We start from the raw sequence: 223,951 nt of genomic DNA, 5'->3' as shown, positions 1-223,951 counted from the left end.
TTGCCCGCCATGTCGATCCTGGCTTCGATATCGACGCCATCGGCGGTGCGGCCCTCGACCTCGCGCATTCCGTCGGGCCTGGTCTCGATGTCGAGGTTGCGCAGGTTCAGCTGCGACAGCGGCCCGGGCAGGTCGCCCGCCGCAGGGGCGGTCTGAGCCAGGGCGCCCGTGCCGATCCCGGCGATCAGCGCCAGCATCGCGGCCGAGGTGGTGAATGCGCGAAGAGCCATATCGTTTCCTTTCCAGCTTCTGCGGGGGCAAAGCCGCCCCTGACGACTCACCTTCTATCAGCCCGTCACCGAACGGATCGCCAATGGCCCGTTTGGTTTCCATTCAGGTTTCTTCCGCTATTCTGGCGTCATGACGCTGATCCGCACCCTTGCCCTGATCCTTCTGACCTGCGCCCCCGCGCAGGCCCAGGATGTCGCGCCCCAGGTGATCGACCCGTTCCGGCCCCTGCCCCTGCACCAGGTCGCGGCCTCGGTTTCGGAACGCTATGCGGGGCGGCTGCTGGCGGCCGATACCCGCGCCCCCCATCCGGCCGAGCGCGACCTGGGCGCGGAGCTGGTCTATCAGTTCCGGCTGGTCACGCCGCAGCAGAACCTGCTGGACATCCGCATCGACGCGCGCACCGGGCGGTTCCTGTCCGTGTCCGGGCGGGGCCAGCTTGCCGCGCGCCAGGCGGCCCCGCAGTGTCAGGACAGGCGATGCGCGCCCTGATCGTGGAAGACGACCCGGTTCTGTCCGCCCAGCTTGCGGCCGCCATGGCGGATGCGGGCTTCGTCACCGATTGCGCGGCGGACGGCACGCAGGGCGAATACCTGGGCGCGACGGAATCCTATGACGTGGCGATCCTGGATCTGGGCCTGCCGGGACTGCCGGGGATCGAGGTGCTGACCCGCTGGCGCAACGACGGCATCGCCATGCCGGTGCTGATCCTGACCGCGCGCGGCGACTGGACCGACAAGGTGGCAGGCTTCCGCGCCGGGGCCGACGATTACGCCGTCAAGCCCTTCCGCCTGGACGAGGTCGTGCTGCGCTGCCAGACCCTGATCCGCCGCGCCGCAGGCCATGCCCGCCCGGTGATCAACGCCGGACCGCTGGCGCTCGACAGCCAGTTGGGCGTCATCACCCGCGACGGCATCCCGCTGAAGCTGACCGCCTTCGAACAGCGGATCCTGGCCTATCTGATCCACCACCAGAACCGCATCGTCAGCCGCAGCGAACTGTCCGACCACCTCTATGACGCCGAGGCCGACCGCGACTTCAGGTCCATCGAGGTCGTGATCGGCCGGTTGCGCCGCAAGGTCGGCGAGGGCGTGATCGAGACCCGCCGGGGCGAGGGTTATCTGCTGCGGGCCGCCGGATGATGCGGTCGATCCGGGGGCGGCTTCTGCTGCTGGCCGCCGTCTGGCTGGGCGCGGCGCTGCTGGCGGCCTTCCTGTTCATCGCCTCGCTGCTGGAGGATTTCGTCACCGGCCGCTTCGACGCGGAAATGGCGGCGGCGGCGGACGGGCTGATCGCCTCGGTCGAGACCGGCGACGACGGCCGGATCGAACTGGACGACCCCCCCGCCGATCCGCGCTTCGACCTGCCGTTCAGCGGCTGGTATTGGCAGGTCGAATCGGGCGATGCGGTGGTGGCCCGGTCCGGTTCGCTGCTGGACGGTCTGCTGCGCGGCCCGCCCGGCAGCGTCGCGGGCGGGTCGGGGATGGGCGCCGACGGCGCGGCCCTGCGGGTTCTGCGCCGCCAGGTGACGCTGCCCGACAGCGACACGCCGGTGGCCGTGACCGTCACCGCGCCGCGCGCCCAGATCGACGACAGTCTGCACCAGATCAGCCGCCCGCTGGGGATCGCGCTTGCGGTCCTGGGCATCGTCATGGCGGTCGCCAGCGTCGTGCAGGTGACGGCGGGGCTGGCCAGCCTGGACCGTCTGCGGCGCGACCTGGCCCAGGTGCGGGCGGGCGGCAAGGACCGGCTGGCCCTGCCCGATGTCAGCGAACTGCGCCCCCTGACGATGGAAATCAACGCCGCGCTTGACCAGAATGCCGATCTGCTGGCCCGGTCGCGGCAGCATCTGGGAAACCTTGCCCATTCGCTCAAGACCCCTCTGGCGGCGCTTGCCAACGAATTGCCGGGCGATCACCGGGGCCATGCGCTGATCACCCGCATGGACCGGCTGATCGGCTGGCATCTGCGCCGCGCCCGGTCGGCGGGGCCTCGCGTGCTGGGCCAGCAGACCCCGGTGCGTCCGGTGATCGACGACATCCTGATGGTCTTGCGATGGCCCATGCGCGACAAGGGCATGACCGCCGACATCGACTGCGCCCCCCATGCCGCCTTCGCCGGAGAACGTCAGGATCTGGAGGAGATGATCGGCAACCTGTGCGACAACGCCGTCAAATGGGGCCGAACGCGCCTGTCCATCACCGTGACCCAGGCCGACCGCCTGACCGTCAGGATCCAGGACGACGGCCCCGGCATGGCGGAAACCGACGCGCCCCGCGCGCTGATCCGGGGCGGGCGGCTGGACGAACATGGCGCATCCGGGTCCGGCCTTGGCCTTGCCATCGTCGCGGATCTGGCGGCGCTGCACGGCGGCGGCCTGCGGCTGGAACGGTCGTCCTTGGGCGGGCTGGCGGCGGTCCTGGACCTGCCTGCCTGAAAAATCCGCAGGCCGCCGCGCGCCCCAGGTTTTACCATTTGATAAAAAATCGGACCTGTGCCAGCCTGATTTCCGCCAACAGGTGAGCCAGGAGACGCAAATGTCCCAAGCAAGATTGGCGCCGGGCGTCGTTCCCGGCCGCCTGACCCCCCATGAACTGGCGGCGAATTTCGTCGATGTCGCCCCTCCGCTGGACGATCACGAGGCCCGCGTCGCCGCCGACCGCTGCTATTTCTGCCACGACGCGCCCTGCGTGACGGCCTGCCCGACCAGCATCGACATTCCGCTGTTCATCCGCCAGATCGCCACCGGCACGTCTGATGCGGCGGCGATGACGATCTTTCACGCCAATATCCTGGGCGGCATGTGCGCCCGCGTCTGTCCGACCGAAAACCTGTGCGAAGGTGCCTGCGTCCGCATGGATGCCGAGGGCGATCCGGTCGAGATCGGTGCCCTGCAACGCTACGCCACCGACGGGCTGATGGCCCGAGCCGGCCACCCCTTTCGCCGCGCCGCCCCCACCGGCAGGCGCGTGGCGGTCGTCGGCGCCGGTCCGGCGGGGCTGGCCTGCGCGCATCGGCTGGCCGCCAAGGGCCATGACGTGACCCTGTTGGAGGCGCGGCCCAAGCCCGGCGGGCTGAACGAATACGGCATCGCCAGCTACAAGGCGGTGGACGGCTTCGCCCAGGCCGAGGTGGACTGGCTGCTGGGCATCGGCGGGATCACCCTGCGCCACGACCAGCGGCTGGGCCGCGACATCACGCTGGACGCGCTGCGGGCGGACTATGACGCGGTGTTCCTGGGCATGGGCCTGGGCGGCGTCAACGCCCTGCGGGCCGAGGGCGAGGACCGCCGCAACGTGCTGGACGCGGTCAGCTTCATCCGCGACCTGCGGCAGGCCAGCGACCTGACCACCCTGCCCATCGGCCGCGACGTGGTGGTGATCGGCGGCGGCATGACGGCGGTGGATGCCGCCGTGCAGGCCCGCCTGCTGGGGGCGGAAAACGTCACCATCGTCTATCGCCGTGACCGGTCGCAGATGGGCGCCAGCCGCCACGAACAGGATCACGCGACCAGCACCGGCGTCCGCATCATCTGCAACGCCGCCCCCGTCAAGGTCCATGGCAACGGCGCCGTGGCCGAGGTCGAGTTCGCCTATACCGTCACAGATCCCGACGGCGGGCTGCATCTGTCGGATGATCGCTTCCGCCTGAAGGCCGACCAGCTGTTCCGCGCCATCGGCCAGCGCCTTGACGGCGTGCCCCAGGAACTGGCGCTGAACGGCGGCAAGATCGCCGTCAGCGGCCCCGGCCGCACCAGCATCCCCGGCGTCTGGGCCGGAGGCGACGCTGCTGCAGGCGGCGACGACCTGACCGTCACCGCCGTCGCCGAGGGCCGCGACGCGGCCGAGGACATCGACGCCCATCTGACCGGCCGCCCGGTCGAGATCCCCGGCTGAGGAGGACGCCATGGCAGATCTGCGCAGCGATTTCATCGGGATCAAATCCCCCAACCCGTTCTGGCTGGCCTCGGCCCCGCCCACGGACAAGGAATACAACGTCCGCCGCGCCTTCCAGGCCGGATGGGGCGGCGTCGTCTGGAAGACGCTGGGGTCCGAAGGCCCGCCCGTCGTCAACGTCAACGGCCCGCGATACGGCGTGATCCACGGCCCCGACCGCCGCGTCCTTGGCATCAACAACATCGAGCTGATCACCGACCGCCCGCTTGAGGTGAACCTGCGCGAGATCAAGTCGGTCAAGCGCGACTATCCCGACCGCGCCCTGGTCATCTCGCTGATGGTGCCCTGCGACGAGGAAAGCTGGCGCGACATCCTGGCGAGGGTCGAGGATACCGGCGCCGACGGGGTGGAACTGAACTTCGGCTGCCCGCACGGCATGTCCGAACGCGGCATGGGCAGCGCCGTGGGCCAGGTGCCGGAATATATCGAGATGGTGACCCGCTGGGTGAAGCGATACTCGCGGATGCCCTGCATCGTGAAGCTGACGCCCAACGTCACCGATGTGCGCAAACCGGCCGAGGCCGCGCATCGCGGCGGCGCCGATGCCGTCAGCCTGATCAACACGATCAACTCGATCACCTCGGTCGATCTGGACCTGTTCGCACCCCAGCCCACCATCGACGGCAAGGGCGCGCATGGCGGCTATTGCGGCCCCGCCGTCAAGCCCATCGCGCTGAACATGGTGGCGGAAATCGCGCGCAACCCCGCGACCCATGGCCTGCCGATCAGCGGCATCGGCGGCGTGACGACCTGGCGCGACGCCGCCGAATTCATGGCGCTTGGCGCGGGCACGGTGCAGGTCTGCACGGCGGCGATGACCTATGGCTTCAAGGTCGTGCAGGAAATGATCTCGGGCCTGCGCGACTATCTGGACAGCCGCGACATGGCGATGTCGGACCTGATCGGCCGGGCGGTGCCGAATGTCACCGACTGGAACCAGTTGAACCTGAACTATGTCACCAAGGCCCGCATCGACCAGGATCTGTGCATCAGATGCGGCCGCTGTTTCGCCGCCTGCGAGGATACCAGCCACCAGGCCATCGCCATGAAGCCCGGCCGCGTCTTCGAGGTGATCGAGGCGGAATGCGTCGCCTGCAACCTGTGCCTGGACGTGTGCCCGGTCGAAAACTGCATCGACATGCGCGAACTGGCCTTGGGAGAGATCGACCTGCGCACCGGCCGCCCGGTCCAGCCCTATGCCAACTGGACGACCCATGCCAACAACCCGATGGCCAAGGCGGCCGAGTAAGACGACCCGCAAGTCAGGCCCCGGCCGTGGAACGATGTGAAGCCATGGGATGTGAAGTATTGGTCGAGAAGAACCAGACCTTGCGGCGATGGTGCTCGATAGCCTGGATGTCGAGGGCGGTTGCGACATGGGTCTTTCCGGTGCCTGGCCCGCCGATCAGCACGATGTTCTCGGCCCTGCTTATGAACTCGCAGCGATGCAGCTGTCGCACCGTGCCTCGTTCACCTCGCTGGACGAGAAGTCGAATCCCGACAGATCCTTGTAGGCGGGAAAGCGGGCAATTTTCATGTGATAGGCAACGGAGCGGACCTCGCCTTCGGCCGTTTCTGCCTTCAGCAGCTGGGTGAGGACCGGCACGGCGCTTTCGAAGGCTGGCGCTCCTTGCTCTATGAAATCGGGGACGGCCTGCGACATGCCATGCATCTTGAGGCTGCGGAGCATGATCACGATGGCACCGCTGGCAGGATCATGACGCATGGCGGCCTCCGGTCATATGAGCCCGCAGACCATCGTAGCGCTCGACATTGGCCTTGGGCTCGCGACGCAGGGGCAGTGCCCGAGGGGCGTCGGTGGGTGAGCCGTCCGTCCTGCCATCGATCAGGCGGTGCAAAATGTTCAGCACATGGGTCTTGGTCGCGACACCTTCCGTCAGTCCGACAAGAAATGGGTAATCCGCTCGAAGGCCGGCTACGACTTCTGCGACTGGGACCAGAACTGGAAGCTGCATGCCCGCATCCGGGTGCGCGACACCGCCGCGCAGATGGAGGAGCTTTATGTGTCCGTGTTGTGCCCGAGGGTGCTCATGCGTTGACGCCCCTCATGCCTTCGGCGGCATAGCGTTCTCCCGAAACAGGTAGGCTAAACAGGGCCTGTTCGAGAACGGTTCGCTCGGCTTCGCTGAACGTAATTGAAGTGCCCGCAGCGTTTTCTTCGAGATATTTGATCCGCTTGGTGCCGGGGATTGGCACGATGTCATCGCCCTTGGCCAGCAGCCACGCCAGTGCGTCTTTGCCCGCCCGGCATCGCTCGCGATGGCGTCGAGTTTGTCGGCAGCGCCATCGGATGACGACATCCCCGTCTCCAAGAACGGCGGCGGCGCGCATCTGGATCTGATGATCACGTCCCGGATCATCGACACGCTCAGCCCAGCGTGAAGGTCTGTTCCACCACCGCCTCCCTTGAGACATAGCTGGACGTATTGCTGATATGCGGCAGGCTGGATATCTTCTCGGCCATGATGCGCCGGAAATCGGCCATGTCGCGGGACCGGACCTTGACCAGGTAATCGAAGCCGCCCGCGATCATGTAGCATTCCTCGATTTCCGGGATGGCGCGGACGGCGGCGTTGAACTGCTGCAAGGCGGCCTCGCGCGTGTCGGTCATGCTGACCTCGACATAGGTCACATGGGTCAGGCCCAGCTTCAGCGGCGACAGGATCGCGCGATAACCGGTGATCAGGCCGATCTCTTCCAGGTGCCGGATGCGCAGCGCCACCGGGGTCTTGGACAGCCCCACCTTGCGGGCCAGTTCCGCCACCGGAATGCGGGCGTTGCGGGTCAGTTCGTCCAGGATCTTGCGATCCTGCGCATCCAGAGCGACGGTCATCCCGAAAATCCCCCGTTCTTTATTCCATCAGCCTAGGCAGGCGGCCATTTTCAGGCGCACCGCCTGTCCGATCTTTGATATACCTGTCCGATCAGTCAAGGAGTCAGGCCATGTCTTCCGTCAGCCCCAGTGTCTTTTCCACCCAGGCCAAATTCGCGGACGAGGCCCAGCTTCTGGACCGCCTGACGGCCCAGGCCGCGGTGTCGGCCGATGCCCGCGCCGCCATCACCGCCCGCGCCGCCGATCTGGTGCGCCGCATCCGGGCCGAGGCGCGCCCCTCGCTGATGGAACATTTCCTGGCGGAATACGGGCTGTCCACCGGCGAGGGCGTGGCGCTGATGTGCCTGGCCGAGGCGATGCTGCGCGTGCCCGACAAGATCACCATCGATGCGCTGATCGAGGACAAGATCGCCCCCTCCGACTGGGGCAGGCATCTGGGCGAGGCGTCGTCCAGCCTTGTGAACGCCTCGACCTGGGCCTTGATGCTGACCGGCAAGGTTCTGGACGACGACCAGGCGGGCACGCTGCGCCGGATGGTCCGCCGCCTGGGAGAGCCGGTGATCCGCACCGCCGTGGGCCGGGCGATGAAGGAGATGGGCCGCCAGTTCGTGCTGGGCCAGACCATCACCGACGCCCTGGACCGCGCCCGCACGCGCGAGAAGCAGGGCTTCACCTACAGCTATGACATGCTGGGCGAGGCGGCGATGACGGGGGCCGATGCCGCCCGCTATGACCGCGCCTATGGGGATGCCATCGCGGCCATTGCCGGGGCCTGCGGCAAGGGCTCGGTGGAACAGAACCCCGGCATCTCGATCAAGCTGTCGGCGCTGCATCCGCGCTATGAGGTCGCGCAGGAGGCCCGCGTGATGCGCGAGCTGGTGCCGGTGGTGCTGCGGCTGGCGCAGCAGGCCCGCGCCGCGAACATGGGCATGAACATCGACGCCGAGGAACAGGATCGGCTGGTCCTGTCGCTGAAGGTGATCGAGGCGGTGCTGTCGGATCCCTCGCTGGCCGGATGGGACGGCTTCGGCGTGGTGGTGCAGGCTTACGGCAAGCGCGCGGGGCAGACGATCGACTGGCTGCATGATCTGGCGGTGCGGCTGGACCGGCGGATCATGGTGCGTCTTGTGAAGGGCGCCTATTGGGACAGCGAGGTCAAGCGCGCCCAGGTCGACGGCCATCCCGGCTTTCCACTGTTCACCAGCAAGGTCGCGACCGATGTCAGCTATATCGCCAATGCCCGCAAGCTGATCGGCTATGGCGACCGCATCTATCCGCAATTCGCCACCCACAACGCCCATACCGTCGCCGCGATCCTGGAAATGGCGGGCGATACCCGCTTCGAATTCCAGCGCCTGCACGGCATGGGCGAACGCCTGCACGACATCGTGCTGCGCGAAACCGGGGGGCGCTGCCGCATCTATGCGCCCGTGGGCGCGCATCGCGACCTGCTGGCCTATCTGGTCCGCCGCCTGCTGGAAAACGGCGCCAACAGCAGCTTCGTGAACCAGATCGTCGACGAAGCCGTCACGCCCGAGGAGGTCGCGCGCGATCCCTTCGACGCGCTTGCCACGGCGCAGCCCCCGGCCGCGCTGCGCGCGCCTGCCGATCTTTATGGTGCATCGCGCCGGAACTCGGCCGGGTTCGATGTGTCGGACGAACAGACGCTGGCCCGGATCAATGCCGCGCGCGAGGTGGCATTGCCCGACGTGGTGCCGCTGACGGTATCGGCACCGACAGGCACCGTGCAGGATGTCACGAACCCCGCCACGGGCGAGGCGATCGCCACCGTGACGATGGCCGATGCCGCAACCGCCGCCCGCGCCATCGACGACGCCCGCCCCTGGGACGCGCCTGCCGCCGAACGCGCCGCTGTCCTGCGCCGCGCCGCCGATCTGTACGAGGAAAACTTCGGCCCGATCTTCGGCATCCTGGCGCGCGAGGCGGGCAAGTCGCTGGCCGACGCGGTGGCCGAACTGCGCGAGGCGGTGGATTTCCTGCGCTATTACGCCGCCGAGGGCGAACACGACCCGCAAGGGCCGCGCGGCATCGACGGCGCGATCAGCCCCTGGAACTTTCCGCTGGCGATCTTCACCGGCCAGATCGCGGCGGCGCTGATGGCGGGCAATGCGGTGATCGCCAAGCCCGCCGAGGCCACCCCGATCATCGCCGCCCTGGGCGTCCGGCTGCTGCACCAGGCGGGCGTGCCACTCTCGGCCCTGCAACTGCTGCCGGGGCGCGGCAGCGTGGTCGGCACGGCGCTGTCGGCCGATCCGCGCGTGAAGGGCTTGGTCTTCACCGGCTCGACCGCGACGGCCCGGACCATCGCGCGCAGCATGGCCGCGAACCTGGCCCCCGGCACGCCGCTGATCGCGGAAACCGGCGGGCTGAACGCGATGATCGTGGATTCCACCGCCCTGCCCGAACAGGCTGTGCGCGACATCGTCAACGGCGCTTTCCGGTCCGCCGGTCAGCGCTGCTCGGCGCTGCGCTGCCTCTATGTGCAGGAAGACATCGCCCCGCATGTGATCGAGATGATCCGGGGCGCGATGGACGAACTGGTCGTGGGCGATCCCTGGTCGCTGGAAACCGATGTCGGCCCGGTGATCGACACGGGCGCGCGGGACGATATCGCGGGCTATATCGCCGCCAACGGCAACCGCGTCATTCACAAGCTGGACGTTCCCGCCCAGGGCACCTTCATCCCGCCCACCATGCTGCGCGTCAGCGGCATCGCCGATCTGGAACGCGAGGTCTTCGGCCCGGTCCTGCATGTCGCGACCTTCCGGGGCGACCGGCTGGACCAGGTGGTGGCCGACATCAACGCGCGCGGCTTCGGCCTGACCTTCGGCCTGCACACCCGGATCGACTCGCGCGTGCAAGAGGTCAGCGATGCGATTCATGTCGGCAACATCTATGTGAACCGCAACCAGATCGGCGCGGTGGTGGGCAGCCAGCCCTTTGGAGGAGAGGGCCTGTCGGGCACCGGTCCCAAGGCGGGCGGCCCGCGTTATGTCCCCCGCTTCTTCGCGCCCCAGCCCCCGGCAGCGGCGGGCGGCGACTGGCAGGGACAGGCCGATGAGGGCCGCATCCGTAGCCAGCTTGCCGCCCATAAGTCGAAGAAGATCGACGAGCGCCTGATGCCCGGCCCCACCGGAGAGCTGAACCGCCTGACCGCCCATACCCGCCCGCCGGTCCTGTGCCTCGGCCCCGGAGCGCAGACGGTGGCCGCGCAGGTCGCCGCCGTCGCCGCGCTTGGCGGCGACGCGGTGGGCGTCGACGGCCCCCTGCCGTCTGATGCCCTGACCCGCCTCCCCGCGATGGCCGCCGTCCTGTGGTGGGGCGACGATGCGCAGGGCCGCGCCTATGCCCAGGCCCTGGCGGAACGGGACGGAGAGATCGTGCAGCTTGTCACGGGGATGCCCGACCTGGCGCATGTCGCGCATGAACGCCACCTCTGCGTGGACACCACGGCGGCGGGCGGCAACGCGGCGCTGCTGGCGGGGTAGGAAAGGGACGTTGCGGGCGGGACCAGGAAAGGCAGGGCGTTTCCCCCGTCCTTCGCGACCTTGCCGCCAGAGGCGGTAGCGCTCCATGACGGCAGGCGCGGCAGCGGAAGGGGTTCCAGCCGCGTCTCGATGTCTTCCTGTGGTTGCATCGCGATATAGCCGATCTGGACCAGATAGATCGTGCGCGGCCGCACATCGGCTTCGGCGCTGTGATGGCCCCACTTGACCAGCATGGTGGCATTGGCCTGAAGCCGCGCCTCGTCGGCGGCGCGGACCCGTGCCGCCACCCGCTTGGCCAGGGGCAGGATCTTCGCCGCGTCGCTGCCGTTTTCGATCAGCGCCTGATAGCCGGCTTCCCGCCAACCCTCGCACGATCCGCGCCATCCGCTTTCTATGACACGCTGCGTCTGGTGAAAGACATCTGACCCACCCGTATCCTCGTGCCCGTGAAGCGGGTTCCCCGAAGGCTTCACCGTGGGCGACACCTGGGCGTGAGGGAACGGCCCCTCAGGGGACCGGCTCCGCCGGGCTGCCCGCCAGCCGGATCGGGACGGCGCCCAGCCGTCCGGCCTCGGCCGCGTCATGGGTGACCAGGACCAGCCCCGCCCCGCTGCGGTCCAGAAGCCCGGCGGTCAGGTCGATCATCCGGCCCGCCGTGCCGGGATCCAGGCTGGCGAAGGGTTCGTCCATCAGCAGGATGTCGGGACGCGCGGCAAAGGCGCGGGCCAGCGCCAGCCGGCGCTGCTGGCCCAGCGACAGTTGCCGGGGAAACTTGTCCTCGTGGCCCGACAGCCCGGCCTCGGCCAGCAGGACGCGGGCTTCGGCCTCGGGGCAGCCGGTCGGCAGGGTGACGTTGGCGATGGCCCGCCGCCAGGGCAGCAGCGTCGGTTCCTGAAACACCACGGCCAGCCGGTCGCGCCCCTCCAGCCGCCCGTCGAAATCGCGGTCCAGCCCGGCCAGGATCCGCAGCAGGGTCGATTTGCCGATCCCCGACGGTCCCAGCACCGCCACGCGCTGCCCGCGTTCGACCGCCAGCCGCAGCGGACCCAGCACCGGGCGCCCGGCGAAGGATTTGCCCGCCAGCTCAAGCCTCATCGCGGCGCCAGCGGTTCGCGCCGGCCTCCAACGGGCGGAGGACGGCCAGGTCGATCAGCAGCATCACCGCGACGAAGGCCAGTGCCCAGGCCAGCACGCCCGCCACGTCGAAGCTGGAAAATAGCAGGTGGATCTTGAAGCCCACCCCGTTCGAGCGGCCCAGGAATTCGACCACCAGCACGATCTTCCAGATCAGCGACAGGCCCGCCCGCGCGGCCGCCGCGATATGCGGGGCAAGCTGGGGCAGCACGACATGGCGCAGCCGCGCCCACCAGCCCATCCGAAAGGCCAGCGCCATGTCGTCCAGATCCGGGCGCAGGGCGCGGGCGCCTTCGCGCAGCATGACGGCGGTCACGGGGATCTTGTTCAGCGCCACGGCGGCGACGGCGGCGACCTCGTTCAGGCCGATCCAGATATAGGCCAGCACGATCACCACCAGGGCCGGGATGTTCAGCGCGATGACCAGCGACGGGTTCAGCCAGTGGTCCGCCGCCCGCGACCGCCCCATCCACAGGCCCAACGCGCTGCCCACGGCCATGGCGAGGGCAAAGCTGGCCAGCACGCGCCCCAGGGTGGCGCCCGCGTGCAGCCACAGCTCGCCCGACGCCGCCAGCGCCGCGACCCGTCCGGCCACCGCCCGCGGCGAGGGCATGGTGCGCGGATCGTCCGCCAGCGCCGCGACGACCGTCCACAGCGCCAGCAGCAGCAGGACCGACAGCACCCCCGGCAGCAATCCGGGCCGCTTATGGAGGGGCGCGTCAGTCACCTTGCCAGAACAGCCCTTGCGGCAGATCGGACAGCCCGCCGGTCAGGTCGTCGCCGCCCAGGTCGGCCAGCACCGCGAACAGAGCTTGCGCCGCCGCCGGGTCGACCGGACCCTCGGCCGGAATGCCCGCGCGCCAGCCGTCGCGCAGGGCGATGAATTCGGCGTCCGTTTCCGCCCCCATGACCGGACGCAGCGCCTGCCAGGCGGCATCGTCGGCCGCCAGCAGATCCTTGGCCTGCCTGGACGCCCGCACAAGGCCGCGCGCCAGATCCGGGTGATCGGCCACCCAATCGTCGCGCAGCACATAGCCCAGCAGCGGCGTGCCGGGATCCAGGCCCAGGCCCTGCGCGGCATCGGCGACGCTGATCACCTCTCGCATCCCGCCCGCCTGCATCAGCGCCAGGAAGTGCCAGAAATTGACGGCGCCCGCGATCTCGCCCGTCTGGGCGGCGTGCTGGATCATCGGCGGAGCGCCGAACACCTGTTCGGTCACATCCGCCAGATCGCGGCCGGTCTGCTGGCGATGGAAGGCGCGCAGGATCAGCCAGCTTTTGTCCACCGGCCCGCCCGCGATGCCGATCTTTTGCCCCTCCAGATCCGCCAGCGTCCTGACGGGGCTGTCGGCGGGTACCACCAGCCCGCCCACGGCGGTCGAAAAGGGCCAGAAGGTGAAGGGCGCGCCGTTCGCCCGCTGCACCGCCACCCAGATCCAGTCCGAGACGATGGCGTCGACCTGGCCCCCCTGCATCGCCACCTGGGTCGCAGGATTGCCGGCAAGCGGCAGGGTCCGCAGATCGAACCCGTTCTGCCGGTCGAAGCCCCGGTCGCGGATCGTCTGCAATTCCCAGGTGACGGTTCCGTTTTCCAGCGTGCCGACGGTGATCGTCGGCAAAACCTGTCGCGCAAGACCCGGCCCCGCCAGGATCGCCGCGACAAGACCAAGGGCCGGACCCGCGATCCGGCCAGCCCACGGAAAGCGCATGGTTCCCCCCTTGGCTTTCTTCCGGCCGCAAGGTGGCACGGGCGCGGCCCGGTCACAATCGCCCAGAAGTCGCACCCCCGCCGCAGGGCCGCGGATCAGGCCCAGCGGCGCTTCAGCGCGATCAGGTGCAGCGCCGCCGCCGCCGCCCCGCCGCCCTTGTTCTGGCCCTGCGGATCGGCCCGAACTTGGGCCTGGGCGATCGTCTCGACGGTCAGGATGCCGTTGCCGATGCAATGCCCCTGCAACCCCAGCAGCGTCAGCCCGCGGGAACTGTCGTTGCACACCGTGTCGTAATGCGTGGTTTCCCCCCGCACCACGCAGCCCAGCGCGACATAGCCGTCATAGAGATGGCGGGCGGCGGCCAGGGCGATGGCGGTGGGGATCTCCAGCGCGCCCGGCACCTCGACCAGATCGACGGCGGCGCCCGCCTGGGCCGCCACGGCCCGCGCCCCCGCGACCAGCCCGTCGGCCACCTGCCGGTAATAGGGCGAAACGACGATCAGCAGCCGCGCGCCGGAACCGTCGGGCAGCGGAAGCTGGTGATGTTCGATGCTGGCGGCCATGGCTTACCCCTTGATCGGACGGGTGGAATGAATCGAAAGCCCATAGGCGTCAAGCCCGATGACCTTGACCGGCGCCGAATTGGTCAGCAGCACCAGATCCGACAGGCCCAGGGCCGACAGGATCTGCGCCCCCAGCCCGTAATGGCGGATGACATGCGAGGAAACCTCGTCCTGGCGCGGCAGGCGCGGCTCGATGTCGCGGAACAGCACGACGACGCCCCGGCCCTCGTCGGCGATCATGCGCATGGCCTGACCCAGGGTGCCCGCGTTCTGGCGTCCGATGCCCAGCACGTCGTGCAGCGGGTCCAGCACATGCATCCGCACCATCACCGGGCCGGGCGCGGTCAGGTCGCCCTTGGTCAGCACGATATGTTCCGCGCCCGAGGTGTCGTCGGCGAAGATGCGCATCATCCAGTCGCCGCCATGGGCCGAATGGACCGCCATCTGGCCGCGCTCGGCGATCAGGTTGTCGTGGCGGCGGCGATAGGCGATCAGCTGGCTGATGGTGCCGATCTTCAGCCCGTGCCGCTGGGCGAAGGCCACCAGGTCGGGCAGCCGCGCCATGGTGCCGTCGTCGTTCATGATCTCGCAGATCACGCCGGACGGGTTCAGCCCCGCCAGCCGCGCCACATCGACCGCCGCCTCGGTATGGCCGGCGCGGACCAGCACGCCGCCGTCGCGGGCGCGCAGCGGAAAGACATGGCCGGGCGTGGCGATGTCGGCCGCGCCCTTGGCGGGGTCGATGGCCACCGCGATCGTATGCGCGCGGTCGGCGGCAGAGATGCCGGTGGTCACGCCCTCGCGCGCCTCGATCGACATGGTGAAGGCGGTCTCGTGGCGGCTGGAATTCTTGGCGCCAAGCAGCGGCAGCCCCAGCGAGTCGATCCGTGCGCCGGTCATCGACAGGCAGATCAGGCCCCGGCCATGCGTCGCCATGAAGTTGATGACCTCGGGCGTGGCCATCTGCGCGGGAATGACCAGATCGCCTTCGTTCTCGCGGTCCTCGTGATCGACCAGGATGAACATCCGGCCGTTGCGGGCTTCGTTGATGATGTCCTCGATCGGGGAAATCGCGTCGGACCAGTCACGCTCGACCGGTCCTGGAATGTCGTCGGTCATCCGCCGCTCCATGGTTATCCCTCTGACCATGCAGGTCGTCGACACGCAGGCCGCCCTTGCATCTGCACCGCAAGCCCCTCCGGCGCAAGCCCCGTCCATCGCCGCCGGATGCGACAAGACGCGCCTTGCGCAGCGTCAGGTCTGTAATGAAGAAGTGGTGCCCGGAGGCGGATTCGAACCACCGACACGCGGATTTTCAATCCGCTGCTCTACCAACTGAGCTATCCGGGCGACCTGACGCGCGTTCGGCGCGTGGTGTGGGCGGTGTTTACGGGCGCTTGGGGCGGCTGTCCAGCCCCTCGTCGCGGTTTTTTTCATCCGTCCCCTGGTCCGAGGACAGATCGTCCTGCGGCTGGCCGGGGATGACATAGGCGCCGCGCAGCCAGCGGCCCAGATCGACATCGGCGCAGCGTTTCGAACAGAACGGGCGATAGGCGGGAACGCTGTCCTTGCCGCAGATCGGACAGGCCATCAGCCGCGCCCCCGTGCCAGGTGGTGCAGCGGGATGCGGTCGCGTTTGCGGTTGATCTCGTAAAGGCCCATGGTGGTCCAGCCGATCAGCGAGGTTTCGGCGCTTTCGCCCTTGAAGGCGGCGCGCAGCACCTGGTCCAGCGTGGCGCGGTCGCGCTTGGGGATCGGGGCGAAATCGACGACCACCTGCCCGCCCAGACCCCGCAGGCGCAACTGACGCGGCAGGTCGCGGGCCAGCGCGATATTGGCCTTCAGCGCGGCGGCGGGGCTGGCGTCCTGGCCGGTGTTCACGTCGATGGCCAGCAGGGCGCGCGTGGGTTCGATCACGGCATGGGCGCCGCCGGGCAGAGGCACGTCTGGCGACAGCAAGGCGTCCACCGCCTCCAGCACGCCGCAGCGGTCGAAGCTGCCCTCGCCCTCCTCGACCGCGTCGGGTTCCGGGTCCGCCCAGTCCATCCAGGCCTGCTCGTGCGGAGAGGCGGCGCCCAGCAGCAGTTCGGGCGCCCCCGCCAGTTCGCCCGCGACCTTGGCGGACAGGTCCAGAAGGCTGCGCAATTCCTCGGCGATCTCGTCGCCGGGGGCCAGGGCGCAGAGGCTGCGGAAGATGATGCCGGTGCCCTCGGGCGGGGCGGCGGCTTCGCCCAGGCCGGTCAGGTCCGCGCGCAGATCCGCCTCGCGGATGCGGCGAGAGACGTTGATGCCGGGCGCGCCGGGGGTCACCAGCACATGCCGGCCCCGGAACACGATCCGGGAGGTCACGGGAATCGCCTTGCCCTCATCGGCCACGCCGGTCACCTGGACCAGCAGGCCCTGGCCTTCCCGCAGGCCGGACCGGTCGCGCAGATAGCCGCGCTGACCGTCGGGCAGGCGGAGGAAGACGCCGCCCTGCCCCTTCATCAGCCGTTCGACCACGCCCCGGCAGATGTCCCCCGGCACCAACGGCGTCAGCAGGTTGGCGTCGACCAGCAGGTCGGTCAGAACGCCGTCCTCGATCAAGGCGGCGGCCTCGGCCCCGAACAGCTCGCCCAGGATGACCTGGCGTCCCTTCATGGGCGGGATTCCTTCATGGTTATGCCGCAGGCGGCCAGCATGGCGGCCGTTTCGGACAGGGGCAGGCCGACCACGGATGAAAACGATCCCCGGATCCAGGGGATGAAGGCCGCCGCCGCCCCCTGGATGGCATAGCCGCCCGCCTTGCCCTGCCAGTCGCCGATATCGAGATAGGCTTCCAGTTCGGCGGCGCCGATCGGGCGCATCCGCACGGTGGTTTCCACCAGACGATCGCGCGTCGTGCCGCCGTGGCGCAGGGCGACGGCGGTCAGGACGCGGTGGCGCCGTCCCGACATCAGGCGCATGAAGGCGGCGGCCTGATCGCGGGATTCGGGCTTGCCCAGGATGCGGCGGCCCACCGCGACGGTGGTGTCGGCGCACAGCAGCACCTCGTCCGGGGCCGGATCCAGGGCATGGGCCTTGGCCCGGGCGATGCGCCGCACGTAATCGCGCGCCGTTTCGCCCTTGATCGGGGTTTCGTCGAGATCGGCGCTGCGGATGTCATCGGGAACGATGCCGATCTGCGCCAGAAGATCCAGGCGGCGCGGACTGGCCGAACCCAGGATCAGACGCGGGCGCGATGCGGCCGGGGCGCGCGGGGTCATCGCGGTGCCCTCCTGTCGGAAGGCCGCGTCACTTGAAGCGGTAATTGATCCGTCCCTTGGACAGGTCATAGGTGTTCATTTCCACCTGCACCTTGTCGCCGGCAAGGACGCGGATGCGGTTCTTGCGCATCTTTCCCGCCATATGCGCAATGATCTCATGGCCGTTTTCCAGCTCGACCCTGAACGTCGCATTCGGCAGGAGTTCCTTCACGACGCCGGGGAATTCGAGCATTTCTTCTTTGGCCATGTTCACTCCATCATGATCACCCCGCCTGATTCGGGACCGGGGTTAAATGCGACCGCAACGCCCGGATTTCAAGTGTAAAGAGCATTTCACGCCCCCCTGCTGCGCGCCGCCACCACCTCTCCGCCCGGCGCGTCGCGGTCCTGCACGGCGCGGAACGGGTCGTTGTCGGTCAGATCGGCGGGCGGCGGCGCCACGGGCGGGGAAACCGGGTCCAGCCGCGGCGGCGGCGCGGTTCCGGCCGCGTCATGCAGCCGCAAGGCATGGCAGCCCTCGGCCTCGCCCAGCTTGCCGGTGGCCAGCAACTGGCCGTCCGGCGTCTCAAGCCGCGCATCCGTCAGGGTGACGCGCGGCAGGGCCATCAGCTTGCCCGGAACCAGGGCGCGCAGGTCGCCCAGCGTCATGGTCCGGCGGCAGAGGACGCCCACCACCTCGACCGGGGCGTCCGCCATGGCGCGGGCCAATGTCTGGACCGGGGCGGCGTCCGGCTGGGTCACGGGGCCCTCGGGGGCGGCGTTGCGCGCGGCGGGCTGCGGCAGGGCCGGGCGTGTGTCGGATTTGTGCGGGACGGCGATCAGGATCCGGCCGTCGCGGGTTTCCGCTCCGCCGAAGCGCAGGTCGAAGCCGAGGCTGCGATAGGGCCGATCCTCCAGCATCAGCATCAGCGGGCGCGGATCGTCCAGATGGGTCGCATAGCGATAGCCCTGGATCGGACCAAAGCCCTCGACCCCCGCCATTTCCGTTCCCAACTCGGACATCAGCGCATTGACGAAATCGACGCAGATCGCCGCGTCGCTGCGGGTCAGGCGGCGGCGTTCGGCTGGCCGCGCGGTGATGCGGCCCAGGGCCTGAACCTCGATCAGGGCGGTCACGGTCTCGAACCCCAGGGCCATCACGCCGATCTGGTCGCCCGGCCCTTGCAGCACGATCAGCAGCGACGGATCGGGCAGCAGTTCCGGCAGATCCGCCAGGGTCGCGACGCCGGGCCTGATCTCGACCGGCAGGACAGGCATCCGATACAGCCGTTCCGCCGCGCGTCCCACGGCATTGGCCGCCGCGCGGGCGGGCGACAGGGGCTGCGGCTGGGGAATGCGTCCGGGCTTGTCCGGATCGCCCTTGCGCGCCCGCAGCAGCGTTTTCAACAGTCCCGCCTGACCAGATTGCGCCATGATCGCCCCGAATCGCCCTTGCTTGACCCGCACTGTGGCAAGAAGCGGTTGAGAAAGGGTTTATGCCTGCCGCAATCCGGCGTTCACAGGCACGGGCGGCCGGCGCGGCAGCACGATGCGGAAGGCCGCGCCGCCCTGGCCGGGCAGATAGGTGATCTCTCCGCCCAGATTGGCCATGATCTCCTTGCAGATGGCCAGGCCCAGGCCCGCGCCCCCGGCCCGCGCCGGGTCGTTCAGGCGGGCGAATTTCTCGAAGATCAGGGCCTGGCGCGCGGTCTCGATCCCCGATCCGTTGTCGATGATGTCGATCTGCGCGCCGCCGCGCAGGATCCGGCGCACCCGGATCGTCAGGACCGGCGGTTCCGCGTCGCAATATTTGCGCGCGTTGCTGATGACGTTGATCAGCACCTGCAACAGCCGGTCGGCATCGGTGATGACGCCCACATATTCGGACAGGGGCTCTCGTTCCACCCGGAAGACCCGTTCGGGACGCGTGGCCGAGGCCGCCGAGAGCGCCCGTTCGATCAGGTCGTGCAGGTTCGCGGGCGTGACCGACAGCTGCGCCTGGCCGCTTTCCAGGACCGACAGATCCAGCAGGTCGTCCAGCAGCCGGGTCAGGCGGCCGGATTCGTCATAGATGATCCCGGCAAAGCGGTCGCGGTCGGCGGGGGACAGATCCGGCGTGCGCAGGATTTCCGAAAACGCCCGGACCGAGGTCATGGGCGTGCGCAGTTCATGGCTGATCTGGCCCAGGAAGGCGTCCTTCTGGACCGACAGGGCGGTCAGCTTGTCATTGGCCTCTTGCAGCTGCCGGGCGGTGCGCGCCAATTCGGCGCGGGCGTTTTCCAGGCGCTGCGTCTCTTCCTTGGCGCGCCGCGCCTCGGTCGCGACCTGCATCAGGTCCGACACGGTCAGTTCGGACCCGCCCGCCACGCTGTCGATCATCGCATGCGCGGTGGCCGCGCCGATGGATCCCGCCAGACGGCGTTCCAGCCGGGTCAGGAAGCGGGGCGTCAGATCGGGCAGATAGCCCGACTTGCCCTGGAACGCGGCCTCGGACTGGAAGAAGCGCAGCGCATCCTCGGCCCCCCAGACGCGGCGGGCCATCACCAGCAGCGGCTCGGCCTGATCGGACCCGCGCGCCACGCGGCTGTGGCGGACCGGATCGACGGCGCTGACGAAGGACAGACCTTGCAGGCGTTCGACCGGATCGGGCATCCCGAAGATCGACATCGCGATAAAGGCCAGCGTGTTCAGCGTCAGTGACAAAAAGATCGCGAAGGCCAATGGATCGACCCCCGGCGGCAGCGCGGGCGGCGACCCGATCCCGATCGAGGGCAAAAAGATCAGCGCCAGCCACAGCACGAATCCGGTCCCCACCCCGGCATAGGCGCCCTGCCGGTTGGCGCCGCGCCACAGCAGGCCGCCGATCATCGCGGGCAGCACCTGCGCCATGCCGGTGAAGGCCACCAGCCCGATCGAGGCCAGCGCCGCCGCCCCGCCCGAGGCCCGGTAATAGACCCAGCCCACCGCCATCACCGCCAGGATCGCCAGACGCCGCGCGTTCAGGACGAAGCCGCGCAGATCCTCGGGATCGCCGGATTGGGGCTTGCGGCGCAGCGTCAGCCACAAGGGCGTCAGCCAGTGGTTCGAGATCATGGTGGACAGGGCGATGGTGCAGACCACCACCATGGATGTCGCGGCCGAAAAGCCGCCCAGGAACACCAGGAAGGCCAGCCAGTTCTGGCCGGCATGGGCGGGCAGCGTCAGCACATACAGATCCGGGTTGGCGTCGTCGGGCAGAAGCTGCCGCCCCATCACCGCGATGGGCAGCACGAACAGCGACATGGCGAACAGATAGGCCGGAAAGGCCCAGCCCGCGACGGCCAGGCGGTCCTCGTCCGCGGCCTCGACCACCAGCACCTGGAACATGCGCGGCAGGGCGATGACCGCCGCGCCCGACACGATGATCAGCGCCGTCCAGCGGTCCGGTCGCAGGATCCAACCCTGACGTCCAGGACTTGCAGCCGTTTCCTCGATCCGGTCCAGCATGTCGCCGGGGCCGTCGGCCAGACCCCAAACGACAAAGATGCCAAGCGCCAGGAAGGCCAGAAGCTTGACCAGGGCCTCAAGCGCGATGGCCGTGACGACGCCGTGGTGGCGTTCGTCGGCGGCCAGGTTGCGGGTGCCGAAGACGATGGTGAACAGCGCCAGCCCCGCCGCCACCCACAGCTCCGTGCCCCCGCTGCCGACCATGGGGATGTCGGCCAGGCTGTCGGTGGCGAAGACCTCGAAGGACAGGCTGACCGATTGCAGTTGCAGCGCGACATAGGGCGTCGCGGCGATCACCGCGATCAGCGTGACCAGGGCCGCCAGCCGGTTCGACTTGCCGAACCGGGCCGAGACGAGATCGGCGATCGAGGTGACATGGTGCATCCGCGCGACCCGGACCAGCCGCCGCAGCACCCACCAGGCGCCGGTAAAGACGATCGTCGGCCCCAGATAGATGGTGGCGAATTCCAGCCCCGACCGGCTGGCATAGCCGACCGCCCCGTAAAACGTCCAGGCCGAGCAATAGACCGACAGCGACAGCGTATAGACCGCCGGATGATCCAGCCACCCCGCCTTGCCCCGCGACGCCGCGCGGTCGGCGGCAAAGGCCACGCCGAACATCAGCGCGACATAGGCCAGGCAGCCCGCGACAAGCGCCTCAAAGGGCATGGTCGTCATCCGGGGAGGCGGCGATGGCCCGGCTGGCGCGCAGGGTCGCGGCATCGGCCCGCCGCAGCGCGCGGTGCAGCACCCAGACGGCGGCGATCAGCCAGGCCCACAGCCCGAACAGCCAGACCGCGCCTGTCGCAAAACTGACCTGGGCGGGCACCCACCAGACCGGAGCCAGGACCAGGATCGCGGCCAGCACCGGCAGCACGCGGGCCGCATCGCCCAGCCGCCTGCGCCGGAACGAGGCGCGTTCAAGAAACAGCGGCCGGTCGGGCATGGCGGTCAGACCAGCATCCGGCGCACCATCGCGCGCAGGTCGTCATTGGCGAAGGGCTTGGCCAGCACCGCATCGGCCCGCGGCATCTCCAGCGCGGCCTGACCCCGCGCGGTCAGCATCAGCACCGGCGTCGCCGCCAGGCTGGGATCGTGGTCGCCACGCAGTTCGGCCAGGATCTCGGTCCCCGAGCGGTGCGGCAGCATCACGTCCAGGATCACCAGGCGCGGCTTGGCCCCGCGGATCGCCTCGATCCCGCCCAGACCGTCGCCATGCAGCGCGACCTGCCAGCCGTCGCGGGACAGGATGAACCGCACCGCCTCGGCGATGTTGGGTTCATCCTCGATCATCAGGATGTCGAGCATTCGGCGAATGGTCCCCCCATGTCCCCACGATAATGTGACGGGCGGGCGGGTGCTGTCAAAGCCTGTATTCAGGCCGTCAGCAGGATCGAGGGTTCGCGCCGCGCCGCGCATTCGGCGCGCGGGCAGATCCGGCAGGCCGGACCGATCGGCAGGGCGGGACGGGCGGGCGACCCCGCCTCTTCGGGCAGGATCAGCATCTGCGCGCGGGTCAGGACCGGGCCGTCCGTGCCCAGCGGCTGATGGCGGGTGGCCAGCGACAGCGTGCGGAACCTGCGGCCGGACGGCGCTTCGACCAGATGGGCGATGGCGGTCTGCGGCGTCGCAAGCGCCTGGAACAGGGGCCACAGCGGGCAGGCATCGCCCGGCCGGGGCAGCGGAAAGCCAAGGCTGGGCCGGCGCAGCGTCAGCGCCCCCGATCCGTCGCAGACCAGCAGGCCGGCGGCCTCGAACCCCACCGGCCTCAGCGCGGCCAGGCGGCGCATCACCAGATCCAGCGGCTGGCCCAGACGCTGGGCCATGCGCAGCGGATCGGGATCCTTGGCCGCCACGGCCAGGGCGGCATCCGGCAGGGCGGCGCGCTCTTCCTCCATCCGGCGCAGATGCGCGCGGGCCAGCGCGCGCGCGGCGTCCGAGGCCAGATCGCCGGCATCCTCGACCGGCGGGGCGCCGGCGGCAAGCCAGGCCTCGACCTCCTCCTGCGGGGTGAAGATCGCGTCCTGGGCCTCGAAGCTGTCCAGATAGGCGACCAGGGCCTGCGCGGTATTCGACAGGCGCAGGCTGTCCGCGTCCAGGTTGGCATGGAACCGCGCCCGCCAGTCGGGGGGGATCTCTCCTCCCTCGGCCAGGATCGAGGCGGTGGACCGGACCGAGGTCACCGCCGACAGCACCTCGTGCAGGGTGGCCAGCAGATAGGGATCCTGCCGCATCCGGTCCGACAGCGTGACAAGCTGGCGTTCCAGCGCATCGGCGCGCCGCGCGGTGGCGATCAGCCCGGCGGCCCAGCCGGGGAATCGGGCCAGCAGTTCGGGCGCCTGGTCCAGTTCGGGAACCACGTCGTCGGGCAGACGCACCGCCGCCTCGCGCAGGGCGGCGATCTGGGCTTCTTCCCGGCCCTCGGCCAGTTCGGCGGCCGACACCTCCAGCGCGGCGGCCAGGCGCAGGACCAGGTGATCGCCCACGGGGCGGTGGTTGTGTTCGATCAGGTTCAGGTAAGCCGCTGAAATCCCCGCAGCGCGCGCCACATCGGCCTGTCGGCGCGACAGCGCCAGGCGGCGTTCGCGGATTCGGGTTCCGGTCAGGATGCGGTTGCCGTTGCGGTGCTTCATGCCGCGATGAAAACCCGACGCCCGATCCTGCGCAAGCGGCAACGATATCTTAGCGCTTTTGCGTCACGATCCAGCCATGATCCTGACTCGCTCCCTGCCCCCCTCCACCATCGCGGCCCTTGCCCTGACCGCTTTGCAAACGCTATGGCAGCTTTTGCAAAGTTGGGGGAGCGGGATGGCCACTCAGAAGATCTATGCAGGCACGTCGCTGCGCGAAACGCGGGGGCGCAGCGGGCTGACGCAAAAGCGGTTCGCCGAACGGCTGGGGGTGTCCCTGCCCTATCTGTCGCAGATGGAAAACAACCACCGGCCGATCTCGGTGGGGGTGCTGCTGCGGCTGGCGCAGGAATTCGGCGTCGACCTGACCACGCTGGCCGCGGGCGACGCGGAACGCATGGTCATCGACATGCAGGAGGCCCTGGCCGATCCGCTGTTCGACGCGACCCCGCCGCTGGCCGACCTGCGCCTGGCCGCGACCAATGCCCCGGTGCTGGCCCGCGCCTTCCTGGATCTGTACCGCGCCCACCGCCAGGGCCAGGAACGGCTGGCCGCCCTGGACGAGGCGATCGGCGCCTCGGGCCAGAACGCCCTGTCCACCCCGTGGGAGGAGGTGCGCGACTTCTTCCATTACTGCGACAACTATATCGACGCGGTGGACCGCGCGGCCGAACGCTTTGCCTGCCCGGCGGGGCAGCGGCTGGACCCCTGGGACGCGGGCGTCGCCGCCCTGGCGCAGCGCGGAATCCGGGTGACGCGCACCGAGTTGCCCGCCAATGCCGTGTTCCGCCGCGCCGGGTCCGACATCCAGGTGAACGCCGCGGCCGAACGCCCTACGCAACTGTTCCAGCTTCTGCATCTGGTCGCCCTGGAACGGCAGTCCGACCTGCTGGACGCGACCCTGGATCTGGCCCGCTTCCGCAGCCAGACCGCGCGGGACGTGGCGCGGGTGGGGCTGGCCAATTATTTCGCGGGGGCCGCGCTGATGCCCTATCGCGCCTTCCTGGCCGCCGCCCAGGCCGAGCGCCATGATCTGGAGCGGCTGTCGCATCTGTTCGGCGCCTCGCTGGAACAGGTGGCGCACCGGCTGTCCACGCTGCAACGGCCCGGCGCCAAGGGGGTGCCGTTCTTCTTCGTCCGCGTCGACCAGGCGGGCACCATCACCAAGCGCCATTCCGCGACCCGCCTGCAATTCGCCCGCTTCGGCGGCGCCTGTCCGCTGTGGAACGTCCATCAGGCGTTCGAGCAGCCGGGCCGCTTCCTGCGCCAGCTTGCCGAAACGCCGGACGGAATGCGCTATCTGCTGATGTCGCGCGACGTGTCGAAACACGCGGGCGCCTTCAACGCCCCGGTGCGCCGCTTCGCCATCGGCCTGGGCTGCGAGGTCACCCATGCGCGCAGCGTCGTCTATGCCGACGGGCTGGACCTGACCAAGCCGCGCGCCTTCGAACCCATCGGAATTTCCTGCCGGATCTGTCCGCGCCCCGATTGCCACCAGCGGTCGGTGCCGCCGATCGACCGGCCCCTGCGCATCCCCGCCGACCGGAACGGACCACTACCTTATGAAATATCCTGAGGCTTCGATCTATATCTTGTGGAAAGTCGGCGGATTCCCGCCCGCAAGGGCAAGGTTCCGCGCATCGCGGGAACCAATCCCGCCCGGCTTGTTGCCAGGAAGGCAGACATGCGATTAACCCCCTTCAAACTGGAACGAGGTCGCCCGATTCAACCGGGGCGCGCTGTCGGGGGACATGATTTGCCAAAGGTGACGAACCGCTTGAACGCCTCGCTGGAACGCATCCTGCCGGAAAAGCGCCTGTTCCTGCGGTCCGACGACCCGACCCGGTTCGTCCGCCTGCGCCCGCTGACCCAGCTTGTCGGCATCGGCGGCATCACCCTGGCCTTCGGCTGGACGCTGGTTGCAAGCTCGGTCCTGGCGATCGACGCGATCAGCACGGGATCGTCCCGCGACGGCATCGCCCGCACCCAGACGGCGTTCGAACAGCGCCTGACCGAACTGTCCCGGGAACGCGACGCCCGCGCGGCCGAGGCCCTGGCCGCGCAGAACCGCTTTGCGGTCGCGCTGGAGCAGGTGTCGCAGATGCAGTCGCAACTGCTCGCCTCCGAGGAGAAGCGCCGTGAACTGGAAGCCGGGCTGGACGTGGTGCAATCCACCCTGCGCAGCGCGATCAGCGACCGCGACGACGCCCGCGCCGTGGCCGATGGCGGGCCTGCCCGGGACACCGATCCCGCCCGCGACCGCGAAGTCGCCGCCGCCCTGGACATCCTCACCCGAGAGCTGCGCCAGACCGCCGACGCACGCGCCACCGCCGTCCAGCAGGCCGAGGAAGCCCGCCGCGCGGTCGCGGAACTGTCCCTGGAACGCGACCAGATCCTGGCCCGCAACGATCAGATCCTGACCCAGCTGGAAGACGCCGTCAGCGTCTCGGTCAAGCCGCTGGACGATGTGTTCCGGTCGGTGGGCATGAACCCCGAGGATGTGCTGGACAGGATTCGCGAGGGCTATTCGGGCCAGGGCGGCCCGCTGACGCCGATGGGCCGGTCCACACGCGGCGACGCCGCCCTGACCAACAGCGAGACGAAGGCCAACCAGATCATCGTCACGCTGGACCAGATGAACACCTATCGCATCGCCATGGAAAAACTGCCGCTGGCGATGCCCGTCAAGCAGTCGTTTCGCTATAGCTCGGGCTTCGGGCGCCGCTGGGGCCGTATGCATGAGGGCATCGACATGGCCGCCCCGGTCGGCACGCCGATCCATGCGACGGGCGACGGCGTGGTCACCTTTGCCGGCCGCCAGGGCGCCTATGGCAACCTGATCAAGGTCGAACACGAACTGGGGGTCGAGACGCGCTATGGCCACCTGTCGCGGATTCGCGTGAAGGTCGGCCAAAGGGTGTCGCAAGGCGAGCGGATCGGTGATATGGGCAGTACCGGACGCTCGACCGGGCCGCATCTGCACTATGAGGTGCGCATGAAGGGTCGGGCCGTTGACCCGATGAGCTTCATCAAGGCAGCAAGCAATGTTCAGTAAGACCCGCGTGACCGAGAAATCGCAGACACCCGCAGCCTCGGATCCCACCGCCCCCTTCGAATCCCCTGTCTCGCCCGGCTATGAACGGGCCGAATCCCCGGCCGCGGCGGCCGCACGGCGGTCCGCGCCGTCGGTCCTGTCGTCGGATCTGACGGTGACCGGCAATATCCGCACCGAAGGCGACATCCAGATCGAAGGCACCGTCGAAGGCGACATCCGCGCCCATCAGCTGGTGATCGGCGAAAGCGCCACCATCCGGGGCGAGATCGTCGGCGACGAGGTTGTCGTGAACGGCCGCGTCGTGGGCCGCGTCCGGGGCCTGAAGGTGCGCCTGTCGGCCAGCGCCCGCGTCGAAGGCGACATCATCCACAAGACCATCGCCATCGAATCGGGCGCGCATTTCGAGGGATCCGTCCAGCGGCAGGAAGACCCGATCGCCAACGGCCCGACCAAGAAGCTGGCGCCGCCCGCCTCGGAATAAGTCGTTTCGCCTGACGCCACGGCCCGCCTTTCGCGGGCCGTTTTGCCGTGCCGGATCTGCTGGATTTTCGCCTTCTGCCGCATAAAGCATGTGGCGATCCGGCAAAATCGGGGGCTGCGACATGGGCTAGGCTTCGCCGGTCAACGCAAGGGGAGGATGCATGAAACTTGTCAGATATGGCGCGAAAGGCGCTGAAAGGCCGGGACTTCTGGACCATGGCGGTCGTGTGCGCGATCTGTCGGCCCATGTCGCGGATATCGGCCCCGCTTGCCTGACCCGCGACGGGCTGGCCGCGCTGCGGGCGATCGATCCCGCGTCGCTGCCCCTGGTCGAGGGCATGGCCCAGCAGGATCTGCGCCTGGGCGCCTGCGTAGCGGGGGTCGGCAAGTTCCTGGCCGTGGGCCTCAACTATGCCGACCACGCCGCCGAGGCCGGGATGGATGTCCCGGCCGAGCCGATCCTGTTCACCAAATGGACAAGCTGCATCGCCGGGCCGGACGACGACCTGGTCCTGCCAAAGGACTCGACCGCGACGGATTGGGAGGTGGAGTTGGGCATCGTCATCGGCGATGGCGGCAGCCACATCCCGCAGGGTCAGGCGGCAGCCCATATCGCCGGTTACTGCGTCATCAACGACATCAGCGAACGCGACTGGCAGTTGCGGCGCGGCGGCACCTGGGACAAGGGCAAGGGCCATGACGGCTTCGGCCCCATCGGTCCTTGGCTGGTGACGGCGGATGACATCCCCGACCCGCGCGCCCTGCGCCTGTGGCTGGAGGTGGACAGCCGCCGCTTCCAGGACGGCACCACCGCGACGATGGTCTTCGGACCCGAGGAGATCGTGGCCTATACCTCCCGCTTCACCACGCTGCATCCGGGCGACGTGATCGCCACCGGCACGCCGCCGGGCGTCGGCATGGGGCAAAAGCCGCCGGTCTATCTGCGGCGCGGGCAGGTGATGCGGCTGGGAATCGACGGGCTGGGCCAGCAGCGGCAACGGGTCGTCTGATGGCTTGGGCGCCGTCCATCATCGTCACCGGCGCGGGCAGCGGCATCGGGCGGGCGACCGCCCGGCGCTTCCTGGCGGCGGGATGGCGGGTCGGGCTGCTGGGCCGCCGGGCCGATGCGCTGCGCGACACGGCCGGTGATGCCCCGGCGCTGATCCTGCCCTGCGACGTGACCGAGGAAGCCGCTGTCGACGCCGCCTTCGACCAGGCCCATGCCGCATGGGGACGGCTGGACGTGCTGTTCAACAATGCCGGGCGCGGGGTGGATCCGGTGACGCCCGACGCGATGGACCCCGACACCTTCCGCGACGTGATCGCCGTCAACGTCACCGGCATGTTCCTGTCCGCCCGCGCGGCCTTCCGGCTGATGCGGGCGCAGGATCCGCAGGGCGGGCGGATCATCAACAACGGTTCCATTTCGGCCCATGCGCCGCGGCCGGGATCGGTGGCCTATACGACCTCGAAACACGCCGTGACCGGGCTGACGAAATCGCTGTCGCTGGACGGGCGGCCCTTTGGCATCGCCTGCGGCCAGATCGACATCGGCAATGCCGCGACGGAATTGCTGAGCCAGGTCAGCACCAACGCGCCCGATGCCGAGCCATTGATGGATGTGGCAGTCGTGGCCGATGCGGTGCTGCACATGGCGGGCCTGCCCCAGGGCGCCAATGTGCAGTTCATGACGGTAATGGCCACCAACATGCCCTTCATCGGGCGGGGTTAGTCCGCCATCACCCGGCGATAGAGGTGCCAGCTGGCATGGCCCAGCACCGGCAGCACGATCAGCAGGCCCAGGAAGCCCGGCAGGATCGCCACGAACAGCCAGATCGCGATCAGCGCGGCCCAGGCGGCCATGACGCCCGGATTGGCCGCCACCGCCCGGCACGAGGTGATGATGGCGGTGATGAAATCGACCTCCCGATCCAGCAGCAGCGGCAGGCCGACCACGGTAAAGCTGAACAGCACCGCCGCGAAGCCGCCGCCGATCAGCGTGCCCAGAACCAGCATGACAAGCCCCCTGCCCTGCAACAGAACCTCGGCCGAACTGGTGATATGGGTCAGCGCCGACACGCCCATGAACAGTGCAAAGACCGTATGGGCGACGAAGACCCAGAACATGAACAGCAGCAGGATCACCATCGCCATCGACGGGATCTGCCGCTGGCGCTGCTCGAACACCACGCGCAGGATGCGGGCGGTGTCCAGCGGCTCGCCCGCCTCGATCCGGCGGCTGACCTCATAGAGGCCGGTGGCGGCGAAGGGGGCGATCAGCGGAAAGCCCAGGATGAAGGGGATCAACCACCAGTCCTGCCCCGACGCGAAGGCGACCGAGGCCAGCGCCCAGCCGCCCAGCACGTAGAAAGCCGAAAACAGCAGCCCGAAGGCGGGTGCGCGGCGAAAGTCGCGCCAGCCCAGGGTCAGCGCAGCGGACAGATCCGACAGGGCGATAGAGGCCGGTTCGGGGATGTCGTCGGGCAGGTCGTGGTCGGGCAGGTCGTGGTCGGGCAGCGTGTGGTCGTCGCGCGCGGGCAGGTCGGGCCGGGTCAAGGATTCCTCCGGTTGTCACGTCAGGGCGCGCGTCCGACCGGATGCTAGCAGCGCGACAGATTGTCGCAAGCCCTATCCGCCAAAGCGGTCCGACAGCGCCTGCTGGACCGGCGGCGTCACGAATTTCGACACATCGCCGCCCAGCCGGGCGATTTCCTTGACCAGCTTCGAGGCGATGGCCTGCCGCCGGGCATCGGCCATCAGAAACACGGTCTCGATGCTGGCATCCAGGGCGCGGTTCATGCCGACCATCTGGAATTCGTATTCGAAATCCGCCACCGCGCGCAGCCCGCGCACGATCACCTGGGCGCCCACATCGCGGGCGCAGTCGATCAGCAGGTTCTCGAACGGATGGACCACGATCTCGCCCCCGGTGCGGGTGGCGATCTGGTCGCATTCGGCCTGAACCATCGCCACGCGGTCCTCCAGGCTGAACAGGGGCGACTTGTCGCGGTTGATGGCGACGCCGATCACCAGCCGGTCCACCAGGGCCATGGCCCGCTGGATGATGTCGATATGGCCCAGCGTGATCGGATCGAAGGTGCCGGGGTAAAGACCGATACGCATGAACGGGCGTCCTTTGCTTGCCTGCCCCGCAGGGAAAGCGGATTCCTGCCGGAATTGCAAGCAATTGCGGCGCCGTCAGGCCCCCATGATCATTCCGGTCAGCGCCTCTTTTTCCGCCGCCAATTCCTTGAGCCGCCCGCTGACCGCATCGCCGATGGAGACCACGCCCAGCATCTCGCCATTGTCGTCCACCACCGGAAGGTGGCGGAAGCGGCCCTGGGTCATGCGTTCCAGGATCGCCAGCGCGTCCTCGGCCATGGTGCAGGTCTGCACGTCGCGGGTCATCACCTCGGCGATGGGGGTCGACAGCACATCCGGCCCATGCGCGCCAAGCTGGCGCACGATATCGCGTTCCGACAGGATCCCCTGCGGCTTCCTGCCGTCGCTGGACACCACCACGGCGCCGATGCGCAGGTCGGACAGCATCTTCACGGCTTCGCCCAGCGTCGCGTCGGGGCGGATGGTCAGGATCGTCTGCGCTTCGATGCCGGGCTTGCCCGAGGCGGTTTTCATCGACAGCAACTGATTGACGAGCATGGGACATCCTCCGGTGGCGTTTTTGCTGAATCCATCATTTTCCCCGAATCGTGATCCGTCAAGTGCGACGAAGTTGCGATTCAAGCCGTGCGACCTCGGCCCGCAGGCCCTGGGCCAGCAGGTCGGCCAGCAGCGACAGGCGGCGCGAGGCGCGGTCGTCGGCGTGGCGGATCAACCAGAAGCTGCGCCGCAGGGCGATGCGGTCGGGCAGGACCAGTTCCACCCCCGGCGCGAAGGGGATGGCGAAGTCGTGGACGATCCCCAGCCCCGCCCCCGCCCGGATCGCCTGCATCTGCACCGAGACCGAGTTCGAGGTGATCGCCGCGCTCTCGACCCCGGTTTCCGACAGATAATCCAGTTCGCGGTCGAAGATCATGTCGGGGATATAGCCGATCATCCGGTGCCCGCGCAGATCGGCCAGATCGCGGATCGGGGGCGCCGCGCGCAGGTAATCGCCATGCGCGGCAAGGTGCAGGTGGTAATCGGTCAGCCGCTGCACGGTCAGCCGCCCGGTATCGGGCGGGGATACGGCGACGGCCATGTCGGCTTCGCGCTTGGTCAGGTTCACCACGCGCGGCAGGGCGACGATCTGGATCTCCAGCCCCGGATGGGCCGCGCAGAGGTCGCGCGCCACCAGCGGCAGCAGATAGTTCGCGCAGCCGTCCGGGGCGCCGATGCGCAACTGCCCGGTCAGCCCGGCCTCGCGCCGCACCGCCTCGGCGGCAGCATGGGCGCCCTGCTCGGCCGCCTCGGCCGGGGCGATCAGGCGCGCGCCCTCGGCCGTCAGGGCGTATCCCTGCGGCGTCTTGGCGAACAGCGCCGCGCCCACCGCGCCCTCCAGCCGGGCGATGCGCCGCCCGATGGTGGATGCGTCCATGCCCAGCCTGCGCCCCGCCCCGGACAGGCTTTCGGTCCGCGCCACCGCCAGAAAGATGCGCAGGTCGTCCCAGTCCATCCAGCCACCTTTGCGATAATGCAAAACGTCTTTGCCATCCTGCCCCTTTATCCGGCAATTCCGCAAGGCTAGGCTGCCCGCAGATCAGGAGGATGCCATGGAAGAACTCTCGCACTGGATTGACGGCAAAGAGGTCAAGGGAAGCTCGGGGCGTTTCGGCGATGTCTATAACCCCGCGACGGGCGAGGTGATCGCCCGCGTCCCGCTGGCGACCCCGGCCGAGCTTGACGCGGCCATCCAAAGCGCCGCGAAGGCGCAGGTCGGCTGGGCCGCCACCAACCCGCAGCGCCGCGCGCGGGTGATGATGAAGCTGGGCCAGCTGATCAACGACAACATGGATGCCCTGGCCGAACTGGTCAGCCGCGAACACGGCAAGACCCTGCCCGATGCGCGCGGCGACGTGCAGCGCGGGCTTGAGGTGATCGAGGTCTGCATGGGCGCGCCCGCCATGCTGAAGGGCGAATTCACCGACAATGGCGGCCCCGGCATCGACCTGTATTCGATGCGCCAGCCGCTGGGCGTGGTCGCGAGCATCACGCCCTTCAACTTTCCGGCGATGATCCCGTTGTGGAAGATGGGGCCGGCGCTCTCGGCCGGCAACGCGATGATCCTGAAGCCGTCCGAACGCGTGCCCTCGACCTCGATCCTGCTGGCGAAGCTTGCGCAGCAGGCCGGGCTGCCCGATGGCGTGTTGCAGGTCGTGAACGGCGACAAGGAGATCGTGGACGCGATCCTGGACCATGACGTGATCCAGGCGGTGGGCTTTGTCGGATCCACGCCGATCGCGCAATACATCTATGGCCGCGCGGCGACCAACGGCAAGCGCGCGCAATGTTTCGGCGGCGCCAAGAACCACATGATCATCATGCCCGACGCCGATCTGGACAAGGCGGCGGATGCGCTGATCGGCGCGGGTTTCGGGGCTGCGGGCGAACGCTGCATGGCGATTTCCGTCGCGGTGCCGGTGGGCGACAAGACCGCCGACGCGCTGATCCAGCGGCTGGTGCCGAAGATCGAAAAGCTGAAGGTCGGCCCCTATACCGCGGGCGAGGACGTGGATTTCGGCCCGGTCATCACCAAGGCGTCGCAGGACCGCATCAACCGTCTGATCGCATCGGGCGTGGATCAGGGCGCGGATCTGGTGGTCGACGGCCGCGACCTGAGGATCCAGGGCTATGAGAACGGCTTCTTCTGCGGCCCGTCGCTGTTCGACCGCGCCACCCCGGACATGGACATCTACAAGGAAGAGATCTTCGGCCCGGTGCTGACCACGGTGCGCCGCGACAGCTATGAGGATGCGCTGAAGCTGGTCATGGACAACGATTACGGCAACGGCACGGCGATCTATACCGCCGATGGCGACACGGCGCGCGACTTCGCCAGCCGGGTGAACGTCGGCATGGTCGGCATCAACTTCCCGATCCCGGTGCCGCTGTCCTATTACAGCTTCGGCGGCTGGAAGAAGTCGGCCTTCGGCGACCTGAACCAGTATGGCCCGGACGCCTTCCGCTTCTATACCAAGACCAAGACCGTCACCGCCCGCTGGTTCTCGGGGATCAAGGACGGCGTGGCGCTGAACTTCAAGGCGATGGACTGAATGGACGAAGGGCGGGGACAAATCCCGCCCTTTCCGTGTCTTGAGCAGGCAGGCTTGCGGCGGCAGAGCAAATGCTGGCTGGCCGTTAATCGCGTGTTTCGGCGAGTCGGAATATTCTACCCTGGCGCGAAAATTTCGGCTTTCGTCCGTCCCGGAACGGCGCGGGCCTTGCGCTGACCTGCGCCGACGGGTTCCATGCGGCAAACGATGAAGGCGGCCATGACCATCGAACCCGATTTCACCCTCGGCATCGAAGAGGAATATCTGCTGGTCGACCCGGACACGGGCGATCTGGCCCCTGCCCCCGACGCCATGATGCAGGCCTGCCGCGACGCCCTGGGCGACAGCGTGACCCCGGAATTCCTGCGCTGCCAGATCGAGGTCGGAACGCCCGTATCGGCCGACATCGCGCAGGGCCGCGAACATCTGGCGCATCTGCGCCGCACGGTGGCGCGAATCGCGGCGGATTACGGGCTGGCGCCGATCTCGGCGTCGTGCCATCCCTTCGCGGACTGGCGCGACCAGTTCCACACCGACAAGGACCGCTATCACCAGTTGTCGCGCGACATGGGGGCGGTGTCGCGGCGGATGCTGATCTGCGGAATGCATGTCCATGTCGGCCTGGAAGAGCCGGCGCTGCGCATCGACCTGATGAACCAGCTGACCTATTTCCTGCCGCATCTTCTGGCGCTCTCGGCCTCCAGCCCGTTCTGGCAGGGCAGCGACACGGGGCTGGCCTCGTATCGCACGACCGTCTTCGGAGGAATGCCGCGCACCGGGCTGCCGCCGCAATTCAGCGGATGGGAGGAGTTCGAGCGATCGGTGCAGGCGCTGATCGGCCTGGGGATCCTGGAGGACAGCAGCAAGATCTGGTGGGATCTGCGCCCGTCGTCGAAATTTCCGACGCTGGAGACGCGGGTCTGCGACGCCTCGCCCCGGCTGGACGATACGATCACCCTGGCCGCGCTGATCCAAGCCACCACGCGGATGCTGTGGCGGCTGTCGCGGCAGAACCAACGCTGGCGGCAATACGACCCGTTCCTGATCGCCGAAAACCGCTGGCGCGCCGCCCGATACGGCATGGCCGAAGGCCCCATCGACTTTGGCGCGGAAACGATCATCCCCTTTGCCCAGGCGGTCGAGGACTGGCTGGCGCTGATCGCCCAGGACGCCGATGCCCTGGACAGCCAGCCCCAGGTCGCCCGCACGCGCGACATCGTGGCCGAAGGCGGATCCGCCGCCCGCCAGCGCGCCGTCCTGGCCCGCGCCATGGCCGCGGGCGCGACGCGGGACGAGGCGATGATCGAACTGGTCCGCCACCTGATCGCGGAATTCCACCACGGCCTGTCGCCCTTGCCAAACCGGGACAAGCCGGGCAATTAAACGCATGTTCAATTTCTGAGGGGGGAAAGGGCATGGATTTCGCGCTGACCGAGGAACAGCAGGCCATCTTCGACATGGCGCGCGATTTCGGCCGCGATCGCATCGCCCCCCATGCCCGACGGTGGGAATCTGACGGAACCATCCCGCGCGACCTGTGGTCCGATGTCGCCGCCTTGGGCTTTGGCGGGCTTTACGCGACCGAGGATCATGGCGGCGCGGGCCTGTCGCGTCTGGACGGCACCCTGGTGTTCGAGGCGCTGGCGATGGCCTGCCCCTCGGTCGCGGCCTTCCTGTCGATCCACAACATGTGCGGCGGCATGATCGACAAGTTCGGATCGGCCGATGCCAAGGCCCGCTGGCTGCCCGGCCTGTGCAGCATGGAAACCGTCTTCAGCTATGCCCTGACCGAACCCGGCAGCGGATCGGACGCCGCCGCCCTGCGCACGCGCGCCGACCGGACGGATGGCGGCTGGCGGCTGAACGGGACCAAGGCCTTCATCTCGGGCGGGGGATATTCGGACGCCTATATCGTGATGGCCCGCACCGGCGGCGACGGGCCGCGCGGGATCAGCGCGCTGATCGTTCCCGACCGCACCCCCGGCCTGTCCTTCGGCGCGCCCGAGGACAAGATGGGCTGGCGCGCCCAGCCGACCGCGCAGGTCCAGTTCGACGATTGCGAGATCCCGGCCGACCACCTGCTGGGGCAGGAAGGGCGCGGCTTCGCCTATGCCATGGCGGGGCTGGACGGCGGGCGGCTGAACATCGCGGCCACCGCGCTTGGCGGGGCGCAGGCGGCGCTGGATGCGACGCTGGCCTATATGGGCGAACGCCGCGCCTTCGGGCAGCGGCTGGACCAGTTCCAGGCCCTGCAATTCCGCCTGGCCGAGATGGAGACCGCGCTGCAATCGGCGCGCATCCTGCTGCGGCAGGCGGCGTGGAAGCTGGACAACGGCGCGCCGGACGCCACCAAGTTCTGCGCCATGGCCAAGCTGCATGTCACCGACCGCGCCTTCGAGGTGGCGAACGGCTGCCTGCAACTGCATGGCGGTTACGGCTATCTGGCCGATTACGGGATCGAGAAGATCGTGCGCGACCTGCGCGTGCATCAGATCCTGGAAGGCACCAACGAGATCATGCGCCTCATCGTCGGACGGGCGATGCTGGCCGAACGGGGGTAACATGGACGATCTGAACATCCGCAAGGAGGGGCGCGCCGGGCGCATCACTTTCACCCGGCCCAAGGCGCTGAACGCGCTGAGCCACGAGATGGCCCTGGCGATCCACCGCGCGCTTGACGGCTGGCGCGACGATCCCGACATGGCCCTGGTCATCATCGACGCCGAGGGCGAACGCGCCTTCTGCGCGGGCGGCGACATCGCGGCGGTCTATCGCGCCGGGCTGGCGGGGAATCACGCCCTGGGGCAGCAGTTCTTCGCGGACGAATACCGCATGAACGCGGCCATCGCCGACTATCCCAAGCCCATCGTCGCCTTCATGCAGGGTTTCGTCATGGGCGGCGGCGTCGGCGTGGGGGGACATGCCAGCCACCGCATCGTCGGCGACACGACCCAGATTGCCATGCCGGAATCCGGCATCGGCCTGATCCCCGATGTGGGCGGCACCTGGCTTCTGTCCCGCGCGCCGGGGCGGATCGGCGAATACCTGGCGCTGACCGGGGCGCGGATGGGCGCGGGCGACGCGATCCACGCGGGCTTCGCCGACATCTACCTGCCCGAGGATCGCTGGCCGGACCTGATCGCCCGGCTGGAGGCCACCGGCGATCTGTCGCTGATCGAGGGCGAGGATGCGCCGACCGCGCCCTTGCGCACCATGGACCTGTCGCCCTTTGCCGAAGAGACGGTGGCCGACATCATCGACGCGCTTGAACAGGACGGCAACGCCCAGGCGCTGAACATCCTGCACGCCAATTCGCCGCTGTCGATGGCGGCGGGGCTGGCGATGGTGCGGGCCGCGCGGGACGACGCCCGGATCCAGGATTCGCTGGCCCGCGAATACCGCTTCACCTATCGCGCCACCCAGGACACCGATTTTCTGGAAGGCGTGCGCGCCCAGATCATCGACAAGGACCGCAAGCCCAAATGGATGGCCGATGCCAGCCCCGCCCATGTGGCCGCGCTGCTGGCCCCGCTGGGGCATCACGAACTGAGCTGGAGGGAAGACGCATGAAGATCGCATTCATCGGGCTTGGCAACATGGGCGCGCCGATGGCCGCGAACCTCGCGCGCGCCGGCCATCAGGTCACGGGCTTCGACACCGCCGCCCCCGCGCCCGAGGGGCTGACCCTGGCCGACAGCGCCGCGGCGGCCGCGGCGGATGCCGATGTGGTCATCACCATGCTGCCCAACGGTCCGATCCTGCGGGCGGTCGCGGATCAGGTGATCCCGGCGATGAAACCGGGCGCGGTGCTGTGCGACTGTTCGACCGTCGATGTGGACAGCGCCCGCGCCGTGGCCGAACAGGCGCGGGCGGCGGGGCTTGGCGCGCTTGATGCGCCGGTCTCGGGCGGGATCGGCGGGGCGCAGGCGGGAACGCTGACCTTCATGGTCGGCGGGCCAGAGGACGCCTTCGCCACCGTCCAGCCGCTGTTCGAGATCATGGGCCAGAAGGCGGTCCATTGCGGCGAGGCGGGCGCCGGTCAGGCCGCGAAGATCTGCAACAACATGATCCTGGGCGTCACCATGATCGCCACCTGCGAGGCCTTCGCGCTTGCCGACAAGCTGTGCCTTGACCGGCAGAAGATGTTCGACGTGGTGTCGACCAGTTCCGGTTACAGTTGGTCGATGAACGCCTATTGCCCGGCGCCGGGCGTGGGGCCGACATCGCCCGCCGACAACGGTTACAAGCCCGGTTTCGCCGCCGAACTGATGCTGAAGGATCTGAACCTGTCGCAGGCGGCGGCGGCGTCCGCCGGGGCCGATACGCCGATGGGCGCGCTGGCCCGGCAGCTTTACGACCGCTTCGTGGAACAGGAGGGCGGGCGTGGCCGCGACTTTTCGGCAATGTTGCAACGCTTCGTCGAAAAAAACGGCTGATACGACGGAACTGTGACGCCATCCGGAACCGGGACGGCTTCTGCCCGGTTCCATCGTGGAAGGTCGACACAGCCGGGCAAGACGATGATACGCAAGATCATGGTGATCGCGGCTGCCGCAGCGGCAGCCGTCCTGATCGCAATATCCAGCAACGATGCCCCTCGGGCGCAGGGCACGACTCAGGCCGCCATGGCCCGGTCGTCGCCGAAAGTGCTGCGGCCGGGCGACATCCTTTCCCCCGAAGCCACGACTTTCATCGACTTTCCCGGTCGTTATGGCCTGGGGACCGACCTGCCCGGCAGCCGCTATGCCATCGTCGAGGGGCATCTGGTGCGGATCGACCCCGACACGATGGAACTGCAATCCATCCTGCGCAAGGATACCGTCGCCTTCCACTGACCGGCTTTGGGGGTTGATTCGAGCGGGTGATGGGAATCGAACCCACGTATTCAGCTTGGAAGGCTGCTGCTCTACCATTGAGCTACACCCGCATGGGCGACGGTATAGCCACGCCGCGCGGGCGGCGCAACCGTCATCGGCGGTGCTGGAAGAAGCCCAGCAGCAGCGCCCGTGCCCCCTCGGCGTCGATTCCGTCATAGATCTGGGGCCGGTGATGGCATTGCGGATGGTCGAAGACCCGCGCGCCATGTTCGACTCCGCCCATGCGCACATCGCTGGCCCCGTAATACAGCCGCCCGATCCGCGCCGCCGAGATCGCCGCCGCGCACATCGGGCAAGGCTCCAGCGTCACCCACAGGTCATGGCCCGGCAGGCGTTCGGACCCGACGGCGCGGCAGGCGGCGCGGATCGCGAGGATCTCGGCATGGGCGGTCGGATCGGACAGCTCTCGGGTCCGGTTGCCCTCGGCCGCGACGACGCGCCCGGCCGGATCCACCACCACGGCGCCGACCGGAACCTCGCCGCGCAGGGCCGCCGCCCTTGCCTGATCCAGGGCCAGGGCCATATGAGAGGTGAAGCGGGTCATGCCCGCTTGTCGCAAGGGCGCCGCCGCCGCGCAAGCCGCCCTTTCCCACCCGCGCCGCTTCCGCTAGAAGCGCCGCTTTGCCACCGCAGCGATGCGCAGGAGAAGATCGCCATGACCGACGACAGCTTGACCCCCGCCCCGTCCCAGTCCCCCTCCCCGACCGCGCCCTCCGACCGCATCGCCAAGGTGATGGCCCGCGCCGGCGTCGCCAGCCGCCGCGACGCGGAACGGATGATCCTGGAGGGCCGGGTGACGGTGAACGGGAAAAAGATCGACAGCCCGGCGCTTGACGTGCTGCCCAGCGACCGCATCACCGTGGACGGCAAGACGCTGGACGAACCGCAGGAAACCCGGCTGTGGCTGTATTACAAGCCGCTGGGCCTGGTCACGACCGAATCCGATGAAAAGGGCCGCCAGACGGTGTTCGACGCCCTGCCCCGCGATCTGCCGCGCGTGATGACCATCGGGCGGCTGGACCTGACATCCGAAGGTCTGCTGCTGCTGACCAATGACGGAGAGCTGAAGCGGCGGCTGGAACTGCCCTCGACCGGCTGGCTGCGCCGATACCGGGTGCGGGTGAACGGCACGCCCAGCGACATGACCTTCGCCCCCCTGCGCCGCGGCGCCACCATCGAGGGAGAGGAATTCGCCCCGATGGAGATCAAGCTGGACAGCCAGCAGGGCGCGAATGCCTGGCTGACGGTCGGCATCCGCGAGGGCAAGAACCGTGAAATCCGCCGCGCGATGGCGCATGTGGGCTTGCAGGTGAACCGGCTGATCCGCATCGGCTATGGTCCCTTCAAGCTGACCGGAATGGAAAAGAACGAGGTGGTCGAGATCAAGAAGCGCGTCCTGCGCGACCAGCTTGGCGGGCTGCTGACCGGCCGGGAGACCGCCCCCAAGGACCGCGACATGCGCCCGCGCGGCGCTGAAGGCCCCCGCAAGCCGCGCCGCGACGACGGCGACGCCCCGCGCCGGGTGTTCCGCGCCGATGCCGAGGGCGGCAGCCGCTTTGCCCGCAAGCCCGCCGGTCCGCGCGACGATTCGGACCGCCCGGCGCGGCCCTGGTCGGGCAAGCCCCGTCCCGGTTCGGACGAGGGCGGCGACCGGCCGGGGTTCCGGGGCAAGCGCCCGCAAGGCAACGGCGACCGTCCCGCCCGGCCCTGGTCCGGCAAGCCGGGGGCGGATCGCGACGCGGCGGGCGACCGGCCGCGCCACGGCAAGCCGGGGGCCGGGGGCGAGGGGGCGAAGCCTGCCTTCCAGGCGCGCGGCGACCGGCCCGAGGGCGAACGCGGGTTCAAACCAAGGGGGGATGGCAAGCCCGGCGAACGTGGCTTCAAGCCGCGCGGGGACGGAAAGCCGGGGGGCGACCGGGGCTTCAGGCCTCGGGGCGATGCGCCGCGTGGCGAAGGCAAGCCGGGCGGCGACCGCAAATCGTTCGGCAAGCCGGGCGGTCCGAAACCGGCGCGGGGCGGTGCGGGCGGCGGTCAGGGCGCCCGGTTCACCGGCAAGCCGCAGGGGCGGCCGGACGGCAAACCGGGCGGTGGCCCCAGGAACAAGCCGCGCGGGTGATCCGCCGCCTGCCCTGGGCCGCGCGCCAGGGATGATCCAGATGTGAAGGAGGGATTACTTCGTCAGGATCAGCTTGCCGGCGCGCGTGATGCGCAGTTGATAGATCTGCTCGTCCAGGACGATCAGGGCCTGGTTGCCGCCCCGCGTCAGCGTGGTGGCGTCATGCTGCGGGATGCGCGCCAGAACGCTGGTTGCCGGTTGCTGGAAATCTGCGGGACGCGCTGCGGTCATGATCAGCCTCTTGGGGTTTAGCCTTGCGTTGCGGAAAATCTGACAAGTTTGATCTGGATTGTCAAAGTAAAAGAGTCGGAAATCATTTGCCTGTGCAAAGGACCGCCTATTCGCCGCCCACGGCATCCCAACTCGGGCGCCGGTTCGTCCCCCATGCGGACCGGGGAACGAGCAGGGCGCCGCCGCCTGGGTGATTTCTTGCAGGGCTGCGGCCTCGCATCTTATATGATCACAAGTCAGTCGAACGTGATAAGATAACCCAATGTCCGATCAACCTGCCTCCTCGGCCCCGGCCTTCGCGCCCCATGACCACCACGCCTGCGAGGCGCGCGCCTTGGACCAGGCCCGCGACCGGCTTGCGGAAAACGGTGCGCGGCTGACGCCGGTGCGGCGGCGCACGCTGGAAATCCTGCTGGAATCGCATCGCGCCATGGGCGCATACGAGGTGCTGGACCGGCTGGCCGCCGAAGGCTTCGGCCGCCAGCCGCCGGTGGCCTATCGCGCCCTGGAGTTCCTGGTCGAACACGGGCTGGCCCATCGCCTGCAACGGCTGAACGCCTTTGCCGCCTGCCTGCATCCGGGCCACGATCACGCGCCCGCCTTCCTGATCTGCCGGTCCTGCGACATGCTGGCCGAACTGCCCGCCGCCCCCGTCCGCGACGCCCTGTCCGATCTTGCGGCGGAAAGCGGCTTCCAGGTCGAACGCGTCACGATCGAGGCTTTGGGCCTGTGCCCCGCCTGCGCCGGAACCGGGGGATGACCGCCTGATCCCAGACCCAGGGCCTGACCATCCGGCATCACGGCGGGCACAAGGACGGTGCTGCACGGCGTCGATTTCCGCATCGCCTCGGGCGAGATCATGCCGGGACGCTGCTGGTCGCCTTGGCGATCGTGGGGGCGATTTGCGCCCTGGTGTCGCGCGGGCAGGCAATGCACAGGATGCTGGGCAGGCTCTCCATTGCCCTTGCGATTGCAGCGGCCCTGTCGATTCGCCTGGTCGGATCGCTGCTGATTTCGGCCATGCCGGTCGTTCCCACGGCGACGGCCCGCGGATTGTCGCGCAGTCCCGAAAGAATGGTCGGCAATGCCATACTGATCGCGGCGGCGGCGGTCATGGCAGGGCTTTGGGCCGGCCTGCGGCTGGACACTCCGGCAGGCCCCTCGATCATGGCTGCGTCGCCGGAATCTTCATGATTTCCCAAGCGCTTCGCCGCGCTTAGTGCGGGATTGCAACACCCCGGCCGGGGCCGTCCGCCGTCTGGAACCAAGGCCAGGCCAGGGTGTTGGCCAATATGCAACAGTGGGCATGACCCAGCGACGGATTTGAACCAATGCTGCTTTCAAACGTCTGGGGATTGTGTAACTGTCGCCTCGATGTTGCCGGTGACGGCAGCTTTCAACGAAACGGAGCATGATCATGACCAAATTCGCTACCTTCGCTGCCGCTCTCGGCCTGACCGCAACCTCGGCTCTGGCCGGTGGCTATGTCGCCCCCGTCGTGGACGTCGAGCCCGTCGTCGTGGAAGAGCGTCCCGCCTCGACCAACGCTGGCCTGGTCGTCCCGGCCCTGCTGCTGCTGGGCGTCATCGCCGCCGTTGCTTCGGACGACGATGACGACGACGACACCACCCCCGCTACGGAATAAGAATTCTGTACGGAACCCGGGTTCTGTCGGATATAAAGGGCTGGCCTTGGGCCAGCCCTTTTTCGTTGCGCCGCTCGACAGGGGGCCGGTGCGGGCTTAGCATCCGCACCGACCGTTCAGGAAACCCGCGGGGGTGATCATGCACCGGCTTCTGATCCTGGGACTGCTGGCCGCGCCCGTCCCCGCAGCCGCGCAAACCGCGACCGAGGACGGGTTCGGCCTGGTCGAACGCGGCCTTGGCATCATCGCCGACAACCTGTGGACCGAGTTCGGCCCGCAACTGGACCACCTGGGCGACGGCATGGGCAAGGCCCTGACCGACCTGGGTCCGGTGCTGCGGGATCTGGCGGTCCTGGTCGACGACCTGGGCAATTACCAGGCGCCTCAGCGGCTGGAGAACGGCGACATCCTGATCCGCCGCCGCGCCGACGCGCCCCCGCCACCGCCCCTGGGGGAATCGCCGCGCGAACCGGGCGATCCCGAAACCCCAGCCGTTCCCATCGACCCCGACCAGCCCGAAATCCCGTTATAGACGCCGTCCCGCCCCACGGGCTAGGCTGCGGAAAAGACGAAGGAACAGGTCATGGGTGATTTGCTGGCCGCGCAGGCGGGGGATGTGTTTCGGATCGGCCTGCTGGCGGCGCTGTTGCTGACGACGCTGCGCAACCGCCCGATCACCGGGATGCTGCCGCCGCTGGCCGCCGGGGCGCTGTTCGTGGCGGTGATCATTCCGGCGACCGGCGCCTCGCCCCGGCCAGAACCGATGCCCACGCAGATCCTGGGCGGGCTTCTGGTGAACGCGGCCTATCTTGCCATCGGGCTGGGCCTTTGGGCGCTGTGGCGACGGCGGCAGGGCTGAGGATCACTCCAGCAGCCGCGTCATCTGGGCGCGCAGGTCTCGACAACCAAAATGCGCGCCATGGGCCGGGCCTTCCTGAACGAACAGGGGGGCGGCCGGGCCGGGGAACAGCCCCGGCCCGGCCAGCGGTTCAGACGCCGTCGTCGGCGAAGATGTTCTTCCTGTGGCTGTCGCCCGGCACGAACAGCGCGCCGACGATCACCGTCATCACCGCGATCACGATCGCATACCACAGCCCCGCATAGATGTTGCCGGTCTGGGCCGAGATCGCGAAGGCCGTCGCGGGCAGCAGCCCCCCGAACCAGCCGTTGCCGATGTGATAGGGCAGCGACAGGCCGGAATAACGGATCCGGGTCGGATACAGCTCGACCAGTTGCGCGGCGATGGGGCCATAGACCATCGTCACCAGCACGATCAGATAGGTCAGGATCAGCACGATCTTGAGGTTCTGGGCGTTGAAGATGTCGAAGAAGTGGTCGGTCTTGGCCACGGTGGCGTTGTCGGTCGCGACCAGCGGATAGCCCGCCGCCGTCAGCGCGGCGTTGATTTCCGCCGTGAAGCGCGCCTTCTCGGCCGCCAGCGCCTCGCCGGTCAGGGCGTTCGCGTCATAGGACTGCACCACCGTATCGCCCACCTGGACCGAGGCCACGGTGCCCGCAGGCGCATCCACGGTTTCCGAATTGACCGAGGATTTCGACAGGGTCGCCTTGACGATGTCGCAGCTGTTGTTGAACTGCGCGGTGCCGACCGGGTTGAACTGGAACGAGCAGTCCTCGGGCGCGGCCGTCACCGTCACGGGGATCTGCTGGGCCGCGTGCAGCGCCGGGTTGGCGACGCTGGTCAGCAGCGGGAACACCCACATATAGGTGATCGCGGCCAGGGCGCAGCCGCCCAGGATGATCGGCTTGCGGCCGATGCGGTCCGACAGCGAACCGAAGAAGATGAAGCCCGCCGTGCCCAGGATCAGCGACCAGGCGACGAAGACGTTGGCGCTGAACTGGTCGACCTTGACGACGTTCTGGATGAAGAACAGCGCGTAGAACTGTCCCGAATACCAGACCACGGCCTGTCCGGCGGTCAGGCCGAACAGCGCGATCAGGGCGATCTTGCCGTTGCGCCAGTTGCCGAAGGCTTCCCTCAGCGGCGCCTTGGACTGCGCGCCCTCTTCCTTCATCTTCTTGAAGGCCGGGGATTCGTTCATCTGCAAGCGGATATAGAGCGAGATCAGCAGCAGGAAGATCGACGCCAGGAACGGAATCCGCCAGCCCCAGGCCTTGAACGGATCCAGCATGACCTGCGCGCCGGTCGGATCCAGCAGCGGCTGGCCGTCAAGGCCAAGCTGCGGCACGGCGGGATAGTTGGCGTTCACATAGGACGTGACCAGCAGGATCACCACCAGCGACAGCAGCAGCCCCAGCGTCGCCGTGGTCTGGATGAAGGCGGTGAAATAGCCGCGCCGTCCCTGCGGCGCGTGTTCGGCCACATAGACCGCCGCGCCTCCGTATTCCCCGCCAAGCGCCAGGCCCTGCAACATCCGCAACGCGATCAGAATGATCGGCGCCGCGATGCCCCAGGACGCATAGCCGGGCAGCAGGCCGACCAGGAAGGTCGACAGGCCCATGATCAGGATGGTGGTCAGGAAGGTGTATTTCCGCCCGATCAGGTCGCCCAGGGCGCCGAAGACAAGCGCGCCGAAGGGCCGCACCAGGAAGCCCGCCGCGAAGGCCAGCAGCGCAAAGACGTTCCGCGTCGATTCCGGGAAGGCCGTGAAGAACTGCGCGCCGATGATCGAGGCCAGCGAGCCATAGAGATAGAAGTCGTACCATTCGAAGATCGTGCCCGCGGACGAGGCCAGGATGACCTTCTTTTCCTCGGATGTCATGGGACGCGAACGGGTCGTCGCGTCGGGCGATGCATAAGCCATCAGTCCTCCTCCTGTTGAGCCGGCCTGCCTCCGGCTTCGGGTTTGACGGACAATCCTTCTTCGGTCCCGTCCCCGGCGGGGCCAGGGCGCGTGTCTGGGATCGGTCGTCCGGCAGGTCTGGCGGCACCCGGTCCTCCCCCCGGAGGCCGCCTTCTCATCCTTGCGGGGAAAGCCCCCCCTTGCCTCACCCTTTGTTCATTCTGTTCTGGATGAGGTCGTCGACGACCTCCGGTTCGGCGAGGGTCGAGATGTCGCCCAGGGTGGCGTAGTCGTTTTCGGCGATCTTGCGCAGGATGCGGCGCATGATCTTGCCGGAACGGGTCTTGGGCATCCCCGGCGCCCATTGGATCAGGTCGGGCTTGGCGATCGGGCCGATCTCGGTGCGCACCCATTTCTCAAGCTCGGCGCGCAGCGCGTCGCTGGGTTCCACCCCGTTCATCAGCGTCACATAGGCATAGATGCCCTGCCCCTTCAGCGGATGCGGATAGCCCACCACCGCCGCCTCGGCGACCTTCTCATGCGCGACCAGGGCCGATTCGACCTCGGCCGTGCCCATCCGGTGGCCCGACACGTTGATCACGTCATCGACCCGCCCGGTGATCCAGTAATAGCCGTCCTCGTCGCGCCGGCAGCCGTCGCCGGTGAAGTAATAACCCGGATATTGCTGGAAATACGCCTCTTCGAAGCGCTGATGATCGCCCCACAGCGTGCGCATCTGGCCGGGCCAGCTGTCGGCGATGCACAGCACCCCCTCGGCCGGGTCGCCCTCCTGGACCGCGCCGGTCTGGGCGTCCAGCACCGCGGGCCTGACGCCGAAGAAGGGCAGCGTGGCCGAGCCGGGCTTGGTTTCGGTGGCGCCGGGCAAGGGCGTGATCAGGTGGCCGCCGGTCTCGGTCTGCCACCAGGTGTCGACGATCGGGCAGCGGCCCTTGCCGATATTGTCGTTGTACCAGTGCCAGGCCTCGGGGTTGATCGGCTCGCCCACCGTGCCCAGGATGCGCAGGCTGGACAGGTCGTGGCCCTGGATCGGATCGGTGCCCTTGGCCATCAGCGACCGGATCGCGGTCGGCGCGGTATAGAACTGCGTCACCCGGTGCTTGGCGCAGACCTCCCAGAAGCGGCCGGCGTCGGGCCAGGTCGGCACGCCCTCGAACATCACCGTGGTGGCGCCATTGGCCAAGGGCCCATAGACGATATAGCTGTGGCCCGTGACCCAGCCCACGTCCGCCGTGCACCAGAACACGTCGCCGTCGTGATGGTCGAAGGTGTATTGATGCGTCATCGCGGCATAGACCAGATAGCCGCCGGTGGTGTGCACCACCCCCTTCGGCTTGCCGGTCGAGCCGGACGTATAGAGGATGAACAGCGGATCCTCGGCCCCCATCGGGCGCGGCGGGCAGTCGGGGCTGGCGGTCTCCATCAGCGCGCGCACGTCCACGTCGCGGCCCTGGATCCAGGTGGTCTGGTCGCCGGTATGCTTGACGACCAGGCAGCGCACCCGGTCCGAGCAGTGCAGAAGCGCCGCGTCGGTGTTCGATTTCAGGTTGGTGCGCCGCCCGCCGCGCGGCGCGGTGTCGGCGGTGATCACCAGCTTGGCGCCGCAGTCGTTGATGCGGTTGGCCAGCGCGTCGGGGGAAAAGCCCGCGAAGACGATCGAATGGATCGCCCCGATCCGCGCGCAGGCCAGCATCGCATAGGCCGCCTCGGGGATCATCGGCAGATAGATCACCACCCGGTCGCCGCGCATCACCCCCTGGGACAGCAGCACGTTGGCGAAGCGGTTCACCTTGTCCGACAGCTGGGCATAGGTGATGTGCCGGGCGGGGGTGGCGGGATCGTCGGGCTCGAAGATGATCGCGGTCTGGTCGGCGCGCGCCGGCAGGTGGCGGTCGATGCAGTTGACCGAGGCGTTCAGCACGCCGTCCTCGAACCACCGGATCGAGACCCGGCCCAGGGTGAAATCGGTGTTCTTGACCCGGCCATAGGGCGCGATCCAGTCCAGCCGCAGCCCCTCGCGCCGCCAGAACGATTCGGGGTCCGCGATCGATTCGGCATACAGCCGCGCGTAATCCCCAGGCCCAACATGCGCCCCCCCGAAACCCGCAGGAACAGGATGCTTTTCAATCGCTTCAATGGTCATGCGTTCCCCTTGTCCTACGTCCGCGCCGCCGCGTCTTGGGGCATGTCGACCCGAAGGCGGCAGGCTGTGGCGCGCTCCCCCGATCAGTTAATCACATCATACGGAGTCCGGTAAATATTTTTGTTAAAACAATGACTTCGTAAATTTATTGACGAATTCTTCCCGAATTTGTAAATAATTCACAAGCCTTGCAAATCCGCCCGCGCCGCGCCAGCGTCCGGCCATGACCAAGGATCCCATCCGCAGGACCACCGACGATGCCCGCGATAAGGCGCGGCGGACGCTGGCCGCGATGCGCCATGCCGTGCTGGCGGTGAACGACGCCGCCACGGGCCATCCGCATCTGTCCAGGATCGCCTGCCAGATCGACCCCTCCGGCGCACCGGTCGCGCTGCTGTCGGGGCTGGCGGTCCACAGCCGGGCGCTCGCCGCCGATCCGCGCGCGGCGCTGCTGGTGGAAACGCCGGGGGACAAGGGCGATCCGATGACCAGGCCGCGCCTGTCCTTGCAGGTGACGGCCCTGGTGATCGACGATACCGCCGGTCTGCGCGACCGCTGGCTGGACGCGCATCCCAAGGCGGCGGCGTTCATCGACCTGCCCGATTTCCGGTTCTGGCGGCTGGCGCCGCAATCGGGTTTCCTGAACGCGGGCTTCGGCGCGGCCTTCCGGCTGAGGCCCGCGGATCTGGGCATCGCATGACAAAACCGCCGCGACGGGGCGCGGCGGTTCGGGTCGTCACTCGGGTCGTCACTCGGGGCGGTCATCCGGGCATGGATGCAGCCCGCGCCCGTGCAACGGCTGTCAGAAATGGATCGCCCGGCCGTAAGCGTCCAGAACCGCCTCGTGCATCATTTCCGAAAGCGTCGGGTGCGGGAACACCGTCTCCATCAGATCCTGCTCGGTCGTCTCAAGCTGGCGGCCGATGACATAGCCCTGGATCAGTTCCGTCACCTCGGCCCCGACCATATGGGCGCCCAGCAATTCGCCGGTCCTGGCGTCGAAGACGGTCTTGATCAGCCCTTCGGGTTCGCCAAGCGCGATGGCCTTGCCGTTGCCGACAAAGGGGAAGCGGCCGACCTTGATGTCGTGTCCCAGTTCCTTGGCCTTGGCCTCGGTCAACCCGACCGATGCGACCTGCGGGTGGCAATAGGTGCAGCCCGCGATGCTGCCGGGCTTGACCGGATGCGGATGCCCGCCCGCGATCAGTTCGGCGACCATCACGCCCTCGTGGCTGGCCTTGTGCGCCAGCCAGGGCGCGCCCGCCACGTCGCCAATGGCATAGAGGCCCGGCACCCCGGTGCGGCAGTATTCGTCGGTCACGACATGGGTGCGGTCCACCTTGACGCCCAGATCTTCAAGTCCCAGGTTTTCCACATTGCCGACGATACCGACGGCGGAAATCACCGTGTCGAAATCCTGCGTCTCGGTCTTGCCGCCGGTTTCGATATGGGCCGTGACGGTCGCCCCCTTGCGATCCAGCTTCCTGACCGTGGCCTTTTCCAGGATCGTCATGCCCTGCTTGACGAACTGCTTCTTGGCGAAGGCGCTGATTTCCGCATCCTCGACCGGCAGCACGCGGTCCATCACCTCGACCACCGTGGTGTCGGCGCCCAGGGTGTTGAAGAAGCTCGCGAATTCGATGCCGATGGCGCCCGATCCGATGACCAGCAGCTTCTTGGGCATATGCGGCGGCATCAGCGCGTGCTTGTAGTTCCAGACCAGCTTGCCATCCGGCTCCAGCCCCGGCAGTTCGCGCGCCCGCGCGCCGGTCGCCAGGACGATGTTCCTGGCGGTGATCTCCTCGGTCCCCTTGTCGGTCTTGACGCTGACCTTGCCGGGGGCCACCAGCCGCGCCTCGCCCATGATGGTGGTGACCTTGTTCTTCTTGAACAGATGGCCGATGCCGCCGGTCAGTTGCTTGGCGACCCCGCGCGACCGGGCCACGACCTTTTCCAGATCGAAACCGATACCTTCGGCCGACAGCCCGAAATCCTTGGCGCGGTGCATCAGGTGGAACACCTCGGCCGACCGCAGCAGCGCCTTGGTGGGGATGCAGCCCCAGTTGAGGCAGATGCCGCCCAAGTGTTCCCGCTCGATACAGGCGACGTTCAGGCCCAGCTGGGCGCCCCGGATCGCGGCGACATAGCCGCCCGGACCGGCGCCGATCACCACCATGTCGAAATTCTGGGCCATAGGCTCCCCCGTCTGGTCACGATAGTTCAGCGTTAAACCATTCCCGGCGGACGGACAAGAAGGCCGCTTAAGACGGGTTTGACTGCTTCTCGTCCAGGGCGGCCTCGACCGCGATGGTGGTGGCGTTCGGGGTGATGACGGCAAAGTTGCCCTGTTCCTCGGGCGTCAGGGCCCGGCGGCGCGTGGTCCGCCACCCGGCATAGAGGGTCAGCATCGCCAGCAGCACCGCCATATAGACCCAGAAGCCGTCCGGACCCAGAACCTCCATCAGCCAGCCGGTGATGACCGGCCCGCCCATGGACCCGATGCCATAGATGAACAGCAGCCCGGCCGAGGCCGCCGCCATGTCCGAGTGGTCCAGATAGTCGTTGGTATAGGCCAGCAGCAGCGCATAGATCGGATTGGCGATGCCGCCCATCAGCGCCCCCGCGATCACCAGCCCCAGCGTGCCGGGCTGGGCCGCAACGACCACGACGCCCGTCACCGCGCCCGCCGCCGCCAGGATCAGCACCAGCTTGCGCCGGTCGTATCGGTCGGAAATCCAGCCGATGGGATATTGCAGCACCAGCCCGCCCGCATAGCTGGCCGCGACGAAGACCGAGATTTCGGCCACCGACAGTCCGATCACCGCCCCCCAGACCGAGGACATGCCCGACAGCACCGCAAACACCCCGCCCATCAGGAAGATGCCCACGCAGCCCAGCGGCGAGGCGCGGTAAAGCTGGCCGAAGGACATGCGCTTGATGGTCTGGAACTGCGGCGCGGGCCGGGCCGACAGCAGGATCGGCATGAAGGCGAAGGACACCAGCACGGACGCGATGATGAACAGCGTGTATCCGCCCGGATCGCTGGTGTTCAGCAGCGCCTGCGCGGCCACGATCCCCAGCAGTTGCACGATCATATAGGCCGACAGCGTCTGGCCCCGGTTTTCGTTGGTGGACCGCGTGTTCAGCCAGCTTTCCGACGTGATGTAGACGCCGCAGAAGCAGAACCCGATCACGCAGCGCAGCAGCGTCCACCAGATCCAGTTCGCCTCGACCGAATACAGCACCAGCACCGATGAGATCATCGACCCCAGGGCGGCGAAGACCCGGACATGGCCGACGTTCTTGATCAGGCCCGGCACCGTCAGGCTGCCCAGCAGGAAGCCCGCGAAATAGCCCGACATGACCACCGACATCTGCAAGGTCGGGATCCCCTCCAGCGCGCCGCGGATGCCCAGCAGCGTGCCCTGCATCCCGTTGCCGACCATCAGCAGCAGGATGCCCAGGAACAGCGGCCATGTGGTTCGCAGCACGGAAAGCATGGGTCGTCTCGGACTTGGGGAACGGAATGCGCCCTTCTGTGGCCCATCCGTCGCCGGCAGGCTACCCGGAAAGCGACCCTAGGTGTTCAGTCCCGGCATCTGGTGGATCGGGTTTAGGATGAATCTGTCTGGCTCTGATGTCCAGATCTTGCAGATGTATTCGTAGGGCGTGAGGCCGCCGAGGGTCTTGAGCCTACGCGCGAAGTTGTAGGCTGCCATGAAGTCGGCGAGATGCGTGCGGAGCTCGTCGTGGCTGGTGTAGTGAAAGCGTTTGACGGTGGCGTCCTTGATCGTGCGGTTCATCCGCTCGACCTGACCGTTGGTCCACGGGTGGTTGGGCTTCGTCAGGCGGTGCTCAATGCCGTTGGCCTCGCAGATCATGTCAAAGCGCATAGGTCTGGAATAGATGGTGTTCCGGTTCCGAGGCTGCTCGGCGAACTGAATACCGTTGTCGGTGAGGATGGTATGGACCTGATAGGGCACGGCTTCGAGCATGTGCTGCAGGAACTCCCAAGCTGTCTTCCTGTCCGCCTTGTCGACGAGCTGGGTCACGGCAAACTTGCTCGTGCGGTCAATGCCGACGAACAGGTAAAGCTTGCCTTCAGCAGTCTGCACCTCGGCGATGTCGATATGAAAGAAGCCGATAGGGTAGCGCTTGAACTTCGACCGTTTCGGCTTGTCGCCTTCCACGTCGGGCAGTCGAGAGATGCCGTGGCGCTGAAGGCACCGATGCAGCGCTGAGCGTGTCAGGTGTGGAATTGATGGCTGCAGGGCATAGAGGCAGTCGTCCAGCGGCAAAAGCGTGTGCAGCCTGAACGCGACGATGGCCGCCTCCTCGGCTTCTGTCAAAACCGTGGAGCGTGGCTCCTTCGGCCCTGTCTTGAGATCATCGACCGTCGCTCGCTTGCGCCACTTCGCCACTGTCTTGGGGTTAATGCCGAGCTCCCGGCTCAGCGTCGCGAGCGAAGCTTGCGATCGTTGTATTGCAGCTCTGACGGCGTGCGTGGTCGTGGCGCTCCCGTGACGAACCTGGCCCATAATGCTTCCCTCCATCCCTGAGAAAGGATCGCACCATCAAACCGTGGGATCAAACACCTAGGGAATCAACAGCGACGCATCGCCATAGCTGAAGAAGCGATAGCCCGAAGCGACCGCATGGGAATAGATCTCCTTGATCGGTTCCTGCCCCATCAGGGCCGAGACCAGCATCAGCAGCGTCGATTTCGGCAGGTGGAAATTCGTCATCAGCCCATCGGTCACCCGGAAGTGATAACCGGGATAGATGAAGATGTCGGTCGTGCCTTCGAAGGGCCGGACGGTGCCGTCGGCGGCGGCGGCCGATTCGATCAGCCGCAGCGCGGTGGTGCCGACCGGGATCACCCGCCGCCCTTCGGCGCGGGCGCGGTTGATCGCGGCGGCGGCATCGGCGCCGACCTCGCCCCATTCGGCGTGCATCCGGTGGGTGGTCACGTCCTCGACCTTGACAGGCAGGAAGGTGCCCGCGCCGACATGCAGGGTGACATGGACGAATTCGACGCCCTTCGCGGCCAGTTGGGCCAGCAGGGCGTCGTCGAAATGCAGGCTGGCGGTGGGCGCGGCGACAGCGCCGCGGCGGGCGGCCCAGACCGTCTGGTAATCCTGCCGGTCCTGGTCGTCGGGCGCCCGCAGCGCGGCGATATAGGGCGGCAGCGGCATCGCCCCCACCTGCGACAGGGCGGCGTCGAAGGCATCGCCCGTCGCATCGAAGCGCAGGGTCAGCTCGCCCTCGGCGATGTCGGCCACCTCGGCCGACAGGGCGTCGCCGAAGCGGATCACCTCTCGGACCCGCAGCTTGCGCAGCGGCTTGGCCAGGGCGCGCCAGCCGTCGGCGGCGGGTTCCAGCAGCGTCACCTCGATCCGGGCCGTGGCCTCGCCCTGGGGGGTGGCGCGGGTGCGGGTGCCGGTCAGCCGCGCCGGGATCACCCTGGTGTCGTTCAGGACCAGCACATCGCCCGCCCGCAGGATGCCGGGCAGGTCGCCGACCCGCCGGTCGGCAATGACCCCGCCTTCGGCCAGCAGCAGCCGGGCAGAGCTGCGCGGCCGGGCCGGGCGCGTGGCGATCAGATCGGCGGGCAGGTCGAAATCGAAATCGGACAGCTTCATGCGCGCGCTTCTGCGTCCGCCCCGCCTGCCGGTCAAGCCCAAGCTGTCCAAGCAAAACGTCAGCTTTACATTCCCGACAGAATCGCTATGTTTCCCTTGAACAGGAGCAACGTGATGATTGTCTGCCATTGCACGCAAATCTCGGACCGTGAGATCAAGGCAGCGATCGACTGGATGCGGAACGCGGATCCCCAGACGATCATCACACCGGGAAAAATATATCACGCACTCGGTAAACGCGCCGATTGCGGCGGATGTATGCCGCTCTTTCTGGACACCATGCGTCACTGCGATAATCTGGGCGTAGCCCCGCCGATTTTGCGGGCAAAATCAGAGAGCGCAAAGGACACCCACCATGAAGGGCGACGCAAAGGTTATCGAGTATCTCAACGCGGCGCTGCGGTCTGAACTGACTGCCGTCAGCCAGTACTGGCTGCATTACCGGTTGCAGGAAGACTGGGGTTTCGGCCACATCGCCGACAAGTCGCGCGCCGAGTCGATCGAAGAGATGCATCACGCCGACCGGCTGATCAAGCGAATCATCTTCCTGGAAGGCCATCCGAACCTGCAAAAGCTGGATCCCCTGCGGATCGGCCAGACGCTGCGGGAAACGCTGGAATCCGACCTGGCCGCGGAACACGATGCCCGGACCCTGTATCTGGAAGCGCGCGAATACTGCGCCAGCATCAACGATCAGGTGTCCAAGTCGCTGTTCGACGACCTGATTGAGGACGAGGAAGGCCATATCGACTTCCTCGAAACCCAGTTGCAGCTGTTCGACACCATCGGCGCCCAGAACTATGGCCAGTTGAACGCCAAGCCCGCCGACAAGGCCGAGTGATCGGCGCGGCCGTCCTTTGCCGGGGGCGGCCCTATCCCCGAAGGCGGCGCAGCAGGGCAAAGGCCAGCAGCGACGCGATCAGCAGCGGTGCCGCATCGGGCAGCGGAACGGGCGTCAGCGGCGGAATTTCGGGGTCCACCGGAACTTCGATCACCGGGTCGGTGGGCTTCGTCGGCTCGACGGGCTTTGGCGTATAGCCGGTTTCCGGCCCCGATGTATTTCCGCCGCCCGTCGATCCGCCAGAGCTGCCGCCGCCGCCGGACCACCCCCCGGCCGAGAATCCCCCGCCCGAGAATCCCCCGCCCGAGAATCCCCCGCCGCCCCAGAAGGACGCCGTCCGGGCCATGGCGGGTGCGCCGCCCGACGCCCCCTGGCTCAGCGCCGCCACCGCCGGGCCGACAGCATCGCCCAGGGTCGCATAGGGATCGACCAGCAGATTGTAATTGGCATAGCCCGGCGGCACCTTGCCCTGCATCGGGCTGTCGTCGCCCACGACCAGGGCCATGCGGTCCCCATACTGGTCACGCTGGACGACATGGACGGCGGGGCGAAATCCCATACTGGGGAAGAAATACAGGCACTGGTCATCGACCGTGCAACGCGGCTGCATCGTGATACCCTGAACAACAGGTCGGCAAGCAGGGTTGCGGCCCGCTTGACGCGGGCCGACTGCGGCGCCGACAAACATAAACACTTGTTAACGACCCGTTAATAACGTGCCGGGACGCCGTCGTGAATATGTCTAAAAAGTCATTAATTCGCCGCATCGGCCCGGCGGCGGCGGGTCAGTCCAGCCACCGGCGCGCCAGATCAGGCAGTTCGTCGAAATGGCCGATCAGCGCATCCGGGGCCAGGCGCGAGATCGCCTCGCCCTCGGGTCCGAAGGACACCAGGGCCACCTTGACGCCCGCCGCCGCGGCGGTCTTGCGGTCGGTCTCGGTGTCGCCCACCAGGAAGGACGCCGCCAGGCTGCCCCCGGCCCGCTCGACCGCCGCCCGATAGGGGCGCGGATCGGGCTTTCTGACCGGCAGCGTGTCGGCGGCGATCATCGACGCGAACCGCCCGCGCACCCCCAGGGCTTCCAGCAGGGTCTCGGCCAGGGAACCGGGCTTGTTGGTGCAGACGGACAGGATATGGCCGTCGGCCTGCAAGCGGTCCAGGCAATCCTCGACCCCCGGATACAGCCTCGTGTGGACCGCGATGTTCTGGCCGTAATAGTCCAGCAGGCGGGGATAATCCTCATCCTCGGCCCCCGGCGGCAGCAGCATGTCGCCGCCGATCCGGCCGTATCCGGCCCGCAGCATCGCGCGGCCGCCGTGGAAGGCGGTCAGCGCGTCGGCCACCGGATCCAGGGCGATCTCGATCCCGCGCGAGGCGAAGCAGGCATTCGCCGCCGCGATCAGGTCGGCCGAGGTATCCGCCAGCGTCCCGTCCAGATCGAAGACCACCGTTCCCGCCATTTGCCTGTCCCTTTCCGCAACGATCCGACACCAAAGGTGAACGCCAGGGGCTTTCGCCCGCGCGCCGCCCCGATTAGAACGCCCGGCAAGGAATTTGAACAGCGAATGAGGGGCAGCATGGCGGACAAGCCGGTGGCGATCGTGATCCTGGCGGCCGGTCAGGGCAGCCGGATGCAGTCGGATCTTCCCAAGGTGCTGCACCGGCTGGGCGGCGCGCCGCTGGTCGGCCATGCCCTGGCGGTGGCGCGGACGCTGGAACCCGAACAGGTGATCGTGGTTGCGGGCCATGGCGCCGACCAGGTGACCAAGGCCGTGGGCAAGATCGACCCCGACGCCCGCATCGTGCTGCAAGCCGAACAGCTGGGCACCGGCCATGCCGTCCGCCAGGCCCTGCCGGAACTGGAGGGTTTCGAGGGCAAGGTGATCGTCCTTTACGGCGACACCCCCTTCATCGGGGAAGACACGCTGGCTGCCCTTGCCTCGCACCCCTCGGACCTGGTGGTGCTGGGTTTCGAGGCCGAGGATCCGGGCCGCTATGGCCGGTTGATCGTCTCGGGCCGGGGCCTGGAACGGATCGTCGAATACAAGGACGCCGACGCCGCGACGCGCAACATCGCGCTGTGCAATTCCGGGGTGATGGCGCTTGACGCGTCCTTGCTGCGGCAGCTGATCGTGCGGCTGACGAACGAGAACGCATCGGGCGAATACTACCTGACCGACCTGGTGGCGCTGGCCCGCGCGGAAGGCCGCGGCACCGATGTCGTGACCTGCGACGAGGCCGAGACGCTGGGCATCAACACCCGCGCGGAACTGGCCGGGGCCGAAGCCGCCTTTCAGGACCGCGCCCGCCGCCAGGCCCTGGAAGGCGGCGTGACGCTGTGCGATCCGGCGACGGTCTGGTTCGCCCTGGACACGGTGATCGGCCGCGACACGGTGATCGGCCAGAACGTCGTCTTCGGCCCCGGCGTCACGGTCGAATCGGGGGCAGAGATCCTGCCCTTCTGCCATCTGGAAGGCTGCCATATCTCGTCCGGCGCGACGGTCGGACCCTTCGCCCGCCTGCGCCCCGGCGCGGAACTGGGCGGCGACGTGCATGTCGGCAATTTCGTGGAAATCAAGAACAGCGTGCTGGACGAGGGCGTCAAGGTCGGCCACCTGACCTATCTGGGCGACGCCCATGTGGGCGAGCGCACGAATATCGGCGCGGGCACCGTCACCTGCAACTATGACGGCGTGATGAAGCACCGCACCGAAATCGGCGCCCGCGCCTTCATCGGCAGCGACACGATGCTGGTCGCCCCGGTCCGCGTGGGCCATGACGCGATGACCGGATCGGGGTCGGTCATCACCGGCGACGTGCCCGACGGCGCCCTGGCCCTGGGCCGGGCGCGGCAAGTGAACAAGCCCGGCCTTGCCACCCGCCTGATGAAAGCCCTGCGCGCAAAGAAGGAGTCCCGCTGATGTGCGGCATTATCGGCATCCTCGGATCGCACGAGGTTTCCCCGCAACTGGTCGATGCGCTGCGACGGCTGGAATATCGCGGCTATGACAGCGCGGGGGTGGCGACGGTCGATGCCGGCGGGCGGCTGGACCGGCGGCGCGCCGTGGGCAAGCTGGTGAACCTGTCCGACCGGCTGGTCCACGACCCCCTGCCCGGCCATATCGGCATCGGCCATACCCGCTGGGCCACCCACGGCGCCGCGACCGAGGCGAACGCCCATCCCCACCAGTCCGGCCCGGTGGCGGTGGTCCATAACGGCATCATCGAGAATTTCCGCGACTTGCGAGACGGGCTGGCCGCCCTGGGCATCCGGCCGCAATCGCAGACCGACACCGAAACGGTGGCGCTGTGGACCGCGCATTACATGGACCAGGGCCTGCCCCCGGTCGAGGCCGCGCGCAAGACGCTGGCCCGGCTGCGCGGGGCCTTCGCGCTGGCCTTCCTGTTCGACGGCGAACAGGATCTGATGATCGCCGCGCGCAAGGGCAGCCCGCTGGCCATCGGCCATGGCGACGGAGAAATGTTCCTGGGATCGGACGCCGTGGCGCTGGCGCCCTTTACCGACCGGATCACCTATCTGGAAGACGGCGACCACGCGATCCTGACCCGCGCCGGGGTGCAGATTTTCGATGCCGAGGGCAACCCGACCCACCGGCCCGAGGCCCGCATCGACATCGGCGCGGCCGCCATCGACAAGGGCGGCTATCGCCACTTCATGGCCAAGGAGATCGCCGAACAGCCGGTGGTGATCGGCGATGTGCTGAACCATTACGTCAAGGGCGACCGGATCGTGCTGCCCGATGGGCTGGACTTCCGCGATGTCGACCGCATCAGCCTGGTCGGCTGCGGCACCGCGCATCTGGCGGGCCATGTCGCGAAATACTGGTTCGAGCAGCTTGCGGGCCTGCCCTGCGACATCGACGTGGCGTCCGAGTTCCGCTATCGCGAACCGCCCCTGTCGCCTGCAAGCTGGTTCATCGCCGTCAGCCAGTCGGGCGAGACGGCCGACACGCTGGCCGCCCTGCACTATGCCAAGGATCACGTCGCCCGCACCGTCGGACTGGTCAATGTCGGCACCTCGGCCATCGCGCGCGATTCCGACATCGCCCTCCCCACCCGCGCGGGGATCGAGGTCAGCGTGGCGTCCTCGAAGGCGTTCACCTGCCAGTTGACGGTGCTGGCGATCCTGGCGCTGAAGGCCGCCCGTGACCGCGGCCGCATCGACGACGCCGCGCTGGACCGCCACCTGGCCGATTTGCGCGGCATTCCCGCGCTGATGCAGCAGGTGCTGAACCTGTCGGACGACTGCCGCGCGCTGTCGGAATGGCTGTCCCAGGCCCGCGACGTGCTGTTTCTGGGACGCGGGGCGCTGTATCCGGTGGCCTTGGAAGGCGCGCTGAAGCTCAAGGAACTCAGCTATATCCACGCGGAAGGTTACGCCTCGGGCGAGCTGAAGCACGGACCGATCGCGCTGATCGACCGCGACGTGCCGGTGATCGTGCTTGCCCCGCATGACGCGCTGTTCGAAAAGACCGTGTCCAACATGCAGGAGGTGATGGCCCGCCACGGCCCGATCCTGCTGGTGTCGGACGAGGCAGGCCTGGCCTCGGCCAGCCACGGGACGCAGGCGGTGCTGCGGATGCCCTCGGGCGGCGGGGTTTTCCAGCCGATCCTCTATGCGATCCCGATGCAGTATCTGGCCTATCACACGGCGGTCGCCAAGGGCACGGATGTGGACCAGCCGCGCAACCTGGCGAAATCGGTCACGGTGGAATGACCGGAAGGCGCGCGGGCCGGTCCCGCGCGCCCTGTCCTCAGGCGACCTCGGCGCGGCCTTCGGCGGCGATGCGGGCGTCCAGTTCCAGCACCTGATGCACCGCCTGCGCGGCCTCGGCGCCCTTCGTGACGAAATGGTCGCGATAAAAGCCGGTCAGCAGGTCGGTTTCCTGATAGTTGTGCGGCGTCAGCGAGACCGAGAAGCAGGGCACGCCGGTTTCCAGGCCGACAGTCATCAGCCCGGTGACGACGGCGGTGGCGACGAAATCATGGCGATAGATGCCGCCATCGACCACCAGGGCGGCGGCGACCACAGCATCGAATGTGCCGGTCTGGGCCAGCTTCTTGGCCAGCAGCGGCATCTCGAACGCGCCGGGCACGTCATAGGCCACCACCTCGGCGCCGGGGATCAGGCGCTGCTGTTCGGCGAGGAATCCTTCATGCGCGCGGTCCACGACATCGGAATGCCAGCGGGCCTTGATGAAGGCGATACGGGGGGTCTTGTGGGTCATCTTTCAGGAACCTTACGTAAGCTTGCGTATGGTCCCAGGACATCGAGCCATGGCTGTGCCTTGGGGAAAAGGACGCGGCCACGGTTCTCTTTCATCCAGACTGTAACTGTCGGCCCCGGAGTTTCACCGGATCTGCTGACCCCTCCGTTGCCGAAGGGCGCTCGCGGGCTGTGACCGCCGGTGGGGAATTGCACCCCGCCCTGAGAACGGAACTTGCATAGCACGCAAAGCCCCGCCCGCCAAGGGCCATCAGCCTATGCGTGACAGGGCCAGCCGGACCGCGGCGCGCAGGTCGTCCTCGCCATAGGGCTTGCACAGCAGCACGGTCTGCGGCGGGCAGCCCGCAGGCAGGTCGCTGTCGCCGGTGGCATAGACCACCGCCAGGCCGGGCCGGATGTCCACCGCCCGCCGCGCCAGGTCGTTGCCGTTCATGTCGGGCAGGCCCAGATCGGTCAGCAGCAGGTCGAAGGGCCGGCCCTCCAGGCTGGACAGCGCGGGCGCGGCCTTGCCCGCCTGGACGATGGTATGGCCCATCTCCTCCAGCATGATGGCGGTATCGGTGCGAATCAGCGCGTTGTCCTCGACCAGCAGGATCGACAGGGGGCGCATCTCGGCGGGCACCGGCTGCTGCGGGGCGGGCTGCTGCGGGGCGCGGTCGGCATCGGCCGCCTGCCGGGCCTGCCGGGCATTGGCGATCACATGGCGCAACCGCCGGGCCAGCGCCTCGCGCGAATAGGGTTTCGACAAAAGCTCGACCCCCGGATCCAGCCTGCCGCCATGGACGATCGAATTTTCCGTATAGCCCGAGGTGAACAGCACCCCCAGCCCCGGCAGGATCTGCTGCGCGCGCCGCGCCATGTCGCGGCTGGACAGCCCGCCGGGCATCACCACGTCGGTGAACAGCACGTCGATATGCAGCCCGCTTTCCACGACCGCCAGACCCGCCTGCGCATCCCGCGCCGTCAGCACCTCGTATCCCAGCGATTCCAGCAGATCGACCACGGTGGCGCGCACGGCCTCGTCATCCTCGACCACCAGGATGGTTTCCGTGCCGCCGACGATGGGACCGTCGAACAGCGGGGCGTCGGTATCCTCGTCGCTGTCGGAACGCGGCAGATAGATGCGGACGGTCGTCCCCTCGTTCGGTTCGCTGTAGACGGACACATGGCCGCCCGACTGCTTGACGAAGCCATAGACCATGGACATGCCCAGGCCCGTCCCCCGCCCTTCCGGCTTGGTGGAATAGAAGGGATCGAAGATCCGCTCCAGCACCTCGGGGGTCATGCCGCAGCCGGTGTCGGTCACGGCCAGCATCACGTAATCCCCGGCCGAGACATCGCCCGCCGCCAGGGCATAGATCTCGTCCAGCCGCTTGTTCGCCATTTCGATGGTCAGCTGGCCGGGGCCGTCCATCGCGTCGCGGGCATTGATCGCCAGGTTCAAAAGCGCGCTTTCCAGTTGGGCGCGGTCCACGCAGATGTTCCACAGGCCCTGCGGGACGATCACCTGAACCTCGACCGCCTCGCCCAGCGACCGGCGCAGCAGGTCGTCCATCTCGGTCACAAGGCGGGCCGGCTGGATCACCCGAGGCTCCAGCGGCTGACGGCGCCCGAAGGCCAGAAGCTGGCTGGCCAGCTTGGCGCCGCGCGCGACGGCCGACAGCGCGTGTTCGACCCGCTGGCTGGCCCTGGCATTGCCCTCGCAATCCTTCGCCAGCATCTGAAGACTGCCCGCGATCACCTGCAAGAGATTGTTGAAATCATGGGCCACGCCGCCGGTCAGCTGGCCCATGGATTCCATCTTCTGCGACCGATGCAGGGCCTGTTCGGTCTTGCGGTGCTGTTCGATCTCGTCCGCGACGCGGGCCTCCAGCGTCTCGTTCAGGCGGCGCAGCTGATCCTCGGCCCGCTGGCGATGGGCGATCTGGCGTTGCAGATCCTCGGCCTGGGCCTGCAACTGCGCCTCGGACAGGCGCTGTTCGGTGATGTCGGTATGCACGCCCACCCATTCGGTGATCCGCCCCGCATCGTCGCGCGTCGGCACCGCGCGGATCCTGAAGATGCGGTATTCGCCGTCCGCGCAGCGCAGCCGGTGTTCCCATTCAAAGGTCGACTGCGCCGCAAGCGCCCGCTGCCACGCCTTGATCGTCGGGGCGCGGTCGTCGGGATGAAGCGCATCGGCCCAGCCATGGCCCTGATAGGCGTCGAAATCCTGGCCCGTCAGCGCCGCCCAGCCGCGCTGTTCCCCCTCCATCCGGCCTTCGGGAGAGTTGGTCCACAAGACGCTGTGGATCGCATCGACCGCCGCGTGGAAGCGGTTGTTGCTGTCGCGCAGCCGGTTTTCGGTCTGCTTGCGATCCTCGATGTCGATCAGGATCATGTAGACGCCGTCGATCCGGTCGTCCCGCGACATGCGGGGCAGGCAGCGCATTTCCAGGCTGCGGGGCCGGTCGCCGGGAAGGCGCACGATCGCATCGACGTTCACCGTCTCGCCCAGAAGGGCGCGGTCCAGCATGTCCTGGGTCTGGGCGGCCTGCCCGGCCCCCAGGATGTCGTCGATGCGCTTGCCGATCACCTGGTCATGGGTGACGCCGAACACTTCAAGATAGCACTGGTTGGCGAAGCGGAAGACCAGCGACCGGTCCAGGAAGGCCACCAGGATCGGCAGCGCGTCGGACAGGTGGTAAAGCTCGGCCCGGCTTTCGGCCAAGGCGTCGCGGGCGCGCACGGCTCCGGTGATGTCCAGGACGGTGCACAGGACACCGTCCACGCCCGTGCCGGATTCGTCATAGATGGGGGTATAGAACAGGTCGAAGATCACATCCTCGGGCTGGCCGTTGCGGTTCAGGACCATCGGCTGTTCGCGAAACGACTGCACCTCGCCGCGCATCGCCCGGTCCAGAACCTCGCTGTGGAAGTCCCAGATCTCCGGCCAGATGTCGCGCACCCTGCCGCCCAGGGCGCGCGGATGATAATTGCCCGCGATGTCGATATAGCTGTCGTTATAGATCATCACATGATCCGGCCCCCACATCAGAACCTGGGGGATCGGAGAGTTGACCAGAGAATTGACCTTGATCCGCAGATTGGCGGGCCAGTCCCGGATCGGCCCCAGGGACGTGCGCGACCAGTCGAACCGGCGCACCAGCTCTCCGCAAAGGCCGCCGCCGACAGGCCAGGACGGGAAGGGCAGGTCTGTCGTCGTCATCGCGCACCGCAAATTCCAGATGTGAGGCCGGAAACTAGGCACGGATCGCGCAGGCCGCAAGCGGCGACGGTGCGGCAAGGCGGACGGTCGAGCAAAATCGACCGGGGCGGCCGAGGCCGATCCCGCCCCTCGCGCCCGCCCCGGCCTGTGCGTCGAACTGACGCTGGCAGCCGCGCCGCTTCGCCGGTAAGCTGGCCCGGACACGGGGGGCGACATGACACGGAACGGCGGGGCATTGCTGGTGGATTGCCTGATGGCGCTTGGCGCGACCAAGGCCTTCGGGATTCCGGGCGAAAGCTATCTGGCGGTGCTGGACGCGCTGCACGACACGCGCGGGCGGCTGGATTTCGTGCTGTGCCGCCATGAAGGCGGCGCGGCCTTCATGGCCGCCGCCTGGGGCAAGCTGACCGGACAGCCCGGCATCTGCCTGGTGACGCGCGGGCCGGGCGTCACCAACGCCGCCATCGGCATCCATACCGCCATGCAGGACAGCGCGCCGATGCTGGTCCTGGTGGGCCAGGTCGGCACCGACATGATCGGGCGCGAGGCGTTCCAGGAGATCGACTATCCGGCGGTGTTCGGCAGCATGGCGAAATGGGCCGTGCAGATCGACCGCGCCGACCGCATCCCGGAAATCCTGGCCCGCGCCTGGAAGACCGCCACCACCGGCCGCCCCGGCCCCGTCGTGATCGCCCTGCCCGAGGACATGCTGACCGCCCCCACCGACGCGCAGCCCCTGACCGGCCCGTCCCGGATCGCCGAACCCGCGCCCCTGCCCGCCGCCCTGGACCAAGCCCTGGCCCTGCTGGCCGAGGCGCGGCGCCCGCTGATCCTGACCGGCGGCTGCACCTGGACGGATGCCGGCAAGACCGCCCTGCAACGCTTTGCCGAGGCGTCCGACATCCCCGTCCTGGCGGCCTTCCGGTTCCAGGACTGCTTCGACAACACCTCGCCGGTTTACGCGGGCGAGGCGGGCGTGGGGATGCCGCCCCATGTCCGCCGCCTGATCGCGGAATGCGACGTGCTGCTGGCCGTCAACGTGCGCTTCGGGGAAATGACGACCGACGCCTATACGCTGCTGCGGGTGCCGCAGCCGGAACAGGTGCTGATCCACGCCCATGCCTCGGATGCCGAGATCGGCAAGATCTATCAGCCGCGCCTGGGGATCCAGGCGGGGCCGAACGCGCTTGCCCATGCGCTGCGGCCGGTCACGGGACCGTGGGTCGATTGGCGCAAGGCCGCGCGGTCGGGATATCTGGCCTCGATGCAGGCGCCCGCGCAGCCGTCGCCCGTGGACATGGTCGCGGTCATGGACCACCTGCGCCAGTCCCTGCCCGAGGACGCGATCCTGACCAACGGGGCGGGAAACTTCGCGGTCTGGCCGAACAAGTTCTTCGCCTTCGGTCCCAGGGCGCGGCTGCTGGCCCCGCAATCGGGCGCCATGGGCTATGGCCTGCCCGCCGCCATCGCCGCGAAGATCGCCCATCCGGCGCGGACGGTGGTCTGCTTCGCGGGCGACGGCGATTTCCAGATGTCCTGCGCGGAACTGGCGACGGCCGCGCAGGCAGGCGCGCAACCCATCGTGCTGGTGCTGAACAACGGCATCTACGGCACGATCCGCGCACATCAGGAACGGACCTATCCGGCGCGGGTGTCGGGCACGACCATGCAGAACCCGGATTTCGTGATGCTGGCGAAAGCCTATGGCTTCCATGCCGAACGGGTGGCCGCGACCGGCGAATTCGCCGCCGCCTTCGCGAGGGCGATGGGGTCCAAGACCGGCGCCCTGCTGGACCTCGACATCTCTCCCGAGGCGCTGACCCCGCGCCAGACCCTGACGCAGATGCGGGAAGCGGCCTTGGCGAAGCAGGACACCGAGGCCTGACTGGCGAAGGCCATCGCCTTTTCTGCCCCCGCCCCCAAGCGGGCGCTTCAAAGGGCGGGGGAACGTATACGTCTCCTGATCCCGCCTGCGACCCCGGCTTAAACCGCCACCCCGTGCCGCCCGGCCAGATCGGTGAAGAACTGCCAGGCCACCCGGCCCGATCGGCCGCCGCGCGTGGCCTGCCATTCGATCGCCTCGGCCCGCAGGGTATCGTCGTCGATGTCCAGGCCATAGGCATCGCAATAGGCCCGGACCATCGCCAGATACTCGTCCTGCGAACAAGGATGAAAGCCCAGCCACAGCCCGAAGCGGTCCGACAGGGAAACCTTTTCCTCGACCGCCTCGCCCGGATGGATCGCCGTGGCGCGTTCGTTGTCGATCATGTCGCGCGGCATCAGGTGGCGGCGGTTCGAGGTGGCGTAAAGGATCACATTCGCGGGCCGCCCGCTGATGCCGCCGTCCAGCACCGCCTTCAGCGATTTATACTGCGTGTCGTCATGGCTGAAGGACAGGTCGTCCGAGAACAGCAGGAACCGCTTGTCGCTGGCGCGTCCCAGGATCGCCAGCAACCGCCCCACCGACCCCAGGTCGTCGCGGGCGATCTCGACCAGCACCAGCGGCAGGCCCTGGGCCACGGCCTCGGCATGGACGGCCTTGACCAAGGACGACTTGCCCATCCCCCGCGCGCCCCACAGCAGGGCGTTGTTCGCGCCGAAGCCGCGCGCGAATTGCAGGGTGTTGTCCAGCAGGATCCGCTTGGCCCGGTCGATGCCGATCAGCTGCACCAGATCGACGCGGGCCACGCTGCCCACAGGCTCCAGCCGGTCGGGATCGGGATGCCAGACATAGGCACTGGCCTCGGTAAAGGTCGGGGCGGGAATGGGCGGCGGGGCAAGGCGCTCCAGCGCCTCGGCGATGCGGCGCAGGTCGTCGGGCATCAGGCGTCCTCGTCCCACAACCCCTGGGCGCGCAGTTCCTTTTCGCGCGATTTCTCGATCTGGCGGACGATCTGGATCGAGATCTCGTAAAGCCCGTAAACAACCGAGAACAACACAAGCTGGCTGCCCACGTCGGGCGGCGTCAGGCAGGCCGCCAGGGTCAGGATGATCACCACCGCATAGCGGCGTGTGCTGGCCAGCGTCTGGGCCGATACCAACCCCGCCCGGCCCATCAGCGCAAGCGCCACGGGCAGCTGGAAGGACAGCCCGAAGGCCAGGATGAAGCGCGTGGTCAGGTTCAGGTATTCGCTGACCGAGCCTTGAAAGACGATGCCCGCCAGATGGCTGTTGGCCGAGGCCTCGACCCCCGTCGAATCGTCGGGCAGCGCCAGCGGACCCTGCTGGAAGCCCAGGAAGAACGAAAACACCATCGGCAGGATGACGTAATAGGCGAAGGCCGCGCCCAGGGCGAACATCACCGGCGAGGCCACCAGGAACGGCAGGAAGGCCCGCTTCTCGCTGCGGTAAAGTCCCGGCGCCACGAAGCGCCACAACTGATAGCCGATGACCGGAAAGGCCAGGATGAAGCCGCCGAAGAAGGAAATCCGAAGCGCGACCGTGAAGCCTTCTTGCAGCTTCAACAGGATCAGCCCGCATTCCTGGCCCCGGTCCTGCAACGCGGCGCAGATCGGCTGGGTCAGGAAGTTGTAGATCGGGTTCCAGACCAGATAGCACAGGATCATCGCCACCACGAAGGCCAGGGCCGACCAGACCAGGCGGGTGCGCAATTCCTTGAGATGCTCGATCAGCGGGGCCGAGCTGTCGTCCAGCTCATCGGCGTTGTGCGATGCCACTTAATGGTCCTTCATGTCCGAACGGCGGACACCGGCGATACGGCGCGGGCTGTCCGAAACCGGCATCGGGGCAGCGGCGGCTTCGTTCGCGGCCTGCATGGCAGCGGGCACCGGGGGCGCGTCCAGGGGCCGGGTATCGGCGGGCGCGGCGGGCGCCGCCGGATCGGGCGCGGCACGCGTGGATTTCTCCCGGCCAGCCTTGGGATCCCATTGCTCGAACCGGGTCGCGGCGCGGTCCAGCGCGTCCAGGCCCAGGGACTTTTTCGAGGTTAAGTTCTTCAAGTCCCTGAGATCCTTCGTAGCCTCGTTGATGCCGCTGCCCTTGGCCGCATCCTCCATCGCGCTTGTGAATTCGCGCGCCATGGACCGGGCCCGGGCCGTGATGCGGCCCAGGGTGTGAAACAGCTTCGGCAAATCCTCGGGACCGATGACGATCAGCGCGACGACACCGATCAGCAGCAGTTCGCTCCACCCGACATCAAGCATTCTGGAACCCCTGTCCCGGTCGCGGGATCAGACGCGGGGTTCGTTCGAGGGGGTCACGTCGCGCGCCTCGGCGCCGGGCACGGGCTGGACAGGGGCGGCGGGCGGGACGGGCTTGTCCAGGGCGGCGTTGCGGTCGGCGGCCGTTTCGGCGTTGCCGTCGTTGATGCCCTTCTTGAAGGCGGTGATGCCCTTGCCGACTTCACCCATCAGCGAGGATACCTTGCCGCGGCCGAACAGGACCAGCACCACGATGGCGATGACGAGCAGTGCCATGGGGGACGGCATGTGCATTTCAGTTCTCCAGTTCCAAAGCCAGGCCGATGACCTGGGTTCAACCAATCTGCGGAATATAGAGCCTTGGCCCCCGCAGCGAAACCCCAACTGCCATGATTCGGGGCCCTCGTCATTAATCTGCGACAAACTGACGGTATTTTGAAAGCCCTGCCCCCGGCCGCCCGGCTTGGCAGGGCCGGGCGTGCGGGTCATAAGACGGAATGGACCTGTCGCTGTATGTCACCGCCTTTGTCACGCTGTTCGTGGTGATCGACCCGATCGGGCTGACGCCGGTGTTCATCGCCCTGACGCCCGGCATGGGCGCGGCGCAGCGCCGCCGCATCGGCTTTCGCGCCCTGGCCATCGCCGCCGTCTTGATGATGATCTTCGGCTTCGCGGGCAAATCCATCCTCGAGGCCATCGGCATCTCGATTTCCGCCTTTCGCATCGCGGGGGGCCTGCTGCTGTTCCTGACGGCGCTGGACATGCTGTTCGAACGCCGGACCGAGCGGCGCGAGAACCAGGGCGAGGCCGATCCGCTGCATCACGACCCCTCGGTCTTTCCGCTGGCGATGCCGCTGCTGGCGGGTCCGGGGGCGCTGGCCTCGATGATCCTGCTGATGGGGGAATCGCCCGGCATCGGACATATGGTCATGGTGAACGCGGTGATGCTGTCCGTGCTGGCCATCGCCATGGCGCTGTTCGTGATCGCCACCCCCCTGGCCCATGCCCTGGGGCGGACCGGGGTGATGGTGGTGACGCGCCTGCTGGGGATGCTGCTGGCGGCGCTGTCGGTGCAGTTCGTGATCGACGGGCTCAAGGGATCGGGATTGTTCCGATGACCGGCGACGACACCATGCAGGTTGTCTATTACGGCCTGCTTCTGCTGGTGATCGGCGGCGCGATGATCTTCGAGTTGGCGGGACGCGGCGGGCAGGTGCTGCGCCAGATCATGCTGTGGGCGGTGATCTTCGCCGGCGCCACGCTGGCCGCGACCTGGTATATCGACGGCAACGCCCCGCGCCAGCAGGTGCTGGACGGCGGCCAGATCGAGATTCCCGTGGGCCGCGACGGCCATTTCCACCTGACCGCCCAGGTCAACGGGCAGGAGGTGCGCTTCATGGTCGATACCGGCGCGTCATCCATCGCGCTTGGCCCGGCGGATGCGCGGCGCGTGGGGCTGGATCCCGACGGGCTGGCCTATGTCGGCACGGCGATGACCGCGAACGGCCGGGTCCAGACGGCCCCCGTCACCATCAGGGAAATCGCCATCGGCGACATCGTGGACCGCAATGTCCGCGCCTGGGTGATCGGCGCCGACCTGGACGGGTCGCTGCTGGGCATGTCCTATCTGCGCACCTTCGCCCGCGTCAGTTTCGAGGGCGACCTGCTGGTCCTGGAACGCTAGTCCAGCGCCAGCGGCGGCGTCGGGCCGCTGTCCTCAAGATGCCAGACCGCCCTCCACCGCCCGCCCCGGCGATCCAGCGTCAGGAAATTGCGTTCGGCGACATAGCGGTGCTTCTGGCCCGGCAGGGGGCGGATCGCGATGGGGTGGCCCTGCAAGGGCGCATCGCCCAGTCCCGCGAACAGGCCAAGCGCGCGGGCATAGGCGCGGGGCGGCGCGCGATGCGAGATGCCGGATGCGACAAGCTGGTGGATTTTCGTATGCTCCGGTCCCATCTCGGCCCGCGTCGCCAGGTGGATCTCGCCCGACAGGACCGTGACCGGGGCGGCCTGGCGCATCCGCAGGATCTGGCCCAGCATCCGCCGCCATTCGTCGCGATGGGCGTGGCTTTGCCATTGGTCGCGCAGGTCGTCCTCGTAATGCTGCATCCGGGGGATCGCCATCATCAGCGATTCCAGCAGCGACAGGCGCGGCCCCAACAGCGGGACGCTGGACACCATGAAGACGTGATCGCCCGAGGGCCGCAGCGAGTCGACCGCCGCCCAGCCCGCATCGCCCATCACCCGGCGGCGGTGGCGTTCCGACCGCAGGTCGGGCGCGAACAGCGTCACCCCCGGCAGATCGCGCCGCCAGCCCAGGTTGCGGCCGGCGGGGTCCATGAACAGCGCGGGCACATCGCCGTCCGTCGCACCGTGCTGGAACAGCAGATACATGCGCCGCGCGACCGCAAACAGCGCCTGCCCCACCGCCGAGACCGTGCGGCTTTCGGGCAGCGACCCCCAGCCGTCGCAGATGTCGTGATCGTCCCAGACCGACAGCGAGGGCAGGCTGGCGAACAGATCGGCACAGCCTTCGGCCGCCAGCACCATCAGATAACGCTGGACGAACTTCGCCTCCAGATGACGGGTCAGATCCGCCAGATCCGCCGGGGCGGGGTCGTCGGGAACGCGGTCGGGCCAGCCATCGGACAGGGGGTGGCCGTGGGTCGCCTCGTCCGCATAGATCTGGTCGCCGCCTTGCAGCAGCAGGGCGAAGGGCGCGCGGGCGTGATCCTGGGCCAGCCGCGCCCACATCCGGTTGCGCTCGGACCCGTCGCGGTCCAGATCGCCGGTCTCTTCTCCGTTGCAGGACAGGAAGGCGATGCGGATGTCGCCGTCCAGCCGGGTCGCCACCGGATGACCGCGCCCGTCCAGGCTGTATCCGCCTTCGCCCGCGCCCAGGGTGAAATCGTGCCGCCAGACCGACAGCCCCGCCACCCGCGCCAGCAGCACCGGCTGGACCGCCCCGCCTTGGGTCGCCAGCGCGCCGGGCGGGGACGCGGCGTCGGGCCGGATCGTGACCGCCGCCAGGCGCAAGCCATCGGCATCGCAGCCCCGGAAATGCAGGATCGGGCCCGCGAAACCGTTATCCTGAACCATCGGTTCGTCTTGTCCTTGCCTGTTCGTTCGGGGTCTTAGATAGGCGCTTGCGTCGAAAATGCACCCCGGAACAGGCTTTCAGCGGCGCGGCCCGCGCCAGGGCGGCGGAAAGGCGCGACAGGCCGGGCGCCAGCGGGAACAGATCGGCCTGCAAGGCGTGATAGATGTCGGGCTTGCCCTGGAACTGCCCCCCGGCGGCGGGTCCGCCCGGTTCGGGGAACCAGCCGCCCCGGTCGCGGTCGATCAGGGCGCCGTCGGCAAAGCGCCACAAGCGGCGATACCAGTCCTCGCCCTCGGGGCGCGGATCCAGCTTGATCAGGGCGGCAAGCGCGCCGATCGCCTCGGTCACGGGCCACCAGTATCGGTCGGGGCGCGCCACCTTGCCGTTCCGGTCCAGCGTATAGGCCAGCCCGCCCTGCCCCAGCCAGGCGTCGGAGAGCGCCGTTTCGACCAGCAGCCGGGCCTGCCGGGGCGCGTCCGTGCCGGGCCGCCCGGCCAGATCCCAGTGTTGCAGCAGCAGGCGCGCCATCTCGAAGGAATGGCCGGGGGTGGTGCCTGCCGGGCGGAACATCGGATTGCCCGCATAGCCGGGATCGGGGCGCCAGTCGGCATCGTAATGTTCCGGGATGCGCCAGCCCTGCGCCGCCGCCTGGCCCACGATGAAGAACTCCAGGATGCCGCCCGCGCGGCGCAGGTCTTCGCTGTTGCCCGTCGCCTCATGCGCAGCCAGCAGCGCCTCGACCCCGTGCATGTTGGCGTTCATGCCGCGATAGGTGGAAAACGGCTGCCAGTCGCGGGTGAATTCGTCGCGAAACAGCCCCGCATCGGCGTCCCAGAAGCGATCCTCCAGCACCTGCGCGATGTCGTCCAGCAGCCGGTCGGCATCGGGATGGCCCGCCAGCTTGGCGGTCGAGGCCGCCAGCAGCACGAAGACATGGCCGTAAGCCAGCTTGGTGCCGTCCGCCACCGCCCCGCCCGACAGCGCCCAGACATAGCCGCCGTGCCGGCCGTCGCGATGCCCGCGCCACAGGGTCGCCATCCCCCGGTCGATGATGTCCGCCCGGTCGGGGCGCCCGGCCAGTTGGCCCAGCCCACAGGAATGGACCAGCCGCGTCGTCACATGCAGTTCCTGAAGGCCCCCCGGCAGGGGGCGGCCCGCCTCGTCCAGCGTGACCAGCCCGCCCTCCGGCCCGGCGCTTGCGTCGAAGAAATCCAGCGACCGGCGCGCGTCGTTTGCCAGATAGGCCTGGTGCGCCGAATCGTGCAGCCAGTGTCCATGATTCCCGCCAAGCCGCGCCTGTTCCACCTTTGATCCCCCCTTGCCCCCGCGCCCGATCACGCGAAAATGGCTAATCACCACGGCGTCTTGCAACGGTTTTCGTGGTCGGCCCCTTGCCATCCGCGCCGGGCCGCGCCACCTGTTCGCCCAGCGGAACCGGGCCCCTCTGGCGACAGCGATGTCGGAACCGCATCGGGCGTGCCTCGATGCAAGTGGCCCTGCCCCCGCGAAACCCCCGGCATCGAAGCACCACGGCAACGATGAGGGCAAGATGAATTTCTGGTCCTGCTGGTCCTGGGCAAGCCGCTGTGGATGTGGCGGCTGTTCATGACCCTGTTCGGGGCGCTTCTGGCGCCCTGGGCGTGCCTTGCCCGCCGATTCCGGCCCGCGGGGGCCCTTCTTGCCTTTGCACCGGCGCGCGCTTCGTGCAGATTGCGGAAAGCCTGGCTTGTTGGACAAAGTGAACCGATGCTTCTGGAAATCCTCATCGTCGTGCTGCTGACGATGTTCAACGGCGTCCTTGCCATGTCGGAACTGGCGATCGTGTCGGCCCGTCCCGCGCGGCTGAAGGTGATGGCCGCCGAAGGCAGCCGGGGCGCCGACATCGCCCTGGACCTGGGGGCCGAACCCGGCCGCTTCCTGTCCAGCGTCCAGATCGGCATCACCCTGGTCGGCGTGCTGTCGGGCGCCTTTTCGGGGGCCACGCTGGGCGCCCGCCTGTCCGCGGCACTGATCGACAGCGGCCTGTCGCCCGCCCTGGCCCATGCCCTGGGCGTCGGCGGCGTGGTCGTCTTGATCACCTATCTGTCGCTGATCATCGGCGAACTGGTGCCCAAGCAGATCGCCCTGCGGTCACCCGAAGGGGTCGCCAGCCGTATCGCGCCGCTGATCCTGTTCATCTCGCGCATCGCCGCGCCGATCGTCTGGATCCTGGACAAGTCGGGCAATGTCGTTCTGCGCCTGCTGGGGCAATCGGGCGAATCCGAACGCGGCATCTCGGACGAGGAGATCCGCGTCATGCTGTCCGAGGCCCGCACCGCAGGCGTCATCGAGCCCGCCGAGACCGAGATGATCGCGGGCGTCATGCGCATCGCCGACCGCTCCGCCCGCGGCCTGATGACGCCGCGCCACGAGGTCGAGACGGTCGATGTCGGCGACGCGGCGGCGGATGTGTTGCAGAAATTCCGCGACAGCCGCCGGTCGCGCCTGCTGGTGCGCGACGGGTCGGACAACGACATCATCGGCGTCATCGCCCTGCGCGACCTGCTGTCCGAGGACGTGACCGACCTGCGCCCCCTGGTGCAGGAGGTGCCGGTGATCCGCGAGGGCCTGCCCGCCCTGAACGTGATCGAGGAATTGAAGGCCAGCCCCGCCCATATGCTGCTGGTCTATGACGAATACGGCCATTTCGAAGGCGTCGTCACCGCGATGGATCTGCTGGAGGCGATCGCGGGCGATTTCCCCGAACCCGGCGACGACGAACCCAAGGCCGTGCAGCGCGACGATGGCAGCTGGCTGGTCGCGGGCTGGATGCCCGCCGACGAATTCGCGGAAATGATCGGCATCTCGCTGCCCGAGGACCGCGACTATCAGTCGGTCGCGGGCCTGGTGCTGGACCGCGCGGGCGTGCTGCCCGACGTCGGCGCGCGCATCGCCGTGTCCGGCTGGCAGATCGAGGTCGTGGACCTTGACGGCCGCCGGATCGACAAGCTGCTGGTCACCCAGCTTGCCGAGGGCTGAGGGCGTCAGGCCGCGCGCCGGTCGCGGCCGATCCCCAGAAGCTGGTACAGGACAAGGGCGGCCAGGGTCGATGTGCCGATCCCGCCCAGGGCGAAGCCGCCGATGGTCACCGTGAAATCCCCCGCCCCCAGGATCAGCGCCACGCCCACCGTGAACAGGTTCCTCGGGTCGGAAAAATCCACCCGGTTGTCCACCCAGATCCGCGCCATGGCCGAGGCGATCAGCCCGAACACCGACACCGCCAGCCCCGCCAGCACCGGGGCGGGAATGGTTTGCAGGATCGCGCCGAATTTGGGCGACAGGCCCAGCAGGATCGCGATCACGGCGGCCAGCGGGAAGATCAGCGTCGAGTAAACTTTGGTCATCGCCATGACGCCGATATTCTCGGCATAGGTGGTGACGCCGGTGCCGCCCCCTGCCCCGGCGATCATCGTCGCCAGCCCGTCGCCCAGGAAGCCGCGCCCGATATAACGGTCCATGTTCTGCCCGGTGATCGCGCCAAGCGCCTTGATATGGCCCAGATTCTCGGCCACCAGCACGACCGCGACGGGGGCGATCATGCTGATGGCGGTCCAGTCGACTTGCGGCGCGGTGAAGTTCGGGACGCCGAACCAGGGCGCCTGCGCGACACGGGCGAAGTCGATGCCCGGCACGATCCCCGCGCCGTTGCCCAGGACCAGCACCAGCCCGTATCCGAAGACCAAGGCGATCAGCACCGCCACGCGCTTCGTCGCCCGCCCGCCATAGGCCGACACCATCGCCATGCACAGCACCGTCGCCAGGGCGATGGCCAGATGCGCCATGCTGCCCTTCAACTGGCCCACCGCGACCGGGGCCAGGTTCAGCCCGATGGCGACGCCGATGGCCCCGGTGACGGCGGGGGGCATCAGCCGTTCGACCCAGCCGGAACCGATTGCCATCACCACCAGCCCGATCAGCGCATAGACCAGCCCCGCCGCGATGATCCCGCCCAGGGCCACGCCGATATTCGGATTGGCCCCGCCGCCCGCGAAGCCGGTCGCGGCCATCACCACCGCGATGAAGGCGAAGGACGATCCCAGATAGCTGGGCACCCGCCCGCCGGTGATGACAAAGAACAACAGCGTGCCGATGCCGGAAAAGAACACCGCGACATTGGGATCGAAGCCCATGATCAGCGGCGCCAGGATCGTGGACCCCGACATCGCCAGCAGGTGCTGAAAGCTCATCGGAACGGCGGCGGCCCAAGGCAGCTTCTCATCGGGAAGGACCGTCGCGCCGGTGGCCGGGCGCCAGTGGGGAAAATAGCCCATCGTCTCTCTCTCGGGATGGTGATTCTGGCGGCAGGCTTAACCGATCCGCGCGCCCGCACCAATCGCCCGCGATTTGGGCCTTTCGGGACCGCCCCGCATGTCGTTATCCTTGCCCCGACCCCAAGGGAGGAACAGATGTCCACGAAATCCCACAAAGGCGCGGCGTTCGACTGGGCCGATCCGTTTCTTCTGGACGACCAGTTGTCCGAGGAAGAGCGGATGATCCGCGACAGCGCGGCGGCGTTCGCGGCCGACCGGCTGGCCCCGCGCGTCAAGGACGCCTATCTGACCGAGCAGACCGACCCCGAGATCTTCCGCGAGATGGGCGCGGCGGGCCTGCTGGGCGTGACCGTGGCCGAGGAATACGGCGGGGTCGGCGCGTCCTACGTCTCCTACGGCCTCGTCGCGCGCGAGATCGAACGGATCGACAGCGGATACCGCAGCATGGCCTCGGTCCAGTCGTCGCTGGTGATGTTCCCGATCGAGGCCTATGGCAGCGAGGCGCAGAAGCGCAAATACCTGCCGAATCTGGCCTCGGGCGAATTCATCGGCTGCTTCGGGCTGACCGAGCCGGACGCGGGGTCCGACCCCGCCGGCATGAAGACCCGCGCCAAGAAGACCGATGGCGGCTATGTGCTGAACGGCGCGAAGATGTGGATTTCCAACAGCCCCATCGCCGATCTCTTCGTGGTCTGGGCGAAATCCGACGCCCATGGCGGCAAGGTCCGCGGCTTCGTGCTGGAAAAGGGCATGCACGGCCTGTCGGCGCCGAAGATCGAGGGCAAGCTGAGCCTGCGCGCCTCGGTCACCGGCGAGATCGTGATGGAGGATGTCGAGGTCGGCGAAGACGCCCTGCTGCCCGGCGTCGAGGGCATGGGCGGGCCCTTCGGCTGCCTCAACCGCGCGCGCTATGGCATTTCCTGGGGCGCGATGGGGGCTGCCGAGGATTGCTGGTTCCGCGCCCGCCAATACGGGCTGGACCGCCACCAGTTCAACCGCCCGCTGGCCGCGACGCAGCTGTTCCAGAAGAAGCTGGCCGACATGCAGACGGAAATCGCCCTGGGCCTGCAAGCGTCCCTGCGGGTCGGGCGGCTGTTCGACGAGGGCCGCTTCGCGCCCGAGATGATCAGCCTGGTCAAGCGCAACAATTGCGGCAAGGCGCTGGAGATCGCGCGGATGGCCCGCGACATGCATGGCGGCAACGGCATTTCCAGCGAATACCACGTCATGCGCCACGCCCAGAACCTGGAGACGGTGAACACCTATGAGGGCACGCATGACGTTCACGCGCTGATCCTGGGCCGTGCGCAGACCGGGATCCAGGCCTTTGGCTGAGCCGCCGCTGAAGGGCCTGCGGGTCGTCGAACTGGCGCGGATCCTGGCCGGGCCGTGGATCGGCCAGACCCTGGCCGACCTGGGGGCCGAGGTCATCAAGGTCGAATCGCCCGAGGGCGACGACACCCGCCGCTGGGGCCCGCCCTTCATCGACCGGCCGCTGCCGGATGGCGGGACCGAGCGGGTCGCCGCCTATTTCCACGCGGCGAACCGGGGCAAGACCTCGGTCATCTGCGACTTCAACGACGCCGCCGATCTGGCGCGGCTGCGCGGCCTGATCGCGCAGGCGGATGTGGTGATCGAGAACTTCAAGCTGGGCGGGCTGACCCGCTTCGGGCTGGATTACCCGGCGCTGTCGGCGGGCAATCCGGGGCTGGTCTATGCCTCGATCACCGGCTTCGGGCAGGACGGGCCGCGCGCCCGCCAGCCGGGATACGATTTCCTGATCCAGGGCATGTCCGGGATCATGGACCTGACCGGCGATCCGGGCGGAGAGCCGCAGAAGGTCGGCGTCGCCTGGATCGACATCTTCACCGGGCTTTACGGGGTGATCGCCGTGCAGGCGGCGCTGGCCGAACGGGCGCGGTCGGGCCGGGGCCAGCATCTGGATCTGTCGCTGCTGGATTGCGGCGTGGCGGTGCTGGCGAACCAGGCGACGAACTATCTGCTGGGCGGCACGGTGCCGCACCGGCTGGGCAATGCGCATCCGAACATCGTGCCCTATCAGCTGTTCCCGGCCAGCGACGGCCATCTGATCGTCGCCTGCGGCAACGATCGGCAATTCGCCGCGCTGTGCCGGGTTCTGGACCTGCCCGACCTGCCCACGGACCCCGACTTCGCCACCAACCCGGTCCGCGTCGCCCATCGCGACCGGCTGGTGCCGATCCTGACCGCCGCCACCCTGCGCCGCACCCGCGCCGACCTGATCGCCGCGATGGAGGCCGCAGGCGTCCCCGCCGGCCCCGTCAACGACGTGGCCGAGGCGCTGACGGAACCTCAGATCGCCGCGCGCGGCCTGCGCATCGCCCCCGAGGGCATCCCCGGCCTGCGCACCCCCATCCGCCTCAGTCGCAGCGACCTGACCCATGACCGCGCCGCCCCCGCGCTTGGGAACGGGGAATGGCGGTTCGGGGAATGAAAAACCCCCGCCGGTCAGGCGGGGGTCAAGGCTGTCAGGCTGTCGCGAAAATCAGTCGCGGTTGCCCATGAACTGCAGCAGGAACATGAACAGGTTCAGGAAGTCCAGATACAGTTGCAGGGCGCCCATGATGGCGGTCTTGCCGATGAAGTCCCGGTCCGAACCGGCCATTTGCAGATAGGTGTTCTTGATGTTCTGCGTGTCATAGGCGGTCAGGCCCGCGAAGATCAGCACGCCCAGGATCGAGATCGCGAACTGCATCGCCGAGGATTGCAGGAAGATGTTCACGATGGACGCCACGATCAGGCCGATCACGCCCATGATCAGGAAGCTGCCCCAGCCCGAGATGTCCTTCTTGGTGGTATAGCCCCACAACGACAGGCCCGCGAAGGCGATGGCCGTCACCAGGAAGGTCTGCACGATCGACATGTCGGTATAGACCAGGAAGATCGAGCTGATCGACAGGCCCATCAGCGCGGCGAAGCCGTAGAACAGCATGGTCGCGGCCGAAACCGACAGGCGGTTCAGCGCGGCGCCGAAGGCAAAGGCCACCAGCAGCGGCGCGAACATGATCACCCATTTCAGGGGCGAGGCATAGAGCGCGACGCCAAGCTGGGTCAGCTGTCCCGACGCATCGACGGCGGCGGTGCTGATGCCATAGGCCGCGACGGCGGTTACACCCATGCCGACCGCCATCAGCCCATAAACCTTGTTCATGTAGGCCCGCAGCCCTTCGTCGATCACCGCCTGGCGGCTGCCGACGCTCTGCGTGGTGCGGTAAGTGTTGTAATCTGCCATCAATCTCTCCCTACGAGGACATGCCGGCATCTGCCGGTTTATGGCCCCCATATTGGCATGAGATCGCCGCGTTTCAATGCGCCACGCGGCCGGATCGGCACAGTTTTACGCAGTTGTTACAGTGTCACGACGATCTTGCCGACCGATTTGCGGCTGCGCAGCATGTCGAAGGCCTCGGCCACGCGATCCAGCGGCATCACCTGGCCCAGCACCGGAGCAAGCTGGCCGTCCTGGAACATGCGCAACAGATCCCTCATGCTGTCCGACACGGCCGCGGGATCCAGCCTGGCATAGCCGCCCCAATAAAAGCCGTGGATGGCGATGTTCTTGACCAAGGCGTGGTTCAGCGGCAGCACCGGCGGCCTGCCGCCCGCGAAGCCGATCGCCAGGAACCGCCCGCCGGGATTCAGGGCGCGGAAGGCCGCCTCTCCGGCGCTGTCGCCCACGGCGTCATAGATCACGTCGACCCCGCCCAGATCGCGCAAGGCGGCCTTGAGGTCCGGGCAGTCGGCGTTGTCGATGACATGATCGGCCCCGGCTCTGCGCACCACGTCCAGCCGGTCGCGCCCCCGCGCCACGCCGATCACGCGGGCGCCCATGGCGCGCCCGATCTCGACCGCGGTCAGACCCACGCCGCCCGCAGCACCCAGCACCGCCAGCACCTCGCCCAGTTGCAGGGCGGCGCGGGCAGAGAGCGCCAGGTGGCTGGTGCCATAGGCGATCTGGAAGCCCGCCGCCTGTTCGAAATCCATCGCGGCGGGGATCGGCGTGCAGGCGCCGGGGGACACCGCGACCTGTTCGGCCAGCGTTCCCGGCGCCAGCACGGCCACGCGGTCGCCGGGGTGGAAGCCGCTGTTTTCAGGCGCCCATATCACCTCGCCCGCACCTTCCAGGCCGGGGGCGAAGGGCGGATCCTGGCGTTCCTGGTATTCGCCCTTCGCCTTCAGCAGGTCGGCGAAATTCAGCGCCGCCGCGCGCATCCGCACCAGCACCTGCCCAGCCCCGGCCCGAGGGGCCGGACGCAGCCGGATCACCGGCTCTCCTCCCAGCTGTTCAACCAGGGCGATTCGGATCAGCCCCGAACCCTCGGGCATGGAGGTTTTCGCCAAGTCTGTCATTCCCTTAACAAAAGGCCCTCGACAGCCGCACCGAACCTGTCTTTTTGGTCAGGAACGAGGTCGTTAACCAGGTTAACACTCGAAAATTGAGGAAGGTTAAGATAGTGCTTCCTTAGATTGCATTAGGGTGGTAACGATGAAACACGGTGTTGACGTTCATGTAGGCAAGCGCATTCGCCATCGTCGCTGGATGATCGGGATGACGCAACAGCAACTGGCCGACAAGGTCGGTATCAAGTTCCAGCAGATCCAGAAATACGAAACCGGCATGAACCGGGTGTCGGCGTCCCGGCTGTGGGATATCGCGCGGGCGGTGGACGTGCCGGTCAGCTTCTTCTTCGAGGGATTGCAGGAAGGCGACGTCCCCGAGGGCGTCGCGGGCGACATCCTGGCCGACAAGGAGGCGCTGCAACTGGTGCGCGCCTATTACACGATGCCGGTCGCGCAGCGCCGCCAGATCTTCGAACTGGCCCGCGTGCTGTCCGACGCCGCCTGATCCCGGCGCGGGGCGTGTCGCTGTCACCCGCCTGACACGGTTCCGGCTGCCAAATCCGCTTGCCGCCATTGGCAGGACGACGCCTTCGGGTTAGTCCTGCCGGTGAACCGGACCAAGGGGGCAGCCATGCAGGACGCGCAAGACATTATCGACACGGCGCACCGGATGGCGGATGCCGCCCGTGCCGCGATTCTGCCCTTTTTCCGCACCGGCCTGGTGGCCGACAACAAATGGCAGACCGGCTTCGACCCCGTGACCGAGGCCGACCGCGCCGGCGAACGCGCCATGCGCGAGGTTCTGGCCAGCCGCCGCCCCGAGGACGCCATCCTGGGCGAGGAATATGGCGCGGCCCAAGGAACCAGCGGCCTGACCTGGATCCTGGATCCCATTGACGGCACCCGCGCCTTTCTGTGCGGCGCGACCAGCTGGGGGGTTCTGATCGGCCTGTCCGACGGGCAGGATATCGTCTATGGCCTGATCGACCAGCCCTATACCCGCGAACGGTTCGAGGGCGGCCTGGGCCAGGCGCGCCTTGTGACCGACAGCGGCCCCCGCGCCCTGGCGGCGCGGCGCGTCGATCTGTCCCAGGCGACGCTTCTGACCACCTATCCCGAGGTCGGGACGGCCGATGAAGCCGCCGCCTTCCGCCGCGTGGCAAGCCAGGTACGGCTGACGCGCTATGGGCTTGACTGCTACGCCTATGGGCTGCTGGCCCTGGGCCAGGTGGATCTGGTGATCGAGGCCGGGCTGCAATCCTATGACATCGCCGGGCCGCTGGCGGTGGTCCGGGCCGCCGGTGGCATCGTCACCGACTGGCAGGGCGGTCCCGCGCATCGTGGCGGCCGGGTGATCGCCGCCGCCTCGCCCGATCTGCACCGCGCGGCGCTTGCGCTGCTGAACGCGGAGAACGCGGCATGACCGACCAGACCACCCCGCCCGAGGACCGCACGGCCGAAGACGAATACCTGCCCCGGCGCGCGCTTCTGGACCAGATCGACGCCGCCATCGAGGCGGGCGACGCCGCGACGCTCAACACCCTGCTGGAGCCGATGCACGGCGCCGACATCGCCGACATCATCGAACGGCTGGACCCGGCCAAGCGCCGCGCCTTCCTGGCGCTCTACAGCGGCGAGATCGACGGCGAGATCCTGTCCGAGATCGACGATTCGATCCGCGAGGACGTGATCGACCAGCTTCCCCGCGAGGTCGTGGCCGAAGCCGTCCGGGAAATGGACAGCGACGACGTGGTCGATCTGGTCGAGGACATGGACGAGCCCGAGCGGGCCGAGATCCTGGCCGCGCTTGACGCCACCGACCGCGCCGCCGTCCAGCAGTCGCTGGCCTATCCCGAATATTCGGCGGGCCGCCTGATGCAGTCCGAGGTCGTGACCGCCCCCGAACACTGGACCGTGGGCGAGGCCGTGGCCTTCCTGCAATCCGAGGAATGGCTGCCCGAGCAGTTCTATCACATCGTCCTGGTCGATCCGCGCCGCCATCCGCTGGGCTATGTCACCCTAGGCCGCCTGCTGGCATCCCCCCACGCGACCCCCCTGCGCGAGATCACCGAGGACAGCTTCCGCACCATCAGCGCCTTCGCCGAGGACGCGGACGTCGCCTATGTCTTCAACCAGTATCACCTGATTTCCGCCCCGGTGGTGGATCGCGACGACCGGCTGGTGGGCATCATCACCATCGACGACGCCATGGCCGTGCTGGACGAGGAACACGAGGAAGACATCCTGCGCCTGGCGGGGGTGGGCGACGAATCGAGCCTGACCGACAGCGTGATGCAGACCGCCCGGCAGCGCGTGCCCTGGCTTGCCACCAACATCCTGACGGCGGTGGCGGCGGCATCGGTGATCGGGCTGTTCGAAAGCTCGATCGCGCAGCTGGTGGCGCTTGCCGTGCTGATGCCGATCGTCGCTTCGATGGGCGGCAATGCCGGGACGCAGACGCTGACCGTGGCGGTGCGCGGGCTGGCCACCAAGGATCTGACCAAGGACAATTCGGTCCGCGTGATCCGGCGGGAAGTGGTCGTCGGCCTGCTGAACGGCGCGATCTTCGGGCTGGCCATCGGGACCGTGACCTATCTGTGGTTCGGCAGCGCCAGTCTGGGCGCGGTGATCGGGCTGGCGATGATCATCAACCTGACGATTGCCGCATTGGCCGGGATCCTGGTACCGCTGACGCTGGAAAAGCTGGGCGCGGATCCGGCGCTGGCCTCGCCCACCTTCGTGACCACGGTGACGGATGTGGTGGGCTTCTTCGCCTTCCTGGGCCTGGCGACGGTGATCCTGCTGTGACGGCCTTCGACAAATCCGCCCTGCGCGCCCGCGCCCTGGCCGCCCGTGCGGCCGGTGGCGACCAGGACGCGCTGACCCGCCACCTGACCGCCGCCCTGGCGCCCCATCGGGGCGCGGTCCTGTCGGGCTATTGGCCGATGCGGGGCGAGCCGGATCCCCGGCCCGCGATGGCCGCCCATGACGGGCCGGTCTGCCTGCCGGTGGTGCCGGGCCGCGCCGTGCCGCTGATCTTCCGGCAATGGGACGGCGAGCCGCTGGTGCCCGGAGTCTTCGGCACGTTCCACCCCGCTGATTCGCAGCCGGTCCTGCGGCCCGATGTGCTGATCGTGCCGCTGGCGGGCTTCGACCTGCGGGGGAATCGCATCGGCTATGGCGGCGGGTATTACGACCGCACCCTGCAATTGCTGCGCGAATCCGGCCGCGCCACCGCCATCGGCCTGGCCTTCGCGGTCCAGGAACTGCCCGACATCCCGGCCGAGCCTTTCGACCAGCCGCTGGATCTGATCGTCACGGATCGGGGCGCCATCCGTCCACAGCCGTGATCGCCCGCGATTGTGACAAGTTTGCATCATCTGTGCACAACCCTGGGATGACCTTGGGATAAAGGTGTGGATAACCTTGGGACGGCTTCTTCTAACCCCCTGTCGTCGCACGCTATAACGCCATTCCGATCCTGTTGACGGTTCGCCTCTTATCCCGGTTGTGAGCGAATCTGCCGGTCTCACTCTCAGGCCAAAGTCAACCGGATTCACCATGATCCCTACCAAATAAAACGGTTGAAACCGCCGCCGAATGGGATCAATCTTGTGGTCTGCGGCGTTGGCCATACCAGATGTGGTGACAGGTGAGCGATAATCACCAAGGCCCGTCGCTTCGCGATTTTCGACCGATCGGGCGCTTCGGCTGTCCGGGTCCGTTGCTGCGGCAACGGGGCGGCCCCGTGCCGCATGGCGCAGGTCGCGGATCAGGGACGATGACATGAAAGGGCTACGGGCATGAAGATCGAACGGCGTTTTACCACCCCTGCCGGGGGCGCATATGGCGATATCGCCTTCACCACCACCACGAGCGAGATCCGCAATCCCGATGGCAAGATCGTCTTTCGCAACGACCAGGTGGAAGTCCCGCAGGGCTGGAGCCAGGTCGCCAGCGACGTCATCGCCCAGAAATATTTTCGCAAGGCGGGCGTCCCGGCGGCGCTGAAGCGCGTCACGGAAAAGGGCGTGCCCGAATTCCTGTGGCGCAGCGTGGCCGACGACGACGCCCTGGCCGCCCTGCCCGAGGACCGGCGCCATGTCGGAGAGACGAGCGCCCGGCAGGTCTTCGACCGGCTGGCCGGAGCCTGGGCCTATTGGGGCTGGAAGGGCGGCTATTTCACCACGGAAGAGGACGCCCGCGCCTATCACGACGAGATGCGCTTCATGCTGGCCCGGCAGATGGCCGCGCCGAACAGCCCGCAATGGTTCAACACCGGGCTGCACTGGGCCTATGGCATCGACGGCCCGAGCCAGGGGCATTTCTATGTCGATTACACGACCGGCAAGCTGGTCAAGTCCGACAGCGCCTATGAACACCCCCAGCCCCATGCCTGCTTCATCCAGTCGGTCAGCGACGATCTGGTGAACGAAGGCGGCATCATGGATCTGTGGGTCCGCGAGGCGCGGCTGTTCAAATACGGCAGCGGCACCGGCACCAACTTCTCGTCGCTGCGCGGCGAAGGGGAAAACCTGTCGGGCGGCGGCAAGTCCAGCGGCCTGATGGGGTTCCTGAAGATCGGCGACCGGGCGGCGGGCGCGATCAAGTCGGGCGGCACCACGCGGCGCGCCGCCAAGATGGTGATCTGCGACATGGATCACCCCGATATCGAATCCTTCATCAACTGGAAGGTCATCGAGGAACAGAAGGTCGCGAGCCTCGTCGCGGGGTCCAAGGCGCATGAGGCGCGGCTGAACGACATCTTCGCCGCCATCCGCGCGGGCGAGGGCGAGACGGATCCCGCGCAGAACGACGGGCTGAAATCCGCGATCCGCGCCGCCAAGCGGGCGATGATCCCGGAAACCTATATCAACCGCGTGCTGCAATATGCGCGGCAGGGTTTCGACAGCATCGAATTCCCGACCTATGACACCGACTGGGACTCCGAGGCCTATGTCAGCGTCTCGGGCCAGAATTCCAACAACTCGGTCCGGGTGACGGATGCCTTCCTGCAAGCGGTGCGCGACGATGCGCCGTGGGAGCTGCTGCGCCGCACCGACGGCAAGGTCGCCAAGACCGTCTCGGCCCGCGACTTGTGGGAACAGGTCGGCCATGCCGCCTGGGCCTGCGCCGATCCGGGCATCCAGTTCCACGACACGGTGAACGCCTGGCACACCTGCCCCGAGGACGGGCCGATCCGCGGGTCCAATCCGTGCAGCGAATACATGTTCCTGGACGACACGGCCTGCAACCTGGCGTCGATGAACCTGCTGGCCTTCTATCACGATGGCCGCTTCGACGCCGACGCCTATGTCCACGCCACCCGGCTGTGGACGGTGACGCTGGAAATCAGCGTGCTGATGGCGCAGTTCCCGTCACAGGAGATCGCGCAGCGCAGCTTCGACTTTCGCACGCTGGGCCTGGGCTATGCCAATATCGGCGGCCTGCTGATGAACATGGGCCTGGGCTATGACAGCGATCAGGGCCGGGCGCTGTGCGGCGCGCTGACGGCGGTCATGACCGGCGTGGCCTATGCGACAAGCGCGCAGATGGCCGCCGAACTGGGGGCCTTCCCCGGCTATGACCGCAACGCGCGCCACATGCTGCGGGTGATCCGCAACCACCGGGCGGCGGCCCACGGCACCGGCGCCTATCAGGGCGTCAACGTCCTGCCGGTGGACCTGGACGCCGAGAACTGCCCCGACGCCAGCCTGGTCGCCATCGCCCGCCAAGCCTGGGACGAGGCCCTGACGGGGGGCGAGGATCACGGCTTCCGCAACGCCCAGGTCACGGTGATCGCGCCCACCGGCACCATCGGCCTGGTCATGGATTGCGACACCACCGGGATCGAGCCGGACTTCGCCCTGGTCAAGTTCAAGAAGCTGGCGGGCGGCGGCTATTTCAAGATCATCAACCAGTCGGTTCCGGCCGCGCTGACCACGCTGGGCTATTCCCCCGCCCAGATCGAGGAGATCGTGGCTTACGCCGTCGGCCATGCCAGCCTTGGCAACTGCCCCGGCATCAACCACACCGCCCTTGCGGGCCATGGCTTCGGCCTGGCGGAAATCGACAAGATCGAATCCGCCCTTGCCACCGCCTTCGACATCCGCTTCGTCTTCAACCAGTGGACCCTGGGCGAGGATTTCTGCAAGGGCACGCTGGGCATCCCCGAAGGCAAGCTGGCCGACCCGACCTTCGACCTGCTGCGGCACCTGGGCTTCACCAAGGCCCAGATCGACGCCGCCAACGACCATGTCTGCGGCACCATGACGCTGGAAGGCGCGCCGCATCTGCGGGCCGAACACCTGCCGGTCTTCGACTGCGCCAATGCCTGCGGCAAGACGGGCACGCGCTATCTGTCGGTCGAAAGCCATATCCGCATGATGGCGGCGGCGCAAAGCTTCATCTCGGGTGCGATTTCCAAGACGATCAATATGCCGAACAGCGCGACGATTGCCGATGCGCTGGCGGCATACGAACTGTCCTGGTCGCTGGGCATCAAGGCCAACGCGCTCTATCGCGACGGGTCCAAGCTGTCCCAGCCGCTGGCCTCGGCCCTGGTCGAGGATGACGAGGAGGCCGAGGAGATCCTTTCCACCGGCAGCGCCCAGGAAAAGGCCGCCGTGATCGCCGAGAAGATCGTCGAGCGGATCATCGTCAAGGAGGCCGTCCGCAGCCACCGCGAGAAGCTGCCGCAGCGCCGCAAGGGCTATACCCAGAAGGCGATCGTGGGCGGGCACAAGGTCTATCTGCGCACCGGCGAATATGACGACGGCGGCCTGGGCGAGATCTTCATCGACATGCACAAGGAAGGCGCGGGCTTCCGGGCGATGATGAACAATTTCGCCATCGCGGTGTCGGTGGGCCTGCAATACGGCGTGCCGCTGGAGGAATTCGTGGACGCCTTCACCTTCACCCGGTTCGAGCCGGCGGGCGCGGTGCAGGGCAATGACAGCATCAAGAACGCGACCTCGATCCTGGACTATGTCTTCCGCGAACTGGCCGTCAGCTATCTGGACCGCACCGACCTGGCGCATGTAAAGCCCGAAGGGGCGCGTTTCGACGACATGGGCGGCGGCGAACGCGAGGGCCAGAACGTCGCCCCCGTCAGCGAACAGGCCGAGCTGAAGTCGCTGACCATGCTGAAGCAGATCAGCAGCGCGGGTTACCTGCGCAAGCGCCTGCCCCAGGATCTGATGGTCTTGCAGGCGGGGGTCTCGGCCACTGCGATCCTGGCGGCGGAACCGGCGGCGATGGACCTGCGAGCCAAGGCGCGGATGCAGGGATATGAGGGCGACCCCTGCGGCGAATGCGGCAACTATACGCTGGTGCGGAACGGAACCTGCATGAAATGCAATACCTGCGGGGCAACCAGCGGCTGTAGCTGACACCCAGCCCCGCCGCCGATGCCCTGATGGCCCGTCCGCTTCTGCGGCGGGCCTTTCCGGTCAGGGCAGAGAACGGCCTTGCCGCCGGTCTGGTCGTCGGTTCAAGCCCCTGGGCGCAGGCTGCCCGCAGCCGGTGGCGGGCCCTCCCGCGGCCCGCAAAAGGTGTCATACAGAACCTGCATCACCCGGCGCGCGGGGTCGTTGTCGATCCGGTACCAGATCGTCTGGCCGTCGCGGCGCCCGGCGATGATCCGGTCGCGGCGCAGGATCGCCAGGTGCTGCGACACGGTGGAATCGCGGATGCCCAGAAAGGCCGCAAGCTGGCCCACGGATTTCTCGTCCTGGGCCAGCGCGCAGAGGATCATCAGACGGTGCGGATTGCCAAGCGACTTCAACAGCCCGCTGGCCTGCTCGGCGGCGGCGCGCATGGTTTCGGGATTCATCGCGGGATCCGGGGTCATACGCAGATATATACGGAAATCCGAAGATCTTTCAAGGAAAGACGCCTCCGCCCGCGCCCCACCGGCGTCGCGCGCGGTTCTTGCAGGGGCGCGCCGGGGGCTGTAAACCCCGGCCAACGAAAGGAAACGTCATGTCGATCACCGAGGATCAGGCCCGCAAGGTCGCCCATCTGGCGCGCATCGCGGTCGATGACGCCGCTTTGCCCGCCCTGGCGCGCGAACTGAACGGCATCCTGCATTTCATGGAGCAGCTGAACGAGGTCGATGTGACCGGCGTCGAGCCGATGACCGGCGTCACCCCCATGCGCCTGAAGCGGCGCGAGGATGTCGTGACCACGGGCGAGATGGCCGACAAGATCCTCTCCAACGCCCCCGACGCGCGCGAGGGCTTCTTTGCCGTGCCGAAGGTGGTGGAATGACCGATCTGAACAGCCTGACCATTGCCGAGGCGCGCGACGCGCTGCGCAAGGGCGACGCCACCGCCCTGGACCTGACCGAAGCCTGCCTGACCGCCATCGAAGGCGCGGGCGCGCTGAACGCATTCGTCCACAAGACGCCGGACATGGCGCGCGAGATGGCGCAGGCCGCCGATGCGCGGATCAAGGCGGGCGACGCCACCTCGCTGACCGGGATTCCGCTGGGCATCAAGGACGTGTTCTGCGTGAAGGGCGTGCCCAGCCAGGCCGCCAGCCGCATCCTGGAAGGCTTCCGCCCGGAATATGAATCGACCGTGACGCAGAACCTGTGGAACGCCGGCGCGGTGCTGCTGGGAAAGCTGAACCAAGACGAATTCGCCATGGGCTCGGCCAACGAAAGCAGCTGCTATGGCCCGGCGGTGAACCCCTGGAAGGTCGATGACCGGCAGTTGACGCCGGGCGGCAGTTCGGGCGGATCGGCAGCGGCGGTGGCGGCGGATCTGTGCCTGGCCGCGACCGGAACCGATACCGGCGGATCCATCCGCCAGCCCGCCGCCTTCACCGGCATCGTCGGGTTGAAACCCACCTATGGGCGGGTCAGCCGCTGGGGGGTGATCGCCTATGCCTCGTCGCTGGACCAGGCCGGGCCGATGACCAAGACCGTGCGCGACGCGGCGATCATGCTGGGCGCGATGGCCTCGGTCGATCCGCAGGATTCGACCAGTGCCGAACATCCGGTCCCGGATTACGAGGCTGCGCTGACCGGCGACATTCGCGGCAAGCGCATCGGCATCCCCCGCGAATACCGCGTGGACGGGATGCCTGTGGAAATCGACGCGCTGTGGCAGAAGGGCGCCGAGATGCTGCGCGAGGCCGGGGCCGAGATCGTCGAGATCAGCCTGCCGCATACGAAATACGCGCTGCCCGCCTATTACGTCATCGCGCCCGCCGAGGCGTCGTCGAACCTCGCGCGCTATGACGGGGTGCGTTACGGCCGCCGCGCCCGGCTGGGGCAGGGCGACGGCATCGTCGAAATGTACGAGAAGACCCGCGCCGAGGGCTTCGGCCCCGAGGTGCAGCGCCGCGTGATGATCGGCACCTATGTGCTGTCGGCGGGCTTTTACGACGCCTATTACAACCGCGCCCGCAAGGTCCGCGCGCTGATCAAGCGCGACTTCGACAACGCGTTTGCCGAGGGCATCGACGCGATCCTGGCGCCGACCACGCCATCCGCCGCCTTCGGCCTGGGGTCGGTGGACAGCGGCGATCCGGTGCAGATGTATCTGAACGACGTGTTCACGGTGACGCTGAACCTTGCGGGGCTGCCCGGCATCGCGGTCCCGGTGGGCTTGGACAAGCAGGGCCTGCCGCTGGGCCTGCAACTCTTCGGGCGTCCGTTCCAGGAAGACGACCTGCTGAACCACGCCCTTGTTCTGGAACGCGCGGCGGGATTTGTGGCCAAGCCCGATCGCTGGTGGTAGGGTCGCGTCAATGGCATATCCAGGAGGCATGATGCGCGGCTGTCTGATCCTTTCGGTGCTGGCCCTGGCCGGCTGTGGTGGCGAGCATCTGGGCTGGAACCCCAACTACAACTTCGCCCCGACCCGCTATGGCGAATATCGCGCGACGCGCGAAGCGGCCCTGGTGACGGGGGCGGAATCGCCCAAGACCATCCCGGTCGCGCGGCCCTTCTATGCCCCGACCGGCGCCGATATCGCGGGTCGCAACCCGGTGCCGGTCCCCGCGACCATGGGCGTGGGCAAGGTGCGGGTGGTCAAGCCCGCGGCTGCCCCCGCCCCCGGCCCGAACGCGCCGGTCGTGATCGTGCCCCCCTCGATGCGGACGGGCGACCAGCCGCCGCTGTGAGCGCCGCTTTCCCCAGCCCCAACCACGGCGAAAGGCGCGGTCAGCGCCCGGAACTGATCGTCCTGCACTATACCGGCATGGCGGATGCAGCCCAGGCCCGCGCCCGGCTGTGCGACCCCATGGCCGAGGTCAGCGCCCACTGGCTGGTCCACGAGGACGGCCGCGCCGAACCCCTGGTCCCCGAGGATCGCCGTGCCTGGCACGCGGGCGCGGGCGCCTGGCAGGGCCGCGACGACGTGAACTCCCGCAGCATCGGCATCGAGATCGCCAATCCCGGCGACCGTCCCTTTCCGGTGCGCCAGATGGATGGCGTGTCCGCGCTGCTGCGCGCCATCATGGCCCGCTGGGGGATCGGTCCCGCAGGGGTGATCGGCCATTCCGACATGGCCCCCGGCCGCAAGATCGACCCCGGCCCGCGCTTCGACTGGCAGCGCCTGGCCCGCGAAGGGCTGGCCCTGACGGGGGGCGGCGGACCGGACCTGCCGCTAGGGGACAGCCTCACCCGGATCGGCTATCCCCCGGCCGAACCCGCGACGCGCCTCGCCGCCTTCCGCCTGCGCTTCCGCCCCTGGGGACAAGGCCCCGAGGACGAGGCCGACCGCCGCTGCGCGGCCTTCGTCGCGGCGTCTCTGACCGCCTTCGACCGCGCCGCCCTGGCCTGAGATCCCAGCCCTTTTCTGTGCCGCGAAGATTTTTGTCCGCACCCGAAATTTCCGCTTGCGCCCCCCTGCGCCTTTGCCTAAACACCGCCCCACGCCGCCCGGAAAGACGGGCCGCGCCAAAAAGTGGCCCGTTCGTCTATCGGTTAGGACGTCAGGTTTTCAACCTGAAAAGAGGGGTTCGACTCCCCTACGGGCTGCCACTTCTTCTGCCAAAATATTGTTATTGTTCAACTTTGGCCTCCTTCATGTCCAACGTGGCAGAGAGGTTGGACATGGTTTGCAGTTTGGCGAATGCCCTGTCTGCCAGTTTCGAGCGGTTCGCCTTCTTGGTGTAGGTGTCGGCCTGCTTGGTGTCCTTGTGCGCCAGATAGGAAGCGATTTCCCAATTCGACGCACCGGCATCAGCCAGTCGGGTCGCACCTGCTTTCCGCAGCCCATGCAATGAGCCGGGAACTTTTGCCTCGGCGCAGCGGTCGCGAAACCAGTTGCCGAGCGTTTCGGGCTTGTAGCCGACCGGCCGCGTGTCCTGGGTGATCAGCAGCAGGCGATCAGTCGGGACGCGCGCCAGTTCCTCCGCCAGTTCGGGCAGGATCGGCAGATCGGCGGCAACCGAGGTCTTGGCCCGCTTGTATCTGCGCCGCGAAGCATCCGGGATCAGACGGCGAGTGCCTGGTTCATGGGACCGAAAACCCCGTCAAGGCGCGGCCCTTTTGCAACTCCTTCGGGGGCGCGGCGCAGGCAGGCACGGCTTACAGGTCCGGGGCTTGCCACTTCGCCCGAGCAAGGGCGACACCCCGCGTTCGGGGACAGGGGCCGGGGGCGTCGGGATGGCGCACCGGCCTCGCTTCTTTTCAGAACTGCTTGGGCAAGCCTGCCTGCTTCAACGCAGCATTGGCGGTGGCGAGACTTGCAGCCGTGATCGACGGTGAAGTGGATTTCAGTGATCGGGCTGAACCAAATTTCGTGATCGCCCTTGCCCGCCCTGACGAAACGGCAGCCAGCCGCGCGCAGCAGGTCCACCAGTTCCCGGTAATAGCCCTTGACCATGGATCAGGCGTGATGCGCGGTTTTCAGCAGCTTTTCCGTCATCAGGTGGACCGGAATATCGTCACCGTCATGCTTGAAGCCGTTCAGTTCGACCAGATCGTAAAGCACGGCCATGACGGTGCCATGCACCTTGTCCAGACTGTCGGCCTCGACCGCAAGGCCCGCCACGTCATCGCTGGTGGCGACCCAGACCCTCGCTTCGTCGTCCCAACCGATTTTGACCCTGATAGGTGCCTGCGACATGGATCGACCTTTCTGCGTTGAGTCCAGATGTAGCAATCTGCCATCAGCATATCAACCGATCCGCATTCGCCCGCGCGCGCAAGGGACGGACGGTATGGTCATGGTGACCATACCCATTCCCCGGCGTTCGCAAGAACATCGTCAAGAGCAAGATTTACTGGAAATTCGAGCGTGGCGGTTATCGCTGCAACCTGCCCGGCCCCTATGGCAGCCCGGCGTTTCTGGCAGCTTACGAGGCAGCGACGCAGGGGGCGAAGGTTCCGGCTTCAACAGCTGCGCCAGACACCGTGTCCTGGCTGATCAAACAATACCTGGGCAGCCTAAAATTTCTGAACCTGTCCGACTCACTGTCAATCGGCACGCAAAACTGACCCCTCATCGGCGTCCAAAATTGCCCCCCCTTGTGCAGTTTGCGCGGGGGCCTGAGCCGACGGAACTGGCCAGTGGTGGAGGCGGGTCAGGCCCCGGTCATGCACGGTTCTTGAAGCGCCAGGACTCGTTGCCGGTCTCGATGATCTCGCAATGATGGGTCAGCCGATCGAGGAGCGCCGTGGTCATCTTTGCATCGCCGAAGACAGTCGGCCATTCCCCGAAGGCAAGGTTCGTGGTGACGATGATCGAAGTGCGCTCGTAGAGGCGGCTGATGAGGTGGAACAGCAGCTGACCGCCGGATTGGGCGAAGGGCAGATAGCCCAGTTCGTCCAGGATGACAAAGTCGAGGCGCGTCAGGTAATCGGCCATGCGACCCTGCTTGCCGCTACGTGTCTCGGTCTCCAGACGGTTCACAAGGTCGACGACGTTGAAGAAGCGTCCGCGGGTGCCGCCCCGGATCAGGGCGCGTGCTATGGCAATGGCGAGGTGGGTCTTGCCGGTTCCGGTGCCGCCGATCAGCACGACATTGCGCTGGTCGGCGACGAAGCTGCCGGTGCTGAGGTCGCGCACCAGACCCTCGTTGATCGGCGTGCCGATGAAGTCGAACTCCTCGATGTCCTTCGCCAAAGGTAGTTTGGCGACGGTCAGCTGATAGCGGATGGATCGTGCCAGCTTCTCCGCGATCTCCGACTGCAGCAGATCGCCGACGATCCGGGGCAGCTCGTGCTGACGCTTGATGCCGGCGGCCATGACCTCGTCATAGGCGCTGCGCATTCCGTAAAGCTTCAGCGTCCCCATCAGGTCGAGGATTTGGGTGCGTTCCATAATGGCTTGTCCTCCTGAGGTTATCGTAGCGCGCGCAGTCGGCCACGGGCTCATGGGTCAGGCGCAGCGCGGTTGTGTGAGCAGCAAGGGCGGTGGCGCGGGGTCGCGCTGGCGGGCGAGGATGTTGATGACGACCGGTGCGGAATGGACGCCGTGATCGAGCGCTTCGCGGCAAGCGGCCTCGACAGCCTGAAGGCCGTCCTCCGGCACGCAGGCCAGGATCTGGACCATCTGCCGATCACCGTCATCGCTGCCCTTCAACTTGCGACGGATCGCGGACATCCGCAATTGTCCTTTCCAGGCGATGTCGCGCGCAGATTTGGGCAGGCCTTCGAGCCGATCGTGCAGCTTGCGGCTGACGCGCGCCTGCATCCGGTAGCTCCATGCGCCTTCGATCAAGGCACGGCGTGCCAGCCCACTGCCGGCCTTGCTAATCCCGCCCTGGCGAGCACTGGTGCCGCTGGAATGTTCGGAGGGTGACAGCCCGAGATAGGCCATCAACTGCCGCGGATTGTCGAAGCGCTGAAAATCGCCAACATCAGCGACGACCGTCACCGCGACAATGAACGCAACACCCCGCATCGCCTGCACCGCCTCGACGACCGGCGCGAGGCTCCAGGCGGGCAGCAGTTCCGCAATCTGCCCGGTCAGGCGCTCGACCCGCGCCTCGGCATCAGCAATGGCATCGACATAGTCCTGAAACACGATCTGCTGCGCCGGATGTTGGAAATGCACCGTTGTCAGCCAGCGCCGATAGGCAATGGTCCAGCCCTTCTTGCCAGGATAGATGCGGCCGTGGCGAAGCAGGAAACCTTGAAGATGCTGCCGCGCCTTGCCCAGCACCCGCATTGCGGCACGCGCCCGGACAAGGTCACGCATGGCCTCATAGGCCGCATCCGGCACCCATACCGAGGTCAGTTCTCCGGCCCGGTGCAGCTTCGCCAGCATCACCGCGTCACGACGATCGGTCTTCACCCGGTCTCCTGCTTTCACCGGGATCAGTGACGGGGCAACCACGATGCAGTCCTGTTCCAGTTCGACAAGCTGGCGGTGCAGACCATAGCCACAGGGTCCCGCCTCATAGCAGAAATAAAGCCGCGATCCGCTGCTGCTCAGCTTTTCCACCAGCTTGCGCACATGGTCAGGCCGGTGCGGGATCTTTCCTCCAGTGGCGAACCTCGCCTCCACGCTCCCCTTGCGCAATAGCAACCGAAATCGTTGCCTTGTGGACATCCAGTCCCACGAACGTGCTATCCTGCATCTGGTCTCTCCCCCAATTCTTGAGGCTCGGCACCAGCCAATCTGGCGCAACCCTCGGACGGAGAATGCCGCGGGAGAGGCCGCCGACCCAGTCAACTCACAACGCGATCATCGGGACTAAAGAATGATGAAAGCCGATGCCGTGATCCATGAAGAAAGGCGCCCCGCGGGGCGCCCTTCCGTATCACTGTCCCAGGTTTTTCAGCAGCTGTAATACATCGCGTATTCAATGGGATGGGGCGTATGTTCATAGGCATAGACCTCTTCCCATTTCAGCTTGATATAGGATTCAAGCTGGTCGCGGGTGAAGACATCGCCCGCCAGCAGGAAATCCATGTCCTTTTCAAGCTCTTCCAGCGCCTCGCGCAGCGACCCGCAGACGGTCGGGATCTCGGCCAGTTCCTCGGGCGGCAGGTCATACAGATCCTTGTCCGAGGCGGGGCCGGGGTCGATCCGGTTCTTGATCCCGTCCAGCCCCGCCATCAGCAGCGCCGCGAAGGCCAGATAGGGGTTGGCCGCCGGATCGGGGAAACGCGCCTCGACGCGCTTGGCCTTGGGCGATTCGGTCCAGGGAATGCGCACGCAGCCCGAGCGGTTGCGGGCCGAATAGGCGCGCAGCACCGGCGCCTCGAAGCCGGGGATCAGCCGCTTGTAGCTGTTCGTGGAGGGGTTGGTCAGCGCGTTCAGCGCCTTGGCGTGCCTCAGGATGCCGCCGATGAAATACAACGCCTCTTGCGACAGGTCGGCATATTTGTCGCCCGCGAACAGCGGCTTGCCGTCCTTCCAGATCGACATGTTGACATGCATCCCCGACCCGTTGTCGCCCTTCATGGGCTTGGGCATGAAGGTCACCGACTTGCCATAGGCATGGGCGACGTTGTGGATGACGTATTTGTATTTCTGGATGTTGTCGGCCTGTTCGGTCAGCCCGCCGAAGATCAGCCCCAGCTCGTGCTGGCCCGAGGCGACCTCGTGGTGGTGCTTGTCGACCTTCATGCCCATCCGCTTCATGGTGGACAGCATCTCGCCGCGGATGTCCTGGCCCGCGTCGATCGGGTTGACCGGGAAATAGCCGCCCTTGTGGGCCGCGCGATGGCCCTGGTTGCCCATCTCGTATTCGGTGTCGGTGTTCCAGGCCGCATCGACGGAATCGATCTGGAAGCTGACCTTCTGCGGCGTGACCGAATAGCGCACGTCGTCGAAGATGAAGAACTCGGCCTCGGGGCCGCAATAGAAGGCGTCGCCGATGCCGGTCGATTTCAGATAGGCCTCGGCCTTGACGGCGGTGCCGCGCGGGTCGCGGCTGTAAGCCTCGCCGGTGTCGGGTTCGACCACGTTGCAATGCACGCACAGCGTCTTTTCGGCATAGAACGGATCCAGATAGGCCGAGGCCGGGTCCGGGATCAGCTTCATGTCGGACTGGTCGATCGACTTCCAGCCGGCGATGGACGATCCGTCGAACATGAAGCCTTCCTCGAAGAAATCCTCGTCGATCAGATCCACGTCCAGCGTCACATGCTGAAGCTTGCCCTTGGGATCGGTGAAGCGGACATCGACATAGGCGACCTCCTCGTCCTTCAGCAGAGCCAAGACATCATTGACTTTCATCTCTTCCCTTTCTGCGTAGCTGCGGCCCGGACGTCCTGGCGCCGGGCACGAAAGTCATGGCGGGATCGCCTGCCGGGTCAGACGGCGTCGTCGCCGGTCTCACCGGTGCGGATGCGGATCGCCTGCTCGACCGGAGAGACGAAGATCTTGCCGTCGCCGATCTTCTCGGTCCGGGCGGCGCCGACGATGGCGTCGATGGCTGCCTCGACCTGATCGTCGGGCAGCACCATCTCGATCTTCACCTTGGGCAGGAAATCGACCACGTATTCCGCGCCGCGATAAAGCTCGGTATGACCCTTCTGGCGGCCGAAGCCCTTGACCTCGGTGACGGAAAGACCCTGCACGCCCACGTCCTGAAGCGCCTCCTTCACATCGTCCAGCTTGAACGGCTTGATGATCGCCTCGATCTTCTTCATCGCAATGATCCTTCCTCGCGGCTTGTCTGAAGCCTGATTGGCGGGTTTCATGGCAGGGGTAAACGGGGCGCAGCGCGGATTGCCGATGCAATCCCCCAGACCGGGAGGTTGTGCCTGTTTTTTGCGCTAGATGATGAATTAAAGGGCAGACGCCATGCTGACAGGCACCGAAGTCCTGACGACCGCCCAAATGCGCGCCATCGAATCCGCCGCGATGACCAGCGGCGAGGTGACGGGGCTGGAGTTGATGCAGCGGGCGGGCCGCGCCGTGGCAGGGCAGATTCGCCTCCGCTGGCCCAGGCCGGGGCGGGTGACGGTGCTGTGCGGTCCGGGCAACAACGGCGGCGATGGTTATGTGGTGGCGCGACTGCTGCACCGGGCGGGCTGGCGGGTGCGGGTTCTGGGGATGGACAACATGCCGGGACCGGACGCGGCCGAGACGCGGCGGCGGTGGCGCGAGGTCGGGCCGATCGCGCCGCTGACCGAAGCCGTGCTGCGCGGCGATGCCGACAGCGACCTTTACGTCGATGCGATCTTCGGCACCGGCCTGACCCGCCCGCCTGAAGGCGAGATCGCCGCCCTTCTTGCGCAACTCTTCCGACCTGGCGGTGAGTCAGGTCATCAACCTTGCCTTATCGCCATCGACTGCCCCAGCGGGCTTTGCCTGGACAGCGGAAGACCGTTGCCCCTGCCCCATGGCAGGTTCGACAGCGGCGCCAGGCTGACGGTGGCCTTCGACAGCCCCAAGCCCGGCCATCTGATCGGCCTTGGCCCGCTCCTGTGCGGCGATCTGGTCATCGCCGACATCGGTCTGCGGTCATGGAGGGAACGCAACCCGACCGATCGCGGTCTGCGCCCGGCGGCTTTGCAGACCCTTTGGCCGCCGTTCGACATTCCCGATGACCGGAGGCAACCGCCCGGCATGTCGGCACTTGCCAAGCATTCCGTTGCGCAATCCCACAAATACAGCCACGGCCATGCCCTGATCCTCGCCGGAGGCCCCGCCAAGGGCGGCGCGGCACGGCTGTCCGCCCGCGCGGCGCTGCGGATCGGGGCGGGGCTGGTCACGGTCGGCGCGACGCGGGACGCCTTGCCCGACCATGCGGGCAGCCCCGACGCGCTGATGCGGCGCGCGGTGGATGACGGCAAGGACTTGCGAGAGGTGCTGGGGGACAAGCGCGTCAACGCGCTCTGCATCGGGCCGGGCTGCGGCATCGACCGCGCCGCCGCCCTGCTGGCCGAGGCCCTGGGCGCGCGACGCCCCGCCGTCCTGGATGCCGACGCCCTGACGGCCCTGTCGCGCGCCCCCGATCTGATGGCCGCCCTGCACCACACCTGCGTCCTGACCCCGCATGGCGGCGAATTCGCCCGCCTGTTCCCGGACATCGCCGAACGGCTGGACGCCCCGCCCCTGCAAGGCCCCGCCTATTCCAAACTGGACGCCGCCCGCGACGCCGCCGCCCGTTGCGGCGCTGTGGTCCTGCTGAAAGGCCCCGACACCGTCATCGCCGCCCCCGACGGCCCCGCCGTCATCCATTCCGCCTTCGACGTGCCCTGGCTTGCCACCGCGGGCGCGGGCGACGTGCTGTCAGGCATCATCACCGGCCTTCTGGCGCGCGGCCTGCCGCCGCTGGACGCCGCCAGCCTGGGCGCGTTGATCCATGCCAAGGCCGCCCGCGCCTTCGGCCCCGGCCTGATCGCCGACGATCTGCCGGACATGATCCCCGCCGTCCTGCGCGCGCTTCAGAAATCCCAGTCCTCGTCCTCGGTCGCGACGGCCTTGCCGATGACATAGGACGACCCGGACCCGCTGAAGAAATCGTGGTTCTCGCTGTCCGGCGACAGCGCCGCCAGGATCGCCGGGTTCACCTCGCAGACCTGAGGCGGGAAAAGCGCTTCATAACCAAGGTTCTGCAAGGCCTTGTTCGCGTTGTAATGCAGGAAGGCCTTCACATCCTCGGTCAGCCCGATGCCGTCATACAACTCGGCGGTATAGTTCTGCTCGATCTCGTAAAGCTCGAAGATCAGCGAGAAGGCGAAGTCCTTCATCTCGGCCCGCTTCGCCTCGCTGACCCGTTCCAGCCCGCGCTGATACTTGTAGCCGATATAATAGCCATGCACCGCCTCGTCGCGGATGATCAGGCGGATCAGGTCGGCGGTGTTGGTCAGCTTGGCGCGGCTGGACCAATACATCGGCAGGTAAAAGCCCGAATAGAACAGGAAGCTTTCGAGGAAGACCGAGGCGACCTTGCGCTTCAGCGGATCGCTGCCCGCCTTGTATTCGTCCAGGATCAGCCGCGCCTTGCCTTGCAGATGCGGGTTCTCCTCGGACCAGCGGAAGGCCTCGTCGACCTCCTTGGTCAGGCACAGGGTCGAGAAGATCGAGCTATAGGATCGCGCATGGACCGCCTCCATGAAGGCGATGTTGGACAGCACCGCTTCTTCGTGCGGGGTGATCGCATCCGGCATCATCGAGGGCGCGCCGATGGTGTTCTGCACCGTGTCCAGCAGCGTCAGCCCGGTGAAGACGCGGATCGTCAACTCCCGTTCCTCGGGGCGCAGCGTCGCCCAGCTTTGCACGTCATTGGACAGCGGCACCTTTTCCGGCAGCCAGAAGTTCACCGTCAGCCGATTCCAGACCTCCAGATCCTTCTCGTCGTCCAGACGGTTCCAGTTGATCGCGCGCGCGACCGTCCGCATCACCTGATCCTTCATAGCCGAAGAACCCCTCTCTTTCATCTTGGTCCAAATATCCCGGGGGTCCGGGGGCTGGCCCCCGGCTTCTGCTTACAGGGTGCAGGACACGCAGCCCTGAACCTCGGTCCCTTCCAGCGCGGTCTGGCGCAGGCGGATATAGTAGATCGTCTTGATGCCCTTCTTCCACGCGTAAATCTGCGCGCGGTTGATGTCCCGCGTCGTCGCCTCGGCCGGGAAGAACAGCGTCAGCGACAGGCCCTGATCGACATGCTCGGTGGCGGCGGCATAGGTGTCGATGATCGCCTCGGGGCCGATCTCGTAGGCGTCGCGATAGTATTCCAGGTTCTCGTTCGACATGAAGGCCGCCGGATAATACACCCGGCCGATCTTGCCCTCCTTGCGGATTTCGATCTTGGACACAATGGGATGGATCGAAGACGTCGAATTGTTGATATAGCTGATCGACCCCGTCGGCGGCACCGCCTGAAGGTTCCGGTTATAGAGGCCGTGCTCCATCACATCGGCTTTCAGCGCCGCCCAGTCGTCGCGCGTGGGCAGGGTGACGGTCTCGAAGACCCGCGCCACCTCGGGCAGCACCGGCAGCCAGTCGCGATCCGTGTATTTGTCGAAGAACGACCCGTCCGCATATGTCGACTTCTCGAAATCCTTGAAGGTGCTGCCCTTCTCCTGCGCCAGCAGGTTCGACGCGCGGATCGCGTGGAAGGCCACGGCGGCGAAATAGACGGACGTGAACTCCACCCCCTCGGGCGATCCGTAATGGATGCGTTCGCGCGCCAGGAACCCGTGCAGGTTCATCTGGCCCAGGCCCACCGCATGCGCCTCGTCATTGCCGCGCCGGATCGAGGGGACGGCGTCGATGGCCGACATTTCCGACACGGCGGTCAGCGCCCGGATCGCGGCCTCGACGGTGGCGCCGAAATCGGGGCCGTCCATCGTCGCCGCGATGTTCAGTGAGCCGAGATTGCATGAAATATCAGTGCCCAGATGGGAATAGCTCAGATCCTCGTTGAACTCGGACGCCTCGTTCACTTGCAGGATCTCGCTGCACAGGTTCGACATGGTGATGCGGCCATGAACCGGGTTCATCCGGTTCACCGTGTCCTCGAACATGATATAGGGATAGCCGGATTCGAACTGGATCTCGGCGATGGTCTGGAAGAACTCGCGGGCGTTGATCTTGCGCTTCTTGATGCGCTTGTCGTCCACCATCTCGGCATATTTCTCGGTCACCGAGATTTCCGCGAAGGGCACGCCATAGACCTTCTGCACGTCATGGGGCGAGAACAGATACATGTCCTGGTTCTTCTTCGCCAGCTCGAAGGTTATGTCGGGAATCACCACGCCGAGGCTCAGCGTCTTGATGCGGATCTTCTCGTCGGCGTTCTCGCGCTTGGTGTCCAGGAAACGCATGATGTCGGGGTGGTGCGCATTCAGATAGACCGCCCCCGCCCCCTGCCGCGCGCCAAGCTGATTGGCATAGCTGAAGCTGTCCTCCAGCAGCTTCATCACCGGGATGACGCCCGAGGACTGGTTCTCGATCCCCTTGATCGGCGCCCCGGCTTCCCGCAGGTTGGTCAGCATCAACGCGACGCCGCCGCCGCGTTTCGACAGTTGCAAGGCCGAGTTGATCGACCGGCCGATGGACTCCATGTTGTCCTCGATCCGCAGCAGGAAGCAGGAAATCAGCTCTCCGCGCGATTTCTTGCCCGCGTTCAGGAAGGTCGGCGTGGCGGGCTGGAAGCGGCCCGACAGCATCTCCTCCATGAAGCGCATCGCCAGCGCCTCGTCGCCGCGCGCCAGGGCCAGCGCGACCATGACCACCCGGTCCTCGTAGCGTTCCAGGTAACGCTGCCCGTCGCGGGTCTTCAGCGTATAGCTGGTGTAATACTTGAACGCGCCCAGGAAGGTCGGAAAGCGGAACTTGCGCGCATAGGCGGCGTCCCAGATGGCGCGCTGGAAATTCTTGGAATACTGGTCCAGCACCTCGGGCTCGTAATAGCCCTCGTCCACCAGATAGCGCAGCTTTTCGTCCAGATTGTGGAAGAAGACGGTGTTCTGGTTCACATGTTGCAGGAAATACTGCCGCGCGGCCATGCGGTCGGCCTCGAACCGGATGCGCCCGTCCGCGTCATACAGGTTCAGCATCGCGTTCAGCGCGTGATAGTCCAGATCCGGTTTCACACCGTCAAGCATTCCAACCCCCGGAATTGATGCAGGCCCGTGCGGACCTTTTGAATGTCAGTCTCGGTCCCCGCCAGTTCGAATCGCCACAGCACGGGGACATTGCATTTTTCCGCGATGACGCGGGCCGACAGCGCATAGGTGGCGCCGAAATTGCGGTTGCCCGCGCCGATGACGCCGCGCAGCAGGGCGCGGCGGCGGGGATCGTTCAGGAAGTGGATCACCTGCTTCGGGACCGCGCCGCGCCCCTGCCCGTCGGCATAGGTGGGGCAGATCAGCACGAAGGGCGCGTCCACCACCGGCATCGGATCGGCGGGCCGGATCGGGATCCGCAGCGCGGGCAGGCCAAGGCGCGCGACGAAGCGCGCCGTGTTGCCCGAGGCCGAGGAAAAGAAGACCAGCCCAGGCATGGCGGAATCAGGCCAGGCGGCCGATCATGTCGGGGCGAAAGCCCGCCCAATGCGATTCCCCCGCTACCACCACCGGCGCCTGCCGATAGCCAAGCGCCATTACCCGTTCCATCGCGGCCTCGTCCTCGGTCAGGTCGATCACGTCATAGGACAGCCCGCGCGCATCGAGGGCGCGGGTGGTCGCGGTGCATTGCACGCAGGCCGGCTTGGAATAAACGGTGATGGTCATGCCCTCTGCTCCTTCTTTGTGGACGGCGGCGGGCCGCGGGGCGGAAACGAATCCCGCCGCGCCGCGAAGGCCCGCCCGCCGCCAGTGATGTCTTGCCGGTCAAGCCCTACAACCGGTGGGCGTCACGACTACTTCATATAGACATGGATGCAGCATGAGCGTCAACATCTAGTTAATATCTTGACAGCCGATTCGGGACCGACGTGTCGCGGAATTGCCATCATCCCGGACATCCGCCAGCCTTGCCGCGTCCTTGCCGCGTCCTTGCCGCGACAAAACAACGCGGCCGGCGCGGCGATGTCTCAATCGCGCTTTTTGGGGTCGCAAATCTGCCACGTCCCGGTCGCAATGGGGCTAATCTGGACCCCATAGCAGCCAGCACCTCGACGGGTCCAGAGATGAACACGACCTTTACCGCCAGCCTGATCGCCGAGCGCATCCCCGGCTTCGCCCTGCCCCGCGGCCTCTATTGCACGGAACAGGCCTTCCAGGACGATCTTGAGCACATCTGGTATCGCGAATGGTTGTTCGCGGGCCCAGCCTGCGAGATCCCCAGGACCGGCAATTTCGTGACGCTGAACGTGGGCGCCTATCCGGTGATCGTCCTGCGCGGTGCCGACGGCCGGATCCGCGCCTTCCACAACGTCTGCCGCCATCGCGGCCAGCGGCTGTGCCCCAAGACCAACGGCAGCACCCCCAAGCTGGTCTGTCCCTATCACCAGTGGACCTATGACCTGGACGGCAAGCTGCTGTATGCCCGCGACATGGGCGAGGGCTTCGACGCCGGCACATACGGGCTGAAGCCGGTCCATTGCGTCGATCTGGGCGGCATGGTGTTCATCTGCCTGGCCCGGATCCCGCCCGCGATCAACGACCTGGCCGCCAGCCTGATGCGCTATGTCGCGCCCTCGGGCCTGGCCGACAGCAAGGTCGCCTTCTCCTCGACCATCGTCGAGAAGGGCAACTGGAAGCTGGTGATGGAGAACAACCGCGAATGCTATCATTGCAGCGGCTCGCACCCGTCGCTGTGCCGGACCTATTCCGACGATCCGCTGATGACGGTGATGGAAGGCCCGAATTCCGCCAGCCCCGAGATCCTCGCGCACTGGGCGCGCTGCGATGCCGCGAACCTGCCGTCGCGCTTTACCAACGCGCCCGACATGCAGTGGCGCATGGCGCGGGTGCCGCTGATGGACAACCAGGAAAGCTTCACCATGTCGGGCAAGGCCGCCGTGGCGCGGCGCATGGGCACGATCCCCTGGAACGACGCGGGCAGCCTGATGTTCTATCACTTCCCGTCAAGCTGGAACCACTTCCTGCCCGATCACGCCATCGTCTTCCGCATCCTGCCGATCAGCCCCACCGAAACCGAGGTCACGACCAAATGGCTGGTCCATAAGGACGCGGTCGAGGGACAGGATTACGACCTGCAAAAGCTGACCGAGGTCTGGCTGGCCACCAATGACGAGGACCGCCGGGTGGTCGAGGAAAATCAGCGCGGGATCCTGTCGCCCGCCTATCAGCCCGGCCCCTATTCGCCGACCCAGGAAGCGGGCGTCATCCACCTGATCGACTGGTATTGCGGGCTGATGGCCCGCCGCCTGAGCCCGACCAGCGTCGCGGCGGAGTAGGCGCGGGATGCCGAAACCACGCCTGCACTGGGCCGCCGAGCCGTGGTCCGACGACGAGCCTCTGGAATGCGCGATGGTGGTGCCGGAAACGGCGGACGCCGCCACCTTCACCTTTCGGGCGCCGTCGGGGGCGTGGTTCGATTACCTGCCGGGGCAGTTCATCACCCTTGACCTGCCCCTGCCGTCCGGCAACGTGCAGCGGACCTATACGATCAGCTCCAGCCCGTCGCGGCCGCTGTCGATCTCGGTCACGGTCAAGGCGCAGCGCGCGTCGCTGGCGACCCGCTGGATGCTGGACCACCTGCGGCCGGGGATGCGGATCAGGGCCTTCGGCCCGTCGGGGATCTTTTCCAGCCACCGGCACCCGGCGAAGAAGCATCTGTTCATCTCGGCCGGGTCGGGCGTCACGCCGATGATGTCGATGACCACCTGGGCCTGGGATTCGGGCGAGATGCCGGACATCGTCTTCGTCCATGCCGCCCGCAGCCCGTCCGACATCATCTTCCGCCGCCGCCTGGAACAGTTCGCCGACCGCGTGCCCGGCTTGCAGCTGCGCTTCACGGTCGAGGAGAACGACCCCTTCACCGCCTGGCACGGCTATCGCGGGCGGCTGAACCAGATCATGCTGGGGCTGATGGCGCCGGACTATCTTGACCGCGAGGTGTTCTGCTGCGGCCCCGAACCCTTCATGCAGTCGGTCCGCGACATGCTGGTGTCGCTGGGCTTCGACATGGACCATTACCACCAGGAAAGCTTCGGCGCCCCCATCAAGACCGAGGCCGACGCCCCGGTGATCGACGATGTCGCCCCCGAGGAGGGCGCGAAAGCCCAGATCACCTTCGCGGCCAGCGGCGTCACCACCCCCTGCGCGGAAACCGACACGGTTCTGGCGGTCGCCAGGCGGTCGGGCCTGAACATCCCCTCGGGCTGCACCTTCGGACTGTGCGGCACCTGCAAGATCCGCAAGATCTCGGGCGATGTGCATATGCTCCACAACGGCGGCATCAGCGACGAGGATATCGCCGACGGCTATATCCTGGCCTGCTGTTCCCATCCCCTGGGCCGGGTCGAGGTCGAGGCCTAGGTGTTTGATCCCACGGTTTGATGGTGCGATCCTTTCTCAGGGATGGAGGGAAGCATTATGGGCCAGGTTCGTCACGGGAGCGCCACGACCACGCACGCCGTCAGAGCTGCAATACAACGATCGCAAGCTTCGCTCGCGACGCTGAGCCGGGAGCTCGGCATTAACCCCAAGACAGTGGCGAAGTGGCGCAAGCGAGCGACGGTCGATGATCTCAAGACAGGGCCGAAGGAGCCACGCTCCACGGTTTTGACAGAAGCCGAGGAGGCGGCCATCGTCGCGTTCAGGCTGCACACGCTTTTGCCGCTGGACGACTGCCTCTATGCCCTGCAGCCATCAATTCCACACCTGACACGCTCAGCGCTGCATCGGTGCCTTCAGCGCCACGGCATCTCTCGACTGCCCGACGTGGAAGGCGACAAGCCGAAACGGTCGAAGTTCAAGCGCTACCCTATCGGCTTCTTTCATATCGACATCGCCGAGGTGCAGACTGCTGAAGGCAAGCTTTACCTGTTCGTCGGCATTGACCGCACGAGCAAGTTTGCCGTGACCCAGCTCGTCGACAAGGCGGACAGGAAGACAGCTTGGGAGTTCCTGCAGCACATGCTCGAAGCCGTGCCCTATCAGGTCCATACCATCCTCACCGACAACGGTATTCAGTTCGCCGAGCAGCCTCGGAACCGGAACACCATCTATTCCAGACCTATGCGCTTTGACATGATCTGCGAGGCCAACGGCATTGAGCACCGCCTGACGAAGCCCAACCACCCGTGGACCAACGGTCAGGTCGAGCGGATGAACCGCACGATCAAGGACGCCACCGTCAAACGCTTTCACTACACCAGCCACGACGAGCTCCGCACGCATCTCGCCGACTTCATGGCAGCCTACAACTTCGCGCGTAGGCTCAAGACCCTCGGCGGCCTCACGCCCTACGAATACATCTGCAAGATCTGGACATCAGAGCCAGACAGATTCATCCTAAACCCGATCCACCAGATGCCGGGACTGAACACCTAGGCAACGGAGGGCGGCGGCCCCGGCCCGGCTGCCGCCGATAACGGAAAAGTTGGCAAAATCCCCGCATCGCGCGCAATCTGGCCTTGAACTCGACCGGGACGAAAGGCATTCGGGTCGTGTTCCCGAAGGCGTCGCGCAGCTTGTCCCTTTCTTCGAATGGATAAGGCCGCGCCATCATGTGCCGGGAATGACAACATGTTCTGCTGAGGTGAGGGCAACGCGAAGATGGCCGAACACAATCTGTTCCTGTTGTTTGCCTGCCTTCCCTTTGCCACCTCGCTGATCCTTCTGACCCTGCGCCAGGCCGCGCGCGGCGCCGCGACCTGGCTGTCGGGCCTGTCGCTGGTCGCCGGGCTGGCGATCCTGGCCGGTTTCCTGCCCGGCATCCGAACCGGCGGCGTGCTGCGCGCCAGCACCGAATGGGTGCCCTCGCTGGGGATGAACCTGGCGCTGCGGATGGACGGGTTCGCCTGGCTGTTCGCCACCCTGGTGCTGTCCATCGGCGTGCTGGTGGTGATCTATGCGCGCTATTACATGGGGTCGGGCGACAGCCTGCCGCGCTTCTTCGCGCTGCTGCTGGCCTTCACCGGGGCGATGCAGGGCATCCTGATTTCCGGCAACGTGCTGGTGATGGTGGTCTTCTGGGAACTGACCTCGTTCATGTCCTTCCTGCTGATCGGCTTCTGGCACCAGGGCGCGGCGGCGCGCGACGGGGCGCGGACCGCCCTGATCCTCACCGCGCTTGGCGGGCTGTGCCTGCTGACCGCGATGCTGATGCTGGGCCGGGTCGCGGGCACCCATGACCTGGGCATCATCCTGCGGTCGGGCGATGCGATCCGCGCCCATCCCTGGTATGGCGCGATCCTGACGCTGTTCCTGCTGGGCGCCTTCACCAAATCGGCGCAGTTCCCGTTCCATTTCTGGCTGCCCGGCGCCATGGCCGCGCCGACGCCGGTGTCGGCCTTCCTGCATTCCGCGACCATGGTGAAGGCGGGGGTGTTCCTGCTGGTGCGCTTTTCCCCGGTCCTGGGCGGGACCGAGGCCTGGTTCTTCACCGTGACCGGCATCGGCATGATCACGCTGATCCTGGGGGCGGCGGTGGCGCTGTATCGCCACGACCTGAAAGGGCTGCTGGCCTATTCCACGATCAGCCACCTGGGCCTGATCACCGCGCTTGCCGGCATCGGCGGACCGGTGGCGCTGCTGGCCGCGATCTTCCACATCTGCAACCACGCGGTCTTCAAGGCGTCGCTGTTCATGGCGGCGGGCATCATCGACCACGAGACCGGCACCCGCGACATGCGCCGTCTGTCCGGGCTGTTCCGGCCGATGCCCTTCACCGCGACGCTGGCCATCGTCGCCGCCGCCGCCATGGCCGGGGTGCCGCTGCTGAACGGCTTCCTGTCCAAGGAGATGTTCCTGGCCGAGGCGGTGGACTGGCACAACGGCACCTGGCTGGACCAGGCCCTGCCCTATCTGGCGGTGGTGGGCAGTTGCCTGTCGGTCGCCTATTCGCTGCGCTTCATCGCCACGGTGTTCTTCGGCCCGCAGGCTGTCGACCTGCCCAAGGCGCCGCACGAGCCCGTCGCCTGGATGCGCCGCCCGGTCGAACTGCTGGTGCTGATCTGCCTGCTGGTGGGCATCGTCCCGGCGCTGACGCTTGGTCCCGTCGTCAATGCCGCGGCGCGGTCGGTGGCGGGGGCCGACATGCCCTATTACAAGATCGCCCTCTGGCACGGCGTGAACGCCCCCCTGATGCTGAGCCTGGTGGCGCTTGCCGTGGGCGCGCTGATCTATGTCCTCAGCGCCAGGGCCATCGCCACCGGTCCCGAAGGACCGTTCCTGCTGCACCGGCTGCGCGGGCAGCGGGTCTATGACTGGCTGCTGTTCCGCCTGACCTGGCGGCTGCCGCGCCTGGCGCATGGAATAATGTCCACCGAATCCTTGCAGCCGCAGTTGCGCCTGCTGGTCCTGTCCGGGGTCGCGGTCGCGGTGGCAGCGCTGTGGGCGGGCCTGACCCTGGCCCAGGAACTGCGGCTGCACGCGCCGAACCCGGCCTTCGCGATGCTGTGGACGGTCGGCGCCGCCTGCGCCATCGGCGCGGCCTGGCAGGCCAAGTATCACCGCTTCGCGGCCCTGGTGCTGCTGGGCGGCGCGGGGGTCGTCACCTGCCTGACCTTCGCCTGGTTCTCGTCCCCCGACCTGGCGGTGACGCAGCTTCTGGTCGAGATCGTGACCACGGTCCTTTTGCTGCTGGGCCTTCGCTGGCTGCCCAAGCGCCGGTCCGAGATCGCCGAGGACAAGCTGACCCCCGCCAAGATCCGGCGCGGCCGCGACCTGGTGATCGCCCTGGCCGGGGGGGTCGGCCTCGCCGCGATCGCCTTCACCGTGATGACGCGGCCGGTGATCAGCAATGTCGGCGACTGGTTTCTGGGCAACGCCTATTACGAAGGCGGCGGCACCAATGTGGTGAACGTGATCCTGGTCGATTTCCGCGCCTTCGACACCTTCGGCGAAATCTCGGTCCTGGCGATCGTCGGGCTGACGGTTTACGGGCTGCTGCGCCGCTTCCGCCCCGCACCCGAAAGCGTCGAGGCGCCCTATCAGCAGACCGTGGACGACAGCCCGTCGCTGGACGATTACCTCTATGTGCCCTCGGTCCTGATGATCTGGATGTTCCCGATCCTGATCATGCTGTCGGGCTATTTCTTCTTCCGCGGCCACGACCTTCCGGGCGGGGGCTTCGCCGCCGGGGTGACCTTGGCCATCGCCTTCCTGATCCAGTACATCGCCACCAATGTCCGCTGGGTCGAGGCGCGGATCACCGTGCTGCCGATCCGCTGGATGGGCTTTGGCCTGCTGGGCGCGGTGGGGACCGGGATGGGCGCCTGGCTGTTCGGCTATCCCTTCCTGACGGCCCATGCGCGCTATGTCGACATTCCCTTGGTCGGCCCGGTTCCGGCGGCGACCGCGCTGCTGTTCGACATCGGCGTCTTCGCCACCGTGGTCGGCGCGGTCGTGCTGATGCTGGTCGCCATCGCCCACCAGTCGCTGCGCGCCAGCCGGATGCGCGAGGCCGACGAGATCGCCGCCGCCAAGAAGGAAGCCGCCTGATGGAGATCATCCTGTCCGCCGCCATCGGCATCCTGTCGGCCTCGGGCATCTGGCTGCTGCTGCGTCCGCGCAGCTTCCAGGTCGTGATCGGGCTGTGCCTGCTGTCCTATGCCGTCAACCTGTTCATCTTCTCGATGGGCCGCCTGACGCCGGGCGCGCCGCCGATCATGCCCAAGGGGGGTTTCGTCGACCCCACCCGCTATGCCGACCCGCTGCCGCAGGCCCTGGTGCTGACCGCCATCGTCATCAGCTTCGCCACCACGGCGCTGTTCCTGGTGGTGATGATCGCGTCGCGCGGCATGACCGGCACCGACCATGTCGACGGGAAGGAGCGCAGCCAGTGATCAGCGAACACCTGATAATCGCGCCGATCCTGATCCCCTTCATCGTGGGCGCGCTGATGCTGCTGTATGACGACCGGCAGCGGCAGGCGAAATTCTGGCTGAGCCTGATCTCGGTCGCGGCCCAGCTGCTGATCGCGGTGGAACTGGTGGTCCGCGCCAAGACCGGCGGCGACATCAGCGACGCGGAGGGCATCAGCTTCTATCTGCTGGGCGACTGGTCCGCGCCCTTCGGGATCGTCCTGGTGCTGGACCGGCTGGCCGCGATGATGCTGGTGCTGACCGCGCTGCTGGCGATCCCGTCGCTGGTCTATGCCGGCGCGGGCTGGGCCAGGCAGGGTCCGCATTACTATTCCCTGTTCCAGTTCCTGCTGGTCGGCCTGAACGGCGCCTTCCTGACCGGCGACATCTTCAACCTGTTCGTGTTCTTCGAGATCCTGCTGGCCGCGTCATACGGGCTGCTGCTGCACGGATCGGGGCAGTTGCGCGTCCGCGCCGGGCTGCATTACATCGCCATCAACCTGGCCGCCTCGCTGCTGTTCCTGATCGGCGTCAGCCTGATCTATGGCGTCAGCGGCACGCTGAACATGGCGCATCTGGCGAATCTGGTGTCGTCCATGCCGGGCGAGGACCGGCCCCTGCTGCACGCGGGCGTGGCGATCCTGGCGGTGGCCTTCCTGGTCAAGGCGGGAAGCTGGCCGCTGAATTTCTGGCTGCCCACCGCCTATATGGCCGCCGCGGCCCCGGTGGGGGCGATGTTCACGATCATGACCAAGGTCGGCGTCTATGCGATCCTGCGGCTGGCGATGCTGCTGTTCGGGGAAACGGGCGGCGCCTCGGCCGGGTTTGGGTCGGGGATCCTGATCGTGCTGGGCATGATCACGGTGCTGTTCGGGCTGCTGGGCGTGCTGGCCTCGCAGGGGCTGGGGCGGATGGCCGCGCATTCGGTGCTGATCTCGTCGGGGACGGTGCTGGGCATCACCGGCTTCGCGCTTGCGGGCGGGGGGCAGGCGATGCTGTCGGGGGCGCTGTATTACATGGTCGGATCGCTGCTGGCGACCGGCGCGCTGTTCCTGCTGATCGAGCCGATGAACCGCGAGGACGGCGGCATCGCCGCGATGCTGGCCCTGACTGCCGACGCCTATGGCGTCGACGAGGCCGAACTGAACGAGGTGCCCGACATCGGCCTGGCGATTCCCGCGGCGATGACCGTGCTGGGCCTGTGCTTCGCGCTCTGCGTGCTGATGCTGGCCGGGCTGCCGCCCCTGCCGGGCTTCATCGGCAAGATCGCGATGATCCAGCCGCTGATCGCGCAGACCGCGCTGCCCGCCGGGCTGGCCTGGGCCTTCGTCGCGCTGCTGATCCTGTCGGGCTTCGCCACGCTGATCGGCATGGCGCGGATCGGCATCCAGACCTTCTGGGCCAATGACGTGCCCCTGCCACGCGTGCTGGCGCTGGAGATCGCCCCGGTGATCGCGCTGCTGGTGATCCTGTCGCTGATCAGCTTCCGGGCCGAGGCGATGCTGCGCTATACCACCGGGACCGCCCATGCCCTGCACGACACGGCCGCCTATGCTTACGGCGTCTTCGCCACGCCCCGCGCCGCCGACCGTCCCGACGCAGCCGAGGACCAGCCATGATGCGCCTTTTCCCCCATCCGGTCCTGTCGCTGTGCCTGGTCTTCCTGTGGCTGATGCTGACGCGCTTCTCGCTGGGCTATCTGATCCTGGGGGCGGGCCTGTCGCTGGTCGCGGGCTGGGCCTATTCGGCGCTGCATTCGGCCAAGCCGCGCATCCGGCGGTGGCAGGCCATCCCCCGGCTGGCCCTGACGCTGTTCACGGATATCGTCCGCTCGAACATCGCCGTCACGCGCCTGCTGCTGACCGAGGGGCGGAACGGCCGCCAATCGGCCTTCATCCGCATCCCCTTGCAGATCACCAACCCCAACGCCCTGGCCGTCCTGTCGATCATCGTGACCGCGACACCCGGCACGGCCTGGGTGGAATACGGAACGGACAGCGGCATCCTGATCGTGCATATCTTCGACGGGTCCGAGGCCGATCATTATCACCGGATCGTCGGCCAGACCTATGAACCCATGCTGATGGAGATCTTCGAATGAGCGAGACGATCCTGACCATTGCGCTTGGCTATGCCCAGATCGCCCTGGCGCTTGCCGGCTGCCTGGTGGGCACGCGGATCCTGCGCGGACCGCGCGCCCAGGACCGGGTGCTGGCGCTCGATTCGCTGTATGTCTCGGTCATGCTGCTGTTCCTGGTCACGGGGATGCAGCTGGGCACCGCCTTCTTCTTCGAGGCGGCCATGGTCATCTCGATCATGGGCTTCGTGTCCTCGGTCGCCCTGGCCAAGTTCCTGTTCCGCGGCGAGGTGATCGAATGAGCCCGCTTCAGTCCGTGCCGCTGTGGCTGGCGATTCCCGTGGCCTTCTTCGTGGTCTTGGGATCCACCCTGACGCTGATCGGGGCGTTTGGCTTTGCGCGGCTGCCTTCCTTCTATGACCGGCTGCACGCGCCGACCCTGGCGACCAGCTGGGGCACCGGCGCGGTGATGATCGCTTCGGCCCTGATGTTCAGCTTCATCGAAAAGCGGCCCATCGTCCACGAATTCGCCATCGGCTTCTGCATCGTGCTGACCACGCCGATCACGCTGATGATGCTGGGCCGCGCCGCCCTGGAACGCGACCGGGCCGAGGGATCGGACGCCCTGCCGCCGGACATGCGGACCCGCCCCGCACGGCCCGACGACCCGCCCGCGCAGGAATAGGATGCGCGTCCTGCCCCTTGTGATGGCGCTGTTCCCGGCGGTCGTGGCCCAGGCCGACGCGCCGCTGATCGTGCTGGACCAGACCCGGCTGCCCTTCGACCTTGGCCCCGGCCACCCGGCGAACAATCCGGCCAGCCCCGCCAATTCCCCGAACGCGGCCTGGCATTCGTCGGGCAACACCGCCAATTCCGGCACCGCCTGGCAGAACCGCCCCTCGAATCCCGACAACGAACGGCGGCTGATCATCACCGGCGACGGCGGCGTGCTGGGATATTACGCGACCAACCAGGGCGGCGTGCTGAACCTGTTCGACGTGACCGGCCGCCGCGTCGCCTATCGCCCCGCGCGGGGCACGCGCAGCCTGTTCACCGTCACGGGCCAATGGTGCGGCACCGTCGATGGCGGGCGCAGCGATTTCGTCCTGGCCGTCACCCCGGCCTGCGCCGCGCGTTTCGGGCGCTGACTGCCGCATCATCGTTACATTCCCGCCCTAAACGGACCCTCGTATTGCCGGAGTTGACCATGACCCACGAACCCAAGGACTGGCTGGAAGCCGAGCTTCTGGAAACCCTGGATGAGGATTACGAGATCGAGATGGAGGACGCCGTCCTCTCCGAGGAGATCCGCCGCATCTATCGCGAAAAGCGGCCCGACCAGATGGACCGCAGGCTATATTTCCGCGAATTGCTGCGGTTGCAGAGCGAGTTGATCAAGTTGCAGGACTGGGTCAGCCACACCAAGGAAAAGGTCGTCGTCATCTTCGAGGGCCGCGACAGCGCCGGCAAGGGCGGCGCCATCAAGCGCATCAGCCAGCGGCTGAACCCCCGCGTCGTGCGCACCGTGGCCCTGCCCGCCCCCTCGGACCGCGAAAAGACCCAGTGGTATTTCCAGCGCTACGTCCCCCACCTGCCCGCAGGCGGCGAGATCGTGCTGTTCGACCGCAGCTGGTACAACCGCGCGGGCGTCGAGCGGGTGATGGGATTCGCGACCGAGGACCAGGTGGACCAGTTCTTCCAGGACGTTCCCGAATTCGAACGGATGCTGGTCCGATCCGGGATCCGGCTGGTGAAATACTGGTTCTCGATCACCGACGAGGAACAGCAGCTGCGCTTCCTGATGCGCATCCACGACCCGCTGAAGCAGTGGAAGCTGTCGCCCATGGACCTGCAATCGCGCGTCCGCTGGGAGTCCTATACCAAGGCCAAGGAGGATATGTTCGAACATACCAACATCCCCGAGGCGCCCTGGTATATCGTGCCCGCCAACGACAAGAAGCGCGCCCGCCTGAACTGCATGAGCCACCTGCTGAGCCTGATCCCCTATACCGATGTCGAACACGAGGAGGTGATCCTGCCCGACCGCGTGTTCAACCCCGATTACGAACGCGACGTGCTGCCGCGCGACCTTTACGTGCCGCAACGCTATTGACCGGCGGGGCGGCATTTCTGATCGGTCAATCAACGTCAGGTATAACAAAAGAAAAGTGACACCCTTAAATCTTGAATGACCGGCGCAACGCCGTAAGATGGGCGCATGTTTCGCAATCTGCTGGACCGCCTGTTCACGGAAGACCCCGCTCCGCGGCCCCTGGCGACGGACGATGCCGAGGTTGCGGTGGCCGCGCTGCTGGTTCGGGTGGCGCGGGCGGACGATCATTATCACGCCGCGGAACGGATGCGCATCGACCAGGTGCTGGGCCAGTTGCACGGCCTTGGCCCGATCGATGCCGCCGAACGCCGCGCCGTGGCCGAGATGATCGAGGCCGAGGCCCCCGATACCGTCCGCTTCACCCGGCTGATCAAGAACCGCGTCTCGCTTGAGGATCGGATCGGCATCATCGGGGCGATGTGGGAAATCTCGCTGGCCGACGACCGCCGCACCGCGCAAGAGGAATCGGCGATCCGGCTGGTGGCCGGATTGCTGGGCGTGACCGACCGCGAATCCGCCATCCAGCGCCAGCGCGTCGCGGGCGCGCGCTAGAACCCCAGCCGGTCGCGCAACCCGTACCAGGTCATCCCGGCGACCAGCAGCGGGCTGCGCAGCATCGCGCCGCCGGGAAAGGGCCGTGCCGGGATCGCCGCCATGGCGTCGAAACCGTCCGACTGCCCCGCCACCGCATCGGCCATCAGCCGCCCCGCCAGCGTCGCCAGCGCCACCCCATGCCCGCTGTATCCGCCCGCCGACAGGCAGTTCGGCGCGGGCCGGGCGAAATGCGGCATCCGGTTCATGGTGATCGCCAGCGTCCCGCCCCAGGCATGGGTGACCGCCACGTCGCGCAGCTGCGGATAGACCGACAGCAGATGCGGGCGGACAAGCGCCGCGATATCCTTGGGAAAGCGATAGCTGACGGTCTCGCCCCCGCCGAAGATCAGGCGGCGGTCGTCGTCCAGCCGCCAGTAATTCACCACGAACTTGGTATCGGCGACGGCGATGCGCTGCGGCAGGATCTCGGGGAAATCCGCGCCCAGCGGCCTTGTCGCGACGATATAGTTGTTGATCGGCATGACCCGCGCCGCGATCCGGGCATCAAGGCGGCCCAGATAGCCGTTCCCCGCTAGGATCACCTGATCGCAGAGGATCCTGCCGGTATCGCACAGCACCTGGCTTTTGCCGGTGGCCGGGCCATGGTCGATCCGATGGACATGGGTGCCCTCATGGATGCGCACGCCCGCCGCCAGGGCCAGCCGCGCCATGCCAAGCGCCATGGCCAGCGGCTGGACATGCGCCGCGCCCCGGTCCAGATCGCCGCCCGCATAGGCCGTGCTTCCCAGATGCGCCGCCATCCCGTCCCGGTCCAGGGGCTGCACGCGGTCGTAACCGTAATGCGCCGCCAGATGCGCGGCCATGCGGGCGCTGTGGTCCACCTCGGAGGCCGAGCGGCAGGCATGGGCCACGCCGTCGCGGACCGGCACGCCCGATTCCGCCGCCATCGCGCGGGTCAGCGCCTTGGCCTCCTCGGCCAGATCCCAAAGGCGGCGGGCGGTCGAGCGGCCGAACTGGCGTTCCAGCCAGTCCACCTCTTGCCGCTGGCCCGACCCGATCTGCCCGCCATTGCGCCCCGACGCGCCGAACCCCACCCGCTGCGCATCGACCAGCACCACGTCGCGCCCGGCCCGCGCCAGATGCAGCGCGGCGGACAGGCCGGTATAGCCCGCCCCCACCACCGCGACATCGGCGCGCGTTTCCCCCTTCAGCGGCGGAAAACGGTCCAGCAGGTCGCAGGTCTCGGCATAGACGCTGGGCGGATATTCCCCGCGCCGGTCGTTGGCATAAAGCAGCTTCATACGTTCAGCAGCAGATGTTCGCGTTCCCAGGGGCTGATGACCTGCAAGAACTCCTTGTATTCGTTGCGCTTCACGGATTCATAGACGGCCGCGAAATCCTCGCCCAGGACGCTGCGCATCGGCGCGCTTTCCGACATGATGTCCAGCGCGTCGCCCAGGTTATAGGGCAGCTCGTCCTGCGGGGACATATAGGCGTCGCCCAGGCATTCGCCGCGCGGATTCTCGCCCTCGACCAGGCCCAGATACCCGCAGGCCAGGCTGGCGGCGATGCCCAGATAGGGGTTGCAATCCATGCCCGCCAGCCGGTTTTCCACCCGCCGCGCCTCGGGACTGGAGATCGGCACCCGCAGCCCGGTGGTGCGGTTGTCGCGACCCCATTCCAGGTTGATCGGCGCCGCGAAGTCCGGGACATAGCGGCGATAACTGTTCACATAGGGCGCCAGCAGCGCCACGGCGGCGGGCAGGTGCTTCTGCATCCCGGCAATGAAATGCAGGAATTGCGGCGTCTCGCGCCCCTTCTCGTCCGAGAACAGGTTCTGCCCCGTCGCCACGTCGATGACCGAGTGGTGGATATGCATGGCGCTGCCCGGCTCGCCCTCGATGGGCTTGGCCATGAAGGTGGCGAAACAGTCGTGGCGCAACGCGGCTTCGCGGATGAGGCGCTTGAAATAGAAGATCTCGTCGGCCAGGGCGACCGGATCGCCGTGGTTCAGGTTGATCTCGACCTGACCGGCGCCGCCCTCTTGCAGGATGCCGTCGATCTCGAATCCCTGCGCCTCGGCGAAGTCATAGATGTCGTCGATGACCTTGCCGTATTCGTCCACCGCCGACATGGAATAGGCCTGCTTGGCGGCCGCGCGACGGCCGGTGCGCCCCATCGGCGGGATGATCGGCTGGTTCGGGTCGATGTTGCGGGCGACCAGGAAGAACTCCATTTCCGGGGCGACGACGGGCTTCCAGCCGCGTTCGGCATAAAGCCCGACGATGCGCTTCAGCACGTTGCGCGGCGCGACGGGCACCGGGTTGCCCTGCTGGTCATAGGCGTCGTGGATGACTTGCAGCGTCCAGTCCGCCGTCCAGGGCGCGGCGGTCGCGGTGCTGAAATCGGGCGTCAGGATCATGTCGGGTTCGGTGAACGCCCCCGCCGGGTTGTCGGCCCATTCCCCGGTGATCGTTTGCAGGAAGATCGAGTTCGGCAGATAGAATTTTTCCTGCCGCGCGAATTTCGACGCGGGCATGGCCTTGCCGCGCGCGACGCCGGCGATGTCGGCCAGGATGCATTCGACCTCGTCCAGCCGCCGCCCGGACAGGAAATCGCGGGCGGCCTGGGGCAGTCTGTCGATCCAGTCGTTCATGCGGCACCCCTGGCGATGGCGCGGGGCTGCTTGAAGAACGCCTCGATCCGGTCGGCGACACTGGCCGAGCCTTTCGGTTCGCCCATCCGGTCCGAGGCCCGGTCAAGCAGATCCTGCGGAACGGCGGCGCCCCGCTTGTCCATCAGGCCCTGGATGAAGTCGTCGGAAAATTCGGGATGCGCCTGCACGGTATAGGCGCGGTCGCCATAGATCAGAGCGGCGTTTTCGCAAAACGCGCTGCATCCCGCAACCTGCGCATCCTTGGGCAGGGCCACCACCTGATCCTGGTGCCAGGCGTTCAGACGCACGGTTTCGCCGTCGAAATCGTAATCCTGCGTGCCGACCGACCAGCCGCCCGGATGCTTGACGACCGTGCCGCCAAGCGCCTGCGCGATGATCTGGTGGCCGAAGCAGATGCCGACCAGCGGCACCGTCGCGTCATAGGCGTCGCGGATGAAGCGTTCCAGCGGCGGGATGAAGGCGTGATCCTCGTATGCGCCATGGCGCGATCCGGTCAGCAGCCAGCCGTCGGCGTCCTGGACCGAATCGGGAAAATCCATCGCTTCGACATGCCAAGTGCGGAATTCGAAGCCGCGCCCGTCCAGAAGCCGGACGAACATGTCGGGATAGTCGCCCATGTCCTGCCTCAATTCGGCGGGCGCCTGGCCGCATTGAAGGATGCCGATGCGCATGAAGACCCTGCGATGTTGCTGTCGGCCCAAAGGTAGTCGCGCGGGCGGGGGGGCCGCAAGGGGGGCGCGTGGGGATTTCCGGTCAAGCCGCGAATATGCCGGAATATTAATTCATATTAAAACAGGCCCTTTTATTTTATGATGAACCATTCCGCCGGGTTTTAACGATGGACGTTTTTGCGACCTTGATCCTGATTTCCGGGCTGCATCTGGCGATGGCGATGACCCCCGGTCCGAATACGCTGGCAATCTGCTGCGCGGCCAGTGCGGGGACGCGACGGGACGGGCTTTCGGTCGCGGCGGGCGTCGTCACGGCGACCGGGCTGTGGGTGGTCCTGGCCCTGCTGGGCGCGGATGCGGCGGCGGACCGGAACGGCCATGTTTTCCTGGCCCTGCGGGTGCTGGCGGCGCTGTATCTGATCTGGCTGGGGCTGCGGATGCTGACCGCCTGCCCGCTGCGGCGGGACGTGATGGCGGGCCGTCAACCCTTTCTGCTGGGGCTTCTGACGGCCCTGGCCAATCCCATTGCCATCGCCTTCTGGCTGGGCACCTTCCTGGCCGCCATTCCCGCCGCCGCGCCCGGATATCTTTATGCCGAGATATTCATTCTGATTATCGGCCAGAGCGTGATCTGGTATTCCTTTCTGGCGATCCTGTTTTCATCGGCCATGCGCGGGCGCAGCTTTGCGGCGGGGCGGCTTTCGCGTTACGTCGCGGCAGCGGCGATGATCGCCGTCGGACTGGGCGCGCTTGCCCCCGGCTGACGCCTGCGGCCTTTGACTGTCTGGCGGCATCCGCCGGCAGGCGCTAACCTGCACCCGGCTTGGACAGGAGAACGCGATGCCCCATCTTCACCCCGACATCGACCCGGATGGCCTGGACGAATTCTCGGTCGTGTTCACCGACCGGTCGCTGAATCACATGTCGCGGCGGTTTCAGCAGGTGATGCGCGACCTGTCCGCCACCCTGCGCGAGGTCTATGGCGCGTCGCAGGTCGCCATCGTGCCGGGCGGCGGCACCTATGCGATGGAATCGGTCGCCCGGCAGTTCGGCACCGGCCATGCGCTGATCGTCAGGAACGGCTGGTTCAGCTATCGCTGGAGCCAGATCTTCGAGATGGGCGGCTTTGCGCGCGACACGACCGTCGCCATGGCCCGGCCCGCCGGGAACGAGCCGCAGCCCGCCTATGCGCCCCCGCCCATCGAGGAGGTCGTGGCGACGATCCGCGAGGCGCGGCCCGATGCGGTGTTTGCGCCCCATGTCGAAACCTCGGCCGGGCTGATCCTGCCCGACGACTATATCCGCGCGCTGTCGGATGCCGCGCACGAGGTCGGCGCGCTGATGGTGCTGGACTGCATCGCATCCGGCGCGATCTGGGTGGACATGAAGGCGACGGGCGTGGACGTGCTGATCTCGGCCCCGCAGAAGGGCTGGTCGGCCTCCCCCGCCGCGGGCCTGGTGATGCTGTCGGACAGGGGCGCGGACCGGCTGGCGGCGACCGACAGCAACAGCTTCGCCCTGGATCTGAAGAAATGGCGCGCGATCATGGCGGCCTATGAAGACGGCGGCCACGCCTATCACGCGACCATGCCGACCGACGCCCTGCTGGGCCTGCGCGACGCGATGGAGGAGACCCGCGCGATGGGCTTCGACGCCGCGCGGGATGCGCAATGGCGGCTGGGCAAGGCCGTGCGCGATCTGCTGGCCGAACGCGGGGTGCGGTCGGTGGCGGCGCCGGGCTTCGCCGCGCCGGGGGTGGTGGTCAGCTATACCGACGATCCCGACATCAGGAACGGCAGGAAATTCGCGGCGGAAGGAATGCAGATCGCCGCCGGCGTGCCGCTGGCCGTGAACGAAGGCGACGCGTTTTCCACCTTCCGGCTGGGCCTGTTCGGACTGGACAAGCTGGGTGACGTGGACGGCACGGTGGCCCGGCTGCGGGCGGTTCTGGACAAGGTGATCCCGGCCTGACCGGCCCGGACTGCGACCCCGGCCCGCCCGAAAGGCGGGCCCTTCCTGATGTGCGGAGAGAATTTTCTTCTCTGTGGTCCGCCGATTTCAGCATATCTCTGCTCTTGCTAAACACGACTTCTCCTGTCGTTATTTGAGCAATACCACGCCAGCGAGTCAGAGGAGCGGAGATGACGATCCAGGGTCACGATATCGGCGCCGCATCGCGGCCGCTTTATTCGGTGAGGCTGATCGACCGGCGCACCGGGCAGGTTCATCGCGTGAACGGCGCGCCGCTTCTGGCGCTCAGCCGGGAACCCCAGGCGGCGGCCGCGTCCCTGCTGGAGGGGCGCAATCCCGACCTGTGGGAGGCGCGGATCGAATCGCTCGCCACCCGCACCCACCGATAACCGACGCAGTTCTTCAGGAGAAACGGTCCATGACCACATCGAAAACCGGCCGCATCGGCGCCTCGCTGTCGGCCATCCTGCTGGCTCTGGCCATCGCGGCCCCGGCATCCGCCGAAACGCTGCTGAACGTCAGCTATGATCCCACGCGGGAACTGTACCGTGACGTGAACGCGGCCTTCGCCGAGAAATGGGCCGCCGACGGGCACGAGGCCCCGACCATCGAGACCAGCCATGGCGGGTCGGGCGCGCAGGCCCGCGCGGTGATCGACGGGCTGAACGCCCAGGTCGTCACGCTGGCCCTGGCCTCCGACATCGACAAGATCGCCGAAACCGGCAAGCTGCCGGCCGACTGGCAGACGAAGCTGCCGCATAATTCCAGCCCCTATACCTCGACCATCGTGTTCCTGGTGCGCGAGGGGAACCCCAAGGGCATCGCCGACTGGGGCGATCTGGTCAAGGAAGGGGTCGAGGTGATCACGCCGAACCCCAAGACCTCGGGCGGGGCGCGCTGGAACTATCTGGCGGCCTGGGCCTGGGCGGAAAAGAACGGCCAGAACCCGCAGGACTTCGTGGGCGAGCTGTTCAAGCATGTCCCGGTCCTGGATACCGGCGCGCGCGGTTCGACCACCACCTTCGCGCAGCGCGGCATCGGCGACGTGCTGCTGGCCTGGGAAAACGAGGCCTATCTGGCGCTTGAGGAGATCGGCGAGGATCAGTTCGACATCGTCGTGCCGTCCGTCTCGGTGCTGGCCGAACCGCCGGTCGCCATCGTCGACGGCAACATCGCCAACGACGCGCAGCGCGAGCTGGCGACGGCCTATCTGGATTTCCTGTATTCGCCGCAGGGCCAGGCGCTTGCCTTCAAGCATTTCTACCGCGCCTGGGACGACAGCGCCGCCGACCCCGAGGACGTGGCCCGCTTCCCGAAACTGGATCTGGTCAGCATCGAGGATTTCGGCGGCTGGAAGAAGGTGCAGCCCGAACATTTCGGCGAAGGCGGCATCTTCGACCAGATCTACGTGGCCAAGTGACCATGACCGCGCGCCCCCTGATCCACAGGACCGCGATGCCCGGTCTTGGCCTGTCAGGGGGCATCACCCTGGCGATGCTGTCCATCGTCGTGCTGCTGCCGATCGGCGCCCTGCTGTTGCAGGGCGTCAATTTCGGTCTGTCCAATGTCCTGGCCGTGGTGGCGCGCGAACGCGTCCAGGCCGCGCTGCTGCTGTCGTTCAAGCTGTCGCTGCTGGCCGCGATCTTCAACCTGGTGTTCGGCGTGGTGCTGGCCTGGGTTCTGGTCCGATACCGCTTTCCCGGCAAGCGCGTTCTGGACGCGGCCGTGGACCTGCCCTTCGCGCTGCCGACCGCCGTGGCGGGGATCGCGCTGACCGCGCTCTATGCCCCGAACGGGGCGTTCGGCAGCCTGGCGCAATCGGTCGGCCTGAAGATCGCCTATGCCCAGGCGGGGATCTTCATCGCCTTGGTCTTCGTGGGCCTGCCCTTCGTCACCCGCACCGTCCAGCCGGTGATCGAGGAGATCGACCGCGAGGTCGAGGAGGCCTCCGCCACCTTGGGCGCGTCGCGCCTGCACACGCTGCGCCATGTGATCCTGCCGATGCTGACGCCCGCCGCGCTGACCGGCTTTGCCCTGGCCCTGGCCCGCGCGGTCGGGGAATACGGATCGGTCATCTTCATCGCCGGCAATATCCCGCTGCGCACGGAAATCGCGCCGCTGCTGATCGTCATCCAGCTTGAGGAATTCAACTATGACGCCGCCGCCGCCATCGGTATCGCCATGCTGGTGATTTCCTTCGCCATGCTGCTGGCGATCAACCTGATCCAGATCGTCAGCCGAAGGAAGATGGGCCATGTCTGACGCGGCCCTGCCCCGCCCCCGCGCCTTCCGCACCGCGACCGAGGAAGCGCCCGCCCTGCGCATCGCCCTGATCGGGATCGCCGTCGCGGGGCTGGCCGTCCTGGTCTTCGCCCCCCTGGCGGTGGTCTTTGCCGAGGCGCTGAAGGACGGCTGGCTGGCCGCCGTCGAAAGCCTGGGCAATCGCGACGCCCGGTCGGCGATCCGCCTGACCCTGCTGATCACCGCCATCGCCGTGCCGCTGAACGCGGCCTTCGGCATCGCCGCCGCCTGGCTGATCACCAAGTTCGACTTTCGCGGCAAGGCTTTCCTGATCACCCTGATCGACCTGCCGTTCAGCGTCAGCCCGGTCGTGGCGGGCCTGTGCATCGTGCTGCTGTTCGGCGCCAATTCCCTTGTCGGCGGCTTCCTGGTCGCCCATGGCTGGCCCATCGTCTTCGCCATTCCCGGCATCGTGCTGGCGACGGTCTTCGTGACCTTCCCCTTTGTCGCGCGCGAGCTGATCCCGGTGATGATCGAACAGGGCCGGGCCGAGGAAGAGGCCGCCCTGACCCTGGGCGCTTCGGGCTGGCGGACCTTTCGGACCGTGACGCTGCCGAATATCCGCTGGGCGCTGCTGTATGGCACGCTGCTGTGCACCGCGCGCGCGATGGGCGAATTCGGCGCGGTCGCGGTGGTGTCGGGCAAGATCCGTGGCCAGACCGCGACCATGCCGATCACCATCGAGATGCTGTATAACGAATACCTCTCCGTCGCCGCCTTCAGCATGGCCGCGCTGCTGACCGCGCTGGCGCTTGTCACCCTGCTTCTGAAAACCCTGCTGGAGGTGACCCATGCCGACCAGCTTGCCGCCATCCGCCGCCACTGAGGAGGCTGCCTTGCATATCGACATCGACGAAATCGCCAAGACCTTCGGCGGCACCACGGCGCTGCATCCGGTGTCGCTGAACATCCCCTCGGGCGCGCTTGTGGCGCTGCTGGGGCCGTCGGGATCGGGCAAGACCACGCTGCTGCGGATCCTGGGCGGGCTGGAATTCCCGACCTCGGGGCGGGTGCTGTTCAACGGCCAGGACGCCACGGGGATGAGCGTGCAGGACCGCCGCGCGGGCTTCGTGTTCCAAAGCTATGCGCTGTTCCGGCACATGACGGTGTTCGACAACATCGCCTATGGCCTGCGCGCCCGCCCGCGCGGCCAACGCCCCCCCAGGGCCGAGATCACCCGCCGCGTCACCAAGCTGCTGGATCTGATCCAGTTGCCCGATATCGCCGGGCGCTATCCGACGCAGCTGTCGGGGGGCCAGCGACAGCGCGTCGCGCTGGCCCGCGCCCTGGCGATCGAACCCCGGATGCTGCTCCTGGACGAACCCTTCGGCGCGCTCGACGCCAAGGTGCGCCGCGAATTGCGCCAGGGCCTGCGCGACATCCATGATGAGACCGGCCTGACCACGGTCTTCGTGACCCATGACCAGGACGAGGCGATGGAACTGGCCGACCTGGTGGTGGTGATGTCGATGGGCCGGATCGAACAGATCGGCAAGCCGCAGGACATCCGCGCCAAGCCCGCCACCGAATTCGTGCGCGATTTCATCACCACCTAGGGCGGCGCGTCAGCCCTGCAACAACGCCCGCGCCGCCTCCGTGGCGGCCCCGGTGATGCGGTCGCCCGACAGCATCCGGGCGATCTCCTCGACCCGCTGGGGCGGCGTCAGCGCCGCGACGGTGGATGTGGTCATGTCGTCATGGACCGATTTCGACACCCGGAAATGGTGGGCGCCCAGTGCCGCGACCTGCGGCGAATGGGTGACGACCAGCACCTGCGCATCCTCGGACAGCCGCTTCAGGCGCCGTCCCACCGCGTCCGCCGTGGCCCCGCCGACGCCCCGGTCGATCTCGTCGAAGATCAGCACAAGCGCGTCGTTGCCGCGCGCCAGGCAGACCTTCAGCGCCAGCAGGAAGCGCGACAGTTCCCCCCCTGATGCGATCTTGTCCAAGGCCCCCGCAGGCGCGCCGGGATTGGTCGCCACGGTGAAGGCCACGTCGTCGCGCCCGTCGGGACCGGGTTCGCCGGGCGCGACGATGGTCTGGAAGACCGCTCGTTCCATCTTCAACGGCGCCAGTTCCGCCGTGACGGCGCGGTCCAGGGCGGCGGCCGCCTGGCTGCGCGCCCGCGACACCTGATCCGCCTCGGCGTCATAGCCGGCCTCGGCCTCCTCGACCTGTCGGCGCAGGGCGGCGATCTGCGCCTCTCCGGCGTCGATCTGGCCCAGGCGGGCGCGCAGGTCGTCGGCCAGACCGGCCAGGTCGTCGGCCAGCACGTTATGCTTGCGGGCCAGGGCGCGCAGGGCGAACAGCCGTTCCTCGGTCGCCTCAAGCTGGCCGGGATCCACGTCCAGCGCGGACAGCGCATCCTCGACCCCGCGATGCGCCTCGCCCAGTTCGACCAGGGCGCGGGACAGCGCGGCCAGCGGCTCGTCCAGCCGCCCCTCGGCCCGGTCGGCGGCGCCTTCCAGCCAGCGGGTGGCGTCCAACATCGCGCCCTCGGCCCCCTCGCCGCCCAGCATCGTCAGGGCGCGGGCCACATCCTCGCGGATGCGGATGGCGCCCTGCATGGCGCGGCGGCGGGTGTCCAGAACCGCCTCCTCGCCCGCCTCGGGGGTCAGGTCGTCCAGTTCGGCCACGGCGTGGCGCAGGAAATCCTCCTCGGCCCGCGCGGCGGTCAGGCGGGCCTCGGCCTGATCCAGATCCCGGCGGGCGGCGCGGCGCGCGGCCCAGGCGGCGCGCGCAGGGGCCAGGTCGATGGCCCCGAAGGCATCCAGCAGCGCCCGGTGGCCGCGCGGGTTCAGCAGGCCCCGGTCGTCATGCTGGCCATGCAGTTCCACCAGCCTGTCCGACAGGGACCGCAGCACCTCGCCCGAGACACGGCGGTCGTTGACCCAGCCGGTCTTGCGCCCGTCGCCGCCGTTCACCCGGCGCAGGATCAGGTCGTCATCCTCCAGCGTGATCCCGGCATCGGCCAGCACGGCGCGCGCGGGATGGGCGGCGGGCAGATCGAAGACCGCCGTCACCTCGCCCTGCTGCGCGCCCTGGCGGACCAGATCGGCGCGGCCCCGCCAGCCCAGCACGAAGCCCAGGCAGTCCAGCAGGATCGACTTGCCCGCCCCCGTTTCGCCCGTCAGCACGTTCAGGCCGGGACCGAAGGACAGGTCCAGCCGGTCGATCAGCAGCATGTTGCGGATGTCCAGCGAACGCAGCATCAGTCATCCTTGCAGCGCGAGGCCCGACCCCGCCCGTTACAGCCACCGCCCCTGGATCATCTGGCGATAGACGTTGTTCAGCCAGTTGTCGCCGCGCGCCTCGGGCGCCAATCCGCGACCGCGCAACTGGCCATAGGCATCCTGATAGAAGGGCGAGGACTGGAAATTGTGGCCCAGGATCGCCCCGGCCGTCTGCGCCTCGTCCGTCAGGCCCAGGGCCAGATAGGCCTCGACCAGCCGCAGCAGCGCCTCGGGCGTCTGGCCGGTGGTCTGGAATTCCTCGACCACGACGCGGAAGCGGTTGATGGCGGCGGCATAATGCCCGCGTTTCAGGTAATAGCGCCCGATCTCCATTTCCTTGGCGGCCAGGTGATCGAAGGCCAGGTCGAATTTCAGGATCGAACTGCGCGCATATTCGCTGTCGGGATATTGCTCGATCACGGTGCGCAGCGATTGCAGCGCCTGGAAGGTCAGGCCCTGGTCGCGCCCCACCTCGTCGATCTGGTCGTAATAGGACAGCGCCAGCAGGTATTGCGCATAGGCCGCGTCCTCGTCGCCCGGATAGGTGTCGATGAAGCGCTGCGCGGCGCTGCGCGCCTCTTCATAGTTCTGGGCGCGGTGGTTGGAATAGGCCTGCATGATCAGCGCGCGCTTGGCCCATTCGGAATAGGGATACAGCCGCTCGACCTCGGCAAAATAGAACACCGCGTCTTCCGGCTTGCGGCTGTTTTCGAGCTCGAACTCGCCGCGCTTGTAGATTTCCTCGGCGGTGAAGCGGTCCAGGTTCTGCTTGTCGGAATCGGTCCCGCCCCTGCCACAGCCCGTCAGCACCAGACCCGCCAGAACCGCCGCCATCACGGAAGCCGAGAATTTCGAGCGCGCCATCTTCACCCTGCCTGTGACTTCTTCCTTGCAGCCGCCCCGCCGGGGCCGCGCTGCCCGGACCCTCTAGCACAGAACATCAGGGGGCGCAAAATGGCAATCCGTTGAATTTCACCCGCGTTTTACGGCATGGCTTGACGTCGCGGAAGGCCGCCTACGCGGCCACCCAAGCCGTCGCCGCCAGGTCATAGGCGGCGACGCCCGCGCCCGGCAGACGGTCCTCCAGGGCGGGGGAACAGGTCTCCCACCGCCAGGCGGTCGGATCGGCGAACAAGGCGCGCAGCAGCCGGTTGGTCATCGCATGGCCCGCGCGATGGCCGGTATAGCGCGCCAGCAGCGGCGCGCCCGCCAGCGCCAGATCGCCCATCGCGTCCAGCATCTTGTGGCGCACCGCCTCGTCCCGGTGGCGCAGGCCGCCGGGCGACAGCACCCGCGCGCCGTCCACCACCACCGCGTTCAGATAGGTGCCGCCCAGGGCCAGCCCGTTCTTGCGCATCGCATCCACATCCGCCTGGCGGCAGAAGGTCCGGCTGTCGGCCAGTTCGCGCAGGAAGGCGCCGTTGGCCATGTCCAGCCGCTTTTCCTGATGGCCGATGGCGGCATCCGTGAAATCGATCTGGAAGTCGATTTCCAGGTGGTCGGCCGGGGTCAGCCGGGCGAAAGCCTCGCCCTCGCGCACCTCGACCGGGCGCAGCACGCGGATGGCGCGCAGGTCAGCCGATTGCAGCACGATCCCGGCGCGCAGGATGGCGCGCACGAAGGGGGCGGCGGAACCGTCCAGGATCGGAACCTCGGGTCCGTCGACCTTGACCAGGGCGTTGTGGAGGCCGGTTCCCGCCAGCGCCGCCATGACATGTTCGACGGTGGACAGCGTCGTGCCCTTGCCGTCGTCCATCAGCGTGCACAGCCGGGACGGTGTGACGTGATCCCAGCGGGCGGGGATGTCCATGACGGGGTTCAGGTCGGTGCGGCGAAAGACGATGCCGTAACCGGCGGGGGCAGGATGGATTTCCAGCCGCGCCGGGGCGCCCGAGTGCAGACCCACGCCCTGAAACATCACCGCTTTTTTCAATGTCGCCTGCATGACAACTGCCTTTGCCTCGTGTCGCAACGGAAAACGTCCATCGCTGTAACGGCTGACCTAGACCTTGGGGGGCAAGCGTTCAATTAACGAATTGTGACGGCATGAAACATTCGGCGGCGGCGCGGCGCGGCGCCCTCCGTCCGGGCAGGCCCGCAACGGAAAAGGGCCGCATGACGCGGCCCCTTCCGTATCAGTTTCGTGACCGGATCAGTTGGCTTGGCGGCGCAGGAAGGCCGGGATTTCCACATTGTCGCCCGCCGCGTCGGGGCTGGCCAGATCGTCGAAATCGGTTTCCTGCTGGCGCGCGCGGACCGCCACGCGTTCGTTGACGCGTTCGGAAATCGAGGCCGCGGGCGGCTTCGGCGCGCCCTGGTCGGCATGGCCCGCCATCCGTTCCAGCATCCGGCCCAGGCCCGCCATGCGGCTCTGGTTGCGGGCGGGGTCGGCCGGCTGGGGCGCGGGCTGGGGCTGCTGGCGTTCGCCCTTGTGCTCGACCGCGCGGCGCAGACGCTCCAGCGTCTCGGGCGAGGCCTGGCCGCGCGATGCGCCCTGCGGCGCACGGGGCGCGATGAAACCGGCGTCGTCGTTGACGTTCAGCATCATCGGCTGCGCGGGTTCCTTGCGCTGATAGGCGGGGGCGGGCATGTCGTCCTCGGGCCGCAGGACGGGCGCGGCGGCGGGGCGGGGCTCCACGGCCGGCGGGGCCACGCGGCGCGGCGGCAGATCGTCCTGCCGGGAGGCGGTTTCCACCTTCTGCGAGACCGCCGGGTTCTGGGTCAGCGGCTCGGCCATGGACCGGCGGGGGGCCGGAACCTCGGCCAGGGCGACGGCGGCGTCGATGCCGGTCGCCACGACCGACACGCGGATCGAGCCGTCCATGTCGGGATCCAGCGTCGAGCCGACGATGATATTGGCGTCGCTGTCCACCTTGTCGCGGATGACGTTCGCGGCCTCGTCCAGTTCGAACAGGGTCATGTCATAGCCGCCGGTGATGTTGATCAGCACGCCCTTGGCGCCGTTCAGGCTGACCTCGTCCAGCAGCGGGTTGGCGATGGCGCGTTCGGCGGCTTCCTGGGCGCGGTTTTCGCCCGACGCCTCGCCCGTGCCCATCATCGCCTTGCCCATCTCGTCCATGACCGAACGCACGTCGGCGAAGTCGAGGTTGATCAAGCCCGGCTTGACCATCAGGTCGGTCACGCCCTTGACGCCCTGATACAGCACGTCGTCGGCCATGGCGAAGGCTTCGGTGAAGGTGGTCTTTTCGTTGGCGATGCGGAACAGGTTCTGGTTGGGGATGATCAGCAGCGTGTCCACGACCTTGTGCAGCGCCTCGATCCCCTCATCGGCCTGGCGCATCCGCTTGGTGCCCTCGAACTGGAAGGGCTTGGTCACCACGCCGACGGTCAGGATGCCCATCTCGCGCGCGGCCTGGGCGATGATCGGGGCGGCGCCGGTGCCGGTGCCGCCGCCCATGCCGGCGGTGATGAAGCACATATGCGCGCCCATCAGGTGATCGACGATGTCCTCGATGGTTTCCTCGGCGGCCTTGGCGCCGATGGCGGGCTTGGCCCCCGCGCCCAGACCCTCGGTCACTTTCGGACCCATCTGGATGCGGTTCGACGCGCGAGAGCTGGACAGCGCCTGGGCATCGGTATTGGCGACCACGAACTCGACCCCGTCGAGGTTCTTCTCGATCATGTTGTTGACCGCGTTGCCGCCCGCGCCGCCGACACCGAAGACGGTGATCCGGGGCTTCAACTCGTCTTCGTCGTTCATCATCAGGTTGAGGTTCATGGTTTCCGCCTGTTTTCGCTATGTCGATCGGGTCATGTCCTGCCGCCCGTCGAATCCCTCGTAATCAGTTCCAATCCTAGCGGCAGGCCGCCGCTGCGTCACTGGAAAAACACGCCGGAACCCCAAAATCTGGTGGTCGTTGCAGGTGGTTTCGGCGGTATCTTGCCAATAAGGTTGAATGCGGTGGCGCAAGCGCGACACCACGCGATGTATAGATCCGAGATCACCAGTTGTTCCTGAACCAGCGATAGGCGCGGCGCAGGCTGCGCGTCGGATAGCTGTGGGCGGGCATCTCGAAATCCCACCATTCGTCCTGGGGATGGGCCGCGAACAGCGCCAGGCCCACGGCACTGGAAAAACCCGGATCGGTGAACTGGTGCGCCAGCCCGTCGATACGCAGCGGACGCCCGCAGCGGATGTTCGGCCCCAGGATGCGCGCCGCCAGACCGTCCAGGCCGGGGATCTGGCTGCCGCCGCCGGTCAGCACGATCTGCTGGCTGGGCATCGAATCAAACCCCGCCGCGTCAAGCACTTCGCGCACGCCTTCCAGAATCTCCTCGACCCTGGGGCGCATGATGCCGATCAGGTCGGCGCGGCTGACCGGGCGGCGGTCGGCGTCCCATTCGCCGCTGCCCGCGCCGGTATCCAGCATGTCGCGGTCGTCGCGGCCGGTGGCCTCGACCCCGCCGTTCAGGGTCTTCAGCCGTTCCGCGACCGGCAGCGGCACCCGCAGGCCCTGGGCGATGTCCTGGGTGACAAGCTGGCCACCGATTTTAACATTGTCGGCGAAGATCATGTGTTTCTTAACAAAAATCGACACGCCCGTGCCGCCGCCGCCAAAGTCGATGCAGGCCGCGCCCAGTTCCTGTTCGTCCTCGACCAGCGACGCCCGCGCCGAGGCGTAAGAGGCCGAGGCGACGCCCGCCAGTTCCAGGTCGCAGCGGCGGATGCATTGCACCAGGTTGCCGATCACGTCGCCATCCACCGTCAGCACATGCATGTCGCAGGCCAGCCGGTTGCCGGCATGATCGCGCGGATCGCCCAAGCCGCTGCGATTGTCGACGGCGAAGTTCACCGGCTGGGCGTGCAGAACCTCTCGGCCCCGGCCGAAATCGGGCGCGTCGCAGGCCGCCAGGACCGAGGCCACGTCGTGATCGTGGACCCGCCCCGCCTCCAGCGTGATTTCCCCCGCCAGGCCATAGGATGCCGGGCGGCCGCCCGACAGGCAGGCGATGACGTGATCGACGCGCACGCCCGCGACCTTCTGCGCCGCGGCGACCACCGTGCGGATCGCGCGTTCGGTTTCGGCCATCACGTCGATCTGGCCGCGCCGCATCCCGCGCGACCGGGTCGAGGCCGCGCCGATCACGCGGAAATTCACCTGCCCCGCCATCGGTCCCACGCCGTCGGTCTCGCGGAAGGTGCCGGTGCCGTCGAAGCGCAGGACCAGGCAGGCGATCTTGGACGTGCCGATGTCCAGGATGCCGATCACGCCGCGTTGCAGGGCCGCCCGGCGGATGTTCCGCATCGCCCGCTGCGTCTGGTACAGTTCCGCCATAGCCCTAGCCCCCTTTCTTTTCGTCTTCCTGAATCACCTTGCCGTCCGGTCCCAGGATCGGCTGGCCGCGCGCCTGGCGAATGGTGTTGCGCGCGTCGATCCCCAGCCGCATCACCGGACGCGAGGGGTTGCGCAGGTCGATCACCGCGATGTCGCGGCCCAGCATGTCCTGGGCGTGGTCCAGGGCGATGGCGGCCTCGATCGCGATCAGCGCGCCCTGGGCGGGCAGCATGATCCGCTGGCCGTGATCCAGCACCAGATCCCAGCGGCGTTCGCCCCGCCGCACCAGGCCGCGCACGCGCGGCAGGATCGGCCCGGCGGCGTCGATCAGGGCCAGCGCCTCGGGGACCGCCAGATCCGCGCCCTCGCCCGCGATCAGCGGCAGGTCGGGGCGCACGTCGCGCGCGGTGACCGAGGCGACGCGGTGGCCGGTCCTGTCCAGGATCTCGATCCCGCGCGCATGGCGCCACAGGATCGCGGGTTCGCGTTCCTTGACCACGGCCGACAGGATCCCGCCCGGCTTGATGCGCAGGTCGATGGATTCGATCACGTCAAGCTGCATCACCTGCAAGCGCAGCGCGGTCAGGTCGATGTCGAAGCTGGAGGCGGGCAGATCGACCGGCAGCATCGCCCGCAGCGCCTTGTCCACCACCGGGGACGCGCCCTCGACCGTCATGATCCGGACCTGGAATTCCTCTCGGCTCTGGACCTTGGTCATGATCTGCTGCACGCCGTCGGTCAGCAGCGCGCGGCGGTCGGGATCGGACAGCCACAGCCCCGCCGTCATGGCGACCAGGAAGGCCGGGACGCCGACCCGGACGGCGCGGCGCCAGATCGGGCGCAGCCACATCCGTTCCAGCCGGTATTGCAGCCGCGACGGCGCCGGGTCACGCCTGGGCTGCGCCGGGGGCTGCTGCGGCTGGCGGTTCGGGCGGTGGTCGATCACGTCCGGCACAGCGCGTCCTCGACCATCCAGCGCATCAGGGCGGGGAAATCCAGGCCCGCATGGGCCGCCTGTTCGGGGGCCAGCGAGGTGGGCGTCATGCCGGGCTGGGTGTTCACCTCCAGCAGGATCAGCCCGTCGAGGCCCCGCCTGTCGTCCCAGCGGAAATCGGTGCGCGACAGGCCCCGGCAGCCCAGGGCGTCATGGGCGCGGACGGCGTAATCCAGGCAGGCCGCGGTGATGTCGGCGGGAATATCCGCCGGGATCACATGGCGCGAACCGCCGACCGTGTATTTCGCGGCATAGTCATACCAGCCCTCGGTGATGATCTCGGTCACGCCCAGGGCGCGGTCGCCCAGAACGGCGGTGGTCAGTTCCCGGCCCGGCGCATAGGTTTCGACCATCACCCGCGCGGGCATGGTATCGGCCAGTTGCGGCGGCTGGTTGGCGCCGTCATGGACGATATAGACGCCCACGGACGACCCCTCGTCGTTCGGCTTGACCACATAGGGCGGCGGCAGGACATGGCGGGCGCGCACCTCGGCCGCATCGGCGATCATGCTGTCCACGACCGGCAGTCCGGCGGTGCGCAGCGCGTCCTTGGCCCGCGTCTTGTCCATCGCCAGGGCCGAGGCCAGCACGCCCGAATGGGTATAGGGCAGGCCCAGCCATTCCAGCAGGCCCTGGATGCAGCCATCCTCTCCCCACCGGCCATGCAGGGCGTTGAAGACGACATCGGCGCGCAGACCGGCAAGGCGGGCGACCAGATCGCCGCCGCGTTCGGAACCGAGTTCGACCTCGATCACGTCATAGCCCGCCACCCGCAGCGCATCCGCGCATTCGCGCCCCGATGACAGCGACACCTCTCGTTCGGCCGAGGGTCCGCCCATCAGAACGGCTACGGTAGGGGCTGTCCTGCTCGACCTGCCCGCCACGTTTCGCCTTTCGTCCCGGTTGGTCCGGGATTTCCTGTCCCGCGCGGCCGGGTTGGTCCCGATCCTGCGCTTATCGGACAAGAATAGCGGATGCGCGGAAATCGCAAAAGGACAAATTTAGCTATCTGCCAAAGATTGTTGGAGGAATCGTTGATCAATTCTGGGTTGCATGAGGCAGGGGATCGCCCACGCGGATCACCTCCCACTGCAATTCGTGGCCGCTGTCTTCCAGGACGCGGCGGCGGACCAGTTCGCCCAGGGCTTCCAGTTCGGCGGCCGTGGCCCCGCCGGTGTTCAGCAGGAAATTGGGATGCTTTTCCGACATCTGCGCCCCGCCCCAGCTGTGGCCGCGCAGGCCCGCCCGGTCGATCAGCGACCACGCCTTCAGGTCGTGGACATCATCGGCCAGTCCGGTCGAGCTGAACCCGGCCGGGTTGCGGAAGGTGGATCCGGCGCTGCGGTCCTTGGTGGGCTGGGTCTCGTCGCGCCGGGCAAGCTGGTCGGCCATCTTCTGGTGCAAGGCGTCGGGATCGCCGGGGGACGCGCGGAAAGTGGCCTCGGTCAGGACGCAGCCCTCGGGCAGGTCGGCGTGACGATAGGCGAAGCGCAGGTCGTCGGGGGTCAGCACGATGCGCCTGCCGTCGCGGGTGACGCCGCGGGCCTCGATCAGGTGATCGGCGACATAGCTGCCGTAACAGCCCGCGTTCATGCGCACCGCGCCGCCGATGCTGCCGGGGATGGTGCGCAGGAAGGTCAGATCCAGCCCGCCATCCGCCGCCCGGCGCGCTACATGGGCGTCAAGCGCGGCGGCGCCTGCGGTCACCCGGTCGCCCTCGACCGTGATGCCGTTGAAGCCCCGGCCCAGGCGGATCACCACGCCCCGGATGCCGCCGTCGCGCACGATCAGGTTGCTGCCGACGCCGATCGGAAAGACCGGGACCGAGGGATCGAGGGCGCGCAGGAAATCGGCCAGGTCATCCTCGTCCGCCGGTTGGAACAGCCAGTCGGCGGGGCCGCCCACGCGCAGCCAGGTCAGGGCGTCCAGCGGACGGTCGGGGGTCAGGGTGCCACGGGTCGGCGGAAGATCAGGGGTCATGGCGATGTGGTAGCCAGCCGGGCAGGACAGGTCAACCGCGCCCCGCCCGACGCATCGCGGCCCGCACCTTGACCAGGGGCGATCCGCTGGCGGCGCATGGCACCGTCCAGCGGCTGGCCCTGTTGATCAGCAGGTCGGTTCGGACCGGCCCGAACGGCGGTCAGTCCAGGGGCGGCATGGCCCGCTTGCCCGGCCTGCGGCGCGGGGCGCGCAGCAGGATGGCGAAGCCCAGGGCAAGACCCGCGACGCCGGCTATCGGGCCGCCCGTCAGGGTCAGCCAGCCCAGCACCGGGATGCCGGTCACGATCAGCGCCCAGAAGGCCCGCGACCGCTGCCGCACGGGCAGGCGCCGTTGCAGCACGGCCAGGGCCAGCCAGCCCGCCACCACCGCAAGCGCCAGGACCGCCGAATGGATCATGCGGCCCGCCCCTGCAACCGTTCCGGCAACCCGTTGGCCCAGGTCGAGATGGTGCCCGCCCCCAGGCAGACCACCATGTCGCCGGGCCGGGCCTGTTCGCGCACCAGCCGTTCCAGGTCGTTTTCGTCCAGGATCGCGCGGGCGTGGCGATGGCCATGGGCGATCAGCCCCGCCACCAGATCGTCGCGGGTGGCGCCGGGGATCGGATCCTCGCCCGCCGCATAGACCTCGGCGATGGCGACCACGTCGGCCTCGTTGAAGCAGGTGCAGAAATCGTCGAACAGGTTCGACAGGCGGCTGAAGCGGTGCGGCTGATGCACCGCGATGACCCGGCCCTTGGTGGCTTGGCGCGCGGCCTTCAGCACGGCGGCGATCTCGACCGGGTGGTGGCCATAGTCGTCGATGATCGTCACCCCGTTGACCTCGCCCACGCGGGTGAAACGGCGGCCGACGCCGCCGAATTTCGCCAGAGCCTCGCGGATCTCGGCCTTCTTGATGCCCAGGTGGCGGGCGACGGCCACGGCGGCCAGGCAGTTCGAGACGTTGTGATCGCCGGGCATGGGCAGGCTGCACCCCTCGATCATCTCGATATCGCCCGTCTCGGTCGGGCCTTCGCCTTGCAGGGCGATGTCGAAATGGGCGATGCCGTTCTCATAGCGCAGGTTCATGGCCCGCACATCGGCCTGGGCGTTGAAGCCGAAGGTCACGACGCGGCGGTCGGTCAGCTTGCCGACCAGGGCCTGCACCTCGGGGTGATCGGTGCAGCAGACGGCCAGACCGTAGAAGGGAATCCCCGAGGCGAAGTTCAGGAAGCCCTGGCGCAGCGCGTCAAAGCTGCCCCAATGCTCCATATGCTCGGGGTCGATATTGGTGACGATGGCGATGTCGGCGGGCAGGCGGTTGAAGCTGCCGTCCGATTCGTCGGCCTCGACCACCATCCATTCGCCCGCACCGGCCCGCGCGTTCGACCCATAGGCATGGATCACGCCGCCGTTGATGACGGTCGGATCCAGCCCGCCCGCGTCCAAGAGCGTCGCCACCATGGTCGTGGTGGTGGTCTTGCCATGGGTGCCCGCGATGGCGATGTTCGATTTCATCCGCATCAGTTCGGCCAGCATCTCGGCCCGGCGGACGACAGGCAGGCCACGGCGCCGCGCCTCCTCAAGCTCGGGGTTGCCCTTCTTGATCGCGGTCGAGATCACCACCACGCCCGCAGCCCCGATATTCTCGGCCCGCTGGCCTTCGAAGACGCGCGCGCCCAGGGTCTCCAGCCGGTCGGTGATCTTCGATTTCTTCGCGTCGCTGCCCTGCACGTCATAGCCCAGGGTCAGCAGCACCTCTGCGATGCCCGACATGCCGATGCCGCCGATGCCGATGAAATGGATCGGCCCCAGCTCGTGCGGCAGTTTGGTGGCGGCATTCATCGGGCAATCTCCGTGACAAGGTCGTACAGACGCCGCGCGGCGTCGGGGCGGGACAGGAACAGCGCGGCGGCGGCCATCTGGCTGGCGCGGGCGGGATCGTTCAGGATCGCGCGGATGTCGCGCGTCAGGCCGGGCGCGTCAAGCACCGATTCGGGATGGATCAGCGCCGCGCCCGCCTCGGCCAGGGATTGCGCATTGGCGGTCTGGTGGTCGCCCGCCGCCGCCGCATAGGGGATCAGGATCGCCGGGCGGCCGATCACGGTGATGTCGGCCAGCGAGGACGCGCCCGACCGGCTGACGACAAGCTGGGCCCGGGCGATGCGGTCGGGAACGTCGGTGAAGAAGGGCTGCACATCGGCGCTGATGCCCGCGTCCGCATAGGCGGCGATCACGCGGTCCCGATCCTCGGCCCGCGCCTGGTGACTGACGCGCAGCCGGGCGCGCATGTCGTCCGGCAGGGCGGCGACGGCGGCGGGAATCACGTCGGACAAGACCCGCGCGCCCTGGCTGCCGCCGATCACCAGCAGATGCAGCGGCCCCTCGCCCGGCGGGGCATAGGGCGACGCCGCCTGGTCCAGCACCGCCTGGCGGACCGGGTTGCCGGTATGGACGGCGGTCGCGCCGTCGGGCAGGTCGGTGGGCCAGGTGCCGCAGGCGATCCGCTGCACCCGGCGCGCGAACAGCCGGTTCACGCGGCCCATCACGCCGTTCTGTTCATGGATCATCCGGGGCAGCCCCAGCGTCACGGCCGCCGACAGCGCCGGGATCGTCGGATAGCCGCCGAAGCCGATCACCACGGCGGGCCGGTCGCGGCGCAGGCCGGTTCTCGCGGCCAGCACACCGGCGGCGATCTTCACGGGCGCCGTCAGCTTGCCCCACAGCCCGCCGCGCGCGGTCGTGGCCGACCGCACGACGCTGCGTTCGACCGCATCGGGGAAGCCGCCCGCATAGCGCGCGCCCCGGTCGTCGGTCGACAGCTTGACGCGCCAGCCCCGGTCCAGCAACAGCTCGGCCAGGGCCTGCGCGGGAAACATGTGGCCGCCGGTTCCTCCGGCGGCGATCAGGGCCAGGGGCGTATTCGTCGGCGCGGTCATCCCCGGCCCCGGCGCAGGATCTCGGCCAGTTCGCCCTGAGGGCGGGTCCGGGTCAGCGCCAGCAGCATCCCGGCGGCGATGCCCGATGCGATCACCGACGACCCGCCATAGCTGACGAAGGGCAGCGTCATGCCCTTGGCGGGCAGCAGGCGCACCGCCACGCCCATGTTGATCAGCGCCTGCACGCCGAAGGCGCAGGCCAGCCCCGCCCCGGCGATGCGCGCGAGGGGATCGCGTTCGCGCAGCAGCCGCAGCAGCGACCGCACGACGATGGTGCAGTAAAGGGCGATGACTGCCAGCACCAGGACGGTGCCGTATTCCTCGGCCGCCACCGCGATGATGAAGTCGGTATGCGCATCGGGCAGCGACCATTTCACGCTGCCCTCGCCCACGCCGACGCCGAAGAAGCCGCCGTCCTGGATGGCCTTGGTGGCATAGCCGATCTGGGTGCGCGGGTCGATTTCGGGGTTCAGGAAGCCGTTGATGCGCCGGGCGAAATGTTCCGACGCGCCATAGGCGAAGAACCCGCCCAGTGCCGCGATGGCCATGACGGACATCAGCAGCACCATCGGCGCGCCCGCGACGAAATACATCACCAGCCAGGAAAACAGCACCAGCGAGGCCTGACCGAAATCCGGCTGCAAGGCCAGCAGGATCACCACGACCATGGCGGTGACAAAGGAATAAAGCCTGCCCGGCGGGCCGCCGATGGACTGCGCGGCGGCCATGAACCAGGCGCAGATGGCGACAAAGCCGGGCTTCAGGAACTCGGACGGCTGCATCGAGATCCCGGCGATGGACAGCCAGCGGGTCGCGCCCTTGCCGTGATCCTCGCCGATCAGGGGCAGCAGCAGGATCAGCACGAAGGCCGCCGCAAAGCCCATCACCCCGATGCGCCGGATCTGGCGCGGCGACATCATCGAGATCACCAGCATGATCACCAGGGCCATGCCGCCGAACACCGCCTGCCGCTGGACATAGTAGAAGCGCGGCAGGTCGTTCTTTTCCGCCAGCGGGACGGATGCCGCCAGCCCCAGCAGGATGCCGATGGCGAACAGCCCCAGCACGCAGGCCAGCGACCATTTGTCCAGCGTGCGCCACCAGCGTGGAAGAATCGGGTCGCCCGCCCGCACGGGCGTCGTGCCAAAGACCATCTCGGTCATGGGGATACCGCCGTCACTGCCTCAGAAATCCGCCTGGTTGTCCAGGTCTGCCGATCAGCATAGCGCGAAAATAGGCTCCGCGCTACTGGGGATTGCGGGGCGCCGTGCCGTATATACGATTTGCTTGACAGTCCGTCACGCAAATCGTATATACACCCATGCGGATCGAGTTCGATGCCGCGAAAGACGCACTCAACATCGCCAGGCATGGCATAACGCTTGCGCGCGCGGCCGATCTCGAAATCCTTGTCTTTATCGAGGATGGCCGAAACGACTACGGCGAAACCCGGTATCGCGCCTGGGGGATAATCGACGGGATGGCCCGTTGCCTGGCCTTCACCGACCGGAACGGCACCCTTCGCGCGATCAGCCTTCGCCGGGCACACAGGAAAGAGATGGATCGCCATGCCCCGCCGGACCGTGACCGACCCCGACAACCCCGAATGGACCGCCGCCGACTCTGCCGGGGTGCGGCCCGCCAGCGACTTGCCCGATCACATCCGGGCGGCCTTTCCCCGGACCCGAGGCCCGCAGAAAGCCTCGACCAAGGTGCCGGTGTCGATCCGCCTCAGCCCCGAGGTCATCGCGCATTTCAAGGCGGGCGGTCCCGGTTGGCAGAGCCGGATCGACGAGGCGTTGCGGAAGCTGGCGGGCGTCTGACGCTTATCCCAGCATCGCCAGCCCCGGAAACGTCTCAAGCAGCCAATAGGAAAAGGCCGAGAACGCCCCGGTCAGCAGCATCGCCCCCACGACCAGCAGCAGCGCGCCCATGGCCCGTTCGATCACATGCAGCCAGGGCTTGATGCGGTTCATCAGCCCGATGGCGCGGTTGATGAACACCGCGGCCAGCAGGAACGGGATCCCCAGGCCAAGCGCATAGACCGCCAGCAGCGCGGTGCCGCGCGACAATTCGCCCCCGGTCGCGGCCAGCGTCAGGATCATGCCCAGTTGCGGGCCGATGCAGGGCGTCCAGCCGAAGGCGAAGGCCAGGCCCAGGACATAGGCGCCGAAGGCTCCGCCGTCCTGCTTGCCCGCCTCCATCCGGGCCTCGTGGTCCAGGATCGGGATGCGGATCACATGCAGGAAATGCAGGCCCATCACGATCACCATGACGCCGGCGATCTTGGCCAGCAGATCCTGATATTGCAGGAAGGCCCGCCCGAAGGCGGAAGCCGCGAAGCCCATGATCAGGAACACCGTGGACAGGCCCAGCACGAAGAACAGCGCGGGCAGCACGGCGCTGCGTTCCCGCGCCTTCAGCCCGTTCACGCCCACGCCGGTCATATAGGCCAGATAGGGCGGCACGATGGGCAGCACGCAGGGCGACAGGAAGGACAGGATCCCCGCCAGCAGCGCCACGAGGGCGGCGGGCAGGAAGGCGGCGGTGGCGAGTTCGATTCCCAGCATGGCGCGCAGTCTAGCGATTGATTCCGCGCGGACCATGGGTCATCGCGTCACGCCCCGGTCAAGAAAAGGGGCGCGGTGGTCCCGCGCCCCCCTGGCATCAGCGATCGGGCGTCAGCGGTTGCCGGACCACCAGCCCCGGCGCTTGGGACGATCCGCCTCGGCCTCGGCCATTTCCGGCTCGGGTTCGGCGGGCAAGTCCTGCGGCGCAGGCCGGGATTGGTCCCCGTCCGCTTCGGGTTCAGCACCCTGCGGTTCGGGGGTGTCGATCACCAGGGCCTCGACCATCGTCTCCTCGACCTCGACCGCGACCAGTTCGGCGGGCACGAAGGCTTGGGCCTGGGGTTCGGGATCGGCGGCCTGGGGTTCGGCGGCAATCTCAGACAGAGGCACGATCTCGCCGTCCTCGGCCGGAACCTCCTTCGGTTCGGGGCGGGCGTTCAGGCCCGGCAGCGCCTCGGCGGGTTCCTCGGCGGCCTCGGCCAGATCGACCACCTCGGGCAGTCCCTCGGCGCGGGGAAGATCGCCACCGCGGCGACGGCTGCGCGACCGCGACCGGCGCTTGCGGCCGTTGCCTTCGGCCTCTGCCTCGGCGGCCTCTCCTTCGGCGACCTCGGGTTCATCCGCGGTCTCGGCCATGTCCTCGGCACCGGCTTCGGCGTCATCATCCGCCTCGGGCACATCGCCCTCGGCGCGGTCCCCGCCCTTGCGGCGGCGGCGGCGGCGGCGGCGCGAACGGCCCTCGTCGTTCCGCTCGTCGGACGCAGAGACCTCGCTCTCGGGTTCGGCGACCTCGGCCTCGATCTCCTCGGGCAGGTCGTCGTCCTCGTCGTCGATCTGGGCCATCAGGTCGGCATCGACCGACAGCACCGGGGCCGAGATCTCGGGGACGTTGCGGGTCGCGGTCTTGAACTTCTCGATGGCGTAATCGGGCGAGATCAGCGACGGATCGGCTTCAAGCCGGACAGACAGGCCATAGCGCGCCTCGATCCCGGCGATATGCTCGCGCTTCTGGTTGATGAGGAAGTTCGCCACCGCGACGGGCGCCTTGACCAGCACCTCGCGCGAGCGCTTGCGGGTGCCCTCTTCCTCGATGGCGCGCAGGATGGTCAGCGCCAGGCTGTCATCGGACCGGATCAGCCCGGTGCCGTGGCAATGCGGACAGGGCTGGGTCGTCGATTCCAGCATCCCCGGACGCAGCCGCTGGCGCGACATCTCCATCAGGCCGAAGCCCGAGATGCGGCCCACCTGGATCCGCGCGCGGTCGGATTTCAGCTTGTCCTTCAACCGCTTCTCGACCGCGGCATTATTGCGCCGTTCCTCCATGTCGATGAAGTCGATGACGATCAGCCCGGCCAGGTCGCGCAGGCGCAACTGGCGCGCGACCTCGTCGGCGGCCTCCAGGTTGGTCTTCAGCGCGGTGTCCTCGATGGAGCCTTCCTTGGTGGCCCGGCCCGAGTTCACGTCGATGGCCACCAGCGCCTCGGTCACGCCGATGACGATATAGCCGCCCGATTTCAACTGCACGGTCGGGTTGAACATGCCCGACAGATAGCTTTCCACCTGATAGCGCGCGAACAGCGGCATCTGGTCGGTATATTGCTGCACGGCCCCGGAATGGGTCGGCATGATCATCTTCATGAAGTCCTTGGCGACGCGATAGCCACGCTCGCCCTCGACCAGAACCTCCTCGATTTCCGAGTTGTAGAGGTCGCGGATGGTCCGCTTGATCAGGTCGCCTTCCTCGTAGATCGCGGCCGGGGCCACCGACTTGAAGGTCAGGTCGCGGATCTGTTCCCACAGCCGCAGCAGGTATTCATAGTCGCGCCGGATTTCGGTCCGGGTCCGCTGGCTGCCCGCCGTGCGGATGATCAGGCCCGCGCCCTTGGGCACGTCCAGTTCCCCGGCGATGTCCTTCAGCTTCTTGCGGTCGGCGATATTGGTGATCTTGCGGCTGATGCCGCCGCCGCGCGCGGTGTTGGGCATCAGCACGCAATAGCGGCCGGGCAGCGACAGATAGGTGGTCAGCGCGGCGCCCTTGTTGCCGCGTTCCTCCTTGACGACCTGGACCAGCATGATCTGCCGGACCTTGATCACTTCCTGGATCTTGTAGCGGCGGGCGCGCGGCTTTTTCTGAACGCGGATTTCCTCGGCCACGTCTTCCTCGGCCACCGATTCGATGTCCTCGTCCTTGTCGGAGGCATCGGCGGCGGGGGCGTCGCCGTCGTGATCGTGATCGTGATCGTGCTGGTCGGCCTCGGGCTCGTCCTGGGGCGCGACGTCGGTGCCCTCCTCGGGGGCGGCATCGGCGGTGGCGATGTCCTCGCCCGTCCCGGCGCGTTCGGCCTGCGGCTTGCGGCGGCGGCTGGCGCGGGCGGCCTCCTCGGCCTCCTGGGCCTCGGCATAGGCGCTTTCCTCGGCGATCAGCGCCGCGCGGTCGGCGGCGGGGATCTGATAGTAATCCGGGTGGATTTCCGCGAAGGCCAGGAAACCGTGGCGGTTTCCGCCGTAATCCACGAAGGCCGCCTGCAACGAGGGTTCGACCCGCGTCACCTTGGCCAGGTAGATGTTGCCCGAGATCTGGCGCTTGTTTACGGTCTCGAAATCAAATTCTTCGACCTTGGTTCCGTCCACCACGACCACCCGAGTTTCCTCGGCATGGGTGGCGTCGATCAGCATTTTCTTTGCCATTGTTATGTCTTTCGCGCGGGGGCGCGCCCGGCGGCGCCAATGACACCCCCGCACGCAGGCCGCGATATGATGATGGGGACACGGGCGCGGCACTGGCGACGGCGATGCGGCGGGACAGGCCTGCGGCCCCCCCGTTCCGATCCAGTCCGTCCCTTTCGCGCGTCATCGCGTCTGTTCCTTACGGTTCGCGCGGCGGCTGTTGGGCCGGCCGCGCCGCTGTCTGCTTTCGCCCGGCCGCATCGCGATGCGCACCGGACGGGCTTTCCCGCGTGACCGATCCCGCCTTCCGAAACCCGGTGCGAAACCTGCCACGCTGCGAAACTGTGGGCGTCGCGCAACCCAGGATTGCGGAAAGCGCGGCGCATAGACGCAACATAGAGGGCCAGGCGTGGAAAATTCAATGGGGAAAACGGCATGGCGCGGAATACGCGGGTTTCGGCCTGCGAAAACGGCGCCCGCGCACCCTGCGTCACGCAGCCTTAACGGTTCTTTCACGCCGGTGTCGCACCCTTCGCCTATGCCCTGCGGGCAAGACAGACGGGGAAAACGCCATGCCTGTGGTCAAGGTCGATGCGGATCGCGCGCTGCCCGAAGGGTTGCTCCCCACTGCCCGCGCCCTGCCCGGCCATGCGCCGCTGATCGTGATGATCCACGGCTATCGCTATTCCCCCGCCGCGCCGCATTGCGACCCGCACCGCCACATCCTGTCGCTGGACCCGGACCCCGCGCATCGCCGGGGCCTGTCCTGGCCGCGCGCCCTGGGCTTCGGGGCCGACGCCGCGGATGAGGGGCTGGCCCTGGCCTTCGGCTGGGAAGCGCGGGGGATGCTGGGCCGGGCCTATGCGCGCGCGGGCGACGCGGGCCGCGCCGTCGCGGCCCTGGTGTCGGATCTGGCCGGTCAGGCCGGGCGGCCGGTCGCGCTGATCGGGCATTCGCTGGGCGCGCGGGTGGCCTTGCAGGCGCTGAACCACGCCGATCCGGGCAGCATCGGGCGGATCGTCCTGCTGACGGGCGCGGAGTTCCGCGACACCGCCGCCGCCGCCCTGGACAGCCCCGCAGGCCGCCGGGCCGAGGTTCTGAACATCACGTCGCGCGAAAACGACCTGTTCGATTTCGCGATGGAGATGTGGCTGGACCGGGGCCGCAGGCAGGCGCTTGGCTTCGGCCTTGACCGGCCGGCGGGCAACTGGCTGGACGTGCAGATCGACGACGCGGCGACCCTGGCCGCCCTGGACCGGCTGGGCTTCCCGGTCGAGCGGCCGTCGCTGCGCCTGTCGCACTGGTCGCCCTATCTGCGGCGCGGGCTGTTCGATTTCTATCGCACCGCCCTGGCGCAGCCCTGGGCCTTGCCCCTGTCCATGCTGCGCACCCGCCTGCCCGGCCGGACGCAGCCCCGGTGGTCACGCCTGCTGGCCGCGCCCGCGCAATTCGGCGGGCTGCGGGCATAGCGGTCAAAGGGAACCGGCCTTTTTCCGTATGGTCCGCCCGATCGGTAAAGGCTTTGCCTTCGCCACGCGATTCCCTTCACCTTCCCCCACCGCCGGGCCTCAAAGGCCCGGCCAGCGCCGTCTCTGGTTGCACCCTCGCGCAAAAAGGGGGGGGGGAAACGCGGCGCGTTTCCTGATCCCGCCCGATCCGAGGCCAAGGGGAAAATCGACGCTATTTCGTCGCGTCGTCGGTCGGAACCTCGATCGAATGGGCGCGGTACAGGCCCGCATTGCCCAGCAGGAAGACGAAGATCACCAGCGGCATCCCGAAGGTCTTGAAATAGACCCAGGCGGTTTCCGACATGCTGCGCCAGACGATCTCGTTCGCGACCGCCAGGCCCAGGAACAGCAGCGCCATCCGCAGCGTCAGCTTGCGCCAGCCTTGGGCATCCATCGGCAGGGCCTCGGACAGGACGGCTTGCAGCCAGTTGCGCCCCGTCGCGAAGCTGAAGCCCAGAAGCCCCGCGAACAGCAGATAGATGATCGTCGGCTTGATCTTGAAGAAGCGCGGATCGTTCAGCCAGACCGACAGCCCGCCGAAGACCGCGACCAGCACCAGCGTCGCGATCTGCATCGGCGACAGCTTGCCGGTGAGCCGCCAGCGGACCAGCGTGGCCAGGGCCAGCGCCGGGATGAAGACCAGGGTGGCGAAGACCAGCGGCGTGTAGGTCCGGCCCCACAGCGCGACCTCCGATCCCCGGCTCAGCATGAAGACCGCGAAGAACAGAAGCAGCGGCCCCCATTCCAGCACCTGCAACACCCAGGCTTTCGGTTCCTTCATCGCATCCCTGTCCTTGTTCCGGCCGACCGGCCCGTTCTGCTGCATCGCGGGCCTCCGGGCAAGCCCTGCCCGACCGCCCGAACCCGACCGCCCGCCTAGTCCAGCCTGATCGCCGCCAGAATCGGACCGGGCATGTCCTCGCCGTCTTCCTTCTGGACCAGCAGGGCGTGCCGGGTATCGTCGGGAAAGCGGTCGTCCGCCGCGCCGTCGGGGCTGACCGTCACGCGCAGCGCCGCCACGCCGTCCCATTCCGCCAGCCGGTCCAGCGACAGCACGACATTGGTATAGGTGACGACCTTGCCGCGATTCTCGCCGGCCGTCATCTCGACCCGGCGCTCGGGGGCATAGCGGACCAGCAGGATGTCCACCCCCCCGCCCAGGTCGGACAGCGGCATCAGCTCGATCATCTCGCCCTTGGGGGTGGTGTCGCGGCGGATGCTGATGGTGGCGGGAGACAGGCGGCTGGCGTCGATCAGGCCCATCAATTGCGCCGGTCCCAGCGTGACGGCGGTGTCCTGGCCGTCGACGATGACCTGCGGCGTATAGACCGACCGTTCCCCCGCCGCCATGGCATAACGCTCCTGACGCTCGGTGAACGCGGGGCTGGCGAAGCTGTCGGCCCAGCCCAGATAGTCCCAGTAATCGACGTGGAAGGACAGGGGCAGGATGTCCGGCTCGTCCAGAAGGCCCGCCAGCATGGCGTCGGCGGGCGGGCAGGACGAACAGCCCTGCGAGGTGAAAAGCTCGACCACCACCGGCAGGGCATCGGGGTTGAAGCCGTAATGCTCCAGCGGCGGCGGCGTCATGTCCCCGGCGGCGAAGCTGTTGAAGCCGCCCGTCTCGAACGGCACATAGGTCGAGGATGGCGACGGCGCCCAGCGGCCCGGATCGCTGGGCGCGGCGATGACCGGCGCCTCGGCGTCCTGCCCACCACCGCCCGTTTCGCCACCGCCCGGCCCGCCACCGCCCGGCCCGACAGGGGCGCCCATCGCGGACAGGCCGCCCCCCTCGCCCGGCCCCCCCGGACCGCCGTCCTGCGCCCCGGCGGATCCGCCCGCCGCGATGGCCAGGCTGCACAGGGCGGCGGCAAGAAGTCTGGAGGGTCTGGCTGCCGTGACGGTCAGCATTCCGAAGGTCCGATGCGTGGTTGATCCGTTCACCTTGCTTAACCCCGCCGCCTCGCCGGGAACAAATCAACGCTTCGTTAAGCAGGATCCGGCGCAGGCGTCGTGCCTCTTGAGCAACAACGGCCGTTATGGTATGCGATTGCATACAATTTGTGGCGCGAGTCCCTTGCGCAGCCCCGCCGCATGGGGCAAAGCAGGGACCATCCATGCCCGACCCATCCAATTCGCAGACAGGGAGGCCCCCATGCCCATCCAGATCGGAACCGACACCGCCAAGACGCGCCGCACGCTGACGGCGGGCGGCAAGGAATACGCCTATTACTCGATCGACGCCGCGACCGCAGCCGGGCTTGGCGACTTTTCCCGCCTGCCCGCCGCGCTGAAGGTGGTGCTGGAAAACCTGCTGCGCTTCGAGGACGGCGGCTTTTCCGTCTCGGTCGACGACATCAGGGCCTTCGGCGACTGGGCGTCCCTGGGCGGCAAGAACCCGCGAGAGATCAACTATCGCCCCGCCCGCGTGCTGATGCAGGACTTCACCGGCGTGCCCGCCGTGGTGGATCTGGCGGCGATGCGCGACGGCATCATCGGCCTGGGCGGCGACGCGCAGAAGATCAACCCGCTGAACCCGGTCGATCTGGTCATCGACCATTCGGTGATGATCGACGAATTCGGCAATCCGCGCGCCTTCCAGATGAACGTGGATCTGGAATACGAACGCAACATCGAGCGCTATACCTTCCTGAAATGGGGCCAGAAGGCGTTCAACAACTTCCGCGTGGTGCCGCCCGGCACCGGCATCTGCCACCAGGTGAACCTGGAATACCTGGCCCAGACCGTCTGGACCGACACCGACCAGAACGGCGCGCTTGTCGCCTATCCCGACACGCTGGTGGGCACCGACAGCCACACCACCATGGTCAACGGCCTGGCCGTCCTGGGCTGGGGCGTCGGCGGGATCGAGGCCGAGGCGGCGATGCTGGGCCAGCCCGTGTCGATGCTGATCCCCGAGGTCGTGGGCTTCAAGCTGACCGGCAAGATGGTCGAGGGCACCACCGCCACCGACCTGGTGCTGAAGGTCGTGGCGATGCTGCGCAAACACGGCGTGGTCGGCAAGTTCGTCGAGTTCTACGGCGAAGGCTTGGACAACCTGCCGCTGGCCGACCGCGCGACCATCGCCAACATGGCCCCCGAATACGGCGCCACCTGCGGCTTCTTCCCCATCGACGACGAAACCCTCCGTTACCTGAGGAATACCGGCCGGGACGAGGATCGCATCGCCCTGGTCGAAGCCTATGCCAGGCAGAACGGCTTCTGGCGCGGGGCGGATTACGCGCCGGTCTATACCTCGACGCTGGAACTGGACATGGGCAGCATCGTGCCCGCGATTTCTGGTCCCAAGCGCCCGCAGGACTATCTGCCGCTGACCGATTCCGCCCGCGCCTTCTACAAGGTCGTGGCCGATTATCGCGGCATCGACCTGTCCAAGGACGCGCTGGAGATGGGCGCCGAAGGCGGCGCCGTCATCGCCCCGGCCAAGGATGTGCGCAGGACCGTCCCGGTCGAGGGCACCGATTACTCGATCCGCGACGGTTCGGTGGTGATCGCGGCGATCACCAGCTGCACCAACACCTCGAATCCCTATGTGATGATCGGGGCGGGGCTGGTCGCCCGCAAGGCGCGCGCGCTTGGCCTGAACCGCAAGCCCTGGGTCAAGACCTCGCTGGCGCCGGGATCGCAGGTGGTGGGCGAATACCTGCAAGCGGCCGGTCTGCAAGAGGATCTGGACGCCATCGGCTTCAACCTGGTGGGCTATGGCTGCACCACCTGCATCGGCAACTCGGGGCCCTTGGGCGATCCGGCGATTTCCAAGGCGATCGCCGAAAACGACCTGGTGGCGACCGCCGTGCTGTCGGGCAACCGCAACTTCGAGGGCCGCATCAGTCCCGACGTGCGCGCGAACTTCCTGGCCTCGCCGCCGCTGGTCGTGGCTTATGCCATCGCGGGCGATCTGAACGTCAACCTGACGCGCGATCCGATCGGCCAGACGCCCGAAGGCCGCGATGTCTATCTGAAGGACATCTGGCCCAGCAACCAGGAGATCGCCGATCTGGTCCACGCCACCGTCACGCGGCAGGCCTTCCAGTCGAAATACGCCGATGTGTTCAAGGGCGACACCCGCTGGCAGGCGGTCAAGGTCACCGACAGCGAGACCTATGACTGGCCGCCGACCTCGACCTATATCCAGAACCCGCCCTATTTCCAGGGCATGGCCAAGGAAGCGGGCGTCATCAGCGACATCGAGGGCGCGCGCGTCCTGGCGATCCTGGGCGACATGATCACCACCGACCACATCAGCCCGGCCGGGTCGTTCAAGCCCGCCACCCCGGCGGGGAAATACCTGACCGAACGGCAGGTCGCGCCCAAGGATTTCAACAGCTACGGTTCGCGCCGCGGCAACCACGAAATCATGATGCGCGGCACCTTCGCCAATATCCGCATCAGGAACGAGATGCTGGACGGCGTGGAAGGCGGCTTCACCAAGGGGCCTGACGGGCAGCAGACGACGATCTTCGACGCCTCGATGGAATATCAGGCGGCCGGCACCCCGCTGGTGATCTTCGGCGGCGTCGAATACGGCGCCGGGTCGTCGCGCGACTGGGCGGCCAAGGGCACCAACCTGCTGGGCGTCAAGGCGGTCATCGCCGAATCCTTCGAACGCATCCACCGCTCGAACCTGGTCGGGATGGGCGTCGTCCCGTTCGAGTTCCTGCCGGGCGAGAACCGCAAGACGCTGGGCCTGAAGGGCGACGAGGTGGTGTCGATCCACGGCCTTGCGGGCGATTTCAAGCCGCTGTCGCTGGTGCCCTGCACGATCCGCTATGCCGACGGCACGGCGAAGGAAATCCAGCTCAAGGCCCGCGTCGATACCGAGGTCGAGATCGAATACCTCAAGAACGGCGGCGTTCTGCACTATGTGTTGCGCAACCTGGCCGCAAGCTGATCCCGGTCAGCGACGGTTCGGAAAACCCCGGTCGAAAGGCCGGGGTTTTTCATTGGAAACAACCGCCGCCTCCCAGCCTGCCCCGGCGCCCCAGGGCACCATCGTTCTGGACGCGATCACCCTGATCGCCGACGGCCAGGAAAACGTCGAGGCGACCGGCGGCCGTTGTCGGCCGCGACGATAGGACCGCAATCTGCTGCGCGACGTGTATCCGCTTTACGCGCCGGGCCGGACGGTCACGCTGGGCCCGACGCTGGATTTCTGAGCCGCCGTCGAAGCCATCCCCGCCATATCCCCCCTCGCCGGGGGGGATTTCGGCCGGGCGACATCGGCATTGACCCTGCGCCCCATCCCCGCCATATCGGCACCGCGCGGAGGGCTGGATGACCGCGGCGGCAACGTCGAGGAAAGTCCGGACTCCATGAGGCGACGGTGCCGGGTAACGCCCGGCGGGGGCAACCCCAGGGAAAGCGCCACAGAGAACGAGACCGCCCATGTCCGCATGGGTAAGGGTGAAACGGTGGGGTAAGAGCCCACCGGGGGCCTGGCAACAGGCCCCGCATGGCAAGCCCCACCGGGAGCAATGCCGAATAGGGACCGCGCGCGGAGCGATCCGCAGGGCCGCCTTGCCCCAGCAGGTCCGGGTAGGCAGCTTGATCCGGCGGGCAACCGCCGGGCCAGAGGAATGGTCATCCAGCCGCCAGCGGCGGTGGACAGAATCCGGCTTACAGGCCCTCCGCGCAAATCGCCGCCCGAATGGGGCGATTCGGGTTGACTTCGGCCCGCCCATGGCTAAAAGGCGGGCTTCAAACGAATTCCACGGGGTCTGCGCCGCGCGATTGCCCCGAAGCAGGAGCAATGACATGGCGAAGCCGACCACCATCAAGATCCGGCTGAACTCGACCGCCGGCACGGGCCACTTCTATGTGACCAAGAAGAACGCCCGCACCATGACCGAAAAGATGACCGTGCGCAAATTCGATCCGGTCGTCCGGCAGCACGTCGAATACAAAGAAGGCAAGATCAAGTAAGGATCCTGCCGACAGGACCGGGCCTTCCGGTTCCAGGCCGGTTCCGGTCCAGACCTGAAAGGGCGCCCGTTGGGTGCCCTTTTCTTTGTTTGCGGTCCCGGCCGCCTTTGCCCCCGCCGGAACCCGATGCCCCTTTTTGCGCTATAGCTTCGGCGCCCCGGATTTGGGGCTTGAACGCGAAAGGGCCTTTCGATGGTCAGAACGATGCTTTCCGCGGCCTTTGCCGCCGCCGTCACCCTGGCGCCCGCGCAGGCGCAGGATCTGGGCGATATCGTCGGCGGGGTGGCCCGCCAGTATCTGCAACAGGAACAGGACCGCGCCGCCTTCGCCCAGGCGCAAAGCGCCGACACGCTGTCGGCCTATCAGTCCTATCTGCGCCAGTTCCCGAACGGCGCCTATGCCGAACAGGCGCGCGACCGCGTCCAGCGGCTGGGCGGCGGGACCGGGGTCGTCCCGACGAATCCCAGCCAGACGGACACTGCCGGACTGTCCCGCCAGCAGCGCGCGCAGATCCAGCGCCAGTTGAACGGGCTGGGCTACAGCACGAACGGGGCGGACGGCAATTTCGGCCCTGGTACGCGCCGCGCCATCGCCCTGTGGCAGCGCGACCGCAACTATGCCCAGACCGGCACGCTGAACGCTACCCAGGCCAATGAGATCCTGCAGGGAACCGCCGCCACCCGGCCCTCGACCACCGCCCCGGCCGTCGGCCCGGCGGGGACCGAGGCGGATCTGGGACTGAACCGCCAGCAGCGCCAGGCGGTGCAGGCGGGGCTGACGCAACGCGGGTTCGATACGCGCGGCCTGGACGGCGTTTTCGGCCGGGGCACCCGCAACGCCCTCGCCGCCTGGCAGCGCGCCAACGACATGGAGGCGACCGGCTATCTGACCGCCGCGCAATACGACCGGCTGGTGGGGCGCTGACACGGCGTCCCCTCAGGGCAGGGCGAATTCGATCCTCGGCAGGACCGCGATTTCGGCCAGATCGGCGCGATTCCGGCCGATGCGGTCCACCCGATCCTGCGGCGGGGCCACCCGCACTGTCAAACCGCTTTCCCCGCTTGCGGAACCGGCCCGCAACCGCTAGGCAGAAAGCGCCGCCCCTCGCGCGTCATGCCGGTTTAGCTCAGCTGGTAGAGCAGCTGATTTGTAATCAGAAGGTCGCGGGTTCGATTCCTGCAACCGGCACCACGGCCCCTTGGCCGCCCTCATCCCGCCGTTGGACATCCCCCCGCGCCCGTCCTATAACGCGCGCGACATCCAGACGCTGCGAAGGTGCATCATGATCAAGGTCCTCGGCCATACCTCTCCCGATACGGATTCGACCGGCTCTCCCATCATCTGGGCCTGGTATCTGAACGAGGTGCGCAAGACGCCCGCACAGGCGGTCCTGCAAGGGGAACCCAATACCGAAGCCCTGTGGATGCTGAACCGCTGGAACCTGCCGAAGCCGCAGATCATCGCCGATGTCGCGGCGGGCGACCAGTGCGTGATCGTCGACACCAACAACCCCGCCGAACTGCCCGCCAGCCTGGGCCAGGCCGAGGTGATCGAGATCATCGACCATCACCTGCTGGCGGGTGGCATCAAGACCCGCGTGCCGATCAACATCACCATCCGCCCGCTGGCCTGCACCGCCACGATCATGCACGACCTGATCGGCGACGACATGGCCCGCGCCCCCGAGGCGATCAAGGGCGTGATGCTGACCTGCATCCTGTCGGACACGCTGGAATTCCGCAGCCCGACCACCACCGCCCATGACCGCGCCGTGGCGGAAAAGCTGGCCGCCGATCTGGGGATCACCATCGCCGACTATGCGGCCCAGATGTTCGCCGCCAAGTCGGACATCAGCGCCTTCAGCGACGAGGCCCTGCTGCGGACCGACAGCAAGGAATACGAACTGGGCGGCAAGCAGCTGCGCATCACGGTTCTGGAAACCACCGCGCCCCAGGTGCTGCTGGCGCGCAAGGACGCGCTGATCGCCGCCATGCCGCGCGTCGCGGCCGAGGATGGCGCGGACGAGGTGCTGTGCTTCATCGTCGACATCCTGCGCGGGGAAGCGACCCTGCTGATTCCCAACGATTTCGTCCGCCTGCTGGCCGAACGCAGCTTCGGGGTGCCTGCCAGCGGCGACACCATGGTCCTGCCCGGCGTGATGAGCCGCAAGAAGCAGATCATCCCGGTCCTCGCCCTGCAATGACCCGGATCATCCAGTCCCTGTCGCAGATCGGCGCCGGTTACGACGTGCTGTTCTGCGACCTGTGGGGTTGCCTGCACAACGGCAAGCAGCCCTATCCCGCCGCCATCGCGGCCTTGCAGACCTTCCGGCAGGACGGCGGCGGGGTCGTGCTGATGACCAATGCGCCGCGCCCGAACCAGTATGTGATCCGGCAACTGGACCGCATGGGCGTGCCGCGCGACGCCTGGGACATCGTGGTCAGCTCGGGCGACGCCGCGCAGGAGGCGATGTTTTCCGGCGCGGTCGGCCGCAGGGTCTGGCATATCGGCTCCGACAAGGACGACGGCTTCTTTGACGACATTCCCGCCGAATTCGCCGATGCCGCCCCGATCCGGCGCGTGCCGCTGGAGGAGGCCGAGGGCATCGTCGCGACCGGCCCCTTCGAGGAACTGACCGAGACGCCGCAGGATTACCACGACCGCCTGATCCAGGCGCGCGACCGGGGCCTGCCGCTGCTCTGCGCCAACCCGGACGTGGTCGTGGACATGGGCGAGACGCGGATCTATTGCGCCGGCGCCCTGGCCGAATATTACGAGGGGCTGGGCGGCACGTCGCTGTATTTCGGCAAGCCGCATCCGCCGATCTACGACCGGGCGCGGCGGCTGCTGGATCTCGCGCCGGGCGCGCGGATCCTGGCGGTGGGCGACGGCATCTTCACCGATGTGAAGGGCGGGCTGGACCAGGGGCTGGATGTGCTGTTCGTGACCGGCGGCCTTGCGGCGGACGCGCTTGGCCCGGATGTCGAGAACCCGGACAACGCCCTGCTGCTGGACTGGCTGGAAGGGCACGCCCTGACCCCGCAATACAGCATCGGCCGGCTGCGCTGAAGGGCAGGCGCAGGGCCGTGTGTTCTGCGCCATCCGAGATCGGCCCAGCAACAATATTATACTTTGGTGGAAGTGACCGTAACTTTTGTTGCGCGGCGAAGTTTTCGCTGCTATGCAGCACCATCGCATCCGGTTCGGCCAGCCCCATGGAACGCAGCATGTTCGACAATCTGCCCCGCGGCACCATCGTCATCGAGGATCTCGAGATCGGGATGACCCGCCATCTGCAAAAGCAGGTGACCGACCGCGACATCGAACTGTTCGCCGAGGTCTCGACCGACCGCAACCCGGTGCATCTGAACGACGATTACGCCCAGGACACCATCTTCTAGGGGCGCATCGCCCACGGGATGCTGACCGCCGGGCTGATCTCGGCGGTGATCGGGGAACAGCTGCCGGGGCATGGCACGGTCTATCTGGGCCAGACGCTGACGTTCATGGCCCCGGTCCGTCCCGGCGACACCGTGCGCGCCGAGGTGACGGTCGGTGCCATCGACCACGCGAAACGGCGGGTCACGCTTGCAACCCGCTGCCTCGTAGGTGATACGGTCGTCCTGAAAGGCGAGGCGGTCGTTCTGGCGCCAAGCCGCAAGTTCGACTGACGGGGCGCCGGGCCGCCCCAGTGAGGGCACCCTTTGCAGATCCACCGCGACTGGACAGGTCTTCCGGCAGGCGCCCGCGGCGCCTCGGTCGCCATGGGCAATTTCGATGGCGTCCATCTGGGCCACCGCGCCGTGATCGAAGCCGCGCGCCAAGCGGGCGCGCCCCTGGGCATCGTCACCTTCGAACCCCACCCCCGGCAGTTCTTCGCCCCCGACGCCGCGCCCTTCCGGCTGATGAATTCGGAATCGCGCGCCAACCGGCTGGCCCGGCTGGGGGTGGAACAGCTGTATGAACTGCCCTTCGGCGCGGTGCTGGCGGGACTGTCGCCCGAGGCCTTCGCCCGCGAGGTGCTGGTGGGCGGGCTGGGCGTCGCCCATGTCACCGTCGGCGCCGATTTCGTCTTCGGCAAGGACCGGGCGGGCACTGTCGCCACGCTGCGCGACCTGGGCGGCCAGCTTGGCTTCGGCGTGACCGTGGTGCCGCTGGTCGGCGCGGGCGGGCGGGACTACAGTTCCACCGCGATCCGGCAGGCGCTGACCGAGGGGCGCCCTCGGGACGCGGAACGGATGCTGGGCCACCTGCACCGGATCGAGGGCGAGGTCGTCCACGGCGACAAGCGCGGCCGGGAATTCGGCTGGCCCACCGCCAACATGCGCATCGACGACCTGCACCTGCCCCGCCTGGGCGTCTATGCCGTGGTGGTCGACGTGCTGACCGGACCGGACAAGCTGTCCTGCCAGGGCGTCGCCAGCCTGGGCGTGCGCCCGATGTTCGGCCGCAATGCGCCAAACCTTGAGGTTCACCTGTTCGATTTCAGCGGCGATCTGTATGGCCAGCACCTGTCCGTCGGGCTGGTCGAATTCCTGCGCGACGAAGCGAAGTTCGACAGCGTACAGATGCTGATCGACCAGATCGCCGCCGACGCCGACCAGGCCCGCGCGGTGCTGGCGGGCGCCTGATGCGCGACCGGTTCTGGGAACTGCCCCTGCCCCAGTTGCAGCCCGACGAATGGGAGGCGCTGTGCGACGGCTGCGGCAAATGCTGCCTGAACAAGATCGAATACGAGGATACGGGCGAGCTGGCCTTCACCCGCGTCGCCTGCAAGCTGCTGGACGGCGACAGATGCCAGTGCAGCAGCTATGCCAACCGCCACGATTATGTCCCCGACTGCGTGGTCCTGACGCCCCGCAAGCTGGCCGAGATCGCCTGGTGGCTGCCCGCGACCTGCGCCTATCGCCTGCGCCACGAGAGGCGGCCGCTTTACAAATGGCACCCCCTGATCTCCGGCGACCCAGAGACCGTCCACCTCGCCGGCGCCAGCGTACGCGGCTGGACCGTCAGCGAGGTCTCGGTTACCGAGGAAGACTGGGAGGACTACATCATCGAGGATCTGTCCTGACCGACCCGTGCGGCGACACGATCCGCCGTCTTGCGCCAGCTTGATCAGCCGATCGCGAGGAGCTTGAGGCATCTCATCTTGGCCTGGACGCGACTTCGTCGGTGATATCCGGACCATTTCTTCCAGTTGGCCCGCCCGAACCGCTTGCAGGCACGTAGCGCTTCGTTTCGCGCCTGCAGGCCGGGATCGTGGCCCTTCCAGACCCTGGCATTTCGTCGCGGCGGTATGATGGCATCGGCCCCTCGGGCCGCGATGGCGGTGTGACATCCTTTGGTGTCATGGATGCCGTCGGCGGTAACGCTGCCGATCCGCTCTTGCAGCGGGACCTGCGCCAGCAGATCGCGCAGAACGGGCGCATCTCCGATGCGGTTGCTCGTCATCTCCACCGCGCGAACTTCAAGCGTTTCAGCATCGATACCGATGTGGATCTTGCGCCATTGCCTGCGGCGGCTGGCCCCGTGCTTGCGCACCTGCCACTCACCCTCACCAGAGAACCTGATACCCGTGCTGTCCACCAGCAAGTGCAACGGTCCGGATGATGCACGATACGGGATCTGCACCTTCAGGTGCTTCTGCCGGCGGCAAAGCGTCGTGTAATCCGGCACCTGCCAGTCGAGCCCGGACAGGCTCAGCAGGCTCTCCACGAACCCCGTCGTTTGCCGTAGTGGCAGCCCGAACAGCACCTTGATCGAGAGGCAGAACTGGATGGCCGCCGCCGAGAACCTCTCAGGATGGCCAGGCTTGCCCTTCAGCGCCGCGAACCACGACATCTCCGGTCAAACCACACCATCAGCGAGCCACGCCGCTTCAGAGCCTGACTGTAACTGGACCAGTTCGTCGTGCGAAATAGCGGGACAGGCTTGCTCATGCCGTCAATCTAACCCGCTGACGCACAGACATGAATCCGACAGCCAAGGGATAGCGCAACAAAGCCTGTCTGTGGGCCTGTGCGGGTCTTGATGTATGCGCTTCTTCGAAGATATGCAATAGCCCGCAAAACGGCCTTTTACCCGCAGGTCGACAGGACGATCACCGGAAACAGCGTGGCGGCGCTGGCGACCGCGCCGATCCAGTTGCCCGCGCGGACCAGCAGCGCCTGCCGCGCGCTGCCCTCGGCCCGGTTCCACAGGATCAGCGCGCCGTGCAGGGCCAGGCCTGCCAGCCACGCCAGGATCATCGCCAGGGGATGCAGCGGACCGGCGGGCGTGGCGCGGGCGGGCCAGTCCCAGGCACAGCCCAGCCCGTGCAGCGCATAGACGGCGGAAAACAGCGCGCCCCACAGCAGCGGACCGGCCAGCATCCGCGCGACCCAGACCATCAGCCGATCTCCTGCAAGGCGACGATCCCCAGCGACAGGGCAGCGGTCGCCAGCCAGAAGGTCTGGAACAACTGCCAGACCGGCGCCGCGCCCTGGCGCAACCCGCTGATCCGTCCCTGCCGGGCGTCGGACAGGCAGCGCAGGCCTAGCATCAGCGCCACGACCCCGTGGAACACCGCATGGCCCAGCAGAACCCCACGCAGGGCGTCGCGGGCATGGCGGCGCGGATCGTCCACCTGCCAAGCCAGCACGCCCAGCAGCGCCAGCGCCAGCCCCCCGGCCAGCACTCCCGTCAGGGCGGCAGTGGCGCCGGTCGGCCTGTCGCGCTGCGTCTCGGCCAGGCGGGCGGCCAGGGTGGCTGCGGCGATGGACAGCAGCGCCCCTCCGGCGGCCAGCAGCGCGCCAAGGCCCTGGCCGCTTTCCGGGGCGGGCCAGTTCGGGGCGATGACGGTCAGGAAACCCACCCCGAACAGCAGCGAGGCATAGAGCGTCCCGTCCGCCACCAGCAGCGTCACCGTGCCGCTGTAGGCCAGGCTCTGGCGGACCTGCCAATGCTCGGGCAGGGACAGGCCGGGCGCGACGGGGATCGGGGCCGCGTCGCGCGGGCTGCCCATGAAGCCCCCCCATTGCCATCCCGCCCACAGGATCGCCGAGATGGCCAGCGGCGTCAGCCAGTAAAGCCCCGCCAGCATCAGCAGGAAGAAACTGCCAAGCGCGGCGGCGGTCCAGATCGGCAGGACGGTGTTTCCCGGCACCACCGCGACGTGGTCGGGACGGCCGGTGCCTGCATCCCTCACCAGAACCTCTCGCCGCTGCCTTGGCGCGCCGGGCAGCAGCCCCTCGCCCCGCGCCAGGGGCAGGATCGCGCCGCTGTCGGGATGGCGCGGTCCGGGCAGCGAGGCGAAGTTGTAGGGCGGCGCGGGCAGCGCCATTGCCCAGTCCAGCGTCTCGGCCCGCCATGGGTTGCGGTGACTGCGCCGACCGAACAGCCATTGCATCCCGATATCCATCACGAACATCGCGAAGCCCGCCGCCATCACCATCCCGCCGATGGATGACACCAGGTTCAGCCATTCCCATTCCGGGTTGCCCGGATAGCGGTCGATCCGGCGCGGCATTCCCAGAAGCCCGGTCAGGTGCATCAGGAAGAAGGTGCCGTGAAAGCCCAGTAGGATCAGCCAGAAGGCGGCTTCGCCCAGGGCGCGGATCCGGAACCGGCCGCTGATCATCGGCATCCAGTAGGTGATCCCCGCCATCATCGGAAAGACGAAGCCGCCGACCAGGACGTAATGCAGATGCGCAGTCACGAAGGCGGTGTCATGGGCCTGCCAGTTGAAGGGCACCATGGCCAGCATCACCCCGGTCAGCCCGCCGATCACGAAGGTCAGGAAAAAGCCGATCACATGCAGCATCGGCAGGCGCAGCTCCACCCTGCCCGCCCACATCGTGCCGATCCAGGCGAAGACCTGGACCGAGGTCGGCACCGCCACCAGGGCCGAGGCCGCCGAAAAGAACGCCAGCGCCATATGCGGGATGCCCACGGTGAACATGTGATGGACCCACAGCCCGAAGGACAGGAACACCAGCCCCAGGACCGCCGCGACGATGGCGCCGTATCCCAGGATCGGCACGCGCGCGAAGACCGGGATGATCGTCGACAGCACCCCGGCGGCGGGCAGGAAGATGATATAGACCTCGGGATGGCCGAACAGCCAGAACAGGTGCTGCCACAGCAGGGGATCTCCACCGCGCAGCACGTCGAAGAAGGGCCAGCCTGCGGCGCGTTCAAGCTCCAGCAGGATCGACCCCAGGATCAGCGGCGGAAACCCCACCAGCATCATCGCCGCCGTGCCCAGCATGTACCAGCCCATCAGCGGCATCCGCGTCAGGCCCATCCCCGCCCGGCGCATCCGCAGGATCGTCACGATGATCTCGACCGCCGCCGCGACGGCCGAGATTTCCACGAAGGTCACGCCCAGCAGCCAGATATCGGCGCTGACGCCGGGGGTATGGGTCTTGCCGGACAGGGGCACGTACATGAACCAGCCCGCGTCGGGCGCCACGCCCAGCAGCAGCGACGCCAGGATGATCGTGCCGCCGAACAGATAGCACCAATAGCCAAGCGCCCCCAGGCGCGGAAAGGCCATGTCGCGCGCGCCCAGGATCTTGGGCAGCAGCCACATCCCCAGCCCTTCAAGCATGGGAATGGCGAACAGGAACATCATGATGCTGCCATGCATCGTGAAGATCTGGTTATACAGCGCGGTGTCCAGGAACACCCCGTTCCGCGTCGCAAGCTGCGCCCGGATCAGCATCGCCAGCACGCCGCCGATGGCGAAGAACATGAAGGATGTCGCCATGAACCGCAGCCCGATGGTGCTGTGGTTGACCGAGGCGAGGCTGCCCCGCCAGCCGGGCAGGTCGGACCAGACGCGGTCCATCTCGCGGTGCAGGCGCAGGGCCCTGCGGGCGGGATTGGCGGGAATGTCCTCGGTCATGGCGCCCTTCCGGCAGAGGTGAAGGCAGGCGGGGCGGCGGGATCATAGACGACCACCTCGAACCGCATGGCGGCATGGCCCAGGCCGCAGAATTCGGCGCAAAGCCCCTCGTGCCGTCCGGGGGCGTCGGCTTGCAGGCGGTGGACGTTCTCATGGCCGGGGATCGCATCCATCTTGCCGCCCAGCTGCGGCACCCAGAAGGAATGAATCACATCGGGGCTGGTCAGCACGATGTCGAAGGGCTGGCCCGCCGGGACATACAGGATCCCCTCGGTCAAGACGGGACCGTCCGGACCGGGCTGGGTAAAGCGCCAGCCCCAGTTGTAGGCCTCGGCCCGGACCTGCAAGGCGCCGCCGTCGCGCGCGATCATCCGCTCGCCCGTCCACAGGGCGAAGCCCAGCAGGACCGCCAGCACCGACATGGTGAAGCCCAGGCCCCACCAGACGATCCAGCCGCGTTCGCCGGCCGGGCGCGGGCCGCGCCACAGCGCCAGGCCCGCCAATCCAAACACCAGCAGGGTGATCAGCCCCGCCCCCGCCAGCATCGCCCACCACAGCGCCGCGATCTGGTTCGCAGCCGGTCCGGCGGGGGCCAGCGCGCTTGCGCCGCCATCGCAACCGGCCAGCAGAGGAACCGCAAGGACCGCCCGAAACTTCCCCATGCGCAACCCTGTAGGATGATACCGATGCGACCCAAACGGACCTGGAGCCAACGGCGCCGCCTTTCCGATCCGATCGAGGAGCATTCGGCCTTCGACGACACCGAATCGACCATCGCCCTGGCGGGCCATCCGGTCCATGCGATGCTGATCACCTATCCCGTCGCCCTGGCGTTCCTGACACTGTTCGCCGACGGCATGTTCTGGTGGACGGGCGACGCCTTCTGGCCGCGCATGGCGGTCTGGACGGCGGGCATCGCCTTCGTAATGGGCGTGCTGGCGGGCATCGTCGGGACGGTCGAGCTGCTGATCGTTCCGGGCATCCGCATCCGCGCGCCCAGCTGGACGCATTTCATCCTGGCCTGCACGCTGCTGTCGGTCCTGGGCGTCAACTGGGGCTTCCGCCTGCCCGACCCGCAGGCGGCGGTGCTGCCGGTGGGGCTCCTGATCTCGGCCCTGGGCGTGGGGCTGACCACCGTCACCGGTTGGCATGGCGGCAAGCTGGTCTTCGACTATCAGATCGGCACGCAACGGGGTCATGGCAACTGACCCCTAGGCGCCTGCATGAACTGGGGCAGCAGATCCGCGACCCAGGCCAGATCCGGCTTGGCCAGCACCAGCCACAGCACCGCCGTCATCGAGGGCAGGCCGACCGCCAGGGCGATCCCCGGCCAGGGCATCTCATAGCCCCGGCGCGGATCGCTGCCGCTGCCCTGGCGTTGCGCGCCCGACTGCTCGATCAGATGGCCGATCCAGGCATGGGTCAGCGCCATCAGGGTGACGAAGGCCAGCTTGGCGATGAACCACAGGTCGAACACCCCGGCCGCGAAGATCAGCGCGGTGCCCGCCACCACGGCGATCACGGCGGCGGGGGTCGCAAACCCGATATAGCCGTAATGCGTCAGCAGCCGGAATTCGGAATAGCGGACCTGGCGTTGCGCGTGCCCATAGGCGATCAGCAGCAGCGGCAGCGCGATCAGCCCGGCGCACCAGCACAGCATCGCGGCGATGTGGATCGCCTTCAGCGCCGCGAATCATGCCGCGAAGCCCCGCTGCCAGCCCCGGCGCAGCATCCAGCCCGAAAAACCCGCCATCGGCAGGAAGCCCGGCACCCACAAGATCAGCCCGGCCAGCCGCTGATCGTCCAGGGCCGTCATGCCCCACAGCGCCGCGCCATCGACATGCTGGACATACAGGACGGCGGGCGCGAAGGTCAGCACCGCGCCCAGAAAGCCCATCACCCCCGCCAGCCCCATGGTCAGGAAGCTGTGGCCCAACACCGCGCGGCGCGGGCCGGTCAGGACCGCCGACCAGAAGGCCCAGGCGGGCAGCAGCAGCGCCGCCTGCATCAGCCAATAGACCGCATCGGACCGCCAGATCGCATCATAGACCGAAGGCAGGTGCCAAGCCCCCATCGCCAGGGCCATCCCCGCCGCCCCGGCCTGCGCGGGCCACCGCGCGGCCAGGGGCCAAGACAGCGCCAGGGCGGGCGCGGCCACCCCGGCCAGAACCAGGTGATGCAGCGCGCGGGCGGAAAACAGCGAGACGGTCAGCGCGCAAAGCGGCGACACGAAGGCCAGGGCAAGCGCCAGGACCGCGATGCCGCCCGCCCTGCCCGCCCCGCCTCGCCACAAGGCCAGCGCCAGCAGCGCCAGCCCGGCCAAGAGCAGCGGATCGAGATTCCAGGCGGTCCACAACCCACCAGGGGCGACGCCCGGGCCGCAATAGGGTTGGCTCATGGATCCTCGCTTTTCGTGGGGCTGGGGCCGCAGGCGGTCCAAGGATAATACCGAACCCCGCCAATGGCTTTCGTGCGGCGGCCGATGCCTGCGTCAGGTCAGCACGTAATCCTGAGGAACCGGCGTGGCGGGCAAGTCCGTCTCGCCCAGGGCGGATCGCAGGTGGATCTCGATTACCGTCGCATAGGCGGCGATCGGCAGGTTGTTCGGCATCAGGCCGAACGGCTCCTCCAGTTCCTCGCCCAGGGCGTCGAGACCGAAGAAGGTATAGGCGACCAGCATGGCGGCCAGGGGCGTGGACCAGCCCAGCATGTCGGCAAGGCCGAAGGGCAGCAGGAAGCAGAACAGATAGGCCGTGCGATGCAGAAGCAGCGTATAGGCAAAGGGCAAGGGCGTGTTGGCCAGACGCTCGCAACCGACCAGGGCCTGCGTCAGCCGTCCCAGGCTGTCGTTCAGGGCAAGCGCCTCGACCGGGGCAAGGCGGCCCTGCCGCAGCAACCAGCCGACCAGCCCGGCGACCTCATGCAGGATCCGGTCCGCAGGCTGGTGGGCGATGGCCGGGGCGCCCGCCGCCTGAAGGCTGGTCCTGTGTCGCAATTGCGCGACGACCGCGTGACCGAAGCCGATGATGTCGGTCAGGATCCGGCGCCGTTCGGGCGACGGGCCGTCCGCGGCGTCATCCAGGACCACCGTCTGCCGCGCGATGTCGCGGGCGGTGTGGATGATCCGGCCCCACAGCTTGCGGGCCTCCCACCAGCGGTCATAGCAGGAATTGTTGCGAAAGCTGAGAAAGATGGACAGCGCGATGCCGATCAGCGTCAGCGGCGCGGGATTGATCGCCGGCACGATCTGGGGCGCATGGCGATGGGCGGCCACGACGATCAGCGACAACAGGCCCACGGCGGCAAGCTGTGGCCAGGTGCGCAGGATGATCGACCCCTTCAGGACGAAGAACAGCGTCAGCAGGCCGGGCCGTGGGCGGACGATCATCGGGCCAGCCCCCGGCCGGCAGGGCTGCGAAAAACGGTTCTGACGGGTTGACGCGGCACCTGCGGCTGTCCTGACCAATGCACCGGGATTGAAGCGGCGACCTGGCCTCTCTTGTCAACCCCGGCCGCTCTCATTCTTCTTCATCCAAATATCCCGCAGGGGGTCCGGGGGACGCGAAGTCCCCCGGCGTCTCAGCCCAGCACCTCGCGCACCGATTCAGCGGCGGCGCCGACGATGGTGTCGGCCTCGGCGCGGGTCAAGCACAGCGGCGGCGCAAAGCCCAGGATGTCGCCCTGCGGCATGGCCCGCGCGATCACCCCGCGCTTCAGCATCGCCGCGACGACCCTGGCCCCCACCCCTTCGGAGGCGTCGAAGAACGTCCGCGAATCCCGGTCGCGGACCAGTTCCACGGCGCACAGCATCCCCTCGCCCCGGATCTCGCCGACATGGGGATGGTCGCCAAGCGCGGCCCGCATCCGCGCGTTCAGATAGGCGCCGGTTTCGCCCGCGTTCCGCACCAGCCCCAGGTCGTCGATCAGCTTCAGGTTGGCGATTCCCGCCGCCGCGCCGATCGGATGGGCGGAATAGGTCCAGCCATGGCCGAGGACGCCGTTCTCGTCGCTGCCCTGCATCAGCACGTCCCAGACCCGCTGGCCGATGATCGACCCCGACAGCGGCGCATAGGCACTGGTCAGCCCCTTGGCGCAGGTGATGATGTCGGGCTTCATGCCGTAATGATCGGACCCGAACATCGACCCCAGCCGGCCGAAGCCCGTCACCACCTCGTCGGCGATCAGCAGGATGTCGTATTTGTCCAGCACCGCCTGGATCGCGGGCCAATAGCCCTCGGGCGGCGGCACGATGCCGCCGGTGCCCAGCACCGGCTCGCCGATGAAGGCGGCGATGGTGTCGGGGCCCTCGGCCTTGATCAGCGCCTCCAGCTTGTCGACGCAATAGCCCACGAAGCTGCTCTGGCTCTGCGAGGGGTCGGGGCGGCGGAAGTAATAGGGCGCCTCGGTATGGATCACCTGCGCCAGGGGCAGGTCGAACTTCCTGTGGAACAGTTCCAGCCCCGTCAGGCTGCCGGTCATCAGGCCCGACCCGTGATAGCCCCGCCAGCGGCTGATGATCTTCTTCTTCTGCGGCAGGCCGCGAATGTTGTTGTAATACCAGACCAGCTTGATGTTGGTTTCATTGGCGTCCGATCCGCCAAGCCCGAAATAGACCCGCGCCATGCCTTCGGGCGCGCGCTCCATCACCATCTTGGCCAGCGTGATCGAGGCCTCGGATCCATGCCCGGCATAGGCGTGGTAATAGGCCAGCTCGCGCGCCTGCGCGGCGATGGCATCGGCGATCTCCGTCCGGCCATAGCCCACGTTCACGCAGTAAAGGCCCGCGAAACCGTCCAGCAGGCGGTTGCCGTCGCGGTCGATGATATGGACGCCCTCGGCCCCCTTGACGATGCGCTGCGCGCCTTCGCCGCGGGCGAATTGGCCCAGGTTGGTCGAGGGATGGAAAAAGCTTTCACGATCCCATTTCGCCAGTTCGTCATTCGTCAGCATTCTCATGCCCTCCTGTGTTCTGCCCAGTCGCGGCAGACATATTTGATTTCGGTGAAAGCCTCCAAACCGTGGCGGCTGCCCTCGCGGCCAAGGCCCGATTGCTTCATGCCGCCAAAGGGGATCGGCGCGCCCGTGACCTTGGTGCGGTTGACCGCGACCATGCCGAATTGCAGCGCGCGCGACAGGCGATAGATGCGGCGCGGATCGCGGGAATGGACATAGGCGACAAGGCCGTATTCGGTGCCGTTGGCGATCCGCACGGCCTGGTCCTCGGTATCGAAGGGCGCGATGGCGGCGACCGGGCCGAAGGTTTCCTGATGGAAGATCAGCGCATCGACAGGGACATCGGCCAGCACCGTCGGCTGATAGAACAGCGGGCCTTGGGGGTCGCGCCCGCCGCCGGTCAGCAGCCGGGCGCCGCGTGACAGGGCGTCGGCCACATGCTCCTCTTGCTTGCGGACCGCGCCTTCGTTCATCAGCGGGCCAAGGTCGCGGTCCTGTTCGCCGGGGCCCAGCGTCAGCGCGGCGGCGGCGTCCGCGAAACGGCGGCAGAACTCGGCATAGATCGGGCGTTCGACCAGGAAGCGGTTGGCACCGAGGCAATCCTGGCCCGAGGTCGCGAACTTGGCCTTGATCGCCTCGTCCACCGCCAGATCCAGATCGCAATCGGCGAAGGCGATGAAGGGCGCGTGGCCGCCCAGTTCCAGCACCAGCCGCTTTACCGTGTCCGAGCTTTGGCGATACAGCAGCCTGCCGATTTCGGTGGATCCGGTGAAGGACAGCGCCCGCACGCGCGGATCGGCGCACCATTCGCCGACGATTTCCGACGCCTCGCCCGTCACCACGTTGAACACCCCGGCAGGGAAACCGGCGCGATCCGCCAGCTCGGCAAGCGCCGTCGCCGACAGCGGCGTTTCGGCGGAGGGATGGATCACCACCGTGCAGCCCGCCGCCAGGGCCGCCGCCGCCTTGCGGGTGATCATCGCGCAGGGGAAATTCCAGGGCGTCACCAGGGCCGCGACCCCCACGGGTTCCCGCCACAGCTCCATCTCGGCCGTGGACAGGTGCGAGGTCACGCTTTCGATATTGGGACGCTTGGCTTCCTCGGCATAGAATTCGACGAAGCTGGCGGCATAGTCGATCTCGCCCCGCGACTCCGACAGCGGCTTGCCCTGTTCGGCGGTCATGATCCGGGCCAGATCCTCGCGGTTGTCGCGGATCAGCTGGAACCAGCGGAACAGGATCGCCGCACGTTCCTGCGGCAGCGCGGCGGCCCAGGCAGGAAAGGCCGCGTCGGCGGCATCCACGGCGGCACGGGCGCCCGCCGCATCCAGTTTCGCGACCTGCGCGACGGTTCCGCCGGTGGCCGGATCGGTGACGGCGAAGCGGTCGCCGCCGATCCCCCCGCCGGTCCATTGCCCGTTCACGAAGGCGTCGGGGCGCATCAGGGTCTTGTCGGCAATCATTCGTCCACCTCTGCGCCGATGACGGCGACGCAATCGCCGGGTTTCACGATGCCGGGGAAATGCCGCGCCATCATCAGCCCGGCGCGCGCGGCGGTGACGGTCACGGGCGGCAGCCCGGTGCGGGTCACGGGAAAGATGCGGGCGACCGGCTGGTCCCGCGCGACGGCATCGCCCAGATCCACGAGGAATTCGATCAGCCCGCCGTCTTCCGCGAAGGTGAAGCAATCGGCGTCCGGCATGTCCAGCCATTGCGTCGGCTGGGCCTCAACCTCGCCGCGCAGGACGCCCGCCGCGATCAGCAGGTTGCGCAAGCCGCGCTTGGCGATGCCCGCCGTGCGCGCGGTCGCGGTGCCGCCGCCGCCCAGTTCGGTGGTGACGAAGATCTTGCCCATCTCCTCGGCGGCGGTGTCGTACATGCCGACCGCGTCGATCTCCAGCATCCTGACCGACCAGGGCGCGCCGAAGGCGCGGACCAGATCGAAGCTCTGCCCCTCCTGCCGCTTGTCGGGCAGGATGTGCGCGGCGCAATAGGGCAGGAAATCCAGTGTCTTGCCGCCCGAATGGAAATCCACGACCACATCGGCCATCGGCAGCAGAACCCGCTGGAAGTAATCGGCGATCTTCTGCGTCACCGTGCCGTCGGGGCGGCCCGGAAAGCTGCGGTTCAGGTTGCCCCGGTCGATGGGAGAGGTCCGCGTCCCCGCCCCGAAGGCCGGATAGTTCATCGCCGGAACGATGATGATCCGGCCCGTCACCTGATCGGCCCGGACGGTCGCGGCCAGGTCGAACAGCGCGATCGGGCCTTCGTATTCGTCGCCGTGATTGGCGCCGGTCAGCAGCACGGTCGGCCCCTCGCCGCCCACGACCACGGCGATGGGGGTCATGATCGACCCCCAGGCCGCGTCGTCGCGCGAATAGGGCAGGCGCAGGAAACCGTGGCGGACGCCCGGTTCCGCGAAATCCACCGTCGCCGTGATGGGCGACGGCGTCAGTTGCATCTGAAGGGGCAGCATGGCCTAGTCCTTCACGAACAGCTTGCGCGGCACCGCAGCCAGCAGTTCCGGCGCGCCTTCGGTGATGGCGATGCTTTCGGTGATCTCCAGGCCCATCTCCTCGGACCAGAGGCCGGTCATGAAATGGAAGGTCATGCCGGGTTGCAGCACGGTCCGGTCGCCCGGACGCAGCGACATGGTGCGCTCGCCCCAGTCGGGCGGATAGCTGACGCCGATGCCGTATCCGGTGCGGCCGTCCTTGACGATGCCGTATTTCTTCAGCACCGCGAAAAAGGCCCCCGCGAACTCTTCGCAGGTATTGCCGGGCCGCGCGGCCTCAAGCCCGGCCTCCATGCCCTCCAGCACGGCCTTTTCGCCATCGAGAAACACCTGCGTGGGCTTGCCCAGGAACACCGTCCGCGACAGAGGCGCATGATAGCGGTTATAGCAGCCCGCGATCTCGAAGAACGTCCCCTCGCCCGCGCGCATCGGCTGGTCGTCCCAGGTCAGATGCGACGCGGCGGCCTCGCGCCCCGAGGGCAGCAGTGGCACGATGGCCGGATAGTCGCCCCCGAAACCATCGGTGCCGCGAATGCCCGCGTCATAGATCTCGGCCACCAGGTCGCATTTGCGCATCCCCGGCTCGATCTTCTCGAAGATGCGCTCGTGCATCCTGGTCACGATGGCCCCGGCCCTCCGCATGTAGTCCAGCTCGGTCGGGGATTTCACCGCGCGCTGCCAGTTCACCAGCCCGGTCGTGTCGCTGAATTTCGCGTCGGGCAGGTGCTTTTGCAGGGCGGCGAAGGCGGCGGCGGTGAACCAGTAATTGTCCATCTCGACGCCGATGCGTTTCGCGCCCCAGCCCTTGTCCGTCAGGATCTGCGACAGCAGGTCCATGGGATGCTTCTGGGTGTTCTGCACGTAATCGTCGGGATAGCCGATGATGTTGGCGTCGTTCAGATAGGCGGTGAACCGCGCGCCCACGGCATCCATGCCGCGCCCGAAGAAGATCGGCTCTCCGTCCGGGGGCACGACCACGCCTTGATGGACATAGAAGGACCAGCCGTCATAGCCGGTCAGCCAGTTCATGTTGGACGGATCGGTGACGATCAGCAGATCGACGCCCTTCTCCTCCATCGCCCGGCGGGTCTTGGCGAGGCGCTGCGCATATTCCTGACGGGTGAATTTCAATGCGACATCTGTCATGGGGGTTGCTTTCAAAGGGTGAAGTCGTGGCCCGCCCCGGCCTGGGCCGCGCGGGCCAGGGCAAGGGCGGCGATGGCGGTGTCCTGGATGCCGGTGCCGGTCAGGTCCGCCAGGGTGATCTGATCCGGGCTGCTGCGGCCAGGGGCCAGACCGGCCAGGATTTGTCCCAGTTCGGGAAAACCGCCGTCCGGCCCGGCGTGGTGCAATTCGCCCAGCGTGCGGGTTTGAGACAGGCGGTCGGCGACGTAATGCGCGCCCCGTATCAGATCCGCGGCGATCTCGTTCTTGTGCGGCGCGTCCGACCCCATGGCGGTGACATGGGTGCCCGGCGCGACCCGGTGCAGGATCGGGGTGTCCGAGGGCGTCGTGGTCACGACGATCCCGGCGTCCCGCACCGCGTCCTCGACCGAGGCGGCGGCGGTGACGGGGATCGACAGCGCGGCGGTCATTTCCTGGGCAAAGGCCCGCGCGCGGCCAGGATCGCGCGCCCAGACCGTGGCGCCGGTCAGCGGCCGAACCAGGGTCAGCGCCTGCAACTGCATCCGCGCCTGCATCCCCGCGCCCAAGATCGCGGCAGTCGTCGCATCGGCCCGCGCCAGCGCATGGGCGGCGACGGCCCCTGCGGCGGCGGTGCGGATGTCGGTCAGATAGCCGTTGTCCAGCAGCAGCGCCTCGACCAGACCGGTCGTCGACGACAGCACCACCATCATGCCGTTGGTGGAGGGCAGGCCAAGCGCCGGATTGCCGAAGAAACCGGGCGAGATCTTGATGGCGAAATGCGACAGGCCGGGGACATAGGCGGTCTTCACATCGACCTCGCCCCGGTGTTCGGGGATATCCAGGCGCAGGATCGGCGGCATGGCGACGGGTTTGGTCGCCAGCGCCAGGAAGGCGTCGCGGATGCAGGCCACCGCCTCGGCGCCCAGGGGCATCAGGGCGCGCAGATCGGCCTCGGTCAGGATTTTCACGGGCGGCCTCATGCGGCATCCTCCTGCATCAGCCGGGCGTGCTGGGCGGGGTCGATATTGCCGCCCGACAGGATCGTGACGGCGGGGCCTTCGGGCGCGAATTTCCCGGCCAGCAGCGCGGCATGGCCGACCGCCGCCGCGCCCTCGACCACATGGCCCGCGCGGCCCAGATGACGGATGGCGGCGGCGATTTCGGTCTCGGTCAACAGGATCACCCGGTCCAGCAGGTCGCGGCACAGCGCGAAGGTGACGCGGTTGTCCAGACCGATGCCGCCGCCCAGGCTGTCGGCCAGGGTCGCGACCTCGGCCACCTCGACCGGGCGACCCGCGCGCAGGCTGGCGGCCATGGCCGCGCCGTTCTCCATCGTCAGGCCGATCACGCGGGTCGCGGGCGAGATCGCCTTGATCGCCACCGCGATCCCCGCCGCCAGCCCGCCGCCCGACAGCGGCACCAGCACGGCCTCGGGCGCGCCGATCTCCAGCCCGATGGTGCCCTGGCCCGCGACCACGTCGGGGTGGTCGAAGGGCGGGATCTGGGTTAACCCCTCCTCCGCCACAAGGCGCGCGACTTCGGCCATGGCCTGGTCCTGGCTGTCACCGACGATCCGCACCGTGGCGCCCAGATCGCGGATCGCCCGGACCTTGTTGGCGGGCACCAGCCGCGACAGGCAGACGGTGGCGGACACGCCAAGCGCGCGGGCGGCATGGGCCAGCGCCCGGCCGTGATTGCCGGTCGAGGCCGTCACCACGCCCCGCACCCCGGCGGGCAGCGACAGGATCGCATTGGTCGCGCCGCGCAGCTTGAAGGCGCCGGTCGGCTGGAGATGCTCGCATTTCATCATCACGGGCCGGCCCAGCCGGTCGCTCAGCGCATCGTCGCGGACCAGCGGCGTTTCCGCAACATGGCCCCGGATGCGGGCGGCGGCGGCCTGGATGTCGTCCAGCGTCATGACAGCCTCATCAGTTTACCGGGGGCAAGGGCGCCGGTGACGCCGCAGGCGCGCGCGGCGGCCCAGAGCGTCGCGGAATTGGCCGAGACGACGGGCAGGCCCAGGGCGTCCTCGATCCGGTCGATGATCGCGGCGGCGCGGACGGCGGTGCAGGCGATGAACAGCGCCTGGCTGCCGGGGGCGACCGCCGCTCGCGCGGCCTCGATGATGCTGGCGTGGCTGATCCGCGCCATGTCGCGGTCGTCGGTCAGACCCAGACAGGACACGGTTTGCAGCGCAAAGCCGCCTGCCTCGAAGCAATCGGCCATGGGCTGCGTGGTCTGGGGCGTATAGGGGGTCAGCAGCGTGATCCGCTCCGCGCCAAGCGCCCGCAGCGCCGCGAACCCGGCCGAGATCGGCGTGATCGCCGCCGCCCCCGGCTTGCCCGCCGCGATGGAAGCCCGCACCCGGTCGTCGCCGATGACCACTGATGCCGAGGTGCAGCTATAGACCACCGCATCCAGGTCCTCGTCCGGCAGGATCAGCGCCGCCGCCCGCGTCACGTCGCCCGCCATCGCGGCCAGCGTTTCGGGCGTGACCGGATTGGCGAAGGGGATCCGGGTCGCATAGACGCCGATGCCATGGGGCGGCAGGGCCGCGAAATCGACCTCGGTCGTGTGGTCGGTGGCCAGCGTCACCAGGCCCACGCGATGCGGCAGGGGGCGGTCGTCCAGTTGCACGGTCATTTCCCCACCCCGCCATAGCGCCCTTCCAGCCAGCGCAGCCCGATGACCGAGATCACGCTGACGATCAGGAACATCGCGCCGACCAGCGTCATCGGCTCGACATAGCGATAGGAGCTGTTGGCGACGGACCGGGCCTGGTTCATCAGTTCCAGCACGGTGATGGCCGACAGAAGCGGCGTTTCCTTGAACATCGCCAGCAGGTAGTTCGCCATGGCCGGGATCATCGGCGGCACGGCCTGCGGCAGGATGACGTGGATCCAGGTCTGCCGCGCATTCAGGTTGGTGGCCTTCGCGGCCTCCCACTGCCCGCGCGAGACGGCCTCGATCCCGCCGCGATAGACCTCGGAGGCATAGGTCGCATAATGCAGGCCCATGCCGATCACCCCCGCCGTCAGCGCGGGCAGGCGGATGCCCAGGTCGGGCAGGACGTAGAAGATGAAGTAAAGCTGCACCAGCAGCGGCGTGCCGCGGACGAATTCCACCACAAAGCCGGTGCCGCGTGACACGACCCGGTTCCGCGACCGGCGCAGGATCGCAAAGACCAGCCCCAGCACGGCGGCGACCACGGCGCCAAGCGCGGTGGCGATCAGCGTGATCCTGAACCCCGCCAGCAGCTGCGGCATGATCGAGGCGGCGAAGTCCCAATCCCATTCCATCAGCGCACCCCGTCCAGGCCGCGCGTCACACGCCGCTCATAGCGGCGGATGGCGAAGGAAATCACCGACGACATCGCGAAATACAGAACCAGGATCGTGACGAAGGGCAGCAGCGTGTTGCCGGTCTGCGAGCGGACCACCTGCGCCTGGAAGGTCATGTCGGACAGCGAGATCAGCGACACGACCGAGGTCGCCTTCAACAGTTCGATGGCGTTGTTGCCGAAGGTCGGCAGCATCAGCGGCAGCGCCTGCGGCAGGATGATGTGGCGCATCCGCTGGAAGCGGGTCAGGTTGACGGCGGTGCAGGCCTCGTCCTGGTCGCGCGGCACGGCCAGGATGGCGCCGCGCACCACCTCGGCCCCATAGGCGCCCACGTTCAGGCCAAGCGCCATGACGCCCGCCTGCATCGGCGTCGGCGCCCACAGCCCGGTCATCGGCAGCACGAAATAGATCCAGAACAGCTGCACGAAGATCGAGGTGCCCCGGAAGAACTCGATATATCCGGTCGCCAGCCAGCGCAGGGCGGCATGGCGCGAGATGCGGCCCAGCCCGGCGATGAAGGCCACCGCCAGCGCCAGGGCGGATCCCATCAGCGTCAGCTTGACGGTGACCCATGCCCCCTGAAGGATAAGCGTCAGATATCCAGACCAGTCGCCCATGCGCTGATGCCTGCCTTTCTGCTGTCGGATGATCGGGCGGGGTGATCCCCCGCCCCCGTCACGTCACTGCTGCGCGCAAAGCGCCTCGCGGTTGGTCGAGATCGCCGCCTCGGCCGAGAAGCCGTAGGGTTCGATGATCTTGGCGAAGGCGCCCGATTCCTTCAACTTGGCCAGTTCCACGTCGAAGGCGTCGCGCAGTGCCGTGTCGCGCTTGTTGAAGGCCGCGCCGTCGCAATAGACCGGCGCGCCCTGGACCGGGGCCACGACCTCCAGATTGGCGTCGCCGGATTTCGCCAGCAGATCGTTCAGCGACAGGACCGGCAGCGAATAGGCGTCGATGCGGCCGTCCTGCACCATCTTCAGCCCCGATTGCGCATCGGGCACCACCACCAGCCGGTCGCGCGGCACGCCCGCGTCCAGCGCCAGCTTTTCCTCGGTCCCGCCGCCGGGCGCGCCCAGACGGGCTTCGGGGTCGTTGGCGAAATCGGCATAGGACTTGAAGCCCCTGGGATTGCCCTTGGGCAGAAGCAGCGCCTCGGCATCGCAGAGGATCGGCTCGGAATAGGCCACCGCGTCGCAGCGTTCGGGCTTCATGAACAGGCCCGCCGTGATCGCATCGACGCGGCCCGCCTGAAGGCTGGGGATCATTGCGCCGTAATCCAGGATCGAGGCTTCCAGATCGGCCACGCCCAGGGCCGCGAAGACCGCGCGGGCCACGTCGGGCGCCGCGCCCGAGACCTTGCCGTTGGCGCCGATGGCGGTGAAGGGCGGCTCGTTTCCGATGGCGATGCGGGCGGTGCCGGCATCCTTCAGGTCGTCCAGCTTATCCGCCAGCGCGGGCAGCGGGGCCGCCAGCAGCATGGCGGTGATCAGGGTGGTTTTCATCAGTCTCTCCTGTTGGTTTTTTCCATCACACGCGCTGTCCGGCGGCGATGATCTTGCGCAGGAAGGACTTCGTTCGGTCCTCTTGCGGCGCGGTGAAGATCTGGTCGGGCGGGCCCTGTTCGACGATCCGGCCCTTGTCGAAGAACAGCACCCGGTCGGCGAAGTCATGGGCAAAGCCCATCTCGTGCGTGACCAGCAGCATGGTCATATCGGTTTCCCGCGCAAGGCGCTGCATCACCTCCAGCACTTCCTCGACCAGTTCGGGGTCAAGGGCCGAGGTCACTTCGTCGAACAGCATGATCTGCGGCTGCAAGGCCAGCGCGCGGGCGATGGCCACGCGCTGCTTCTGGCCGCCGGACAGCTGGCTGGGCATATAGGCGGCCTTGTCGGCCAGACCCACCATCTCCAGCAATTCGCGGGCACGAGACTCGGCCGCCGCGCGGCCGACGCCCTGGGTCAGGACCGGGGCAAGGGTGATGTTCTGCAAGACCGTCTTGTGCGGAAACAGGTTGAAGTGCTGGAACACCATCCCGACATGGCGGCGCATCCTGTGCAGATGCGCCTCGTCCGCAGGCACCTCGGCGCCGCCCCTGGTCATATGATACAGCGGCTCTCCGTCGATTTCGATCCGGCCGCCGGAAATATCCTCCAGCGTCATCAGGATGCGCAGGATGGTGGTCTTGCCCGATCCCGACGGGCCGATCAGGGCCAGCTTCTCGCCCTTCATCACGTCGAAGTTCAGCCCGTCGATGACCTTCAGCGTGCCGAAGGACTTTTGCAGGTTCTGGATGCGGATGATCGGTTGGTCCATGCGTTCCCCGTGCTGTCACAGCGGAACTTTGCAGCGGGATTATATCAGGTCAATCACAAAATAATATCATGACAATTATTCGGGGCGCTTTGCCTAAACCAGCGTCAGAACCGGCTCGGCATTGCTGCCCAGGGTTTCGACGACCAGCCGCAGTCCGTGGCGCAGGTCGTCGGCACCGGTCGACCCCAAGGCGATTCGCACCGCGTCCCGCCGCCCGCGTTCGTCCAGCCGGAATGCCCGCCCCGAGGCGACCGCGACCCCCCGCTGCCTTGCTTGGGCCACGAATTCCTCCTCGTCGCGGCCGGGGGGCAGTTCCAGCCAGACATGCAGGCTTTGCGGATGGGCGTGAAAGGGCGCGGATCCCAGAACCTCTCTCGCGATGGCGTGGCGTTCGCGCAGGGCGTCCCGCTGCCAGGACATCAGCCGGTCCACCGTGCCGTCGCTGATCCAGTGGCTGAGCAGTTCGACCATCGCCGGCGTCGCCATCCAGTTCGTGACCAGATGCCGGTTCGCGGCGATCGGGGCCAGGCGTGGGGGCGACACCAGCCAGCCGATGCGCAGGCCCGGCAGGGTGGTCTTGGTGAAGCCCTGGATATGCAGCACCCGTTCCGGCGCCAGCACCGCCATGGGCGGCGGGCGATGCTGGATCAGCGTGTTCAGCATGTCGTTCTCGATGATCAGCAGGTCGTGGCGGCGGGCGATCTGAACCAGTTCGGCGCGGCGGTCGAGGCTGGTCATGATCGCCATGGGATTGATCGCCGAAGGCTGCATATACAGCGCGCGCAAGCTGCCCTTTCGGGCCAGGTGATCCAGGGCTTCGGGGACGATGCCGTCGTGGTCGACCGGCAGGCCCTCAAGGTGAAGACCCAGGTATTTGCACAGCGGCATCAGCAGGTGATGGGTCAGCGCCGCCGCCGCCAGGGTGCCGCCGGGGGGAACCGCGCTCATCACCGCGGTGGTGATGGCCGAGGTCGCGCCGTCGGCCAGGGTGATGCAGTCGGGCGCCACGTCCAGGCCGCCGCGCCGCAGCCAGTCCGCCGCCACCCGGCGATGCTGCGGCAGGACCGAACTGGGCCGGAACGACAGGGCGGCGGGCGCCGTCAGGTTCTCGGCCACCCAATGCAGCCCTTCGCGGAAGATGTCGACATGCATCCGCCCGGTCACGGGCTTCAGGATCGACAGATCGACCAGCCCGCCCGGCCGTTCGGCCAGATAGGGGGGCGAATTCTCGGATCCGGCGGGCAGGACGAAGGATCCGCGCCCCACCTCGCCCACCACCAGCCCGCGCCGGATCAGATCCTCGTAGGCGCGCGAGACCGTCTGTACCGACAGCCCCAGATCGTCGGCCAGCTTGCGCTGCGGCGGCAGGCGCGATCCGGCGAGAATCCGTCCGTCCCGGATGGCGCGGGCATATTGCTCGGCCAGGGAGAGATAGGCGGGGCGGTACAATGCCAGGGGGTCGGGGCGCCAGATTGTCATGATTCACTATCGGGACAATCCCGCCAAATGGCAAGGGCTTGCCGGAGTGCGGACGGGCGGGCGATGCCCGCCCGTCGCAGCCGGTCGGAAGGGCCCGGTCAGGCGGCGTTCTTGCGGCCCCAGAAGCGCAGGTCGCGGCAGGCGGCGATGAAGCCCTTGGCGTCGGATGCCGCGATGAAGCCTTCGTCCAGTTCCTTGGGCAGCCCGGCCTTGGCGAACAGAACACGCGCCGCGTCGTTGAAGGCCGCGAACTTGTAATGCGCCCAGGTGGTCGCGGCGAAATCGCGCGCGGCGGCCATCTTGGCCAGCATCTCGGCCTGGTCGTCCGACGGCAGGATCGCCACCGCATCGAAGACGGCCGAGGGCGCGCCCTCGACCATCTCGTCCAGGTCCAGTTCGGTGCCGTCCGACAGGACCACGCTGCCTGCCACGGGGCCGATGAACTGCACCATGGCGCCTTCGGCCTGGGCGGCGTCGACGATGGCCTTGACCTGGGCCACGTCCGATCCGTCGGTCAGCAACATGCCGATCTTGCGGCCCGCGAAACTGTCGGGGCCGTTCTTCAGGATCGACAGCGCCGGGCTTTCCGGCAGGTCGGTGCGCGGCGGAATGGCGGGCGTGGCGGGCGCGGGCATGTCCTTGACGCCAAGGCCCGCCGCCACCGCCTGGGCCAGATCCTGGTGGATGTTCAGCAGATGCGCCAGCATTCGCAGGCGGATCGGCTTGGCCTTGACCTTCGAAAGCTCGAAGGTCAGCGCGTCGGCCATGTGCTTCTGCTCGACCGGGGTCTGGCTGATATAGAACTGCCGGGCCTGGGAATAATGGTCGGCGAAGGTTTCCGACCGGATCCGCGCCTTTTCGCCGCTATAGGCCACCGGCACCGCGCGGATGCCGCCCTGTGCGACCTCGCGCGGGCCGCCCTGTTCGCCGCCCCAGCTGTTGGGTTCGTAATTCGCACGGCCGCGCGGGTTGTGCATGGCCATGTGGCCATCCTGCTGGAAATGGTGGAACGGACAGCGGGGCGCGTTGATCGGGATATGGTTGAAGTTGGGGCTGCCCAGCCGCTTCAACTGCGTGTCCAGATAGCTGAAGTTCCGCCCTTGCAGCAACGGATCCTCGGAAAAGTCGATGCCGGGGACGATGTTGCCGGTCTGGAAGGCCACCTGTTCCGTTTCGGCGAAGAAGTTGTCGGGCATCCGGTTCAGGACCATCCGGCCGATGGGGCGGACGGGCAGGATCTCCTCGGGGATGATCTTGGTGGCGTCCAGGATGTCGAAGTCGAAGCTGTCGGCGAAGGCGTCGTCGAAAACCTGCACGCCCAGTTCCCATTCGGGATAATCGCCCGACTGGATCGCGGTCCACAGGTCGCGGCGGTGAAAATCGGGATCGGCGCCGTTGATGCGCAGCGCCTCGTCCCACAGCACGGATTGCAGGCCCTGCTTGGGCTTCCAGTGGAACTTGACGAAGCGCGCCTCGCCCGCCGCGTTCACGAAACGGAAGGAATGAACGCCGAAGCCCTGCATGAAGCGGAACGACCGGGGTATGGCGCGGTCGGACATGATCCACATGATCATGTGCATGGATTCCGGCATCAGCGATATGAAATCCCAGAAATTGTCATGCGCGGTCTGGGCCTGCGGGAAATCGCTGTCGGGTTCCTGCTTGGCGGCGTGAACCATGTCAGGGAACTTGATCGCGTCCTGGATGAAGAACACCGGGATGTTGTTGCCGACCAGATCCCAGTTGCCCTCGTTGGTATAGAACTTGACCGCGAAGCCGCGCACGTCGCGGGCCAGGTCCATCGACCCCTTGTTCCCCGCGACAGTGGAAAACCGCACAAACACCTCGGTCTTCTCGCCCGCGCGCTGGAAGATATCGGCCGCGGTGATGTCGGACAGGCTTTCATAGGTCTCGAAATAGCCGTGCGCGCCATAGCCCCTGGCATGGACGACCCGTTCCGGGATCCGTTCGTGGTCGAAATGGAAGATCTTCTCGCGGAAGGCCTGGTCCTCGATCAGGGTCGGGCCGCGACGCCCCACCCGAAGGCTGTTCTGGTCGTCGGAAACCGGAGCGCCGACCTGCGTCGTCAGCGGCGGCACGTCGCCCCCGGCCTTCTGGTGAAGCTCTCCGCCGGTGCCGGTCTCGGTGGTATAGTCCTTGGCTGACATGATGCTCGCTCGCTTGGAAATGCATGACTACGGACGTAACGCGCGGCGGGCCGCATTGTTCGCGGGACGCGGCGTTTTTTGCCGAGCGGTCTGCGGGCCGAAGACCCGGCAAAAGCGGGGGCTTCGGGACGATGCGGGCGACCCCTGCCCGACTGATCTTTGATGAAGACCCGGATGAACGGGCGCCCGCCCTTGACGGCCGCCGTCCATGTCATTAGCTGGCTAACGAATAATCGGAACCGGGCCATGCCGCAATCCTCGCATTTCTTCGACACCCTGCTGCATCTGATGCGGCTGCTGCGCCGCAGCTATGACGCGCAGGCCGAGGCCGTGGGCCTGACCCTGTCGCGCGCCCGCGCCCTGACCGCGCTGTCGCGCATCAACGGGGCCACGCAGGCCGAGCTGGCCGCCGCCCTGGACATCGAGGCGCCCACCCTGAAGCGCCAGCTTGACGCCCTGGAACACGCGGGCTTTGTCGAACGTCGCCCTGCCCAGGGCGACGGCCGCAAGAACGCGCTGTTCCTGACGGCGCGGGGCCAGGACAACGGCATCGTCGATTTCACCCGCCGGATGCGGGCCGAGCTGGTGGCGGACATCCCGGATCGCGACCTGGCGGTGGCGCAATCCGTGCTGGACCGCATCGCCGCCAATATCGCCCGGCTGGACCGCCCATGACGGATGCCGCACCCCCGGCGCCGCTGGTCCATCCGCCGCTGCCCGTGCCCCGCGCCCTGGCCTATATGGGCGCGTCCGTGATGCTGGCGCTGTCCCAGGGGCTGGGCCAGGGCTTCGTGTCCGCCAACATTCCGCAATTCGCGGGCGACCTGGGGACGACCACGACACAGGCCAGCTGGCTGGTCGCGGCCTATATGATCCCGCGCGCATCCCTGCCCCTGCTGCTGATCAAGATCCGCACCCAATACGGTCTGCGCCGTTTCGCCGAACTGGGGATCATCGCCTATGTCGTGGTGGCCTTCGCCTCGGTCTGGATCAGCGACTTCCGCTCGGCGGTGGTGGTGCAGGCGCTGTCGGGCGCGGCCGCCGCGCCGCTGTCCACGCTGGCCTTCATGTACATGCTGGAGCCCCTGCCCCAGCAATGGAAGATGCGCCTGGGCCTGCCCGCCGCGATGGCGGTGATGATGTCGGGGCCGACCCTGGCGCGCGTGGTGTCGCCCGCGCTGATCGGCGACGGCGGGCTGACGGGGGTGCATCTGACCGCGCTTGGCATGGCGATGGTGTCGCTGATGCTGGTGTTCCACCTGCCGCTGCGCCCGGTGCCGCATCAGAAGGTGATCCAGACGCTGGATTTCGTCAGCTTCGCGCTGATCGGCTTCGGCTTCGCGGGGCTGACCATCGGCTTCGTGATGGGGCCGATCCATTACTGGACCGACGCGCCCTGGATCGGAATGCTGCTGGCGGCCTCGGCCGCGTCGCTGGCGGGGGCGGTCGCGGTGGAACTGAACCGCGCGGCGCCGCTTCTGGACATCCGCTGGCTGGTCAGCCCGGCGATGCTGCACCTGACCGCGACACTGTTCCTGTTCCGCCTGATCCTGTCGGAACAAAGCACAGGCGCGCCGCGCATGTTCCAGGCGCTTGGCGTGGCGCCCGCGCAGATGACCGGGCTGTTCGCGGTGATCGTCGCGGCCAGCCTGCTGGGCGGGCTGGCCTGCGTGGGCTGGATGCGCCCCGACCGCGTGCCCGCGCTGCACCTGACGGCGCTGCTGCTGATCGCGGCGGGGGCGTTCATGGACGCGCAGGCGACCATCGACACCCGGCCCCAGCAGATGATCGTCAGCCAGACGCTGATCGGATTTGCGGGAATGCTGTTCCTGCCGCCGGCGATGATGGCGGGGCTGGTCCAGGCCCTGGCGCGCGGGCCGCAATACCTGCTGTCCTTCGTGATCGTCTTCATCTCCACCCAGTCGCTGGGCGGAGTGCTGGGGTCGGGGCTGTTCACGACCTTCATCAACCACCGCCAGGCCGCCCATTACGCGACCCTGACCGAACAGCTTGCCGCCAGCGACCCCGCCACCGTCCAGGCCATCGCCCGCGCCGCCGCGGCGCTGACGGCAGAGATCCCGGACGCCGCCGCGCGCGGCGCGCAGGCCGTCCAGCAGGTCGCGCAGGACGCATCCGCCCAGTCCTGGGTGATGGCCTATAACGACGCCTATGCCCTGACGGCGCTGATCGCCCTTGCCGCCGCCTCGGCCCTGGTCCTGCACCTGCTGCGCGACCGGCTGGCCCTGCGGATGGCGCCCCAACCGGACCCGAATCCATGCAAAAAGAAAACCTGATCCCCACCGTCATCGCCCTGGTCATCGGCGCGGCAGGCGTCCTGCTGTTGCTGTTCGCCTGGCACCTGCCGCCGTTCCAGCCGTCGCAGCCGACGACCGAGAACGCCTATATCCGGGGCAAGGTCACCACGGTCGCCCCGCAGGTCGCGGGCTATGTCAGCGCCGTCGAGGTCACCGATTTCCAGGCCGTGAAGGCGGGCGAGGTGATCGCGCGCATCGACGACCGCATCGCCCGGCAGAAGCTGGCCCAGGCCCAGGCGCAACTGGCCGCCGCCCAGGCCGCGATGCAGGTGGCGACCCAGGGCGTCGCCTCGGCCCAGGCGGCGGCGCGGGCCAGCGAGGCGGGGATGGAATCGGCGCGATCGGCCCTGACCACGGCGCGGACCAGTTGGGACCGCGCGCAGGCGCTGCGCACACGCGGCGTGGCCTCGCAATCCTCGGCCGACCAGTCGGAACTGGCCTTGCAGCAGGCCCAGGCCGCCGTCGCCCAGACCCAGGCGCAACTGGACGTGCAGACCGAGGCGGTGAAATCCGCCCGCGTCGCCCTGCAATCGCGCCGCGCCGACATCGCCAGCGCCGAGGCGGCCGTCGAACTGGCGCGGATCGACCTGGACAACAGCGTCATCCGGGCGCCCTCGGACGGACATCTGGGGCAGGTCTCGGTCCGGGTCGGGCAATATGTGACGCCGGGCACGGCTCTTGTGTCCCATGTCGGGACCGAGATCTGGATCATCGCCAATTTCCAGGAAACCCACCTGACCGGCCTGCGCCCGGACGAGGCCGTGCGCTTTACCGTCGACGCCATGCAGGACCGCGCCTTTACGGGGCGGGTCGATTCCTTCTCGCCCGCGACGGCGTCGGAATACAGCCTGCTGGCGGGGACCAACGCGACCGGCAACTTCACCAAGATCGCGCAGCGCCTGCCGGTGCGGATCGCCATCGACCCCGGCCAGCAGATGGCCGAATACCTGCGCCCCGGCATGTCGGTGATCGTCCATGTGGATACCGGTCAGACCGGGCGATAACGCCCCCTACCCGGCGGGTGGCGCGGAACGGTGCGCCGCCATGAAGATCCGCACGGCGTCCGCCGCCAGGGCGTCGACTTCCGCCTGGCGATCCCGTGGTTGCAACGGCAATCCCTGACAGGCTGCTGCATCATTCGACGCGGCAAGGGGGCGTCAGAACTTGTCGATCAGGTTCACGAAGATGCCGCGCTTGGCCGGTTCGATCTTGCGCAGGTCGTCGGAAACGCCGCCCCAGGCATAGCCGACGCCCAGCCGGGCATGGGGCGTGACCTCGCGATAGACGGCCAGCAGCGCGCCGTATTCGGTCATCCCGGCGCGCGGAGCGTGGAAGGCGCGGATCTCGGCCATCGCGTCCCAGCGATGCACGATGCGGTAATCGGCCCGCAGCGCCGCCAGATGCGCGGTGGAGCGGGTGAAATCCGAATCGTCCCGGTCGGCCTGCCGGCGGGTGCGGAAGCCGTATTTGCCGCCCAGCGTCCACCGCTGGTCCAGGTCATAGCTGAAGGCCGCGTTCAGGATATGGCTGCGCTGGCGCTGCCCGTCCGTCTCGCCGTCGATATTGACCTGATCGGCCCCCGGCAGATCCTCCAGATAGGTATAGCTGAACAGCGCGTTCAGCCGGTCGTCCTGGACCGGGCGATAGGCATAGCCCAGCACCTGCCGCTGCGCGCCGAAGGTCAGGCCGCGCCGCTCGCCGCTGGCGGGGTTGTCGATCTGCGTCGGATCCTCGCGCCAGCCCAGCGTATAGGTGGTTGCGGCATTCTTGGCCCAGGCCAGTTCCAGCCGCCCGGCGACGCCCTGGGTGCCCTCCGACACTTCGGACAGCGCGCTCAGCCGGTCGGTGATCGTCGCCTCGGCGCCGATGCCGATCCGGTCGTCGCGCAGCAGATCGCCCGAGCGCGACAGGTTCGCCTGCCCGAAGACCCAGGCCGACAGGTCGTCGTCGCGATGCCAGGTCAGGCGCAGGGCCGCGTCGGTGGCCTTGCCGTTCTCGCCCGGGCCAGGGCCGTGGGATTGGCCAGGTCGCGACGCGCGATCTCGGCCTCGACCTGCCAGGCCCGGCTCAGCCAGTGGTCGATGCCGATCCGTTCGCGGTCGTCGCGCTTGCCCGCATCATCGTGGAACCGGGTGGCGCCGAAGGTCAGCGCGGTCGCGCCGCCGATCTCGACCCGGCCGTCCAGACCGGCGCTGCGCTGGCCGACCGTCACGTTCCAGTCGGGCGAGACGAAGCCTTCGTCCCGGCGGTCCCAGAAGGCGGTGCGATGGCCCGCGCCGCCGATCTCGGCCAGATCCAGCCGTCCCTCGACATGCACCCCCCTTGGCGCGCTGCCCCTTGACGCCCGCCGTAGGGCTCGCCGGATCCAGATCCCGCCCGCCGGTCAGCGACAGGGCCTGGTCCAGGCCCGACCCCTCGCTCTCGGCCAGTTCGGCCGAGAACCAGCTGTCTTCGCCCCGCTTCCACGGCAGGTCGGCCCCGCCCAGGCGGTTGTCGGCGCCCCCGCCCCTTCCTGCGCCAGCGTGGCGCCAAAGCGCAGATGCGGCGTCACCCAGCTTTCGGCCCGCGCGCCATAGCTGTCGCCGGAATCCGCGCCATTCGCCGGGCCATAGTCGTATTGCGCGACCAGGTTGACCAGTTGATCCCCCAGGGCGCTGTCGCTGACCAGCCCCGGACCGCCCGCCGAGGGCGAGAGCGGCGCGTTCAGGATCACCACGCCCTGCACATAGTCGATGCGGTAATCCCGCCCTCGACCAGGCGGCGGGACGACACGATACTGTTCGAAACCCGGTCGCGGATTTCGACCAGCAGCGTCTCGGTTCCCGCCTCGATGTCGCGATGGGACAGGAAATAGGCGCTGCCGCCGGTGCCGCGGAACACGTCGCGCTGGCTCAGCCGGTCGGTCGAGGCCGCATAGGCGCCGATCTTCTGCCGGGGACTGCCGTCTGCGGCCGTCTGCGGCCGTCTCGGCCGAGTGCCACCCGGCCGAGGCGCCGTAAAGCGTGCGGTCGCGGCGCACCATCCGGTCCAGGTCACCCTCGGGGCGGAAATCGCCCCACATGGTATGGCTCTGGTCGGTCTCCAGACGCAGGAACAGCCGCCCCGAGGTCGGCGCCAGGTTCTCGACCGTGCTGTCGTCGCCGGTGGTGACCCAGACCTCGCGGTCCTCGATCTGGCGCAGCACCTGGTCGGGGAAGCGCCGGGTCACATGGCGGAACATGTCGCGCAGTTCGGTATCGCGGGTGTCGACCGAGGCGGTCACCCTGGTGCCGTCGGCCAGCACCCCCTGGGCGAAGCCCGCGACCCGGCCGTGGCGCCAGATCTCGTCGCCGACCTGGTCGCGGCCCAGGGTGATCTCGGCGATGCCGGTCGCGAACAGCTCGCGCTGCGGGACGGTGACATGGCGGGTCTGGGCCTGGTCGCCCATCGCGATGCGCCGGTCATGTTCACCGGGCGGCAGGATGCGTTGCAGCACGAAGCGGCCCCCGTCATCGGGAATCGCCGGTTCGCCCAGCACGGTCAGCCGCGCCCCGGCGGGCAGATCCTCGCCCGAGACGGTGACCACCGCGCCGTGGACCGGGATGCCGCGCCGGGCGGTGCGGTCCTCGCCCTCGCCGGGCGCGATGATCGGGCCGGTCAGATCCGCGCCCTCCAGGGTGGCCGAGGCGCGCCGCAGCGGCAGCGGCACGGTCTCGTCGCGCCGCCCCTCGCGGTCTTCGACGCGCAGGATATAGGTCATCTCCTCCGGCCCTTCGGCGGGCATCCGCCATTCGGTCAGCCCGTTCGGCGATGTGGGCAGCACCGCCAGCGGACGGCCGGGCCGGTCGGGATCGATGACGATCACCTGCGCCCGCGCGATCCAGCCGGGATAGTTCGACGAGGTCCGGAACCGCACCGCCTGCCCCGGCCCATAGCTGCTGCGCAGATCCGCGGTCGCCACGTTCAGGATCGGCCGCGCGTCCAGCCCGTCGACGCTGACCCTGAGGCCCAGCCGGTCCAGATCGTGGTCGATCTCGCGCAGCCGGTCGGGCGCCGGGGCCGCGCCCGCGACGGTCCGGCGCGGCTCGGCCGGGGTCGCCTCGATCGAGATCGAGAAGCCCAGCGGCCCCAGGTCGCCCGCCGGTTCGTGCCGGGCATTGGGCGGCAGGTCGCGCGATACGACCGAGCCCGCATTGTCATGGGCGCAGTCGCCGGGCAACTCGCCCTGGATCAGCGCGCAGCCCTGGCTGTCGGCCGGATCCGCCAACGCGGATTGCAGCGACAGGATCAGCGCGAGGGTGGAGCAGGCCGTCAGACGGAAGGAAGCAATCGGGTTCATGATAGGAAAATTCGCCATCTTTACTCGTTCCGCGCACGGGCCGGAGCGGTTTCCACGGCCGTCTCGACATTCAGGGCAAAGCGGCCGTTCGCAGGCCACAACCGGCGCAGCGCCGCCTCGACCTGGCGCAGCCGCGACCGGGCATCGCCCTTCGCCTCGCCCGGTTGCAGCTGATAGCCCAGCCGCAGGACCGAAGGCTTGGCCGCGATCTGGCCGACCACCTGGCGCAGCCCTTCCTCAAGCTCGGGGCGCAGGCCGCGGCCGTCGAATGCGCGCGCCGACAGATCCACGCGCACGACCTGCGACAGGGTGGCGCCGAAGTTCATCTTCGTCAGCATCCCCGGCGTCAGCCGCACCACGCGCGGATTTTCCGAGGTCAGCCGATAGCCCAGCGGCAGCGTGCGCTCGTCCAGCTTCAGCATGAAGTTGGCGCCGATGTCGCGCGGCAGGGCGGCGCAGGGCAGGCTGAAGCGGCCATGCCGGTCGGTCGTCACCGCAAGCCCGTTCGGCGTCACCAGCCCGCACGCCCGGCAGGCCCCGTTCGGCCCCCTCGGCGGCGGCCAGCCGGCCCTGGTCGGGGCGCAGGCTCTGCCGCGACGGCTGGCCGTTGTAATAGCCGTCATGGTTGAGGTCGTCGAAGACCCGGCCGATGACCGTCGCGCAGGCAAAGACCGCATCGGCCTCGACCCGGATGGTGGCCGTGGCCTCGGGCGGCCGGTCGCGGGGCTGAAGGACTGCGCGCGGTTCACATAGGCGCCCGGCTCGACGCCGCCGCCGACCAGAACCTCGATCCGCACCCGCAGGGTTTCCCCCGCCGCCAGCCGCAGGTCGCGCCAGATCAGCCGGTTGCCCTGGATCTCGGGCTCGACCTTGCCGCCGCCGACCGTCGCGCTGCCCGAGCGATAGCTGAAGCCCGACGGCAGCGTGTCGACCAGATCGGTGACCGTGGCGAATAGCGCGGGATCAGCGTGAAGGTGACCTGGTTGCCCGCAAGGATGGTGCCCGAGGGCGCGCGCGACTTGGCGATCGACAGGTCGCTGCCGGCCTGGATCTCGGTATTCTTCAGCGCGGCGTTGTTGTCGGGGATCGGGTCGGCGGGTATGCCGCCGCCGATGCTGGCCGCCGGGGTGAGGGTCGAGCCGGAGGCCGCGACGATCTGCGCCTGGAAGTTGCGCGTCACCGTCGCGCCGACCGCGACCCGACCGGCGATGGCGCAGCGATAGGTGCCGGCGGTCAGCGTGCAGCCGGGCGGGGGGTGATGTTGGCAAGGCCGGTCGGGACCGGGAAGGTCAGCGTCAGGTTGCCGACCGCATCGGGGCCGTTGTTCGTCGCGGCCAGGGCATAGGTCACGACCGATCCGGACGTCGCGGAATTCGGCCCGGTCATCGTCAGCGCGACATCGGCGCCTGCGGTGATGCTGGTATTCTCGGTCACGGCGTTGTTGCCGGGCTGGGTGTCGGTCGCCGTGCCCGCAGCGGCCGGGACCGAGGCGCCAAAGGCGATCATGCCCTGCGCCGAGCTGCGCAGACGCGCCGTGAAGCCGACATCCGTCCCCGCCGCCAGCGCAGGCACCGGACAGGAAACCGTGGCCGGCCCCGTCGCCGGCAGAGGCGCGCAGCCGGTGATGGCCCCGGTCGTCGCCTCCAGCACGGTGCCGGACGGGACCGTCAGGCTCAGCGAGGTCGCGGGCGCCGCGTTGAAGCCGTCATTGGTGATGCGGATCGAATAGTCGACCAGCCCGCCCGCGGGCGAGGGATCCAAGGTCGCATCGTTGATGTTGACCACCCAGTCGACCGCCTGCGCCGCAGCGCCCTGGACGCTGAAGGCCAGAAGCGAGCAGCCCAGCAGGATCGAGAGGAACGTTTGGAAGAAGACCCGGTGAGAAGCGAAATAGCGGCGGACACTGCGAGCAAAGTTTTTGGATATCGACGACTCAACCATGTTCTTTCACTGCCCGAAAAAACGGCAGCGGAACCTTCTGGCCAGAGAAGGATTAACAAAAGATTAACGAAAAGGGGTTTTGCGCGGGGCTCCTGCCGCTTAGCCGCCATTTTTCATCCGCATCACGGACGCAGAGTGCCCGCACAGACCGGCCCCACCTGGGGGCAGATCGACGGCAGGATCAGGTCGGCAAGGATGCCCAAGGCGGCGATGAAACGCCTGGCGCGCGGCGGTATCACTCCGCCGGGGTCTGGCGCAGGAAGCTGTGGATTTCCTCGGCGGGGGTCAGGCCGGGCTGGATCTCTCCCTGAAGGTCGGCGGGCAGGGTCCAGCCGGGTTCCACGCCGGTCATGTCGGGCAGGTCGTGGGCGATGCCCTTGTGGCAGTCGATGCAGGTGCGTTCGCCCGACAGAAGATAGGTCGAATGGATCTCGGCCGCGCGCGGGGCCTGTCGGCCCAGGTCCATCGCGATGGCGGAATGGCAGTTGCGGCATTCCAGGCTGTCATTCGCCTTCAGCCGCGCCCATTCGCGCTTGGCCATCACCAGCCGGTGTTCCAGGAACTTCTGCCGCGTGTCGATGGTGCCGAAGACCTTGCCCCAGACCTCTTTCGATGCCTGCATCTTGCGGGCGATCTTGTCGGTCCAGTCATGCGGCACATGGCATTGCGGACAGCCCGCCCGCACCCCCGAACGGTTCGAGTAATGGACCGTGCGCGACATCTCTTCATAGACGTTGGCGCGCATCTCGTGGCACGAGATGCAGAAGCCCTCGGTATTGGTGAATTCCAGCGCGGTGTTGAACGCGCCCCAGAAGATCACCCCACCCAGGAAGCCGCCCAGCGTGAGGAAGCCTAGGCCCAGCGTGCCCGCAGGGGTCCACAACACGCGCCAGAACCAGCGGAAGGGTTGCAGGATCCGGCGCATCTCACTCACTCCCCGCGCCGGTCGCACCCAGGTCGGACATGTCGGTGAAGGTGTTCCCGATCAGCGCCGGGGCGTCGGCCTGCGGCACATGGCACTGGGTGCAGAAATACCGGCGCGGCGACACGTCGGCCAGCATCTGGGCCTCGCGCGTCATGTAATGCGTGATCGAGATCATCGGCGCGCCCGACCCCTGAGTCATCTCTCGGGTGTGGCAGGACATGCAGCGGTTGGTGTTGACCGACAGCTGATAGCCCTCGATCGAGTGGGGAATGACCGGCGGCTGTTCGGGATAGGCGCGCATCTGCCGCACGTCGTCGGTGACGAACTGCGCGATCGGCGCGGCGCGCACCGACCGCATCGGATCGGGCTGCGGGCCGGACAGTTCGGGGACGTTCTGCGCCATCGCGAAGCTGGCGGCGAGACAGGCGGCAAGCGCGATCGAAAGGCGAAGCTGTCCCATCACACCCGCTCCACCCGCACGGCGCATTTCTTGAAATCGGTCTGTTTCGAGATCGGGTCGGTCGCGTCCAGCGTCACCTTGTTGATCAACTGGCTGGCGTCGAACCAGGGCACGAAGATCACGCCGGGCGGCATCCGGTTGCGGCCGCGGGTCTCGACCCGGCTGCGGATCTCGCCCCGGCGCGAGACGATGCGCACCTCCATCCCCTGGTTGAGCCCGCGTTCGCGCGCGTCGATGGCGTTCATGAAGACCTTGGCGCCGGGGAAGGCCTTGTAAAGCTCGGGGACGCGCATGGTCATCGACCCGGAATGCCAATGCTCCAGCACCCGGCCGGTCACCAGCCACATGTCGAATTCGTCGTCGGGGCTTTCGGCGGGCGGTTCATAGGGGACGGCGATGATGACCGCGCGGCCGTCGGGATTGCCATAGAAGTCGACCCCCTTGCCCGGCTTCACATAGGGATCGTGGCCCTCGCGGAAGCGCCAGCGGGTCTCTTGCCCGTCCACCACCGGCCAGCGCAGCCCGCGCACCTCGTCGCTTTGATAGACGTCATAGGGCGCCAGGTCGTGGCCATGGCCGCGCCCGAAGCTGGCATATTCCTCGAACAGGCCCTTCTGGAGATAGAAGCCGAAATCCCGCGCCTCTTGGTTGGGGTAATCCGCGCGCACCTGGTCCAGCGGATACCGGTCCACCTGGCCGTTGGCGAAGCAGACATCGAACAGGGTCTTGCCGCGGAAGTCCGGGTTCGCGTCCAGGATCTCGGCGGGCCAGATCTCGTCGGTGGTGAAGCGTTTCGAGAATTCGACAAGCTGCCACAGATCCGACCGCGCCTCGCCCGGCGCGTCGACCAGTTGGTGCCAGGCATGGGTGCGCCGTTCGGCGTTGCCATAGACACCCTCCTTCTCGACCCACATGGCGGCGGGCAGGATGATGTCGGCGGCCAGCGCCGTCACCGTCGGATAGGCGTCCGAGACCACGATCAGGTTGTCGGGGTTGCGATAGCCCTGATAGGTCTCGTTCTGGGAATTCGGCGCGGCTTGCAGGTTGTTGTTCACCTGGATCCAGTAGAAGTTCAGCACCCCGTCCTTCAGCATCCGGTCCTGCTGGACGGCGTGGAAGCCCGGCTTGGTGTTCAGCAGCCCATGCGGCAGCTTCCACAGATCCTCGGCATGGGCGACGTGTTCGGGATTGGTCACCACCATGTCGGCGGGCAGGCGGTGGGCGAAGGTGCCGACCTCTCGCGCCGTGCCGCAGGCCGAGGGCTGGCCCGTCAGCGAGAAGGGAGAGTTGCCGGGTTCCGAGATTTTCCCGGTCAGCAGGTGGATGTTGTAGACCATCTGGTTGGCCCAGACGCCCCGGACGTGCTGGTTGAAGCCCATCGTCCACAGCGACATGACCTTGCGGTCGGGATCGGCGTAAAGCTCGGCCAGTTCCTCCAGGAAACCCGGCTCGACGCCCGACAACTCGCTGACGTGATCCAGCGTATAGGTCGAGACATGGGCCTTGAAGGCCTCGAAATCGCTGTCCTCCATCAGGCCGGGATTGCCGGCGCCGGTGGCGGCCAGTTCCAGTTCGTGTTCGGGGCGCAACCCATAGCCGATATTGGTGGCGCCCTTCTTGAAGACCGTGTGCCGGTCCACGAAGTCCTGGTTCACCCGCCCGGTCTGGATGATGTGGTTGGCGATATAGTTCAGGATCGCCAGGTCGGTGCCCGGCTTGAAGATGATCGGGATGTCGGCCAGATCCATCGACCGATGCGTGAAGGTGGACAGGACCGCGCATGTCACGCCGGGCGTGCCCAGGCGGCGGTCGGCCAGCCGGGTCCACAGGATCGGATGCATCTCGGCCATGTTCGATCCCCACAGCACGAAGGCATCGGCATGTTCGAAATCGTCATAGCAGCCCATCGGCTCGTCGATGCCGAAGGTGCGCATGAAGGCCACCGCCGCCGACGCCATGCAGTGCCGCGCATTGGGGTCGAGGTTGTTCGACCGGAACCCGGCCCGCATCAGCTTGGTCGCGGCATAGCCCTCCAGCACGGTCCATTGGCCCGACCCGAACATGCCGATGCCTTCCGGCCCCTTCTCGGCCAGGACTTTCTTGACCCGCTCGGCCATCAGGTCGAAGGCCTCGTCCCAGCTGACCGGCTCGAAGGTGCCGTTCTTGTCGAACTGGCCGTTGGTCTTGCGCATCATCGGCGTGGTGAGCCGGTCCTCGCCATACATGATCTTGGACAGGAAATAGCCCTTGACGCAGTTCAGGCCGCGATTGACCTCATGCTGCATGTCGCCATGGGTGGCGACGACCTTGCCCTCCTTGACGCCGACCATCACGCCGCAGCCGGTGCCGCAGAACCGGCAGGGGGCCTTGGACCAGTGGATCTTCAGCGCCTCGACCCCGCCCGCGACGGGCTGGGACAGGGCCGCCTGCGGCAGCCCGGCGGCCGAGGCGGCGAGCGCCGCCGCATGGGTCTTGAGAAGCTGGCGGCGGGTCAGGTCAAGCGGCATGGCGTATCCTCCGTTTCCTCGGCGTGCTCGAAGACCATGCTGGCCGCCAGAACGCCCTTGATCAGATTGATTTCGGTCAGCCGGTCGCCCAGCCTGCCGGTGCTGTCGCCCTCGATGGTGACGATCAGGCGGGTGGCGTCGCCGCCGTGGATCTCGACCCCGTCCATCGCGGCCACCCGGTCGCGGACAGCGGGCATCGCGTCGGGGGCGACCGTCACGACGGCGGATGAGACATGCCAGCGCGGCTCAGGCATCCTCGGCCTCCCGTTCGACCGCCAGGATCGCCCCGGCGGGACAGGATGCCGAACAGGCCGCGCAGCCCGTGCAGGCGGCCGCGTCGATGCGCGGCAGGAACGGCGCGCCGATCCTGGGCTGCATGGCGATCGCCTGTTCGGGACAGGCATCGCGGCAGGACATGCAGGCGATGCCCGCATGGGCGAAGCAGTCGGCCGAGATCCGCATCACATGCGCCATGCGCCGGTCGGCCGTGAAGACCGGCTCGGGACAGGCCGCCGCGCAATCGCTGCAGAAGGTGCATTCCCCGGCCTCGGGCCGCAGCGCCACGACCTTGGGCGCCAGGGTCAGGACGGCCTGCGGGCAGGCCTGGACGCAGGTGCCGCAACCGGTGCAGGCGGCAAGCGAGGCGGCGGTGACGCCGGGGGGACGGGGCAGGAACGGCGCCGGGCGGGTGGCGCCGCGCAACACATCCCGGCGCGACAGGGCGGGACCGGCGGACACGGCCCTAATGCCCCGAAGGCCCCGGCGGTCCGGCGATCAGCTGATACATCCAGACAAGGAACCCATAGCCGCCCACGGTCGCCACCGCGACCACCGGCCAGATGCCGAAAGCCAGCAAAAGGAACTGCGCCAACTCTCCACGGCGGCTGGACGCTTGTCTCTCGGGTTCGGTGGCATGTCGGTCCGACATGGCTGCCTCCTGAGTCTGGGGGGGTGACTCGATCCCACCCCTGTCCCTGGAGGCTAACAAAAGAAATAATTGAAATGCAACCTTTCCGGGACACTCCGTCATGCAGGGGTCACGCAAGGGGAAGGCCGCGCATCTTACCGGCAGCGATGATCGCGCAGGAACCGGCGCGGCGGAAAGCGGCCAAGTCTACGATGGCCCCGCCCACGGGACGGGACATCGCGCCCTGGCCGCCGCGCGCGGCTAGGACCGCTCGCTGGCCTTCCATTCCTCCCAGCTGGGCTGGCCCTTCATGAATTCCTCGATCTGCTGGCGGTTGGCCTCAAGCCGGGGATCGTGGCGCAGGTAGAAGCGGGTCTCGCGCGCGATCAGGCCGGACAGGATCAAGAGGCCGATCAGGTTCGGAATCGCCATCAGCCCGTTCATCACGTCCGAAAAGCTCCAGACGACGCCCAGTTGCACCGTGCAGCCCAGCAGCACCGCCAGCGAGAACAGGATGCGAAAGGGCATCACGCCGCGATGGCCGACCAGGCGTTCCAGGTTGCGCTCGCCGTAATAGGCCCAGCCGAGGATGGTCGAATAGGCGAACAGCACCAGGCCGATGGTGACGATCCAATGGCCCCACTGCCCCGGCAGCCCATGGGTGAAGGCCTGCCCGGTCATGATCGAGGGCGAGATCTGCGTCCCGGTCTGCGGGTCGATCTCGTTCCAGACGCCGGTGGTGACGATGACGAGGCCGGTGCAGGACACGACGATGATGGTGTCGATGAAGGTCTGGGTCATCGACACCAGCCCCTGCCGCACCGGATGGGTGGTCTGCGCCGAGGCCGCGGCGATGGCGGCCGATCCCATGCCGGATTCGTTCGAGAAGATGCCGCGCGCCACGCCGAACTGCACCGCGATCATGATCGTGGAACCCAGGAACCCGCCGGTCGCCGCCGTGCCGGTGAAGGCCTGCGAAAAGATCTCGCCCAGGGCGGCGGGAACCGCCTGGATATTGACCAGCAGGATGTAAAGCGCGCCCAGCACGTAGAACAGGATCATCACCGGCACCAGCCCGGCGGTCACCCGGCCGATGGACTTGATGCCGCCGACCAGCACCACCAGCGTCAGGCCCGCCAGCGCCACCCCGGTGACCCAGGTGGGGATCATGAAGCTGCGTTCCAGGTTCGAGGCGATGGAATTGCCCTGGGTCATGTTGCCGATGCCGAAGCAGGCGCAGACGGCGAAGACCGCGAAAGCCAGCGCCAGCAGCTTGCCGAAGGCGTTCGGGATGCCGCGTTCCAGGTAATATTGCGGGCCGCCGTTCTTCTCGCCCACCTCGTCGGTGGTGCGGAAGCGCACGCCCAGGAAGGCCTCGGCATATTTCGAGGCCATGCCCAGGATCGCCGTGACCCACATCCAGAACAGCGCCCCCGGCCCGCCCGCCGCGATGGCCGTCGCCACGCCGACGATGTTGCCGGTGCCGACGGTCGCCGCCATGGCGGTGGTCAGCGCCTGGAATTGCGAGATGTCGCCCTCGGCATCGTCATCCTTGCGCTTCAGCAGGCCAAGCCGCAGCGCCGCGCCCAGCCGGACCAACTGGATGCCCTGCAAGCGGAAGGTCAGATAAAGCCCGGTCCCCAGCAACAGCGGGATCAGAAGATAGGGCCCCCAGACAATACCGCCGATTGTCCCCAGGACCGCGTCTATCCGGTCGAGTTCCATCCGTCCCCTCCTTCGCTGTTGCCACGACCGGTAACAGCAGCCTTGGGGCCCGAATGTCAAGTTCGCCCGCTTGCCGTGCCCCGCCAGGGCAGGCACGAACGGGCCTTTGCGCGGCAGGACGGCCCGGTTTCCGCAAGCCTCGACGGTTGTGGGCGGCGCCGCCTTTGGGCTAGGCTGGGTTCAGGGAAACAGGGATAAGGCGCAGACCGGCACCTGCCTGTGGGAAGGCCGGCGTGATGATCGGCGTCGTCACCCTGACCCGCGTCGGCTTCAAGATCGCCTTCATGGTGACCTCGGTCGCGGCGGGCTGGGTGGTATCGGTGCATGGCCTGCTGGCGGGGCTGTCCTTCGAACTGTTCAGCATCGAGACGCCGACGCTGCTTTTTACCCTGCTGATGACGGCGGTGGTCTGCGTGCTGATGGGCTGCGGCGTGCCGACGACGGCGAATTACATCATCATGGTCGCCGTGTTGCCAATCGGCGCCGCAGCCCTGGTGATCGCCGTCCTGCCCTTGATCAGAAAATCCCCGAGACGAGATCTTCGTCGAGGAGCGATCCGTCGAACGCGGCCTTCGGGGCGCGTTCGCCATTCATCTTTCCCCTCCATCCTGAATCCTACACGAATCCGCATCAGGTGACCGAGATGCTTGCGCGGCTGCTGGCTCCTGTCGGCCTTCCATTCGAACGGGTCGAAAAGAACCGGCCGCGGATCGCTCTGCGGCCGGTTTCCTTTTACTCGCCTGCCTCGGCGAACCTTCTGTTCCATCGGATCGAGGACCACAGCGACACGCCGATCAGCGCCGCGCCGCCCAGGCCGGTGATGACCTCGGGGATGTGGACGAAGGATTGCAGGAACATGATCACCGACAGCGCGATGATGGCGTAGAAGGCGCCGTGCTCCAGATAGCGATACTGCGCCAGCGTGCCCTTTTCCACCAGCATGATGGTCATCGACCGCACATACATCGCGCCGATGCCCAGGCCGATGGCGATGATGAACAGGTTCTGGGTCAGCGCAAAGGCCCCGATCACGCCGTCGAAGCTGAAGGACGCGTCCAGCACCTCCAGATACAGGAAGGCGCCCAGGCCGCCCTTGGCCCCCGCGACAAGGGTTTCCTGGGTGCTGTCCAGCAGCCCGCCCAGAACCTCGACCAGCAGGAAGGTCAGCAGGCCCCAGATCGCGGACTTGAAGAACACCTCGGATTCGGCGGGATCCAAGAAGCGCGAGAAGATCAGGACCAGCGACAGCACCACCGCGACCTCGATACCGCGGATGGTGGCGTATTTCTGCATCTTGGATTCCAGCCAGCGGACCCAGTGCACGTCCTTTTCGTGGTCGAAGAAGAAGGACAGGCCGACCATCATCAGGAAGGTGCCGCCGAAGGCCGCGATGGGCAGGTGCGCATCGTGCATGATGCGGGCATATTCCGCGGGCTGGGCGGCGGCCAGGACCACGGCCTCCCACGGGCCGATCCTGGCGGCGATCACCACGATCAGCAGCGGGAAGACGATCCGCATCCCGAAGACCGCGATCACGATCCCCCAGGTCAGGAAGCGGCGCTGCCAGACCGGCGTCATTTCCTTCAGCTTGTTGGCGTTGACGATGGCGTTGTCGAAGGACAGCGAGATTTCCAGCACGGCCAGCACCGTGCAGATGAAGAAGATCGTCAGCGTGCCGCCGACCGTGCCGGTCATCTGCCAGCCCAGATAGGCGCCCAGCATCAGGCCGACGACGGTGACGATGAAGGCCCAGGTGAAATAGTGAAGGATCGGCCGGGCGCCTGCGCGCGCGCCATCGGAAGGCAGTCCGTTTTCCATGCAAAGAATCCAGGCGGCTGTTTCGAAACAGTGCCGACATCACGAATGTGCCGCCACATCCGCCAGAGGGGCCCGGTCACCCAATCTGCACCCGCGAATCCGCGGATGCCGCGTCTATGCAATAGCACGGGGCGTTTCGCCAACAAAAATGTGCCCTGATCCCGCAAAATCGCGCATGGCCCTACGCCGTCCCGCCGCCCATGCCCCTGACCGGAAGCCGTCCCGAATGACAGACAAGGAACCCAGCACCGGCGGCGACCAGAGACCGATCACACCCGGATCCGGGCGGGGCTGAAATCCGAGGACTCGCAGAAAAGGCTTGAGGCGGCGCGCGCGGCGCCCCCCGGTTCGTCCATCCGCAGCGTCCAGCGCCGCCCATCCGTCAAGACCGGAGGGCCGGTGGCAGCGGCTGCCCTGTCGACCGTCTCCGGCTGGCCGCTGCTGAACCGCGCCGGCGCCCCGTCCCAGACACCCGCCGCCGCCGCGCTGATCCCCCGGCCGGTCATTCGCTGGCGGGTTGCCGCCCCTGGCAATTCGCCCGATGATAGGCGTTGCGACGAGTCGTATTCATAGGTCATCAGCACCGCCTTGACCGTGACCAGTTCCACCGGGTCGGGCTGGAAGTCATAACGCCCCCCCGGCAGCGTCGAGGGCGCATAGACCGCTTGCAGCGTGGTGTCCTGGATGGGCAGCAGGTGGAACCGAGCACCGTCGATGTCGCCGTCCACATACAGCGACACGGGCGCCCCGGCGGCATAGAAGAACGCGTCGATCTGCCCCGCCTTCAGCTGCGGCAAGGCGTCCTGCGGCGCGGCCGGCAGCTTCTCGGCCGGTTCCGTCCCGGTCAGCGACAGGATCAGCGAGGCGGTCAGGAAGGTGCCGCTGTTTTCCACGCCGATGGCCACGCGCTTGCCCGCAAGACCCTTGAGGTCGGCGATGTCGCGCCGGGCAACATCGCCCAGACCGCAACGGCCATGAAGGCCGTTGGCGCGTGGTTTCTCTTCCTGCCGCCCGACAGCCCCATCTGAACCCGATCGAAAGGGCCTTCGCCAAACTGAAGGCCCTGATCCGCAGGGCAGCGGCACGGACCTACGAAGACCTCTGGCGTGCTGTCGGCCAGGTCCGCGGCCTCTTCACCGAGGACGAAGGCTGCAACTTCTTCATCGCCGCAGGACATGAAACCGATTAGACGCAACACGCTCTAAGCCGGATTCCAGCCGTTATAGATCGGATGATCTTTTGCAATCGGCAGCGAAACCCGCTGACCGGTCCGCTCGGACAAATAGGCTGCGGCGACCAATTCCAGCGCATGGCGTCCGTCGGCAATTGTCACAGGCGCCGGCGCTCCCTTTTCAAGCGCGTCGTATAACAGTTCATATTGACGGCTATACCCATCCTCATGGTGAGCATAGTCGGCAAGAAGCTCATCGATCCGCTTCTGATGCGCCTCGTCCTTGCCGGTGAAGAACCACGGCTCGCGATACATCGTGTAGGGAGAAAGATCGCTTTCGACGGTGAGATCCTCGAAGCACCACCGCAGACGCGAGATTTCCTTGCGGGACGACAGCGACATGGACAGAGCGGCATAGGAGCCGTTCTGCATTCTCACGCTTGCCACCATGTTATCCTCGACCTCGATGTCGTTCATGAGTGGCCCGCCCATCGCGCTGACTTCGGCGACGGGACCGTGAACATAGGTCAGCATGTCGTGCGCGTGAATGGCGTGCCCAAGAAAGCCGCCACCGAGTTCCGTCGCCCACTTTCCGCGCCATTCAACATCGAAATAGGATTGCGGCCGCCACCAATGCGTCTCGATCGTCGTCATGAAAGGTCGACCCGCGAGCCCTTCCGCGATCAACCGTTTCAACTTCTGAAGACCCTTGCCATAGCGGTACTGAAAAATCGGCATGACGATCTTGCCGGTCCTCGCAGACAGTTTCTCCATCTGATCGCATTCGGCCAGGCTGCCGAACAGCGGCTTTTCACAGATGGCATGCTTGCCTGCCAGCAGAACCTTCTCTGTCATCTGATAATGCAGATAGGGGGGCGTGCAGATGCTGATGATGTCGATATCGTCCCGCGTCAGGAGCGCTTCGAAATCCTGCCCGTATTCAGGTATTCCGTAGGATGCGCAAACCTTTTCGCCTCGCTCGCGATCAAGCGAGCAAAGCTGAACGATTTCGAACTTGTCTTTCAGCCAGCTAAGGCCCTGGGCCTGGCGTTCTGCGATACCTGCCCCGACAAGGGCGATTCGATAGATATTACTCATGGTTTCATCAGACCTTTGCGATGACCCGCGCGTTTTCCTGAGCGTCCAGCGAGAGACGGCAAACCTCGAAGACATGCTCCTGATTAAGAGCCGTCTGCGTCCGGTTCTTCACGTCGTTGACAAACTCGCGGAAATAATCGAGCGGCTCGCTGGAGCAGTCGATATGACGCGTTTCGGTGCCGTTGACCAGGAACAGATGGTCAGCTCCCGCGCGGCCGGCGATGTCGATATATTTGCGCAACTCGATATAACCGTCGGTGCCCATGATGACGAGACGGCCGTCGCCCCATTTGCCGAGACCGTCAGGCGTATGCCAGTCGACACGGATATAGCCGGTGGCCGTGTCGGACAGCAATTGCATATCGCCAAAGTCCTGAAACTCGACATGTTCCGGCGTGTTGAAGTTGCCGATCTGGCTGATGGTGACCTTGGCGCTGTCCGAGCCGGTATAATACAGGAACTGGTCGATCTGGTGGCTGCCGATATCGACAAGAATGCCGCCAGTCGCCGGGGTGTCCCAGAACCAGTCCGGCCGGTCGGGGCCGCCTGCCTTCTGGTGCTTCTGATGCGGTCCAAGCCCGATCGTCTGGATGACGCGGCCAATTGCGCCTTCCTTGATAAGCTTGCCGGCCTTGACGGCGGACGGCACGCAAAGGCGCTCGGAAAAGCAGATCGAAAAGAACTTTCCCGTTTCCTCATGCACCTTGCGGGCGTCGGCCAATTGCTGGCGCGTAGTCACGCCCGGCTTGTCGATCATCGCATCCTTGCCCGAGCGCATGGCACGAATAGCAATATCCGCCCGCTGATTGGCGACCGCAGCCGTGCAGATCACGTCGATCTTCGGGTCGGCAAAAATGGTATCGCGGTCGATTTGCGGAACGTCCGGATACTTCGCCTGAAACTGCTCCAGCATTCCGGGGGTTTGCGAGATCGGGCAGTAGCCCACGAACTCGCAGCCCTCGGCCAATAGCCCTTCCACGTGAGAATAAATATGTCCGTGGTCAAGGCCCACGACGGCAAAGCGAAGCATTGTCATACCTTTCTTTTGGCAGGATTGGCGCTTTGTGCGGCAAATCCGGAAGAATATTACAGGGGGCTGATGGTCTTTTCGTTTTCATCGAAAAGATGCCAGGTGTCGGCACGGGGGCGCAATTTGAGGACATCCCCCCTTTCGGTTGCGAACTGCCGCGGCTGGTGAGCGAGGAAGCCCACGTCCTGATCGGTCCGGCAGTGAATGAACGTGTCCGAGCCGTGCTGTTCGGAAAAGGAGACAGTCAACCGCCAGCCGTCGTCGGCAGGCACCAGATCTTCCGGGCGGATGCCGAGGGTCACCTTCTGACCTTCCTTCACCGGAAGACCCCGTCGTTCGAGCCTGAGCGCCGCGAGTCCTTCGCCGATGAATTCGATGCCCTGCTCGTCCACCGTCCCGATCCGTCCCTCGACGAAATTCATCTGCGGGCTACCGATAAAGCCTGCGACGAACTTGTTGTCCGGGTTGTTATAAAGATGCAGCGGAGCGCCCACCTGTTCGACATTACCCGAGCGCAGCACCACGATCTTGTCGGCCATGGTCATGGCTTCGACCTGATCATGGGTGACGTAGATCATCGTATTGCCGAGACGCTCATGAAGCCTGTTGATCTCGTATCGCATCACGACGCGCAGCTCGGCGTCGAGGTTCGACAAAGGTTCGTCGAACAGAAATATCTTTGGATCGCGGGTGATTGCCCGACCGATTGCGACCCGCTGTCTCTGCCCCCCCGACAATTGCTTCGGCCTGCGAGACAACAGCTTGTCGATCTGCAAAAGGCGGGCGGCCTCTTCGACCCGGCGATTGATCTCGGTCTTTTCCATGCGGATGTTTTCGAGGCCGAAGGAAAGATTTTCCCGGACGGTCATATGCGGATAAAGGGCATAGGACTGAAAGACCATCGCCACACCCCGGTCGGCCGCCGGGGTGCGGACCACGCTTTCGCCGTCGATCCTGATATCGCCCGACGTCGCCGTTTCCAGTCCCGCGATCATGCGCAACAAGGTCGATTTGCCGCATCCCGAGGGGCCGACAAATACCGTAAACTCGCCGTCCTCGATACGCAGGTTGACTTTCGGAATGATCTCCACCGACCCGAAGCTCTTGTTCAGATTGTCGAGAATGAGTTCGGCCATGAGTGCCTCCTTTTACTTGACGCCGGATGAGGCGATACCGGTTGTGATGTAGCGTTGCAGGAACAGGAAAATGAAGGCCAGCGGCAAGGCCGTGATGGTGGTCATGGCAAGAAGCAGGTGCCATTCGATGCCCTGTTCGGTCTTGAATCCGGCAAGCGCAAGCTGGAGCGTCTGGCTATCTTTCGTGTTGAGGACGATGAGCGGAAGCAGAAAGTCGTTCCATCGGCTCATGATGGAAAAAATCGCGACAACAGCCAATGCGGGCGTCGTCAAGGGCAGAACGATCCGCCAGTATATCTGCCATTCGGACGCATGATCCATCCTGGCCGCTTCAAGCAATTCGTCGGGAATTGTCAGCATATACTGACGCAGCAGAAAAACTCCCGTCGGCGTCGCCAGCACCGGCAGGATCACGCCCCAAAGGGAATTCACCAGCCCCAGCTGACTGTTGATCAGGTAGATGGGCACGAGAATGATCGTGGCCGGAACCATCAGGGTCGCCAGGATCAGGACCAGTGCGAAGGTCGAGCCGGTAAAGCGGAATTTCGACAGAGCAAAGGCCGCCATGGAGTTTATCACCAATGTGATGAGGGTGGCGACTATTGTGATGAAGGCGGAATTGTAGATGCTGCGCCAGATCGTATCGCCAGCTGTGCGCAACAGATCCTTGTAATTGTCGAATGTCGGATTGAAGCTGCGGATCGGCTTGGCCTTCGCCACATCAACGACGCTGGGTTCAGCCGCGGGATCGTCGGGATCGATCATCTGCGCGCGGATGCCGACCCGGCGAATTTGGGCCAGCGTCTTGACCGTTCCATCATCCTGCGTCACCTCGAACAGCGGCAATGGATCGGGATGGCCATCGACGACAATCGTCTGGGTCGCCATGGGCATGAGGGTGGGGGGATATTCGGAGAGGTTCGCGGGTGATTTGAGAGAGCCGATCACCACCCAAAGAACGGGCAGCAACATCACCAGGACACCGATAATCAAATAGCCATAGGTGACGTAATCGGTCCAGTGCATCCGCTCGCCACGAGGCTTGAAGAATTCCTTGAACCCGCGCGGAGCCGCTTGCGTGAAAGCCGTGTCAGTCATTTTCACCTCGCGATATGCGGAGCTGGACAAGCGTAAAGATCAGAAGGACAAAGCCAAGAATCAGCGACCCGGCTGCGGCAAGCCCATAATTGCGCGGCTGCTGCGCGAAACCGGTTTCATAGATATATTGCACGACCAGCATCGTTGCCGAACCCGGTCCGCCACCCGTGAGAACGTAAATCTCATCGAAGGTCTGGACAGAGCGAATGACAGCCAGCACGAAAACCACCAGCAGCACGGGACGCAGCAGGGGAATTGTCACCTTCCAGAATACTCGGAACGGCGACGCGCGATCCATCTTGGCTGCCTCGTAAACATCGGTCGGGATCGATTGCAGTCCGGCCAGCAGGATAATCATGAAGAAGCCGCAATGGGCCCAGACGGTCACGAAGATCGACCAGAAGAACGCCAGGTTCGGATCCGCCAGCCAGCTGGCGCGATTTGCGCCGAACAGGCTGATGATCGCGTTGAGAACGCCGTTGCGCTGCAGGAGCCATTGCCAGGTCATCGCGACGACCACAGGCGACAGCATTACCGGGAAAAAGAACACACCCCGGAAGAAACCGCGCGCGCGGATTTTCTTGTTGAGTGCGATCGCCGTCATCAGCGCCACGCCGACCATCGCCAAGGTCTGAAGCGGCACGAAAAGAAGCGAATTTCCGACAGCCCGCCAGAACAAATCGCGCGAGCAGGTGGATGGATCAAGGAAGTTGCCGCAATCGGCAAGCGTGCGATAGTTGCTAAGCCCGATAAAAGGCCGCTGGGAGGGATAGAGATTGTCCGATCCCGTGATGGAAAACACCACGTTGATCGCGACCGGGATCAGCGCGAAGGTGAAGATAATCAGCAGATTGGGCAGCAGAAACAGCCATGGCAGGGCTTTCATTCCCAACCGCCGCTGCGCCCATTTCCAGAACGGCTCAACCGCTCTTGCAGGCAACGACGCCAAGGCGCCGACCGCAGAGGACATTGCCCCGTTTGTCATTTGATTTTCCTCCCTACAGCAAGGGGGTGGAGCGAGGCTACACCCCCCGCACTGCTTACTTGCCCGCCGAGATCGCCAGCTCGACGTCTTCCTTGATCCGCTTGAGAGCGGTATCGACGTCAAGTTCGTTGTTGAGAACCTGGCTTATGCGCGTTGTCATCGCGTTCATCATGGCCCGCTGATAGGCCCAGCCTTGGAACTGATGGGCGGCGGGCGCCATTTTCGGAATCTGTTGCGTGAAAAGCGCCATCGCCTCGTTCACGCTTGCAGGAGCGCCCTGATAGTCGATGCCTTTTTCGACGAGGGACGACGCGGTCGGCAGATAGACTGCGGTCGAGAGATAGTATTCGAGGTTTTCCTCTTGCGCGGCAAACTCAAGAAACTTGGCCACCGCCTCGGGTTGGCGCGTGTGTTTCCAGCCCACCAGCGCATTGCCGCCGGGCATGGCCGTGCAGGAGGAGGGGCCACAGGGGGTTGCAACAGCACGCCATTCGAACAACCCTCCGATGTCCTTGTCGATCGGGCTGAGCTTCCATGAGCCGGAAAAGTAAAACGGAACTTTCGCATTGATAAAGTCGGCGAAGTTGTCGCGATGGGTCGAGCCGCCAATTGCCCCCCACAGGTCCATCGGCATGATACCGTCCCGGTGCCATTGCGCGAAAGTCTCGATCGCCTGACGCAGGCCCTCGTCCACGACGGGATTGCCCTGCTCATCGACCAGCTCGGCGCCATAGCTTATTGCCAACGAGGCGAAGCGGTGGCCGGAACGGTCGATTTCCATGGCGAAGTCCAGCCCGGTCGCATCCGCAACCGCCTTCGATGCCTGAGCCCAGTCTTCCCATGTCGCCCCTTCTTCCGGCAGCTCGACTCCGGCCTGTTCGAACAGCGTGGCATTGGCGAAGGCGCCGTTGACGGTGAGGGTGATCGGAACGCCATTGATGGCGTCACCCCCCTGAGAACCGCGCAACCATGCCAGCGACTGCCCGAATTGTGTCTCGAAATAGGCTTTGTCGACATATGGTCCGACATCGAGGTAGTATTTCGAAAGCCCGCCAAGATCGGTCACCACCGCCATATCCGGCCCCTGACCAGACGCAAGCTGTATGGGAAGGCTTTCCACCGTCGTCTGATAGCTGATATCTTCAAGTTTAACCTTGATATCAGGACTCTCGGCGTTGAATTTTTCAACGAGGGGGCGAATCCTGACCTCGGGGTCGGCTTGGAGCGTAATTTCTTGAGCGAAAGCAGCACCCACGAGAAGCGTCACCAGCGACGTTGTCAGGGCAGCCTGCGAAAGCAGTTTTTGGGGGCGCATGTAAAATCCTCCTCTTCCTGCCAGGCTTCTACCATACTAGTTGAAAACTGGCAAGTCTGCTGCTGTCGGTTTTTTTTTGCGTGCGGTCATACCTGTTCTTATTCAGGCGACGCTTGACCGGTCGCGCGCCATGGTTTCGCGCAGCACGGGGGGCGATCCTGTTCGCCTTCCATTCCGGCTGCACCTGCAGGTCGACCCAGAAGCCGAACTTGGGCAGCGGTTAATCCGCGAAGGACGATCGGATGGTCTTTGCCGGCACGACGATCATCGCCTGCTGCAATCCCTGATTGGCGAGCTTGTCGAGCGCGATGAACACGAGGGCGCGGCTGCGGGCGGGCGCGGGGAGGAATCCGCGAATCCTGTCCCCTTTGGCCTGGTGGTATCGCAGTTGGTATGGACTTGGAGCGCAGGCTGAAAGCCCGACAATGACACTGCGAACTCAGGCCGGTTGACCACCGCATGGGAATGAGCTTTCGACCGACCCCCTTGCGGGGCGGCTTTTTTGTTGCAGGATGGGGGCGACAGAACCAGGAGGCGCATATGATCCGCATCGGCATCGGCGGCTGGACCTTCGCGCCCTGGCGCGGCGGCGCCTTCTATCCCGACGACCTGCCGCAGCGGCGGGAACTGGAATATGCCAGCCGCCGCCTGACCTCGATCGAGATCAACGCGACCTATTACGGCAGCCAGAAGCCCGAGAGCTTCCAGAAATGGCATGACGAGACGCCCGAGGACTTCGTCTTCGCGCTGAAAGGGCCGCGCTTCGCCACCAACCGCAAGGTTCTGGCCGAGGCGGGCGACAGCGTGGCGCGGTTCCTGGATTCGGGCATCGCGCGGCTGGGGGCCAAGCTGGGACCGCTGAACTGGCAATTGGCCGAGACGAAGACGTTCGACCCCCAGGATTTCGCGGCTTTCCTGGCGCTGCTGCCCGCCAGCCATGACGGCCTTCCCCTGCGCCACGCGGTCGAGGCGCGCCATGACAGCTTTGCCGGCGACGAGGCCGCCGCCCTGTGCCGCGACCGCGGCGTGGCCCTGGTCCGCGCATTGGACAGCAAGTTTCCCGAAATCGCCGCCGACACCGCCGATTTCGGCTATTGGCGGCTGATGGGCACGACCGACCGCGCGAACGGCTATGCCGATGCCGACCTGGACCGCTGGGCCGACATGGCGCGGCGGGCGGGCAAGGACCGCGACCTGTATCTCTACGTCATCTCGGGCGAAAAGGCCCGCAACCCGGCTGCCGCGATGGCGCTGATCGACCGTCTGAAGGACCATCCATGACCTCCTGCGCCTGCGGCCATCATCATTCGCCCCGCCACCATCACGACGCCTCGGGCGTGCCGGTGGCGATGAGGACGCCGCTGTTCGGGCTGACCGGGCGGCTGATCTGCCGGGACGCCGCGCAGATGATGGCGGCGCTGTCGCTGCTGCCCGATCACATCCGGCTGAGCCGCGAGGAACCGGGCTGTCTGGCCTTCGACCTGTGGCAGGATGAGGATCCGATGGTCTGGCACCTGTCGGAACTGTTCGCCGATGCCGACGCCTTCGCCGCCCATGGACAGCGCACCGAGGCCAGCGAATGGGGTCGCGAAGGCGCTGGCATCGGCCGCGACTTCCAGCGCCACGACGTGGTCCCGGTGATCCGCCGAGAGACCCGGCACGACCTGGACGCCATAGACGCGCTGCTGCGCGCGACCTTCGGCGGCGATGACGAGGCGCGGCTGGTGCGCAAGCTGCGCGAGGACGGCGACCTGTCGCTGTCGCTGGTGGCCGAAGCGGCGGGCACGATCCTGGGCCATGCCGCCCTGTCGCCACTGGAGGCCGAGGCACCGGCCCATGCGCTGGCGCCCGTATCGGTCACGCCCAAGGCGCAGGGTCGGGGCATCGGCGCGGCCCTTGTCCGTCAGGCCGTGTCCTGGGCCGACACGGCCTCGGTCGTGGTGGTCGGCGCGCCGGGCTATTACGGGCCGCTGGGCTTCAAGCCCGCCGATCTGTCCTCGCCCTATGCCGGGCTGGCGATGCAGATGATCGGCACCCTGCCCAGGGGCAGCGCCATCCGCCATGCGCCCGCTTTTGTGACGCTGTAGGGCCGCGCAGCCTTGCGCCCTGCCCCCGGTGGTTTACATCTGGGTGCCAGCACGAAAGGATCCCCGATGGCAGGACAACCGATCTTCGAAGCCCGCGACCAGGTGACGGGCAGCGACCTTGGCAACCTTCCCGAATGGGATCTGACCGACCTGTATCCGGCGCCGGATTCGGCCGAACTGACCGCCGACATCGCCCTGCTGGAAACCGAGGCGCGCGACTTCGCCGCCCGGTATCAGGGCAGGCTGGCCGAACTGACCGCGCCCGAGATGCTGGCCTGCATCGAGGCCTATCAGCGCATCGACATCACCGCAGGGCGGATCATGTCCTATGTCGGGCTGCGCTATTACCAGAACACGCTGGACCCGGCGCGCGCCAAGCAGATGGGCGACCTGCAAGGCCGGATCACCGACATCACCACGCCGCTGGTCTTTTTCAGCCTGGAATTCAACCGCATCCCGGACCAGACCTATGAGGCCGTGTTCACCGCCGCCGATGGCCCGGCCCGCTACAGGCCGGTCTTCGACCGGATGCGCGCCATGCGCCCGCACCAGCTGACGGACGAGCTGGAGCAGTTCCTGCACGACAACTCGGTCGTGGGCGCCGCCGCCTGGAACCGGCTGTTCGACGAGACCACCGCCGCCCTGGAATTCGACGTGGAGGGCGAGACGCTGGGCCTGGAAGCCACGCTGAACCTGCTGACCGACCATGTCCGGTCGCGCCGCGAAGCCGCGGCCCGCGCCCTCGCGGCGGTCTTTGGCAAAAACGTCAAGCTGTTCGCCCGCATCCACAACACGCTGGCCAAGGAAAAGGCCATCGAGGACAAGTGGCGCAAGATGCCCACCCCGCAATACGGCCGTCACCTGTCGAACCATGTCGAACCCGAGGTGGTCGAGGCGCTGAAGAGCGCCGTCACCGCCGCCTATCCGCGCCTGTCGCATCGCTATTATGCGCTGAAGGCGAAATGGCTGGGGCTGGACAGGTTGCAGGTCTGGGACCGCAACGCCCCCCTGCCCACCGCCTCGGACCGGATCGTGGCCTGGGACGAGGCGCGGGCGACGGTGCTGGATGCCTATGCGGGCTTCTCGCCCCGGCTGGCGGATCTGGCGCAGCCCTTCTTCGACAAGGGCTGGATCGACGCCGCCGTGACGCCGGGCAAGGCGCCAGGCGCCTTCGCCCATCCGACCGTGACCACGGTGCATCCCTATGTGATGCTGAACTATCTGGGCAAGCCGCGCGACGTGATGACCCTGGCCCACGAACTGGGCCACGGCGTCCACCAGCGGCTGGCCGCGGGCCAGGGGGAACTGCTGGCCTCGACGCCGCTGACGCTGGCCGAGACGGCATCGGTCTTTGGCGAGATGCTGACCTTCCGCGCGCTGCTGGCCAGGACCACCGATCCGGCCGAGAGGAAGGCCCTGCTGGCCGGCAAGGTCGAGGACATGATCAACACGGTCGTCCGCCAGATCGCCTTCTATGATTTCGAATGCAAGCTGCACGCGGCGCGGGCAGAGGGCGAGTTGACCCCGGACGACATCAACGCGCTGTGGATGTCGGTGCAGGCCGAAAGCCTTGGCCCGGTCTTCGACTTCATGCCGGGTTACGAGACCTTCTGGACCTATGTGCCGCATTTCGTGCATTCGCCCTTCTATGTCTATGCCTATGCCTTCGGCGACGGGCTGGTGAACGCGCTTTACGCGGCCTATGAAAGCGGGCTGCCGGACTTCCAGGCCAAGTATTTCGACCTGCTGGCGGCGGGCGGATCGAAGCATCACAAGGATCTGCTGGCGCCCTTCGGGCTGGACGCCTCGGATCCGAAATTCTGGGACAAAGGGCTGTCGATGATCGAGGGCTTCATCGACGAGCTTGAGGCATTGGAGGCATAGGGGGCTGCCGCCCCCATCCGCTGCGCGGATTCCCCCGCGGATATTTTCGTGAAGAAGAAGGTGGCGATGCTGAAACGGACATTTGCTGCGGTGGCGGTGTTGGCGGTCCTGGCCGCCGCAGCATTTTTCGTCTTCGCGCCGGGCTATGTCGAACGCGGCCTGAACCCGCTGCGGATGCCGGCCGGGGGCTGGCCGGTCTCGGCCGAGACGCAGGCCCTGCATGACCGGCTGGTGATCGGCGACTGGCATTCCGACACCCTGCTGTGGGATCGCGACATCCTGGACCGCGCCGACCGGGGCCATAGCGACGTGCCCCGGCTGCTGGACGGCAATGTCGCGGTGCAGGTCTTCACCACGGTTACGAAAAGCCCGCGCGGCCAGAATTACGACCAGAACAGCGCCGAGGCCCCCGACAACATCACGCCGCTGTTCATCGGCCAGTTGCGCCCGATCCGGTCGTGGTTTTCGCTGCGGGAACGCGCGCTTGTGCAGGCCGAGGCCCTGGCGAAGGCCGCAGAGGAGGCGCCCGACCGGCTGCGCCTGATCCGCACACGCGCCGACCTGCAAGCCGTTCTGGACGCGCGCGCGGGCGGGCAGCGGGTGCTGGGCGCGGTGCTGGGGTCCGAGGGCGGGCATCCGCTGGAAGGCGAGATCGGCAATCTGGACGTGCTGTATGACGCCGGGTTCCGGCTGATGGGGCTGACGCATTTCTTCGACAACGAGCTGGGCGGCAGCCTGCATGGCGAAGGTGGCACGGGCGCGGGGCTGTCGGATTTCGGGCGGCAGGTGGTCGCCGGCATGATCCGGCGCGGCATGGTGATCGACCTCGCCCATGCCTCGCCCCTGATGGTGCAGGACGTGCTGGCGATCCCGGAGGCGCGGCCGATCCTGTCCCATACCGGCATCCACGGCCATTGTGGCAGCCACCGCAACCTGGACGACGATCTGGTCCGCCGGATCGCGGCCAAGGGCGGCATGATCGGCATCGGCTTCTGGTCCGACGTGGTCTGCGGCGGCACCCCCGCCCATATCGCGGAAAGCATCGTCGCAGCCATCGCCCTGGTGGGCGAGGATCACGTGTCGCTGGGGTCCGATTATGACGGCTCGGTCGGGGTGCCCTTCGACGCGGCGCATCTGGCGGCGCTGACCCAGGCGCTGATGGACCAGGGCCTGACCGAGGCGCAGATCGCCAAGGTCATGGGCGGCAACATGATCCGCTATCTGTCCGAAACCCTGCCCGAAGGCTAGACCCATGAAGCGCACCGCCTTGCTGCATTCCGAACTGTCCGGCCTGATCGCCGCGATGGGCCATGGCGACCTGCTGGTGATCGGCGATGCCGGGCTGCCCGTCCCGCCGGGGGTGCGCTGCATAGACCTGGCGGTGACGCGCGGTATCCCTGGGTTCTTCGACGTGCTGGACGCGGTGCTGGCCGAACTGGTGGTGGAGCGATCTGCCTGGGCCAGCGAGGCATCGGCGGATCTGGCCCAGGCCCTGCGCGCCCGCGACCTGGGCAGGGCCGAGATCGTTGCGCATACGGATTTCAAGGCCCTGACCCGCGGCGCCCGCGCGGTGGTGCGGACCGGAGAGTTCACGCCCTATGCCAATGTGGCGCTGTGGTCGGGTGTGGCGTTCTGACCCGCTGGAACCCGGTGCCGGACAAGGCGTTCGGTCGCAGATCGTGCAAAGGAGTGTGGACGGATGCAGAAGACCTTTCTTGGCCTGGGCGCCATTCTTGCGATGATGGCCTTGGCCGGGTGCCAGACGGCGCAAGGCCTTGGCCGCGACGTCTCGACCGCCGGTCAGGTGATCCAGCAGGAAAGCGCCGAGGCGATGTAGGACGGATCGAAGGCGGCCTTCCCTGGCCGCCTTCGGTCGTTGCGCTCAGCGGGTCGAGGGGTGCTGCTTCGCAGCTGAGCGGATCCGGTTGGCGATGGGCCAGGTCCAGCCGATCTGTTGCGAGCGGTTCGGGCGCAGATAGACCCAGTTCAGCAGCGCGGCGGGAATGCCCAGGGCCAGACCGATGACCGCCCCCCAGACGAAGGTCGCGACGCCGAAATAGCCCAATGCCAGCCCCGCGATCACCACCGCCCCGGCAATCGAGGCGACCCAGATATGGATCAGGAACAGTCGAAGATGCATGATCATGCTCCGATAGACAGGTTCCGGTGAAACGAGCGGGAAGCGATGGCGGTTCCGAAGGAGGATGCGATGCGCTTGACGATCCTTGCGATGCTTCTGCCGCTGCCCGCGGCGGCCTTCACCGCGCAGAACGGCATGACGGCGGTGCGGACCGGTCCGACCGAGATCACGGTCATCCACGAAATCCGGCGCGGCGACACCGACTATTGGTCCGACCCAGGACCGCGCGCCGCTGGCCCCGCCGGAACCGGTCGCGCCCGGCCGCATGTCGCAGCCGATGGCCAGTTTCGTCGCCCCTGCGCCGGTCCGGGACGGGATGCCCCAGGCGCCGGGCACCGGCGAGGCGGACTTGGGCGGCCAGATCCGCACCGCGCTGTCGGTCGAGCCGAAGAACGGCCGGCTCTGCGTCTTCATGCCGCCCGTGGCGACGCTGTAGGAATATCTGGATCTGCTGCGCGCGGTCGAGGCCGCCGCCCTGCGCCTGAACCTGCCCGTCCATGTGGAAGGCTACGCGCCCCCGCAGGATCCGCGCCTGAACGTGATCCGCGTGGCCCCCGATCCCGGCGTGATCGAGGTGAACATCCACCCCGCCGCAAGCTGGGACGATTGCGTGGCGATCACCCAGGGCGTCCATGACGATGCGCGCCAGTCGCGGCTTGGCGGAAAAGTTCATGCTGGACGGCAGGCATACCGGCACCGGCGGCGGCAACCATGTCGTGGTCGGCGGGGCCACCACCAATGACAGCCCCTTCCTGCGCCGCCCCGACCTGCTGGCCAGCCTGATCCGGCACTGGAACCGGCACCCCTCGCTGTCCTACCTGTTCTCGGGCCTGTTCATCGGCCCGACCAGTCAGGCCCCCCGGATCGACGAGGCGCGGCGCGACGCGCTCTACGAGCTGGAAATCGCGCTGGCCCAGATCCCCGCGCCAGACCATGGCACGCCGCCCCTGCCCTGGCTGACCGACCGGCTGCTGCGCAACATCCTGACCGACGTGACCGGCAATACCCACCGGGCGGAAATCTGCATCGACAAGCTCTACTCTCCCGATGGTCCCACCGGCCGCCTGGGCCTGGTCGAGTTCCGGGGCTTCGAGATGCCGCCCGACGCGCGGATGAGCCTCGCGCAGCAATTGCTGCTGCGCGTGCTGATCGCGCGGTTCTGGAAGACGCCCGCCACGGGCGACCTGACCCGCTGGGGGACAGTGCTGCACGACCGCTTCATGCTGCCGCATTTCGTCTGGGCGGACTTCTGCGACGTGCTGCGCGACCTGACCGATCACGGCTTTCCGATGCGGCAGGACTGGTTCAAGGCCCAGGCCGAGTTCCGCTTCCCCTTCTGCGGCGAGGTCGAGGTCGAGGGCGTCCATCTGGAACTGCGCCAGGCCCTGGAACCCTGGCATGTGCTGGGCGAGACGGGCGCCATCGGCGGCACCGTGCGCTATACCGACAGTTCCACCGAGCGCTTGCAGGTCAAGCTGTCGTCGGCGGATCCCTCGCGCTATCAGGTGCTGTGCGACGGCCGCGCGGTGCCGCTGACGGATATCGGCGCGGGCGAATCGGTGGCGGGGGTGCGCTTCAAGGCGTGGCAGCCCGCCTCGGCGCTGCATCCGGTGCTGCCCGTCGATGCGCCGCTGACCTTCGACATCTTCGATACCTGGTCGAACCGCCCGCTTGGCGGCTGCGTCTATCACGTCGCCCATCCGGGCGGGCGCAATTACGACACCTTCCCGGTGAACGGGAACGAGGCCGAGGCGCGCAGGCTGGCGCGGTTCAGCCCCCACGGCCACCGCCCCGGCCATGGCCATCCGGTCGCGCCGGAACGCCTTCACCGCGAATTCCCGCTGACGCTGGATCTGCGCCATGCGGCGGGGTGTGACGCGCCATGACCGGCGAGGCCGCCTTTGCCATGGGACAGCCGCGCAGCGCGTCCTATCGCCCGCTGCCCGGCGTCCCGGACGAGATGGTCGGGCCGGACGGCCTGATCCGCCCGCCCTGGCGCAGGCTGACAGCCCATCTGGACGCGCTGTCGGACGAGGCGCTGACCCGCGACCTGGCCCGCGCCGACCGCTATCTGCTGGATAGCGGGGTCTTCTATCGCCAATACGGCGAAGGGCAGTCGGTCGAACGGCCCTGGCCGCTGAGCCGGATCCCCGTCCTGCTGGCCGAGGAGGAATGGTCCCGGATCGCCCGCGCCCTGATGCAGCGCGCCGACCTGCTGGAGACGGTGATCGCCGATCTTTACGGCCCGAACGCGCTTGTCGCCTCGGGGCAATTGCCCGCCGCACTGGTCGCGGGCAACCCCGAATGGCTGCGCCCGATGGTCGGCGTCAGGCCGCGCGGCGGGCATTTCCTGCATTTCCTGGCCTTCGAGCTGGGGCGCGGCCCCGACGGGCAATGGTGGGTGCTGGCCGACCGCACCCAGGCGCCGTCGGGCGCGGGCTATGCCTTGGAAAACCGCGTCGCCATGACCCGCGCCTATTCCGAGCTTTACCCCGCAGGCAATGTCCACCGCCTCGCCGGGTTCTTCCGCGCCTTCCGCGACGCATTGCGGGACCAGGCGGGCGACCGCGACGGCCGGGTGGCGATCCTGACCCCCGGCCCGATGAACGAGACCTATTTCGAACATGCCTATATCGCCCGCTATCTGGGATTCACCCTGCTGGAGGGCGACGACCTGATCGTGGCGGACGACCGGCTGATGGTGCGCAGCGTGCAGGGCATGGCCCCGGTCGACGTGCTGTGGCGCAGGCTGGACGGGAACTATGCCGACCCGCTGGAACTGGACCCGGCCTCGCGCATCGGCACGCCCGGCATGACGGCCGCGCTGCGGGCGGGCGCGGTGACGATGGTCAATGCCCTGGGCTCGGGCGTGCTGGAGACCCGCGCGCTGATGGCGTTCCTGCCGCAGCTTGCGCCCGAACTGGCGCGCGCGCCGCTGGCCATGCCGAATATCGCGACCTGGTGGTGCGGCACGGCATCCGCGCGGGCCGAGGTGCGGGCCGATCCCCGCCGGATGGTGCTGGCCGACGCGCTGACCACGCGCGCGCCCTTCGATCCCAGGGACGACCTGATCCGGGCGGCCGCGCTGTCGCCCCAGGCGCTTGACCGCAGGCTGGCCGAGGGCGGCGGCGATCTGGTCGCGCAGGAATCCGTCACCCTGTCCACCACCCCCGCCCTGGTGGACGGCCGGCTGGTGCCGCGCCCCATGATGCTGCGCGTCTTTCTGGCGCGCACCGCCGATGGCTGGACGGTGATGCCCGGCGGCTTCGCCCGGATCGGCGCCACGGCGGACGCCTCGGCCATCGCCATGCAGCAAGGGGGTGCGGCGGCGGATGTCTGGGTGGTGGGCCGCGACCCGGTGCCGGTGATCACCCTGGCGCGCCAGGCCAGTGCCGCCGACAAGCGGCTGGTGCCGGGGGGCCTGCCCGCGCGGGCGGCCGACAACCTGTTCTGGCTGGGCCGCTATGCCGAACGGGCCGAGGGGATCGTGCGGCTGATGCGGGCCTATCACATGCGCCTGGCGGAATCGGGCGATGCGGGGGCGGGGCTGCTGGCGGGCTTCGATCCGCTGTTCCGGCAGATCGGCATCGACCCCGCCGCGCCCATTCCGCAAAGGCTGCTGGACAACCTGGCCGCCGCCATCGGCAGCGCGGGCCGGGTGCGCGACCGCTTTTCCCCCGACGCCTGGTCGGCGCTGCACGACATCGACCGCAGCGCCCGCGCCATGGCCCCCCGCGTGGCGCCGGGCGACGACGCGGCCCGCGCGCTGTCGGCGCTGCTGCGCAAGCTGGCGGGGATCTCGGGCTTGGTGCATGAAAACATGTATCGCTTCGTCGGCTGGCGGTTCCTGACCATCGGGCGGCTGCATGAACGCGCCATGGGCACCGCCGCGCTGCTGGCGGTGCTGTGCGACGAGGCCGCCCCCGAAGGCGCCCTGGACCTGGCGATCGAGGTCGGCGACAGCGTGCTGACCCATCGCCGCCGCTTCACCCTGGACGCGTCCCGCGCGACGGTGATCGACCTGCTGGCGCTGGACCCGCTGAACCCGCGCGCGCTGCGCCACCAGATCGACGGGCTGCGCGAACAGGTGGACATGCTGCCCGCCGCCAACGACCACGGGGCCCTGTCCCCGCTGGCCCGCGCGGCCCTGCGCCTGCACGCGGACCTGGCCACCGCCGATCCCGACAGCCTGACGACCGACGCGCTGTGGTCGCTGCGCGGGCGCATCGGCGGGCTGTCCGACCTGCTGACCGCCGCCTATTTCCCCTGATGCTGTACCGTCTGCGCCTGTCCTTCCGCTATGACTTCGCCCGTCCCACCGGCGCCGGGCGGCAGCTTCTGCGCATCAGCCCCGCCGACCTGCCGGGCCTGCAAGAGGTCCAGCAGACCGCCATCACCGTCACCCCGCCGCCCGTCGAACGCAGCGGCTTCACCGATTTCTTCGGCAACGAGGTGACCCAGCTGGTCCTGCCCGCCGGTCTGACTCAGCTGCGCTTCGACATGTCGGGCCGCGTGCTGCGCCACGGGGACGAGACCGAACTGGATCTGTCGGCCAGCCCCGCCAGCCTGGCCCTGGACCTGGCCGAGATCACCGATCTCGGTCCCCATTCGCCGCATCACTTCCTGCGCCCCTCGCCCCGCATCCCGCATGTCGCGGCCATCGCCGATTTCGCGCGCGCCGCCTGCGCCGGTGCGCCCACCCTGCGAGAGGCTGTGCAATCGCTGGGCCGCGCCCTCTACGCCCACATGCGCTTCGATTCCGCCGCGACCGAGATCGACACCCCTATCGCCGACGCCTTTGCCGGGCGGCACGGCGTCTGCCAGGACTTTTCGCAGATCATGATCTCGGGCCTGCGCGGCATCGGCGTTCCGGGGGCCTATGTCTCGGGCTTCCTGCGCACCGTGCCGCCGCCGGGCAGGCCCCGGCTGGAAGGTGCCGACGCCATGCACGCCTGGGTTCGCGCCTGGACCGGGGCCGAGGCGGGCTGGTGCGAATACGACCCGACCAATGCCTGCTTCGTGGGCGCCGATCACGTCACCATCGGCTATGGCCGCGACTATGGCGACGTGGCCCCCGTCACCGGATCCATGCGGCTGGCCGGATCGCAATCGGGCAGCCACAGCGTCGACATCATCGCCGAGGACTAGCCGCCGCCCCGCCCGGCCGCGCGCGCGACAATCGGGGATGACCCAGCGGCAAAGCCGTGCCAAGCTGGAGGTGAGACAAGCCCGCCGCCATGGATTTGATGGCTTCACGCGGTCGCGATTATGGTTGTAAGAAGCGCGCTCTGTTTGCGCTAACGAATTGGGGGAGGTTTTCATGACGCCGATCGAGCCTGTTTACGGCACCGCCACGCTGCTGATCATCGCGGCCTTGGCCATCGTGCTGCTGCTGTTCCTGATCATGCGGCTGAAGATGCACGCGTTCATTGCTTTGGTGCTGGTCAGCCTGGTCACCGCCCTGGTCGCGGGCATTCCGCTGAACGACGTGATGCCGACGCTGCTGCAAGGCTTCGGCAACACGCTGGCATCGGTCGCGCTGCTGGTCGGGTTCGGCGCCATGATCGGCCGCCTGCTGGAGGTGACGGGCGGCGCGCAGGTGCTGGCCGACCGGCTGATCGCCCAGTTCGGGGAACGCCGCGCGCCCTTCGCGCTTGGCATCGCCTCGCTGCTGTTCGGCTTTCCGATCTTCTTCGACGCGGGGCTGGTGGTGATGCTTCCGATCATCTTCAGCGTGGCGCTGCGGTTCGGGGGGTCGGTCCTGCTCTATGCGCTGCCCGCCGCCGGGGCCTTCGCGGTGATGCACGCCTTCGTGCCGCCCCATCCCGGCCCGGTCGCGGCGGGCGACCTGCTGGGCGCGGATATCGGGCTGCTGCTGATCGTGGGCGTGATCGTCGCGATCCCGACCTGGTATCTGGGCGCCTATCTGTTCGGGCAATGGGCGGGCAAGCGCTTCGTGGTTCCGGTCCCCGAACTGCTGGGTGCCGACCTGTCGCGGGACAACGCCGGGCCGGTCCCGCGCTTCGGGCAGGTCATGCTGGTCCTGCTGCTGCCGCTGGGGCTGATCTTTCTCAACACCGGGCTGAACACGCTGGCGACCATCGGCCTCGTCGATGGAGAGGCGGCCTGGATCACCGGGCTGCGCCTGCTGGGGCAGACGCCCGTGGCGCTGCTGATCACGCTGCTGGTGGCGATGGCGATCCTGGGCAAGGGCAAGCCTGCGTCCGAAGTGGAACGGATCGTGGACCGCGCGCTTGGCCCGATCTGCGCCATCATCCTGGTGACGGGCGCGGGCGGCATGTTCGGCGGCGTGCTGCGCGCCAGCGGCGTGGGCCAGGCCCTGGCGGGCAGCCTGGAAGCCGTCGGGATGCCGCTGATCGTCGCGGCCTTCGTCATCTCGACCGCGCTGCGGGTGGCGCAGGGGTCGGCCACGGTGGCGCTGACCACCACGGCCGGGCTGATCGCCCCCACCGTCGCCGCCACCACCGGCCTGTCCGAACTGGACCGCTGCTTTCTGGTCATCGCCATCGCGGGCGGCGCCACGGTGCTGAGCCATTTCAACGATTCCGGCTTCTGGCTGGTGGGACGGTTCCTGAACATGGATGAAAAGACCACGCTGAAGACCTGGACGGTGATGGAGACCCTTCTGGGCAGCATCGGCTTCGCCTTCGCCCTGCTGGGATGGTGGCTGCTGTGAGCGCGCAGCACATCGTCGTCATGGGCGTGTCGGGCAGCGGCAAGACCACCACCGGCACCGCCCTGGCCGCCCTGATGGGCTGGCCCTTCGTCGAGGGCGACAGCTTCCACCCCGAAGTCAATGTCCGCAAGATGGCCGAGGGCATCCCCCTGGACGACACCGACCGCGCGCCCTGGCTGCAAGCCCTGGCCGATCAGATCGCCGCCAGCGAGGCGCGGGGCGAAAGCTCGGTCCTGGGCTGTTCGGCGCTGAAGCGCGCCTATCGCGACATCCTGCGCGGCGGCGCGCCTCGGGTCCGCTTCCTGCATATCCACGGCCCGCAGGATCTGCTGGCCGAACGGCTGAACCACCGCGCAGGCCATTTCTTTCCCCCCAAGCTGCTGGAATCGCAACTGGCGACGCTGGAGCCCCTGCAACCCGACGAGGATGGCGCGGTGGTTGATCTGGCCCTTCCGGTCGAGGATCAGGTGCGGGCGGCGGTGCGGCTGCTGGGGCTGTCTCAAGGTTCGTAAGCGGGCCGGGTCGCAAAGCCGGGCTGGACAGCCCTATCTGTCACAAAAGGACAGTAAGATCCCGTGTGTCGGCGCCGACAACGAGATATTCAACCGTATTCGCGCCAGCAAGGAAGAAGTCCTTCACCGTGGCGGCGGTTGATAGGTTTCCGGCTGATATCTGGCTGGCGACACCGATCACAAGGTTGTTGCCGTTTTGGAAGGTCGCCCAATCCCCGCCATAATAAGAACTGCTCAACTCGATGACGTCAGCCGTCCCGAGGGTGTCTGCAACAGTACCCGGCCAAGGAGGTCTCTGAGCGGCTCGGGGTGAGCACGCACTCGCTCTATGCCTGGAAGCGCAAGTTCGCGAAGGCGGTGTCGGGTGAGACGGCAAAGGATGCCGAGATCCGACGACTGAAGCGAGAGCTGGTCCGGGTATCGGAGGAACGTGACATCCTAAATAAAGCCACCGCGTATTTCGTAACCGCCCGATTTCCGCCCCAGTCTGACGTGGTATGCTCAGGCTATGGAGATTGATCGGGACAAGATCGATGATGCCGTTCTGGCGCTGCTGTGGTTGACGCTGCATGACGAGCGGCGGGCGTGGAAGGGCTTTGACTGGGACGCCCTGGAGCGGTTGCATGCCCGGGGTCTGATCGCCGATCCGGTCAACAAGGCAAAGTCGGTCATCCTCACCGATGAGGGTCTGAGGCAGTCTGAAGAACTCTTTCGGGCGCTGTTTACGCGGCCTCGATCTTGACCGTCCCCATTGGCGCCCAGTTCCAAGGCAGCAATTCGCCGAGACGGTTGCTCATGTGATCGTGGATGCGGTCCAGGATATCGGCCAGGTAAGCCTGCGGATCCAGCCCGTTCATCTTTGCTGTTTCGATAACCGTCAGGGCGCGGGCGAGCGTTTCGCCGCCCGCGTCCGAGCCTGCGAATAACCAGTTCCGTCTAGGGTCTACCGCTCACTGTCCTCGGAAAGCTTTCGCACCGCCCTACGCCAGTTCCGTGAAAGCCAACGGCACGCTGGCTGGGGCCGCGGGCCTTGGGCTGCAACTCTGGCTCGCCGGCCTGCTGATCTGGGCGGTCGGCCATCTCACAGCGGTCTGGGCAGCAAAGCGCGATCCGCTCTTCGTCGAGGTCGCGCGCCGCCATCTGCGTCTGCCTTGCCACCTCTCAGTGTAAGGATGAACCATGATGAACCTTGCCGAATACCGCCGCACCGCATCCCGCCTCGCCGACTTTCTGCCCTGGGCGGCACTGGTCGCGTCTGGCGTGGTGCTGAACAAGGACGGTTCGTTCCAGCGCACGGCGAAGTCTTGCGAACCGGATCTGGACTCTGCCGTCGCGGCCGAATAGCTGCGCACGGCGAAGCGCCCCGTTTCCGAGAAATGGCGGCGCTGATCCGGGAATAGGCCGGTCGAGAAATGCAGGTCTGGCCGCAATCCTTGGCCGAATGCCCTGCTATGCGGGCAGTTCCTTCAACGGATTTGCATAGGGCACGCCGAGCGGCGCGAAATGCCGCTCGTTGGCGGTCAGCACCGTCAGGCCCTGCGCGGCGGCCGTCGCCGCGATGGCGATGTCCTCGAAGCCCGGATCATGGGCACGCGCCTGGTCGAGGATCGCCCCGGCGTGACGAGCCTCCTCGATGCCGAAAGCGAGGATCCGGCGGGCGTAGAAATGCTCGACCGCAGCGAGCCAGCGGCGCAGCGCCGGGGCCTTGCTGCTGGCGCCGATCCTGACCGCCCGGGCGATGCCGGCCTCGATCTCGGTGAATAGCCTTCGAGTTTCTTAGACGCCTTCCCGTCTCATCATCTGCCGTCGCTCGAACTCTGCGGGCGACAGCATTCCGTTTCTCGCATGTTTGCGCTTCGGGTTATAGAACATCTCGATATAATCGAACACGTCCTGCCTTGCGTCTTCGCGGGTCCGGTAGGTCCTGCGCCTGATCCGTTCGCGCTTGAGCAGGTTGAAGAAGCTCTCGGCAACAGCGTTGTCGTGACAGTTGCCACGGCGGCTCATGGAATGCTCAAGATTGTGGGCGCGCAGGAATGCTGCCCAGTCCATGCTGGTGAACTGGCTGCCCTGATCTGAATGAACCAGCACCTTGGTCTTCGGCTTGCGCCGCCAGACGGCCATCAGCAGGGCCTGCAGAACGACATCTGTCGTCTGCCGACTTTGCATCGACCAGCCAACCACACGCCGGGAATAGAGATCGATGACCACCGCGAGGTAGGCGAACCCCTCTTGCGTCCGGATGTAAGTGATATCGGTCACCCAGACCTTGTCCGGGGCCTCGACGTTGAACTGCCGGTCGAGGGTGTTGTCGACCACGACCGACGGCTTGCCGCCATAACTTCCGGGGCGGCGCTTGTAGCCGATCTGCGCCTTGATCCCCGCAAGCTGCGTCAATCGGGCGACCCGGTTCGGACAAATGCTTTCGCCCTGTTCAACCAGATCATCATGCAGCTTGCGGTAGCCGTAGACCTTGCCGCTCTCGGCCCAAGCCTTCTGCAGCAGTTCGGTCTGGCGCCTGTCTTCCTGGGCTCGCGCGCTCACCGGCGCCTGCAGCCAGGCATAGAACCCGCTCGGCTGGATGCGCAGGCACCGGCACATCGCACGGATGGAAAACTGACCCCGATGCTCGGCCACGAACGCGTATCTCACTTTGCATCCCTGGCGAAATACGCGGTGGCTTTATTTAGGATGTCACGTTCCTCCGATACCCGGACCAGCTCTCGCTTCAGTCGTCGGATCTCGGCATCCTTTGCCGTCTCACCCGACACCGCCTTCGCGAACTTGCGCTTCCAGGCATAGAGCGAGTGCGTGCTCACCCCGAGCCGCTCAGAGACCTCCTTGGCCGGGTAGCCCCGCTCCGTGATCTGCGCCACCGCATCGCGCTTGAAATCGTCAGTGAAATTACCTGTGCCCATCATGGCCTCCTTGCCTCAAAGTTAGCGAAAAAGGCGTCCACGAAACATGGGGCTATTCACTGCGATGGTGATGGCCGAGAGATAGAGCCGGTCGCTGTGGACGCGAATCCATGCAGCGAGAACATCGGCGTCTCGCCTCGTCGGCGCGGAGGCCGAAACGATGTTGGTATCGAGCAGGTACAAGATTCAGAGGCTCGTATCCCGCAGCGCGCGTGCAGGCTTGCGGGTGCGTTCGGGGATATCCTCCGGCTGGCCGGGAAAGGCCAGCAGCAGGTCGGCGAAATCCGGAACTCGCGAGATGCGCTGCCATTCCTCGAAGGAGAGCAGCACCGCCTCCTTGCGGCCGTGCCGGGTGATGACCGTCGGCTCGCCGGCCACGGCCTGATCGACCACGGCGGAGAGCGTCGCCTTCGCATCCCTGATGCTGGAGTTCCTTCATGGCCGTTCCTCGCAATGACTATCTGTAGTCATATGGGATGGCAACACCGGCCGTCAATGTGATCCAGCCCACACTTCCGGCCAAAGCTCCAGTCCACGCCGCCATCGCCACGCGCGACGCCGGAGACATGCTGACCCAGATGCCGTTCGAGCGAGGGCGTCCACGGCACCAGTTTGAAGCCGAGCCCGTCGTCGATCATGGCCAAGCGGCCGGAGGCCAGGGCGAATCGCCGGCGATAGGTGACCCCGATGCGAGTGGCGAGTTCCGCCTGGATTAAGCCCTTAGCGCGGCGCCGCGCGGCCAACGCGGTCGCCGCCTCTGCGCGATCCGGCGCCCAGCCCCAGCGCACGCCCAGCACCGCTATCTCTGCGACAAGGGCGTGAAACCCCCTTCATCCTGCTCAAGCACCCGGAGCGTCGGCAGGCTGATTTGCGCCATGGAGGCGACATCGGCCTGCGTCATGCCCCGTGCGCGGCGCGTCACACGGAGAAGACTCATGTCAAGAATTGTTTCTTTTTCCAGTGAGAAAAAGGAAAGGATTCCTGACACCATCTGCATCACCTTGATTGGGGGGTGCCAGAGAGGAGCGTCAAAAAGGGTGGGAAGCTGTCAGTCGCGTTGCGGCATAGTGACTTCAGAAACGTTGCATTAGCGGCCATTCGTATGGAGCACCACTATCGGCCCAAGCTTACGATCTAGAGCGGCCGGATAGTCCTGATCGGCGAGACGCTCTTTGGTGGCCGGTTCATCCCCGCGCATGCGGGGAACAGATGACGACCTGATCCCATTCCGTCGCCTCGCGCGGTTCATCCCCGCGCATGCGGGGAACAGCGCTCTGGATTGGGAATTACCCGGTCGGCGCGCGGTTCATCCCCGCGCATGCGGGGAACAGGAGGACTTCCGGTTCCACGATCTGCGGCACACCGGTTCATCCCCGCGCATGCGGGGAACAGCGTGGCCTGCATGATCAGCCGGTGTTCGTTGCCGGTTCATCCCCGCGCATGCGGGGAACAGCCATTATTTCCAGACACTTAGACAAGTGCTCCCGGTTCATCCCCGCGCATGCGGGGAACAGGGCCTATCGGAGTGTTCCGCAGCATGCGGTCTCGGTTCATCCCCGCGCATGCGGGGAACAGCAAGAACCGGAAATCGTCCTGCTCGAGGTCGGCGGTTCATCCCCGCGCATGCGGGGAACAGAAAGCTGGCAGGTATCCCATCAGGTGACAGGGCGGTTCATCCCCGCGCATGCGGGGAACAGGTCGTCGCCAGCGCTCGGCTTGGCGGTAAGTGCGGTTCATCCCCGCGCATGCGGGGAACAGTGCGCTGTAGCTGCCACTCGTAGCTGACAGCACGGTTCATCCCCGCGCATGCGGGGAACAGGCCGGCGAAGTTGGGATCGCCGGGTTTGGCGCGCGGTTCATCCCCGCGCATGCGGGGAACAGCATCCGCCGCGTTCCATCAGCAGGATCAGATCCGGTTCATCCCCGCGCATGCGGGGAACAGCAAGGCTGCGCTCTTGATATCCTCGGGCACATCGGTTCATCCCCGCGCATGCGGGGAACAGTTCCAGGCCATGCGGAAGCGCCTGCAGGCGCGCGGTTCATCCCCGCGCATGCGGGGAACAGGTTTCGGACGTGCTGGACGATCAGCCGATGACCGGTTCATCCCCGCGCATGCGGGGAACAGTGCTGGTGCGTGACATCGATCTCCTCAGGTGTCGGTTCATCCCCGCGCATGCGGGGAACAGAGGCCACGCTCAAAACGCTTTCAGGGATGCAGCGGTTCATCCCCGCGCATGCGGGGAACAGGGCGAGAAACAGGTCAGGCGCACGGAATGCCTCGGTTCATCCCCGCGCATGCGGGGAACAGCGCCGGCGTCTCTGTCGGCAGCAGGCCCGCCTCGGTTCATCCCCGCGCATGCGGGGAACAGGCCGCGAGCGCATCCGCACGGCGGCGGGCTGGCCGGTTCATCCCCGCGCATGCGGGGAACAGTGTTGCCGGGCGACCGATGACTCGGCCAGCGGCGGTTCATCCCCGCGCATGCGGGGAACAGTCGACGGGCTGGTCGATTTCCTGGAGCGCGGCCGGTTCATCCCCGCGCATGCGGGGAACAGCGATGGGCCGAAGACCCGCGCGGCCGCTCTGGCGGTTCATCCCCGCGCATGCGGGGAACAGATCCTGGACGGAGTGGCGGCAGGGGATGCGATCGGTTCATCCCCGCGCATGCGGGGAACAGACCCGCCGCTTGGGCGAGGTTGTTACCAAAGCCGGTTCATCCCCGCGCATGCGGGGAACAGCGGGGAACGGAATGGCGTCGATCATCGGTCAGCGGTTCATCCCCGCGCATGCGGGGAACAGACTCGACCGAGAACGGGACGCCCTTTGTCTTGCGGTTCATCCCCGCGCATGCGGGGAACAGCCATTTCGCCCCCCGATGCGTGATGATTGCCCGCGGTTCATCCCCGCGCATGCGGGGAACAGGGACAGCAGTGCCCGCAGGAGTGCGATCTTGGCGGTTCATCCCCGCGCATGCGGGGAACAGGTGATCTCGAACCCCTCGCGCCGACCGATCTCCGGTTCATCCCCGCGCATGCGGGGAACAGAGCCTTGCTAAGCCGTTCCCGCAGCAGGTAGCCGGTTCATCCCCGCGCATGCGGGGAACAGTTTCCTTCTGCTCTTCGAGCAGTAGGTTCTCCCGGTTCATCCCCGCGCATGCGGGGAACAGTTTTTCAACTTGGTTTCGCGTATGCCGATTTCCGGTTCATCCCCGCGCATGCGGGGAACAGGATGTGAACAAGGTCTTTGAGGTTAAGGGCGTCGGTTCATCCCCGCGCATGCGGGGAACAGGTGTTGGAGTTCCATGTGACCCCGGTCCTGCGCGGTTCATCCCCGCGCATGCGGGGAACAGTGCGGGGTCTCTACTGGGACGCAACCCTGCCGCGGTTCATCCCCGCGCATGCGGGGAACAGTCACTGCGCCCGGCATCACCGCTCCCGTGACCCGGTTCATCCCCGCGCATGCGGGGAACAGCGGACCAGGCTGGCTGCGTTAGTCTGGCCGTTCGGTTCATCCCCGCGCATGCGGGGAACAGTCTTCGTGGAACCTATTGATCTACCGATATTCCAGCAAGACTGAGGAATCTACCAACTATCCGGCATCATTGCGGGGAAAGAACGAGACGAGCTTCAGCCCATCGAAATCGACAGGCATGCGGCGATTGCGGCCGGCCGTCTCGAAAGCATAGCCCTGATCTGTAGGCGCGCTCCAGATCATTACCGCGTCGCCCTGCTCGATGCCGCCGGTCACCTGGGACCAGATCATCTCTCGCGTGCGGGACGAATATTCTCCGACATAGACGCCCGCGCGAACTTCGACCAGCCAAGCCGCCAGGCGACCGCGCAATCGAGGCGGAGCATTCGCCACCACGATCACGATCATCAACGATGCCCCTCGTCGCCGGACTGGTCGTCGGGAAACGCTGGGCCAATCGCATCGGCGGGCGGCTGGGGACGTGGCAGTTCGCCGGCTTCCAGAATCTCCTCAATGCGTGGAATGATCCTGGCCAACAGGCCGGATTTGCGGAATACGTCCCGGCAGGCCAGCCGCACGGCCCGGTCCGGGCTCATGTCCAGCTTGCCCCGCGCGGCGAGACCTGCGATGCGAAAGGCCTCGGGGACCACGGTGTCGATCTTCCACAAGTCGGCAATGTCGTAGACAAAGGACAGCGGCTTTCCGCTGTGCAGGAAGCCGATCGCCGGTGCATAGCCCGCCGCTAGCACCGCAGCCTCGGTCAGGCCGTGCAGGCAGGCGGTCGCGGCCGACAGGCATCGGTTGGGCACATCGCCCGCCTCCCAGTCCTTGGGATCATAGCTGCGCCGGGTCCAGGGAACGCCATGCGCCTGCGCCAGAAGTTCATAGGATTTGCGCACCCGCACGCCCTCGATCCCGCGCAGTTGGTCGATCGAGCGACGCAAGGGCGCGTCTTCGCCAAAGCGCAGCGCGAACATCTTGCGCACGACGCGCAGCCGCGCGGTGTCATCCAGCGCCAGCCGCGCCTGCCACAGCAGCCGGTCGGCGCGCGCCCCGCCAGGCTGGCCGGCCGAATAAAGCCGCACGCCGGCCTCGCCTACCCAGGTAATCAGTGTGCCGGTGCGCGCGGCCAGCGCGACTGCGGCATGCGAGATCCGCGCGCCCGGTTCCAGCATGACCCCAGCCAGCCCGCCAATCGGGATCTGGGTGCGGGTGCCGTCGGCATTGACCGCAACAAAGGCACCATCGGCGACGTCCAGTTGCGCACGCTCGACAAAGACCAGGGTCGAGCGGTCCTTTATCGGGATCGGCCTCGGTGGCGGCAGGCCCGGCATGGTCATGCGGCACGGGTCCGGCGGATCAGCATCAGCCCGTGGCCAAAGGACTTGGCCCGGCCGAATCCCTGGGCGATCCGGTCCAAGAGCAAGGCCGGATCCTCGACACGAACCACCCCAGCCATGTCCAGCACGCCGAACTGCGGCTGGCCCCGGCGCGGACCGCGATGATCGGGCAAAGCCACGACCGAATAGTCCGCGACCTCGGCCCGCTCGACATGGAAACCGCCGCGCTCGCCCTGGCCTTGCAGCCATTTCAGGCCGGCGTCGGCGGCCGCGGCCATGCGAGCCTCGGCGCGCTGGCCCCTGGGCAGGTCGCGAATGGCGTGCATGACCACATCGTCATGCTTGCGCCGCTCCTTGCCCGAGGCGGTCACCTCGCCGGTCTTGCGGGTGCGGGTGGCATTCGCGCGCAGGACGAAATCCAGCCGATCGCCGGGGGCAAGCGCCGGGGTAAACGCCTTGACCTCGGGGGGGTCGAAGAATGGCGAATCCGCCGGCCGGCGGTGCGACAGGACAAAGAACCGGCCGTTGCCTTCGGCCCGCCACAGGAAATCGCGGCTGGCATCGGCATCGCCGGCAAAGGCCGACCACAGCAGGCGGTGATGGGCATCGGTGGCCCGGCTGCGTTCCTGAGGGTCGATCAGGCGCTTCAACACCTCAACCGACGGGGCGCGGGACAGCGTCAGGCGGGACAGAAACAGGCTCATGCGGCCCCCTGCGGATGCAGGACATGCACCGCGCGGCTGGAGAAATGCCAACGCTGGCGGTCCAGCGCCACGTCATTGCGCCGCTCGACCCGCGCGCCGGGCAGCGCCATGTCTGAATAGATCACCTGCGCCTGCGGCGCGTCCCGGAATGCAGGCATCTGCGCGGCGGCAAGTGCGGTCATCGGGTCGTCAGCCTGGACCAGCCGAGGCGCGGGCGGCACCGATAGCGGGCAGGACTTGCGCCCCAGGTAAAGCGTGAACACAGGCCGCAGCAGCGCGTCGCGAAACGGTGCCATGTCCAGCCCCCAGACGGCAACGGCATAAAGCACGCCCGTGCGATAATCGCGCTGGGTCAAGGTCGTATTGACGGCGCGGCCCGCGCGTCGCAATGCCTCGGCCCGGCTATCGGGGTGCTTGACGGCCGCGCTGGGGACGGTCTGGACAGTGTGATAATCGCGCAGCGGCTGGCCGGCGTCATGGATGGCGACGGCGGTTTGCAACGCATCGAGCGCCGCAAGCCCGGCGGCATCCTCGCGGCGGATGCCGCGCGCCGCCGCCAGAAGGCCTAGGATGGCCGAACGGCCCGGCCAGGTCAGCGTGCCCCGCCGCTCATGCCCGGCCAGGTCGCCGTTCGCGGCCAACGTGGCGCAAAGGGTAAAAACCAGATGCTCAGCCATCCAGCCGCTCCAGCGCGCTGGCGGCAAACTCCTCGATCTCGGCCAGTGTACCCTGGCCCTTCGGCACGTCCATGATCTTGTGGGCATCGCAGGTGGCGCCATAGGCCCGGTCAATATCGGCCGCGGTCCGTTCCAGCGCCCGCGCCGAGGCGTCGAACAGATCATCCCCCCTGACCGGGGCGAAAAAGGCGCCGGTCAGGTCACGGGGCGTGTTGCTGCCCAGCTCAGCCCGCACATAGCCGGCGCGCGGGTAATGCGCGTGGCTGTTTTGCTTGCCCGAGGGCGTGGCGGTGGCGATCGCCCTGACCAGCGCCCGCAGCCCCCGCGCCGCCAGTTCCTTGTCGCCGCCCAGGTTTTCGACCAGCAGATCGGTGTTGACGCAGGCATAAAGGTAATAGACGCCCGACCCGAAGCCATGCTCGCCCAGATGCGCGCCGCCAGCATTGCCATCGCGCTTGAGGTCATCGACAGCGGTGAAATAATCATCCTCGGCCACGGCGCGATGTGTGGTGATGGCGTGCGAAACCTGCACGGCGGCATCGCGGTTGAAATCGGGATTGTCGGCCAGCATGCGGCCAAACATGGCAATGTCCACCGCGCCATCGGCGGTGCGCAGCACGGTCTTGGCCAACTCCTTGTCCTTGGGCATTTCCTCGCCCGCCAGCGCCTTGTCGGCCAGCGCCAGCGCAAAGCCGCGTTCGTCGGGCGAGACAAAAGCCAGCGTCGTGCCCTGCATCTCGTCCGGGCGCTTCTTGTCCTGCGGCTCGATCTTGCCGAACACCTTGGCGATCTCCTCTGCGCGCGTGCGGGCCTGCGCAGGCTCCATGCCGCCGGCGATCAGGTAATCCAGCACGTCCTTGGCGATGAACTTGGTGCGCTGTCCCATGTGACCGGCCAATCCCTGCCGGAACGGCTCGGACAGGCGCAGCGCCCGCTTCACCGACTGGCTGGACAGCCGCAGCCGCGGCGCGCCGCCGACCAGCGCCTGTTTCGGTCGCCCCTGGTCGTCGCGGTTCGGGTTCGAGGGCGGATAGGCGGTCAGCAGGTGCAATTGCAGGAAGGTGGTCATTGGGAAACATCCTCGGCAGCATCGGATTGGGCGGGACGCCCGGCGTTGAAATAGTCGAAATACCAGGTGCGGCGGATGTCGTCGCCGCGCTCGCCGTCCCAGTTCAGGACATCGCGACCCAGGCTTACGACGGCGCATCCGCCCTCGGTCATGGCAAGGGCGCGGCGCAGGGCGCGGGACAGGCCGTCCGCCTCGCTGCGCACCAGCCGTTCGAAACGCGCCCGCGACATGGCCGGCGGATCGCCCGCGCCCAGCACCCGCGCCAGGCTGCGGGCATCGCTGCGCTCGACCAGGGCCAGGACCTGCACGGTGCGGATCAGCGCCTCGGGCCGGGCGCGCAACCAGGGTGCGCGGGCCACCAGGTCATGCACCTGCGGCTGGGCCAGCACGTCCAGCGCCTCGGCCCGCCGCAACCGTGCGCGCAGGGCGCGGGCGGCAGAGTTGTCATCCCCTGGGCGCAGCACCTCGCGCCACCAGGCGGCCAGGGTCTTTCCGATGTCGTCGGTCATGCGGTTTCCTTTGCCGGAACCGGGATATCCAGTTCGCCATACAGTTTCGCGCCCGGCTTGCTGCGCCCGCCGAACATCGCCCGCAGGTGCTTGCGCTCGGTCAGGATCCTTTCCACGTCGGCAATGCGGGCGGCGGCCAGGCCCGGCATGGCCTGATCGTCGAAAATGCCCATGGCGGTGGTCTCCATCACCGCAAGCCAGCGGGCCACGCTGTCGGGGCGGGCGCACAAGTCCTCGAACGGAGTCTGGGTGCGCAGAAAGAACTCCTCGCGCAGGGCATCCAGCGCCGTCCCCTCGCCGACAAGAGGCCTCAGCGCATTGCGCAACGCCAGGGCCGCCATCTCGGCCGCCGCGACCATCTTCTGGATGCGGTCCAGCATGGCCGGATCGCCGATCATCGGCTCGTGCGACAGGGTAAAGTCGCGGGGCTTCATGTTGTCCATCGCCCAGCCGGCGACGATCACCCGCGCGCCGGGCAGGCTGCCCACCCGGTCGCGATAGCCGCTCAGGGCGGCCGCCTGGTGCCGGGTATCGCTGCGCGCGGCCGCGTTGATGCCCAGCCAGTTGCGATAGCCGAAGGCGCCGGCGCGGGGATGCTGGGACAGCCATTCCTCGGCCGCCTTGACGCAGTAATAGGGGGTCAGCGGATGGCGCCAGCCGGCGTAGTTGGCGCCATAGGGCTTTTGCAGCACGCCGGTCACGGCCTCGCCGTCAAAGACCAGCCGAAGGCGGCGCGGCATGCCAAAGAACGCTTCGGCCAGATTGCCGTCCTCCGGCTCGCCGACCACCTGCCCGGCGTCCGAGCGCCGGGTCGCCCGCATCCACGGCAGCGCGTCCGTGCCCTGCGGCCGGCCCAGGGGAACATTGGCCCAGACCAGCGGCCACAGCCCCGGCTGCGGCGGCTCGGCCAGCGTCACCATCGGCCCGCCGCCGCGCATCGAGGTGCGGTTGCCGGCCCCGCCGGCGGGGGCCTGCGACTGCAAGGTGTAAAGCGCCATCGCCGCCATCGCCGGGTCCAACCGCGGATAGCGCCCGCGCCGCACCATCAGGTCGGCATTGTTCTTGGCCGTATTTCCGCCAGCCGAGTCGATGAACAGCATGTCCGGCGCATTGATCTCGGCCTTGGCATTGGCGGCTTCGAAGCGTTCCATGTCCTGCAGAAAGCGCGGGCCGTCGCCGCCCAGGTCGAAGGCGGGGGCCAGGGGGGCAAGGGCGGCGCGCAGGCGTTCGGGATCGGCCTGCCGTTCGGCCCAGTCCTCGACCTCGAGGGCGGGATCGGCCAGATAGACCAGCCCGATCAGCAGTTCCAGACAGGCAATGTTCAGATCGGCGCGCGGCCAGTCCGGGAACAGGACATCGGCCTCGGCGATCTGGTCGGGCCGGATGATCCGTCGTCCACTTGCGCAACGAACCGGGATCCAGGCGTCGGCAATCAGATTGAGCGACAAGGAGGGCACTCCGGCAACTGGGAAACAACCCGAGATGGCTTTTCGATATGTACTGCAATTTCAGACTGCAGCGCCTTTGGGCATGCGTCAAGTCGTCGCCGGCTGCGGCACGGTCGTGAACAGCAGCCCCATCTCGCCGTCATAGGCCAACCCCTTGCAGATCGCGCCATCCTCGCCGACCACGCACAGCGTCACCGCCGCCTTGCGCCAGTCGGGCCAATCCTTGCGGAAGGCGGCGAACTCGGGCGTTTCCTGATCGGGCAGCTCCAGCCCCGCCAAGCGTCTCGCGCTGGCCGAGACCTCGCTCAGCGCCGCCGCCTCGCCCGCATCCGTGCCGTCGGCCCAGAACCGCAACGCGCCACCCACCCGGCGCAACAGCAGCAGCACCCGCATTTCCTGTCCCAGCCGCGTCGGGTAGTCCA

220 protein-coding genes, 4 tRNA genes, 1 other RNA gene, 11 pseudogenes, 1 CRISPR repeat array and 1 riboswitch (2 of these 238 cut by a window edge) are annotated in these 223,951 nt (G+C 67.3%); of the genes and pseudogenes, 101 read left to right on the top strand and 135 right to left on the bottom strand.

Annotated features, from left to right (window positions below; translation table 11 throughout):
• Positions 1-230: the 5' end (the start) of a hypothetical protein gene (locus PXD02_RS05225; RefSeq protein ID WP_275105856.1), read on the bottom strand. The gene continues 535 nt to the left of window position 1, outside the view; 230 of the gene's 765 nt are visible here — the first part of the coding sequence; it begins with the start codon at positions 228-230; its stop codon lies beyond the left edge, outside the window.
• 130 nt (positions 231-360) lie between these two features.
• Here PXD02_RS05225 and PXD02_RS05220 point away from each other — a divergent pair, with 130 nt between their 5' ends.
• From PXD02_RS05220 to preA, 5 genes are all read left to right on the top strand, one after another.
• A complete protein-coding gene (locus tag PXD02_RS05220; protein WP_275105855.1) occupies positions 361-720 on the top strand; it encodes a PepSY domain-containing protein in 360 nt (119 codons plus the stop codon).
• Positions 708-1,370 carry a response regulator transcription factor gene (locus PXD02_RS05215; protein ID WP_275105854.1) on the top strand — a complete coding sequence of 221 codons (663 nt, stop codon included), beginning with the start codon at positions 708-710 and terminating at the stop codon, positions 1,368-1,370. The genes PXD02_RS05220 and PXD02_RS05215 overlap by 13 nt, the downstream gene beginning before the upstream one ends.
• Entirely contained in the window at positions 1,367-2,665 is a 1,299-nt protein-coding gene (locus tag PXD02_RS05210) for a sensor histidine kinase (protein ID WP_275105853.1), read from the top strand. Before PXD02_RS05215 ends, PXD02_RS05210 begins: the two co-directional genes overlap by 4 nt.
• 100 nt (positions 2,666-2,765) lie before the next feature.
• Positions 2,766-4,124, top strand: coding sequence for an NAD(P)-dependent oxidoreductase (locus PXD02_RS05205; protein ID WP_275105852.1), 1,359 nt, complete (start codon positions 2,766-2,768; stop codon positions 4,122-4,124).
• Between the two features lie 10 nt (positions 4,125-4,134).
• The gene (gene preA, locus PXD02_RS05200) at positions 4,135-5,433 is read left to right on the top strand and encodes an NAD-dependent dihydropyrimidine dehydrogenase subunit PreA (protein WP_275105851.1); all 1,299 of its coding nucleotides are present in this window, start codon (positions 4,135-4,137) and stop codon (positions 5,431-5,433) included.
• A 61-nt stretch (positions 5,434-5,494) separates the two neighbouring features.
• Here the strand turns inward: preA and PXD02_RS05195 are convergent.
• Positions 5,495-5,910 (bottom strand): annotated as a pseudogene (locus PXD02_RS05195) (ATP-binding protein); the annotation flags it as partial.
• Positions 5,900-6,091: pseudogene (locus PXD02_RS05190) on the bottom strand (IS21 family transposase); the annotation flags it as partial. The pseudogenes PXD02_RS05195 and PXD02_RS05190, both read right to left, overlap by 11 nt.
• On the opposite strand from PXD02_RS05190, the gene PXD02_RS05185 reads away from it, so the two are divergent.
• The gene (locus PXD02_RS05185; protein WP_275105850.1) at positions 6,056-6,244 is read left to right on the top strand and encodes an acetone carboxylase subunit gamma; all 189 of its coding nucleotides are present in this window, start codon (positions 6,056-6,058) and stop codon (positions 6,242-6,244) included. The pseudogene PXD02_RS05190 and the gene PXD02_RS05185 sit on opposite strands and share 36 nt — an antisense overlap.
• Here the strand turns inward: PXD02_RS05185 and PXD02_RS05180 are convergent.
• Positions 6,234-6,536 carry a hypothetical protein gene (locus PXD02_RS05180; RefSeq protein ID WP_275105849.1) on the bottom strand — a complete coding sequence of 101 codons (303 nt, stop codon included), beginning with the start codon at positions 6,534-6,536 and terminating at the stop codon, positions 6,234-6,236. The two genes, PXD02_RS05185 and PXD02_RS05180, sit on opposite strands and share 11 nt — an antisense overlap.
• Before the next feature lie 37 nt (positions 6,537-6,573).
• Positions 6,574-7,038, bottom strand: coding sequence for an Lrp/AsnC family transcriptional regulator (locus tag PXD02_RS05175; RefSeq protein WP_275105848.1), 465 nt, complete (start codon positions 7,036-7,038; stop codon positions 6,574-6,576).
• Positions 7,039-7,148: 110 nt separating this feature from the next.
• Here PXD02_RS05175 and putA point away from each other — a divergent pair, with 110 nt between their 5' ends.
• Entirely contained in the window at positions 7,149-10,547 is a 3,399-nt protein-coding gene (putA, locus tag PXD02_RS05170; RefSeq protein WP_275105847.1) for a bifunctional proline dehydrogenase/L-glutamate gamma-semialdehyde dehydrogenase PutA, read from the top strand.
• Between the two features lie 212 nt (positions 10,548-10,759).
• Positions 10,760-10,972: a hypothetical protein gene (locus PXD02_RS05165; protein ID WP_275105846.1), complete on the top strand. Its 213-nt coding sequence runs from the start codon at positions 10,760-10,762 to the stop codon at positions 10,970-10,972.
• Positions 10,973-11,054: 82 nt separating this feature from the next.
• On the opposite strand, the gene PXD02_RS05160 is transcribed toward PXD02_RS05165, so the two are convergent.
• The 15 genes from PXD02_RS05160 to PXD02_RS05090 form a co-directional block, all read right to left on the bottom strand.
• Positions 11,055-11,642, bottom strand: a complete 588-nt coding sequence (locus tag PXD02_RS05160; RefSeq protein ID WP_275105845.1) for an ATP-binding cassette domain-containing protein — start codon at positions 11,640-11,642, stop codon at positions 11,055-11,057.
• The gene (locus PXD02_RS05155; protein ID WP_275105844.1) at positions 11,632-12,408 is read right to left on the bottom strand and encodes an ABC transporter permease; all 777 of its coding nucleotides are present in this window, start codon (positions 12,406-12,408) and stop codon (positions 11,632-11,634) included. Before PXD02_RS05155 ends, PXD02_RS05160 begins: the two co-directional genes overlap by 11 nt.
• Positions 12,401-13,390, bottom strand: a complete 990-nt coding sequence (locus PXD02_RS05150; protein WP_275105843.1) for an ABC transporter substrate-binding protein — start codon at positions 13,388-13,390, stop codon at positions 12,401-12,403. Before PXD02_RS05150 ends, PXD02_RS05155 begins: the two co-directional genes overlap by 8 nt.
• Before the next feature lie 95 nt (positions 13,391-13,485).
• Complete coding sequence (locus tag PXD02_RS05145; RefSeq protein ID WP_275105842.1) at positions 13,486-13,953, bottom strand: 6,7-dimethyl-8-ribityllumazine synthase; 468 nt, start codon at positions 13,951-13,953, stop codon at positions 13,486-13,488.
• Positions 13,954-13,956: 3 nt separating this feature from the next.
• Positions 13,957-15,072 carry a 3,4-dihydroxy-2-butanone-4-phosphate synthase gene (gene ribB, locus PXD02_RS05140; protein ID WP_275105841.1) on the bottom strand — a complete coding sequence of 372 codons (1,116 nt, stop codon included), beginning with the start codon at positions 15,070-15,072 and terminating at the stop codon, positions 13,957-13,959.
• 155 nt (positions 15,073-15,227) lie between these two features.
• A tRNA-Phe gene (locus PXD02_RS05135) sits at positions 15,228-15,303 on the bottom strand.
• A 37-nt stretch (positions 15,304-15,340) separates the two neighbouring features.
• Positions 15,341-15,544: a DNA gyrase inhibitor YacG gene (locus PXD02_RS05130; protein ID WP_275105840.1), complete on the bottom strand. Its 204-nt coding sequence runs from the start codon at positions 15,542-15,544 to the stop codon at positions 15,341-15,343.
• A complete protein-coding gene (locus tag PXD02_RS05125) occupies positions 15,544-16,593 on the bottom strand; it encodes a ribonuclease E/G (RefSeq protein ID WP_275105839.1) in 1,050 nt (349 codons plus the stop codon). Before PXD02_RS05125 ends, PXD02_RS05130 begins: the two co-directional genes overlap by 1 nt.
• Positions 16,590-17,198: a Maf family protein gene (locus tag PXD02_RS05120; RefSeq protein WP_275105838.1), complete on the bottom strand. Its 609-nt coding sequence runs from the start codon at positions 17,196-17,198 to the stop codon at positions 16,590-16,592. Before PXD02_RS05120 ends, PXD02_RS05125 begins: the two co-directional genes overlap by 4 nt.
• Before the next feature lie 28 nt (positions 17,199-17,226).
• Positions 17,227-17,445 carry a translation initiation factor IF-1 gene (gene infA / locus PXD02_RS05115; protein WP_036636451.1) on the bottom strand — a complete coding sequence of 73 codons (219 nt, stop codon included), beginning with the start codon at positions 17,443-17,445 and terminating at the stop codon, positions 17,227-17,229.
• Positions 17,446-17,531: 86 nt separating this feature from the next.
• On the bottom strand, positions 17,532-18,584 hold the full coding sequence (locus tag PXD02_RS05110; protein WP_275105837.1) for a FliM/FliN family flagellar motor switch protein: 1,053 nt from the start codon (positions 18,582-18,584) through the stop codon (positions 17,532-17,534).
• 87 nt (positions 18,585-18,671) lie between these two features.
• Positions 18,672-21,332 carry an ATP-binding protein gene (locus PXD02_RS05105; RefSeq protein ID WP_275105836.1) on the bottom strand — a complete coding sequence of 887 codons (2,661 nt, stop codon included), beginning with the start codon at positions 21,330-21,332 and terminating at the stop codon, positions 18,672-18,674.
• Positions 21,322-21,609 carry a hypothetical protein gene (locus PXD02_RS05100; RefSeq protein ID WP_275105835.1) on the bottom strand — a complete coding sequence of 96 codons (288 nt, stop codon included), beginning with the start codon at positions 21,607-21,609 and terminating at the stop codon, positions 21,322-21,324. Before PXD02_RS05100 ends, PXD02_RS05105 begins: the two co-directional genes overlap by 11 nt.
• A gap of 5 nt (positions 21,610-21,614) precedes the next feature.
• Positions 21,615-21,971, bottom strand: coding sequence for a response regulator transcription factor (locus PXD02_RS05095; protein WP_275105834.1), 357 nt, complete (start codon positions 21,969-21,971; stop codon positions 21,615-21,617).
• A gap of 68 nt (positions 21,972-22,039) precedes the next feature.
• Complete coding sequence (locus PXD02_RS05090; RefSeq protein ID WP_275105833.1) at positions 22,040-23,296, bottom strand: helix-turn-helix transcriptional regulator; 1,257 nt, start codon at positions 23,294-23,296, stop codon at positions 22,040-22,042.
• A gap of 175 nt (positions 23,297-23,471) precedes the next feature.
• Here PXD02_RS05090 and PXD02_RS05085 point away from each other — a divergent pair, with 175 nt between their 5' ends.
• From PXD02_RS05085 to PXD02_RS05065, 5 genes are all read left to right on the top strand, one after another.
• Positions 23,472-24,869, top strand: coding sequence for a helix-turn-helix domain-containing protein (locus PXD02_RS05085; RefSeq protein WP_275105832.1), 1,398 nt, complete (start codon positions 23,472-23,474; stop codon positions 24,867-24,869).
• A gap of 189 nt (positions 24,870-25,058) precedes the next feature.
• On the top strand, positions 25,059-26,348 hold the full coding sequence (locus PXD02_RS05080) for a M23 family metallopeptidase (RefSeq protein WP_342759638.1): 1,290 nt from the start codon (positions 25,059-25,061) through the stop codon (positions 26,346-26,348).
• Positions 26,338-26,829 carry a bactofilin family protein gene (locus tag PXD02_RS05075; protein WP_275105830.1) on the top strand — a complete coding sequence of 164 codons (492 nt, stop codon included), beginning with the start codon at positions 26,338-26,340 and terminating at the stop codon, positions 26,827-26,829. The genes PXD02_RS05080 and PXD02_RS05075 overlap by 11 nt, the downstream gene beginning before the upstream one ends.
• 160 nt (positions 26,830-26,989) lie before the next feature.
• Complete coding sequence (locus tag PXD02_RS05070; protein WP_275105829.1) at positions 26,990-27,838, top strand: fumarylacetoacetate hydrolase family protein; 849 nt, start codon at positions 26,990-26,992, stop codon at positions 27,836-27,838.
• Complete coding sequence (locus tag PXD02_RS05065; RefSeq protein ID WP_275105828.1) at positions 27,838-28,560, top strand: SDR family oxidoreductase; 723 nt, start codon at positions 27,838-27,840, stop codon at positions 28,558-28,560. Before PXD02_RS05070 ends, PXD02_RS05065 begins: the two co-directional genes overlap by 1 nt.
• On the opposite strand, the gene PXD02_RS05060 is transcribed toward PXD02_RS05065, so the two are convergent.
• The 4 genes from PXD02_RS05060 to PXD02_RS05045 all read right to left on the bottom strand — a co-directional run bounded on the left by PXD02_RS05060 (position 28,557) and on the right by PXD02_RS05045 (position 31,443).
• The gene (locus PXD02_RS05060) at positions 28,557-29,330 is read right to left on the bottom strand and encodes a DUF2189 domain-containing protein (protein WP_473092069.1); all 774 of its coding nucleotides are present in this window, start codon (positions 29,328-29,330) and stop codon (positions 28,557-28,559) included. The genes PXD02_RS05065 and PXD02_RS05060 overlap by 4 nt on opposite strands.
• 126 nt (positions 29,331-29,456) lie before the next feature.
• Positions 29,457-29,951, bottom strand: coding sequence for a pantetheine-phosphate adenylyltransferase (gene coaD / locus PXD02_RS05055; RefSeq protein WP_275105826.1), 495 nt, complete (start codon positions 29,949-29,951; stop codon positions 29,457-29,459).
• Between the two features lie 75 nt (positions 29,952-30,026).
• The gene (locus PXD02_RS05050) at positions 30,027-30,488 is read right to left on the bottom strand and encodes a CBS domain-containing protein (protein WP_275105825.1); all 462 of its coding nucleotides are present in this window, start codon (positions 30,486-30,488) and stop codon (positions 30,027-30,029) included.
• A 58-nt stretch (positions 30,489-30,546) separates the two neighbouring features.
• Positions 30,547-31,443 (bottom strand): LysR family transcriptional regulator, encoded by an 897-nt coding sequence (locus PXD02_RS05045; RefSeq protein WP_275105824.1) that lies wholly within the window; start codon positions 31,441-31,443, stop codon positions 30,547-30,549.
• Between the two features lie 97 nt (positions 31,444-31,540).
• On the opposite strand from PXD02_RS05045, the gene PXD02_RS05040 reads away from it, so the two are divergent.
• From PXD02_RS05040 to PXD02_RS05015, 6 genes are all read left to right on the top strand, one after another.
• Positions 31,541-33,040, top strand: a complete 1,500-nt coding sequence (locus PXD02_RS05040; RefSeq protein ID WP_275105823.1) for a CoA-acylating methylmalonate-semialdehyde dehydrogenase — start codon at positions 31,541-31,543, stop codon at positions 33,038-33,040.
• Between the two features lie 219 nt (positions 33,041-33,259).
• Positions 33,260-34,423, top strand: a complete 1,164-nt coding sequence (locus PXD02_RS05035; protein WP_275105822.1) for a carboxylate-amine ligase — start codon at positions 33,260-33,262, stop codon at positions 34,421-34,423.
• A 32-nt stretch (positions 34,424-34,455) separates the two neighbouring features.
• Positions 34,456-35,601: an acyl-CoA dehydrogenase family protein gene (locus tag PXD02_RS05030; RefSeq protein WP_275105821.1), complete on the top strand. Its 1,146-nt coding sequence runs from the start codon at positions 34,456-34,458 to the stop codon at positions 35,599-35,601.
• A gap of 1 nt (position 35,602) precedes the next feature.
• Positions 35,603-36,610, top strand: a complete 1,008-nt coding sequence (locus PXD02_RS05025; protein ID WP_275105820.1) for an enoyl-CoA hydratase/isomerase family protein — start codon at positions 35,603-35,605, stop codon at positions 36,608-36,610.
• Complete coding sequence (mmsB, locus tag PXD02_RS05020; RefSeq protein ID WP_275105819.1) at positions 36,607-37,476, top strand: 3-hydroxyisobutyrate dehydrogenase; 870 nt, start codon at positions 36,607-36,609, stop codon at positions 37,474-37,476. Before PXD02_RS05025 ends, mmsB begins: the two co-directional genes overlap by 4 nt.
• An 84-nt stretch (positions 37,477-37,560) precedes the next feature.
• Positions 37,561-37,875, top strand: coding sequence for a hypothetical protein (locus PXD02_RS05015; RefSeq protein ID WP_275105818.1), 315 nt, complete (start codon positions 37,561-37,563; stop codon positions 37,873-37,875).
• Positions 37,876-37,896: 21 nt separating this feature from the next.
• On the opposite strand, the gene PXD02_RS05010 is transcribed toward PXD02_RS05015, so the two are convergent.
• Together PXD02_RS05010 and PXD02_RS05005 are read right to left on the bottom strand one after the other, a co-directional pair.
• Positions 37,897-37,967 (bottom strand) — tRNA-Gly (locus PXD02_RS05010).
• 41 nt (positions 37,968-38,008) lie between these two features.
• Complete coding sequence (locus PXD02_RS05005) at positions 38,009-38,461, bottom strand: nucleoside deaminase (RefSeq protein ID WP_275105817.1); 453 nt, start codon at positions 38,459-38,461, stop codon at positions 38,009-38,011.
• A gap of 111 nt (positions 38,462-38,572) precedes the next feature.
• On the opposite strand from PXD02_RS05005, the gene PXD02_RS05000 reads away from it, so the two are divergent.
• Positions 38,573-40,033 carry a pseudouridine synthase gene (locus tag PXD02_RS05000; protein WP_275105816.1) on the top strand — a complete coding sequence of 487 codons (1,461 nt, stop codon included), beginning with the start codon at positions 38,573-38,575 and terminating at the stop codon, positions 40,031-40,033.
• A 54-nt stretch (positions 40,034-40,087) separates the two neighbouring features.
• On the opposite strand, the gene hemP is transcribed toward PXD02_RS05000, so the two are convergent.
• Entirely contained in the window at positions 40,088-40,264 is a 177-nt protein-coding gene (gene hemP, locus PXD02_RS04995; protein ID WP_126155773.1) for a hemin uptake protein HemP, read from the bottom strand.
• A gap of 262 nt (positions 40,265-40,526) precedes the next feature.
• On the opposite strand from hemP, the gene PXD02_RS04990 reads away from it, so the two are divergent.
• From PXD02_RS04990 to PXD02_RS04970, 5 genes are all read left to right on the top strand, one after another.
• Positions 40,527-41,024 (top strand): Fur family transcriptional regulator, encoded by a 498-nt coding sequence (locus PXD02_RS04990; protein ID WP_275105815.1) that lies wholly within the window; start codon positions 40,527-40,529, stop codon positions 41,022-41,024.
• A 170-nt stretch (positions 41,025-41,194) separates the two neighbouring features.
• Positions 41,195-41,458, top strand: a complete 264-nt coding sequence (locus PXD02_RS04985; RefSeq protein ID WP_342759887.1) for a metal ABC transporter permease — start codon at positions 41,195-41,197, stop codon at positions 41,456-41,458.
• A 223-nt stretch (positions 41,459-41,681) separates the two neighbouring features.
• Positions 41,682-41,909 (top strand): hypothetical protein, encoded by a 228-nt coding sequence (locus PXD02_RS04980; protein WP_275105813.1) that lies wholly within the window; start codon positions 41,682-41,684, stop codon positions 41,907-41,909.
• A gap of 139 nt (positions 41,910-42,048) precedes the next feature.
• Positions 42,049-42,441: a hypothetical protein gene (locus PXD02_RS04975; RefSeq protein WP_275105812.1), complete on the top strand. Its 393-nt coding sequence runs from the start codon at positions 42,049-42,051 to the stop codon at positions 42,439-42,441.
• 51 nt (positions 42,442-42,492) lie between these two features.
• Complete coding sequence (locus PXD02_RS04970) at positions 42,493-42,768, top strand: hypothetical protein (protein WP_275105811.1); 276 nt, start codon at positions 42,493-42,495, stop codon at positions 42,766-42,768.
• 130 nt (positions 42,769-42,898) lie between these two features.
• Here the strand turns inward: PXD02_RS04970 and PXD02_RS04965 are convergent, their stop codons facing one another.
• Both PXD02_RS04965 and acs read right to left on the bottom strand, forming a co-directional pair.
• Positions 42,899-44,692, bottom strand: a complete 1,794-nt coding sequence (locus PXD02_RS04965; protein ID WP_275105810.1) for an MFS transporter — start codon at positions 44,690-44,692, stop codon at positions 42,899-42,901.
• A gap of 184 nt (positions 44,693-44,876) precedes the next feature.
• On the bottom strand, positions 44,877-46,832 hold the full coding sequence (acs, locus tag PXD02_RS04960; protein ID WP_275105809.1) for an acetate--CoA ligase: 1,956 nt from the start codon (positions 46,830-46,832) through the stop codon (positions 44,877-44,879).
• Between the two features lie 223 nt (positions 46,833-47,055).
• Here acs and PXD02_RS04955 point away from each other — a divergent pair, with 223 nt between their 5' ends.
• Positions 47,056-47,532, top strand: coding sequence for a HugZ family pyridoxamine 5'-phosphate oxidase (locus tag PXD02_RS04955; RefSeq protein WP_275105808.1), 477 nt, complete (start codon positions 47,056-47,058; stop codon positions 47,530-47,532).
• Between the two features lie 102 nt (positions 47,533-47,634).
• Here the strand turns inward: PXD02_RS04955 and lpdA are convergent, their stop codons facing one another.
• From lpdA to queA, 4 genes are all read right to left on the bottom strand, one after another.
• Complete coding sequence (lpdA, locus tag PXD02_RS04950) at positions 47,635-49,026, bottom strand: dihydrolipoyl dehydrogenase (RefSeq protein WP_275105807.1); 1,392 nt, start codon at positions 49,024-49,026, stop codon at positions 47,635-47,637.
• Between the two features lie 67 nt (positions 49,027-49,093).
• Entirely contained in the window at positions 49,094-50,332 is a 1,239-nt protein-coding gene (locus PXD02_RS04945; RefSeq protein ID WP_275105806.1) for an MFS transporter, read from the bottom strand.
• 78 nt (positions 50,333-50,410) lie between these two features.
• A complete protein-coding gene (locus PXD02_RS04940; RefSeq protein WP_275103905.1) occupies positions 50,411-51,370 on the bottom strand; it encodes an IS481 family transposase in 960 nt (319 codons plus the stop codon).
• 57 nt (positions 51,371-51,427) lie between these two features.
• Complete coding sequence (gene queA, locus PXD02_RS04935; protein ID WP_275105805.1) at positions 51,428-52,474, bottom strand: tRNA preQ1(34) S-adenosylmethionine ribosyltransferase-isomerase QueA; 1,047 nt, start codon at positions 52,472-52,474, stop codon at positions 51,428-51,430.
• 114 nt (positions 52,475-52,588) lie between these two features.
• Here queA and PXD02_RS04930 point away from each other — a divergent pair, with 114 nt between their 5' ends.
• Both PXD02_RS04930 and bfr read left to right on the top strand, forming a co-directional pair.
• A complete protein-coding gene (locus PXD02_RS04930; RefSeq protein WP_275105804.1) occupies positions 52,589-52,882 on the top strand; it encodes a (2Fe-2S)-binding protein in 294 nt (97 codons plus the stop codon).
• A complete protein-coding gene (gene bfr / locus PXD02_RS04925) occupies positions 52,830-53,315 on the top strand; it encodes a bacterioferritin (RefSeq protein ID WP_275105803.1) in 486 nt (161 codons plus the stop codon). The genes PXD02_RS04930 and bfr overlap by 53 nt, the downstream gene beginning before the upstream one ends.
• Before the next feature lie 31 nt (positions 53,316-53,346).
• Here bfr and PXD02_RS04920 read toward each other — a convergent pair whose 3' ends face one another.
• Entirely contained in the window at positions 53,347-53,925 is a 579-nt protein-coding gene (locus PXD02_RS04920) for a hypothetical protein (protein WP_275105802.1), read from the bottom strand.
• Positions 53,926-54,100: 175 nt separating this feature from the next.
• Entirely contained in the window at positions 54,101-54,775 is a 675-nt protein-coding gene (locus PXD02_RS04915; protein ID WP_275105801.1) for an HAD hydrolase-like protein, read from the bottom strand.
• A 117-nt stretch (positions 54,776-54,892) separates the two neighbouring features.
• Here PXD02_RS04915 and glmU point away from each other — a divergent pair, with 117 nt between their 5' ends.
• Entirely contained in the window at positions 54,893-56,236 is a 1,344-nt protein-coding gene (gene glmU, locus PXD02_RS04910; RefSeq protein ID WP_275106360.1) for a bifunctional UDP-N-acetylglucosamine diphosphorylase/glucosamine-1-phosphate N-acetyltransferase GlmU, read from the top strand.
• Entirely contained in the window at positions 56,236-58,053 is a 1,818-nt protein-coding gene (gene glmS, locus PXD02_RS04905) for a glutamine--fructose-6-phosphate transaminase (isomerizing) (RefSeq protein WP_275105800.1), read from the top strand. The genes glmU and glmS overlap by 1 nt, the downstream gene beginning before the upstream one ends.
• Positions 58,054-58,090: 37 nt before the next feature.
• On the opposite strand, the gene PXD02_RS04900 is transcribed toward glmS, so the two are convergent.
• On the bottom strand, positions 58,091-58,564 hold the full coding sequence (locus PXD02_RS04900) for a 6,7-dimethyl-8-ribityllumazine synthase (protein ID WP_275105799.1): 474 nt from the start codon (positions 58,562-58,564) through the stop codon (positions 58,091-58,093).
• A 79-nt stretch (positions 58,565-58,643) separates the two neighbouring features.
• A riboswitch (FMN riboswitch) is annotated at positions 58,644-58,776 on the bottom strand.
• Between the two features lie 37 nt (positions 58,777-58,813).
• Positions 58,814-61,771 carry a hybrid sensor histidine kinase/response regulator gene (locus tag PXD02_RS04895; RefSeq protein WP_275105798.1) on the bottom strand — a complete coding sequence of 986 codons (2,958 nt, stop codon included), beginning with the start codon at positions 61,769-61,771 and terminating at the stop codon, positions 58,814-58,816.
• Between the two features lie 214 nt (positions 61,772-61,985).
• Between PXD02_RS04895 and PXD02_RS04890 the strand changes: the two genes are divergently transcribed.
• Positions 61,986-63,656, top strand: a complete 1,671-nt coding sequence (locus PXD02_RS04890) for a thiamine pyrophosphate-dependent enzyme (protein ID WP_275105797.1) — start codon at positions 61,986-61,988, stop codon at positions 63,654-63,656.
• A 98-nt stretch (positions 63,657-63,754) separates the two neighbouring features.
• On the opposite strand, the gene PXD02_RS04885 is transcribed toward PXD02_RS04890, so the two are convergent.
• Genes PXD02_RS04885 through PXD02_RS04870 form a run of 4 tightly spaced genes read right to left on the bottom strand, consistent with a single transcriptional unit; the run spans position 63,755 to position 66,225 of the window.
• A complete protein-coding gene (locus tag PXD02_RS04885) occupies positions 63,755-64,594 on the bottom strand; it encodes an ATP-binding protein (protein ID WP_275105796.1) in 840 nt (279 codons plus the stop codon).
• Positions 64,594-65,448: a twin-arginine translocase subunit TatC gene (gene tatC / locus PXD02_RS04880; protein WP_275105795.1), complete on the bottom strand. Its 855-nt coding sequence runs from the start codon at positions 65,446-65,448 to the stop codon at positions 64,594-64,596. Before tatC ends, PXD02_RS04885 begins: the two co-directional genes overlap by 1 nt.
• Complete coding sequence (tatB, locus tag PXD02_RS04875; protein ID WP_275105794.1) at positions 65,449-65,934, bottom strand: Sec-independent protein translocase protein TatB; 486 nt, start codon at positions 65,932-65,934, stop codon at positions 65,449-65,451.
• A gap of 27 nt (positions 65,935-65,961) precedes the next feature.
• Positions 65,962-66,225, bottom strand: a complete 264-nt coding sequence (locus PXD02_RS04870; protein ID WP_275105793.1) for a twin-arginine translocase TatA/TatE family subunit — start codon at positions 66,223-66,225, stop codon at positions 65,962-65,964.
• Positions 66,226-66,428: 203 nt separating this feature from the next.
• Here PXD02_RS04870 and PXD02_RS04865 point away from each other — a divergent pair, with 203 nt between their 5' ends.
• Together PXD02_RS04865 and PXD02_RS04860 are read left to right on the top strand one after the other, a co-directional pair.
• Positions 66,429-67,049 (top strand): MarC family protein, encoded by a 621-nt coding sequence (locus PXD02_RS04865; protein ID WP_275105792.1) that lies wholly within the window; start codon positions 66,429-66,431, stop codon positions 67,047-67,049.
• Positions 67,046-67,615: a retropepsin-like aspartic protease family protein gene (locus PXD02_RS04860; RefSeq protein WP_275105791.1), complete on the top strand. Its 570-nt coding sequence runs from the start codon at positions 67,046-67,048 to the stop codon at positions 67,613-67,615. The genes PXD02_RS04865 and PXD02_RS04860 overlap by 4 nt, the downstream gene beginning before the upstream one ends.
• Here the strand turns inward: PXD02_RS04860 and PXD02_RS04855 are convergent.
• Positions 67,612-69,030, bottom strand: a complete 1,419-nt coding sequence (locus tag PXD02_RS04855; protein WP_275105790.1) for an alkaline phosphatase D family protein — start codon at positions 69,028-69,030, stop codon at positions 67,612-67,614. The genes PXD02_RS04860 and PXD02_RS04855 overlap by 4 nt on opposite strands.
• Positions 69,017-70,336, bottom strand: coding sequence for an AGE family epimerase/isomerase (locus tag PXD02_RS04850; RefSeq protein WP_275105789.1), 1,320 nt, complete (start codon positions 70,334-70,336; stop codon positions 69,017-69,019). Before PXD02_RS04850 ends, PXD02_RS04855 begins: the two co-directional genes overlap by 14 nt.
• A 441-nt stretch (positions 70,337-70,777) precedes the next feature.
• On the opposite strand from PXD02_RS04850, the gene PXD02_RS04845 reads away from it, so the two are divergent.
• Positions 70,778-72,049, top strand: coding sequence for a hemolysin family protein (locus PXD02_RS04845; protein WP_275105788.1), 1,272 nt, complete (start codon positions 70,778-70,780; stop codon positions 72,047-72,049).
• A gap of 5 nt (positions 72,050-72,054) precedes the next feature.
• On the opposite strand, the gene PXD02_RS04840 is transcribed toward PXD02_RS04845, so the two are convergent.
• The gene (locus PXD02_RS04840) at positions 72,055-73,341 is read right to left on the bottom strand and encodes a solute carrier family 23 protein (protein WP_275105787.1); all 1,287 of its coding nucleotides are present in this window, start codon (positions 73,339-73,341) and stop codon (positions 72,055-72,057) included.
• 135 nt (positions 73,342-73,476) lie between these two features.
• Here PXD02_RS04840 and PXD02_RS04835 point away from each other — a divergent pair, with 135 nt between their 5' ends.
• Positions 73,477-74,676, top strand: coding sequence for an acyl-CoA dehydrogenase (locus PXD02_RS04835; protein WP_275105786.1), 1,200 nt, complete (start codon positions 73,477-73,479; stop codon positions 74,674-74,676).
• Positions 74,669-75,814: a CaiB/BaiF CoA transferase family protein gene (locus PXD02_RS04830; RefSeq protein ID WP_275105785.1), complete on the top strand. Its 1,146-nt coding sequence runs from the start codon at positions 74,669-74,671 to the stop codon at positions 75,812-75,814. Before PXD02_RS04835 ends, PXD02_RS04830 begins: the two co-directional genes overlap by 8 nt.
• A gap of 51 nt (positions 75,815-75,865) precedes the next feature.
• Here PXD02_RS04830 and PXD02_RS04825 read toward each other — a convergent pair whose 3' ends face one another.
• Together PXD02_RS04825 and PXD02_RS04820 are read right to left on the bottom strand one after the other, a co-directional pair.
• The gene (locus PXD02_RS04825) at positions 75,866-76,612 is read right to left on the bottom strand and encodes a Bax inhibitor-1/YccA family protein (RefSeq protein ID WP_275105784.1); all 747 of its coding nucleotides are present in this window, start codon (positions 76,610-76,612) and stop codon (positions 75,866-75,868) included.
• Positions 76,613-76,728: 116 nt separating this feature from the next.
• Positions 76,729-77,721, bottom strand: a complete 993-nt coding sequence (locus PXD02_RS04820) for an NADPH:quinone oxidoreductase family protein (RefSeq protein ID WP_275105783.1) — start codon at positions 77,719-77,721, stop codon at positions 76,729-76,731.
• A 145-nt stretch (positions 77,722-77,866) separates the two neighbouring features.
• Between PXD02_RS04820 and PXD02_RS04815 the strand changes: the two genes are divergently transcribed.
• From PXD02_RS04815 to PXD02_RS04795, 5 genes are all read left to right on the top strand, one after another.
• A complete protein-coding gene (locus PXD02_RS04815) occupies positions 77,867-78,226 on the top strand; it encodes a helix-turn-helix domain-containing protein (RefSeq protein ID WP_275105782.1) in 360 nt (119 codons plus the stop codon).
• A gap of 126 nt (positions 78,227-78,352) precedes the next feature.
• Positions 78,353-79,144, top strand: coding sequence for an inositol monophosphatase family protein (locus PXD02_RS04810; protein WP_275105781.1), 792 nt, complete (start codon positions 78,353-78,355; stop codon positions 79,142-79,144).
• Positions 79,141-80,529: a magnesium transporter gene (gene mgtE / locus PXD02_RS04805; protein WP_275105780.1), complete on the top strand. Its 1,389-nt coding sequence runs from the start codon at positions 79,141-79,143 to the stop codon at positions 80,527-80,529. The genes PXD02_RS04810 and mgtE overlap by 4 nt, the downstream gene beginning before the upstream one ends.
• Complete coding sequence (locus tag PXD02_RS04800; RefSeq protein WP_275105779.1) at positions 80,526-81,071, top strand: 5-formyltetrahydrofolate cyclo-ligase; 546 nt, start codon at positions 80,526-80,528, stop codon at positions 81,069-81,071. The genes mgtE and PXD02_RS04800 overlap by 4 nt, the downstream gene beginning before the upstream one ends.
• Before the next feature lie 453 nt (positions 81,072-81,524).
• Positions 81,525-85,112 (top strand): vitamin B12-dependent ribonucleotide reductase, encoded by a 3,588-nt coding sequence (locus PXD02_RS04795; RefSeq protein ID WP_275105778.1) that lies wholly within the window; start codon positions 81,525-81,527, stop codon positions 85,110-85,112.
• Between the two features lie 101 nt (positions 85,113-85,213).
• Here PXD02_RS04795 and PXD02_RS04790 read toward each other — a convergent pair whose 3' ends face one another.
• Positions 85,214-85,555 carry an ArsR/SmtB family transcription factor gene (locus tag PXD02_RS04790; RefSeq protein ID WP_275105777.1) on the bottom strand — a complete coding sequence of 114 codons (342 nt, stop codon included), beginning with the start codon at positions 85,553-85,555 and terminating at the stop codon, positions 85,214-85,216.
• A 149-nt stretch (positions 85,556-85,704) separates the two neighbouring features.
• Between PXD02_RS04790 and gatC the strand changes: the two genes are divergently transcribed.
• The 5 genes from gatC to PXD02_RS04765 all read left to right on the top strand — a co-directional run bounded on the left by gatC (position 85,705) and on the right by PXD02_RS04765 (position 88,717).
• On the top strand, positions 85,705-85,992 hold the full coding sequence (gatC, locus tag PXD02_RS04785) for an Asp-tRNA(Asn)/Glu-tRNA(Gln) amidotransferase subunit GatC (RefSeq protein WP_275105776.1): 288 nt from the start codon (positions 85,705-85,707) through the stop codon (positions 85,990-85,992).
• Complete coding sequence (gene gatA, locus PXD02_RS04780) at positions 85,989-87,470, top strand: Asp-tRNA(Asn)/Glu-tRNA(Gln) amidotransferase subunit GatA (RefSeq protein ID WP_275105775.1); 1,482 nt, start codon at positions 85,989-85,991, stop codon at positions 87,468-87,470. The genes gatC and gatA overlap by 4 nt, the downstream gene beginning before the upstream one ends.
• Positions 87,471-87,498: 28 nt before the next feature.
• Positions 87,499-87,855, top strand: a complete 357-nt coding sequence (locus PXD02_RS04775) for a hypothetical protein (RefSeq protein WP_275105774.1) — start codon at positions 87,499-87,501, stop codon at positions 87,853-87,855.
• Positions 87,852-88,517: an N-acetylmuramoyl-L-alanine amidase gene (locus PXD02_RS04770; RefSeq protein WP_275105773.1), complete on the top strand. Its 666-nt coding sequence runs from the start codon at positions 87,852-87,854 to the stop codon at positions 88,515-88,517. The genes PXD02_RS04775 and PXD02_RS04770 overlap by 4 nt, the downstream gene beginning before the upstream one ends.
• A 125-nt stretch (positions 88,518-88,642) precedes the next feature.
• Positions 88,643-88,717, top strand: a tRNA-Glu gene (locus PXD02_RS04765).
• 20 nt (positions 88,718-88,737) lie between these two features.
• On the opposite strand, the gene PXD02_RS04760 is transcribed toward PXD02_RS04765, so the two are convergent.
• The 7 genes and pseudogenes from PXD02_RS04760 to PXD02_RS04730 all read right to left on the bottom strand — a co-directional run bounded on the left by PXD02_RS04760 (position 88,738) and on the right by PXD02_RS04730 (position 94,288).
• Positions 88,738-88,959, bottom strand: coding sequence for a site-specific integrase (locus tag PXD02_RS04760; protein ID WP_275105772.1), 222 nt, complete (start codon positions 88,957-88,959; stop codon positions 88,738-88,740).
• A 608-nt stretch (positions 88,960-89,567) separates the two neighbouring features.
• Positions 89,568-89,807, bottom strand: coding sequence for a DUF1902 domain-containing protein (locus PXD02_RS04755; protein ID WP_275105771.1), 240 nt, complete (start codon positions 89,805-89,807; stop codon positions 89,568-89,570).
• 468 nt (positions 89,808-90,275) lie between these two features.
• Positions 90,276-91,004, bottom strand: coding sequence for an IS21-like element helper ATPase IstB (gene istB, locus PXD02_RS04750; protein ID WP_275105770.1), 729 nt, complete (start codon positions 91,002-91,004; stop codon positions 90,276-90,278).
• Positions 90,937-91,280 (bottom strand): annotated as a pseudogene (locus tag PXD02_RS04745) (IS21 family transposase); the annotation flags it as partial. The gene istB and the pseudogene PXD02_RS04745, both read right to left, overlap by 68 nt.
• Positions 91,263-92,265, bottom strand: a pseudogene (locus PXD02_RS04740) (IS110 family RNA-guided transposase); the annotation flags it as partial. The pseudogenes PXD02_RS04740 and PXD02_RS04745, both read right to left, overlap by 18 nt.
• Before the next feature lie 200 nt (positions 92,266-92,465).
• Positions 92,466-93,872, bottom strand: coding sequence for a type I glutamate--ammonia ligase (gene glnA, locus PXD02_RS04735; protein WP_275105769.1), 1,407 nt, complete (start codon positions 93,870-93,872; stop codon positions 92,466-92,468).
• Between the two features lie 77 nt (positions 93,873-93,949).
• Positions 93,950-94,288, bottom strand: coding sequence for a P-II family nitrogen regulator (locus PXD02_RS04730; RefSeq protein ID WP_275105768.1), 339 nt, complete (start codon positions 94,286-94,288; stop codon positions 93,950-93,952).
• 154 nt (positions 94,289-94,442) lie between these two features.
• Between PXD02_RS04730 and PXD02_RS04725 the strand changes: the two genes are divergently transcribed.
• Positions 94,443-96,083: an NAD(P)H-hydrate dehydratase gene (locus tag PXD02_RS04725; RefSeq protein ID WP_275105767.1), complete on the top strand. Its 1,641-nt coding sequence runs from the start codon at positions 94,443-94,445 to the stop codon at positions 96,081-96,083.
• Here PXD02_RS04725 and nrdF read toward each other — a convergent pair.
• The 4 genes from nrdF to nrdH all read right to left on the bottom strand — a co-directional run bounded on the left by nrdF (position 96,032) and on the right by nrdH (position 99,826).
• Positions 96,032-96,988, bottom strand: coding sequence for a class 1b ribonucleoside-diphosphate reductase subunit beta (gene nrdF / locus PXD02_RS04720; protein ID WP_473092056.1), 957 nt, complete (start codon positions 96,986-96,988; stop codon positions 96,032-96,034). The two genes, PXD02_RS04725 and nrdF, sit on opposite strands and share 52 nt — an antisense overlap.
• Before the next feature lie 87 nt (positions 96,989-97,075).
• Positions 97,076-99,199 carry a class 1b ribonucleoside-diphosphate reductase subunit alpha gene (gene nrdE, locus PXD02_RS04715; protein ID WP_275105765.1) on the bottom strand — a complete coding sequence of 708 codons (2,124 nt, stop codon included), beginning with the start codon at positions 99,197-99,199 and terminating at the stop codon, positions 97,076-97,078.
• Positions 99,184-99,597: a class Ib ribonucleoside-diphosphate reductase assembly flavoprotein NrdI gene (gene nrdI / locus PXD02_RS04710; RefSeq protein WP_275105764.1), complete on the bottom strand. Its 414-nt coding sequence runs from the start codon at positions 99,595-99,597 to the stop codon at positions 99,184-99,186. Before nrdI ends, nrdE begins: the two co-directional genes overlap by 16 nt.
• Positions 99,598-99,604: 7 nt before the next feature.
• Positions 99,605-99,826: a glutaredoxin-like protein NrdH gene (nrdH, locus tag PXD02_RS04705; RefSeq protein WP_275105763.1), complete on the bottom strand. Its 222-nt coding sequence runs from the start codon at positions 99,824-99,826 to the stop codon at positions 99,605-99,607.
• Positions 99,827-100,224: 398 nt separating this feature from the next.
• Between nrdH and PXD02_RS04700 the strand changes: the two genes are divergently transcribed.
• The 12 genes from PXD02_RS04700 (at position 100,225) to PXD02_RS04645 (ending at position 111,776) form a co-directional block, all read left to right on the top strand.
• Positions 100,225-101,457: an aromatic ring-hydroxylating oxygenase subunit alpha gene (locus PXD02_RS04700; RefSeq protein ID WP_275105762.1), complete on the top strand. Its 1,233-nt coding sequence runs from the start codon at positions 100,225-100,227 to the stop codon at positions 101,455-101,457.
• A 7-nt stretch (positions 101,458-101,464) separates the two neighbouring features.
• The gene (locus PXD02_RS04695; protein ID WP_275105761.1) at positions 101,465-102,541 is read left to right on the top strand and encodes an FAD-binding oxidoreductase; all 1,077 of its coding nucleotides are present in this window, start codon (positions 101,465-101,467) and stop codon (positions 102,539-102,541) included.
• 57 nt (positions 102,542-102,598) lie between these two features.
• Positions 102,599-103,558 (top strand): IS481 family transposase, encoded by a 960-nt coding sequence (locus tag PXD02_RS04690; RefSeq protein ID WP_275103905.1) that lies wholly within the window; start codon positions 102,599-102,601, stop codon positions 103,556-103,558.
• A gap of 225 nt (positions 103,559-103,783) precedes the next feature.
• Positions 103,784-106,672: a monovalent cation/H+ antiporter subunit A gene (locus PXD02_RS04685; protein ID WP_275105760.1), complete on the top strand. Its 2,889-nt coding sequence runs from the start codon at positions 103,784-103,786 to the stop codon at positions 106,670-106,672.
• The gene (locus PXD02_RS04680) at positions 106,672-107,016 is read left to right on the top strand and encodes a Na+/H+ antiporter subunit C (protein ID WP_275105759.1); all 345 of its coding nucleotides are present in this window, start codon (positions 106,672-106,674) and stop codon (positions 107,014-107,016) included. Before PXD02_RS04685 ends, PXD02_RS04680 begins: the two co-directional genes overlap by 1 nt.
• Positions 107,013-108,653: a monovalent cation/H+ antiporter subunit D gene (locus PXD02_RS04675; protein ID WP_275105758.1), complete on the top strand. Its 1,641-nt coding sequence runs from the start codon at positions 107,013-107,015 to the stop codon at positions 108,651-108,653. Before PXD02_RS04680 ends, PXD02_RS04675 begins: the two co-directional genes overlap by 4 nt.
• Positions 108,650-109,135, top strand: coding sequence for a Na+/H+ antiporter subunit E (locus tag PXD02_RS04670; protein WP_275105757.1), 486 nt, complete (start codon positions 108,650-108,652; stop codon positions 109,133-109,135). The genes PXD02_RS04675 and PXD02_RS04670 overlap by 4 nt, the downstream gene beginning before the upstream one ends.
• Positions 109,132-109,413, top strand: coding sequence for a K+/H+ antiporter subunit F (locus tag PXD02_RS04665; RefSeq protein WP_275105756.1), 282 nt, complete (start codon positions 109,132-109,134; stop codon positions 109,411-109,413). Before PXD02_RS04670 ends, PXD02_RS04665 begins: the two co-directional genes overlap by 4 nt.
• A complete protein-coding gene (gene mnhG, locus PXD02_RS04660) occupies positions 109,410-109,796 on the top strand; it encodes a monovalent cation/H(+) antiporter subunit G (RefSeq protein ID WP_275105755.1) in 387 nt (128 codons plus the stop codon). The genes PXD02_RS04665 and mnhG overlap by 4 nt, the downstream gene beginning before the upstream one ends.
• A 1-nt stretch (position 109,797) precedes the next feature.
• Complete coding sequence (locus PXD02_RS04655) at positions 109,798-110,259, top strand: hypothetical protein (protein ID WP_275105754.1); 462 nt, start codon at positions 109,798-109,800, stop codon at positions 110,257-110,259.
• Positions 110,260-110,318: 59 nt separating this feature from the next.
• The gene (gene ppk2 / locus PXD02_RS04650; protein WP_275105753.1) at positions 110,319-111,224 is read left to right on the top strand and encodes a polyphosphate kinase 2; all 906 of its coding nucleotides are present in this window, start codon (positions 110,319-110,321) and stop codon (positions 111,222-111,224) included.
• Positions 111,225-111,329: 105 nt separating this feature from the next.
• Positions 111,330-111,776 carry a tellurite resistance TerB family protein gene (locus PXD02_RS04645; RefSeq protein WP_275105752.1) on the top strand — a complete coding sequence of 149 codons (447 nt, stop codon included), beginning with the start codon at positions 111,330-111,332 and terminating at the stop codon, positions 111,774-111,776.
• Here PXD02_RS04645 and PXD02_RS04640 read toward each other — a convergent pair.
• The 3 genes from PXD02_RS04640 to PXD02_RS04630 are packed head-to-tail and all read right to left on the bottom strand — an operon-like array spanning position 111,773 to position 115,127.
• A complete protein-coding gene (locus PXD02_RS04640) occupies positions 111,773-113,080 on the bottom strand; it encodes an NAD(P)/FAD-dependent oxidoreductase (protein ID WP_275105751.1) in 1,308 nt (435 codons plus the stop codon). The two genes, PXD02_RS04645 and PXD02_RS04640, sit on opposite strands and share 4 nt — an antisense overlap.
• Entirely contained in the window at positions 113,077-114,435 is a 1,359-nt protein-coding gene (locus PXD02_RS04635) for a glutamine synthetase family protein (protein WP_275105750.1), read from the bottom strand. The genes PXD02_RS04640 and PXD02_RS04635 overlap by 4 nt, the downstream gene beginning before the upstream one ends.
• On the bottom strand, positions 114,432-115,127 hold the full coding sequence (locus PXD02_RS04630) for a type 1 glutamine amidotransferase (RefSeq protein WP_275105749.1): 696 nt from the start codon (positions 115,125-115,127) through the stop codon (positions 114,432-114,434). The genes PXD02_RS04635 and PXD02_RS04630 overlap by 4 nt, the downstream gene beginning before the upstream one ends.
• 167 nt (positions 115,128-115,294) lie before the next feature.
• On the opposite strand from PXD02_RS04630, the gene PXD02_RS04625 reads away from it, so the two are divergent.
• The 7 genes from PXD02_RS04625 (at position 115,295) to PXD02_RS04595 (ending at position 120,955) form a co-directional block, all read left to right on the top strand.
• Positions 115,295-115,891: a LysE family translocator gene (locus PXD02_RS04625; RefSeq protein ID WP_275105748.1), complete on the top strand. Its 597-nt coding sequence runs from the start codon at positions 115,295-115,297 to the stop codon at positions 115,889-115,891.
• A 76-nt stretch (positions 115,892-115,967) separates the two neighbouring features.
• On the top strand, positions 115,968-117,098 hold the full coding sequence (locus PXD02_RS04620) for an aminotransferase class V-fold PLP-dependent enzyme (RefSeq protein ID WP_275105747.1): 1,131 nt from the start codon (positions 115,968-115,970) through the stop codon (positions 117,096-117,098).
• A gap of 170 nt (positions 117,099-117,268) precedes the next feature.
• On the top strand, positions 117,269-117,487 hold the full coding sequence (locus PXD02_RS04615) for a hypothetical protein (protein WP_275105746.1): 219 nt from the start codon (positions 117,269-117,271) through the stop codon (positions 117,485-117,487).
• A 29-nt stretch (positions 117,488-117,516) separates the two neighbouring features.
• The gene (locus tag PXD02_RS04610) at positions 117,517-118,518 is read left to right on the top strand and encodes a sulfate ABC transporter substrate-binding protein (protein ID WP_275105745.1); all 1,002 of its coding nucleotides are present in this window, start codon (positions 117,517-117,519) and stop codon (positions 118,516-118,518) included.
• Positions 118,519-118,520: 2 nt separating this feature from the next.
• A complete protein-coding gene (cysT, locus tag PXD02_RS04605; RefSeq protein ID WP_275105744.1) occupies positions 118,521-119,360 on the top strand; it encodes a sulfate ABC transporter permease subunit CysT in 840 nt (279 codons plus the stop codon).
• Entirely contained in the window at positions 119,353-120,225 is an 873-nt protein-coding gene (cysW, locus tag PXD02_RS04600; protein ID WP_275105743.1) for a sulfate ABC transporter permease subunit CysW, read from the top strand. Before cysT ends, cysW begins: the two co-directional genes overlap by 8 nt.
• A gap of 10 nt (positions 120,226-120,235) precedes the next feature.
• A complete protein-coding gene (locus PXD02_RS04595) occupies positions 120,236-120,955 on the top strand; it encodes a sulfate/molybdate ABC transporter ATP-binding protein (protein ID WP_275105742.1) in 720 nt (239 codons plus the stop codon).
• Positions 120,956-120,964: 9 nt separating this feature from the next.
• On the opposite strand, the gene recN is transcribed toward PXD02_RS04595, so the two are convergent.
• The 12 genes from recN to ftsW all read right to left on the bottom strand — a co-directional run bounded on the left by recN (position 120,965) and on the right by ftsW (position 135,002).
• Positions 120,965-122,611 (bottom strand): DNA repair protein RecN, encoded by a 1,647-nt coding sequence (gene recN / locus PXD02_RS04590; RefSeq protein WP_275105741.1) that lies wholly within the window; start codon positions 122,609-122,611, stop codon positions 120,965-120,967.
• Positions 122,612-122,647: 36 nt separating this feature from the next.
• Positions 122,648-123,496 carry an outer membrane protein assembly factor BamD gene (locus tag PXD02_RS04585; RefSeq protein ID WP_275105740.1) on the bottom strand — a complete coding sequence of 283 codons (849 nt, stop codon included), beginning with the start codon at positions 123,494-123,496 and terminating at the stop codon, positions 122,648-122,650.
• A 151-nt stretch (positions 123,497-123,647) separates the two neighbouring features.
• On the bottom strand, positions 123,648-124,577 hold the full coding sequence (gene lpxC / locus PXD02_RS04580) for a UDP-3-O-acyl-N-acetylglucosamine deacetylase (protein WP_275105739.1): 930 nt from the start codon (positions 124,575-124,577) through the stop codon (positions 123,648-123,650).
• Positions 124,578-124,784: 207 nt separating this feature from the next.
• The gene (gene ftsZ / locus PXD02_RS04575) at positions 124,785-126,371 is read right to left on the bottom strand and encodes a cell division protein FtsZ (protein ID WP_275105738.1); all 1,587 of its coding nucleotides are present in this window, start codon (positions 126,369-126,371) and stop codon (positions 124,785-124,787) included.
• Positions 126,372-126,594: 223 nt separating this feature from the next.
• The gene (gene ftsA / locus PXD02_RS04570; RefSeq protein ID WP_275105737.1) at positions 126,595-127,929 is read right to left on the bottom strand and encodes a cell division protein FtsA; all 1,335 of its coding nucleotides are present in this window, start codon (positions 127,927-127,929) and stop codon (positions 126,595-126,597) included.
• 4 nt (positions 127,930-127,933) lie between these two features.
• Positions 127,934-128,884, bottom strand: a complete 951-nt coding sequence (locus PXD02_RS04565) for a cell division protein FtsQ/DivIB (RefSeq protein WP_275105736.1) — start codon at positions 128,882-128,884, stop codon at positions 127,934-127,936.
• Positions 128,872-129,762, bottom strand: coding sequence for a D-alanine--D-alanine ligase (locus tag PXD02_RS04560; RefSeq protein WP_275105735.1), 891 nt, complete (start codon positions 129,760-129,762; stop codon positions 128,872-128,874). Before PXD02_RS04560 ends, PXD02_RS04565 begins: the two co-directional genes overlap by 13 nt.
• Positions 129,763-129,961: 199 nt before the next feature.
• Complete coding sequence (murB, locus tag PXD02_RS04555) at positions 129,962-130,903, bottom strand: UDP-N-acetylmuramate dehydrogenase (RefSeq protein ID WP_275105734.1); 942 nt, start codon at positions 130,901-130,903, stop codon at positions 129,962-129,964.
• Between the two features lie 160 nt (positions 130,904-131,063).
• Positions 131,064-131,321 (bottom strand): DUF2484 family protein, encoded by a 258-nt coding sequence (locus PXD02_RS04550; RefSeq protein WP_275105733.1) that lies wholly within the window; start codon positions 131,319-131,321, stop codon positions 131,064-131,066.
• A complete protein-coding gene (gene murC / locus PXD02_RS04545; protein WP_275105732.1) occupies positions 131,318-132,745 on the bottom strand; it encodes a UDP-N-acetylmuramate--L-alanine ligase in 1,428 nt (475 codons plus the stop codon). The genes PXD02_RS04550 and murC overlap by 4 nt, the downstream gene beginning before the upstream one ends.
• Positions 132,742-133,839 (bottom strand): UDP-N-acetylglucosamine--N-acetylmuramyl-(pentapeptide) pyrophosphoryl-undecaprenol N-acetylglucosamine transferase, encoded by a 1,098-nt coding sequence (locus tag PXD02_RS04540; RefSeq protein WP_275105731.1) that lies wholly within the window; start codon positions 133,837-133,839, stop codon positions 132,742-132,744. Before PXD02_RS04540 ends, murC begins: the two co-directional genes overlap by 4 nt.
• The gene (gene ftsW / locus PXD02_RS04535; RefSeq protein WP_275105730.1) at positions 133,836-135,002 is read right to left on the bottom strand and encodes a putative lipid II flippase FtsW; all 1,167 of its coding nucleotides are present in this window, start codon (positions 135,000-135,002) and stop codon (positions 133,836-133,838) included. The genes PXD02_RS04540 and ftsW overlap by 4 nt, the downstream gene beginning before the upstream one ends.
• Before the next feature lie 158 nt (positions 135,003-135,160).
• Between ftsW and PXD02_RS16845 the strand changes: the two are divergent.
• Both PXD02_RS16845 and PXD02_RS04525 read left to right on the top strand, forming a co-directional pair.
• Positions 135,161-135,337 (top strand): annotated as a pseudogene (locus tag PXD02_RS16845) (BrnT family toxin); the annotation flags it as partial.
• A gap of 70 nt (positions 135,338-135,407) precedes the next feature.
• Positions 135,408-135,662 carry a BrnA antitoxin family protein gene (locus tag PXD02_RS04525; protein WP_275105728.1) on the top strand — a complete coding sequence of 85 codons (255 nt, stop codon included), beginning with the start codon at positions 135,408-135,410 and terminating at the stop codon, positions 135,660-135,662.
• A 3-nt stretch (positions 135,663-135,665) separates the two neighbouring features.
• Here PXD02_RS04525 and PXD02_RS04520 read toward each other — a convergent pair whose 3' ends face one another.
• Together PXD02_RS04520 and PXD02_RS04515 are read right to left on the bottom strand one after the other, a co-directional pair.
• Complete coding sequence (locus tag PXD02_RS04520) at positions 135,666-136,409, bottom strand: cytochrome c biogenesis CcdA family protein (protein WP_275105727.1); 744 nt, start codon at positions 136,407-136,409, stop codon at positions 135,666-135,668.
• 111 nt (positions 136,410-136,520) lie between these two features.
• Positions 136,521-139,097, bottom strand: coding sequence for an Rne/Rng family ribonuclease (locus tag PXD02_RS04515; protein ID WP_275105726.1), 2,577 nt, complete (start codon positions 139,095-139,097; stop codon positions 136,521-136,523).
• 551 nt (positions 139,098-139,648) lie between these two features.
• Between PXD02_RS04515 and PXD02_RS04510 the strand changes: the two genes are divergently transcribed.
• Complete coding sequence (locus PXD02_RS04510; RefSeq protein ID WP_275105725.1) at positions 139,649-140,545, top strand: alpha/beta fold hydrolase; 897 nt, start codon at positions 139,649-139,651, stop codon at positions 140,543-140,545.
• 211 nt (positions 140,546-140,756) lie between these two features.
• Here PXD02_RS04510 and PXD02_RS04505 read toward each other — a convergent pair whose 3' ends face one another.
• Entirely contained in the window at positions 140,757-141,365 is a 609-nt protein-coding gene (locus PXD02_RS04505) for an inner membrane-spanning protein YciB (RefSeq protein ID WP_275105724.1), read from the bottom strand.
• A 95-nt stretch (positions 141,366-141,460) separates the two neighbouring features.
• Positions 141,461-142,525: a DUF1223 domain-containing protein gene (locus PXD02_RS04500; RefSeq protein WP_275105723.1), complete on the bottom strand. Its 1,065-nt coding sequence runs from the start codon at positions 142,523-142,525 to the stop codon at positions 141,461-141,463.
• 211 nt (positions 142,526-142,736) lie between these two features.
• On the opposite strand from PXD02_RS04500, the gene acnA reads away from it, so the two are divergent.
• The 10 genes and pseudogenes from acnA (at position 142,737) to PXD02_RS04450 (ending at position 151,595) form a co-directional block, all read left to right on the top strand.
• Positions 142,737-145,493 carry an aconitate hydratase AcnA gene (gene acnA / locus PXD02_RS04495; RefSeq protein ID WP_275105722.1) on the top strand — a complete coding sequence of 919 codons (2,757 nt, stop codon included), beginning with the start codon at positions 142,737-142,739 and terminating at the stop codon, positions 145,491-145,493.
• Between the two features lie 371 nt (positions 145,494-145,864).
• An RNA gene (gene rnpB / locus PXD02_RS04490) (RNase P RNA component class A) lies at positions 145,865-146,237 on the top strand.
• 119 nt (positions 146,238-146,356) lie between these two features.
• Complete coding sequence (gene rpmG / locus PXD02_RS04485; RefSeq protein ID WP_089389030.1) at positions 146,357-146,524, top strand: 50S ribosomal protein L33; 168 nt, start codon at positions 146,357-146,359, stop codon at positions 146,522-146,524.
• Between the two features lie 192 nt (positions 146,525-146,716).
• Positions 146,717-147,448: a peptidoglycan-binding domain-containing protein gene (locus tag PXD02_RS04480; protein ID WP_275105721.1), complete on the top strand. Its 732-nt coding sequence runs from the start codon at positions 146,717-146,719 to the stop codon at positions 147,446-147,448.
• Positions 147,449-147,639: 191 nt separating this feature from the next.
• Positions 147,640-147,715: transfer RNA gene (locus tag PXD02_RS04475), tRNA-Thr, on the top strand.
• Positions 147,716-147,806: 91 nt separating this feature from the next.
• Entirely contained in the window at positions 147,807-148,727 is a 921-nt protein-coding gene (locus PXD02_RS04470) for a manganese-dependent inorganic pyrophosphatase (protein ID WP_275105720.1), read from the top strand.
• Positions 148,724-149,593 carry a TIGR01459 family HAD-type hydrolase gene (locus tag PXD02_RS04465; protein ID WP_275105719.1) on the top strand — a complete coding sequence of 290 codons (870 nt, stop codon included), beginning with the start codon at positions 148,724-148,726 and terminating at the stop codon, positions 149,591-149,593. Before PXD02_RS04470 ends, PXD02_RS04465 begins: the two co-directional genes overlap by 4 nt.
• Positions 149,594-149,751: 158 nt before the next feature.
• A pseudogene (locus tag PXD02_RS04460) lies at positions 149,752-150,195 on the top strand (MaoC family dehydratase).
• Between the two features lie 33 nt (positions 150,196-150,228).
• Positions 150,229-151,155, top strand: coding sequence for a bifunctional riboflavin kinase/FAD synthetase (locus PXD02_RS04455; protein WP_275105718.1), 927 nt, complete (start codon positions 150,229-150,231; stop codon positions 151,153-151,155).
• Entirely contained in the window at positions 151,155-151,595 is a 441-nt protein-coding gene (locus PXD02_RS04450; protein ID WP_275105717.1) for a YcgN family cysteine cluster protein, read from the top strand. The genes PXD02_RS04455 and PXD02_RS04450 overlap by 1 nt, the downstream gene beginning before the upstream one ends.
• Positions 151,596-151,651: 56 nt before the next feature.
• On the opposite strand, the pseudogene PXD02_RS04445 reads toward PXD02_RS04450, so the two are convergent.
• From PXD02_RS04445 to PXD02_RS04430, 4 genes and pseudogenes are all read right to left on the bottom strand, one after another.
• Positions 151,652-152,463, bottom strand: a pseudogene (locus PXD02_RS04445) (IS5 family transposase); the annotation flags it as partial.
• 138 nt (positions 152,464-152,601) lie between these two features.
• Positions 152,602-152,913 (bottom strand): hypothetical protein, encoded by a 312-nt coding sequence (locus PXD02_RS04440; protein WP_275105716.1) that lies wholly within the window; start codon positions 152,911-152,913, stop codon positions 152,602-152,604.
• Positions 152,913-155,411 carry a cytochrome c oxidase subunit I gene (gene ctaD, locus PXD02_RS04435; RefSeq protein ID WP_275105715.1) on the bottom strand — a complete coding sequence of 833 codons (2,499 nt, stop codon included), beginning with the start codon at positions 155,409-155,411 and terminating at the stop codon, positions 152,913-152,915. The genes PXD02_RS04440 and ctaD overlap by 1 nt, the downstream gene beginning before the upstream one ends.
• Positions 155,408-156,073, bottom strand: coding sequence for a cytochrome c oxidase subunit II (locus PXD02_RS04430; protein ID WP_275105714.1), 666 nt, complete (start codon positions 156,071-156,073; stop codon positions 155,408-155,410). The genes ctaD and PXD02_RS04430 overlap by 4 nt, the downstream gene beginning before the upstream one ends.
• Positions 156,074-156,097: 24 nt before the next feature.
• On the opposite strand from PXD02_RS04430, the gene PXD02_RS04425 reads away from it, so the two are divergent.
• Positions 156,098-156,619, top strand: a complete 522-nt coding sequence (locus PXD02_RS04425) for a DUF2231 domain-containing protein (protein WP_275105713.1) — start codon at positions 156,098-156,100, stop codon at positions 156,617-156,619.
• Here PXD02_RS04425 and PXD02_RS04420 read toward each other — a convergent pair.
• The 16 genes from PXD02_RS04420 to PXD02_RS04345 form a co-directional block, all read right to left on the bottom strand.
• Positions 156,607-157,086 (bottom strand): CopD family protein, encoded by a 480-nt coding sequence (locus PXD02_RS04420; RefSeq protein ID WP_275106359.1) that lies wholly within the window; start codon positions 157,084-157,086, stop codon positions 156,607-156,609. The two genes, PXD02_RS04425 and PXD02_RS04420, sit on opposite strands and share 13 nt — an antisense overlap.
• 18 nt (positions 157,087-157,104) lie before the next feature.
• Positions 157,105-157,809 (bottom strand): cytochrome c oxidase assembly protein, encoded by a 705-nt coding sequence (locus PXD02_RS04415; RefSeq protein WP_275105712.1) that lies wholly within the window; start codon positions 157,807-157,809, stop codon positions 157,105-157,107.
• A 93-nt stretch (positions 157,810-157,902) separates the two neighbouring features.
• Positions 157,903-158,799 carry a bestrophin family protein gene (locus PXD02_RS04410; RefSeq protein ID WP_275105711.1) on the bottom strand — a complete coding sequence of 299 codons (897 nt, stop codon included), beginning with the start codon at positions 158,797-158,799 and terminating at the stop codon, positions 157,903-157,905.
• A gap of 191 nt (positions 158,800-158,990) precedes the next feature.
• Positions 158,991-160,361 (bottom strand): aspartate aminotransferase family protein, encoded by a 1,371-nt coding sequence (locus tag PXD02_RS04405; RefSeq protein WP_275105710.1) that lies wholly within the window; start codon positions 160,359-160,361, stop codon positions 158,991-158,993.
• 2 nt (positions 160,362-160,363) lie between these two features.
• Positions 160,364-161,827 carry an NAD-dependent succinate-semialdehyde dehydrogenase gene (locus tag PXD02_RS04400; protein ID WP_275105709.1) on the bottom strand — a complete coding sequence of 488 codons (1,464 nt, stop codon included), beginning with the start codon at positions 161,825-161,827 and terminating at the stop codon, positions 160,364-160,366.
• Positions 161,824-162,840 carry a N(2)-acetyl-L-2,4-diaminobutanoate deacetylase DoeB gene (doeB, locus tag PXD02_RS04395; RefSeq protein ID WP_275105708.1) on the bottom strand — a complete coding sequence of 339 codons (1,017 nt, stop codon included), beginning with the start codon at positions 162,838-162,840 and terminating at the stop codon, positions 161,824-161,826. Before doeB ends, PXD02_RS04400 begins: the two co-directional genes overlap by 4 nt.
• A gap of 3 nt (positions 162,841-162,843) precedes the next feature.
• Entirely contained in the window at positions 162,844-164,025 is a 1,182-nt protein-coding gene (gene doeA, locus PXD02_RS04390) for an ectoine hydrolase DoeA (protein WP_275105707.1), read from the bottom strand.
• 11 nt (positions 164,026-164,036) lie between these two features.
• Positions 164,037-165,005 (bottom strand): cyclodeaminase, encoded by a 969-nt coding sequence (locus tag PXD02_RS04385; RefSeq protein WP_275105706.1) that lies wholly within the window; start codon positions 165,003-165,005, stop codon positions 164,037-164,039.
• Positions 165,002-165,943, bottom strand: coding sequence for a hydroxyectoine utilization dehydratase EutB (eutB, locus tag PXD02_RS04380; RefSeq protein WP_275105705.1), 942 nt, complete (start codon positions 165,941-165,943; stop codon positions 165,002-165,004). Before eutB ends, PXD02_RS04385 begins: the two co-directional genes overlap by 4 nt.
• Entirely contained in the window at positions 165,940-166,668 is a 729-nt protein-coding gene (gene eutA, locus PXD02_RS04375; protein ID WP_275105704.1) for an ectoine utilization protein EutA, read from the bottom strand. The genes eutB and eutA overlap by 4 nt, the downstream gene beginning before the upstream one ends.
• Positions 166,665-167,324, bottom strand: a complete 660-nt coding sequence (gene ehuD / locus PXD02_RS04370; protein WP_275105703.1) for an ectoine/hydroxyectoine ABC transporter permease subunit EhuD — start codon at positions 167,322-167,324, stop codon at positions 166,665-166,667. The genes eutA and ehuD overlap by 4 nt, the downstream gene beginning before the upstream one ends.
• Entirely contained in the window at positions 167,324-167,983 is a 660-nt protein-coding gene (gene ehuC / locus PXD02_RS04365; RefSeq protein ID WP_275105702.1) for an ectoine/hydroxyectoine ABC transporter permease subunit EhuC, read from the bottom strand. Before ehuC ends, ehuD begins: the two co-directional genes overlap by 1 nt.
• A gap of 63 nt (positions 167,984-168,046) precedes the next feature.
• Positions 168,047-168,868, bottom strand: coding sequence for an ectoine/hydroxyectoine ABC transporter substrate-binding protein EhuB (gene ehuB / locus PXD02_RS04360; RefSeq protein ID WP_275105701.1), 822 nt, complete (start codon positions 168,866-168,868; stop codon positions 168,047-168,049).
• A 25-nt stretch (positions 168,869-168,893) separates the two neighbouring features.
• Positions 168,894-169,679 carry an ectoine/hydroxyectoine ABC transporter ATP-binding protein EhuA gene (ehuA, locus tag PXD02_RS04355; protein WP_275105700.1) on the bottom strand — a complete coding sequence of 262 codons (786 nt, stop codon included), beginning with the start codon at positions 169,677-169,679 and terminating at the stop codon, positions 168,894-168,896.
• A 93-nt stretch (positions 169,680-169,772) separates the two neighbouring features.
• Entirely contained in the window at positions 169,773-171,158 is a 1,386-nt protein-coding gene (gene ehuR, locus PXD02_RS04350) for a MocR-like ectoine utilization transcription factor EhuR (RefSeq protein ID WP_275105699.1), read from the bottom strand.
• Positions 171,159-171,256: 98 nt separating this feature from the next.
• Positions 171,257-173,326, bottom strand: a complete 2,070-nt coding sequence (locus PXD02_RS04345) for a catalase (RefSeq protein ID WP_275105698.1) — start codon at positions 173,324-173,326, stop codon at positions 171,257-171,259.
• Between the two features lie 246 nt (positions 173,327-173,572).
• On the opposite strand from PXD02_RS04345, the gene PXD02_RS04340 reads away from it, so the two are divergent.
• From PXD02_RS04340 to PXD02_RS04330, 3 genes are read left to right on the top strand one after another with little or no spacing between them, the layout of a single operon-like run.
• Entirely contained in the window at positions 173,573-174,001 is a 429-nt protein-coding gene (locus tag PXD02_RS04340) for a MarR family winged helix-turn-helix transcriptional regulator (protein WP_275105697.1), read from the top strand.
• Positions 173,998-175,620 (top strand): efflux MFS transporter permease, encoded by a 1,623-nt coding sequence (locus tag PXD02_RS04335; protein WP_275105696.1) that lies wholly within the window; start codon positions 173,998-174,000, stop codon positions 175,618-175,620. Before PXD02_RS04340 ends, PXD02_RS04335 begins: the two co-directional genes overlap by 4 nt.
• A complete protein-coding gene (locus PXD02_RS04330) occupies positions 175,602-176,645 on the top strand; it encodes an HlyD family secretion protein (protein ID WP_275105695.1) in 1,044 nt (347 codons plus the stop codon). The genes PXD02_RS04335 and PXD02_RS04330 overlap by 19 nt, the downstream gene beginning before the upstream one ends.
• 153 nt (positions 176,646-176,798) lie before the next feature.
• Here PXD02_RS04330 and PXD02_RS04325 read toward each other — a convergent pair whose 3' ends face one another.
• From PXD02_RS04325 to PXD02_RS04265, 13 genes are all read right to left on the bottom strand, one after another.
• A complete protein-coding gene (locus tag PXD02_RS04325) occupies positions 176,799-177,461 on the bottom strand; it encodes a TonB-dependent receptor (RefSeq protein ID WP_275105694.1) in 663 nt (220 codons plus the stop codon).
• Between the two features lie 140 nt (positions 177,462-177,601).
• Positions 177,602-177,958 carry a hypothetical protein gene (locus PXD02_RS04320; protein ID WP_275105693.1) on the bottom strand — a complete coding sequence of 119 codons (357 nt, stop codon included), beginning with the start codon at positions 177,956-177,958 and terminating at the stop codon, positions 177,602-177,604.
• A gap of 66 nt (positions 177,959-178,024) precedes the next feature.
• On the bottom strand, positions 178,025-179,977 hold the full coding sequence (locus PXD02_RS04315; protein ID WP_275105692.1) for a hypothetical protein: 1,953 nt from the start codon (positions 179,975-179,977) through the stop codon (positions 178,025-178,027).
• Positions 179,978-179,979: 2 nt separating this feature from the next.
• On the bottom strand, positions 179,980-180,453 hold the full coding sequence (locus PXD02_RS04310) for a hypothetical protein (protein ID WP_275105691.1): 474 nt from the start codon (positions 180,451-180,453) through the stop codon (positions 179,980-179,982).
• 344 nt (positions 180,454-180,797) lie between these two features.
• Positions 180,798-181,139, bottom strand: a complete 342-nt coding sequence (locus tag PXD02_RS04305; RefSeq protein WP_275105690.1) for a hypothetical protein — start codon at positions 181,137-181,139, stop codon at positions 180,798-180,800.
• Positions 181,140-181,192: 53 nt separating this feature from the next.
• Entirely contained in the window at positions 181,193-181,900 is a 708-nt protein-coding gene (locus tag PXD02_RS04300) for a hypothetical protein (protein WP_275105689.1), read from the bottom strand.
• A 235-nt stretch (positions 181,901-182,135) separates the two neighbouring features.
• Positions 182,136-182,825 (bottom strand): NapC/NirT family cytochrome c, encoded by a 690-nt coding sequence (locus PXD02_RS04295; RefSeq protein WP_275106358.1) that lies wholly within the window; start codon positions 182,823-182,825, stop codon positions 182,136-182,138.
• Between the two features lies 1 nt (position 182,826).
• Positions 182,827-183,285, bottom strand: coding sequence for a nitrate reductase cytochrome c-type subunit (locus PXD02_RS04290; RefSeq protein WP_275105688.1), 459 nt, complete (start codon positions 183,283-183,285; stop codon positions 182,827-182,829).
• Positions 183,285-185,792, bottom strand: coding sequence for a periplasmic nitrate reductase subunit alpha (napA, locus tag PXD02_RS04285; protein ID WP_275105687.1), 2,508 nt, complete (start codon positions 185,790-185,792; stop codon positions 183,285-183,287). The genes PXD02_RS04290 and napA overlap by 1 nt, the downstream gene beginning before the upstream one ends.
• Entirely contained in the window at positions 185,777-186,046 is a 270-nt protein-coding gene (locus PXD02_RS04280) for a chaperone NapD (protein ID WP_275105686.1), read from the bottom strand. Before PXD02_RS04280 ends, napA begins: the two co-directional genes overlap by 16 nt.
• Positions 186,039-186,530, bottom strand: coding sequence for a 4Fe-4S dicluster domain-containing protein (locus PXD02_RS04275; RefSeq protein WP_275105685.1), 492 nt, complete (start codon positions 186,528-186,530; stop codon positions 186,039-186,041). Before PXD02_RS04275 ends, PXD02_RS04280 begins: the two co-directional genes overlap by 8 nt.
• A gap of 4 nt (positions 186,531-186,534) precedes the next feature.
• Positions 186,535-186,720 carry a periplasmic nitrate reductase, NapE protein gene (gene napE, locus PXD02_RS04270; RefSeq protein WP_275105684.1) on the bottom strand — a complete coding sequence of 62 codons (186 nt, stop codon included), beginning with the start codon at positions 186,718-186,720 and terminating at the stop codon, positions 186,535-186,537.
• Between the two features lie 240 nt (positions 186,721-186,960).
• Positions 186,961-188,424 (bottom strand): alanine/glycine:cation symporter family protein, encoded by a 1,464-nt coding sequence (locus PXD02_RS04265; protein WP_275105683.1) that lies wholly within the window; start codon positions 188,422-188,424, stop codon positions 186,961-186,963.
• 194 nt (positions 188,425-188,618) lie between these two features.
• Between PXD02_RS04265 and PXD02_RS16770 the strand changes: the two genes are divergently transcribed.
• On the top strand, positions 188,619-189,062 hold the full coding sequence (locus PXD02_RS16770; protein WP_342759882.1) for a TRAP transporter large permease subunit: 444 nt from the start codon (positions 188,619-188,621) through the stop codon (positions 189,060-189,062).
• 94 nt (positions 189,063-189,156) lie between these two features.
• Here the strand turns inward: PXD02_RS16770 and PXD02_RS04255 are convergent, their stop codons facing one another.
• Positions 189,157-190,242: a DUF475 domain-containing protein gene (locus PXD02_RS04255; RefSeq protein WP_275105682.1), complete on the bottom strand. Its 1,086-nt coding sequence runs from the start codon at positions 190,240-190,242 to the stop codon at positions 189,157-189,159.
• A gap of 269 nt (positions 190,243-190,511) precedes the next feature.
• Positions 190,512-191,327, bottom strand: a complete 816-nt coding sequence (locus PXD02_RS04250) for a TAXI family TRAP transporter solute-binding subunit (RefSeq protein ID WP_473092055.1) — start codon at positions 191,325-191,327, stop codon at positions 190,512-190,514.
• Between PXD02_RS04250 and PXD02_RS16840 the strand changes: the two genes are divergently transcribed.
• Positions 191,234-191,431: a hypothetical protein gene (locus PXD02_RS16840; RefSeq protein ID WP_473092091.1), complete on the top strand. Its 198-nt coding sequence runs from the start codon at positions 191,234-191,236 to the stop codon at positions 191,429-191,431. The two genes, PXD02_RS04250 and PXD02_RS16840, sit on opposite strands and share 94 nt — an antisense overlap.
• Before the next feature lie 12 nt (positions 191,432-191,443).
• Here PXD02_RS16840 and PXD02_RS04240 read toward each other — a convergent pair whose 3' ends face one another.
• From PXD02_RS04240 to PXD02_RS04215, 6 genes are read right to left on the bottom strand one after another with little or no spacing between them, the layout of a single operon-like run.
• A complete protein-coding gene (locus PXD02_RS04240; protein ID WP_275105680.1) occupies positions 191,444-192,511 on the bottom strand; it encodes a Gfo/Idh/MocA family protein in 1,068 nt (355 codons plus the stop codon).
• A 7-nt stretch (positions 192,512-192,518) separates the two neighbouring features.
• The gene (locus PXD02_RS04235; RefSeq protein WP_275105679.1) at positions 192,519-193,541 is read right to left on the bottom strand and encodes a Gfo/Idh/MocA family protein; all 1,023 of its coding nucleotides are present in this window, start codon (positions 193,539-193,541) and stop codon (positions 192,519-192,521) included.
• Positions 193,542-193,597: 56 nt separating this feature from the next.
• A complete protein-coding gene (locus PXD02_RS04230; protein ID WP_275105678.1) occupies positions 193,598-194,677 on the bottom strand; it encodes an ABC transporter ATP-binding protein in 1,080 nt (359 codons plus the stop codon).
• A 12-nt stretch (positions 194,678-194,689) separates the two neighbouring features.
• A complete protein-coding gene (locus PXD02_RS04225; protein ID WP_275105677.1) occupies positions 194,690-195,775 on the bottom strand; it encodes a carbohydrate ABC transporter permease in 1,086 nt (361 codons plus the stop codon).
• Complete coding sequence (locus PXD02_RS04220) at positions 195,768-196,760, bottom strand: carbohydrate ABC transporter permease (RefSeq protein ID WP_275105676.1); 993 nt, start codon at positions 196,758-196,760, stop codon at positions 195,768-195,770. The genes PXD02_RS04225 and PXD02_RS04220 overlap by 8 nt, the downstream gene beginning before the upstream one ends.
• A 55-nt stretch (positions 196,761-196,815) precedes the next feature.
• The gene (locus PXD02_RS04215) at positions 196,816-198,075 is read right to left on the bottom strand and encodes an ABC transporter substrate-binding protein (RefSeq protein ID WP_275105675.1); all 1,260 of its coding nucleotides are present in this window, start codon (positions 198,073-198,075) and stop codon (positions 196,816-196,818) included.
• A 40-nt stretch (positions 198,076-198,115) separates the two neighbouring features.
• Here PXD02_RS04215 and PXD02_RS04210 point away from each other — a divergent pair, with 40 nt between their 5' ends.
• The 7 genes from PXD02_RS04210 to PXD02_RS04180 all read left to right on the top strand — a co-directional run bounded on the left by PXD02_RS04210 (position 198,116) and on the right by PXD02_RS04180 (position 203,883).
• Positions 198,116-198,490, top strand: a complete 375-nt coding sequence (locus PXD02_RS04210; protein WP_275105674.1) for a hypothetical protein — start codon at positions 198,116-198,118, stop codon at positions 198,488-198,490.
• A gap of 125 nt (positions 198,491-198,615) precedes the next feature.
• Complete coding sequence (locus PXD02_RS04205; protein ID WP_275105673.1) at positions 198,616-199,356, top strand: DUF72 domain-containing protein; 741 nt, start codon at positions 198,616-198,618, stop codon at positions 199,354-199,356.
• Positions 199,353-200,162, top strand: coding sequence for a GNAT family N-acetyltransferase (locus tag PXD02_RS04200; protein WP_275105672.1), 810 nt, complete (start codon positions 199,353-199,355; stop codon positions 200,160-200,162). The genes PXD02_RS04205 and PXD02_RS04200 overlap by 4 nt, the downstream gene beginning before the upstream one ends.
• A 66-nt stretch (positions 200,163-200,228) precedes the next feature.
• Positions 200,229-202,046 carry a M3 family oligoendopeptidase gene (locus PXD02_RS04195; protein WP_275105671.1) on the top strand — a complete coding sequence of 606 codons (1,818 nt, stop codon included), beginning with the start codon at positions 200,229-200,231 and terminating at the stop codon, positions 202,044-202,046.
• A gap of 66 nt (positions 202,047-202,112) precedes the next feature.
• On the top strand, positions 202,113-203,294 hold the full coding sequence (locus PXD02_RS04190) for a dipeptidase (RefSeq protein ID WP_275105670.1): 1,182 nt from the start codon (positions 202,113-202,115) through the stop codon (positions 203,292-203,294).
• Between the two features lie 4 nt (positions 203,295-203,298).
• Positions 203,299-203,682, top strand: a complete 384-nt coding sequence (gene rbsD / locus PXD02_RS04185; protein ID WP_275105669.1) for a D-ribose pyranase — start codon at positions 203,299-203,301, stop codon at positions 203,680-203,682.
• 63 nt (positions 203,683-203,745) lie between these two features.
• Positions 203,746-203,883: an entericidin EcnAB gene (locus PXD02_RS04180; RefSeq protein ID WP_275105668.1), complete on the top strand. Its 138-nt coding sequence runs from the start codon at positions 203,746-203,748 to the stop codon at positions 203,881-203,883.
• 45 nt (positions 203,884-203,928) lie between these two features.
• On the opposite strand, the gene PXD02_RS04175 is transcribed toward PXD02_RS04180, so the two are convergent.
• A complete protein-coding gene (locus PXD02_RS04175) occupies positions 203,929-204,186 on the bottom strand; it encodes a hypothetical protein (protein ID WP_275105667.1) in 258 nt (85 codons plus the stop codon).
• A 2-nt stretch (positions 204,187-204,188) separates the two neighbouring features.
• Positions 204,189-204,362: a hypothetical protein gene (locus PXD02_RS04170; protein WP_275105666.1), complete on the bottom strand. Its 174-nt coding sequence runs from the start codon at positions 204,360-204,362 to the stop codon at positions 204,189-204,191.
• Positions 204,363-204,397: 35 nt separating this feature from the next.
• On the opposite strand from PXD02_RS04170, the pseudogene PXD02_RS04165 reads away from it, so the two are divergent.
• From PXD02_RS04165 to PXD02_RS04145, 5 genes and pseudogenes are all read left to right on the top strand, one after another.
• Positions 204,398-206,072 (top strand): annotated as a pseudogene (locus PXD02_RS04165) (transglutaminase family protein); the annotation flags it as partial.
• A complete protein-coding gene (locus tag PXD02_RS04160; RefSeq protein WP_275105665.1) occupies positions 206,069-208,456 on the top strand; it encodes a circularly permuted type 2 ATP-grasp protein in 2,388 nt (795 codons plus the stop codon). The pseudogene PXD02_RS04165 and the gene PXD02_RS04160, both read left to right, overlap by 4 nt.
• A complete protein-coding gene (locus PXD02_RS04155; RefSeq protein WP_275105664.1) occupies positions 208,456-209,334 on the top strand; it encodes a transglutaminase family protein in 879 nt (292 codons plus the stop codon). The genes PXD02_RS04160 and PXD02_RS04155 overlap by 1 nt, the downstream gene beginning before the upstream one ends.
• A 172-nt stretch (positions 209,335-209,506) precedes the next feature.
• Entirely contained in the window at positions 209,507-210,883 is a 1,377-nt protein-coding gene (locus PXD02_RS04150; protein WP_275105663.1) for a GntP family permease, read from the top strand.
• On the top strand, positions 210,880-211,395 hold the full coding sequence (locus tag PXD02_RS04145) for a gluconokinase (RefSeq protein ID WP_275105662.1): 516 nt from the start codon (positions 210,880-210,882) through the stop codon (positions 211,393-211,395). Before PXD02_RS04150 ends, PXD02_RS04145 begins: the two co-directional genes overlap by 4 nt.
• Before the next feature lie 40 nt (positions 211,396-211,435).
• Here the strand turns inward: PXD02_RS04145 and PXD02_RS04140 are convergent, their stop codons facing one another.
• Positions 211,436-211,633, bottom strand: coding sequence for a hypothetical protein (locus tag PXD02_RS04140; protein ID WP_275105661.1), 198 nt, complete (start codon positions 211,631-211,633; stop codon positions 211,436-211,438).
• Positions 211,634-211,671: 38 nt separating this feature from the next.
• Here PXD02_RS04140 and PXD02_RS04135 point away from each other — a divergent pair.
• Positions 211,672-211,845: pseudogene (locus PXD02_RS04135) on the top strand (transposase); the annotation flags it as partial.
• A gap of 58 nt (positions 211,846-211,903) precedes the next feature.
• Positions 211,904-212,137 (top strand): DUF6429 family protein, encoded by a 234-nt coding sequence (locus PXD02_RS04130; protein ID WP_268944286.1) that lies wholly within the window; start codon positions 211,904-211,906, stop codon positions 212,135-212,137.
• Here the strand turns inward: PXD02_RS04130 and PXD02_RS04125 are convergent.
• Positions 212,118-212,333: pseudogene (locus PXD02_RS04125) on the bottom strand (transposase domain-containing protein); the annotation flags it as partial. The gene PXD02_RS04130 and the pseudogene PXD02_RS04125 sit on opposite strands and share 20 nt — an antisense overlap.
• A gap of 64 nt (positions 212,334-212,397) precedes the next feature.
• Between PXD02_RS04125 and PXD02_RS04120 the strand changes: the two are divergent.
• Together PXD02_RS04120 and PXD02_RS04115 are read left to right on the top strand one after the other, a co-directional pair.
• Positions 212,398-212,565: pseudogene (locus PXD02_RS04120) on the top strand (VirB3 family type IV secretion system protein); the annotation flags it as partial.
• A 9-nt stretch (positions 212,566-212,574) separates the two neighbouring features.
• The gene (locus tag PXD02_RS04115; RefSeq protein WP_275106476.1) at positions 212,575-212,739 is read left to right on the top strand and encodes a hypothetical protein; all 165 of its coding nucleotides are present in this window, start codon (positions 212,575-212,577) and stop codon (positions 212,737-212,739) included.
• Between the two features lie 105 nt (positions 212,740-212,844).
• Here the strand turns inward: PXD02_RS04115 and PXD02_RS04110 are convergent, their stop codons facing one another.
• The 13 genes from PXD02_RS04110 to cas3 form a co-directional block, all read right to left on the bottom strand.
• A complete protein-coding gene (locus PXD02_RS04110) occupies positions 212,845-213,117 on the bottom strand; it encodes a PIN domain-containing protein (RefSeq protein WP_275106357.1) in 273 nt (90 codons plus the stop codon).
• 54 nt (positions 213,118-213,171) lie between these two features.
• A protein-coding gene (locus PXD02_RS04105; protein WP_275106356.1) for an IS3 family transposase occupies positions 213,172-214,313 on the bottom strand; the annotation gives its coding sequence in 2 pieces (ribosomal slippage) (positions 213,172-214,073 and positions 214,073-214,313; 1,143 coding nt in all).
• 186 nt (positions 214,314-214,499) lie between these two features.
• Positions 214,500-214,706 (bottom strand): type II toxin-antitoxin system Phd/YefM family antitoxin, encoded by a 207-nt coding sequence (locus PXD02_RS04100; RefSeq protein WP_473092054.1) that lies wholly within the window; start codon positions 214,704-214,706, stop codon positions 214,500-214,502.
• Between the two features lie 74 nt (positions 214,707-214,780).
• The gene (locus tag PXD02_RS04095) at positions 214,781-215,110 is read right to left on the bottom strand and encodes a DUF3363 domain-containing protein (protein WP_473092053.1); all 330 of its coding nucleotides are present in this window, start codon (positions 215,108-215,110) and stop codon (positions 214,781-214,783) included.
• A gap of 2 nt (positions 215,111-215,112) precedes the next feature.
• Positions 215,113-215,304, bottom strand: coding sequence for a RodZ family helix-turn-helix domain-containing protein (locus tag PXD02_RS04090; RefSeq protein ID WP_275105660.1), 192 nt, complete (start codon positions 215,302-215,304; stop codon positions 215,113-215,115).
• A 189-nt stretch (positions 215,305-215,493) separates the two neighbouring features.
• Positions 215,494-217,843: a CRISPR direct-repeat array (repeat unit 29 nt; unit sequence CGGTTCATCCCCGCGCATGCGGGGAACAG).
• A 56-nt stretch (positions 217,844-217,899) separates the two neighbouring features.
• Positions 217,900-218,190: a type I-E CRISPR-associated endoribonuclease Cas2e gene (gene cas2e / locus PXD02_RS04085; RefSeq protein ID WP_275105659.1), complete on the bottom strand. Its 291-nt coding sequence runs from the start codon at positions 218,188-218,190 to the stop codon at positions 217,900-217,902.
• Entirely contained in the window at positions 218,190-219,122 is a 933-nt protein-coding gene (gene cas1e / locus PXD02_RS04080; RefSeq protein WP_275105658.1) for a type I-E CRISPR-associated endonuclease Cas1e, read from the bottom strand. The genes cas2e and cas1e overlap by 1 nt, the downstream gene beginning before the upstream one ends.
• Positions 219,119-219,826, bottom strand: coding sequence for a type I-E CRISPR-associated protein Cas6/Cse3/CasE (gene cas6e / locus PXD02_RS04075; protein ID WP_275105657.1), 708 nt, complete (start codon positions 219,824-219,826; stop codon positions 219,119-219,121). The genes cas1e and cas6e overlap by 4 nt, the downstream gene beginning before the upstream one ends.
• Positions 219,823-220,503 carry a type I-E CRISPR-associated protein Cas5/CasD gene (gene cas5e / locus PXD02_RS04070; RefSeq protein ID WP_275105656.1) on the bottom strand — a complete coding sequence of 227 codons (681 nt, stop codon included), beginning with the start codon at positions 220,501-220,503 and terminating at the stop codon, positions 219,823-219,825. The genes cas6e and cas5e overlap by 4 nt, the downstream gene beginning before the upstream one ends.
• Positions 220,496-221,572, bottom strand: coding sequence for a type I-E CRISPR-associated protein Cas7/Cse4/CasC (gene cas7e, locus PXD02_RS04065; RefSeq protein WP_275105655.1), 1,077 nt, complete (start codon positions 221,570-221,572; stop codon positions 220,496-220,498). Before cas7e ends, cas5e begins: the two co-directional genes overlap by 8 nt.
• Positions 221,569-222,081, bottom strand: coding sequence for a type I-E CRISPR-associated protein Cse2/CasB (casB, locus tag PXD02_RS04060; protein ID WP_275105654.1), 513 nt, complete (start codon positions 222,079-222,081; stop codon positions 221,569-221,571). The genes cas7e and casB overlap by 4 nt, the downstream gene beginning before the upstream one ends.
• Positions 222,078-223,529: a type I-E CRISPR-associated protein Cse1/CasA gene (casA, locus tag PXD02_RS04055; protein WP_275105653.1), complete on the bottom strand. Its 1,452-nt coding sequence runs from the start codon at positions 223,527-223,529 to the stop codon at positions 222,078-222,080. Before casA ends, casB begins: the two co-directional genes overlap by 4 nt.
• 87 nt (positions 223,530-223,616) lie before the next feature.
• On the bottom strand, positions 223,617-223,951 hold the 3' end of the coding sequence (cas3, locus tag PXD02_RS04050) for a CRISPR-associated helicase Cas3' (protein WP_275106354.1). It continues 2,176 nt past the right edge of the window; the window shows 335 of its 2,511 coding nt (coding positions 2,177-2,511); its start codon lies off the right edge, out of view; it ends in the stop codon at positions 223,617-223,619.

It is taken from the genome of Paracoccus sp. S3-43 (assembly GCF_029027965.1).
Taxonomy (GTDB): Bacteria; Pseudomonadota; Alphaproteobacteria; order Rhodobacterales; family Rhodobacteraceae; genus Paracoccus.
The sequence above is the reverse complement of the archived record's forward strand: the minus strand, read 5'-3'. Positions and strand labels throughout refer to the sequence as shown.

Bases quoted from the DNA above. Each gene is read 5' to 3' on its own strand.
- PXD02_RS05150 (WP_275105843.1), bottom strand. From the start codon at position 13,390: ATGCGCTTTCCGTGGGCTGGCCGGATCGCGGGTCCGGCCCTTGGTCTT.
- nrdH (WP_275105763.1), bottom strand. From the start codon at position 99,826: ATGACCATCACCGTTTATTCCAAGCCGGCCTGCGTGCAATGCACCGCG.
- ftsW (WP_275105730.1), bottom strand. From the start codon at position 135,002: ATGACCGAGATGGTCTTTGGCACGACGCCCGTGCGGGCGGGCGACCCG.
- doeA (WP_275105707.1), bottom strand. From the start codon at position 164,025: ATGACAGATGTCGCATTGAAATTCACCCGTCAGGAATATGCGCAGCGC.
- PXD02_RS05220 (WP_275105855.1), top strand. From the start codon at position 361: ATGACGCTGATCCGCACCCTTGCCCTGATCCTTCTGACCTGCGCCCCC.
- PXD02_RS05100 (WP_275105835.1), bottom strand. From the start codon at position 21,609: ATGCCCGACCGGCCGCTGTTTCTTGAACGCGCCTCGTTCCGGCGCAGG.
- PXD02_RS04505 (WP_275105724.1), bottom strand. From the start codon at position 141,365: ATGAAGGAACCGAAAGCCTGGGTGTTGCAGGTGCTGGAATGGGGGCCG.
- PXD02_RS04300 (WP_275105689.1), bottom strand. From the start codon at position 181,900: ATGGTTGAGTCGTCGATATCCAAAAACTTTGCTCGCAGTGTCCGCCGC.
- PXD02_RS04975 (WP_275105812.1), top strand. From the start codon at position 42,049: ATGCACCGGCTTCTGATCCTGGGACTGCTGGCCGCGCCCGTCCCCGCA.
- lpxC (WP_275105739.1), bottom strand. From the start codon at position 124,577: ATGCAGGCGACATTGAAAAAAGCGGTGATGTTTCAGGGCGTGGGTCTG.
- PXD02_RS04240 (WP_275105680.1), bottom strand. From the start codon at position 192,511: ATGAGTAATATCTATCGAATCGCCCTTGTCGGGGCAGGTATCGCAGAA.
- PXD02_RS04235 (WP_275105679.1), bottom strand. From the start codon at position 193,541: ATGCTTCGCTTTGCCGTCGTGGGCCTTGACCACGGACATATTTATTCT.
- PXD02_RS05175 (WP_275105848.1), bottom strand. From the start codon at position 7,038: ATGACCGTCGCTCTGGATGCGCAGGATCGCAAGATCCTGGACGAACTG.
- PXD02_RS04795 (WP_275105778.1), top strand. From the start codon at position 81,525: ATGAAGATCGAACGGCGTTTTACCACCCCTGCCGGGGGCGCATATGGC.
- PXD02_RS04465 (WP_275105719.1), top strand. From the start codon at position 148,724: ATGACCCGGATCATCCAGTCCCTGTCGCAGATCGGCGCCGGTTACGAC.
- PXD02_RS04965 (WP_275105810.1), bottom strand. From the start codon at position 44,692: ATGGCTTATGCATCGCCCGACGCGACGACCCGTTCGCGTCCCATGACA.
- PXD02_RS04840 (WP_275105787.1), bottom strand. From the start codon at position 73,341: ATGGGCTATTTTCCCCACTGGCGCCCGGCCACCGGCGCGACGGTCCTT.
- hemP (WP_126155773.1), bottom strand. From the start codon at position 40,264: ATGACCGCAGCGCGTCCCGCAGATTTCCAGCAACCGGCAACCAGCGTT.
- PXD02_RS04330 (WP_275105695.1), top strand. From the start codon at position 175,602: ATGCAAAAAGAAAACCTGATCCCCACCGTCATCGCCCTGGTCATCGGC.
- PXD02_RS04890 (WP_275105797.1), top strand. From the start codon at position 61,986: ATGACACGGAACGGCGGGGCATTGCTGGTGGATTGCCTGATGGCGCTT.
- PXD02_RS04630 (WP_275105749.1), bottom strand. From the start codon at position 115,127: ATGCGCATCGGCATCCTTCAATGCGGCCAGGCGCCCGCCGAATTGAGG.
- PXD02_RS04195 (WP_275105671.1), top strand. From the start codon at position 200,229: ATGGCAGGACAACCGATCTTCGAAGCCCGCGACCAGGTGACGGGCAGC.
- murC (WP_275105732.1), bottom strand. From the start codon at position 132,745: ATGAATGCCGCCACCAAACTGCCGCACGAGCTGGGGCCGATCCATTTC.
- PXD02_RS05000 (WP_275105816.1), top strand. From the start codon at position 38,573: ATGACCGACGACAGCTTGACCCCCGCCCCGTCCCAGTCCCCCTCCCCG.
- PXD02_RS04615 (WP_275105746.1), top strand. From the start codon at position 117,269: ATGACGATCCAGGGTCACGATATCGGCGCCGCATCGCGGCCGCTTTAT.
- PXD02_RS04625 (WP_275105748.1), top strand. From the start codon at position 115,295: ATGGACGTTTTTGCGACCTTGATCCTGATTTCCGGGCTGCATCTGGCG.
- PXD02_RS05165 (WP_275105846.1), top strand. From the start codon at position 10,760: ATGGCCCCACTTGACCAGCATGGTGGCATTGGCCTGAAGCCGCGCCTC.
- PXD02_RS04695 (WP_275105761.1), top strand. From the start codon at position 101,465: ATGCCGAAACCACGCCTGCACTGGGCCGCCGAGCCGTGGTCCGACGAC.
- PXD02_RS04155 (WP_275105664.1), top strand. From the start codon at position 208,456: ATGCTGTACCGTCTGCGCCTGTCCTTCCGCTATGACTTCGCCCGTCCC.
- mnhG (WP_275105755.1), top strand. From the start codon at position 109,410: ATGAGCCCGCTTCAGTCCGTGCCGCTGTGGCTGGCGATTCCCGTGGCC.
- PXD02_RS04345 (WP_275105698.1), bottom strand. From the start codon at position 173,326: ATGTCAGCCAAGGACTATACCACCGAGACCGGCACCGGCGGAGAGCTT.
- ctaD (WP_275105715.1), bottom strand. From the start codon at position 155,411: ATGACCGAGGACATTCCCGCCAATCCCGCCCGCAGGGCCCTGCGCCTG.
- PXD02_RS04635 (WP_275105750.1), bottom strand. From the start codon at position 114,435: ATGAACGACTGGATCGACAGACTGCCCCAGGCCGCCCGCGATTTCCTG.
- PXD02_RS04295 (WP_275106358.1), bottom strand. From the start codon at position 182,825: ATGCGCCGGATCCTGCAACCCTTCCGCTGGTTCTGGCGCGTGTTGTGG.
- nrdE (WP_275105765.1), bottom strand. From the start codon at position 99,199: ATGCTTGACGGTGTGAAACCGGATCTGGACTATCACGCGCTGAACGCG.
- ribB (WP_275105841.1), bottom strand. From the start codon at position 15,072: ATGACCGACGACATTCCAGGACCGGTCGAGCGTGACTGGTCCGACGCG.
- PXD02_RS04290 (WP_275105688.1), bottom strand. From the start codon at position 183,285: ATGGGACAGCTTCGCCTTTCGATCGCGCTTGCCGCCTGTCTCGCCGCC.
- PXD02_RS04170 (WP_275105666.1), bottom strand. From the start codon at position 204,362: ATGACCGTGATCTCGGTCGGACCGGTCCGCACCGCCGTCATGCCGTTC.
- PXD02_RS05105 (WP_275105836.1), bottom strand. From the start codon at position 21,332: ATGCCCTTTGAGGCGCTTGTCGCGGGCTGCCTGGCCTATGTCGCGCTG.
- PXD02_RS05040 (WP_275105823.1), top strand. From the start codon at position 31,541: ATGGAAGAACTCTCGCACTGGATTGACGGCAAAGAGGTCAAGGGAAGC.
- PXD02_RS04550 (WP_275105733.1), bottom strand. From the start codon at position 131,321: ATGATCCATTCGGCGGTCCTGGCGCTTGCGGTGGTGGCGGGCTGGCTG.
- PXD02_RS04440 (WP_275105716.1), bottom strand. From the start codon at position 152,913: ATGGTCTGGGTCGCGCGGATGCTGGCCGGTCCGCTGCTGTGGGGCGCG.
- PXD02_RS04860 (WP_275105791.1), top strand. From the start codon at position 67,046: ATGACCGGCGACGACACCATGCAGGTTGTCTATTACGGCCTGCTTCTG.
- bfr (WP_275105803.1), top strand. From the start codon at position 52,830: ATGAAGGGCGACGCAAAGGTTATCGAGTATCTCAACGCGGCGCTGCGG.
- murB (WP_275105734.1), bottom strand. From the start codon at position 130,903: ATGACCCCTGATCTTCCGCCGACCCGTGGCACCCTGACCCCCGACCGT.
- PXD02_RS04610 (WP_275105745.1), top strand. From the start codon at position 117,517: ATGACCACATCGAAAACCGGCCGCATCGGCGCCTCGCTGTCGGCCATC.
- casB (WP_275105654.1), bottom strand. From the start codon at position 222,081: ATGACCGACGACATCGGAAAGACCCTGGCCGCCTGGTGGCGCGAGGTG.
- PXD02_RS04755 (WP_275105771.1), bottom strand. From the start codon at position 89,807: ATGTCGCAGGCACCTATCAGGGTCAAAATCGGTTGGGACGACGAAGCG.
- PXD02_RS05130 (WP_275105840.1), bottom strand. From the start codon at position 15,544: ATGGCCTGTCCGATCTGCGGCAAGGACAGCGTTCCCGCCTATCGCCCG.
- PXD02_RS05125 (WP_275105839.1), bottom strand. From the start codon at position 16,593: ATGAAGGGACGCCAGGTCATCCTGGGCGAGCTGTTCGGGGCCGAGGCC.
- PXD02_RS04655 (WP_275105754.1), top strand. From the start codon at position 109,798: ATGCGCGTCCTGCCCCTTGTGATGGCGCTGTTCCCGGCGGTCGTGGCC.
- PXD02_RS04665 (WP_275105756.1), top strand. From the start codon at position 109,132: ATGAGCGAGACGATCCTGACCATTGCGCTTGGCTATGCCCAGATCGCC.
- PXD02_RS04540 (WP_275105731.1), bottom strand. From the start codon at position 133,839: ATGACCGCGCCGACGAATACGCCCCTGGCCCTGATCGCCGCCGGAGGA.
- PXD02_RS04955 (WP_275105808.1), top strand. From the start codon at position 47,056: ATGACCAAGGATCCCATCCGCAGGACCACCGACGATGCCCGCGATAAG.
- PXD02_RS04430 (WP_275105714.1), bottom strand. From the start codon at position 156,073: ATGGGGAAGTTTCGGGCGGTCCTTGCGGTTCCTCTGCTGGCCGGTTGC.
- PXD02_RS05145 (WP_275105842.1), bottom strand. From the start codon at position 13,953: ATGGCCGCCAGCATCGAACATCACCAGCTTCCGCTGCCCGACGGTTCC.
- eutB (WP_275105705.1), bottom strand. From the start codon at position 165,943: ATGACGCTGGACGACATCCAGGCCGCCGCCGCCCGCATCCGGGGCCAT.
- PXD02_RS04385 (WP_275105706.1), bottom strand. From the start codon at position 165,005: ATGAGGCCGCCCGTGAAAATCCTGACCGAGGCCGATCTGCGCGCCCTG.
- PXD02_RS04810 (WP_275105781.1), top strand. From the start codon at position 78,353: ATGCAGGACGCGCAAGACATTATCGACACGGCGCACCGGATGGCGGAT.
- ehuD (WP_275105703.1), bottom strand. From the start codon at position 167,324: ATGGAATGGGATTGGGACTTCGCCGCCTCGATCATGCCGCAGCTGCTG.
- ftsZ (WP_275105738.1), bottom strand. From the start codon at position 126,371: ATGAACCTCAACCTGATGATGAACGACGAAGACGAGTTGAAGCCCCGG.
- PXD02_RS04790 (WP_275105777.1), bottom strand. From the start codon at position 85,555: ATGAATCCCGAAACCATGCGCGCCGCCGCCGAGCAGGCCAGCGGGCTG.
- PXD02_RS04585 (WP_275105740.1), bottom strand. From the start codon at position 123,496: ATGGCGCGCTCGAAATTCTCGGCTTCCGTGATGGCGGCGGTTCTGGCG.
- PXD02_RS04280 (WP_275105686.1), bottom strand. From the start codon at position 186,046: ATGCCTGAGCCGCGCTGGCATGTCTCATCCGCCGTCGTGACGGTCGCC.
- PXD02_RS04670 (WP_275105757.1), top strand. From the start codon at position 108,650: ATGATGCGCCTTTTCCCCCATCCGGTCCTGTCGCTGTGCCTGGTCTTC.
- PXD02_RS04645 (WP_275105752.1), top strand. From the start codon at position 111,330: ATGTTTCGCAATCTGCTGGACCGCCTGTTCACGGAAGACCCCGCTCCG.
- PXD02_RS04205 (WP_275105673.1), top strand. From the start codon at position 198,616: ATGATCCGCATCGGCATCGGCGGCTGGACCTTCGCGCCCTGGCGCGGC.
- PXD02_RS05025 (WP_275105820.1), top strand. From the start codon at position 35,603: ATGGACGATCTGAACATCCGCAAGGAGGGGCGCGCCGGGCGCATCACT.
- PXD02_RS04130 (WP_268944286.1), top strand. From the start codon at position 211,904: ATGGAGATTGATCGGGACAAGATCGATGATGCCGTTCTGGCGCTGCTG.
- PXD02_RS04900 (WP_275105799.1), bottom strand. From the start codon at position 58,564: ATGACCCACAAGACCCCCCGTATCGCCTTCATCAAGGCCCGCTGGCAT.
- PXD02_RS05070 (WP_275105829.1), top strand. From the start codon at position 26,990: ATGAAACTTGTCAGATATGGCGCGAAAGGCGCTGAAAGGCCGGGACTT.
- glmS (WP_275105800.1), top strand. From the start codon at position 56,236: ATGTGCGGCATTATCGGCATCCTCGGATCGCACGAGGTTTCCCCGCAA.
- PXD02_RS04915 (WP_275105801.1), bottom strand. From the start codon at position 54,775: ATGGCGGGAACGGTGGTCTTCGATCTGGACGGGACGCTGGCGGATACC.
- eutA (WP_275105704.1), bottom strand. From the start codon at position 166,668: ATGACCGTGCAACTGGACGACCGCCCCCTGCCGCATCGCGTGGGCCTG.
- PXD02_RS05215 (WP_275105854.1), top strand. From the start codon at position 708: ATGCGCGCCCTGATCGTGGAAGACGACCCGGTTCTGTCCGCCCAGCTT.
- PXD02_RS04090 (WP_275105660.1), bottom strand. From the start codon at position 215,304: ATGGTGTCAGGAATCCTTTCCTTTTTCTCACTGGAAAAAGAAACAATT.
- acnA (WP_275105722.1), top strand. From the start codon at position 142,737: ATGCCCATCCAGATCGGAACCGACACCGCCAAGACGCGCCGCACGCTG.
- PXD02_RS05030 (WP_275105821.1), top strand. From the start codon at position 34,456: ATGGATTTCGCGCTGACCGAGGAACAGCAGGCCATCTTCGACATGGCG.
- PXD02_RS04410 (WP_275105711.1), bottom strand. From the start codon at position 158,799: ATGATCGTCCGCCCACGGCCCGGCCTGCTGACGCTGTTCTTCGTCCTG.
- PXD02_RS04425 (WP_275105713.1), top strand. From the start codon at position 156,098: ATGCGACCCAAACGGACCTGGAGCCAACGGCGCCGCCTTTCCGATCCG.
- PXD02_RS04940 (WP_275103905.1), bottom strand. From the start codon at position 51,370: ATGGGCCAGGTTCGTCACGGGAGCGCCACGACCACGCACGCCGTCAGA.
- PXD02_RS04150 (WP_275105663.1), top strand. From the start codon at position 209,507: ATGACGCCGATCGAGCCTGTTTACGGCACCGCCACGCTGCTGATCATC.
- cas6e (WP_275105657.1), bottom strand. From the start codon at position 219,826: ATGAGCCTGTTTCTGTCCCGCCTGACGCTGTCCCGCGCCCCGTCGGTT.
- lpdA (WP_275105807.1), bottom strand. From the start codon at position 49,026: ATGGCCCAGAATTTCGACATGGTGGTGATCGGCGCCGGTCCGGGCGGC.
- nrdF (WP_473092056.1), bottom strand. From the start codon at position 96,988: ATGCGGACGGTCGCGCGCGCGATCAACTGGAACCGTCTGGACGACGAG.
- PXD02_RS04945 (WP_275105806.1), bottom strand. From the start codon at position 50,332: ATGCTTTCCGTGCTGCGAACCACATGGCCGCTGTTCCTGGGCATCCTG.
- PXD02_RS04700 (WP_275105762.1), top strand. From the start codon at position 100,225: ATGAACACGACCTTTACCGCCAGCCTGATCGCCGAGCGCATCCCCGGC.
- PXD02_RS05065 (WP_275105828.1), top strand. From the start codon at position 27,838: ATGGCTTGGGCGCCGTCCATCATCGTCACCGGCGCGGGCAGCGGCATC.
- mmsB (WP_275105819.1), top strand. From the start codon at position 36,607: ATGAAGATCGCATTCATCGGGCTTGGCAACATGGGCGCGCCGATGGCC.
- PXD02_RS04230 (WP_275105678.1), bottom strand. From the start codon at position 194,677: ATGGCCGAACTCATTCTCGACAATCTGAACAAGAGCTTCGGGTCGGTG.
- tatB (WP_275105794.1), bottom strand. From the start codon at position 65,934: ATGCTTGATGTCGGGTGGAGCGAACTGCTGCTGATCGGTGTCGTCGCG.
- cas7e (WP_275105655.1), bottom strand. From the start codon at position 221,572: ATGACCACCTTCCTGCAATTGCACCTGCTGACCGCCTATCCGCCCTCG.
- PXD02_RS05045 (WP_275105824.1), bottom strand. From the start codon at position 31,443: ATGGACTGGGACGACCTGCGCATCTTTCTGGCGGTGGCGCGGACCGAA.
- cysT (WP_275105744.1), top strand. From the start codon at position 118,521: ATGACCGCGCGCCCCCTGATCCACAGGACCGCGATGCCCGGTCTTGGC.
- PXD02_RS04400 (WP_275105709.1), bottom strand. From the start codon at position 161,827: ATGATTGCCGACAAGACCCTGATGCGCCCCGACGCCTTCGTGAACGGG.
- PXD02_RS05180 (WP_275105849.1), bottom strand. From the start codon at position 6,536: ATGCGCGCCGCCGCCGTTCTTGGAGACGGGGATGTCGTCATCCGATGG.
- infA (WP_036636451.1), bottom strand. From the start codon at position 17,445: ATGGCCAAAGAAGAAATGCTCGAATTCCCCGGCGTCGTGAAGGAACTC.
- PXD02_RS04560 (WP_275105735.1), bottom strand. From the start codon at position 129,762: ATGGGCGGACCCTCGGCCGAACGAGAGGTGTCGCTGTCATCGGGGCGC.
- PXD02_RS04775 (WP_275105774.1), top strand. From the start codon at position 87,499: ATGATGCGCGGCTGTCTGATCCTTTCGGTGCTGGCCCTGGCCGGCTGT.
- gatC (WP_275105776.1), top strand. From the start codon at position 85,705: ATGTCGATCACCGAGGATCAGGCCCGCAAGGTCGCCCATCTGGCGCGC.
- acs (WP_275105809.1), bottom strand. From the start codon at position 46,832: ATGACCATTGAAGCGATTGAAAAGCATCCTGTTCCTGCGGGTTTCGGG.
- PXD02_RS04415 (WP_275105712.1), bottom strand. From the start codon at position 157,809: ATGAGCCAACCCTATTGCGGCCCGGGCGTCGCCCCTGGTGGGTTGTGG.
- rpmG (WP_089389030.1), top strand. From the start codon at position 146,357: ATGGCGAAGCCGACCACCATCAAGATCCGGCTGAACTCGACCGCCGGC.
- PXD02_RS04970 (WP_275105811.1), top strand. From the start codon at position 42,493: ATGGGTGATTTGCTGGCCGCGCAGGCGGGGGATGTGTTTCGGATCGGC.
- PXD02_RS04225 (WP_275105677.1), bottom strand. From the start codon at position 195,775: ATGACTGACACGGCTTTCACGCAAGCGGCTCCGCGCGGGTTCAAGGAA.
- PXD02_RS04845 (WP_275105788.1), top strand. From the start codon at position 70,778: ATGCTTCTGGAAATCCTCATCGTCGTGCTGCTGACGATGTTCAACGGC.
- ehuA (WP_275105700.1), bottom strand. From the start codon at position 169,679: ATGGACCAACCGATCATCCGCATCCAGAACCTGCAAAAGTCCTTCGGC.
- PXD02_RS04990 (WP_275105815.1), top strand. From the start codon at position 40,527: ATGTCCGATCAACCTGCCTCCTCGGCCCCGGCCTTCGCGCCCCATGAC.
- PXD02_RS04115 (WP_275106476.1), top strand. From the start codon at position 212,575: ATGATGAACCTTGCCGAATACCGCCGCACCGCATCCCGCCTCGCCGAC.
- PXD02_RS05005 (WP_275105817.1), bottom strand. From the start codon at position 38,461: ATGACCCGCTTCACCTCTCATATGGCCCTGGCCCTGGATCAGGCAAGG.
- PXD02_RS05185 (WP_275105850.1), top strand. From the start codon at position 6,056: ATGGGTCTTGGTCGCGACACCTTCCGTCAGTCCGACAAGAAATGGGTA.
- PXD02_RS05085 (WP_275105832.1), top strand. From the start codon at position 23,472: ATGGCCACTCAGAAGATCTATGCAGGCACGTCGCTGCGCGAAACGCGG.
- PXD02_RS04730 (WP_275105768.1), bottom strand. From the start codon at position 94,288: ATGAAGAAGATCGAGGCGATCATCAAGCCGTTCAAGCTGGACGATGTG.
- ppk2 (WP_275105753.1), top strand. From the start codon at position 110,319: ATGACCCACGAACCCAAGGACTGGCTGGAAGCCGAGCTTCTGGAAACC.
- PXD02_RS04180 (WP_275105668.1), top strand. From the start codon at position 203,746: ATGCAGAAGACCTTTCTTGGCCTGGGCGCCATTCTTGCGATGATGGCC.
- ftsA (WP_275105737.1), bottom strand. From the start codon at position 127,929: ATGGCGGAACTGTACCAGACGCAGCGGGCGATGCGGAACATCCGCCGG.
- glmU (WP_275106360.1), top strand. From the start codon at position 54,893: ATGGCGGACAAGCCGGTGGCGATCGTGATCCTGGCGGCCGGTCAGGGC.
- PXD02_RS04220 (WP_275105676.1), bottom strand. From the start codon at position 196,760: ATGACAAACGGGGCAATGTCCTCTGCGGTCGGCGCCTTGGCGTCGTTG.
- napE (WP_275105684.1), bottom strand. From the start codon at position 186,720: ATGTCGGACCGACATGCCACCGAACCCGAGAGACAAGCGTCCAGCCGC.
- PXD02_RS05050 (WP_275105825.1), bottom strand. From the start codon at position 30,488: ATGCTCGTCAATCAGTTGCTGTCGATGAAAACCGCCTCGGGCAAGCCC.
- PXD02_RS04825 (WP_275105784.1), bottom strand. From the start codon at position 76,612: ATGGCAGATTACAACACTTACCGCACCACGCAGAGCGTCGGCAGCCGC.
- PXD02_RS04160 (WP_275105665.1), top strand. From the start codon at position 206,069: ATGACCGGCGAGGCCGCCTTTGCCATGGGACAGCCGCGCAGCGCGTCC.
- cas5e (WP_275105656.1), bottom strand. From the start codon at position 220,503: ATGGCTGAGCATCTGGTTTTTACCCTTTGCGCCACGTTGGCCGCGAAC.
- putA (WP_275105847.1), top strand. From the start codon at position 7,149: ATGTCTTCCGTCAGCCCCAGTGTCTTTTCCACCCAGGCCAAATTCGCG.
- PXD02_RS04895 (WP_275105798.1), bottom strand. From the start codon at position 61,771: ATGACGACGACAGACCTGCCCTTCCCGTCCTGGCCTGTCGGCGGCGGC.
- PXD02_RS04520 (WP_275105727.1), bottom strand. From the start codon at position 136,409: ATGCTGGGAATCGAACTCGCCACCGCCGCCTTCCTGCCCGCCGCCCTC.
- PXD02_RS04215 (WP_275105675.1), bottom strand. From the start codon at position 198,075: ATGCGCCCCCAAAAACTGCTTTCGCAGGCTGCCCTGACAACGTCGCTG.
- PXD02_RS04510 (WP_275105725.1), top strand. From the start codon at position 139,649: ATGCCTGTGGTCAAGGTCGATGCGGATCGCGCGCTGCCCGAAGGGTTG.
- PXD02_RS04450 (WP_275105717.1), top strand. From the start codon at position 151,155: ATGCGCGACCGGTTCTGGGAACTGCCCCTGCCCCAGTTGCAGCCCGAC.
- PXD02_RS04515 (WP_275105726.1), bottom strand. From the start codon at position 139,097: ATGGCAAAGAAAATGCTGATCGACGCCACCCATGCCGAGGAAACTCGG.
- PXD02_RS04525 (WP_275105728.1), top strand. From the start codon at position 135,408: ATGCCCCGCCGGACCGTGACCGACCCCGACAACCCCGAATGGACCGCC.
- istB (WP_275105770.1), bottom strand. From the start codon at position 91,004: ATGGAACGCACCCAAATCCTCGACCTGATGGGGACGCTGAAGCTTTAC.
- PXD02_RS04175 (WP_275105667.1), bottom strand. From the start codon at position 204,186: ATGCATCTTCGACTGTTCCTGATCCATATCTGGGTCGCCTCGATTGCC.
- glnA (WP_275105769.1), bottom strand. From the start codon at position 93,872: ATGAAAGTCAATGATGTCTTGGCTCTGCTGAAGGACGAGGAGGTCGCC.
- PXD02_RS04980 (WP_275105813.1), top strand. From the start codon at position 41,682: ATGACCAAATTCGCTACCTTCGCTGCCGCTCTCGGCCTGACCGCAACC.
- PXD02_RS04835 (WP_275105786.1), top strand. From the start codon at position 73,477: ATGTCCACGAAATCCCACAAAGGCGCGGCGTTCGACTGGGCCGATCCG.
- PXD02_RS05120 (WP_275105838.1), bottom strand. From the start codon at position 17,198: ATGACCCCGCGCGCCCCGGCCGCATCGCGCCCGCGTCTGATCCTGGGT.
- PXD02_RS04405 (WP_275105710.1), bottom strand. From the start codon at position 160,361: ATGCTGACGAATGACGAACTGGCGAAATGGGATCGTGAAAGCTTTTTC.
- PXD02_RS04930 (WP_275105804.1), top strand. From the start codon at position 52,589: ATGATTGTCTGCCATTGCACGCAAATCTCGGACCGTGAGATCAAGGCA.
- ehuB (WP_275105701.1), bottom strand. From the start codon at position 168,868: ATGAAAACCACCCTGATCACCGCCATGCTGCTGGCGGCCCCGCTGCCC.
- PXD02_RS04885 (WP_275105796.1), bottom strand. From the start codon at position 64,594: ATGCCCGACGACCTGCGCCGCATCGCCGAGGCGCTGGAGCGCCTTGCC.
- doeB (WP_275105708.1), bottom strand. From the start codon at position 162,840: ATGCTGCCCCTTCAGATGCAACTGACGCCGTCGCCCATCACGGCGACG.
- coaD (WP_275105826.1), bottom strand. From the start codon at position 29,951: ATGCGTATCGGTCTTTACCCCGGCACCTTCGATCCGATCACGCTGGGC.
- ehuR (WP_275105699.1), bottom strand. From the start codon at position 171,158: ATGACAATCTGGCGCCCCGACCCCCTGGCATTGTACCGCCCCGCCTAT.
- nrdI (WP_275105764.1), bottom strand. From the start codon at position 99,597: ATGCCTGGGCTGGTCTTCTTTTCCTCGGCCTCGGGCAACACGGCGCGC.
- PXD02_RS04855 (WP_275105790.1), bottom strand. From the start codon at position 69,030: ATGGTTCAGGATAACGGTTTCGCGGGCCCGATCCTGCATTTCCGGGGC.
- PXD02_RS04470 (WP_275105720.1), top strand. From the start codon at position 147,807: ATGATCAAGGTCCTCGGCCATACCTCTCCCGATACGGATTCGACCGGC.
- cysW (WP_275105743.1), top strand. From the start codon at position 119,353: ATGTCTGACGCGGCCCTGCCCCGCCCCCGCGCCTTCCGCACCGCGACC.
- preA (WP_275105851.1), top strand. From the start codon at position 4,135: ATGGCAGATCTGCGCAGCGATTTCATCGGGATCAAATCCCCCAACCCG.
- PXD02_RS04985 (WP_342759887.1), top strand. From the start codon at position 41,195: ATGCACAGGATGCTGGGCAGGCTCTCCATTGCCCTTGCGATTGCAGCG.
- PXD02_RS04200 (WP_275105672.1), top strand. From the start codon at position 199,353: ATGACCTCCTGCGCCTGCGGCCATCATCATTCGCCCCGCCACCATCAC.
- PXD02_RS04725 (WP_275105767.1), top strand. From the start codon at position 94,443: ATGCTGACAGGCACCGAAGTCCTGACGACCGCCCAAATGCGCGCCATC.
- gatA (WP_275105775.1), top strand. From the start codon at position 85,989: ATGACCGATCTGAACAGCCTGACCATTGCCGAGGCGCGCGACGCGCTG.
- cas1e (WP_275105658.1), bottom strand. From the start codon at position 219,122: ATGACCATGCCGGGCCTGCCGCCACCGAGGCCGATCCCGATAAAGGAC.
- PXD02_RS05075 (WP_275105830.1), top strand. From the start codon at position 26,338: ATGTTCAGTAAGACCCGCGTGACCGAGAAATCGCAGACACCCGCAGCC.
- queA (WP_275105805.1), bottom strand. From the start codon at position 52,474: ATGAAGCTGTCCGATTTCGATTTCGACCTGCCCGCCGATCTGATCGCC.
- PXD02_RS05015 (WP_275105818.1), top strand. From the start codon at position 37,561: ATGATACGCAAGATCATGGTGATCGCGGCTGCCGCAGCGGCAGCCGTC.
- PXD02_RS04865 (WP_275105792.1), top strand. From the start codon at position 66,429: ATGGACCTGTCGCTGTATGTCACCGCCTTTGTCACGCTGTTCGTGGTG.
- rbsD (WP_275105669.1), top strand. From the start codon at position 203,299: ATGAAGCGCACCGCCTTGCTGCATTCCGAACTGTCCGGCCTGATCGCC.
- PXD02_RS04190 (WP_275105670.1), top strand. From the start codon at position 202,113: ATGCTGAAACGGACATTTGCTGCGGTGGCGGTGTTGGCGGTCCTGGCC.
- PXD02_RS04340 (WP_275105697.1), top strand. From the start codon at position 173,573: ATGCCGCAATCCTCGCATTTCTTCGACACCCTGCTGCATCTGATGCGG.
- PXD02_RS05090 (WP_275105833.1), bottom strand. From the start codon at position 23,296: ATGAAGCACCGCAACGGCAACCGCATCCTGACCGGAACCCGAATCCGC.
- PXD02_RS04680 (WP_275105759.1), top strand. From the start codon at position 106,672: ATGGAGATCATCCTGTCCGCCGCCATCGGCATCCTGTCGGCCTCGGGC.
- PXD02_RS04265 (WP_275105683.1), bottom strand. From the start codon at position 188,424: ATGGAACTCGACCGGATAGACGCGGTCCTGGGGACAATCGGCGGTATT.
- PXD02_RS05160 (WP_275105845.1), bottom strand. From the start codon at position 11,642: ATGAGGCTTGAGCTGGCGGGCAAATCCTTCGCCGGGCGCCCGGTGCTG.
- PXD02_RS04640 (WP_275105751.1), bottom strand. From the start codon at position 113,080: ATGAAGCTGCTTTATGCCAACGACCGGCGCGGGGAATATCCGCCCAGC.
- PXD02_RS04335 (WP_275105696.1), top strand. From the start codon at position 173,998: ATGACGGATGCCGCACCCCCGGCGCCGCTGGTCCATCCGCCGCTGCCC.
- PXD02_RS04920 (WP_275105802.1), bottom strand. From the start codon at position 53,925: ATGCAGCCGCGTTGCACGGTCGATGACCAGTGCCTGTATTTCTTCCCC.
- PXD02_RS05210 (WP_275105853.1), top strand. From the start codon at position 1,367: ATGATGCGGTCGATCCGGGGGCGGCTTCTGCTGCTGGCCGCCGTCTGG.
- PXD02_RS04685 (WP_275105760.1), top strand. From the start codon at position 103,784: ATGGCCGAACACAATCTGTTCCTGTTGTTTGCCTGCCTTCCCTTTGCC.
- PXD02_RS04870 (WP_275105793.1), bottom strand. From the start codon at position 66,225: ATGCACATGCCGTCCCCCATGGCACTGCTCGTCATCGCCATCGTGGTG.
- PXD02_RS04315 (WP_275105692.1), bottom strand. From the start codon at position 179,977: ATGGCGAATTTTCCTATCATGAACCCGATTGCTTCCTTCCGTCTGACG.
- PXD02_RS05035 (WP_275105822.1), top strand. From the start codon at position 33,260: ATGACCATCGAACCCGATTTCACCCTCGGCATCGAAGAGGAATATCTG.
- PXD02_RS05095 (WP_275105834.1), bottom strand. From the start codon at position 21,971: ATGCTCGACATCCTGATGATCGAGGATGAACCCAACATCGCCGAGGCG.
- PXD02_RS04620 (WP_275105747.1), top strand. From the start codon at position 115,968: ATGCCCCATCTTCACCCCGACATCGACCCGGATGGCCTGGACGAATTC.
- PXD02_RS04480 (WP_275105721.1), top strand. From the start codon at position 146,717: ATGGTCAGAACGATGCTTTCCGCGGCCTTTGCCGCCGCCGTCACCCTG.
- cas2e (WP_275105659.1), bottom strand. From the start codon at position 218,190: ATGATCGTGATCGTGGTGGCGAATGCTCCGCCTCGATTGCGCGGTCGC.
- PXD02_RS04815 (WP_275105782.1), top strand. From the start codon at position 77,867: ATGAAACACGGTGTTGACGTTCATGTAGGCAAGCGCATTCGCCATCGT.
- PXD02_RS05205 (WP_275105852.1), top strand. From the start codon at position 2,766: ATGTCCCAAGCAAGATTGGCGCCGGGCGTCGTTCCCGGCCGCCTGACC.
- ehuC (WP_275105702.1), bottom strand. From the start codon at position 167,983: ATGGGCGACTGGTCTGGATATCTGACGCTTATCCTTCAGGGGGCATGG.
- napA (WP_275105687.1), bottom strand. From the start codon at position 185,792: ATGCCGCTTGACCTGACCCGCCGCCAGCTTCTCAAGACCCATGCGGCG.
- PXD02_RS04255 (WP_275105682.1), bottom strand. From the start codon at position 190,242: ATGGAAAACGGACTGCCTTCCGATGGCGCGCGCGCAGGCGCCCGGCCG.
- recN (WP_275105741.1), bottom strand. From the start codon at position 122,611: ATGCTGCGTTCGCTGGACATCCGCAACATGCTGCTGATCGACCGGCTG.
- mgtE (WP_275105780.1), top strand. From the start codon at position 79,141: ATGACCGACCAGACCACCCCGCCCGAGGACCGCACGGCCGAAGACGAA.
- PXD02_RS04690 (WP_275103905.1), top strand. From the start codon at position 102,599: ATGGGCCAGGTTCGTCACGGGAGCGCCACGACCACGCACGCCGTCAGA.